General features: G+C 75.6%; 209 protein-coding genes and 2 pseudogenes (2 of these 211 only partly in view). 95 read left to right on the top strand and 116 right to left on the bottom strand.

All coding sequences use genetic code 11. From position 1 onward, the window contains the following. From cydD (HOP40_RS26580) to ccrA, 3 genes and pseudogenes are all read left to right on the top strand, one after another. Positions 1–1,319, top strand: the 3' portion of a protein-coding gene (cydD, locus tag HOP40_RS26580; RefSeq protein WP_172163435.1) for a thiol reductant ABC exporter subunit CydD. The gene continues 388 nt to the left of window position 1, outside the view; the window shows 1,319 of its 1,707 coding nt (coding positions 389–1,707); the start codon falls outside the window, past its left edge; its stop codon occupies positions 1,317–1,319. After that, positions 1,316–3,058, top strand: a complete 1,743-nt coding sequence (gene cydC / locus HOP40_RS26575; RefSeq protein ID WP_240157293.1) for a thiol reductant ABC exporter subunit CydC — start codon at positions 1,316–1,318, stop codon at positions 3,056–3,058. Before cydD (HOP40_RS26580) ends, cydC (HOP40_RS26575) begins: the two co-directional genes overlap by 4 nt. Positions 3,059–3,113: 55 nt before the next feature. Then, a pseudogene (gene ccrA / locus HOP40_RS26570) lies at positions 3,114–4,446 on the top strand (crotonyl-CoA carboxylase/reductase). A gap of 7 nt (positions 4,447–4,453) precedes the next feature. Here ccrA and HOP40_RS26565 read toward each other — a convergent pair. From HOP40_RS26565 to HOP40_RS26540, 6 genes are all read right to left on the bottom strand, one after another. Further along, entirely contained in the window at positions 4,454–5,380 is a 927-nt protein-coding gene (locus HOP40_RS26565; protein WP_172163432.1) for a fumarylacetoacetate hydrolase family protein, read from the bottom strand. Between the two features lie 16 nt (positions 5,381–5,396). Then, the gene (locus HOP40_RS26560) at positions 5,397–6,335 is read right to left on the bottom strand and encodes an MBL fold metallo-hydrolase (protein WP_240157292.1); all 939 of its coding nucleotides are present in this window, start codon (positions 6,333–6,335) and stop codon (positions 5,397–5,399) included. Then, positions 6,322–6,798 (bottom strand): (2Fe-2S)-binding protein, encoded by a 477-nt coding sequence (locus HOP40_RS26555; RefSeq protein ID WP_172163429.1) that lies wholly within the window; start codon positions 6,796–6,798, stop codon positions 6,322–6,324. The genes HOP40_RS26560 and HOP40_RS26555 overlap by 14 nt, the downstream gene beginning before the upstream one ends. 1 nt (position 6,799) lies before the next feature. Next, positions 6,800–7,630: an FAD binding domain-containing protein gene (locus tag HOP40_RS26550; RefSeq protein ID WP_172163426.1), complete on the bottom strand. Its 831-nt coding sequence runs from the start codon at positions 7,628–7,630 to the stop codon at positions 6,800–6,802. Further along, a complete protein-coding gene (locus tag HOP40_RS26545) occupies positions 7,627–9,996 on the bottom strand; it encodes a xanthine dehydrogenase family protein molybdopterin-binding subunit (RefSeq protein ID WP_172163422.1) in 2,370 nt (789 codons plus the stop codon). Before HOP40_RS26545 ends, HOP40_RS26550 begins: the two co-directional genes overlap by 4 nt. Positions 9,997–10,077: 81 nt before the next feature. Beyond that, a complete protein-coding gene (locus tag HOP40_RS26540) occupies positions 10,078–10,965 on the bottom strand; it encodes a LysR family transcriptional regulator (protein WP_172163419.1) in 888 nt (295 codons plus the stop codon). Between the two features lie 134 nt (positions 10,966–11,099). Between HOP40_RS26540 and HOP40_RS26535 the strand changes: the two genes are divergently transcribed. Then, positions 11,100–11,966 carry a universal stress protein gene (locus HOP40_RS26535; protein ID WP_172163416.1) on the top strand — a complete coding sequence of 289 codons (867 nt, stop codon included), beginning with the start codon at positions 11,100–11,102 and terminating at the stop codon, positions 11,964–11,966. A 22-nt stretch (positions 11,967–11,988) separates the two neighbouring features. Here HOP40_RS26535 and HOP40_RS26530 read toward each other — a convergent pair whose 3' ends face one another. After that, entirely contained in the window at positions 11,989–13,425 is a 1,437-nt protein-coding gene (locus HOP40_RS26530) for a class II fumarate hydratase (RefSeq protein WP_172163413.1), read from the bottom strand. Next, the gene (locus tag HOP40_RS26525; RefSeq protein ID WP_172163410.1) at positions 13,425–14,897 is read right to left on the bottom strand and encodes an NAD-dependent succinate-semialdehyde dehydrogenase; all 1,473 of its coding nucleotides are present in this window, start codon (positions 14,895–14,897) and stop codon (positions 13,425–13,427) included. The genes HOP40_RS26530 and HOP40_RS26525 overlap by 1 nt, the downstream gene beginning before the upstream one ends. 203 nt (positions 14,898–15,100) lie before the next feature. Here HOP40_RS26525 and HOP40_RS26520 point away from each other — a divergent pair, with 203 nt between their 5' ends. Both HOP40_RS26520 and HOP40_RS26515 read left to right on the top strand, forming a co-directional pair. Continuing rightward, positions 15,101–16,021, top strand: coding sequence for a LysR family transcriptional regulator (locus tag HOP40_RS26520; protein WP_172163407.1), 921 nt, complete (start codon positions 15,101–15,103; stop codon positions 16,019–16,021). Positions 16,022–16,270: 249 nt separating this feature from the next. Beyond that, positions 16,271–17,290, top strand: a complete 1,020-nt coding sequence (locus tag HOP40_RS26515; RefSeq protein ID WP_205346928.1) for an alcohol dehydrogenase catalytic domain-containing protein — start codon at positions 16,271–16,273, stop codon at positions 17,288–17,290. On the opposite strand, the gene HOP40_RS26510 is transcribed toward HOP40_RS26515, so the two are convergent. The 5 genes from HOP40_RS26510 to HOP40_RS26490 form a co-directional block, all read right to left on the bottom strand. After that, positions 17,280–17,762: a nuclear transport factor 2 family protein gene (locus HOP40_RS26510; RefSeq protein WP_172163404.1), complete on the bottom strand. Its 483-nt coding sequence runs from the start codon at positions 17,760–17,762 to the stop codon at positions 17,280–17,282. The genes HOP40_RS26515 and HOP40_RS26510 overlap by 11 nt on opposite strands. Beyond that, a complete protein-coding gene (locus HOP40_RS26505; protein ID WP_172163401.1) occupies positions 17,759–18,634 on the bottom strand; it encodes a fumarylacetoacetate hydrolase family protein in 876 nt (291 codons plus the stop codon). Before HOP40_RS26505 ends, HOP40_RS26510 begins: the two co-directional genes overlap by 4 nt. A gap of 23 nt (positions 18,635–18,657) precedes the next feature. Next, positions 18,658–19,917, bottom strand: a complete 1,260-nt coding sequence (locus tag HOP40_RS26500; RefSeq protein ID WP_172163398.1) for an FAD-dependent monooxygenase — start codon at positions 19,915–19,917, stop codon at positions 18,658–18,660. Further along, the gene (locus HOP40_RS26495; RefSeq protein ID WP_172163395.1) at positions 19,914–20,999 is read right to left on the bottom strand and encodes a cupin domain-containing protein; all 1,086 of its coding nucleotides are present in this window, start codon (positions 20,997–20,999) and stop codon (positions 19,914–19,916) included. The genes HOP40_RS26500 and HOP40_RS26495 overlap by 4 nt, the downstream gene beginning before the upstream one ends. A 128-nt stretch (positions 21,000–21,127) precedes the next feature. Then, on the bottom strand, positions 21,128–22,039 hold the full coding sequence (locus HOP40_RS26490; RefSeq protein ID WP_172163392.1) for a MarR family winged helix-turn-helix transcriptional regulator: 912 nt from the start codon (positions 22,037–22,039) through the stop codon (positions 21,128–21,130). A gap of 609 nt (positions 22,040–22,648) precedes the next feature. Between HOP40_RS26490 and HOP40_RS36105 the strand changes: the two genes are divergently transcribed. Beyond that, positions 22,649–22,936, top strand: coding sequence for a hypothetical protein (locus HOP40_RS36105; RefSeq protein WP_240157291.1), 288 nt, complete (start codon positions 22,649–22,651; stop codon positions 22,934–22,936). A gap of 36 nt (positions 22,937–22,972) precedes the next feature. On the opposite strand, the gene HOP40_RS26480 is transcribed toward HOP40_RS36105, so the two are convergent. From HOP40_RS26480 to HOP40_RS26465, 4 genes are all read right to left on the bottom strand, one after another. Continuing rightward, positions 22,973–23,203 (bottom strand): hypothetical protein, encoded by a 231-nt coding sequence (locus HOP40_RS26480; RefSeq protein ID WP_172163386.1) that lies wholly within the window; start codon positions 23,201–23,203, stop codon positions 22,973–22,975. A 138-nt stretch (positions 23,204–23,341) separates the two neighbouring features. Then, the gene (locus HOP40_RS26475; RefSeq protein WP_172163383.1) at positions 23,342–24,106 is read right to left on the bottom strand and encodes an SDR family NAD(P)-dependent oxidoreductase; all 765 of its coding nucleotides are present in this window, start codon (positions 24,104–24,106) and stop codon (positions 23,342–23,344) included. 12 nt (positions 24,107–24,118) lie between these two features. Then, the gene (locus HOP40_RS26470) at positions 24,119–25,216 is read right to left on the bottom strand and encodes an LLM class flavin-dependent oxidoreductase (RefSeq protein ID WP_240157290.1); all 1,098 of its coding nucleotides are present in this window, start codon (positions 25,214–25,216) and stop codon (positions 24,119–24,121) included. A 40-nt stretch (positions 25,217–25,256) separates the two neighbouring features. Continuing rightward, a complete protein-coding gene (locus tag HOP40_RS26465; protein ID WP_172163380.1) occupies positions 25,257–25,700 on the bottom strand; it encodes a GlcG/HbpS family heme-binding protein in 444 nt (147 codons plus the stop codon). 261 nt (positions 25,701–25,961) lie between these two features. Here HOP40_RS26465 and HOP40_RS26460 point away from each other — a divergent pair, with 261 nt between their 5' ends. Then, positions 25,962–26,759 carry an IclR family transcriptional regulator gene (locus HOP40_RS26460; RefSeq protein ID WP_172163377.1) on the top strand — a complete coding sequence of 266 codons (798 nt, stop codon included), beginning with the start codon at positions 25,962–25,964 and terminating at the stop codon, positions 26,757–26,759. Positions 26,760–26,809: 50 nt separating this feature from the next. On the opposite strand, the gene leuD is transcribed toward HOP40_RS26460, so the two are convergent. The 5 genes from leuD to HOP40_RS26435 all read right to left on the bottom strand — a co-directional run bounded on the left by leuD (position 26,810) and on the right by HOP40_RS26435 (position 34,183). Then, positions 26,810–27,376, bottom strand: coding sequence for a 3-isopropylmalate dehydratase small subunit (gene leuD / locus HOP40_RS26455; RefSeq protein WP_172163374.1), 567 nt, complete (start codon positions 27,374–27,376; stop codon positions 26,810–26,812). Continuing rightward, positions 27,354–28,769 (bottom strand): 3-isopropylmalate dehydratase large subunit, encoded by a 1,416-nt coding sequence (gene leuC / locus HOP40_RS26450; RefSeq protein WP_172163371.1) that lies wholly within the window; start codon positions 28,767–28,769, stop codon positions 27,354–27,356. The genes leuD and leuC overlap by 23 nt, the downstream gene beginning before the upstream one ends. Next, positions 28,769–29,632 carry an isocitrate lyase/PEP mutase family protein gene (locus tag HOP40_RS26445; protein ID WP_172163368.1) on the bottom strand — a complete coding sequence of 288 codons (864 nt, stop codon included), beginning with the start codon at positions 29,630–29,632 and terminating at the stop codon, positions 28,769–28,771. Before HOP40_RS26445 ends, leuC begins: the two co-directional genes overlap by 1 nt. A gap of 10 nt (positions 29,633–29,642) precedes the next feature. Beyond that, entirely contained in the window at positions 29,643–30,461 is an 819-nt protein-coding gene (locus HOP40_RS26440) for an IclR family transcriptional regulator (RefSeq protein ID WP_172163365.1), read from the bottom strand. A gap of 254 nt (positions 30,462–30,715) precedes the next feature. After that, entirely contained in the window at positions 30,716–34,183 is a 3,468-nt protein-coding gene (locus tag HOP40_RS26435; RefSeq protein WP_240157289.1) for an indolepyruvate ferredoxin oxidoreductase family protein, read from the bottom strand. A gap of 128 nt (positions 34,184–34,311) precedes the next feature. Between HOP40_RS26435 and HOP40_RS26430 the strand changes: the two genes are divergently transcribed. Together HOP40_RS26430 and HOP40_RS26425 are read left to right on the top strand one after the other, a co-directional pair. Then, a complete protein-coding gene (locus HOP40_RS26430) occupies positions 34,312–34,761 on the top strand; it encodes an Lrp/AsnC family transcriptional regulator (RefSeq protein WP_172163358.1) in 450 nt (149 codons plus the stop codon). A 22-nt stretch (positions 34,762–34,783) separates the two neighbouring features. Further along, positions 34,784–35,722, top strand: a complete 939-nt coding sequence (locus HOP40_RS26425) for an NADP-dependent oxidoreductase (RefSeq protein ID WP_172163355.1) — start codon at positions 34,784–34,786, stop codon at positions 35,720–35,722. A 10-nt stretch (positions 35,723–35,732) separates the two neighbouring features. On the opposite strand, the gene HOP40_RS26420 is transcribed toward HOP40_RS26425, so the two are convergent. The 4 genes from HOP40_RS26420 to HOP40_RS26405 all read right to left on the bottom strand — a co-directional run bounded on the left by HOP40_RS26420 (position 35,733) and on the right by HOP40_RS26405 (position 37,778). Next, entirely contained in the window at positions 35,733–36,284 is a 552-nt protein-coding gene (locus HOP40_RS26420) for a TetR/AcrR family transcriptional regulator (RefSeq protein ID WP_172163352.1), read from the bottom strand. Further along, positions 36,277–37,113, bottom strand: coding sequence for an alpha/beta fold hydrolase (locus HOP40_RS26415; RefSeq protein ID WP_172163349.1), 837 nt, complete (start codon positions 37,111–37,113; stop codon positions 36,277–36,279). Before HOP40_RS26415 ends, HOP40_RS26420 begins: the two co-directional genes overlap by 8 nt. Positions 37,114–37,191: 78 nt before the next feature. Further along, entirely contained in the window at positions 37,192–37,398 is a 207-nt protein-coding gene (locus HOP40_RS26410; RefSeq protein WP_172163346.1) for a hypothetical protein, read from the bottom strand. Positions 37,399–37,436: 38 nt separating this feature from the next. Further along, complete coding sequence (locus HOP40_RS26405) at positions 37,437–37,778, bottom strand: PNPOx family protein (protein WP_172163343.1); 342 nt, start codon at positions 37,776–37,778, stop codon at positions 37,437–37,439. A gap of 88 nt (positions 37,779–37,866) precedes the next feature. Here HOP40_RS26405 and HOP40_RS26400 point away from each other — a divergent pair, with 88 nt between their 5' ends. After that, positions 37,867–38,502, top strand: coding sequence for a maleylpyruvate isomerase family mycothiol-dependent enzyme (locus tag HOP40_RS26400; RefSeq protein WP_205346927.1), 636 nt, complete (start codon positions 37,867–37,869; stop codon positions 38,500–38,502). Positions 38,503–38,515: 13 nt separating this feature from the next. Here HOP40_RS26400 and HOP40_RS26395 read toward each other — a convergent pair whose 3' ends face one another. Further along, the gene (locus HOP40_RS26395; RefSeq protein WP_172163337.1) at positions 38,516–38,938 is read right to left on the bottom strand and encodes a nuclear transport factor 2 family protein; all 423 of its coding nucleotides are present in this window, start codon (positions 38,936–38,938) and stop codon (positions 38,516–38,518) included. Between the two features lie 146 nt (positions 38,939–39,084). Here HOP40_RS26395 and HOP40_RS26390 point away from each other — a divergent pair, with 146 nt between their 5' ends. Next, positions 39,085–40,203, top strand: coding sequence for a TIGR03617 family F420-dependent LLM class oxidoreductase (locus HOP40_RS26390; RefSeq protein WP_172163334.1), 1,119 nt, complete (start codon positions 39,085–39,087; stop codon positions 40,201–40,203). 33 nt (positions 40,204–40,236) lie between these two features. Here the strand turns inward: HOP40_RS26390 and HOP40_RS26385 are convergent, their stop codons facing one another. Then, positions 40,237–41,184: a DUF808 domain-containing protein gene (locus HOP40_RS26385; RefSeq protein WP_172163331.1), complete on the bottom strand. Its 948-nt coding sequence runs from the start codon at positions 41,182–41,184 to the stop codon at positions 40,237–40,239. 108 nt (positions 41,185–41,292) lie between these two features. Continuing rightward, a complete protein-coding gene (locus HOP40_RS26380) occupies positions 41,293–42,264 on the bottom strand; it encodes an NADPH:quinone reductase (RefSeq protein ID WP_172163328.1) in 972 nt (323 codons plus the stop codon). A gap of 167 nt (positions 42,265–42,431) precedes the next feature. Here HOP40_RS26380 and HOP40_RS26375 point away from each other — a divergent pair, with 167 nt between their 5' ends. The 6 genes from HOP40_RS26375 (at position 42,432) to HOP40_RS26350 (ending at position 47,842) form a co-directional block, all read left to right on the top strand. Continuing rightward, entirely contained in the window at positions 42,432–42,845 is a 414-nt protein-coding gene (locus tag HOP40_RS26375) for a nuclear transport factor 2 family protein (protein WP_172163325.1), read from the top strand. A 15-nt stretch (positions 42,846–42,860) separates the two neighbouring features. Then, positions 42,861–43,442, top strand: a complete 582-nt coding sequence (locus HOP40_RS26370) for a VOC family protein (protein ID WP_205346926.1) — start codon at positions 42,861–42,863, stop codon at positions 43,440–43,442. Then, positions 43,439–44,413: a quinone oxidoreductase family protein gene (locus tag HOP40_RS26365; RefSeq protein WP_172163322.1), complete on the top strand. Its 975-nt coding sequence runs from the start codon at positions 43,439–43,441 to the stop codon at positions 44,411–44,413. The genes HOP40_RS26370 and HOP40_RS26365 overlap by 4 nt, the downstream gene beginning before the upstream one ends. A 109-nt stretch (positions 44,414–44,522) precedes the next feature. Further along, on the top strand, positions 44,523–45,887 hold the full coding sequence (locus HOP40_RS26360; RefSeq protein ID WP_172163319.1) for an MFS transporter: 1,365 nt from the start codon (positions 44,523–44,525) through the stop codon (positions 45,885–45,887). Continuing rightward, positions 45,884–46,642, top strand: coding sequence for an SDR family NAD(P)-dependent oxidoreductase (locus HOP40_RS26355; RefSeq protein WP_172163316.1), 759 nt, complete (start codon positions 45,884–45,886; stop codon positions 46,640–46,642). The genes HOP40_RS26360 and HOP40_RS26355 overlap by 4 nt, the downstream gene beginning before the upstream one ends. Positions 46,643–46,708: 66 nt before the next feature. Next, positions 46,709–47,842, top strand: a complete 1,134-nt coding sequence (locus tag HOP40_RS26350; RefSeq protein ID WP_172163313.1) for a PucR family transcriptional regulator — start codon at positions 46,709–46,711, stop codon at positions 47,840–47,842. A 49-nt stretch (positions 47,843–47,891) separates the two neighbouring features. Here the strand turns inward: HOP40_RS26350 and HOP40_RS26345 are convergent, their stop codons facing one another. The 5 genes from HOP40_RS26345 to HOP40_RS26325 are packed head-to-tail and all read right to left on the bottom strand — an operon-like array spanning position 47,892 to position 53,038. Continuing rightward, positions 47,892–48,905 (bottom strand): zinc-dependent alcohol dehydrogenase, encoded by a 1,014-nt coding sequence (locus HOP40_RS26345; protein WP_172163310.1) that lies wholly within the window; start codon positions 48,903–48,905, stop codon positions 47,892–47,894. A 10-nt stretch (positions 48,906–48,915) separates the two neighbouring features. Beyond that, a complete protein-coding gene (locus HOP40_RS26340) occupies positions 48,916–49,404 on the bottom strand; it encodes a 2,4'-dihydroxyacetophenone dioxygenase family protein (RefSeq protein ID WP_172163307.1) in 489 nt (162 codons plus the stop codon). Positions 49,405–49,416: 12 nt separating this feature from the next. Then, complete coding sequence (locus tag HOP40_RS26335) at positions 49,417–50,208, bottom strand: enoyl-CoA hydratase/isomerase family protein (RefSeq protein ID WP_205346925.1); 792 nt, start codon at positions 50,206–50,208, stop codon at positions 49,417–49,419. Beyond that, positions 50,208–51,470: an alpha-hydroxy acid oxidase gene (locus HOP40_RS26330; RefSeq protein ID WP_172163304.1), complete on the bottom strand. Its 1,263-nt coding sequence runs from the start codon at positions 51,468–51,470 to the stop codon at positions 50,208–50,210. The genes HOP40_RS26335 and HOP40_RS26330 overlap by 1 nt, the downstream gene beginning before the upstream one ends. After that, entirely contained in the window at positions 51,470–53,038 is a 1,569-nt protein-coding gene (locus HOP40_RS26325; protein WP_172163301.1) for a class I adenylate-forming enzyme family protein, read from the bottom strand. Before HOP40_RS26325 ends, HOP40_RS26330 begins: the two co-directional genes overlap by 1 nt. 190 nt (positions 53,039–53,228) lie before the next feature. On the opposite strand from HOP40_RS26325, the gene HOP40_RS26320 reads away from it, so the two are divergent. Next, positions 53,229–54,089 (top strand): alpha/beta fold hydrolase, encoded by an 861-nt coding sequence (locus tag HOP40_RS26320; protein WP_172163298.1) that lies wholly within the window; start codon positions 53,229–53,231, stop codon positions 54,087–54,089. Positions 54,090–54,095: 6 nt separating this feature from the next. Here HOP40_RS26320 and HOP40_RS26315 read toward each other — a convergent pair whose 3' ends face one another. The 3 genes from HOP40_RS26315 to HOP40_RS26305 all read right to left on the bottom strand — a co-directional run bounded on the left by HOP40_RS26315 (position 54,096) and on the right by HOP40_RS26305 (position 58,418). Continuing rightward, on the bottom strand, positions 54,096–54,752 hold the full coding sequence (locus HOP40_RS26315) for a response regulator transcription factor (protein ID WP_205346924.1): 657 nt from the start codon (positions 54,750–54,752) through the stop codon (positions 54,096–54,098). Next, complete coding sequence (locus HOP40_RS26310) at positions 54,749–56,782, bottom strand: sensor histidine kinase (protein ID WP_172163295.1); 2,034 nt, start codon at positions 56,780–56,782, stop codon at positions 54,749–54,751. The genes HOP40_RS26315 and HOP40_RS26310 overlap by 4 nt, the downstream gene beginning before the upstream one ends. 322 nt (positions 56,783–57,104) lie before the next feature. Further along, complete coding sequence (locus HOP40_RS26305; RefSeq protein ID WP_172163292.1) at positions 57,105–58,418, bottom strand: DMT family transporter; 1,314 nt, start codon at positions 58,416–58,418, stop codon at positions 57,105–57,107. 39 nt (positions 58,419–58,457) lie between these two features. On the opposite strand from HOP40_RS26305, the gene HOP40_RS26300 reads away from it, so the two are divergent. The 3 genes from HOP40_RS26300 to HOP40_RS26290 all read left to right on the top strand — a co-directional run bounded on the left by HOP40_RS26300 (position 58,458) and on the right by HOP40_RS26290 (position 63,487). Then, on the top strand, positions 58,458–58,958 hold the full coding sequence (locus HOP40_RS26300) for a MarR family winged helix-turn-helix transcriptional regulator (protein WP_172163289.1): 501 nt from the start codon (positions 58,458–58,460) through the stop codon (positions 58,956–58,958). A 172-nt stretch (positions 58,959–59,130) separates the two neighbouring features. After that, positions 59,131–62,352: a carboxyl transferase domain-containing protein gene (locus tag HOP40_RS26295; protein WP_172163286.1), complete on the top strand. Its 3,222-nt coding sequence runs from the start codon at positions 59,131–59,133 to the stop codon at positions 62,350–62,352. Between the two features lie 7 nt (positions 62,353–62,359). Next, positions 62,360–63,487 (top strand): spore photoproduct lyase family protein, encoded by a 1,128-nt coding sequence (locus HOP40_RS26290; RefSeq protein WP_172163283.1) that lies wholly within the window; start codon positions 62,360–62,362, stop codon positions 63,485–63,487. 86 nt (positions 63,488–63,573) lie between these two features. Here the strand turns inward: HOP40_RS26290 and HOP40_RS26285 are convergent, their stop codons facing one another. Further along, entirely contained in the window at positions 63,574–63,963 is a 390-nt protein-coding gene (locus HOP40_RS26285) for a group I truncated hemoglobin (RefSeq protein WP_172163280.1), read from the bottom strand. A gap of 130 nt (positions 63,964–64,093) precedes the next feature. On the opposite strand from HOP40_RS26285, the gene HOP40_RS26280 reads away from it, so the two are divergent. The 3 genes from HOP40_RS26280 (at position 64,094) to HOP40_RS26270 (ending at position 65,824) form a co-directional block, all read left to right on the top strand. Continuing rightward, positions 64,094–64,555, top strand: coding sequence for a MarR family winged helix-turn-helix transcriptional regulator (locus HOP40_RS26280; protein WP_172163277.1), 462 nt, complete (start codon positions 64,094–64,096; stop codon positions 64,553–64,555). Positions 64,556–64,652: 97 nt separating this feature from the next. Then, positions 64,653–65,141 carry a hypothetical protein gene (locus HOP40_RS26275; protein WP_172163274.1) on the top strand — a complete coding sequence of 163 codons (489 nt, stop codon included), beginning with the start codon at positions 64,653–64,655 and terminating at the stop codon, positions 65,139–65,141. Positions 65,142–65,176: 35 nt separating this feature from the next. After that, complete coding sequence (locus HOP40_RS26270) at positions 65,177–65,824, top strand: TetR/AcrR family transcriptional regulator (RefSeq protein ID WP_172163271.1); 648 nt, start codon at positions 65,177–65,179, stop codon at positions 65,822–65,824. 3 nt (positions 65,825–65,827) lie between these two features. Here HOP40_RS26270 and HOP40_RS26265 read toward each other — a convergent pair whose 3' ends face one another. Beyond that, positions 65,828–66,589 (bottom strand): enoyl-CoA hydratase/isomerase family protein, encoded by a 762-nt coding sequence (locus tag HOP40_RS26265; RefSeq protein ID WP_172163268.1) that lies wholly within the window; start codon positions 66,587–66,589, stop codon positions 65,828–65,830. Between the two features lie 124 nt (positions 66,590–66,713). Between HOP40_RS26265 and HOP40_RS26260 the strand changes: the two genes are divergently transcribed. Further along, positions 66,714–68,378 carry an AMP-binding protein gene (locus HOP40_RS26260; RefSeq protein WP_240157288.1) on the top strand — a complete coding sequence of 555 codons (1,665 nt, stop codon included), beginning with the start codon at positions 66,714–66,716 and terminating at the stop codon, positions 68,376–68,378. A 9-nt stretch (positions 68,379–68,387) separates the two neighbouring features. Here HOP40_RS26260 and HOP40_RS26255 read toward each other — a convergent pair whose 3' ends face one another. Together HOP40_RS26255 and HOP40_RS26250 are read right to left on the bottom strand one after the other, a co-directional pair. Then, positions 68,388–69,167 carry an endonuclease/exonuclease/phosphatase family protein gene (locus HOP40_RS26255; protein ID WP_172163262.1) on the bottom strand — a complete coding sequence of 260 codons (780 nt, stop codon included), beginning with the start codon at positions 69,165–69,167 and terminating at the stop codon, positions 68,388–68,390. Further along, positions 69,168–69,938: an SDR family NAD(P)-dependent oxidoreductase gene (locus tag HOP40_RS26250; protein ID WP_172163259.1), complete on the bottom strand. Its 771-nt coding sequence runs from the start codon at positions 69,936–69,938 to the stop codon at positions 69,168–69,170. A 65-nt stretch (positions 69,939–70,003) separates the two neighbouring features. Between HOP40_RS26250 and HOP40_RS26245 the strand changes: the two genes are divergently transcribed. The 9 genes from HOP40_RS26245 to HOP40_RS35600 all read left to right on the top strand — a co-directional run bounded on the left by HOP40_RS26245 (position 70,004) and on the right by HOP40_RS35600 (position 78,208). Then, positions 70,004–70,759 carry an HpcH/HpaI aldolase family protein gene (locus HOP40_RS26245; protein WP_172163256.1) on the top strand — a complete coding sequence of 252 codons (756 nt, stop codon included), beginning with the start codon at positions 70,004–70,006 and terminating at the stop codon, positions 70,757–70,759. Between the two features lie 222 nt (positions 70,760–70,981). Beyond that, positions 70,982–71,971, top strand: a complete 990-nt coding sequence (locus HOP40_RS26240) for a cyclase family protein (RefSeq protein ID WP_172163252.1) — start codon at positions 70,982–70,984, stop codon at positions 71,969–71,971. A gap of 25 nt (positions 71,972–71,996) precedes the next feature. Beyond that, positions 71,997–73,127: an FAD-dependent monooxygenase gene (locus HOP40_RS26235; protein ID WP_172163249.1), complete on the top strand. Its 1,131-nt coding sequence runs from the start codon at positions 71,997–71,999 to the stop codon at positions 73,125–73,127. An 18-nt stretch (positions 73,128–73,145) separates the two neighbouring features. Next, a complete protein-coding gene (locus tag HOP40_RS26230; protein WP_172163246.1) occupies positions 73,146–74,084 on the top strand; it encodes a VOC family protein in 939 nt (312 codons plus the stop codon). Beyond that, the gene (locus HOP40_RS26225) at positions 74,084–75,040 is read left to right on the top strand and encodes a fumarylacetoacetate hydrolase family protein (protein ID WP_172163243.1); all 957 of its coding nucleotides are present in this window, start codon (positions 74,084–74,086) and stop codon (positions 75,038–75,040) included. Before HOP40_RS26230 ends, HOP40_RS26225 begins: the two co-directional genes overlap by 1 nt. Continuing rightward, positions 75,037–75,807: an SDR family NAD(P)-dependent oxidoreductase gene (locus tag HOP40_RS26220; RefSeq protein ID WP_172163219.1), complete on the top strand. Its 771-nt coding sequence runs from the start codon at positions 75,037–75,039 to the stop codon at positions 75,805–75,807. The genes HOP40_RS26225 and HOP40_RS26220 overlap by 4 nt, the downstream gene beginning before the upstream one ends. 11 nt (positions 75,808–75,818) lie before the next feature. Continuing rightward, positions 75,819–76,973: an alpha/beta hydrolase family protein gene (locus HOP40_RS26215; RefSeq protein WP_172163216.1), complete on the top strand. Its 1,155-nt coding sequence runs from the start codon at positions 75,819–75,821 to the stop codon at positions 76,971–76,973. A gap of 63 nt (positions 76,974–77,036) precedes the next feature. Beyond that, complete coding sequence (locus HOP40_RS26210) at positions 77,037–77,234, top strand: DUF2795 domain-containing protein (RefSeq protein ID WP_172163213.1); 198 nt, start codon at positions 77,037–77,039, stop codon at positions 77,232–77,234. After that, positions 77,231–78,208: a hypothetical protein gene (locus HOP40_RS35600; protein WP_205346922.1), complete on the top strand. Its 978-nt coding sequence runs from the start codon at positions 77,231–77,233 to the stop codon at positions 78,206–78,208. The genes HOP40_RS26210 and HOP40_RS35600 overlap by 4 nt, the downstream gene beginning before the upstream one ends. A gap of 58 nt (positions 78,209–78,266) precedes the next feature. Here HOP40_RS35600 and HOP40_RS26200 read toward each other — a convergent pair whose 3' ends face one another. The 3 genes from HOP40_RS26200 to HOP40_RS26190 all read right to left on the bottom strand — a co-directional run bounded on the left by HOP40_RS26200 (position 78,267) and on the right by HOP40_RS26190 (position 80,487). After that, complete coding sequence (locus tag HOP40_RS26200) at positions 78,267–78,602, bottom strand: DUF3140 domain-containing protein (RefSeq protein ID WP_172163211.1); 336 nt, start codon at positions 78,600–78,602, stop codon at positions 78,267–78,269. Further along, positions 78,551–80,131 (bottom strand): polyprenol phosphomannose-dependent alpha 1,6 mannosyltransferase MptB, encoded by a 1,581-nt coding sequence (gene mptB, locus HOP40_RS26195; protein WP_172163208.1) that lies wholly within the window; start codon positions 80,129–80,131, stop codon positions 78,551–78,553. Before mptB ends, HOP40_RS26200 begins: the two co-directional genes overlap by 52 nt. 173 nt (positions 80,132–80,304) lie before the next feature. Next, positions 80,305–80,487: a hypothetical protein gene (locus HOP40_RS26190; protein WP_172163205.1), complete on the bottom strand. Its 183-nt coding sequence runs from the start codon at positions 80,485–80,487 to the stop codon at positions 80,305–80,307. A gap of 183 nt (positions 80,488–80,670) precedes the next feature. Between HOP40_RS26190 and HOP40_RS26185 the strand changes: the two genes are divergently transcribed. Next, a complete protein-coding gene (locus tag HOP40_RS26185) occupies positions 80,671–81,198 on the top strand; it encodes a DUF6328 family protein (RefSeq protein WP_205346921.1) in 528 nt (175 codons plus the stop codon). Here the strand turns inward: HOP40_RS26185 and HOP40_RS26180 are convergent. The 3 genes from HOP40_RS26180 to HOP40_RS26170 all read right to left on the bottom strand — a co-directional run bounded on the left by HOP40_RS26180 (position 81,191) and on the right by HOP40_RS26170 (position 85,539). Continuing rightward, positions 81,191–83,737, bottom strand: coding sequence for an ATP-dependent Clp protease ATP-binding subunit (locus HOP40_RS26180; RefSeq protein WP_172163202.1), 2,547 nt, complete (start codon positions 83,735–83,737; stop codon positions 81,191–81,193). The genes HOP40_RS26185 and HOP40_RS26180 overlap by 8 nt on opposite strands. Positions 83,738–83,806: 69 nt before the next feature. Next, a complete protein-coding gene (gene surE, locus HOP40_RS26175) occupies positions 83,807–84,601 on the bottom strand; it encodes a 5'/3'-nucleotidase SurE (RefSeq protein ID WP_172163199.1) in 795 nt (264 codons plus the stop codon). Beyond that, a complete protein-coding gene (locus HOP40_RS26170; RefSeq protein ID WP_172163196.1) occupies positions 84,598–85,539 on the bottom strand; it encodes a 1-phosphofructokinase family hexose kinase in 942 nt (313 codons plus the stop codon). Before HOP40_RS26170 ends, surE begins: the two co-directional genes overlap by 4 nt. A gap of 85 nt (positions 85,540–85,624) precedes the next feature. Here HOP40_RS26170 and HOP40_RS26165 point away from each other — a divergent pair, with 85 nt between their 5' ends. The 5 genes from HOP40_RS26165 (at position 85,625) to HOP40_RS26145 (ending at position 89,935) form a co-directional block, all read left to right on the top strand. Further along, the gene (locus HOP40_RS26165; protein ID WP_240157287.1) at positions 85,625–86,134 is read left to right on the top strand and encodes a CinA family protein; all 510 of its coding nucleotides are present in this window, start codon (positions 85,625–85,627) and stop codon (positions 86,132–86,134) included. A 269-nt stretch (positions 86,135–86,403) separates the two neighbouring features. Continuing rightward, the gene (locus HOP40_RS26160) at positions 86,404–87,804 is read left to right on the top strand and encodes an aldehyde dehydrogenase family protein (protein WP_172163193.1); all 1,401 of its coding nucleotides are present in this window, start codon (positions 86,404–86,406) and stop codon (positions 87,802–87,804) included. Next, positions 87,804–88,085: a DUF6343 family protein gene (locus HOP40_RS26155; RefSeq protein WP_172163190.1), complete on the top strand. Its 282-nt coding sequence runs from the start codon at positions 87,804–87,806 to the stop codon at positions 88,083–88,085. Before HOP40_RS26160 ends, HOP40_RS26155 begins: the two co-directional genes overlap by 1 nt. After that, positions 88,082–88,663, top strand: coding sequence for a UdgX family uracil-DNA binding protein (locus tag HOP40_RS26150; RefSeq protein ID WP_172163187.1), 582 nt, complete (start codon positions 88,082–88,084; stop codon positions 88,661–88,663). Before HOP40_RS26155 ends, HOP40_RS26150 begins: the two co-directional genes overlap by 4 nt. Before the next feature lie 78 nt (positions 88,664–88,741). After that, positions 88,742–89,935, top strand: coding sequence for a zinc-dependent alcohol dehydrogenase (locus tag HOP40_RS26145; RefSeq protein WP_172163184.1), 1,194 nt, complete (start codon positions 88,742–88,744; stop codon positions 89,933–89,935). A gap of 210 nt (positions 89,936–90,145) precedes the next feature. Here the strand turns inward: HOP40_RS26145 and HOP40_RS26140 are convergent, their stop codons facing one another. Together HOP40_RS26140 and HOP40_RS26135 are read right to left on the bottom strand one after the other, a co-directional pair. Further along, positions 90,146–90,952, bottom strand: a complete 807-nt coding sequence (locus HOP40_RS26140; RefSeq protein ID WP_172163181.1) for an SDR family NAD(P)-dependent oxidoreductase — start codon at positions 90,950–90,952, stop codon at positions 90,146–90,148. A 66-nt stretch (positions 90,953–91,018) separates the two neighbouring features. After that, positions 91,019–92,101: a glycosyltransferase family 9 protein gene (locus tag HOP40_RS26135; RefSeq protein WP_205346920.1), complete on the bottom strand. Its 1,083-nt coding sequence runs from the start codon at positions 92,099–92,101 to the stop codon at positions 91,019–91,021. A 41-nt stretch (positions 92,102–92,142) separates the two neighbouring features. Between HOP40_RS26135 and HOP40_RS35595 the strand changes: the two genes are divergently transcribed. Beyond that, the gene (locus HOP40_RS35595) at positions 92,143–93,219 is read left to right on the top strand and encodes a glycosyltransferase family 9 protein (protein ID WP_205346919.1); all 1,077 of its coding nucleotides are present in this window, start codon (positions 92,143–92,145) and stop codon (positions 93,217–93,219) included. Positions 93,220–93,231: 12 nt separating this feature from the next. Here HOP40_RS35595 and HOP40_RS26125 read toward each other — a convergent pair whose 3' ends face one another. The 3 genes from HOP40_RS26125 to HOP40_RS26115 all read right to left on the bottom strand — a co-directional run bounded on the left by HOP40_RS26125 (position 93,232) and on the right by HOP40_RS26115 (position 95,834). Then, on the bottom strand, positions 93,232–94,194 hold the full coding sequence (locus tag HOP40_RS26125) for a bifunctional heptose 7-phosphate kinase/heptose 1-phosphate adenyltransferase (RefSeq protein WP_172163178.1): 963 nt from the start codon (positions 94,192–94,194) through the stop codon (positions 93,232–93,234). Then, complete coding sequence (locus HOP40_RS26120; RefSeq protein ID WP_172163175.1) at positions 94,191–95,033, bottom strand: glycosyltransferase family 2 protein; 843 nt, start codon at positions 95,031–95,033, stop codon at positions 94,191–94,193. Before HOP40_RS26120 ends, HOP40_RS26125 begins: the two co-directional genes overlap by 4 nt. A gap of 84 nt (positions 95,034–95,117) precedes the next feature. Continuing rightward, positions 95,118–95,834: a methyltransferase domain-containing protein gene (locus HOP40_RS26115; RefSeq protein WP_240157286.1), complete on the bottom strand. Its 717-nt coding sequence runs from the start codon at positions 95,832–95,834 to the stop codon at positions 95,118–95,120. 143 nt (positions 95,835–95,977) lie between these two features. Between HOP40_RS26115 and HOP40_RS26110 the strand changes: the two genes are divergently transcribed. The 11 genes and pseudogenes from HOP40_RS26110 (at position 95,978) to HOP40_RS26070 (ending at position 105,437) form a co-directional block, all read left to right on the top strand. Beyond that, the gene (locus HOP40_RS26110) at positions 95,978–96,535 is read left to right on the top strand and encodes a D-glycero-alpha-D-manno-heptose-1,7-bisphosphate 7-phosphatase (protein ID WP_172163172.1); all 558 of its coding nucleotides are present in this window, start codon (positions 95,978–95,980) and stop codon (positions 96,533–96,535) included. After that, complete coding sequence (locus HOP40_RS26105; protein ID WP_172163169.1) at positions 96,532–97,611, top strand: glycosyltransferase family 9 protein; 1,080 nt, start codon at positions 96,532–96,534, stop codon at positions 97,609–97,611. Before HOP40_RS26110 ends, HOP40_RS26105 begins: the two co-directional genes overlap by 4 nt. Then, complete coding sequence (locus tag HOP40_RS26100; RefSeq protein WP_172163166.1) at positions 97,608–98,621, top strand: glycosyltransferase; 1,014 nt, start codon at positions 97,608–97,610, stop codon at positions 98,619–98,621. The genes HOP40_RS26105 and HOP40_RS26100 overlap by 4 nt, the downstream gene beginning before the upstream one ends. 5 nt (positions 98,622–98,626) lie before the next feature. Continuing rightward, positions 98,627–99,865, top strand: a complete 1,239-nt coding sequence (locus HOP40_RS26095; protein WP_172163163.1) for a glycosyltransferase — start codon at positions 98,627–98,629, stop codon at positions 99,863–99,865. 37 nt (positions 99,866–99,902) lie between these two features. Further along, a complete protein-coding gene (locus HOP40_RS26090; RefSeq protein WP_172163160.1) occupies positions 99,903–100,676 on the top strand; it encodes an SDR family oxidoreductase in 774 nt (257 codons plus the stop codon). Then, positions 100,667–101,803 carry a glycosyltransferase family 9 protein gene (locus HOP40_RS26085; RefSeq protein WP_172163157.1) on the top strand — a complete coding sequence of 379 codons (1,137 nt, stop codon included), beginning with the start codon at positions 100,667–100,669 and terminating at the stop codon, positions 101,801–101,803. The genes HOP40_RS26090 and HOP40_RS26085 overlap by 10 nt, the downstream gene beginning before the upstream one ends. A gap of 39 nt (positions 101,804–101,842) precedes the next feature. Further along, on the top strand, positions 101,843–103,363 hold the full coding sequence (rfaE2, locus tag HOP40_RS26080) for a D-glycero-beta-D-manno-heptose 1-phosphate adenylyltransferase (RefSeq protein WP_172163154.1): 1,521 nt from the start codon (positions 101,843–101,845) through the stop codon (positions 103,361–103,363). Positions 103,364–103,417: 54 nt separating this feature from the next. Then, positions 103,418–103,753: pseudogene (locus HOP40_RS36850) on the top strand (NAD-dependent epimerase/dehydratase family protein); the annotation flags it as partial. A 130-nt stretch (positions 103,754–103,883) separates the two neighbouring features. Beyond that, positions 103,884–104,468, top strand: coding sequence for a Rossmann-fold NAD(P)-binding domain-containing protein (locus HOP40_RS36095; protein WP_240157285.1), 585 nt, complete (start codon positions 103,884–103,886; stop codon positions 104,466–104,468). A gap of 4 nt (positions 104,469–104,472) precedes the next feature. Continuing rightward, on the top strand, positions 104,473–104,823 hold the full coding sequence (locus HOP40_RS35590; RefSeq protein ID WP_205346916.1) for a hypothetical protein: 351 nt from the start codon (positions 104,473–104,475) through the stop codon (positions 104,821–104,823). Continuing rightward, positions 104,820–105,437 (top strand): flavodoxin family protein, encoded by a 618-nt coding sequence (locus HOP40_RS26070; RefSeq protein ID WP_172163151.1) that lies wholly within the window; start codon positions 104,820–104,822, stop codon positions 105,435–105,437. Before HOP40_RS35590 ends, HOP40_RS26070 begins: the two co-directional genes overlap by 4 nt. Here HOP40_RS26070 and HOP40_RS26065 read toward each other — a convergent pair. The 7 genes from HOP40_RS26065 to ctaD all read right to left on the bottom strand — a co-directional run bounded on the left by HOP40_RS26065 (position 105,422) and on the right by ctaD (position 112,004). Beyond that, positions 105,422–106,216: a GAF and ANTAR domain-containing protein gene (locus HOP40_RS26065; RefSeq protein WP_172163148.1), complete on the bottom strand. Its 795-nt coding sequence runs from the start codon at positions 106,214–106,216 to the stop codon at positions 105,422–105,424. The genes HOP40_RS26070 and HOP40_RS26065 overlap by 16 nt on opposite strands. 32 nt (positions 106,217–106,248) lie before the next feature. Then, positions 106,249–106,614 (bottom strand): STAS domain-containing protein, encoded by a 366-nt coding sequence (locus HOP40_RS26060; protein ID WP_172163145.1) that lies wholly within the window; start codon positions 106,612–106,614, stop codon positions 106,249–106,251. 160 nt (positions 106,615–106,774) lie between these two features. Beyond that, positions 106,775–107,155: an STAS domain-containing protein gene (locus HOP40_RS26055; protein WP_172163142.1), complete on the bottom strand. Its 381-nt coding sequence runs from the start codon at positions 107,153–107,155 to the stop codon at positions 106,775–106,777. Between the two features lie 67 nt (positions 107,156–107,222). Continuing rightward, positions 107,223–109,073, bottom strand: a complete 1,851-nt coding sequence (locus tag HOP40_RS26050) for a SpoIIE family protein phosphatase (protein ID WP_172163138.1) — start codon at positions 109,071–109,073, stop codon at positions 107,223–107,225. 76 nt (positions 109,074–109,149) lie between these two features. Further along, complete coding sequence (locus HOP40_RS26045) at positions 109,150–109,797, bottom strand: HemK2/MTQ2 family protein methyltransferase (RefSeq protein ID WP_338053035.1); 648 nt, start codon at positions 109,795–109,797, stop codon at positions 109,150–109,152. A 75-nt stretch (positions 109,798–109,872) separates the two neighbouring features. Beyond that, positions 109,873–110,220: a DUF8129 domain-containing protein gene (locus tag HOP40_RS26040; protein WP_172163132.1), complete on the bottom strand. Its 348-nt coding sequence runs from the start codon at positions 110,218–110,220 to the stop codon at positions 109,873–109,875. 38 nt (positions 110,221–110,258) lie between these two features. Next, complete coding sequence (gene ctaD / locus HOP40_RS26035) at positions 110,259–112,004, bottom strand: aa3-type cytochrome oxidase subunit I (RefSeq protein WP_172163129.1); 1,746 nt, start codon at positions 112,002–112,004, stop codon at positions 110,259–110,261. A gap of 174 nt (positions 112,005–112,178) precedes the next feature. On the opposite strand from ctaD, the gene HOP40_RS26030 reads away from it, so the two are divergent. Together HOP40_RS26030 and HOP40_RS26025 are read left to right on the top strand one after the other, a co-directional pair. Then, complete coding sequence (locus HOP40_RS26030) at positions 112,179–114,602, top strand: phosphoketolase family protein (protein WP_172163126.1); 2,424 nt, start codon at positions 112,179–112,181, stop codon at positions 114,600–114,602. Further along, positions 114,572–115,693, top strand: coding sequence for an acetate/propionate family kinase (locus tag HOP40_RS26025; RefSeq protein ID WP_240157284.1), 1,122 nt, complete (start codon positions 114,572–114,574; stop codon positions 115,691–115,693). The genes HOP40_RS26030 and HOP40_RS26025 overlap by 31 nt, the downstream gene beginning before the upstream one ends. 11 nt (positions 115,694–115,704) lie before the next feature. Here HOP40_RS26025 and HOP40_RS26020 read toward each other — a convergent pair whose 3' ends face one another. Continuing rightward, entirely contained in the window at positions 115,705–117,039 is a 1,335-nt protein-coding gene (locus HOP40_RS26020; RefSeq protein ID WP_172163123.1) for an APC family permease, read from the bottom strand. An 85-nt stretch (positions 117,040–117,124) separates the two neighbouring features. On the opposite strand from HOP40_RS26020, the gene HOP40_RS26015 reads away from it, so the two are divergent. Together HOP40_RS26015 and HOP40_RS26010 are read left to right on the top strand one after the other, a co-directional pair. After that, on the top strand, positions 117,125–117,934 hold the full coding sequence (locus HOP40_RS26015; RefSeq protein WP_172163120.1) for an MBL fold metallo-hydrolase: 810 nt from the start codon (positions 117,125–117,127) through the stop codon (positions 117,932–117,934). 56 nt (positions 117,935–117,990) lie between these two features. Next, positions 117,991–119,040: a DNA topoisomerase IB gene (locus HOP40_RS26010; RefSeq protein ID WP_338053034.1), complete on the top strand. Its 1,050-nt coding sequence runs from the start codon at positions 117,991–117,993 to the stop codon at positions 119,038–119,040. Positions 119,041–119,780: 740 nt separating this feature from the next. Here the strand turns inward: HOP40_RS26010 and HOP40_RS26000 are convergent. The 3 genes from HOP40_RS26000 to HOP40_RS25990 are packed head-to-tail and all read right to left on the bottom strand — an operon-like array spanning position 119,781 to position 123,209. Next, positions 119,781–120,899: an aromatic acid exporter family protein gene (locus tag HOP40_RS26000; RefSeq protein ID WP_172153791.1), complete on the bottom strand. Its 1,119-nt coding sequence runs from the start codon at positions 120,897–120,899 to the stop codon at positions 119,781–119,783. Beyond that, the gene (locus HOP40_RS25995) at positions 120,899–122,242 is read right to left on the bottom strand and encodes a cytochrome P450 (protein WP_172163117.1); all 1,344 of its coding nucleotides are present in this window, start codon (positions 122,240–122,242) and stop codon (positions 120,899–120,901) included. Before HOP40_RS25995 ends, HOP40_RS26000 begins: the two co-directional genes overlap by 1 nt. After that, positions 122,235–123,209, bottom strand: a complete 975-nt coding sequence (locus tag HOP40_RS25990; RefSeq protein ID WP_172163099.1) for a YihY/virulence factor BrkB family protein — start codon at positions 123,207–123,209, stop codon at positions 122,235–122,237. Before HOP40_RS25990 ends, HOP40_RS25995 begins: the two co-directional genes overlap by 8 nt. A gap of 170 nt (positions 123,210–123,379) precedes the next feature. Between HOP40_RS25990 and HOP40_RS25985 the strand changes: the two genes are divergently transcribed. The 5 genes from HOP40_RS25985 to HOP40_RS25965 all read left to right on the top strand — a co-directional run bounded on the left by HOP40_RS25985 (position 123,380) and on the right by HOP40_RS25965 (position 125,545). Then, entirely contained in the window at positions 123,380–123,793 is a 414-nt protein-coding gene (locus HOP40_RS25985) for a hypothetical protein (protein WP_205346915.1), read from the top strand. Continuing rightward, positions 123,790–124,407, top strand: a complete 618-nt coding sequence (locus HOP40_RS25980; RefSeq protein ID WP_172163096.1) for a D-sedoheptulose-7-phosphate isomerase — start codon at positions 123,790–123,792, stop codon at positions 124,405–124,407. The genes HOP40_RS25985 and HOP40_RS25980 overlap by 4 nt, the downstream gene beginning before the upstream one ends. Positions 124,408–124,497: 90 nt before the next feature. Then, positions 124,498–124,938: a phage holin family protein gene (locus tag HOP40_RS25975; RefSeq protein ID WP_172163093.1), complete on the top strand. Its 441-nt coding sequence runs from the start codon at positions 124,498–124,500 to the stop codon at positions 124,936–124,938. Then, positions 124,935–125,339, top strand: coding sequence for a DUF3618 domain-containing protein (locus HOP40_RS25970; RefSeq protein ID WP_172163090.1), 405 nt, complete (start codon positions 124,935–124,937; stop codon positions 125,337–125,339). The genes HOP40_RS25975 and HOP40_RS25970 overlap by 4 nt, the downstream gene beginning before the upstream one ends. Further along, positions 125,336–125,545 (top strand): hypothetical protein, encoded by a 210-nt coding sequence (locus tag HOP40_RS25965; RefSeq protein WP_172163087.1) that lies wholly within the window; start codon positions 125,336–125,338, stop codon positions 125,543–125,545. Before HOP40_RS25970 ends, HOP40_RS25965 begins: the two co-directional genes overlap by 4 nt. A gap of 95 nt (positions 125,546–125,640) precedes the next feature. On the opposite strand, the gene HOP40_RS25960 is transcribed toward HOP40_RS25965, so the two are convergent. Next, positions 125,641–126,651, bottom strand: coding sequence for an iron-containing redox enzyme family protein (locus HOP40_RS25960; RefSeq protein ID WP_205346914.1), 1,011 nt, complete (start codon positions 126,649–126,651; stop codon positions 125,641–125,643). Further along, a complete protein-coding gene (locus HOP40_RS35585) occupies positions 126,644–126,892 on the bottom strand; it encodes a CDGSH iron-sulfur domain-containing protein (protein ID WP_476705423.1) in 249 nt (82 codons plus the stop codon). The genes HOP40_RS25960 and HOP40_RS35585 overlap by 8 nt, the downstream gene beginning before the upstream one ends. A gap of 146 nt (positions 126,893–127,038) precedes the next feature. On the opposite strand from HOP40_RS35585, the gene HOP40_RS25955 reads away from it, so the two are divergent. From HOP40_RS25955 to HOP40_RS25940, 4 genes are all read left to right on the top strand, one after another. Beyond that, positions 127,039–128,022, top strand: coding sequence for a hypothetical protein (locus HOP40_RS25955; protein ID WP_172153790.1), 984 nt, complete (start codon positions 127,039–127,041; stop codon positions 128,020–128,022). After that, positions 128,019–128,681 (top strand): phage holin family protein, encoded by a 663-nt coding sequence (locus tag HOP40_RS25950; RefSeq protein WP_172163081.1) that lies wholly within the window; start codon positions 128,019–128,021, stop codon positions 128,679–128,681. Before HOP40_RS25955 ends, HOP40_RS25950 begins: the two co-directional genes overlap by 4 nt. After that, complete coding sequence (locus tag HOP40_RS25945; RefSeq protein WP_172163078.1) at positions 128,678–129,403, top strand: DUF3618 domain-containing protein; 726 nt, start codon at positions 128,678–128,680, stop codon at positions 129,401–129,403. The genes HOP40_RS25950 and HOP40_RS25945 overlap by 4 nt, the downstream gene beginning before the upstream one ends. Before the next feature lie 95 nt (positions 129,404–129,498). Then, complete coding sequence (locus HOP40_RS25940) at positions 129,499–130,266, top strand: alpha/beta hydrolase family protein (RefSeq protein WP_172163075.1); 768 nt, start codon at positions 129,499–129,501, stop codon at positions 130,264–130,266. Positions 130,267–130,283: 17 nt separating this feature from the next. On the opposite strand, the gene HOP40_RS25935 is transcribed toward HOP40_RS25940, so the two are convergent. The 14 genes from HOP40_RS25935 to HOP40_RS25870 all read right to left on the bottom strand — a co-directional run bounded on the left by HOP40_RS25935 (position 130,284) and on the right by HOP40_RS25870 (position 149,671). Continuing rightward, on the bottom strand, positions 130,284–132,179 hold the full coding sequence (locus HOP40_RS25935) for a CheR family methyltransferase (RefSeq protein ID WP_240157283.1): 1,896 nt from the start codon (positions 132,177–132,179) through the stop codon (positions 130,284–130,286). Positions 132,180–132,220: 41 nt separating this feature from the next. Beyond that, positions 132,221–132,970, bottom strand: a complete 750-nt coding sequence (locus tag HOP40_RS25930) for an ATP-binding protein (RefSeq protein ID WP_172163072.1) — start codon at positions 132,968–132,970, stop codon at positions 132,221–132,223. Continuing rightward, positions 132,970–134,013 (bottom strand): chemotaxis protein CheB, encoded by a 1,044-nt coding sequence (locus HOP40_RS25925; protein WP_240157282.1) that lies wholly within the window; start codon positions 134,011–134,013, stop codon positions 132,970–132,972. The genes HOP40_RS25930 and HOP40_RS25925 overlap by 1 nt, the downstream gene beginning before the upstream one ends. Positions 134,014–134,221: 208 nt before the next feature. Continuing rightward, entirely contained in the window at positions 134,222–134,875 is a 654-nt protein-coding gene (locus HOP40_RS25920) for a phosphate signaling complex PhoU family protein (protein ID WP_172163066.1), read from the bottom strand. Positions 134,876–134,883: 8 nt separating this feature from the next. After that, positions 134,884–135,873, bottom strand: coding sequence for a TIGR03557 family F420-dependent LLM class oxidoreductase (locus HOP40_RS25915; RefSeq protein WP_172163063.1), 990 nt, complete (start codon positions 135,871–135,873; stop codon positions 134,884–134,886). Positions 135,874–135,912: 39 nt separating this feature from the next. After that, positions 135,913–137,013 (bottom strand): (Fe-S)-binding protein, encoded by a 1,101-nt coding sequence (locus tag HOP40_RS25910; protein ID WP_172163060.1) that lies wholly within the window; start codon positions 137,011–137,013, stop codon positions 135,913–135,915. After that, positions 137,010–138,392: an FAD-binding oxidoreductase gene (locus tag HOP40_RS25905; protein ID WP_172163057.1), complete on the bottom strand. Its 1,383-nt coding sequence runs from the start codon at positions 138,390–138,392 to the stop codon at positions 137,010–137,012. The genes HOP40_RS25910 and HOP40_RS25905 overlap by 4 nt, the downstream gene beginning before the upstream one ends. A gap of 76 nt (positions 138,393–138,468) precedes the next feature. Further along, on the bottom strand, positions 138,469–139,263 hold the full coding sequence (locus HOP40_RS25900) for an SDR family NAD(P)-dependent oxidoreductase (protein ID WP_172163054.1): 795 nt from the start codon (positions 139,261–139,263) through the stop codon (positions 138,469–138,471). 99 nt (positions 139,264–139,362) lie between these two features. Then, positions 139,363–140,211 carry a carbon-nitrogen hydrolase family protein gene (locus tag HOP40_RS25895; protein ID WP_172163051.1) on the bottom strand — a complete coding sequence of 283 codons (849 nt, stop codon included), beginning with the start codon at positions 140,209–140,211 and terminating at the stop codon, positions 139,363–139,365. A gap of 42 nt (positions 140,212–140,253) precedes the next feature. Further along, positions 140,254–141,648 (bottom strand): MSMEG_0569 family flavin-dependent oxidoreductase, encoded by a 1,395-nt coding sequence (locus HOP40_RS25890; RefSeq protein ID WP_172163048.1) that lies wholly within the window; start codon positions 141,646–141,648, stop codon positions 140,254–140,256. Positions 141,649–142,482: 834 nt separating this feature from the next. Next, complete coding sequence (locus HOP40_RS25885; protein ID WP_172163045.1) at positions 142,483–142,911, bottom strand: TOBE domain-containing protein; 429 nt, start codon at positions 142,909–142,911, stop codon at positions 142,483–142,485. Between the two features lie 54 nt (positions 142,912–142,965). Further along, a complete protein-coding gene (locus tag HOP40_RS25880) occupies positions 142,966–145,773 on the bottom strand; it encodes a hypothetical protein (RefSeq protein WP_172163042.1) in 2,808 nt (935 codons plus the stop codon). Positions 145,774–145,889: 116 nt separating this feature from the next. Then, positions 145,890–148,406 carry a bifunctional lysylphosphatidylglycerol flippase/synthetase MprF gene (locus HOP40_RS25875; protein WP_172163039.1) on the bottom strand — a complete coding sequence of 839 codons (2,517 nt, stop codon included), beginning with the start codon at positions 148,404–148,406 and terminating at the stop codon, positions 145,890–145,892. Beyond that, a complete protein-coding gene (locus tag HOP40_RS25870) occupies positions 148,403–149,671 on the bottom strand; it encodes an alpha/beta hydrolase (RefSeq protein WP_172163036.1) in 1,269 nt (422 codons plus the stop codon). Before HOP40_RS25870 ends, HOP40_RS25875 begins: the two co-directional genes overlap by 4 nt. Before the next feature lie 149 nt (positions 149,672–149,820). On the opposite strand from HOP40_RS25870, the gene HOP40_RS25865 reads away from it, so the two are divergent. The 4 genes from HOP40_RS25865 to HOP40_RS25850 are packed head-to-tail and all read left to right on the top strand — an operon-like array spanning position 149,821 to position 152,277. Then, entirely contained in the window at positions 149,821–150,141 is a 321-nt protein-coding gene (locus HOP40_RS25865; protein WP_172163033.1) for a DMT family transporter, read from the top strand. Then, positions 150,141–150,503 carry a DMT family transporter gene (locus tag HOP40_RS25860; RefSeq protein WP_172163030.1) on the top strand — a complete coding sequence of 121 codons (363 nt, stop codon included), beginning with the start codon at positions 150,141–150,143 and terminating at the stop codon, positions 150,501–150,503. The genes HOP40_RS25865 and HOP40_RS25860 overlap by 1 nt, the downstream gene beginning before the upstream one ends. Continuing rightward, positions 150,500–151,051 (top strand): TetR/AcrR family transcriptional regulator, encoded by a 552-nt coding sequence (locus HOP40_RS25855; protein ID WP_172163027.1) that lies wholly within the window; start codon positions 150,500–150,502, stop codon positions 151,049–151,051. The genes HOP40_RS25860 and HOP40_RS25855 overlap by 4 nt, the downstream gene beginning before the upstream one ends. Before the next feature lie 5 nt (positions 151,052–151,056). After that, positions 151,057–152,277 carry a cysteine desulfurase-like protein gene (locus HOP40_RS25850; protein WP_172163023.1) on the top strand — a complete coding sequence of 407 codons (1,221 nt, stop codon included), beginning with the start codon at positions 151,057–151,059 and terminating at the stop codon, positions 152,275–152,277. Here HOP40_RS25850 and HOP40_RS25845 read toward each other — a convergent pair. Both HOP40_RS25845 and HOP40_RS25840 read right to left on the bottom strand, forming a co-directional pair. Next, positions 152,190–152,948, bottom strand: coding sequence for a CPBP family intramembrane glutamic endopeptidase (locus HOP40_RS25845; RefSeq protein ID WP_240157281.1), 759 nt, complete (start codon positions 152,946–152,948; stop codon positions 152,190–152,192). The two genes, HOP40_RS25850 and HOP40_RS25845, sit on opposite strands and share 88 nt — an antisense overlap. Next, positions 152,945–153,838: an NAD(P)H-binding protein gene (locus HOP40_RS25840; RefSeq protein ID WP_172163020.1), complete on the bottom strand. Its 894-nt coding sequence runs from the start codon at positions 153,836–153,838 to the stop codon at positions 152,945–152,947. The genes HOP40_RS25845 and HOP40_RS25840 overlap by 4 nt, the downstream gene beginning before the upstream one ends. Positions 153,839–153,917: 79 nt before the next feature. On the opposite strand from HOP40_RS25840, the gene HOP40_RS25835 reads away from it, so the two are divergent. Next, entirely contained in the window at positions 153,918–154,979 is a 1,062-nt protein-coding gene (locus tag HOP40_RS25835; RefSeq protein ID WP_205346913.1) for a diacylglycerol/lipid kinase family protein, read from the top strand. Positions 154,980–155,013: 34 nt separating this feature from the next. Here HOP40_RS25835 and HOP40_RS25830 read toward each other — a convergent pair whose 3' ends face one another. The 3 genes from HOP40_RS25830 to HOP40_RS25820 all read right to left on the bottom strand — a co-directional run bounded on the left by HOP40_RS25830 (position 155,014) and on the right by HOP40_RS25820 (position 159,705). After that, a complete protein-coding gene (locus tag HOP40_RS25830; protein WP_172163017.1) occupies positions 155,014–156,051 on the bottom strand; it encodes a DNA polymerase IV in 1,038 nt (345 codons plus the stop codon). Between the two features lie 4 nt (positions 156,052–156,055). Further along, entirely contained in the window at positions 156,056–157,447 is a 1,392-nt protein-coding gene (locus HOP40_RS25825) for an SGNH/GDSL hydrolase family protein (RefSeq protein WP_205346912.1), read from the bottom strand. Between the two features lie 212 nt (positions 157,448–157,659). Continuing rightward, positions 157,660–159,705: a SpoIIE family protein phosphatase gene (locus HOP40_RS25820; protein WP_172163014.1), complete on the bottom strand. Its 2,046-nt coding sequence runs from the start codon at positions 159,703–159,705 to the stop codon at positions 157,660–157,662. 120 nt (positions 159,706–159,825) lie between these two features. Here HOP40_RS25820 and HOP40_RS25815 point away from each other — a divergent pair, with 120 nt between their 5' ends. Together HOP40_RS25815 and HOP40_RS25810 are read left to right on the top strand one after the other, a co-directional pair. Next, the gene (locus HOP40_RS25815) at positions 159,826–164,253 is read left to right on the top strand and encodes a HAMP domain-containing protein (protein WP_172163011.1); all 4,428 of its coding nucleotides are present in this window, start codon (positions 159,826–159,828) and stop codon (positions 164,251–164,253) included. Continuing rightward, positions 164,250–164,783 carry a response regulator gene (locus HOP40_RS25810; RefSeq protein ID WP_172163008.1) on the top strand — a complete coding sequence of 178 codons (534 nt, stop codon included), beginning with the start codon at positions 164,250–164,252 and terminating at the stop codon, positions 164,781–164,783. Before HOP40_RS25815 ends, HOP40_RS25810 begins: the two co-directional genes overlap by 4 nt. On the opposite strand, the gene HOP40_RS25805 is transcribed toward HOP40_RS25810, so the two are convergent. The 5 genes from HOP40_RS25805 to HOP40_RS25785 all read right to left on the bottom strand — a co-directional run bounded on the left by HOP40_RS25805 (position 164,780) and on the right by HOP40_RS25785 (position 168,109). Next, positions 164,780–165,445: a pyridoxamine 5'-phosphate oxidase family protein gene (locus HOP40_RS25805; RefSeq protein WP_275691313.1), complete on the bottom strand. Its 666-nt coding sequence runs from the start codon at positions 165,443–165,445 to the stop codon at positions 164,780–164,782. The two genes, HOP40_RS25810 and HOP40_RS25805, sit on opposite strands and share 4 nt — an antisense overlap. Beyond that, a complete protein-coding gene (locus HOP40_RS25800; RefSeq protein ID WP_172163005.1) occupies positions 165,442–165,846 on the bottom strand; it encodes a VOC family protein in 405 nt (134 codons plus the stop codon). Before HOP40_RS25800 ends, HOP40_RS25805 begins: the two co-directional genes overlap by 4 nt. Positions 165,847–165,946: 100 nt before the next feature. Continuing rightward, complete coding sequence (locus HOP40_RS25795) at positions 165,947–166,120, bottom strand: CsbD family protein (protein ID WP_172163002.1); 174 nt, start codon at positions 166,118–166,120, stop codon at positions 165,947–165,949. 58 nt (positions 166,121–166,178) lie between these two features. Further along, positions 166,179–166,907 (bottom strand): class I SAM-dependent methyltransferase, encoded by a 729-nt coding sequence (locus tag HOP40_RS25790; RefSeq protein ID WP_172162999.1) that lies wholly within the window; start codon positions 166,905–166,907, stop codon positions 166,179–166,181. A 149-nt stretch (positions 166,908–167,056) separates the two neighbouring features. Then, a complete protein-coding gene (locus HOP40_RS25785) occupies positions 167,057–168,109 on the bottom strand; it encodes an AbrB family transcriptional regulator (RefSeq protein WP_172162996.1) in 1,053 nt (350 codons plus the stop codon). A 64-nt stretch (positions 168,110–168,173) separates the two neighbouring features. Between HOP40_RS25785 and HOP40_RS25780 the strand changes: the two genes are divergently transcribed. Further along, a complete protein-coding gene (locus tag HOP40_RS25780) occupies positions 168,174–168,998 on the top strand; it encodes a class II aldolase/adducin family protein (RefSeq protein WP_172162993.1) in 825 nt (274 codons plus the stop codon). Between the two features lie 3 nt (positions 168,999–169,001). Here HOP40_RS25780 and HOP40_RS25775 read toward each other — a convergent pair whose 3' ends face one another. After that, positions 169,002–170,450, bottom strand: coding sequence for an amidase (locus HOP40_RS25775; protein ID WP_172162990.1), 1,449 nt, complete (start codon positions 170,448–170,450; stop codon positions 169,002–169,004). 134 nt (positions 170,451–170,584) lie between these two features. Between HOP40_RS25775 and HOP40_RS25770 the strand changes: the two genes are divergently transcribed. Beyond that, positions 170,585–171,544 (top strand): helix-turn-helix transcriptional regulator, encoded by a 960-nt coding sequence (locus HOP40_RS25770; RefSeq protein ID WP_172162987.1) that lies wholly within the window; start codon positions 170,585–170,587, stop codon positions 171,542–171,544. Between the two features lie 34 nt (positions 171,545–171,578). Here HOP40_RS25770 and HOP40_RS25765 read toward each other — a convergent pair whose 3' ends face one another. From HOP40_RS25765 to arfA, 4 genes are read right to left on the bottom strand one after another with little or no spacing between them, the layout of a single operon-like run. After that, on the bottom strand, positions 171,579–175,886 hold the full coding sequence (locus HOP40_RS25765) for a PAS domain S-box protein (protein WP_172162984.1): 4,308 nt from the start codon (positions 175,884–175,886) through the stop codon (positions 171,579–171,581). 50 nt (positions 175,887–175,936) lie between these two features. Then, a complete protein-coding gene (locus HOP40_RS36505) occupies positions 175,937–178,684 on the bottom strand; it encodes a sunset domain-containing protein (RefSeq protein ID WP_172162981.1) in 2,748 nt (915 codons plus the stop codon). Positions 178,685–178,724: 40 nt separating this feature from the next. Continuing rightward, the gene (locus HOP40_RS25755) at positions 178,725–178,883 is read right to left on the bottom strand and encodes a hypothetical protein (RefSeq protein WP_172162978.1); all 159 of its coding nucleotides are present in this window, start codon (positions 178,881–178,883) and stop codon (positions 178,725–178,727) included. Between the two features lie 19 nt (positions 178,884–178,902). Beyond that, positions 178,903–180,051: a channel-forming protein ArfA/OmpATb gene (arfA, locus tag HOP40_RS25750; protein WP_172162975.1), complete on the bottom strand. Its 1,149-nt coding sequence runs from the start codon at positions 180,049–180,051 to the stop codon at positions 178,903–178,905. Positions 180,052–180,333: 282 nt separating this feature from the next. Here arfA and fabG point away from each other — a divergent pair, with 282 nt between their 5' ends. Together fabG and HOP40_RS25740 are read left to right on the top strand one after the other, a co-directional pair. Then, positions 180,334–181,092: a 3-oxoacyl-ACP reductase FabG gene (gene fabG, locus HOP40_RS25745; RefSeq protein WP_172162972.1), complete on the top strand. Its 759-nt coding sequence runs from the start codon at positions 180,334–180,336 to the stop codon at positions 181,090–181,092. Between the two features lie 10 nt (positions 181,093–181,102). Continuing rightward, entirely contained in the window at positions 181,103–182,335 is a 1,233-nt protein-coding gene (locus HOP40_RS25740; RefSeq protein WP_172162969.1) for a DUF4032 domain-containing protein, read from the top strand. A gap of 1,168 nt (positions 182,336–183,503) precedes the next feature. Here HOP40_RS25740 and cydC (HOP40_RS25735) read toward each other — a convergent pair. The 6 genes from cydC (HOP40_RS25735) to HOP40_RS25710 form a co-directional block, all read right to left on the bottom strand. Next, positions 183,504–185,162 carry a thiol reductant ABC exporter subunit CydC gene (gene cydC / locus HOP40_RS25735; protein ID WP_172162966.1) on the bottom strand — a complete coding sequence of 553 codons (1,659 nt, stop codon included), beginning with the start codon at positions 185,160–185,162 and terminating at the stop codon, positions 183,504–183,506. Continuing rightward, positions 185,159–186,715: a thiol reductant ABC exporter subunit CydD gene (cydD, locus tag HOP40_RS25730; protein ID WP_240157280.1), complete on the bottom strand. Its 1,557-nt coding sequence runs from the start codon at positions 186,713–186,715 to the stop codon at positions 185,159–185,161. Before cydD (HOP40_RS25730) ends, cydC (HOP40_RS25735) begins: the two co-directional genes overlap by 4 nt. A 28-nt stretch (positions 186,716–186,743) precedes the next feature. Next, the gene (cydB, locus tag HOP40_RS25725; RefSeq protein WP_172162960.1) at positions 186,744–187,727 is read right to left on the bottom strand and encodes a cytochrome d ubiquinol oxidase subunit II; all 984 of its coding nucleotides are present in this window, start codon (positions 187,725–187,727) and stop codon (positions 186,744–186,746) included. Positions 187,728–187,736: 9 nt separating this feature from the next. Then, the gene (locus tag HOP40_RS25720; RefSeq protein ID WP_172162957.1) at positions 187,737–189,131 is read right to left on the bottom strand and encodes a cytochrome ubiquinol oxidase subunit I; all 1,395 of its coding nucleotides are present in this window, start codon (positions 189,129–189,131) and stop codon (positions 187,737–187,739) included. 116 nt (positions 189,132–189,247) lie between these two features. After that, positions 189,248–189,910, bottom strand: a complete 663-nt coding sequence (locus HOP40_RS25715; protein ID WP_172162954.1) for an anti-sigma factor family protein — start codon at positions 189,908–189,910, stop codon at positions 189,248–189,250. After that, on the bottom strand, positions 189,907–190,413 hold the full coding sequence (locus HOP40_RS25710; RefSeq protein ID WP_240157279.1) for a sigma-70 family RNA polymerase sigma factor: 507 nt from the start codon (positions 190,411–190,413) through the stop codon (positions 189,907–189,909). Before HOP40_RS25710 ends, HOP40_RS25715 begins: the two co-directional genes overlap by 4 nt. A gap of 101 nt (positions 190,414–190,514) precedes the next feature. Between HOP40_RS25710 and HOP40_RS25705 the strand changes: the two genes are divergently transcribed. From HOP40_RS25705 to HOP40_RS25670, 8 genes are all read left to right on the top strand, one after another. Beyond that, entirely contained in the window at positions 190,515–191,081 is a 567-nt protein-coding gene (locus HOP40_RS25705) for a hypothetical protein (protein WP_172162951.1), read from the top strand. Further along, the gene (locus HOP40_RS25700) at positions 191,081–191,683 is read left to right on the top strand and encodes a DUF6529 family protein (RefSeq protein ID WP_240157278.1); all 603 of its coding nucleotides are present in this window, start codon (positions 191,081–191,083) and stop codon (positions 191,681–191,683) included. Before HOP40_RS25705 ends, HOP40_RS25700 begins: the two co-directional genes overlap by 1 nt. A gap of 11 nt (positions 191,684–191,694) precedes the next feature. Next, positions 191,695–192,156: a Rieske (2Fe-2S) protein gene (locus HOP40_RS25695; protein ID WP_172162948.1), complete on the top strand. Its 462-nt coding sequence runs from the start codon at positions 191,695–191,697 to the stop codon at positions 192,154–192,156. A 122-nt stretch (positions 192,157–192,278) separates the two neighbouring features. Next, positions 192,279–194,162 (top strand): methylmalonyl-CoA mutase family protein, encoded by a 1,884-nt coding sequence (locus HOP40_RS25690; protein WP_172162945.1) that lies wholly within the window; start codon positions 192,279–192,281, stop codon positions 194,160–194,162. Beyond that, entirely contained in the window at positions 194,159–196,297 is a 2,139-nt protein-coding gene (gene scpA, locus HOP40_RS25685; RefSeq protein WP_172162942.1) for a methylmalonyl-CoA mutase, read from the top strand. Before HOP40_RS25690 ends, scpA begins: the two co-directional genes overlap by 4 nt. 63 nt (positions 196,298–196,360) lie before the next feature. After that, entirely contained in the window at positions 196,361–197,362 is a 1,002-nt protein-coding gene (meaB, locus tag HOP40_RS25680; RefSeq protein WP_172162939.1) for a methylmalonyl Co-A mutase-associated GTPase MeaB, read from the top strand. A 122-nt stretch (positions 197,363–197,484) separates the two neighbouring features. Beyond that, complete coding sequence (locus HOP40_RS25675; protein WP_172162936.1) at positions 197,485–198,303, top strand: metal-dependent hydrolase; 819 nt, start codon at positions 197,485–197,487, stop codon at positions 198,301–198,303. Beyond that, positions 198,300–199,127, top strand: a complete 828-nt coding sequence (locus HOP40_RS25670; protein ID WP_172162933.1) for a DUF1932 domain-containing protein — start codon at positions 198,300–198,302, stop codon at positions 199,125–199,127. The genes HOP40_RS25675 and HOP40_RS25670 overlap by 4 nt, the downstream gene beginning before the upstream one ends. A gap of 15 nt (positions 199,128–199,142) precedes the next feature. Here HOP40_RS25670 and HOP40_RS25665 read toward each other — a convergent pair whose 3' ends face one another. The 3 genes from HOP40_RS25665 to HOP40_RS25655 all read right to left on the bottom strand — a co-directional run bounded on the left by HOP40_RS25665 (position 199,143) and on the right by HOP40_RS25655 (position 201,948). Beyond that, positions 199,143–199,298, bottom strand: a complete 156-nt coding sequence (locus HOP40_RS25665; RefSeq protein WP_172162930.1) for a hypothetical protein — start codon at positions 199,296–199,298, stop codon at positions 199,143–199,145. Between the two features lie 95 nt (positions 199,299–199,393). Next, on the bottom strand, positions 199,394–200,161 hold the full coding sequence (locus tag HOP40_RS25660) for an SDR family oxidoreductase (RefSeq protein WP_172162927.1): 768 nt from the start codon (positions 200,159–200,161) through the stop codon (positions 199,394–199,396). Then, positions 200,158–201,948: an ABC transporter ATP-binding protein gene (locus HOP40_RS25655; protein WP_172162924.1), complete on the bottom strand. Its 1,791-nt coding sequence runs from the start codon at positions 201,946–201,948 to the stop codon at positions 200,158–200,160. The genes HOP40_RS25660 and HOP40_RS25655 overlap by 4 nt, the downstream gene beginning before the upstream one ends. A 75-nt stretch (positions 201,949–202,023) precedes the next feature. Between HOP40_RS25655 and HOP40_RS25650 the strand changes: the two genes are divergently transcribed. Next, positions 202,024–202,443, top strand: a complete 420-nt coding sequence (locus HOP40_RS25650; RefSeq protein ID WP_240157277.1) for a MarR family winged helix-turn-helix transcriptional regulator — start codon at positions 202,024–202,026, stop codon at positions 202,441–202,443. Positions 202,444–202,455: 12 nt separating this feature from the next. On the opposite strand, the gene HOP40_RS25645 is transcribed toward HOP40_RS25650, so the two are convergent. From HOP40_RS25645 to HOP40_RS25625, 5 genes are read right to left on the bottom strand one after another with little or no spacing between them, the layout of a single operon-like run. Next, entirely contained in the window at positions 202,456–203,181 is a 726-nt protein-coding gene (locus HOP40_RS25645) for a ferredoxin reductase (protein ID WP_172162921.1), read from the bottom strand. A gap of 16 nt (positions 203,182–203,197) precedes the next feature. Further along, positions 203,198–203,800 carry a sulfite oxidase-like oxidoreductase gene (locus HOP40_RS25640; protein WP_172162918.1) on the bottom strand — a complete coding sequence of 201 codons (603 nt, stop codon included), beginning with the start codon at positions 203,798–203,800 and terminating at the stop codon, positions 203,198–203,200. A 7-nt stretch (positions 203,801–203,807) separates the two neighbouring features. Beyond that, on the bottom strand, positions 203,808–204,299 hold the full coding sequence (locus HOP40_RS25635; protein ID WP_172162915.1) for an NUDIX hydrolase: 492 nt from the start codon (positions 204,297–204,299) through the stop codon (positions 203,808–203,810). 31 nt (positions 204,300–204,330) lie between these two features. Then, complete coding sequence (locus HOP40_RS25630) at positions 204,331–205,104, bottom strand: LLM class F420-dependent oxidoreductase (protein WP_172162912.1); 774 nt, start codon at positions 205,102–205,104, stop codon at positions 204,331–204,333. Beyond that, complete coding sequence (locus HOP40_RS25625) at positions 205,101–205,751, bottom strand: Pr6Pr family membrane protein (protein WP_172162909.1); 651 nt, start codon at positions 205,749–205,751, stop codon at positions 205,101–205,103. Before HOP40_RS25625 ends, HOP40_RS25630 begins: the two co-directional genes overlap by 4 nt. Positions 205,752–205,871: 120 nt before the next feature. On the opposite strand from HOP40_RS25625, the gene HOP40_RS36500 reads away from it, so the two are divergent. After that, positions 205,872–206,591 carry a DUF742 domain-containing protein gene (locus tag HOP40_RS36500; protein ID WP_172162906.1) on the top strand — a complete coding sequence of 240 codons (720 nt, stop codon included), beginning with the start codon at positions 205,872–205,874 and terminating at the stop codon, positions 206,589–206,591. Between the two features lie 83 nt (positions 206,592–206,674). Next, a complete protein-coding gene (locus HOP40_RS25615) occupies positions 206,675–207,877 on the top strand; it encodes an acyl-CoA dehydrogenase family protein (protein WP_172162903.1) in 1,203 nt (400 codons plus the stop codon). A 3-nt stretch (positions 207,878–207,880) separates the two neighbouring features. Here HOP40_RS25615 and HOP40_RS25610 read toward each other — a convergent pair whose 3' ends face one another. From HOP40_RS25610 to HOP40_RS25600, 3 genes are all read right to left on the bottom strand, one after another. Beyond that, the gene (locus tag HOP40_RS25610; RefSeq protein ID WP_172162900.1) at positions 207,881–210,010 is read right to left on the bottom strand and encodes a putative bifunctional diguanylate cyclase/phosphodiesterase; all 2,130 of its coding nucleotides are present in this window, start codon (positions 210,008–210,010) and stop codon (positions 207,881–207,883) included. Positions 210,011–210,097: 87 nt separating this feature from the next. Continuing rightward, entirely contained in the window at positions 210,098–210,475 is a 378-nt protein-coding gene (locus HOP40_RS25605) for a hypothetical protein (protein ID WP_172162897.1), read from the bottom strand. Between the two features lie 1,022 nt (positions 210,476–211,497). Beyond that, entirely contained in the window at positions 211,498–214,047 is a 2,550-nt protein-coding gene (locus HOP40_RS25600) for a DEAD/DEAH box helicase (RefSeq protein WP_172162893.1), read from the bottom strand. A gap of 69 nt (positions 214,048–214,116) precedes the next feature. Between HOP40_RS25600 and HOP40_RS25595 the strand changes: the two genes are divergently transcribed. The 4 genes from HOP40_RS25595 to HOP40_RS35580 all read left to right on the top strand — a co-directional run bounded on the left by HOP40_RS25595 (position 214,117) and on the right by HOP40_RS35580 (position 219,217). Next, positions 214,117–215,640 (top strand): ATP dependent DNA ligase, encoded by a 1,524-nt coding sequence (locus HOP40_RS25595; protein ID WP_172162890.1) that lies wholly within the window; start codon positions 214,117–214,119, stop codon positions 215,638–215,640. 64 nt (positions 215,641–215,704) lie between these two features. Further along, positions 215,705–216,418: an HAD family hydrolase gene (locus tag HOP40_RS25590; RefSeq protein WP_172162887.1), complete on the top strand. Its 714-nt coding sequence runs from the start codon at positions 215,705–215,707 to the stop codon at positions 216,416–216,418. After that, a complete protein-coding gene (locus HOP40_RS25585; RefSeq protein WP_172162884.1) occupies positions 216,415–218,775 on the top strand; it encodes a glycoside hydrolase family 65 protein in 2,361 nt (786 codons plus the stop codon). Before HOP40_RS25590 ends, HOP40_RS25585 begins: the two co-directional genes overlap by 4 nt. 82 nt (positions 218,776–218,857) lie before the next feature. Continuing rightward, entirely contained in the window at positions 218,858–219,217 is a 360-nt protein-coding gene (locus HOP40_RS35580; protein WP_205346911.1) for a TraR/DksA family transcriptional regulator, read from the top strand. A 9-nt stretch (positions 219,218–219,226) separates the two neighbouring features. Here the strand turns inward: HOP40_RS35580 and HOP40_RS25575 are convergent, their stop codons facing one another. Further along, positions 219,227–219,433 (bottom strand): hypervirulence associated TUDOR domain-containing protein, encoded by a 207-nt coding sequence (locus tag HOP40_RS25575; protein WP_172162881.1) that lies wholly within the window; start codon positions 219,431–219,433, stop codon positions 219,227–219,229. Between the two features lie 72 nt (positions 219,434–219,505). Between HOP40_RS25575 and HOP40_RS25570 the strand changes: the two genes are divergently transcribed. Both HOP40_RS25570 and HOP40_RS25565 read left to right on the top strand, forming a co-directional pair. Then, positions 219,506–220,048 (top strand): type 1 glutamine amidotransferase domain-containing protein, encoded by a 543-nt coding sequence (locus HOP40_RS25570; protein ID WP_172162878.1) that lies wholly within the window; start codon positions 219,506–219,508, stop codon positions 220,046–220,048. 9 nt (positions 220,049–220,057) lie between these two features. Continuing rightward, complete coding sequence (locus HOP40_RS25565) at positions 220,058–220,549, top strand: DUF6328 family protein (RefSeq protein WP_172162875.1); 492 nt, start codon at positions 220,058–220,060, stop codon at positions 220,547–220,549. A 5-nt stretch (positions 220,550–220,554) separates the two neighbouring features. On the opposite strand, the gene HOP40_RS25560 is transcribed toward HOP40_RS25565, so the two are convergent. Beyond that, positions 220,555–221,331, bottom strand: coding sequence for an RNA polymerase sigma factor SigF (locus tag HOP40_RS25560; RefSeq protein WP_172162872.1), 777 nt, complete (start codon positions 221,329–221,331; stop codon positions 220,555–220,557). Between the two features lie 245 nt (positions 221,332–221,576). Here HOP40_RS25560 and HOP40_RS25555 point away from each other — a divergent pair, with 245 nt between their 5' ends. Continuing rightward, positions 221,577–223,880, top strand: a complete 2,304-nt coding sequence (locus HOP40_RS25555; protein ID WP_172169177.1) for a HelD family protein — start codon at positions 221,577–221,579, stop codon at positions 223,878–223,880. Positions 223,881–223,964: 84 nt separating this feature from the next. On the opposite strand, the gene HOP40_RS25550 is transcribed toward HOP40_RS25555, so the two are convergent. The 3 genes from HOP40_RS25550 to recQ all read right to left on the bottom strand — a co-directional run. Further along, positions 223,965–224,780: an N-acetylmuramoyl-L-alanine amidase gene (locus tag HOP40_RS25550; RefSeq protein ID WP_172162869.1), complete on the bottom strand. Its 816-nt coding sequence runs from the start codon at positions 224,778–224,780 to the stop codon at positions 223,965–223,967. Between the two features lie 69 nt (positions 224,781–224,849). Next, positions 224,850–225,389: a GNAT family N-acetyltransferase gene (locus HOP40_RS25545; RefSeq protein WP_172162866.1), complete on the bottom strand. Its 540-nt coding sequence runs from the start codon at positions 225,387–225,389 to the stop codon at positions 224,850–224,852. Positions 225,390–225,393: 4 nt separating this feature from the next. Next, positions 225,394–227,137 carry the 3' portion of a DNA helicase RecQ gene (gene recQ / locus HOP40_RS25540; protein ID WP_420821768.1) on the bottom strand. 77 nt of this gene lie beyond the right edge of the window, so only the last 1,744 of its 1,821 coding nucleotides appear in the window; its start codon lies off the right edge, out of view; its stop codon occupies positions 225,394–225,396.

Raw genomic sequence — 227,137 nt, 5'->3', positions numbered from 1 at the left:
GGTACCTGCCGCAGATCCTGCTCACCGCGGTGGTGCCCCTCACCGTGCTCGTGGTCGTGGTGACGGCCGACCCGGTCTCCGGGGTGCTCCTGGGGCTCGCGCTGCCGCTGGTCCCGTTCCTGCTCGCGCTGATCGGGCGGTACTCGCGCGAGCGTGCGCAGCGGCAGTGGGTGCTGCTCGAACGCCTGGGCGGGCGCTTCCTGGACGTCGTCGAGGGCCTGCCGACGCTCGCGGTGCTCCGCCGCGCGGCGGCCGAGGCGGCGCGCCTGCGGGAGGTCGGCGACCGCCACCGCCGGGCGGCGATGGAGACGCTGCGGGTGGCCTTCCTGTCCGCGCTGGCCCTGGAGCTGCTGGCGTCGGTCTCGGTCGCGGTGATCGCGGCGTGGGTCGGGTTCCGGCTGCTCCACGGCCGGATCGACTACGAGTCGGCCCTGCTGGTCCTGATCCTCGCCCCGGAGGCGTTCCTCCCGCTGCGCGAGCTCGGAGCGCGGTTCCACGCGGGCCTGGAGGGGGCGACGGCGGCCGGGCGGGTGTTCGAGGTGCTCGACCGGCCCGGCGGTCCGCTGCCGGACCCCGAGCACCCGGCGGCCGCGGGCGCCGATCCCGCGATCTCCCTCTGCGGGGTGGTGCTGACCCGTCCCGGGCGGCCCGCCCCGGTGCTCGACCGCGTCGACCTGGAGCTGCGGCCCGGTCGCACCACGCTGGTCGTCGGTCCGAGCGGGGCGGGCAAGACCAGTCTGCTCGGGCTCCTCCTGCGGTTCGGCGCGCCCGACAAGGGCACCGTCACCCTGACGGGCGCCGACGGCGAGCCGGTGGACCTCGCGGACGTGCCGGTCGAGCTCTGGCGCCGCCGCCTCGCCTGGGTGCCCCAGCGGCCCCACCTGTTCGACGCGCCGGTGGTCGAGAACATCCGGCTCGGTGAGCCGGGCGCCTCCGACGCCGCCGTGCGCCGCGCGGCCGAGCTCGCGGAGGTGCACGACGTCGTGCGCGCCCTGCCCGACGGCTACGCGACGCGGCTGGGGGAGCGGGGGGCCCGGCTCTCGTCCGGTCAGCACCAGCGGATCGCGCTGGCTCGGGCGTTCCTGCGCCGCGAGGCCGTGGCGGCGACCGGCGTCACCCCGATCGTGCTCCTCGACGAGCCGACCGCGCACCTCGACCCGGAGAACGCCCTGCTCGTCCGGGCCGCGGTGGCGCGGCTCGTGGAGCGCGGCACCGCGGTGGTCGTCGCCCACGACGCGGGGTGGGTCGACCTGGCCGACGACGTCGTGACGCTCACCGCGGGACGGGTCACGGCGCGCCGGGCGGTGGAGCCGGCGTGACGCGCTCCACGGCCGTGCTGCCTCCTCCGGACGCCCTACGGCGGGGCGGGCCGCTGCTCCGCATGGTCGGGCTGGCGCGGCCCCGCGCCGGGGGCGTCTCGCTCGGCGCGCTGGCCGGGGCCGTCGCCACGGGGGCGGGCATCGCCCTGATGGCCGTCGCCGGCTGGTTGCTGGCCACCGCCGCGCAGCACCCGCCGCTCACGGCGCTCGCCGTGGCGGTCGTCGTCACGCGCGCGCTCGGCGTCACCCGGGGGGTGGCCCGCTACCTGGAGCGGCTGCTCACCCACGACGCCGCGCTGCGGACCCTCGCCGGGGTCCGGGCCCGGGTGGTCGCCCGGCTCGCGCGGACCGAGCCGTTCGAGCGGTACCGCACGGGCGACCTGCTGACCCGGCTGGTGTCCGACACCGACGCGACGCAGGACCTCGTCATCGGCGGGATCACCCCGCCGCTCGCCGCCGCGGCGGCCGGGGCGGGTGCCGTCGGGCTGGCCACCGCGCTGCTGGTCCCCGGCGGTGTGCTGCTGGCCGTGGGCCTCGCACTGGGCGGGATCGTGGTGCCGGTCGCGGCGGCGCTGGCCGGCCGGGGGGTCGGGAGGCGCCGGGCCGCGGCGCGCGCCGAGCTGTCCGCGGCGGTCGTCGACGCCGTGCACGGGGCGGCCGACCTGCACGCCTACGGGGCGATGCCCCGCGCGCTCGACCGGATCGTCGACGCCGACGCGGTGCTCACCCGCACCGCGCGCCGGGACGCGTTCCTGCTCGCCGCGGGGGTGGCCGCGTCGGCGCTCGTGGCGGGCGCGACGCTGTGGGGGACCCTGCTCCTGGCCGTCGCCGCCGTCGCCGGCGGGACGCTCGCCGCCGTGCCGTTCGCGGTGCTGGTGCTCACCGCGCTGGCCGCCTTCGAGGTCGTCGCCCCGCTCCCGGCCGCGGCGGCGAGGCTCGGTGCCGTGCACGCCTCGGGCGCCCGGCTGTTCGACGTGCTCGACGCGCCACCGTCGGTCCGGGTCCGGGCTGCGGCGCCGCCGGTCGAGGCGCCCGGGCTGCGGATCCGGGGCCTGCGGGTGCGCTACGGGCCGGCGGAGCCGTGGGCGCTCGACGGCGTGGACCTCGACCTCCCGCCCGGTCGGCGGATCGCGCTGATCGGGCCGAGCGGGGCCGGCAAGAGCACGCTCGCGGACGTCCTGTTCCGGTTCCGCGACCCCGACGGCGGCACCGTCCACCTCGACGGGGTCGACGTCACCACCCGCGAGCCGGACGCCGTGCGGGAGCGGCTCTCCGGCGTCCCGCAGGATCCGCACGTGTTCGCCGGCACGGTCCGGGAGAACCTGCTGGTGGCCCGGCCGGACGCGTCGGACGCGGAGCTGGTGGCGGTCCTGGATCGCGTCCGGATGCCCGCCCCGGGTCTGGACGCCGACGTCGGCAGCGGCGGGCAGCGGCTCTCCGGCGGCATGCGCCGGCGCCTCGCGGTGGCGCGGGTCCTGCTGACCGAGCCGGCCGTGCTCGTCCTGGACGAGCCGACGGCGCACCTCGATCCGACCGTCCGTGACGCGGTGCTCGAGGACCTGCTGGCCGCCACCGGGGGCAGGTCGGTCCTGGTGATCACCCACGACCCCGCGGCCCTGGAGCGGTTCGACGCGGTCGCGGTCCTCCGGTCCGGTCGCGTCGCGCAGCTCGGACCGCACCGCGAGCTGCTCTCCGAGGCCGGATGGTACCGGTCGTGGATGACAAACCGATCACCCTGACTGCTACGCTTGATATGCCACGCACTCTCCACGACTCAGCCATCGGAGGCCAGCCGTGCTGGAGATCCGCGACGCCATCCTCGCCGGGCAGTTCGACGCCGTCGGCGGGCTCGATGTCCCCGACCACTACCGCGGGGTCACCGTGCACGCCGACGAGGCGGAGATGTTCGCCGGTATCCCGTCCAAGGAGAAGGACCCGCGCAAGTCCCTGCACGTGGAAGACGTGGCCACCCCGGAGCTGGGCCCGGGGGAGGCGGTCGTGGCGGTGATGGCCTCGGCGATCAACTACAACACCGTGTGGACCTCGATCTTCGAGCCGGTGTCGACGTTCAGCTTCCTGCGCCGCTACGGCCGGATCTCCCCGCTCACCGCCCGGCACGACCTGCCCTACCACGTGGTCGGCTCGGACCTGGCCGGGGTGGTGCTGCGCACCGGGCCCGGGGTGAACGCCTGGAAGCCCGGTGACCAGGTCGTGGCGCACTGCCTGTCGGTGGAGATGGAGAGCCCCGACGGGCACGGGGACTCGATGATGGACCCCGAGCAGCGGATCTGGGGGGTTCGAGACCAACTTCGGTGGGCTGGCCGAGCTGGCGCTGGTCAAGTCCAACCAGCTGATGCCCAAGCCCGCCCACCTGACCTGGGAGGAGGCCGCCGCGCCCGGGCTGGTCAACTCCACCGCCTACCGCCAGCTGGTCTCGCGCAACGGGGCCGGGATGAAGCAGGGCGACAACGTCCTGATCTGGGGCGCCTCGGGCGGCCTGGGCTCCTACGCCACCCAGTTCGCCCTCAACGGCGGCGCCACCCCGATCTGCGTGGTGTCCTCCCCGGAGAAGGCCGAGGTCTGCCGCAAGATGGGCGCGGAGCTGATCATCGACCGCTCCGCGGAGGGCTACCGGTTCTGGAGCGACGAGCACCACCAGGACCCCAAGGAGTGGAAGCGCCTGGGCGCGAAGATCCGCGAGCTGACCGGCGGTGAGGACCCCGACATCGTGTTCGAGCACCCCGGCCGGGAGACCTTCGGCGCCTCGGTCTACGTCGCCCGCAAGGGCGGCACCATCGTCACCTGCGCCTCCACCTCCGGCTACGAGCACACCTACGACAACCGCTACCTGTGGATGAACCTCAAGCGCATCATCGGCTCGCACTTCGCGAACTACCGCGAGTCCTACGAGGCCAACCGGCTCATCGACAAGGGCCTCATCCACCCCACCCTGTCCCAGGTCTACCCCCTCGCCGACACCGGACAGGCCGCCCTCGACGTCCACACCAACAGCCACCAGGGCAAGGTCGGCGTCCTCGCCCTCGCCCCCGAAGAAGGCCTCGGCGTCACCGACCCCGACAAGCGCGCCCGCCACCTCGAGGGCATCAACCGCTTCCGCGGCGTCTGAGCGCCGGTCAGCCGTGACACAGCGGCACGACGGCCACGCCGCCCACCACCCGGCCGGTCAGGGTCCCGATGCCCTCGACCGTGGTGTCGACGACGTCACCGGGGCGCAGCCACGGGGCGGAGTCGGCGGTGCCGGACTGCTCGAGCAGGCACCCGTTGCCGACGGTCCCGCTGCCGATGACGTCGCCCGGCACGAGTCGCGTCCCGCGCGAGGCGTAGGAGAGCATCTGTCCGAAGGACCAGTGGATGTCGGCCCACGTGCCGCCGCCGACGGGGACCCCGTTGACCGAGGCCGTCATCGCGAGGTCGAAGCCGTGCCCGGCCCGGTGGGGCTCCAGCTCGTCGGGGGTGACGAGCACCGGGCCGAGGCTCGTGGCCCCGTCCTTGCCCTTGACCGGCCCGAACCCCATCGGTGCCTCCCGGGCCTGCAGGTCGCGGGCGCTCCAGTCGCACAGGACGGTGTACCCGGCGATGTGCCGCTCGGCCTCGTCGGGACGCAGGTCGCCGCCCTCCCTCCCGATGACGGCGGCGACCTCGACCTCGTAGTCGAAGCGGTCCGACCCCGGGGAGACGGGGATGTCGTCCCCGGGCCCGCGGACGGCTGCCGGGTTGGAGAAGTAGAAGACCGGCTGCTCGTACCAGACGGGGTCGACCGGCAGCCCCAGTGCGCGCGAGGCGTTGAGGAAGTGCAGCTCGAAGCACCCGAAGTCGCGGATCGAGGGGGGCCGGGGCACCGGGGCGAGCAGCCGCGCCGCGGCGAGCGGCACCACCTCCGCCGGTCGGTCGTGCGCCCGTCGGCCCGCGTCGTCCAGCGTGCCGGCGCCGATGAGGTCGGTGAGCGTCGCCGGGTCGTCGAGGCCGCGGACCTCGTCGTCGACGAGCACCCCCGCCCTCGGGGTGGCGGAGGCGGGTGAGACGTAGGAGACCCACTTCACGGGGCGGTCCTCTCGGTCAGGCGTGGCACGGGATCGGCCCGCCGTGGAAGGTGGTCATCTCCGGCCAGATGGCGGTGAGGTCGAGCCGGGCGAGCGGTGCCCCGTCGAGCTCGGCGTAGGCGCGGTGCAGGTTGCCGACGAGTCGCTCGGTCTCCTGCCAGGTCGCGAACGGGTTGTCCCGGTGCGCGAGTGCGGCCTGCAGCGGCGTGCGTCCGGCACGGTGCGCGTCCTGGGCCACCCCGGTGACGAAGGCGGCGTAGGCGTCGAGGTCGTCGAGCAGCGCGGGCACCTCCGTGCCCCGCTGCACCGGGCCGTGCCCGGGTACCAGGACCGCGGGCCGCAGGGCCCGGATCCCGGCCAGTGCCTCCCGGTAGCCGGCCACGCTGCCCTCGACGAGGAACGGCTGGCCCCCGGCGAAGCAGAGGTCGCCGGCGAACAGGACGCGCTCCTCGGGCAGCCAGACGACCACGTCGTTGGTCGTGTGGGCCGGTCCGAGGTGGATCAGCTCGACGCGTCGGCCACCGGCGTGCAGGACCAGCCGGTCGTCGAAGGTGAGGTCGGGTGGCCGCAGCTCCTGCCGGCCGTAGTCCGGACCGGCGAGGACCTGGGCGGCGAGGAACCCGGCGGCGAGCACCTCGTCCCGGCAGCGCGCGTGCCCGACGACGGTCGTCGTGGGGGGCAGCATCCAGTTGCCGAACGTGTGGTCGCCGTGGTGGTGGGTGTTCACCAGCAGCCGCGCGTGCCGGTCGCTGAGGGTGGCGCAGGCGTCCAGGAGGGCGCGGGTGCGGGCCTCCGTCGACGTGGTGTCGACGAGCAGGAGGTCACCGTCGTCCCCGACGACCACGCCGGTGTTGTTGACCATCCAGCTGCCGTCGGGCTGGACGTAGGCGTGCACGCCCGGTGCGACCTCCGTCAGCACCGGCGGCGGCAGCGGCCGGCGGTCACTGCGGCACACGGCGATCCCGGGCCGCGGCGGCGACGGCGTCGAGGATGGCCGTGTACCCGGTGCAGCGGCAGAGGTTGCCGGCGAGCCCGCGCCGGACCTCGTCCTCCGTGGGGTCGGGCGTCCCGTCGAGCAGCGCCACCGCCGACATCACCATCCCGGCGGTGCAGAAGCCGCACTGCAGCGCCTGCGCGTCGGCGAACGCCTGCTGCACGGGATGCAGGTCGTCGCCGTCGCGGAGGGACTCCACGGTCTCGACCCGGTGGCCGTCGACCTCCAGCGCGAGGACGCAGCAGGACTTCACGGTGGCGCCGTCGAGCCGGACGGTGCACGCCCCGCAGTTGCCGGTGCGGCAGCCGACGTGGGTGCCGGTGAGCCCGAGGTGCTCGCGCACCAGGGTGGCGAGGGTGATCCGGGTGTCGATCTCCAGCTCGTGGTCGGTGCCGTTCACGGTGACGGTCAGCTTCTGGTGCACGTCAGGCTCCTTCGTGGGCGGCGAGCACGACACGGCGGGTGAGCGTGGCGGCGAGGGCGCGGCGGTACGCCGCGGTGGCCATGTGGTCGTCGTAGGCGGCGGTGCAGGCGGCGGCGGCCCGGGTCCCCAGCTCGGCCAGCGCTGCGTCGTCCCGCGGTACCGGGCCCTCGAGGACGACCGGCCGCGGTGTCGCGCCGCCGATGGCGACGCGGACCGACTCCCCGTCGACCAGGGCAGCCGCGTTGACCGTGGAGTAGTTGCCCTGGATGCGGGAGAAGCGCAGGTACGCGGCACGGGCGTCGACGGGCTGGTGCGGCACCAGCACGGCGGTCAGGATCTCGGTCGGCGCGAGCGCGGTGCGGCCGGCGCCGAGGACGAGATCGGCCACGGGCAGGGTCCGTTCCCCGTCGGGTCCCCGGACGACGACGTCGGCGCCGACCGCGCACAGGACGGTGGCGGCCTCCGCGCCCGGGTGGGCGTTGGCCAGGCTGCCGCCGAGGGTGCCCCGGTTGCGCACCTGCACGTCGGCGAGCCCGCGGGCGGCCCGGGCGAGGACGGGGCAGCGGGCCTCGATCCGTGCGTCCGTGGCGAGCGTGCGCTGGGTGACCCGCGCGCCGATGCGCAGGTGCGTGCCCTCGTCGTCGATGTGCGTCAGCTGGTCGATCCGGCCCAGCGAGACGACGGCCCCGGGCGTCTCGGTGCCCAGGTGCAGGGCGGGGAGCAGGCTCATGCCGCCGGCCAGCACCCGTGCCCGTCCGTCCCAGCGGGTCAGCAGGTCGAGCGCGTCGTCGAGCGTGGTCGGGGCGGCGTAGTCCAGGTCTGCGACGTTCATCGGGGTCCTCCTGCGGCGTGCAGCGCCGACCACACGCGGGACGGGGTGAACGGTGGCGCGGTCAGCGCGCCGGACAGCCCGAGCGCGTCCTCGATCGCGCCGGCGATCGCGCCGGACGGGGCGCTGATCCCGGACTCGCCGACCCCCTTGACCCCGAGGTGCGTGTAGGGCGACGGCGTCTCGACGTGCGCGATCTCCACGCGGACCGCCTCCTTGGCAGACGGGATCGTGTAGTGCATGAACGAGTCGGACAGGGCGTGGCCCTCGTCGTCGTAGGCGACGAACTCGTAGAGCGCGGCGCCGATGCCCTGGGTGACCGCGCCCTGGAGCTGCGCGTCGGCGAGCATCGGGTTGACGATCCGGCCGCTGTCGTGGACCAGCGCGTAGCGGAGCACGGTGACGGTGCCGGTCTCCGGGTCGACCTCGACGACGGCCGCGGCGCTGGCGTTGGACCAGTTCGGGTACATCGAGAACCGGCCCTGCGTCATCGGCTGGTGGAAGACGTTCTCCATCTTCGAGTAGCGGACGACCTCGAGCCCCGGCTCGACGTCGTTCATGTGCACGCCGTGCGGGTTGAGGTGGACCTCGGCGGCCACCGCGTCGAGGGAGATCCCGGGGCCGGCCGAACCCGCGACGGTCACCCGCCCCTCGGAGACGACGATGTCGCGCGGGTCGGCCTCCAGCATGCTCGCGCCGACCTGCACCAGCTTCGCCCGGACGTCCGACGCGGCGAGGTGCGCCGCCTGCCCGCCGACGGTGAGGCTGCGCGAGCTGTAGTTGCCCGAGCCGTGCGGGCTGATGTCGGTGTCGCCCTGGACGACGCGGATGCGGTGCAGCTCGCAGCCCAGCGAGTCGGCGACGATCTGCGCGATGCCCGTCTCGTTGCCGGTGCCGGGCGAGGTCACGCCGGTCAGCACCGTGACGTCACCCGAGGCGGACATCCGCACGTGCGCGGAGTCGTAGCCGCCGAACAGGCTGGCGGGCGGGGAGGCGCCCTCGGGGGTGAGCTCCTGGCCGAACCCCAGCCCGAGCAACCGCCCCGCGAGACGGGCGGCGGCCTGCTCCTGGCGGAACGAGGGCACGTCGACCACGTCGAGCAGCAGGCGCAGGCACGCCGCGAAGTCGCCGCTGTCGGTGACGGGGCCCGACGGCTGCGGGTAGGGCATCTCCTCGGCCGGCACGAAGTTGCGCAGCCGCACGTCGACGGTGTCGACGCCCGTGGCCGCGGCGACGTGGTCGACGATCCGGTCGAGGAAGAACGAGGCCGCTTCCTTGCCGAACCCGCGGTAGGCCTGCCAGGGGGCCCGGTTGGTCACCACGGCGGTGAGGTCCATCGACAGGTTGGTCACCCGGTAGGGACCGGGCATGCACATGAAGGTGTTCATGGCCATGACGAAGCCGGAGAGCGCCGACGCGGCGCCGACGTCGGCCACGAGGTCGACGCGCATCCCGAGGATCGTTCCGTCCGCGGCGTGGGCGACGTCGTAGCGGCAGCGGATGTCGCGCGAGTGCCCGCAGGCGACGAGGTGCTCGCGGCGCTGCTCGATCCACTTGACCGGGCGCCGCAGGCGCCGCGACAGGTGGCAGGCGAGGAGCTCCTCCTGCCGCAGCGGGATCTTGGCCCCGAACGCGCCGCCGACCCGCGGCGCGATCACCCGGACGTCGTGCGTCGAGAGGCCCAGTGCGGCCCCGATGTAGGACCGCAGGACGTGCGGGTTCTGCGTCGAGGCCCAGCACGTCAACCGGCCCGACCGCTGGTCCCACGACGCGACGATGCCGGCCGGCTCCATCGGTGAGGCCATGATCCGGGCGGCCGACAGCTCACCGTCGACGCGGCCGGCGGCGGCGGCCACGGCGGCGTCGAGGTCGCCGGCGTCGAGGTGCTGGCGGAGCAGGACGTTGTCGGGCCACCCCGGTTCGACGATCGGCGAGCCGGGCAGCAGGGCGGCGTCGCGGTCGAGGACCGCGGGCAGCACGTCCCACTCCACGACGACGAGCCCGACGGCCCCGGCGGCGGTCGCCTCGTCGTCGGCCACCACCACGACGACGGGCTCGCCCGCGTACCGCACGGCGTCGACGGCGAGGACGGGGACGACCCCCCGGGCCATCCCGATGGCGTCGGGCTCGACCAGCAGCGGCAGCGGCCCGAGCTCCTCGGCCAGCTGCGCGCCGGTCAGCACCAGGCGGACGCCGGGCAGGGCGGCCGCCGCGGCCGTGTCGATCGCCGTGATCCGGGCCCGTGCGTGCGGGCTGCGCAGGATCTGCGCGTGCAGGCACCCGGCGGGCGCGACGTCGTCGACGTACGTGCCGGTGCTCCCCGCGAGCTCGGTGTTGGTCGTGCTGGGACGTGCGGAGCCGACGTGCACCCGGTTCTCCTGTTCGCTCGGTCCGTCGTTGGACCGGCCCAGTCAAACCGCCGCAGTGCCCGGGATCATCAGGCGATCCCTTTACAATCCCGGGACCTCGCGCACCCGCTCCAGGGAGGTGGCCACCGCCTCGGCCACCGCGGTGAAGTCGTCGGCCAGCGGGTTGCGACGGCTGCTCCGGGTGGCGACCGAGAGCGTGCAGGCCTCGCCCTCGCACGGGACGTAGCGGACGCCCGGGTGCGGGTAGTACTCGCGCGCCGGGCCGGCGTGCACCGAGACGGCGCCCGTCGCCGCGACCGCCGCGGGGACCGCCGCCGGGGTCCGCAGGGCCGTGCGGTTCCGCGGGTCGGACTCGACGCGGCACCAGTCGGCCAGTTGGCGCGACACCGCGAGCGGAACCCGGCGCGCCGCGCTCAGGTCCGCTTCGGTCAGCCGTTCCGCGTCGGCCCACTCCGACCGGACCGGCACCACGCAGACCCGGGGCACCTCGGCCATGCGGTGGAACCGCACCCCGTCGACGGGGCCGGTCTGCATCAGCATCGCGACGTCCACCTCGCCGCTGCGCACGGTGTCGTAGATGTCGACGAACGTCAGGTCCCGCAGCTCGATGACGACGTCGGGACGGGCCTCGCGGAAGGTCTCCACGACGCCGACCCCCAGGTCGCCCAGTCCGAAGCCGAAGACCCCGACCACCAGGTGGTCGCCCGCCGGCGGCTCGCGGCGCGCGGTCGCCACGAGGTCGTCGACCGCCTCGAGGACCTGCCGGGCCCGCCCGACCAGCGCCTCCCCGCTCGCGGTGAGCGCGACGCGGCGGGTGGTGCGGTCGAACAGGCGGCTGCCGAGCTCGCGCTCCAGGGCGGCGATGTGCTGCCCGAAGGCCTGCGCCGAGGTGTAGTTGCGCTGCGCGGCCCGGCCGAAGTGCAGCTCCTCGGCCAAGGTGACCGCGTAGCGCAGCGACGGCAGGTCCATGCCGTGCATCACACCCCGTGCAGCAGCCCGGCAGCAATGCCGGGCCGAAGGGCTCTGCTCCCGGGTGCCGGTTGCCCGCTGCCGGACCGGCCCGGCCCGCGGCACCGTCGACGTGACGACGGAGAGGTGCCGACATGGACGTGCAGCGGGCGGACCGGCCGGTGGTGGTCGGGGTGGACGGATCAGGGGCGGCGCGGTGCGCCGTCGGGTGGGCGGCGGCGGAGGCGTCCCGGCGGGGTGCGCCGCTGCGGCTGGTGACGGCGTTCGCGTGGGCGTCGGACCACGTCGTCGGGCACCCGGGTCTGGGGGAGCGCTACCGGGACGAGATGGAGGCGGTGGCCCGGCGCGACCTGGCCGCGGCCGAGGGGTCGGCAGCGGCGGCGGACGTGCCGGTCAGCACGGAGCTGCGTGTGGGGTTCCCGATCGGGACGCTGGCCGACGAGGCGCGGCACGCGCAGCTGCTCGTCGTCGGGTCGCGGGGCCGGGGCGGGGTCGCGGGACTGCTGCTGGGCTCGGTGTCGGCGGCCCTGGCGGGGCACGCCGCGTGCCCGGTCGTGGTGGTGCGGGAGGAGGCTCTGGGCGCGGCGGGAGGCCCGGTGCTGGTGGGCGTCGACGGCTCGCCGGACAGCGAGGCGGCCACCGCGTTCGCGTTCGAGGCGGCCGCGGCGCGCGGGGTCCCGCTGGTGGCGGTCCACAGCTGGACGGACCTGGCGTTCGACCCGGTGGCCGCGCCCCTGATGGACTGGGACGCCGTCGAGCAGAGCGAGCGCGCGGTCCTGGCGGAACGCCTGGCGGGGTGGCGGGAGAAGTTCCCCGAGGTGGTCGTGGAGCGCGAGGTGGTGCGGGACCTGCCGACGCACGCACTGGTGGAGCGGTCCGCCGCGGCGCAGCTGCTGGTGGTGGGGTCGCGCGGCCGCGGCGGTGCGGCGAGCCTGCTGCTGGGGTCGGTGAGCCACGGGGTGCTGCACCGCGGGCGGTGCCCGGTCGCCGTCGTCCGATGAGCGATGCGGTTCGGGGACACCGTCAGCTCCTCTCCCGGGTCCGGTCCGGCCGGACGCGCGGTCCGACCATCCGCTGCGGATCGAGCAGGGCGAGGAGCTCGTCCTCGCCGAGACCGGTGCGTTCCCGGGCGACCTCGCGGATCGTGCGGCCGGTGGACCGGGCCTCGGCCGCGACGGCGGCCGCCGCGTCGTAGCCGATGCGCGGCGAGAGGGCCGTGACCGTCATCAGGCTCCGCTCGACCGCGGCCGGGCCCGCCGCCGTGGCGCGGATGCCGCTGATGCACGTGTCGGCGAACACCGTGGCCGCACCGGCGAGCAGGTCGATCGACTCCAGCAGGCAGTACGCGACGACCGGGCTCATCACCGTCAGCTCGAAGTTGCCCCGCCCGCCGGCCAGCGCGATGGTGGCGTCGTTGCCGGCCACCTTCGCGGCGACCTGGCACACCGCCTCGGCGACGACCGGGTTGGTCTTGCCCGGCATGATCGACGAGCCCATCGACAGGCCGGGCACCTCGATCTCCCCGAGCCCGGCGCGCGGCCCGCTGCTCATCCACCGCACGTCGTCCGCGATCTTGAGCAGGCTGGTCGCGGCGGTCCGGAGCGCACCGGAGGCGAACACGACGGCGTCGAGGTTGTTCTGCGCCTGGAAGTGGTTCCGCGTCTCGTGCAGCTCGACGTCGAACTCCGCGGCCAGCGCCGCGACGACCCGGCCGGCGAACTCCGGGTGGGTGTTCAGGCCGGTGCCGACCGCCGTGCCGCCGAGCGCGACCTCCGCGAGGCCCTGCTGCGCGGACCGGAACCTCACGATGCTGCGTTCGACCTGCCCGGCGTGCCCGGAGAACTCCTGGCCGAGGCGGATAGGGACGGCGTCCTGCAGGTGCGTGCGCCCCGGCTTGACGACGTCGTCGGTCGCCGCGGCGGTCGCGCGCAGCGCGGAGGCCAGGTGGGAGAAGGCGGGGACGAGCCGGTGGCTGATCGCGGCCTGGGCGGTGAGGTGGACGACGGTCGGGGTGACGTCGTTCGAGGACTGCCCGCGGTTGACGTGGTCGTGGGGGTGGACCGGGTGCCTGGTGCCCAGCGGCACGCCGAGCAGCTGGTTGGCCCGGTTGGCGATCACCTCGTTGGCGTTCATGTGGGTGTCGGTGCCGCTGCCGGTCTGGAACACGTCGATCCGGAAGTGGTCGTCCAGCAGCCCGTCGGCGACCTCGCCGGCCGCGGCCACGATCGCGTCGACGACCGGGGCGTCGAGCGCGTCGAGCACGCCGAGATCGGCGTTGGCCCGGGCCGCGGCGCGCTTCAGGGAGCCCAGGGCCCTGATGTGGGGCCGCGGCATCCGCAGGTCGCTGATCGTGAACGCCTCGATCGCGCGCTGGGTCTGGGCCCCCCACAGGGCGTCGCCGGGCACGGCGACGCGCCCGCCGAAGTCGACCTCGGTGCGCGGGGTCGGCCCGGCGCCCATCAGTCCACGTCCAGGGCCACGTACTTGAGCTCGAGGTACTCCTCGATCCCGACGCGGCCGCCCTCGCGGCCCAGGCCGCTCTGCTTCATCCCGCCGAACGGGGCGGCCGGGTTCGAGACGAACCCGCGGTTCAGCCCGACCATGCCGGTCTCGAGGGACTCGGCCATCCGGACCGCACGCCCGATGTCGCGGCTGTAGACGTAGCTGACCAGCCCCGACCCGGTGGCGTTGGCCGCGCGGAGCACCTCCTGCTCGTCGGTGAAGGTCGTGACGGCGGCGACCGGCCCGAAGATCTCCTCGGTGACCAGGCGCGCGGAGGACGGCACACCGGTCAGCACGGTGGGCGGGTAGAACCAGCCCGGGCCGGGCGGCACGGCTCCTCCCGTGTGCAGCCGGGCACCACGGCCCACGGCGTCGTCGACGAGCTCCGCGACCTTGTCCCGCTGGGCCTCGTCGACGAGCGGACCGACCTCGACGCCGTCGTCGGTACCGCGGCCCACCACCATCCCGCGCATCCGCGCCGTGAGCTCCTCCACGAACTCCGCGGCGACGTCCGCGTGGACGTAGAACCGGTTGGCCGCGATGCACGCCTGCCCGACGTTGCGCATCTTCGCGACCATCGCGCCGTCCACGGCGGCGTCGACGTCGGCATCGGCGCAGACGATGAACGGGGCGTTCCCGCCCAGCTCCATCGACGTCCGCAGGACCCTCTCGGCGGAAGCGGCGATCAACGTGCGGCCGACCTCGGTCGACCCGGTGAAGGAGACCTTGCGCAACCGGTCGTCGCGCATCAGCGGTGCGGCGACGGACCCGGGATCGGAGGTCGTCAGCACGTTCAGGACGCCGTCGGGCAGGCCGGCCTCCGTCAGCACCTGCGCGAGCAGGAGCGCGGTGAGCGGAGTCTGCTCGGCGGGCTTGAGGATCATGGTGCACCCCGCCGCGACCGCCGGGCCGATCTTGCGCGTGGGCATCGCCAGCGGCACGTTCCACGGCGTGATCAGGAGGCTCGGGCCCACCGGCTGACGCATCAGGACGATCCGTCCCGAGCCGCCGGGCTCCACGGTGAAGTCGCCCGGGATGCGCACGGCCTCCTCGGCGTACCACCGGAGGAACTCGGCGCCGTAGGCCACCTCGGACCGCGACTCGGACAGCGACTTGCCCATCTCCAGCGTGATCAGCAGCGCCGCCTCCTCGGTCCGCGCGACCAGGATCTCGTAGGCGCGGCGCAGGACCTCCGCCCGCTCGCGCGGCGGCGTCGCCGCCCAGGCCCGCTGCGCCGTGGCGGCCGCGGACAGCGCGTCGAGCGCGTCCTCGGCCGTGGCGTCGGCGACCTCGCAGAGGGTGTGGCCGGACGACGGGTCCTCCACGGCGAAGGTCCGACCACCCGAGGCCGGTCGCCACCGACCGCCGATGAACAGGCCCCTGTCGATCCTGTCGAGCACGGCGGCCGCTCCCACGGTTCTCCCTGGCATCCGATGTCCTTCCCCTCGCCGGAATCCGATTCGACATCGACGGTTCCACGAGCGTTCGGCTCGTGTCATCGCCGGACGCGGAAACGGCGGCGCAGATCGCTGTCGCCCCGTTGTCGTCACCCGTCACCGCCTGCTCGTATTCAGTGATGGAGAGAAAGCATCCATTTCCGGTCGGTGCGGCAGCGGCCGACTAGGATTCCCCGGTGTCCTCCCCGTCGGCGACCATCGCCTCCGACCTCGTGCCGCGGCTCACGCTCCTGCAGGCCATGACGGAGCACGGTCACCTGAGCGCGGCGGCGGCGGCCGTCGGCGTGCCGCAGCCCACCGCCACGCGCTGGCTCACGGCGCTCAGCCGCACCGTCGGCGTACCCCTCACGCACCGGGTCGGGCGACGGGTCGAGCTGACCCGGGCAGGGGTCGCGCTGGCCGAGTCGGTGGGCGCCGCCCGGGCCTCGCTGGCGGTGGGTGTCACGCGCGCGCACGAGGCCGCCGACCCGACCGGCGGTCACGTCGTGTTCGGGTTCCTGCGCACCCTGGGGGTGGGCCGGGCGCCCGAGCTGCTGCGCCACTACCGCGCGGCGCACCCCCGCGTCCGACTCACCCTGGTGCAGGCCCCGCACGAGGAACTGGTCGGGAAGCTGCGCGACGGGACGATCGACGTCGCGTTGACCTCGATCCGCCCGGATGACGTGGGGGTTCTCGCGACCGAGCTCTTCCGGGAGGTGTTCGTCCTCGTCGCGACAGAGGGTCACCGACTGGCGCGCCGCGACGCGGTCCGCCTGTTCGACTGCCGCGACGAGACGTTCGTCGGCCTGTCGCCCGGCATCGCGCTGCGTCGACGGGTCGACGATCTCTTCCGCGCCGCCGGTGTCCGACCGCGCTACGGGTTCGAGACCGACGAGGTCGAGACCGTGCGCGGGCTCGCCACCGCCGGGGTCGGGCTGGCCGTGCTGCCCGCCCGCCACGGCGGCGCCCTGGCCGGTTCGGCGGAGGTGCCGATCACGCCGCGGCACCACCGGCAGATCGGCCTCCTCGTGCCCGCCGGACGCGTCGTGGAGGCCGCGGCCGAGGAGTTCCGGTCCTGGGCCGTGCAGTACCGGTGGGCGAGCAGCCCCCGGCACTGAGGGCCGTGCAGCCGTCGAAGATGGATGGGTGACGACCATCCGCGAATAGGTCCAGCGTGCGGGCCCGGCGGAATGCGAACAGCGGTGTCCCCGTCCCGGATCCGGGCCGCCGGATACGCGTTTGCCGCGATGTCCGACCTAGATTCGTCGGCAGGCGTCGCGGTCCGGACCATTCTTCCCGAGGTCCTCCCGACGTCGTCCGGCGCCGATTCCGTGCGCCGTTCCTACGATGCGAGGTGAGGTTCGAACATGACATCCCGGATGAAGTCGGTCGTGGTCAGCGGGGCCGGCGGTGGGTGGGACCTCCAGGACCGGGACGTCCCGGTGGTGGGCCCGAACGACGTCCTGGTGCGGGTGCGGGCGTGCGCGATCTGCGGCACCGACCTGTGGCTGTCCGACGGGGTCCTGGTGTTCCGGGAGTTCCCGATCGTCCCCGGGCACGAGGCGGCGGGCGAGGTGGTGGCCGTGGGCGAGGGCGTGACCGACCGCGCGGTCGGTGACCGGGTGGGCGTCGTCATGGCCCAGAAGATGTGCGGCGTCTGCGACTACTGCCGCGAGGAGCACCCGATCAGCTTCGTGGGGGCGGCGAACTGCGCCGCGCCCACCCTGACCGGGGTCACCGTGGACGGTGCGCACGCCGAGTACGTCGCCGTCGACGCCGGAGGGACGGTGATCCTGCCGGACGCGGTCTCCTACGAGGACGCCGCTCCGATCCTCTGCGCCGGCTACACCGTGTGGGCCGGGCTGCGCCGGGCCGAGCCCAGGCCGGGCGCGCGGGTCGCGGTCTCGGGCGTCGGCGGGCTCGGGCACCTGGCGATCCAGTACGCGAAGGCCGCCGGCTTCCACGTCGTCGCGATGACGCACAGCCCCGACAAGAAGGACCTCGCCCTGCAGTTGGGCGCCGACGATGTCGTGTCCGACGGCGCCTCCCTGAAGGCGGCCGGCGGCGCCGACGTGCTGCTGCACACGAACAGCTCGCACGGCGCCGTCACCGACGCGATGACCGGTCTCCGGCCGTGGGGCAAGGTCGTCCTCATGGGGATCGGCACGGACGACCTGGTGCTGCCGGCGCTCGCCCTGACGTCGAACAGCCACCAGGTCATCGGCTCCGCCCACAACACCGTCGAGCACCTGGTCGAGGCTCTCGACCTCGTGGCGCGCGGGCTGGTCACGCCGATGATCGAGACCTTCCCGAAGGAGCGCGCCGAGGAGGCCCACGCCCGGGCCGCCGCGGGTGAGGTGCGCTTCAAGGCCGTCATCACCTACTGAGGCGGCGCCGCGCGTCGCGCACGTAGATCATGTCGAGCGACGCGATCCGCCACCGCCCGCCGGTCTCCGCGACGCGCCAGCAGACCCGGCCGCGGCTGACGAGGTCGGCGTCGGCCCCGTCGAGGCAGGCCCGGATGTGGACCGCGCACGGGGCGTCGGCGAGCGCCCGCCGGCCGTTGACGACGACGGAGACCGCGCCGATCTCGTGGAACGAGGGTGTGCCGCCGCGGGCCGCCCGGGCCCGCGCGCCGGCGACGAACCCGGCCCCGGTCCCCTCGAACCACGAGACGCGCACCCGGGACCCGGGGGCGAAGGCGGCCTCCATGACGTCCCAGTGCCCGAGGTCCTTGGCCGTCCGTTCGGCCAGGACGAGGGTGCGGACCGCCTCGGCCCGGCCGGCGAGCGGCACCTGGTCCGGCGTGCGCGCGTCGACCAGGGCCAGCCCGGCGGCGCCGACGGGGCGGGCCGTCACGACCGCACGCCGCGTTCGTGCACGGGGGTCAGCGCCGGCGGGGGCACCGGGCCGCGGCGGGCGCCGCGGGTGGGGCACGGGACGGCGCCGGCGTCGCTGACGGTGACCGACAGCCGGTCCAGGCCGGTGATCTCCAGGTCGATGCGGTCGCCGTCGACGACCTCGCCCACCCCCTCGGGGGTGCCCGTCGTGACGACGTCGCCGGGCAGCAGCGTCATCACCGAGGAGACGTAGGCGATCAAGCGGGGCAGGTTCCAGATCAGGTCGGACACCTCGGCCCGCTGCCGGAGCGTGCCGTTCACCAGCAGCCGCAGCTCCAGGTCGTCGACCGGCGGCACCTCGTCGGGCGTGACCAGGGTCGGGCCGAGCGGGGTGAAGGTGTCGAACGACTTGCGGACGGACCGGTCCTCGCCGCCGCGCATCGTCATGTCCATGAGGCAGGTGTAGCCGAAGACCGAGTCGAGGGCCTGCGCCTCGGTGACGTGGCGGGTGGTCCGCCCGATCACGGCGGCGAACTCGCCCTCCTGGTCGAAGCGGCGGTCGGTGTAGGGCAGTCGCACCGTGCCACCACCGGCCAGCGCGGAGCTGGGGGCCTTGAGGAAGACCCCGAGCGCGTCGATGTGGGCCGCCTCGTTCATCTCGGCCTGGTGGGCGCGGTAGTTGACCGGGGCGGCCACGATCTTGGACGGGTCCGGCACCACCGGGAGCAGCGTGGTGGTTGCCGCCTCGACCACCGGTGCCGCGGCGATCAGCGGAGCGGGGTCGATCCCGCTCGTGACCAACCTCCGGAGTGGACTGCCGGCTCCCGGCGGGAGCAGCCCGGTGAGGTCCCGGATCGCGCCGGTCTGGTCGAGGAAGGACAGGAAGCGCATGGCGTCGATCTCCAGGGTCGGGATCAGGAAGGGACGGACTGCCGGTCGTGGCCGGGCACGGCCGGTGCCGGTGCGGTCGGATCGGGCGCAGCGGGATCGGGCGCAGCGGGATCGGGCGCAGCGGCGTAGAGCCAGTCCAGCTCGCGGTAGTCGTCGGGGGCCCGGCGGCCCAGGACCCGGTCGCGCAGGGCCAGGACCAGGGGGTCCTCGGTGTGCCACAGGTCCCCCCACGGCCGGGCGCTGGTCTGGCACCGCGTCGTGCGCGGCAGGCGGGCCTGTTCGAACTCCCGGTAGGCGGCCGCCACGTCGACGGCTCCGCCGCCGGTGTGGCGGCGGAACCGGTGGCCGAGCTCGACCGCGTCCTCCAGGGCCTGGCAGGCGCCCTGCCCGAGGTACTGCAGCATCGGGTGGGCGGCGTCGCCGGTGAGGACCAGCGGCCCGTTCGTCCAGCCGGTGACCGGTTCGCGGTCGAACATCGCCCAGCTGCGGGCCCGGGGGATCCGCCCGACCGCGTCGCGCACCGGCCCGCACGCCGTCGCGAACGCCGCGTCCAGCTCCTCCGGGCCGCCCCAGTCACCGGAGGCGGTGTGCCCCTCGTGGTAGCGCGGGCTGCGGAAGACCGCGACCTGGTTGTAGAGCTCCCCCCGGCGGACCGGGTACTGCATGAGGTGGATCCCGGGCCCGATCCACAGCAGGACGTCGGTGGACGTCCCGCTCGCGGGGACGGTGCCCCGGTAGGCGGCGTACCCGCTGCACACCGGCTCGTCGGCGACGACGTGGCGCCGCAGCGCCGAGTGCAGGCCGTCGGCGGCGACCAGGGCCGGTGTCTCGTAGGTCGTTCCGTCGGCGCAGGTCACCACCGCGGTGTCGGACCGCAGCTCGACCCCGACCACCTCCCGGCGCGTCTCCAGCGTGATCGACGGGTGGTCGCGGCAGTGCCGCACGAGCGTCGCGAGCAGGTCGTGGCGGTGCAGGACGAGGTAGGGGTAGCCGTACCGCTGCGCGAACGCCGGGCCGAGCTCGAGGGTGGTGATCCGCTCGCCGGTGACCGCGTCCATCAGCACGGCGCGCTCGGGGCGGACCGCGACCGGCAGGACGTCGTCGAGGACGCCGAGGGCGTCCAGCGCCCGGCTGGCGTTCGGTCCGAACTGCAGGCCCGCCCCGATCTCCGCGAACTCGCCCGCGCGCTCCAGCAGGCGCACGCGCTGACCGCTGCGCGCGAGCGAGAGCGCCGTCGCCAGCCCGCCGATACCACCACCGACGACGAGCGCGGGAGCCGTCACCGGCCCGCTCCGGTGCGGGCGGCGGCACCGGCGGCGGACAGGTCCTGCGTGCGCATCAGCCCGAGCGCCTCCAGCACCGGGGCGTCGCTGGTGCTGAAGACGTCCATCTGCTCGCCCGCCTCCACCGACCACGGCGACCACGACGGGACCGCGAGGATGTCACCGGGCTCGGCGGGGAAGCGTTCGTCGCCGATCCGGACCGTGCCGGTGCCGTGGAGCACGCACAGCACGCGTCCGCCGGTCTGGCGCTGCAGGCCCGTCGCCGCGCCCGCGCAGGTGCGGGTGATCTCGCAGCGCATCGTCGGCAGCACGTCCCCGCCCCGGACCGGGTCGGTGTAGCGCAGCGCGGCGTGGCCGGCGCCCGTGGTGCGCAGCAGCGCCCCGAGCGCGCGGTCGGTGTCGGCCCAGCGGTAGGCGAGCAGGGGGGACCGGTGGGCGGGCAGCGCCGGGCCGTCCACCGGGACCAGGCCCGGGGCCCCTGCGTACCAGCCCTCCGAAGCGGAGCGGGGTGCGGTCCGCGTGTCCGCCTCCTCGGAGGGGCCCTCCTCGAAGAAGACCGCGTCGAGGGCCGCGACGACGGGCAGGTCGAGCACGTCCATCCAGATCATCGGCCGGTCGCCGGGGTTGTGGTGCTCGTGGAACGTCCAGCTCGGCGTGAGGACGAGATCGCCCGCCCCCATGTGCAGCGGGTCGCCGTCGACGAGGGTCCACACCCCCTCGCCCTCGACGACGAACCGCAGCGCGGCCGGGGTGTGGCGGTGGGCGGGCGCGACCTCGTGCCCGCGCAGGTACTGGACGGCGGCCCACAGCGTCGAGACCGCGTAGGGGGCACCGCCGAGGCCCGGGTTGCAGCAGGCGAGCACGCGGCGGTCGCCGCCCCGGTCGACCGGGACGAGGTCGCCCGCCCGGCTGCCCAGCTCGCGCAGCTCGCGGCCGGGCCACCGGTGGGGGAGGCCCTGCACCCGCGGTTCCGGGGTGAGCAGGCCGGACAGCTCCCACAGGGGCTGCAGGGACCGCTCGGCGAAGCTGCCGTAGAGCAGGTCGAGCTCGGGCTCGCTCGCCCGGAACCGCCGTGTCGCCATCTCCACTCCGATCTGGCAATAAAGTATGTACACGTACTATTACGCCACGACCGTACGTCCGGGGCCTCAGGACGTCAAGGGACGGCGCTCGGCGCCGATCCTCCGTGTGCGGTACGTCGCGCGACGGACTAGCGCGCCTCGTCGTAGGCGAGGGCGCGCAGCCCGTCGAGGAACGCGGCGCGGGCCTGGTCGTCGGGGAGCGGGGCGAGCACCCGCTCCTGGACGCGCTGGACGGCGGGCGTGATGCCGGTCAGCTCCTCGCGGGCCGTGTCGGTGAGCTCGAGCAGGCGCCGGCGGGCGTCGGACGGGTCGCGCGTGCGGGCCACCCAGCCGCGGCGGGCCAGCCGTCCGACGATGTCGGCCATGCTCGACTTGTCCACCGACGCGAGCTCCGCCCCGGTGCCCTGGTCGATGCCGCCGGGGTGCGACCACAGCGCGCTGAGCACGGCGTACTGCGGCGCGGTCATCGCGCGGCCGACCTCGTCGCCCCACGCCGTCGTGTGGACCTGCTGCGCCCGGCGGATCAGGTGCCCCGGCGCGTTCCCCAGTGCGAGCAGCTGCCCGTCGTCGTCGTCACGGCGCGGGGGCTCGCCGGCGTAGGCGACGACGCGCAACGCGTCGACCAGCTCCTCCGCGGCGTCGGGGGGCAGCGGGGCGAGCAGGCGCTCCTGCACGAGCTGGACCCGCCGGGTGATCTCCCCGAGCGCGGTCCGGGCGAGCGGGGTGAGGTGCAGCGACTTGCGCCGCCCGTCCGCGGGGTCGCGCGCCCAGCGCAGCCACCCCTGGCCCTCGAGGCGGGCGACGATGTCGGCGGTGCTCGACTTGTCCAGCGAGGCCCGCTCCCCGACGGCGCGCTGGTCGAGGCCGCTGTCGGCGCCGATCGCGCTGACGACCGCGTACTGGGGGCCGGTCAGGTCGCCGTTGAACTCCTGTCCCCACAGCAGGGTGTGCCGCTGCTGCGAGCGCCGGATCAGGTGGCCCGACGCCTCGCGCAGTGCGAGCACCGGCTCGGCGTGCTCCTCCGACCGCGGGTGCGACATGGGCGGGTCCTCCGACCGCTGCGTTCTCTCTCCGTGCCCGTACGACTCTACCGGACCTGCTGCTCCCTGCCGCTCAGGGGGCATGAGGAGCTGGACCACGTGTTGACACCCGGTTGCCCGACTCGTACCTTCCCCATATACTCCGTAGACGTAGTTTCGCACCGAGGAGGGCCTCGTGCCTGTAGGAACCACCGCGGGGGACAGCCGCGCCGACAGGCGTGCTCGAGGCGAGCTGGGACCAGTCGCTCGCACTGGCCCGCATGGGCGACGAGATGGCCTTCGAGGCGCTGGTCCCGGTCGGGCGCTGGCGCGGCTTCGGGGGCGAGACGAACTTCAACGGCGCGGGCTTCGAGTGCTTCACCTGGGCCGCGGGCATGGCGAGCGCCACGGAGCAGGCCGGCCTGTTCGTCACCTCGCACGTGCCGACCATGCACCCCGTCATGGCGGCCAAGCAGATCTCGACGGGCAGGGCGGGGTGTCGACCCTCTGCTCACCGCGCTCAAGAGCAAGGCGGAGCTCGCCGACCACCTGGTCACGCAGATCTGCTTCACCCCTGCCGCTACCCGGTCCTGGGCCGACGGGCTCGCGGAGCACGGGATCACGCTGCCGGTGACGGTCGGGATCCCGGGGCCGATCAGCAGGCAGAAGCTCCTGCGCATCAGCGCGACCATCGGCGTGGGCGACTCCGCCCGCTTCCTGCGCAAGCAGAGCGGGATGTTCTGGCGCTTCTTCACCCCGGGCGGCTACGACCCCACCCGGCTGGTGCGGGGGCTCGGTCCGGCCCTCGCCGACCCCACCTCTCCGGTCGCGGGTCTGCACGTCTTCACGTTCAACGACGTCGCGGGGGCCGAGCGCTGGCGGCAGGACCTGTTGCGCGACCTGCGGCGCGCCCGCTGAGCGGTCGCCGTACCGGTGGCGGCCGGGCCCGCCGCGTCAGGCGGCGTCGAGGGCGGCGCGCCCGGACGCCGTCAGGCAGACCGGGCCGGTCTCCGTGGTCGCGTCGATGAGGCCGGCGTCGGTGAGGCGGGCGCCGAGGAACTGGTCGGCGCAGCAGACGCCGTCGACGAGCAGGGTGGGTCCGTCGAGGGCGCACCTGCCCTCGTCGACGGCGCGCAGGGCGGCGCGGTCCCGGTGGTTCAGCGTGGTCGGTCTGGCTGTCGACATGGCCGTGCCTCTCTCTCGCGCGTTCTCGTCCTCGTGGTGAGGAGTGCGGGGGAGTGGCCGGATGACGCGGCCGCTGCGGTGAGCCGGCACCAGGAGCCGGCCGGGGGCCCGTCCGCTCGCACGACGGGCCCCGGCCCGTCACCGCGTCGTGTACCCGCCGTCGATGGGGATCGCCGCGCCCGTCATGAACGTGGACTCGTCGCTCGCCAGGTAGACCGCGAGCGGGACGACCTCCTCGGGCTCACCGAGCCGGTCCACCAGGTGCGACGCCCCGAGCGCCTGCAGGGTCCCCTCGGCCGCGTCGCCGAGCGAGCTGAGGAACGCCCGCGGCATCTGCGTGTCGATGATGCCCGGGCAGATCGCGTTGACGCGGATGCCGAGCGGGGCGAGGTCGGTCGCCGCCCCCTTGGAGAACATCGCGACGCCCGCCTTGGCCGCGCCGTAGACCGACATGCCCGGCATCGCGACCGATCCGCCCGCCGAGGACACGTTGATGATGGACCCGCCGCTCGTCATCAGCGGGGCGATCGCCCGGGTCAGCCGGAAGACGCTCTTCAGGTCGACGTCGAGGACGCGGTCGTACTCCTCGTCGGTGGTCTCGAGCAGCGGCTTGCCGAGGATGATGCCGTGGTTGTTGTAGAGCACGTGCACGTGCCCGTCGAGGTCCTGCCGGGCGGCCGCGACGACCTGGTCCACGCCGCCCGTGGTCGCGACGTCGGCGGTGACGAAGGTGAAGGGCAGGCCGTCGGCCTGGAGCGCCTTCTCGAGCGTGCGGCCGCCCGCCTCGTCGAGGTCGGTACCGAGGACCGTGGCGCCCTCCTCGCAGAAGCGGCGGCAGGCGATCTGTCCCATGCCCCCCGCGGCGCCGGTGATGATCGCGTTCTTGCCGGTGAGTCGGCTCATCGGAGTTCTCCTCTACTTCCGCAGTCCGGCTTCGCGCATGAGCGGGAGGATCTTCTCGCCCATGTAGTCGATCTCCTCCGAGTAGTTCAGGAACCCGAACAGGATCCCTTCCATCCCGGTATCGGACACCTGCTGGAGCGCCTCCACGACCTGCTCGGGCGTGCCCACCAGGGGCATCGTTCCCCAGCCGACGATGAACCGTTCCTTGAACCGGGCGATCTGCTCGCTGAACGAGGACTGGACCTGCATCCCCATGATGGACATGAGGTTCTCGGCGCCGGGCCAGTCGCCCTTCTCGAGGATCTCGTCGTAGACCCGCTTCGCCTCGGCCTCGGTGTCCCGGCAGATCACGATCGAGGACGTCATCGTGCTGATGTTGCGGTCGTACTCCTCGCGCGCCTTCTTCTTGACCGCCTCGGTGTAGCCGGCCATCTGCTCCAGGTCGGGCGTGACGAAGAAGTTGATGTCGGCGTACTTGGCCGCGTAGTCCATCCCCGACCTCGAGTTGCCGGCGTTGATGATCGTCGGCCGGCTCTGGACCGGGCTCGGGAGCGACTCGCAGCCCTCGGCGTGGAAGAACTTCCCGTCCACGTCGAAGGGTTCGTCGCTCGACCACAGCCGCTGGACGAACTCCAGCCACTCGGCACCGTAGGTGTAGCGCTCGTCGTGCTCCAGGAGGTCGCACTGCATCATCGCCATCTCGGGCGTGAACCACCCCATGACGACGTTGAGACCGAACCGGCCACCGGAGATGTGGTCGACGGTCGCGGCCATCTTCGCCGCGACCACCGGGTCGATCGTCGAGACGTGCGTGGTCGCGACGACGGAGATGTTCTCGGTCGCCTGGGCGATCCCGGCCGCCCACGTCAGGGTCTCGAAGCTGGTGCCGTTGAAGTTGGTGCTGCCGCCGAACCCCTTCCAGCGGGCGATCGGGACGATCACGTCGAAGCCCCATCTGTCCAGCTTCTGCGCGATCTCGATCTGGTGCTCCCAGGTGATCTCCAGGGAGCGGGGGGCTTCGGTCATGGACATCCCGCCGCTGCAGTTCGGCGAGAACACGCCGATCTTCATCGGCTGGTCGCCCAGCAGGGGAGAGGTGGACGGGGGCATGGCGTGGACCTCCGGAGTCGGATCGGGAACGGGTGGCCGGTCAGGCGGTGAAGCCGGTGGCCTTCAGCGCGGCCTCGACGACGGCCACGTCCTGCGAGTAGTGGCCGCCGCTGACACCGATGCCGCCGACGAGCAGGCCCTCGGAGACCAGCGGGAACCCGCCGCCGAACGTGACGACGCGGGGCGTGTGCACGAAACCGAGGCGCAGTGGCTCGTCGTCCTTGATGACCTCGTGCAGCTGGTGGGTCGGCGCCCCGAACGCGGCCGCGGTGTACGACTTGTCCTGCGCGATGCCGATCGTCAGCTCCGGTGCGCCGTCCATGCGGAGGAACGCCAGCAGGTTCGCCGCGGAGTCGTGCACCGCGACCGACACCGGCAGGCCCGCCTCCCGCGCGGCCGCGACCGTCGCGCCGATCAGCTTCTCGGCTCCGTCGTGCGACAGCGTCACGACACCGCGGGTGAGGTTCTGGGTGGGTGCGGACATGCGGGTACCTCTCTTCTCTTCGGGTCTGCTCGGTGCGGAGCCGGTACCGGGCGCGGGATCGCCGCGCCGGGCCGGAGACGGGGACACCCGGTGAGGACGGGGCGTCGGCAGGAGCGGCCGGAGTTCCAACCACGTAGTGGTTCTCAGAACCACTGTGCAGTCGAACGATGCCAGCGCGATGGAGGGTTGTCAATGAGCCGACCTGCGGAGATCCGCTAGGGTGGTCCGAGGAACCACGATGCGGAGAGGTCGAGGGGAAGCATGTCGCGGTCACAGGATTTCTCCAGCTCGCCCGTGCAGGTCCTGGCCAAGGCCGCGGCGGTGATGGACTGCTTCACCGTGGACACCCCGGTCCTGCACATCGGGGAGGTCAAGCGCCGCTCGGGTCTGCCGCCGACCACGACCACCCGGCTGCTGCAGTCCCTCGTCGCCGAGAACCTCCTCGAGCGCGAGGGCGACTCCTACCGGGCCGGCCTGCGGGTCCTGGCCTGGTCGGCCTCGGCGTCCGCCGGGTCGGACCTGATCAGCATGGGGGCCCCGCTGCTGGACGAGCTGCGGGACGAGACCGAGGAGACGGCGTCCCTGCAGGTCCGCAACGGGGCCCAGCGCATCACCGTCGCCACGGCGGAGTCCCTGCGCTCGATCGTGTGCCGCACGCGGGTCGGCGGACTCATGCCCATGCACGCCGGGGCCTCGGGCAAGGTGTTCATGGCCTTCGACCCCGCCGCCCTGGACGCGGCCCTGCGTGCGGGGTTGACCGCCCTGACCCCGTCGACGATCACCGACCGGGCGGAGCTCGAGGAGCGGCTGGCCGGCGTTCGTCGGGCCGGTGCGGCCGTCGCCCGGGACGAGCGGGAGCAGGGACTGAGCTCCATCTCGGCCCCCGTCCTCGGCCGCGAGGGCCGCCTGGTCGGCACGATGTCGGTCTCGGTACCGAGCTTCCGGCTCGACGCGACGAGCGAGCCCCGTTTCGTCGACGCCACCCGCCGGAGCGCCGCCGTGCTGTCGGCGCGGCTCGGACACCTCCCGCAGGCGGACGCCGCGATCGGGAGCGGCTGACGCGGGACGGGGCCCGTCCCCGCCCGGGGCGGGGACGGACCTGACGGGCGTCAGAGCTGCGTGGTGACCGGCCTCGGCAGGAGGTCGTGCGCGGTCTCGAACGCGTCGATCGCCGCGCTGCTCTCCGCGACGGTGATCGCGATGTCGTCGAGCCCGTGGGTCAGGCGGTACTTGGTGTCGGCGTCGATGTCGAACGCCCACTCCCGGCCACCGGCCCGCACGACCTGCCCGGGCAGGTCGACCGAGACCGTCCCCGCCACGACGATGCTCCGGCAGGCCTCCCGCTGCAGGCGGATCGGCAGGAGCCCGACCTTGGCGGCGTTCCCGGCGAAGATGTCGCCGAAGGAGGGCGCGATGACCACGCGGAAGCCGAAGTCCTCGATCGCCCAGGCCGCGTGCTCGCGGGAGGAGCCGCAGCCGAAGTTCTCCCCGGTGACCAGCACCGGGTTCGGCTGCAGGTCGATCTCGCCGTTCTTGCGCCAGTCGTAGAGCAGGCACTCCCCGTACCCGGCGCGCTCGACGCGCTGGAGGAAGCGGGCCGGCACGATCTGGTCGGTGTCGACGTTCTCCCGGTCGAGGAAGGTGACCCCGCCCTCAACGACGGTCAGCGGTTGCATTCTCCGGGCTCCAATCCCTGATGTCGACGAGGTGTCCGGCGATCGCGGCGGCCGCCGCCATCGCCGGGCTGACCAGGTGCGTGCGCGCCTTCGGGCCCTGCCTGCCCTCGAAGTTCCGGTTCGACGTCGAGGCGCAGCGCTGGCCGGGGGAGAGCTGCGCGTCCTCCAGCAGCGCACCGCACATGGAGCAGCCCGAGTGGTGCCACTCGAACCCGGCGTCGAGGAAGATGCGGTCGAGGCCCTCCTGCTCGGCGTCCGCCTTGACCTGCTCGGACCCGGGCACCACGCTGACGCGGACCCCGTCGGCGACGCGGTGACCGTCGACGATCCGGGCCGCCTCGCGGAGGTCCTCGATGCGGGCGTTGGTGCACGACCCGATGAAGACGTGGTCGAGCGGCAGGTCGGTCAACGAGGCACCCGGCTGCAGGCCCATGTACTCCAGGGTGCGACGACCCGCGGCGCGGTCGCTCTCCGACGCGAACGAGGCGGGGTCCGGCACCCGGTCGGCGACACCGATGACCATGCCCGGCGTGGTCCCCCAGGTCACCATCGGCGAGATGGCGCTGACGTCGACGTGCACCTCCGCGTCGAACACGGCGCCCTCGTCGGTGCGCAGCGCCCGCCACACCTCCACCGCGGCGTCGAAGTCCGCCGGTGCCCCCGGACGGCCGCGCAGCCACGCGAAGGTGGTCTCGTCCGGAGCGATCATCCCGGAACGGCCGCCGCCCTCGATCGTCATGTTGCAGATCGTCATCCGCCCGGCCATGCCGAGCCGCTCGATGACCGGCCCCGTGTACTCCACGGCGTGCCCGACGAACCCCGACGTGCCGACCTGGCCGATCGTGGCCATGATCAGGTCCTTCGGCGTGACGCCGTGGCCCATCTCGCCGGTGAACACGACGCGCAGCGACTTCGGCTTCTTCATCGGCAGGGTCTGGGTGGCGAAGACGTGCTCGGCCTGCGAGGTCCCGATCCCGAAGCCGAGCGCCCCGAACGCGCCGTGCGTGGCGGTGTGGCTGTCGCCGCACACGATCGTCATCCCCGGCTGGGTGATCCCGAGCTCCGGACCGATGACGTGCACGATCCCCTGCCGGCCCGAGCCCAGGGAGTACAGCGGGATCCCGAACTCGTCGCAGTTCTCCTCCAGCGTCACCACCTGGCGCCGTGACAGGGCGTCGACGATGAGGTTCGCCGATCGGACCCCGTCCGTCGGCACGCTGTGGTCGGCCGTCGCGAGCGTCCGGTCCGGGCGCCGGACCGTCCGGCCGGACGCGCGGAGGCCGCCGAAGGCCTGCGGCGAGCTGAGCTCGTGGATCAGGTGCAGGTCGATGTACATCAGGCCCGGGGCGACCTCGTGGGCGTCCCAGATCTTGTCCAGCATGGTGCGCGGCATCAGAAGCCCGCCTCCTCGAGAGCGGCCCACCGGCTCATCCCGACGGTCTCGAAGAGCTCGCGCGGGCTGGCGATCCGCTGCGACGGGGCGCCGGTCAGCGTGGTCAGCTCGTCGGCCATGGCCTGGGCCGCGGGGAACAGCATCGCCGCCGGGTACACCACCATCGTGTAGCCGAGGGCCTCCAGCTCGTCCTCGCCGATCTCCGGTGTCCTGCCGCCGGCGACGGAGTTGAACATCAGGGCGGCGCCGGTGACCTCGTCGGCGATCCGCTCGATCTCGTGGCGGGTCTCCGGCGCCTCGACGAAGACGACGTCGGCACCCTCCGCGGCGAAGGTCTTCCCGCGGTCGATCGCGGCGTCGATCCCGAGCGGCCCGCGGGAGTCGGTGCGGGCGATGATCACGGTGTCCGCGCGGCGGGCGTTGCGGGCGGCGTGCAGCTTGGCCACGTAGTCCTCGACCGGCACGACCTGCTTGCCCGACAGGTGGCCGCAGCGCCGCTTCGAGGTGACCTGGTCCTCGAACATGATCCCGGCGGCGCCGGCCCGCTCGAGCGACTCGACCGTGCGGGTCACGTTGAGCACCTCGCCGAATCCCGTGTCGGCGTCGACGAGCAGCGGGCCCCCGAACGAGCTCGCGGCCACGGTCGCGGCGTCGGCCAGCTCCGAGCCGGTGACCAGGCCGAGGTCGGGCACTCCGTACCGGGAGGCCGAGACCCCGGCGCCGCCCAGGAAGGCGACCTCGAAGCCCGCCACCCGGGCCACGTGGGCGCTGATCCCGTCGTAGACGCCGGGGACGCGCAGCAGGCCGGGCCCGGCGAGCGCGGCCCGGAGCGTCGCGCTCGCCGGGGGAGTCGTGGTTCTCATCGGTGGCACCTCATTCGTTGACGTCGTTCCGGAGCGGCAGGTCGGGAGCCGGGTCCTCCGGTGAGCTGTGGCCGAGCCGGCTGGACACCGCGTCCGCCGTGCGCGCGACCGCGGTGACGAAGCGGAGCTCGTGGCCGGCGTGCAGCCGGTAGGACGACATCGCGACCGACACCGTGCCCGCCAGGCGCCCGCCCGCCGCGAAGACCGGAGCGGACAGGGAGCTGAGTCCCTGTTCGCGCTCGTCGCGGGCGACGGCGACGCCGTTCTCGCGGACGCGGGCGAGCTCGTCCTCGAGCGCGGACCGGTCGGTGATCGTGGCGGGGGTGAACGGGACCAGTCCCGCGGCGAGCGCGGCGTCCAGGGCCGCCGGGTCGAAGGCCATGAACACCTTGCCCGAGGCCCCGGCGTGCAGGGGCATGAGTCCACCGACGCGGGCCCGGAACGCGATCGAGCGCCGGGACTCGGCGGTGGCGACGGTGATCCGGTGCGCTCCGTTGCGCACCTGGAGGGACGCCGTCTCCTCGGTCCGGTCCCGCAGCTCGTCGAGCAGCGGGGCGCCGAGGGCGATCAGGTCCGAGCCGGTGGTGGCCGAGGCCGACCAGGCCAGCACGCGCAGCCCGGCCCGGTAGGAGTCGCCCTCGCGTTCGAGGAGGTTCTCCGCTACCAGCGCCTGCAGCAACCGCGTGGTCGTGGTCGGCGGCAGGCCCGCCAGGCGCTTGATCTCGGCGACGTGGAGGACGGGGTGGTCGGCCGTGAAGCAGTCCATGACGGCCGCGGCCCTGACCAGGACCTGCACCGGCGAGCCGGCGGGACCCTCTGTGCGGATCATGCTTCCCCCTGGAGATCGACCGCCTGTGCGACCGCATCGTGGTTCTGAGATCCACGGTACGGATGACGCTAGGTCGTCGCCGCGGTCGCGTCAAGCGCCCGCTCACCCCGGCCGGGTTGCAGCAAGGCCACCTTCACGCAACGAACCGTCCACAAGGTGGCCTTGCTGCAACTCCGGCGGCAGGGGAGAACGACGAAGGGCGGCGGCGGGGACGTCGCCGTCCCCACCACCGCCCGTGTCGGTCCTCCAACCGGCTACCGCACCCCGACCTCCAGGCGCGCGGTCAGCTCGGCGGCCCGCTCCCGGAAGCGGGTCACGTTCGCCAGCTTGACGTCCTCGTAGCCGCGGACCAGGTCCGGCAGTGCGGCCAGCTCCTCGACCACCTCGGCGGACTCCGGGGTCAGGTGCCCCAGGGCGCTCCGCACCAGCTGCTGGTACTCGCCGATGAGGGCGCGCTCGGTGCGGCGCACCGCGGCGTAGCCGAAGACGTCGAACGGCGTGCCGCGCAGCCGCTTCGCAGCCCGCAGGGCGCGGAAGGCGGGTGTCGCCGTCGCCCGGAGCCTGATCTTGCGCTGCACGCCCAGCGCCCGCAGGAACGGCGGGTGCAGCAGGACCGCCACCCGGGCGTCGGGTCCGTGCTCCTCCGTCCGCCGGGCGACCTCCACAGGGTCGAGGTGCAGCCGGGCGACCTCGTACTCGTCCTTGTAGGCCATCAGCTTGTGCAGGCCGCGCGCGTAGGCGGTGCCGATCCGGTCGCCGGTCTCCGCGCCCGCCGCCGCCGTGGCGCGGTCGCGGACGCGGCGCACCTCCTGGGCGTAGCGGCCGGCGTAGGCCGCGTCCTGGAAGTCGGTCAGGTCGGCGATGCGGACGGCGAGGACCTCGCCCAGCCCGATCTCCTCCGCCCGGGCCCGGGACGCGGCGTCGACGACGACCGGCTCCGGAGCCGGCACCTCGACGGCGGCCCGCACGGCGGCCGGGTCCTGCACCGCGGCCCGGCCCCACCGGAAGGCGGTGAGGGTGTTCTCCACCGCCGCGCCGTTGAGGCGGATCGCCTGCTCCAGGGCCTCCGCGCCGACGGGCAGCACGCCGGCCTGGTAGGCCGCGCCCAGCAGCACCATGTTGGTGGGCATGTGGTCGCCGAAGAGCCGCTCGGCGAGCCGCTGCGCGTCCAGGTGGACCTGCTCGGCCGTCGCCGCGGCGATCCGCTCCAGCGCGTCGTCCGGCGAGCCGGGCAGCACGACCCGGCCGATGACCATCTGGGCGGTGGGCACGACCGTCGAGCTCACCACCGCGACGGTCCGGTCGGGGACGCAGACGCCGAGGTTGGCGTCGTCGGCGGCGCCGAGCAGGTCGAACCCGACCAGCACGTCGACGGTCGCCCGGGTGGCCCGCAGAGAGCCGGTCACCGGGGACTTGGAGATCCGGACGTCGGAGACGACGGGGCCGCCCTTCTGCGCGAGCCCGATCTGCTCCAGCCCGGCGGCGAAGCGGCCGTCGAGGTGCGCCGCCATCTGCAGGATCTTCGACGCCGTGACCACGCCGGTGCCGCCGATGCCGGGCATCCGGAGCAGCACGTCCTGCTCGGCGAACCGCTTCGCCGGCTCGCGGAGCTCGACGGGCAGCTCCGGGCGGACGCGCTCGCGGCGGGTCCCGGGCTCGACCAGGAGGAACGAGGGGCAGTCGCCCTCGAGGCAGGAGAAGTCGGAGTTGCACGACGACTGGTGGATCCGGGTCTTGCGGCCGAACTCCGTGTGCACCGGCTGCACCGAGAGGCAGGTGGACTTGTCGCCGCAGTCCCCGCAGCCCTCGCACACCCGCTCGTTGACCACCACGCGTTCGGTGACGGCCGGGAGTGCGCCGCGCTTGCGCAGCCGGCGCTCCTCGGTGGCGCAGCGGTCGTCGTGCAGCAGCACGGTGACGCCGTCGACCGCGGCCAGCTCGCGCTCCACGTCGGGCAGGTCGTCGCGGTGGCGCACCGTGGCGATCGGATCGAGCGCCACGCCGCGGTAGGAGGCGGGCTCGTCGGTCGTGACGACGATCTTCCGCACCCCCTCGACGGCCAGCAGCCGGACCACCGACGGGACGTCGAGCCGGCCCTCCGCGCGCTGGCCCCCGGTCATGGCGACGGCGTCGTTGTAGAGGAGCTTGTAGGTCATCCGCACACCGGCGGCGACGGCGGCCCGGACGGCCAGGGAGCCCGAGTGGTGGAAGGTGCCGTCGCCCAGGTTCTGGATCAGCGTCGGGTCGTCGGTGAACGGTGCGAGGCCGATCCACTGCGCGCCCTCGCCGCCCATCTGCGTCAGCCCGATCTGGGTGCCGCGGCCCTCGCCCTCCAGCGCGATGAGGGCGTGGCAGCCGATGCCGACGCCGACGAGCGTGTCGTCGGCGGTGCGGGTGGAGCGGTTGTGCGGACAGCCCGAGCAGAAGAACGGCGTGCGCGGGGCCGACGTGGCGAGCGACAGCTCGATGCGGGACCGCCGCCGGGGCCGCAGTCGCTCCAGGTGCGCCTGCGCGCGGTCCGGCAGCCGGTCGGGCCCGACCAGCGCCGACAGGCGCGCGCCCAGCACCAGCGCGACGTCCTCGGCCGCGACCTGGCTGCGCCCGGTCAGCAGCGGGCGGCCCGTCTCGTCCTTGCGCCCCACCACGTTCGGCGCGTCCGGGCGCCGGTAGAGCGCCTGCTTGAGCGCGCCCTCCACGAAGGGCACCTTGTCCTCGACGACGAACACCTCCTCGAGGCCCTCGGTGAGGGCGACGAGGTGCTCGGGGTCGAGCGGGTGGGGCATGCCGAGCCGGACGACCCGCAGGCCCAGCGCGTCCATCGCGGCCTCGTCCAGGCCGAGGTCGTCCAGCGCCCGTTCGACGACCGCGTGCGCCGTGCCGGACGCCACGATCCCCAGCCGCGCGCGGCGGGCGGAGAACGTGATCCGGTTGAGCCCGTGCTCGGTGCCGTAGCGGCGGGCGAGGTCCAGGCGCCGGGTGAGCATGTCGTCCTCGGCGTCGAGCCCGGTCACGCCGACGATCGGGGGGAGCAGCGGGCGCGGCGTCGCCGGGGGCCGCGGGATGCCGTGGCGCAGCGCGCCCACGTCGATCACCGCCGCCGAGTCCGCGACGTCCGCGACGATCTTCATCCCGGTCCACAGGCCGCTCGCCCGCGAGAGGGCGACGGCGTGCAGGCCGTACTCGATGATCTCGGCGACGCTGCCCGGGGCGAACAGCGGCAGCGCCAGGCTCTGGGCCATCGGCTCGCAGGAGCTGGGCACGGTCGAGGACTTGCACGACGGGTCGTCGCCGATCCAGGCGACGGCCCCGCCGGTCGTGGAGGTGCCGGCGAGCTGTCCGTGGCGGATCGCGTCCGCGGCCCGGTCGAGCCCGGGGGCCTTGCCGTACCAGAAGCCGGTGACGCCGGAGTGGCGGCGGCCGGGCAGCGCGGCGAGCATCTGGGTGCCCGCGACGGCGGTCGCGGCGAGCTCCTCGTTGACGCCCGGCCGGAAGACCACCCCGGTCTCCTGCAGGTGCCGCCGCGCGCGGCCCATCTCCAGGTCCACCCCGCCCAGCGGCGACCCCTGGTACCCGGACACGAACGCGCCGGTGTCGAGCCCGAGCTCGGCGTCGAAGCGGCGCTGCTCCAGGACCAGCCGCACCAGGGCCTCGATCCCCGAGACCAGTGCGCGACCCGACGTCGCGCCGTACTTGTCGTCGAGATCAACCGCGTTCGCGTGCACGGGGGGTACCTCCTCGTGGTGGGGTGGTCCGAGGAAACGTGGCGCCGCCACTGCAGCGCAAGATGCGAAGCCGAAACGGCGGCCGACGCGCAGGATCATGACGCCAGGACGGCCGTACACTCCTTTTCGTGCGTGACGCGGACCTGCTCGACGAGACCGACCACCGCCTCCTCGCCCTGCTGGAGGCCGACGGGCGGCGCACGTTCGCCGACCTCGCGACGCAGGTCGCGCTGTCGCAGCCGGCGGTGAAGCGGCGCGTCGACCGGCTCGTCGCCCTCGGCGTGATCCGCGGGTTCACCGCGGTGATCGACCACGCGCTGGTCGGCAGGCCGCTGGAGGCCTTCTGCGAGCTCCGCTTCCAGGGCGCCACCTCCCCGGAGGCGATGGAGGGGCTCCAGCGCGACCTCGCGGAGATCGAGGCCGTCTACGTGCTGGCCGGCGACTTCGACGCGCTGTGCCGGGTGCGGGTGCGCGACATGCTGCACCTGCGCGACGTGGTCGCGCGGCTGCGCACCCGGGCGGGCGTGGTGGGGACCAAGACGCTCATGGTCATGAGCAGCGTCCACCGCCTGCACTGAGGCGGTCTGCTAGACACCGTGCATGCGCGCGATGGTCTGTGAGACGCCCGGCGGTCCCGAAGCGCTGGTCCTCCAGGACGTCCCGGTGCCCGAGCCCGGGCCCGGGGAGGTCCGGGTGCGGGTCGAGGCCGCGGGGGTCAACCCGATCGACTGGAAGACGCGCTCGGGCCTGGGACCTGCGAAGTCGTTCGGCGGCAGACCCTTCGTGGTCGGCTGGGACGTGGCCGGGGTCGTCGACGCGCTCGGCCCCGGCGCGACCGGCCTGGAGCCGGGCGACCCCGTGCTCGGCATGGCACGCTTCCCGAGTCCGGACGGCGCCTACGCGGAGTTCGTCACGGCGCCCGCGGGCCACTTCCGGGTGCGCCCGCCCGACATGGACGCCGTCGAGGCGGCCGCGCTCCCGCTCGCCGGGATGACGGCGTGGCAGAGCCTGTACGAGGTGGGCCGCCTGGCTGCGGGTCAGCGCGTGCTGATCCACGCCGCCGCCGGTGGCGTCGGGCACCTCGCGGTGCAGATCGCCAAGGCGGGCGGCGCCCACGTGGTCGGCACAGCGTCCGCCGGCAAGCAGGACCTGCTCCGGGAGCTCGGCTGCGACCAGGTCGTGGACTACCGGGCGGAGCGGTTCGAGGAGGTCGTCGAGCCCGTCGACCTGGTCTACGACCTCGTCGGCGGCGAGACGGCGGTGCGCTCGTTCGCCCTGGTGAAGCCCTCCGGGATGCTCATCTGCCTGCCGACCGTCGCCGTCGACGCCGCGCTCGACGCGGCCCGCGAGCACGGGGTGCGGGCGTCCGGCGCGCACGTCGTGCCGGGTGGGCCCGGTCTCGACGAGCTGCTCGCCCTCCGCGCGGCGGGGCGGTTGCGCGTGCTCGTCGCCGGGACGTTCCCGCTCGAGCAGGCGGCCGACGCCCACCGGCTCGGCGAGCAGGGACGGACGACGGGGAAGATCGTCCTGACGGTGTAGGCGCCCGTTCTCACCCGGCGGGCGGTGTCCTCAGCCCGGCGGTGACCACGTGCACGAGCAGGTCGTAGGACTCCTCCAGGTCCTCGCGGCGCTGGAACGCGCCCTCGATCTCCAGCACCGCGAAGCCGTGCACGGCGGCGCGCAGGCAGCGGGCCGCGTGGATCGGGTCGAGGTCGTAGGCGCGCAGCGACGCCACCAGCACGTCGACCAGCTTCTCCCCGGCCTGCGCGGCGATCGGCGAGGGCGCCTGGTCGGCCGCCGCGTAGCGCTGCGGGTGCTCGCGCACGTACTCGCGCCACGCCGTCATCAGGGCGCGGACCGCCTCGTCGCCGGAGCGGCCCTGCACGACGCCGCCGATGCGCTCGGCCAGCTCGTCGACGACCCGGACCGACAGCAGCGAGCGCAGCTCGGCCAGGCTGCGGACGTGCTTGTAGAGCGACGGCGTCGCGACGCCCGCACGGGCCGCCACCGCGGCCAGCGTGAGCGCGGCGGCGCCCTCGTCGTCGACCAGGTCCAGGGCGATGCCGACCACCGCGTCCGCGGACAGCGCCGCCCTACCCACGGGCGTCGGCCCGGAGGAACGACAGGACGGCCGCCACCACCTCGGCCGGGAACTGCACGTGCGGGTAGTGACCGGCCCCGTCGACGACCTCGACCCGGCCCAGCCCGGGCGCCATGGCCGCCACGACGCCCTCGCCCTCGGCGCGCGCGTCGGTCCAGTCGGGGTCCAGCGAGCCTTCGATGATCAGGGTGGGGCACCGGACGGCGCCGAGCTGGGCGCCGGCGTCGGTGGGCGCCGAGGTGCCCATCGCGGCGACCACCGCCATCCGGCCGGGCCTGCGCAGGTCGTCCTCGACCGCGGCCAGGTGCTCGGCGACCCCGGCGGGCCGGGCCCCGGGGTAGGCGTGGTCGAGGTAGCGCATCCACAGCCCGACGCTGCGGAACAGGCCGGCGCCGACGAGCAGGGCCATGCCGGTGCGGTACCGCGCGTCGGTGACGAGGCCGCGCACGTCGATCTTCTGCGCACGGGTGAAGGGGCTGATGCCGACGACGGCGTCGACCAGGCCGGGCTCCTGCGCCGCGGCGATGGTGGCGGCGCCGCCGGCGAAGGAGTGGCCCACCAGCACGGCGGGGCCACCGAGGTGCCGCACCACGGCGAGCAGGTCGGCCGCGGAGTCGGTGCGGGTGTAGGACGCCCACCCGGTGCTCGACGCGCCGTGCCCGCGCTGGTCGACCGACGCGACGCGGTACCCGGCGCCCGCGAGCGCGGCCGCCATCTCGCCGAAGGCGCCGCGGTTGTCGCCCATGCCGTGGGCCAGGACGACCAGCGGCCCCTCACCGATCACGTCGTAGGCGAGCCGGCCGCCGTCGTGCTCCAGGAACTCCGTCATGTCCATGCACCCCTTGGCTAATGTGTGTAGCCATGAAGCTAATGGCATTAGCCGACGGGGTCAAGGGGCTCCGGACGGTCAGCGGTCGTCGTCGTCCACCGCCGGCTGGTGGCCCTGCGCGGCGGGGACGTCGACCTGCGGCCCGCCCGGCACCTCGGCCATCGGCTCGACGCCCGCGGCCAGGTCGTCGGGCCGGGCGGACGGCGGCGAGGCGTGCTGCTGCTCGGCGGCGGCGCGCCGCCCGTCGTCGGTGCGCTCCTGCGGGTTCGTGTCGTCGGAGGTCATGGTGGCGACGTACCCGCGGCGCGCGGCGCCCATCCGCGTCAGACCGGGTCGAGGCGCACCGCCACGACGACGCGCCGGCCGGCGCGGCGGGCGACGCCGTGACCCGTTCGCTCGACGCCCCCGAGTCGGACCGCGAGCGGCCCGCCCTCGCCGGTGAAGCCGCGCCACCAGCTCTTCCTGTCGGGGAACTCGACCCGGATCGTCACGTCGTCGCCGTCGCGCCGGTAGGCGACGGGGAGGGAGAACGTGCGGCCCGACCGGCGACCGGTGTAGGTCACCACCGTCATCGACCCCCCGAGCAGCCGGCCCCACCGGGGCGAGAGGACGAGCGGCCGGACGACCGCGTTCGCCGCGGCCGCCAGGTTCTGGAACGTGCCCATGCGTGTTCCTCCCGTGGGTGCTGCCTCCGGTCTACAGCACCGGCGCGGCCGGTGGACGACGCACCGCGGGGGAGGAGAGGGTGGTCCCGTGGACGTGGACGAGGCCCTGCCGGCCACCCGGATCGAACGGCTCGCCGTCGCCGACCTGCTCGACGGGCTGGGCCCCGGCGAGTGGGAGCGGGCGTCGCTGTGCGCGGGGTGGACGGTGCACGACGTCGTGGCCCACATGACCTGGGTGACGCGCCTGTCGCTGCGCAGTGCGGTCGTCGGGCTCGTGCGGGCCCGGGGCGACCTCGACCGGCTCATCGCCGGGTCCGCCCGGGAGCGGGCAGCCCGGTACGCGCCGGAGGAGCTGGTCGGGCAGCTGCGGGAGACCGCCGCGTCGCCGCGCCGCCCGCCGGGCACGACAGTGTGGGACCCGCTGGTCGACGTCCTGGTGCACGGTCAGGACGTCGCGCGTCCGCTGGGCCGGGAGCTCGTGATGCCGCTGCGCCCCGTCCTCGGCGCCCTGACCCACGTCTGGTCCACCTCGACCTACGGGACGCCGGAGCGGTTCGCCGGGATCCGGTTCCGGGCCACCGACGCGGACTGGTCGGCCGGCCACGGTGGCCACGAGGTCAGCGGACCGGCGGGTGATCTCCTGCTGCTGTCCACAGGGCGTGCGGTGGCGCTGGACGCCGTGCAGGGTGCGGGGGACGAGGTGCGCCGCCGGCTGGACGCCTGAGCGGCGGCCGGGCTCAGTCGTCGAGCAGCCAGGGCATGAACGGGACCAGCGGCGTCACGTCGGCGTACAGCTTCTCGGTGTGCATCTCGGCCCCGTCGAACAGGAAGACGCCCATCGAGCGGACCTCGACGACCTGGCCCGTCTGCTGCCCGTCGAACCCGTCGGGGAAGACGGTCAGCACCTCGACGGCCGTGGCGTCGTCGCCGTGGTAGAACGCCTCGCCGATGTGGGTGTTGGGCCCCATCGAGTCGAAGAAGGTCTGCAGGAACTTCCGCACGTCGTCGCTGCCCCGGACGGTCTTGCCCGCGCTGACGAGGTCGTAGGCGGGCTCGCCGCCGAAGGTCGCGAGGACGGCGTCGACGTCCTTGGCGCTCTCGCCGTCGAGGTGGGCGGCGAGCACCTGCTCGCGGGCGGCGATGATCTCGGGGGTCAGCATGGTGGGGGCGTCCCTTCCAGGGCGGAGAGCTGTCGACAATCGACGGTCCGTCGTCGCGATCATAGGTGCTCGCGGACGCAGACGGGGGTGGCGCGCGACCCGTACGGTCGGCAGGTCGCCGGACCAGCGTCGTGAAGGAGTTCCCCGTGCGTCTCGAGACCCTGCTGCCCCTGGGCAAGGTGGACCCCGGTCTGCGCGCCCCCGAGATCCCGCTCGACATCCACTCCGTCGCGGCCGGGGCCGCCCTGCTCGAGGAGGTCGGGTACGGCGGGCTCGTCGTCGAGGAGACCAAGGACGACCCGTTCACGCTGCTCGCGCTGGCGGCCACCACGACCGAGCGGCTGCGGCTCGGCACGGCCGTCACGATCGCCTTCCCCCGCAGCCCCACGGTCATGGCGATGCAGGCGTGGACGCTGCAGAAGCTGTCGCGCGGCCGGTTCACGCTCGGGATGGGCACCCAGGTCCGCGGCCACATCCAGCGCCGCTACGGCGTGCCGTGGTCGCCGCCCGGCCCGTGGATGCGGGAGTACGTGCAGGCCGTGCGCGCGGTGTGGGACTGCTGGCAGAACGGCACCCCGCTCGACGTCCGCGGCGAGCACTACACGCTCGACCTCATGGTCCCGCTGTTCGACGCCGGGCCGATCGAGCACCCCGGCATCCCGGTCCACCTCGCCGCGATCAACCCGAACATGTGCGCGGTGGCCGGCGAGGTCGCCGACGGCGTCCGGCCGCACCCGGTCTGCACGCCGTCCTACATCGCGGAGGTCATGCTGCCCGCCGTCCGGCACGGTGCGGCCCGGTCCGGGCGTCCGCTCGACGAGTTCCGGGTGTGCATGAAGCCGCTGGTCGCCTCGGCGCGGACGCAGGAGGAGCTGGTCCCGAAGGTGCGCGACGCGCGGGCGCGGATCGCGTTCTACGCCTCCACGCCGGGCTACCGCGCCGCCTTCGCGCACCTCGGCCTCGGCGACCTCGCCGACGAGGCCAAGCACCTCTCCAAGGCCCAGCGGTGGGAGGAGCTGCCCGTCCTGATCGACGACGACGTCCTCGACCTGTTCGCCGTCATCGGCACCTACGACGAGATCGGCGCCCGGCTGCTCGACCGCTTCCGGTCGGTGGTCACCGACGTCGAGTTCTCGATCTCGGTGCGCGACGACGGGGACCGCGAGACGCTGCGCGAGCTCGCCCGCCTCGTGCAGTCCGACGACGACGCCCCGGCCCGCGCGGCGATCACCGGTCGGCAGGGGGCCGGAGACGCCGTGCGGTGAGGGTCGGGGCGGTGAGGGTCGGGGCGGTGGGGATCAGTGCGCGGCGGCCTTGCGCTTGGGCAGCAGGTGCAGGACCGCCACGACCACCGCGCCGACGATCAGCCCGAGGATCGCGGAGAAGACGGTGTTGGTGAGCCAGCCGAGGAAGCCGCCGAGCGGGCCGGTGGCGTCGTGCACGAGCACCTCGACGTGGTGCACGAACTCGTAGATCGGGTGGAACCCGAGCTCGTCGATGCCGACGAGCAGGATGTGCCCGCCGACCCAGAGCATCGCCGCGATGCCCACGGTGGACAGCACGGAGAGCACGATCGGCATCGCCCGGACCAGGCCGCGGCCCAGCGCGGCCACGGCCGCGGAGTCGCGCTGCGCCAGCACGAGGCCGGCGTCGTCCATCTTGACGATCAGGGCGACCACGCCGTAGACGAGCACCGTGATGGCGATGGCCACCACCAGCAGGATGATCGCCCGCGACAGCAGGCCCTCCGCCGCGACCTCGTTGAGCGCGATGACCATGATCTCCGCGGACAGGATGAAGTCGGTCCGCACGGCGCCCGAGACGACCTTCTTCTCGTGGTCGGCGGGTTCGGCCTCCTTCGACTCCTGCGTCTCCTCCGGTGACGGGTGGTGCCCGGCGACCAGCTCCCAGATCTTCTCCGCGCCCTCGTAGCAGAGGTACGTGCCGCCCAGCATGAGGATCGGGGTGAGGGCCCAGGGCGCGAACTGGCTCAGCAGCAGCGCGGCCGGGAGGATGAACAGCAGCTTGTTGCGCAGCGAGCCCTTGGCGATCCGCCCGATGATCGACAGCTCGCGCTTGGGCTCCAGGCCCTGCACGTAGCGCGGGGTCACCGCCGCGTCGTCGACGACGACACCCGCCGCCTTGACCCCCGCGCGCCCGGCCGCGCCCGCGATGTCGTCGAGCGACGCCGCGGTGAGCCGGACGAGCGCGGCGACGTCGTCGAGGAGCGCGAAGAGCCCGCTCATCGGGTCGGGGTCCGGGTCGAGGAGGTCTGCACCGAGGCCGTGTGTCGCACGCGGCGAGAGTACCCGGGCCGCCGGGCGTTCCACCTCGGCCGAGGGATGTTCCGCGCGCTACGGGCGCAGGACGACCTTGCCGACCGCGCCGGACTCGACGGCCTGCTGCGCCGCCACCACGTCCTCGAGGCCGTAGGCGGTGATCGGGAGCGGGGTCAGCGCCCCGGCGTCCACCGCCGCGGTCGTCCACGCGATCGCCGCCGCGCGTGCGGCGTCGGGGACGGTGTAGAGCAGCACGAACCGGATCGTCACGTTCGCCGTGGCCAGGGGCGCGACGGGCAGCCGCGGCGACTCCTTCTCCACGGCGTACACCGAGATCACCGCTCCCGGGGCCGCGACCGCGACGTCGAGCCCGACGTTGGCGGCCAGCGCCACCTCGACGATCCGGTCGACGGGCCCGACCGCCTCCAGGACCCGCGCGGCGACGTCGCCGGAGGTGTAGTCGAGCACCACGTCCGCGCCCGCGGCCCGGGCCAGCTCGGCCTTCGCCGGCGAGCTGACGGTCGTGACGACGCGGGCGCCCGCGTGCGCGGCCAGCTCGATCGCGAAGTGCCCGACCGCGCCGGCCCCGCCCGCGACCAGCACCGTCGTCCCGCGCAGCGCCTCCGGGTCGCCCCCGAGGCAGTGCGCCGCGGTGAGCGCCGGGACGCCCAAGCAGGCCCCGAGGTCGTCGGAGGCCCCGTCGGACAGGGGGACCGCCCGGTCGGCGCGCACCGCTGCGTACTCCGCTGCCGTGCCGTACGGGTTGCCGAACGCGGCGAGGTGCAGCCACACCCGCTGACCGACGGCCAGGCCCGTGACCTGCGCTCCGACCGCCTCCACCCGCCCGACGCCGTCGTGGTGGGGCACCTGGAAGTCCTCGGGATCGCCCCCCGTGATGCCGGCGCGCTGCTTCCAGTCGGTGGGGTTGATCGCCGACGCGCTGATCCGCACCAGCACCTCGTCCGGGCCCGGTGCGGGCACGGGGAGGTCGACGACCTCGAGGACGTCGGCGGCGGCACCGGTCCGGCGGTAGATGGCAGCTCTCATGCCGCTCACCCTCGCCCGTCACGGGTTGGAGACGGCTCCAACGACCGCGGGGCGGAGTTGGTGGCGGCACCATTCCTCGCCGTCGCGGGAGTCGGGAGAGTGAGGGACGGCACCCCGCCCGATGCGGGAGCAGCGCCGCTCGCCACCGCGTCCAGGAGATCCGCATCATGAGCCAGACCGTGCACGACCCCGACGCCGCCCAGCTCTCCGAGCGCGACGTCCTCACCCTGCACCACCTCGTCGCCGAGGTGAGCTACGCGTTCGACAGCGGCGAGTACGCGCAGCGCTTCCCGGCCGTCCTCACCGAGGACGTCGTCTACGAGAACCCGGGCGTCCTGCGCCTGGAGGGCCGCGACGCCCTGGTCGCCACGCTCGAGGGCATGACCGGCCGCGCGCTGAGCCACCACACGTCCACCGTGACCGTGACGGCGACCGGCCCCGACACCGCGACCTGCCGGTCGAAGGTGATCACCTTCCGGTCCGGGGGGCGGTTCAGCGTCGGGGAGTTCCACGACACGGTCCGCCGCGACCCTTCCGGGTCGTGGAAGCTCGCACAGCGGCTCGTCCGCCCGATCGTCTGACGGGCGGCGACCACCGTGCATCCGGCCTTCGGACCCATCCGCCAGCTCTGCTACGTCGTCCCGGACGTCCACGCCGCGATCCGGCACTGGGTCGACGGCCCGGGAGTCGGGCCCTTCTACTACATCGAGGACAGCCCGGTCACCGACTTCACCTACCGGGGCCGGCCCGCACCCTGCCCGCGCGTCAGCATCGCGCTGGCGCAGCAGGGACCCGTGCAGATCGAGCTCCTCCAGCAGCACGACGACGTGCCGTCGGTCTTCCGCACGTTCCTCGACACCGTCGGGCACGGCCTGCAGCACATCGCCTACTGGACCGAGCACTTCGACGACCTCATGGCGACCGCGCTCTCCCGCGGCTACGTCGAGATGCAGGCCGGGAAGTCCGGCCGCGGCCGGCCGGACGACCGCTTCGCCTACCTCGAGAGCGGGGCCCACCACGGCTCCATGATCGAGGTCTCCGAGCGGGGCGCCGAGAAGCGCGCCCTGTTCGACGCCATCGCCCGCGCGTCGGTCGACTGGGACGGGTCCGACCCGGTCCGGACCGTCGAGGCGCTGCGGGCCGAGCTCGCCACCCACACGGACGGAGCCCCCGCATGAGGGCAGTACTGATCCACCGCGACACCACCGGCACCACGCTCGCCGTCGGCGAGGCACCCGAACCGGCGCTCGCGCCCGGCAGCGTCCGCATCGCCGTCCGCGCGGGCTCGGTCAACTACGTCGACCAGTTCGTGCCCGAGGGCGGCTACGGCACCCCGCCGGCCGACGGGACGGCGTGGGTGGCGGGCCTGGACGCGGCCGGCGAGGTGCTCGAGGTCGGCGCCGGCGTCACCGACGTCCGCGTCGGCGACCGCGTCATGACGATGACCGCCGGGGGCCTCGCGGAGCAGGTCGTCGTCGACGCCCGCTGCCTGGTGCCGGTCCCGGACGGCTGGAGCGACGAGGACGCGGCCGCCGCGGTCGTCGGCCTGCTCACCGAGTGCGACGCCCTGACCGCCGCGGGCGCGTTCGCCCCCGGTGACCAGGTGCTGGTCACCGGCGCCACCTCCGGGATGGGGATGCAGGGCGTGCAGCTCGCCCGCAGCCTCGGCGCGGCCCGCGTCATCGCGCTGGCCCGCTCGGACCGCGCCGACGACGTCCTGCGCGGACTGGGCGCCGACCTCGTGCTGCACAGCACCGGCTCCGGCTTCGCCGACGACGTGCTGGCCGCCACCGGCGGGAACGGCGTCGACCTGACCGTCGACCACGTCGGCGGCGCCTACTTCCCGGACATCGTGGCCGCCACGGCCGTCCGGGGGCGGATCGTCAACGTCGGCCGCGTCGCGGGCACCGAGGTCACCGCCGACCTGGAGGCGTTCTCGCTCAAGCGGCTCACGCTGCGCGGGGTCACCTTCCGCACCCGCAGCGCCGACGAGCTGGCCGCGATGTACGCCGGTGTCCGCGCGCTCGACCTCACCGACCTCCGCCCGACGATCGACCGCGTCGTCCCGTGGGAGGAGACCCAGGAGGCGCAGCGCCTGCTGGCGACCGGCTCGGTCGTGGGCAAGGTCGTCATCCGGGTCGGCGCCTGACGCCGCCCGACCCCTCCTGCCCGATCCGCCACACCCGCGCGCCCGATGGGGGCCCGCGGGCCCCGAGCACGCCGTTTTCGATCCCGCCGTTTTCGATGAGGAGCATGGCATGTCAGCACCCGCACAGGACCAGGCCCAGGCCCGATCCCGCCCCAAGATGCGCCGGGCGGCGGCCGCCGGGATGGCCGGCACGATGCTGGAGTACTACGACTTCGCGATCTACGGCCTCGCGGCCGCGCTGGTCTTCGGCCCGGTGTTCTTCCCCTCGACCGACCCCGCCGTGGGGGTGCTGGCGTCCTTCGCCACCTTCGGCGTCGGGTTCCTCGCCCGCCCCCTGGGCGGCATCGTGTTCGGTCACCTCGGCGACCGGATGGGACGCAAGAACATCCTGGTCGTGACGGTCCTGATGATGGGCCTGTCGACGGTGCTCATCGGGTGCCTGCCCGGCTACGACTCCATCGGCTACTGGGGGGCGGCGCTGCTGGTGGCGCTCCGGCTCGTGCAGGGCTTCGCCTTCGGCGGCGAGCAGAGCGGCGCGATCCTCATGGTCGCCGAGCACGCGGGGGAGGGGCGGCGCGGGCTGTTCTCGGCGCTGCCGGGCGCCGGGCTGTCGCTGGGCCTGATCCTGGGCAACCTGGCGTTCCTCGCCGTCGGCCAGCTGGGCCAGGAGGCGCTGCTGGCGTGGGGCTGGCGCATCCCGTTCTGGGCGGGCGGCGTGCTCGTCATCGTCGGCCTGCTGATCCGGCGCACCGTCGCCGAGAGCCCGGAGTTCGAGCGGCTCAAGGCGAGCCGGCAGGTGTCGCGGTCGCCGATCCTCGAGCTCGTCCGCACCCACCCGGTCGAGATCCTGTTCGCCGTCGGCGTGCAGGTCGGCGTGGCGGTGACGGCCTACATCGCGATCGCCTACAGCCTGTCCTTCGCCAAGCTCCAGGGGGTCCCCGGTTCGCTGCCGCTGATCGGCGTCCTGGTGGCCAGCGCGCTGCACCTGGTGCTCCTGCCGCTCGCCGGCGGGCTGTCGGACCGGATCGGGCGGCTCCCCGTGCACGCCACGGGCGTCCTGGTGCTCGCCGTGATGGGCGTGCTGTTCCTGCCGATGATCGCCGGCGGCACCCCCGGCCTGGTGATCGGCGCCTACGTGCTGTTCTACGGCCTCGGCTGGGGCGTCCTCACCGGTGCCTTCCCCTCGATGCTCGCGGAGTCCTTCGACCCGGCGGTCAGCTACTCGGGCCTGTCGGTGGCGATGCAGCTGGGCAACATCGTCGGGGGCTTCACCCCGTTCGTCGCCACCCTCGTCGTGACCGCGTGGGGCACCGGCGCCCTCGGGATCGGCGTGACGGTGATCGTGCTGCTGTCCGGGGTGTCCGCGGCCGCGCTGGTCCGCCGCACGGCCCGCCGCCGGCCGGGCGGGACCGCGGGCACCGGCGCCCGCTCCGTCCCCGGCGCCGTCGCCGCGGGCGCGGAGGGCGCCCGGTGAGTGCGCCGGTGCGGCGCGCCGTCGTCACCGGCGCGGCGCGCGGCATCGGCCTGGCCGTCGCCGAGCGCCTGCTCGGCGACGGCTGCGCCGTCTCGCTCTGGGACCGCGACGCCGAGGCGCTCGCCGCGGCGGGCCGGGCACTGGGCCCGGACGGGGGCCGCGTGCACACCGCCGTCGTCGACGTCGCCGACGAGGCCGGCGTCGCCGCGGCCGCGGCGGGCACCGCGGCGGCGATCGGTGCGCCCGACGTGCTGGTCAACAACGCCGCCGTGCCGGCCACCCGCGGCTCGGTCCTCGCCCTGCCGATGGCCGACTGGGACCGGGCGCTGGCGGTCAACCTGACCGGCGCGCTGCTCTGCGCCCGGGCCCTGGTGCCGGCCATGCGGGACGCGGGCTGGGGCCGCGTCGTGAACATCGCCTCGATCGCGGGCAAGGAGCCCCGGCCGCTCACCGCGCAGTACGGGGCGTCGAAGGCGGCGCTGATCTCGCTGACCAAGAGCCTCGGCGCCGAGCTCGCGGCGTCCGGGGTGCTCGTCAACGCGATCACCCCGGGGCCGGCGGAGACCGCGCTGTGGAACGTCGACGGGCCGGAGCACCGGCGGCGGATGATCGAGGAGAACACCGCGCTCGCGCCGATCGGACGGCTGCTCTGCGTCGAGGAGGTGGCCGAGCTCGCCGCGTGGCTGTCCTCGCCCGCGTGCTCCTACAGCGCCGGCGCCGTGTTCGACATCAGCGGCGGGCGCAGCACGTACTGAGCGGCTCCTCCGGGGCTCCGCGTCTGCTACAACACTGACTCCGACAGCGACGTGGGGGTGCGGGGCGTGGCGGTCAGCCAGGGTTTCCGGGACAGCGTCGAGGCACTGGCGGCCGACGTCGACACCATCGTCGACCGGTCGCTGACCCGCAACCAGGCCTCCTACGCCCTCGTCCCGCGCAGCGCCGTCGAGGTCTCGGCCCGGATGAACCTCGACGTCGTCTGCGACTCGCTGCTCGCCGGGCGCCCGGTCGTCGTGGAGCGCGACGTCGAGGCCCTGGCCGTCCGCATCGACGAGCGCGTCGGGCAGGGCCTGCGGGTCCAGGACGCGATGCAGGGCCTGCGCACCTCGCTCGGGATCATGCAGGAGCGCTTCGTCGAGATCGCCACCGAGCGCGCGGTGAGCCCCGTCGAGCTGCTCGGCTCCACCCAGATCCTGTGGGCGCTGAGCGACGCCCTCACCGACCGCGTCGGGGAGCTGTTCCAGCGCCGCAGCATCAGCGACGCCCTGCGCGACTCGCACCTGCGCTCGGCGTTCCTGCGCGAGCTGCTGGCCGGGCAGCTGACCCCGGCGATGATCGACGAGCGGGTCCGGGCGTTCGGGCTGGACGCGGGCGCGGCCTACCGGGCGGTCAAGGCCAGCCCGGCGCCCGGGTCGTCGCTGGAGGTCCTGCGCCGGCGCCTGGAGGCCCGGTCCGCCGACGTCGTCGGGATCGACGCGGGCTCCTGCATCGGGGTGGTCTCCGGCACCGCCGACGCGCCGGGCCTCGAAGCCACGGTGGCGCTGGGGCCGGCCGCCGAGCTCGCCGAGGTCGCCGCCTCCTTCGACGTGGCGCAGCGCGTGCACGACTGGATGTGGCGGCGGGGGATCCGCGGCCGCCGGTCGATCGAGGACGTCGGCTGGCGGCTCGCGGTCGACCGCGACGACGCCGTGACGACCCTGCTGCGCCACCGCTACCGTGCCCCGCTCGACGAGCTGGGCGAGTTCGGCGTGCTGATCTGGCGCAGCGTGCGCGCCTACGTGGAGGCCGACCGCAACGTGGCCCGCGCGTCGACCGCCCTCGTCGTCCACCAGAACACCCTGCGCTACCGGCTCGCGCGCTTCGCCGCCGTCACCGGTGCCGACCTCGACTCCACCGACACCCTGCTCGAGGTGACCTGGGTGCTCGCCGCGGAGGTCGGTGAGGAGCGGGAACGCTGAAGCGCCCGCCGACCGGCGCGGGGCCGGGTCGACGGGCGGTCGGCCCCCGCTACCGCGCGGGCACCGCGAGCAGCACCTTCATGGGGGCGTCGTCGGCCCGGGCGAGCCGGAACGCCTCCGCGACCGACTCCAGGGGGAGCACGGCGACGGGCAGCCGGTCGAGGCCGAGCACGTCGTCGACCAGCAGCGCGAGGGCGTCGGCGACGTCGCGGCGGGTGTAGACGCGGGCGCCGACGATGCGCTGCTCACCGAAGCACACCGCGCGCAGGTCGACGGCCACCGGCGCGGTGTAGACGGCGACCAGCACGACGGTGCCGGTCTCCCGGACCGCCGACGGTAGGACCCGGGCGACGTCGCGGTGCCCCGCGGCGTCGAACACGACGTCGGCGCCCTCGCCGCCGTGCGTGGAGCGGAACCACGCCACCGCGTCGGTTCCCGCCGGGGCCAGCTCGAACCCGCACCGCTCGGCGGTGGCCCGCCGCGCCGTCCGCGGCTCGACCAGCACCACCCGGGACGCCCCGGCCCGGCGCGCGACCAGCGCGGTGAGGATGCCGATGGGGCCGGCGCCGAAGACGAGGACCGCCTCCCCGCCGGTCATCCCCGCGCGGGCGACGGCGTGCACCGCGACGGCCAGCGGCTCGGCCCAGGCCGCGAGCCGGGCCCCGACCCCCGCGTCGACGGGCAGGACCCGGTCGGCCGGCACCGCGACGAGCTCGGCGAGCCCGCCCGGGGCGTCGATGCCGAACAGCCGCAGGTCCCGGCACACGTGCCGGTGCCCGTCGCGGCAGGCCCGGCAGGTCCCGCAGGCGATGAGCGGCTCCACGGCCACCCGGGTCCCGACGGGCGGGCCGCCCGCCGCTGCCCGCTCGACGGTCCCGACGATCTCGTGCCCGAGCACCAGCGGTGCGGCCGCGCGGGGGTGCGACCCCGCCTCGATCGCGAGGTCGGTGCCGCAGATCCCGGCGTACTCGACGCGGACCAGCACCTCCCCGTCGCCCGCCTCGGGACGCGCGACGTCGCGGACGTCGACCGAGCCCGGGCCGAGGTACACCGCGGCGCGCACGGTCCCCGCGTCAGCGACGGAACTGGTCGGCATACCCGGCCCCGAGCCCGTTGCCCGCGTAGTGCGCGCGGCACATGTCGAGCTTGGTGAACGCGTCCTCGTAGCCGGCCTGCCGGCCGTCGTCGTCGAGGTAGATCATCGCGCCGCTGATGTTGAAGAACGTGATCATCTCGGTGCAGTGCTCGGGGACGCGCAGGGTGTGGATCTCGCCGGGCGGCTCGTAGACGAAGCCCCCCTCGCGGGCGGTCCACTCGTGCTCGTCGTACTTCCACTCGCCCTTCACGACGTAGCCGACGACGATGCCGGGGTGGCGGTGGCGGGACACGATCCCCGACCGCGTCACCTTGAGCAGGTTGCACCACTGGCCGGTGACGGTGTTGATGAACAGCGGCCGGAAGAACACGCCCGGCGCCTGCGGCACCCAGACGCGGTCGTCGTCGGGGATCGCGTCGACGGCGATCTCCAGCGGGATGTCGGTCGAGACGGCGATCGGTTGCATCGCAGGGCCTTCCTAGTAGCGGTGGGAGCCGACGGCCCCGGGGAACACGGGCTCGGTCTTGCCGCGCACCGCGGCGATGCCCGCCGCGGCGTCGGGGAGGGTCAGGCTGTGCGCCTCCATGTAGAGCGAGTGCTCGAAGATGGCGATGTTCTGCAGGTACCAGTCGTTGAGCGCGGCCTTGGTGGCCTGGATCGCGAACTGCGGCCCCCGGGCGAGGCGCTGCGCGGCGTCCTCGGCGGTGGCCATCAGCTCCTCGTGGGGAACGCACTTCCCGACCAGCCCGATCTCCGCGGCCTCCTTGCCGGTGATCCGGTCGCACATCAGGAGGTGGTACTTGGAGCGGGCCAGCCCGATCGACAGCGGCCAGACCAGCGCGGCGTGGTCGCCCGCGGCGATGCCCAGCTTGACGTGGCCGTCCATGAGGACCGCCCGCTCGCTGGCGATGGAGATGTCGGCGAGCAGCGCGATGGCCAGCCCGCCGCCCACGGCGACCCCGTTGATCGCGGAGACGATCGGCTTCCGGCAGGCGATCATGTTGCGCACCAGCGCCCGGCCGTCGCGGGTGTCGACCTCCGCGGGGCCGTTGCCCGCGTCGATGTCGCCGCCGGCGCTGAAGGCGCGGCCCGCCCCGGTGATCAGGGCGACGTTCATGTCGGGGTCGTCGTCGAACTCCCGCCAGATCCGGCCCTGCTCGCCGTGCCCGACCTCGCCCGAGGCGTTGAGCTTCTCCGGCCGGTTCATGGTGATGCGCAGGACCCGGTCGTCGCCGGGCTCCACCTTCAGGAACTCGTAGTCGTCGTACATCAGCTGCTCCCTGCTCGTTCGAGGACGTCGGTCGGTCGGTGGTGCGGGCGGTCGCCGAGCGCGGCGTGGGTGCCGGTGAGGGCGTCCACCGCCGTGACGCCCAGCAGCCGCAGGGTGCGGGCGAGGTCGGTGCGCAGGATGTCGACGGCACGGGCCACCCCGGCCTCGCCGCCGGCCATCAGGCCGTAGAGGTAGGCGCGCCCCACGAGGACGCCGGTCGCCCCGAGCGCCACCGCGGCGGCGACGTCGGCACCCGAGGTGACGCCGCCGTCGACGTAGACCTCGGCGTCCGCGCCCAGCGCCGCGCGCACCTCGGGCAGCAGGCGCAGCGGCGCCTCGGTGCGGTCGAGCTGGCGCCCGCCGTGGTTGGACAGCACGACGCCGTCCGCGCCGGCGTCGAGGACCGTCCGGGCGTCGGCGACGCCCTGGATCCCCTTGACGACGAGCCTGTGCGGCCAGGCGTCGCGCAGCCACCGGAGGTCGGCGAGGCCCGCGGTCGGGTCGAACAGGCTGTCGGCGAGCTCGGCGGCGGTGCCCTGCCAGGAGCTGAACGACGCGAACCGCAACGGCTCGGTGCTGACCAGGTCGATCCACCAGCGCGGGTGGAGCGCCATGTCGGCGAGGGTCCGCGGGCCGATCCGCGGCGGGATGGTGAGGCCGTTGCGGACGTCGCGGAACCGCGCGCCGGACACCGGGGTGTCGACGGTGAGGATCATCGTGTCGCAGCCCGCGGCCAGCGCGCGCGCCACCAGCGCCGCGCTCGCGGCCCGGTCGCGCCAGAGGTAGAGCTGGAACCAGGTGCGGCCGGTCGGCGCGGCCGCGACCAGGTCCTCCACCGACGTCGTGCCGACCGTCGACAGCGCGTAGGGGATGCCGGCGCGGGCGGCGGCGCGGGCCACGGCCCGCTCGCCCTCGTGGTGCATCATCCGCGTGTAGCCGGTGGGCGCCAGGACGACGGGCAGCTCCGCCCGCCTGCCGAGCATCGTCCGGCCCAGGTCGACCTCGCCGACGTCGCGCAGGACCTGCGGGCGGAACCGGACGTCGCGGAACGCCGCCCGGGAGCGGGCGATGCTGACCTCCTGCTCGGCGCCGCCCTCGACGTAGTCGAACACGGCGCGCGGGACCCGGCGCCGGGCCAGGGCGCGCAGGTCCTCCAGCGTGTGGGTCCGGGCGAGGCGCCGGCGGGTGGTGGCAGGGGCGAAGGCGCGCGCGTCGACCATCGCGGCGAGCTCGGCCACCGGGGGGAGGCGTCGGGCGGTCATCAGATCCGCCGCCCCGCGCCCTGCCAGTACGTCTCGCGCACCCGGTTGCGCAGCACCTTGCCGTTGTGGCTGCGGGGCAGCTCGTCCACGATGTCGATCCGCTTCGGCGTCCGGACCCCGCCCAGGCGCCCGCGGCACCAGGCCACGAGCTCCTCGGGCGTGGCGGAGGCGCCCGCCCGCAGCTCGACGACGGCGGTGACCTGCTCGCCCCAGTCCGGGTGCGGCGCCCCGACGACCGCGCAGTCGCCGACCGCGGGGTGGCGCCAGAGCACCTGCTCGACCTCGCTCGGGAAGACGTTGAAGCCGCCCGAGATGATCATGTCCTTCTTGCGGTCGGTGATGTGCAGGTAGCCGTCGTCGTCGAGGCGCCCGACGTCGCCGGTGTGCAGCCACCCGCCGACGACGGTCTCGGCCGTGCGGTCCGGGAGCTCGTGGTAGCCCACCATCACGGTGTCGCCGCGGACGCAGATCTCGCCCTCGGCGCCGCGGGGCACCGGCCGGTCGTCGTCGTCGCGGAGCTCGACCGACAGCAGGGGCGAGGGCCGCCCGCACGCCGACAGCCGGGCCTCGTTGAGCGTGCCGTCGGCGTCGAACAGCTCCGCGCACCGCATCAGCGCGATCGTCCCGGGGGCCTCGGTCTGCCCGTAGGCGCTGGTCATGACCGGGCCGAACACGCCGATGGCCTCCCGCAGCCGGTCGACCGACATCGGCGCCGACCCGTAGATGAGGTAGCGCAGGGAGGAGAAGTCGCGCTGCTGCCCGCGGAGGTGGTCGAGCCAGCGGTAGATCACCGTCGGCGGCAGGAACATCTCGGTGACGCCGTGCTCCTCGACGACGTCGGCGAGGACCGCCGGGTCGGCCTTGTCGAGGACGACGACGGTGCCGCCGCGCGCGGTCGCGGGCAGGCTGAGGAAGCCGCTGGTGTGCGTCATCGGGGCGGCGGCGAGGTTGACGATCGGCTGGTGGGCCTCGTAGTCGAGCAGCATCATCAGCAGCGCGGTGGAGGTCGTGATGCCGCGGTGGTTGTTGAGCACGCCCTTGGGCAGCCCCGTCGTCCCGCCGGTCGGAGGGATCGCGACGATGTCCTCGAACGCCGTGTCGACGGCCGGCGGCTCGGACGGCAGGTCGCCGCACCAGTCGTGCAGCCAGGGGGTGCGGTCGTCGGTGCGGTCGTCGTCGGTGCGGTCGAGGCACACGGCCAGCCGCAGCTCCGGCACCCGGTCGCGCAACAGCTCCACGACCTCGCCGAGCGAGGAGTGGTAGAGGATGGCCTCGCATCCCAGCGAGGCGGCGAGGTCGGCGGTCTCGGCGGCCGGCACCGCCGGGTTCAGCGGCACCCACACCATCCCCGCCCGCCACGTCGCGAGGACGCAGATCCACGCCTCGGGGTGGTTGGGGGACAGCACCGCGACCTTCGCCCCGGGACGCAGGGCCGCGGTCAGGCCGTGGGCCACCCGGCAGGACAGGGCGTAGGACTCGCGGTAGGTCCACCGGCGGCCGTCCATGACGTAGGCGGCCCCGTCGGGGTTCTGCCGCAGTCCGCGGTCGAAGAACTCGGTGATCCTCATGAAGACTCCCGACGACGGGCGACGCTGCTCATGCACCGATCGTCGGCCGGGGGACGGGGTGCGCGACACGGTGCGCAGCACAACCGTCGGCGCTCCGCGTTGGACCCGCCTCCAACCGCGCGGCGGCCCGGCGGGCGGAGGATCGGGCTCCCGCCGGGTCCCGCGGCCCGTCCGACCGCCAGGAGTCCGCATGCCCCTGTCCGCGCCGATCGACGGCTTCCGCCTCGCCCACGACCGGACGGGACCGCCCACCGGGCCACCGGTCCTGCTGCTGCACGGCTGGCCGGGGGACCGGACCGACCACGCCGGGGTGGCCGAACGGCTCGCCGGTACCGGCCACGACGTCGTCGTGCCCGACCTGCGCGGGTTCGGCGGGTCCGACAAGCACGACCTCGACCCCGCCCGGTACTACGGCGTCGACGCGCAGGCCCGCAGCGTCGCGGGGCTGCTCGACGAGCTGGGTCTGCGCGGCGTGGCCGTCGGGGGCTACGACATCGGCAGCCGCGTCGCCCAGCGCCTCGCCGCCGACCGGCCCGACCTCGTGCGCGCCCTCGTCGTGACCCCGCCCGGGCCCGGCGTCGGGGCGCGGATCCTCACCGAGCAGCCGATGGGCGAGTTCTGGTATCAGTCCTTCCACCGGCTCGACCTGGCCCGCGAGCTCGTCGACGGTGACGTCGGCCGGGTCCGCGCCTACCTGCGCCACTTCTGGACGCACTGGTCCGGGCCGGGCTTCACCCCGTCCGACGACCGCCTCGACCACCTCGCCGCCGTCTACGGCGCGCCGGGCGCGTTCGTCGCGTCGATCGGCTGGTACCGCGCGGTGGCGTCGGTCGTCGGGCGGTTCCTGGGGGAGACCGCGCCCGCCCCGGCCGACCGGATCGCGGTGCCCACCCGGTTCCTGTGGGCCGACGCCGACCCGCTGTTCCCCCGGGAGTGGTCCGACCGGCTCGGCGAGTTCTTCTCCGACGTCACCGTGGTGCCGGTCGACGGGGTGGGGCACTTCGTGCCGGTCGAGGCGCCCGAGGTGTTCGCCGACGCGCTGGCGGCCTGACGCGCCCTACCGGTCGGGCTCGCGCGCCGGCCCCATGCCGGCCCGCCGCGCCCGCTCGACGGCCTCCGCCCGGCCGGGCACCTGCAGCTTCGCGAACACCGACGACAGGTGATTGGTGACCGTCTTCGCGGCCAGCCCGAGCCTGCGCCCGATGTCGGCGGTCGGCATCCCGGTGGTGAGCAGCTCCAGCACGTCCCGCTCGCGCGGCGTGAGGTCCGGGAACGGGACGGCCGCCGCGCCCGGGCCCGCGAGCTGCTCGAGCAGCCGCCGCGCCACACCCGGCCCGAAGATCGCCTCCCCGGCCGCGACGGCGTGGATCGCGCGCGCGATCTCGTCCTGGGACGCGCCCTTGAGCAGGTACCCGCGGGCGCCGGCGCGCATGGCGGCGAAGACCGAGTCGTCGTCGTCGAACATCGTCAGCATGAGCACAGCCACGCCCGGCGCGTCGCGGGCGATCTCCCGGGCGGCGGCGACGCCGTGCAGGTCGGGCATCTGCACGTCGAGCACCAGCACGTCGGGCCGCAGGGTCACGGCCAGCCGCACGGCCTCGCGCCCACCGGACGCGCAGCCGACGACCTCGATCCCGGCGCGCGTCCCCAGCAGCGCGGACAGCCCGTCGCGGACCACGGGGTGGTCGTCGGCGACCACCACCCGCACGCTCACAGCGGCAGCCGGGCCGCGACGCGCCCGCCCCCGTCGGAGGGTCCGACGACGACCGTGCCACCGAGCTCGGCCGCCCGTTCGGTCATCGAGGTCATGCCGGTGCCCGGCGTCCACGCGGGGCCGGTGCGGCCGTCGTCGCGCACGTCGAGGCGCAGGCCGTCGGCGACGCTGATCCGCAGGTCGACGCGGTCGCCGCCGGAGTGCCGCACGGCGTTGGTCATCGCCTCGGCCGCGATCCGGTACGCGGCCACCTCCACCGCGGCGGGCAGCGCCGGCAGCGGGTCCTCGGCGTGGACGACGACCGCGGGCGTGCCGGTCCCGAGCCGGACGGCGTGCCGGCGCAGCGCCTCGACCAGCCCGACCTCGTCGAGCGCGGGCGGGCGCAGGTCGAGCACCAGGCGCCGGACGTCGGCGATCGCCTCGGTCGCGGCGGCGCGCAGGGCGGTGAGCTGCGCGGCGGCGGCCGCGGGATCGGTGGCGAGGAGGTTCCCGGCGGCGTCGGCCTGGAAGGAGATGCCGGTGAGCACCGGGCCGAGGCCGTCGTGCAGGTCGCGGCGCAGGCGTCGCCGCTCCTCCTCCCGCGCGGCGACGATCCGCTCCCGGGAGCGCTGCAGCGTCGCGGAGAGGTCCGTGGCGCGCACGGCGACGGCGAGCGGCACGGCCAGCACCTCGCACGCCGCCCGGTCGGCCCGCCCCAGGCTGCGCTGCCCGGGGCGGGCCCCGACGACCAGCTCGCCGACGTCCTCGCCGCGGTAGACCAGCGGCACGCCCTGCGTCGCCCCGGGCGCGGTGCCGTGGGCCCACCGCACCCCGCCGTCGCGGACGACGGCCGCGTAGGGCAGGCGCAGCGCCTCGCAGACCGCGGCGAGCGCCGCGTCGACGCCGCCGCCCGCGGAGTCCGACGACGCGTCCGCCGCGCGCAACCGCTCGCCGACCCCGGCCAGGGCGCGGGCCGGGTCGGAGCGGTCACCGTACAGAGCCCGGTCGACCAGCCGCTGCAGCCACGTCCGCACGGGGTGGAAGGCGACCGCGACCACGAGCGTCGCCAGCACCGCGTCACCGACCGCGGTGCCACCGACCACCGGACCGCGCAGCGCGGTGCCGCCGAGCGCCACCAGGCCCAGGTACGCGGCCGTGACCAGCGCCGTCAGCAGCAGGTAGACCACGGTGCGGGAGAGGACGAGCCGGATGTCGAGCAGCTGGTGGCGCAGGACGGCGACGGTCATCGCGCCGGGCACGAGCGCGATCGCCAGCAGCTGCAGGACCGGGCCGGCGTCGAACAGGCCCCACGGCACGAAGATCACCGTGACGAGCAGCAGGGCGAGCACCAGCCACAACAGCTGGCGGCGGCGCTGCTCGTCGCCGCGGCGGTAGCGCAGCACCAGCGCGGCCACGGCGAGCACGTAGACGGCGAGGTTGAGCAGCTCGGTCCCCGTCCACAGCGGCGCCAGCCCCGCGTAGCCGGGCAGCACGGGCCACGGCGCCACCGGCCCCCGCGACGTGGGCACCCCGGCCGGGTCGGCGCCGACGCTCGTGGCGAACAGCAGGCCGCTGACCGCCGTCAGCCCGGCCGCGGCCCGCCAGCGCGGGCCCGGGAGCCGCCCGTCGGGGAACAGCAGCAGCGCGAGCGGCAGGAACAGGCCGATCGACCAGGGCCAGGACCAGGCCGCGACCGTGGCCAGTGCGCGCAGCACCGCGGTCGGGGCCCCCGCGGTCGCGGCCAGGTCGAGCAGCGGGGTGGAGGCCGCCGTGCCGGACTGGGCGACCGCGGCGCCGAGCAGCAGCCAGCCGACCGGGTTGCCCGGGCGCTGCCCGGCGAGCAGCACCCCGGCCACCCCGCAGGACAGCCCGATCACCGCGTTGGACACGACGAACGCCTCGACCGCCGCGTCGAGGGTCCAGCCCGCCGCCACGGCGGCCACGACCGCCGTGGCGGTCTCGGCCGCGACGAGCACGGCCAGGACGAGCGCGGCCACGGTGGGCGCAGCGGCGCCGTGTCGCCGCCTGCGGGCGGGGTCCGTGCTGGTCACGGCGCCAGTGTGGCGCAGGCGACGGCCCGGTGTCCCGGGCCGCGGTCCCGGGTGGGCCCGGGATCCTTCCCGGGTGCTCCCGGCCCGGTCGCCCTTCCGGGCGGGGGTCCCGCGGACGGACCGTTCCGGCCATGACGACCACCACCGACACCCCGCCCCTCGTCCGCGCCCTGCCGGCCACCGTGGCGCTCGCGGCCGCCGGCCCGCTGGCCATCGCGGTCCTGCGCGGCGTGCTGCCCCACTCCACCGTCGACGACCCGACGACCATCGCCGCCGCGGTGGCCGCGGCCCCCGGCGCCCAGGCCGCCGTGCTCGGGCTCACCTACCTCGCCCTGCTCACGCTGCCGCTCGGGGTGCTGATCGTCGGCCGGGCCGCCGCGGCCGCCCGCCCGGTGCTGGGCCGGGTCGCCGCCGTCGTGTCCTGGCTGGGGTTCACCAGCCTGTTCTTCGTCGTGGCGTCCGACCAGGTGGCGCTGGCCGGCGCGGCGGTCGGGCAGCCACCGGCGTCCGTCGGGGCCCTGGTCGCGGCGACCGAGGCGCACCCGGTCTCCGCGGTCGCGGCGGTCGTCTTCGTGGTCGGGCACATCGTCGGCACCGTGCTGCTCGGCGTCGCGCTCTGGCGGGTGCTGCCCAGGGCGGTCGCCGTCGGGCTGATCGCCTCCCAGCCGCTGCACCTGGTGTTCGCGGTGGTCGTGCCCGTCCCGCTGCTGGACGTGCTGGCCTGGGTCCTGACCGCGGTCGGCTTCGCGGTGGCCGCGCACGCGGGCGGGCGCGTCCGGTAGGTCCCGCGCCGCCGGGACGGCCGGCCCGCCGCGATGCCCACCAGCACGAGGGCGATCCCGGCGGCCTGGCGCCCGGTCAGGGCCTCGGCGGCCAGCGCGGTGCCGAGCAGGACGCCGGTGACCGGGTTGAGCAGTCCGACGAGCCCGACGGTCCCGGCGTCGAGGTGGCGCAGGCCGGTGAACCACGCCGTGAACGCCAGCGCGGTCGCGACGAGGCTGACGTAGGCGAAGCCCGCGACGGCCGGCGCGTCCAGGACCGGCGGCGCACCCTCGACGAGCACGGCCACCGGGAGGATCACGAGGCCGCCCGCCACGAGCTGCCAGGCCGTCGAGGCGAGCACCGGCACCTCCCCGCCCCACTTCTGCGCGAGCACGTAGCCGACCGACGACAGGAGCATCGCCGCGACCGACGCCGCCACCCCGGCGACGCTGACCGCGCCGCCTCCGGTGAGCAGCATCGTGACCACGCCGGCGATGCCCAGCAGCGCTCCGGCGACGGGCAGCAGCGCGGGCCGCCGGCCCAGCACGGCCCAGGCGACCAGCATCATCGTCACCGGCGAGGTAGCCATCACCACCGCCGCGACGCTCGTGGGCAGCAGCTGCGCCGCGAGGTAGACCAGGGCGAAGAACCCGCTGGTGTTCAGCACACCCAGCACGAGCGAGCGCCACCACCACGCGCCCCGCGGCAGGGTCCGGCAGACCAGGAGCAGCAGCAGCCCGGCGGGCAGGGCCCGGACGGCGGCGCCGAAGAGCGGGTGGTCGGCCGGGAGGAACTCGCGCGTCACGTAGTAGGTGCTGCCCCAGGCCACCGGCGCGACCGCCGTGACCAGGACCCACCGCCAGGTAGCTTCCACGGAAGCGACTATAGCTTCCTGGGAAGCTACAGTGGGCGGATGAGCGAGCCCGACCACGTCGCCCGGATCCAGGCCGAGTGGGCCCGCGAGCGCCCCGACGTCGACGTGTCGCCGCAGGGGGTGATCGGGCGGCTGCACCGGCTGGCGTCGCGGCTGACCGACGAGCTGTGCGTCGTCTACCGGCGCCACGGCCTCACCGAGGGGGAGTTCGACGTCCTCGCCGCGCTGCGCCGCGCCGGGGCCCCGTTCGAGCGCGCACCCGGTGAGCTGGCCCGCTTCACGATGGTCACGACGGGTGCGATGACCAAGCGGCTCGACCGGCTCGTCGAGGCCGGGCTGGTCACCCGCCGTCCCGCCACCGACGACGGGCGCGGCCGGGTCGTCGCCCTCACCGACGCCGGGCGCGGGCTCGTCGACCGGGCGTTCACCGAGCACATGCGCAACGAGCGCCGCCTGCTCGACGCCCTGACCCCCGACGAGGCCGCGGCGCTGGAGGCCCTGCTGACGACGTGGCTGTCGCGCGTCGAGCCCGCCGGGTAGCGGCTCGCACACACCTCCGGGGGTCGGCACACAGGTCCGGCCCTGTGTGCGGGCCCCGCGGCCTGTGTGCGAGCCGGTCGACGCCGGACGCGCCGCGCCTGCGGACCGGGGCCGCTGCGAGGATCGCCGGGACGCGGGCCGCCGGGGCCCGCCGACGGGGGACGGGACGCGGATGACGGTGCGGGCGCTGCTGGTGGCCAACCGCGGGGAGGTCGCGGTGCGGGTGCTCGCCACGGCGGCCGCGCTGGGGATCCGGACGGTCGCGGTCCATCCCGACGACGACGCGACCTGCGCGCACGTCGCCCGTGCCGACGCGGCGGTGCGGCTGCCCGGGGCCGGTCCGGCCGCCTACCTCGACGTCGACGCCGTAGTGGCCGCCGCGGTCGATTCCGGCTGCGACGCGCTGCACCCCGGCTACGGCTTCCTGTCGGAGAACCCGGCGCTGGCGCGGGCGTGCGCGGCAGCGGGGGTGGTGTCCGTCGGGCCGTCGGCGCAGGCGCTGGAGCTCTTCGGGGACAAGACCGCCGCCCGGGCGCGGGCCCGCGAGCTGGGCGTGCCGGTGCTGGAGGGGACCGACGGTCCGACCGACGAGGCCGCCGCGCGGGCGTTCCTCGACGGCCTGGGTCCCGGCGGCGCGGTCATGGTCAAGGCGCTGGCCGGGGGAGGGGGCCGCGGCACCCGGCCCGTCACGCGGGCGGCGGACCTCCCCGAGGTGCTGCGGCAGTGCGCGGCGGAGGCACAGGCGGCGTTCGGGGACGGGACCTTGTACGTCGAGCGGCTGCTGGCTCCGGCGCGGCACGTGGAGGTGCAGGTCCTCGGCGACGGCCACGGCGCGCCGGTCGTCCTCGGCGACCGGGACTGCAGCCTGCAGCGGCGCCGCCAGAAGCTCGTCGAGATCGGGCCCGCGCCGGACCTGGACCCCGCGGTGCGCTCGCGGCTGCACGCGGCGGCGCGGGACCTGGTCGGGTCGCTGCCCTACGCGGGTCTGGCGACGGTGGAGTTCCTGGTCGGGGCGGACGGGTTCGCGTTCCTGGAGGTCAACCCGCGGCTGCAGGTGGAGCACACGGTGACCGAGGAGGTCACCGGGCTCGACCTCGTGGAGCTGGCGCTGCGGGTCGCCGGGGGTGCGACGCTCGGCGAGCTGGTCCTGTCGTCGCCGCCGCTGGGTCGGGGTGTGGCGGTGCAGTGCCGGGTGAACACCGAGGTGCTGCGGCCGGACGGCACCGTCGAGCCCGGCGGTGGGGTGCTGTCGCGGTTCCAGCCGCCGTCGGGGCGCGGGGTGCGGGTCGACACCCACGGCTACGCGGGCTACGAGGTCGGGCCGCGCTACGACTCCCTGCTGGCCAAGGTGGTCGTGAGCGGCGACGACCTCGCGGTGGCCGCGGCGCGGGCGGGCCGTGCGCTGGGCGAGTTCGACGTCGCCGGTGTCCCGACGACGATCGGGCTGCTGCGGGCGCTGCTGGAGCGGGTGACGGAGCCCGGGGTGCTCGACACGGGGTACGTGGACGCGCACGTCGCCGAGCTGGCCGCCGCCCCGTCGGCGGCGGCCGTGACCGCCGCCGCGCCGACGCGACCTGCTGCGGCCGGAGACCGACCCGTGCCCGACGGCGCGGAGGCGCTGCGGGCGCCGCAGCAGGGCGTCGTCGTCGCGGTCGGCGCCGCGGCGGGGGACGCGCTCGCGCCGGGCGCGGAGCTCGTCGTGCTCGAGGCGATGAAGATGCAGCACGGGGTGCCCGCTCCGCGCGGCGGACGGGTGGTGGAGGTGCGGGTCGCGGTCGGTGACGCCGTCGCGGCCGGGGCGGTGCTGGCCGTGCTCACCGGGGGCGTCGACGACGCGGCGGCGCGGGACGCCCTCACGGAGGTCGACCCGGCGCACGTCCGCGCCGACCTGGCCGAGGTGCTCGCGCGCCACCACGGCGTGTCCGACGCGGGGCGCCCGGAGGTCACCGCGCGCCGGCACGGGACCGGGCGGCGGACCGCGCGGGAGAACGTCGAGGACCTGGTCGACGCGGGCAGCCTCGTGGAGTACGGCGCGCTGACGATCGCGGCGCAGCGGCGGCGGCGCAGCGTCGAGGACCTCGTGGCGCGAACCCCGGCCGACGGGCTGGTCACCGCCACCGCGACCGTGGGCGGGCGCCCGGTGGCGGTGATGTCCTACGACTACACCGTCCTGGCTGGCACGCAGGGCGTGCACAACCACCGCAAGACCGACCGGCTGCTGACCCTGGCCACCGAGCGGAGCCTGCCGCTGGTGGTGTTCGCCGAGGGCGGGGGCGGGCGCCCGGGCGACACCGACACCTCCGCCGTCGCCCAGCTCGACCTGCCGACGTTCCGGCTCGCGGCCGGGCTGGCGGGGCGGGTGCCGACGGTGGCGGTCGTGTCCGGCTACTGCTTCGCCGGCAACGCCGCGCTCGCGGGCGCCTGCGACGTCGTCGTCGCCACCGAGGGGAGCAGCCTCGGGATGGGTGGCCCGGCGATGATCGAGGGCGGCGGGCTCGGCGTCGTGGCGCCGGGGGACGTCGGGCCGATGGCGGTGCAGGCGGCCAACGGCGTCGTGGACCTCCTGGTCGCCGACGACGCCGCGGCCGTCGACGCCGTCCGCCGGTACCTGTCCTACTTCGCCGGCCCGCACGAGCCGGGGCCGGTGGCCGACCAGCGGCGGCTGCGGCACCTGGTGCCCGAGGACCGGCTGCGCGCCTACGCGGTGCGCCCGGTGCTGGAGACGCTGTGCGACACCGGGAGCGTGCTGGAGCTGCGCTCCGGCTTCGGCGCGGGGGTCGTCACCGCGCTGGCCCGGCTCGACGGCCGCCCGGTCGGGGTGCTGGCCAACGACCCCACGCACCTCGGCGGGGCGATCGACGGCGACGCCGCGGACAAGGCCGCCCGGTTCCTGCGGCTGTGCCAGGACCACGGGCTCGCGGTGGTGTCGCTGTGCGACACCCCGGGGTTCATGGTCGGCCCCGACGCCGAGCGCACCGGGATCGTGCGCCGGTTCGGTGACTTCTTCGTCGCCGGCGCCCGGCTCACCGTCCCGCGGTGCGCGGTGGTGCTGCGCAAGGCCTACGGGCTCGGCGCGATGGCGATGTGCGGCGGGAGCCTGCACGCCCCCGACCTGACCGTCTCCTGGCCGACGGGGGAGTTCGGCGGGATGGGGCTGGAGGGGGCGGTCCGGCTGGGGTTCCGGGCCGAGCTCGACGCGATCCCCGACCCGGACCGGCGGCGCGAGCGGTACTCCGAGCTCGTCGCCGACTACTACGAGCGGGGCCGCGCGCTGAGCGTCGCGACGGTGTTCGAGGTGGACGACGTCGTGGACCCCGCCGACACCCGGGATCTGCTGATCGGGGCGCTGGCGGCGGCGTCCGGGCCGGAATGGGGGCCGGGGCCGACCCGTTGAGGAAGGTGTGTCGAGTCCGTCCGCGACGGCAGGTGCCGTCACCCCTCCCGATGCCTCCACCACTCCCACCACCGCCGCCGACCGCCTGCTGCGGATCGGCGCCGTCTACGCCGAGCCCGAGGCGCGCGACTCCGAGCGCGGGCAGCAGGTCCTCTCCCGGTTCCCCGGCGCCGAGGTGATCGAGGTGCCCTCGCACTGGCAGATCCCCGAGCTGCACGGCAACGAGGGCAACGTCGAGCGCTGGGTGCGCGTCAAGTCCGGGACGCTCGTGCTCGGCGTCAAGAAGTCGCTGTCGGCCCGGCCCAACGGGCGGTCGTCGGACTTCATCGCGCCGTCGACGTCCAACGGCTGCGCCATGGCGTGCGCCTACTGCTACGTGCCGCGCCGCAAGGGCTACGCCAACCCGATCACGGTGTTCACGAACATCGACAAGATCACCCGCTACCTGCGCGGGCACGTGCGCCGGCAGGGCGTCAAGCCCGAGCCGGACCAGGTCGACCCGCGCGCCTGGGTCTACGACATCGGCGAGAACAGCGACTGCTCCGTCGACGCGCTCGTCAGCGACAACGTGGCCGACCTCGTCGCCACCTTCCGCGAGCTGCCGACGGCCAAGGCCAGCTTCGCCACGAAGTTCGTCAACCGGGAGCTGCTCGACCTCGACCCGCAGGGCCGCACCCGGGTGCGCTTCTCGCTGATGCCCGAGAGCGACGCCAAGCTCCTCGACATCCGCACCAGCCCGATCCCCGAGCGGATCGCCGCGATCGACGACTTCGTCGCCGCCGGCTACGAGGTGCACCTCAACTTCTCGCCGATCGTGCTGCGCGAGGGCTGGGAGCGCGACTGGGCCGAGCTGCTGACCCGCCTCGACGACGAGGTCGGCGACGCGGCCAAGCAGCAGGCCGCCGCCGAGATCATCATGCTCACCCACAACCGCGACCTGCACGAGGTCAACCTCGGCTGGCACCCCAAGGCCGAGGACCTGCTGTGGCGGCCCGACATCCAGCAGCCCAAGCGCTCGCAGTCGGGGATGTGGAACGTGCGGTACCGCAACGCGCCCAAGCGCGAGGCCGTCGCGCGGGTGCAGGACCTGATCGCCGCCCACGCCCCGTGGATCCGGGTGCGGTACGCGTTCTGACGCCGCCGGGTTCGCGTTCCGCGGAACGCGGACCCGGTTCCCACTCCTGGTGTTTCGCGCACGGCGGGACGTGCGCCGGCGGTCGGTCAGACCGCCGCTGCCACCACCTGCGGCCGGTAGCCCTCGATGATCGCCATGAACTCCTGGTGCTCCCCGGCGGGCACGCCGAGGAAGTTCAGGGTCGAGGCGATCTCCAGCGCCACGGCGTCGAAGTCGGCCTCGCTGATCGCGAGCGTCGCGTGGGCCTCGTCCATGCCCTTGCCGGGGTAGCACGCGGGGCCGCCGGCCGCCTCGATCGACCAGGCGGTGACGAGGAACTTGTAGCCCGCGGCGTTGGCGGGGTCGCCGTGATGGTCGTGCACGGCGGCGTTGGCGTTGACGGAGGCGTTGGCGAACAGGCGGTCCACGAGGACGTCGACCGCTCCCGCGATGCCGTAGGTGCCGCCGAGCCGCTCGTACAGGGAAGCGTCGGTCATGGTGGTGGGACCTCCGTCGTCGCCGTGCTGGTACGTGACCGGCACCACTCTGGGTGACCGGTAGTGGCCTAGTCAATGGCGCGCCATAGAAATCGGCCCGGTCGTCGGTGCGCGGTCGTAGAGTGGCGTCATGTCGCGCAGCCCCCGGTCGGAGTTCGTGCTCGACGAGCAGCTGTGCTTCGCGCTCTACACGGCCTCGCGGGCGATGACCGGCGCCTACCGCGACGGGCTGGCGCGCCTGGGCCTCACCTACACCCAGTACCTCGTGCTCCTGCTGCTGTGGGAGCACGGCTCGCTGCCGATGGGCCACATCTGCGAGCGGCTGCACCTCGACAGCGCCACCCTGTCCCCGCTGCTGAAGCGGCTGGCGGGGGAGGGGCTGATCACGCGGGAGCGGTCGCAGCTCGACGAGCGGGTCGTCGACATCACCTGCACCAGGGAGGGCCACGCGCTGCGCGACCGCGTCCACGAGGTCCAGTGCGACGTCGAGGACAGCACGGGGCTGTCGGCCGACGAGCTCGCGACGATGCGCGCCGACCTGCACCGCATGGCCGGCCGGCTGCGCGAGCACCCGGCCGTCCACCGGTCCTGAAGGAAGTCCACGCGCTCCTGTAACCCCGGCCCGGTCGCGGGCGTCCTCCTGGGTGTACGGGCCACACGGCCCCGCCACCGCCGCCCAGGAGGATCCGATGTCCGAGTGCTACGCCCCCGAGCCCCTGATCGAGACGACCGACGCGGTCGACAGCGAGAGCACCGACCACGGCTCGGGCTACGAGACCGGCCACGACAGCTCCGAGGGCCACGACACCTCCGACAGCCACGACTCGGGCTATGAGGGCGACGAGAGCCACCAGAGCTACGAGTACGCCGACGTCGACGGTGACGGCTACGAGGAGACGACGCTGGTCGACTCCAACGGCGACGGCGAGGTCGACACCGTCCTGTCCGACGTCGACGGCGACTACTACGACGACGTCGCCCTCTTCGAGAACGTCCCCGGCGCGGCCCCGTTCGTCCCCGACGTCGTCGCCGTCGCCCTCGACGCCGACGGCCTGGCCGACATCGTCCTCGACGACACCGACCTCGACGGCATCTTCGACGTCGTCTCCTCGGGCTACGACGCGCCGCTGGCCGACGCCAACCCGTACGCGATCCCCGCGGGCGTTCCGGGCGCGTGATCCCCGTCGCGGGCCCGGTGCAGCAGGATGCCCCCATGGAGCCGGTGGGCAGCGGGATCCCGTCGCGGGGGCGGCGGGATCCCGACCGCAAGGCCCGCATCCTCGAGGCCGCGGGCGCGCTCATCGCGCGCTCGGGCTACCACCGCGTCGCGATGGCCGACATCGGCGCCGCGGCCGGCATCGTCGGCTCCGGGATCTACCGGCACTTCGACAGCAAGGCCGCGATCCTCGCCGCGCTGCTGCAGGAGGTCATGGACGAGCTGGAGCGCTCGGCCGCCGCGATCGTCGAGTCGGCCGACGACGACCGCACCGCGCTCGGCGAGCTCGTCCGCAACCACGTCGAGATCGCCGTGACCGACCGCCGGATCCTGCAGGTCTACCACCGCGAGGCCCACAACCTGCCCGAGCAGTCGCTGCGCCGGCTGCGGCGGGCCCAGCGGCACTACGTCGAGGAGTGGGTGGCGGTCCTCGGCCCGCTGCGCCGCGACCTCGCCGACGGCGAGGCCCGCCTCACCGTCCACGCGACGATCGGGGCCATCCAGTCGGTCCTGTTCCACGACAGCGGGCTGCCGCACGCGCGGCTCACCGCGCTGCTGGCCGGGATGGCGCACGCCTGCCTCGGCGTCGGCCCGGAGCGGGTCGGCCCGGAGCGGGTCGGCCCGGAGCGGGTCGGCCCGGAGTAGGGGTCAGCGCCCCCGCCACACCGGCGCCCGCTTCTCCCGGAACGCCCGCGGCCCCTCCTGCGCGTCCTCGGAGAGGTAGACGGGCTCCCAGATCTCCTCGGCCCGGTCGTAGGCCTCCGCCCGCGGGTGCGACGCCGACAGGTAGGCGGTGCGCTTGGCCGCCAGCACCGACAGCGGCGCGTTCGCGGCGATGCGCTCGGCCAGCGCCTGCGCCGTGGCCCGCAGGTCGGGTAGCGGCACGACCTCGTTGACGAGCCCGACCTCCCGGGCGCGCGCCGCGTCCAGCGGGTCGCCGGTGAGCAGGATCTGCAGCGCCACGCGCGGCGGCACCAGCCACGACAGCGGCGCGGCCCACGGCGACCCGCGCCCGACCTTCACCTCCGACACCGCGAACCGGGCGTGCTCGGCGGCCACGACCAGGTCGCACTGCTGCGCGAGCAGGAAGCCGCCGCCGTAGGCGATGCCGTTGACGGCCGCGATCGTCGGCTTGGCGACCTCGACGTTGCGCCCGAACTGGGGCAGGAAGTCCGGCGGCGGCACGGTCAGCGCGGTCTCCGACATCTCCTTGAGGTCCCCGCCCGAGCAGAACGCCTTCTCGCCCGCGCCGGTCAGCACGAGCACCCGCGCTGCGTCGTCGGCGTTGAACCGGTGCACGCCGTCGAACAGGCCCTCGCGGACGGGGCGGCTCAGCGCGTTGTGCGCCTCCGGACGGTCGATCGTCAGCCAGGCGACGCCGGCCGTCACCTCGTAGGTCACCGGTCCCATGCGCGTCCCCTTCCCGCCGAGAGTGCATCGTCGTTCACTCCGAGCCCTCCGGCAAGCGTGCATGAGTGAACGCCGATCACTCCCGGGCCTTGTGCTGCGTCCAGGCAGCCGTGATGCTGGCGCCGTGCAACCGGGTGCGAGCGACATCGACGTCACGAACCTGCGGGGCCGCCGCGCCGTCCACCGGTGGGAGCGGACCTCGGTCGGCGACGTCCTGGAACGGCTCACGTGGAGCTACCCGGACAAGGTCGCGATCACCGGCTGGGCGGGCGCGTACTCCGACGACCGCTTCCGGACGCTGACCTTCCGCCAGGCCGACGAGCTGGCCAACCAGGTGGCGCACGCGCTGCTCGAGCGCGGCCTGGAACCGTCGTCGCGGGTGCTGCTGCTCTGCGAGAACTCCGTCGAGGCCTACGTCGCCAAGATCGGCATCGCGAAGGCCGGGATGGTCGCGATGCCGCTCAACCCCGCGCTCGCCCCGGACGTGCTCGAGCACCTGATCGCCCGCGCCGAGCCCGCGTTCGCGATCGTCGACGCCGAGCTGTGGCCGCGCGCGGAGCAGGCGTTCGCCGCCCGCGGGCTCGCCGTGGGCGCGACGATCCCGATCGGCGGCGGCGCCGTCGCGGGCAGCCCGACGTTCGCCGAGCTCGTCGACGGGCGCCCGGTCACCGAGCCCGACGTCGAGATCCACGGCGACGACGTCTGGCAGCTGCTGTTCACCTCCGGCACCACCGCGATGCCCAAGGGCGTGATGCTCTCGCACAGCGCGAGCCACCTCGCGGGGCTGAACTTCGCGGTGTCGCTCAGCCGCGGGCTGCGCATCGAGAGCGACCTGGTGGTCGGCGTCTTCCTGCCGGTCGTCTACCACGTCGCCGACCAGATCTTCACGTTCTCGGCGTTCCTCGCGGGCGGCTCGCTGGTGCTGGGGCGCCGGCCGGTGCCCGCGGAGGTGGCGCGCGCGGTCGAGGTCGAGCGGGTCACGGCCCTGTGGGCGGGCTCGCCGCAGTTCGTCACCGCCCTGACGACCGAGCTCGACGCCGCCGGCCACGACTGGTCGAGCCTGCGCGTCCTCGTCTTCGGCTGGGGCGCGCTCGCCCCCGCGACCTACCGGGCGCTGCTGCGCCACGCCGGCGACGACCTCGTCGTGCTCGGGATCTTCGGCCAGACCGAGGCCATCGCCTGCCACCGGTTCTGGCCGGCGAGGTGGCCCGAGCAGGCCGCGACGGGCCTCAACTACGTCGGCGTGCCGAGCCCGCTGCTCGCCTCGGACGTCGTCGACGAGCTGGGGGAGTCGCTGCGCGACCGGCCCGGCACGGCGGGCGAGGCGGTGTACCGGAGCCCGATCGTCACGGCCGGGTACCACCTCGACGAGGCCGCCACCCGCGAGGCGTTCCGCGGCGGGTGGTTCCACTCCGGCGACAGCACGTCCGTCGACGCCGACGGCCTGCGGATCATGGTCGACCGCTTCAAGGACATCGTGAAGTCCGGCGGGGAGAACGTGTCCAGCCTGCGCGTCGAGTCGGTGCTGCACGACCACCCGGCCGTCGAGCGCGTGGCCGTCGTCGGGCTGCCGCACCCGCACTGGGGCGAGGCCGTCACCGCGGTCGTCGTGCGGCGGGCGGGCGTCGAGACCACCGAGGAGGACGTGATCGCCCACTGCCGCGCCCGGCTCGCCGGCTACGAGACGCCCAAGGGCGTCGTCTTCGCCGACGACCTGCCCGAGACCGTCGGCGGGAAGGTCCTCAAGTACCGGCTCCGCGAGCGGCACCGCGACCTCTACAGCGGCTGAGCGGCTCCTTCACAGCGGGCGCAGCGTCACCGCCACCGCCCGGTGGTCGCCGAAGGCCAGGCGCCACGCCCGGGCGTCGCCGCCGCGCAGGTCGCCGAGGGCGAGCACGTGGTCGAGCTGCACGCGCGGGTCGTGGGCCGGGAACGTCGGCTTGCGGACCAGGCGCGTGCCGCCGCTGACGAGCTCGGGCACCGGCCCGACCAGGTTGAGGTCGCCCGCCACGACGACCGGCCCGGGCAGCCCGCGCGCCCAGTCGCGGATCCGCACGAGCTGGCGCCCCGCCGTGATCGGCGCGAACGACAGGTGCGTGCCGACGACCGTGAGCCCGTCGAGCTCCGCGGCGACGGCGGCGCGCGGTTCGTCGGACACCCAGTCCAGGCGCGGGGACTCCCGCCCCGTCGGCACCGGCAGGCGCCCCCGCCCGGTGCCCAGGTCGAGCACGTGCCAGCGCCGCACCGGGCGCCGGGAGAACAGCGCGATGCCGTAGTGCGGGCCCGCCGGGCCGTCGCCGGGGCCGTGCAGCGCGGTCGGGTCCACGGCGCGCCAGGTGTGCTGCGGCCCGGGCGTGCCCGCCACCGTCGGCGCCCAGCGCCAGTCGACCGCTTCCAGCGCCCGCGCCACGACGGCGGGCTGGTCCACCCCGTGCGAGCGGGGCTGGTCGCGGTCGACCTCCTGGACGGCGACGACGTCGGCCCCGAACCCGTCGAGCGCCGCAGCGAGGGCGGCGGCGTCGAGGGAGCGGCCGGTGGCGTCGCGCCCGGAGGCGAGGTTGAGCGTCGCGACCCGCACCTACTTCGGGGGCATCCGGATCGCACCGTCGAGGCGGACGGTCTCGCCGTTCATGTAGTCGTTGGTGAGGATCTCGACCGCCATCGACGCGTACTCGTCGGCCGTGCCGAGCCGGTTCGGGTAGACGACGCTCTGCCCGAGCTGGGCCTTGAACGCCTCGGCCTGCTCGCCGGTGCCGTAGATCGGGGTGTCGATCAGGCCGGGGGCGATGGTGTTGACGCGGATGCCGTGCCGGGCGAGGTCGCGGGCCATCGGCAGCGTCATGCCGACGACGCCGCCCTTCGACGCGGAGTACGGCGTCTGCCCGATCTGGCCGTCGAACGCGGCGGCCGAGGCGGTGTGCAGGATCGCGCCGCGGGAGGTGCCGTCGGCCAGTGGTTCGGTGGCGGCCATCGCCGACGCGGCCAGGCGCGAGCAGTTGTAGGTGCCGACCAGGTTGACGCGCAGCACGAACTCGAACTGCTCCAGCGGGATGGGGGAGAGGTCGCGCCCGATGATCCGCCCGGCGCGGCCCAGGCCCGCGCTGTTGACGAGCACGCGCAGCGGACCCAGCTCCGAGGCGGCGTCGACGGCGGCGCGCACCTGCTCCTCGTCGGCGACGTCGGCCTTGGCGAACACCCCGCCGATCTCGGCCGCGACGGCGCTGCCCAGCTCCTCCTGCAGGTCCAGGACGACGACGTGCGCGCCGCGCTCCGCGAGCCGGCGCGCCGTGGCCGCGCCCAGCCCGGAGGCCCCTCCGGTGACGACGGCCGACGCTCCGCTGATCTCCATGTGCCCGTGCTCCTCACGATCGACTGGTCCGGCGGAGTCTCGCAGACGCGCGTTAGCGTGGCCGGGTGACGCAGACCCCCTCCGCCTCCGGCGTGCGCGCCGCCTGGGCCGCCGGCCGCGCGGCCCGCAACGGCTGGATCACCGTGCCCGACCCGCACCTGGTCGAGGTCGTGGCGTCCCGCGGCGTCCTCGACGCGGTGACGCTCGACCTGCAGCACGGCCTGTTCGACCGCGCCTCCACCGCCGCCGCGGTGCGGGCCGCCGCCCTGCACGGGACGGCGGTGCTGGTGCGGCTGAGCGCGGTCGACGCGGCGGAGGCCGGGTTCGTGCTCGACCTGGGGGTGCAGGGCGTCATCGCGCCGATGGTCGACGACGTCGCCACGGCGCGGGCGCTGGTCGACGCCTGCCGGCTGCCCCCGCTCGGGCGCCGCTCCTACGGCCCGATCCGCACGGCGTTCGGCGGGGCCGACCCGGTCGCCGCCGCGGGGCAGGCTCTGGTGTTCGCGATGGTCGAGACCGCGGGAGCACTGGAGCGGGCCGGCGAGATCGCCGCCGTCGAGGGGCTGGACGGGCTGTTCGTGGGGCCCGGCGACCTCGGCGTCGCGCTCGGGCTGGGGGCCGCGCAGAACCGCGAGGAGCCCGAGATCCACGACGCCTTCGCCCGCGTCCTCGCCGCGTGCGGGGCCGCCGGGGGCCGGGCCGGCGTGCACGCCACCAGCGCGGACTACGCGAAGGCGCGCGCCGACGACGGGTTCGGCCTGGTGACGGTGTGGTCCGACCTGCCGGCGCTGGCGGCGTCGGTGGACGCGAGCACCTGGTAGCCCCGTGAGTGGATACGAGTGCCCCAGCACTCGTATCCACTCACGGGTGCCGGAGGCGCCCGTGGGGTGACGGTCGTGAGTGGCGATCGTGGCCCTGGCCACGGTTGCCACTCACGGGTGCCGGAGGCGCATACGCCGGGCTGATGGTCGGCATCAGGCATCTCGTCTTCCCGGGCGAGGGCCCCGCGGGCGACGGTGGGCGGGTCGCTCGAGGAGGACCCGATGACCCACCTGCCGGACCGCACCGACCCCGAGGGGGCGATCGCGGCCGCCGCGAAGCTCTGCTCGAACCGTGACCGCTGGGGCGCCGACGACGTCCTGGGCACCCTGAACTTCCTCGACGAGGCCAAGCGCCGCGAGGGGGCCGCGCTGGTGCGGCGGGGGACGAGCTTCTCCCTCGCCCAGTCCTTCGACGGCAACGGCCCGCAGAAGGGCTGGCGCCGCCGGACCAACCCGGTGCACACGATGCTCGACACCGGCGTCGACGCCGAGCGCGGGACGCAGGGATTCCCGCACGGCATCGGCGGCGCCGACGATGTCGTGTTCATGCCGCTGCAGGCCTCCACCCAGTGGGACGGCCTGGGCCACATCTTCGACCACGGCCAGGCCTACAACGGCCGCCGCGCCGGCGACGTCGTCACCAGCGAGGGCGACCGGGTCACCGGCATCGAGACCACCGCCGGGCTGATCGCGGGCCGCGGCGTCCTGCTCGACGTCGGCCGCGCGATCGGCACCGACGGCGAGCTCCCGGACGGCTTCGCCATCACCGTCGAGCACCTCGAGGCGACGATCGCCGCGCAGGGCCCGTCGGCGCACGTCGGCCGCGGCGACCTGCTGCTGGTGCGCACCGGGCGCCTCACCCGCGCCCGCCGCGACATCGCCCAGGGTCTGGGCTGGGGCGACTACGCGGGCGGCGACGCGCCCGGCCTGTCGTTCACCACCGCCGAGTGGCTGCACGCCAGCGAGATCGCCGGCATCGCCACCGACACCTGGGGCTTCGAGGTCCGGCCCAACGAGTTCGACGTGGCGTTCCAGCCGCTGCACCAGGTCGCGATCCCGCACATGGGCCTGTTCCTGGGCGAGATGTGGGACCTCGACGCCCTCGCCGCCGACTGCGCCGTCGACGGCGTCTTCGACTTCTGGCTGACCGCCGCCCCGCTGCCGGTGACCGGCGCCGTCGGCGCGCCCGTCGCCCCGATCGCCGTCAAGTGACCGCCCGCTCGAGGAGGAGCTCCTGATGCCCGCCGTGTCCACCGTCCTCGTCGTCGGCAGCGGCCTCGCCGGCTCCGCCGCCGCGATCCTGCTGGCCGCCCGCGGCGTCGCCGTCGACGTCGTCGAGATCAACCCCGGGGTGCCCGACGCCGGCTCCGGGATCACCCTGCAGGGCAACGCCCTGCGCGAGCTGCGCGCCCTCGGCGTGTGGGAGCGCGTCGCCGAGCGCGGCTACGGCTTCGACAGCCTCGGCCTGCGCGCCCCCGACGCCGACGGCACGCTGCTCGCCGAGATCCCCGACGCCCGCACCGGCGGGCCGGACCTGCCCGCGACCGTGGGGATGTCGCGCCCCGAGCTGGCCCGGATCCTGCTCGACCGCGCCGCCGATGCCGGGGTGAAGACGCGCTTCGGCGTCACGACCACGGCGCTGGAGCAGGACGCCACGGGTGTCGACGTCACCTTCTCCGACGGCTCGGCGCAGCGCTACGACCTGGTGGTCGGCGCCGACGGCATCCGCTCCTGGACCCGCCGCATGCTCGGCATCGCGCTGGAGACCCGCGCCACCGGCATGGGCATCTGGCGCGCCTTCGGGCCCCGCCCGGCGTCGGTGACGCGCACCGACCTGTTCTACGGCGGGCGCTGCCACATCGCCGGCTACTGCCCGACCGGCGAGGACTCCCTCTACGCCTACGTCGTGGAGGACGCCCAGGACCGCAGCACCCTCACCCCCGACGAGCGGCTCGCCGCGATGCGCGAGCTGGCCGCGGGCTACCACGGCCCGTGGGACGACGTGCTCGCCACGCTCGACGACCCCGAGCGCGTGCACTACACGTGGTTCGAGACGCACGTGCTGCCCGCGCCGTGGAACCGCGGGCGCGTCGTGCTCATCGGCGACGCCGCGCACTCCTGCCCGCCCACCCTCGCGCAGGGCGGCGCCCAGGCCCTGGAGGACGCGGCCGTCCTGGCCGAGCTCCTGCTCGCCGCCGACGTCCTCGACGAGGACCTGTGGGACGCCTTCACCGCCCGCCGCGTCGCCCGCGCCACCGCCGTGGTCGAGGCCTCCAACCAGCTCGGGCAGTGGCTGCTCGACGGCGAGCGGGGCGACGTCCCCGGGCTCATGGGCCGCATCGCCGCACTCGTCACCGAACCCGCCTGAACCCCCGGGAGGGGAACCATGACCGACCGCCTCATCACCCACCTGCGCCACGTCGACCTCGCCGTGCCCGACCTGGCCCGCCAGCAGGACTTCTTCACGAACTCCTGGGGCCTGCGCACCGAGCACGGCGAGCCCGGGCTGTCCTTCCTCGCCGCGGAGGGCTCGCCCGAGCAGTACGTCGTGCGGCTGCGGCAGTCGGGCGACAAGCGCGTCGACCTCGTCGCGTTCGGCGCCGCGTCCGCCGCCGACGTCGACGCCCTGGCCGCCCGCCTGGGCACCGACGGCGTCACCCTCGTCACCGAGCCCGGCACGCTGCAGACCCCCGGCGGCGGCTACGGCTTCCGCTTCTTCGACAACGAGGGCCGCACCGTCGAGGTCAGCGCCGACGTCGCCGTCCGCGCGCACCGCCGCATCGAGGAGGGCGAGCCCGTCCCGGTCCGCCTCTCGCACGTCGTGCTCAACTCGGCCGACCCCGAGGGCACCCGCGCGTTCTACGAGCGGCACCTGGGCTTCGCGCTCTCGGACACGCTCACCCACCCGCGGATGGGCGACATGATGTGGTTCATGCGGATCAACCGCTGGCACCACAGCGTCGCCATCGCCCGTGGCCCGCACCCGTCGCTGCACCACCTGTCCTTCGAGCTGCGCGGGCTGGACGAGTACATGCGCGGCACCGGGAAGCTGCTGCGCGCGGGCGTCGAGAAGATCTGGGGCCCCGGCCGCCACCTCGCCGGCAACAACACCTTCAGCTACTTCCTCGACCCGCACGGCAACACCGTCGAGTACACGACGGAGCTCGAGGAGATCGACGAGGACACCTGGCACCCGCACGTCTACGACTTCACGCGGCCCGAGGTGTCCGACCAGTGGGGCACCGCGAACGCGATGAACGAGTTCGTCGCCTCCCGCTCGTTCAACGACGTCGACAAGGGCCTGTTCGTGGCCCCGCCCGTCTGATGCGGCTCGCGACCTACGAGCACGCCGGCTCCGTCGGCTGCGGCGTCGTCCAAGGCGACGGGATCCACCCGTTCCCGGACGGGACGACGGTGCTCGACCTCGTCCGCTCCGGGCTCGCCGCGGCGCTGGAGGTCGGCGAGCGCGCGCGGCAGACGCCCCCGGTGCCGCTCGACACCGTCCGCCTGCTGCCCCCGCTCGACCCGCCGACCGTGCGCGACTTCGTGGCCTTCGAGGAGCACGTGGAGGGCGTCGTCGCGTCGGTCGGGGACGGCGGCGGTGTCGTGCCGCAGTGGTACGAGGCGCCGACGTTCTACTTCACCAACCCCTGCGCGCTGGTCGGCGCGCACGACGACGTCGCCGTGCCGCCGGGGTCGGAGCTGTTCGACTTCGAGCTCGAGGTGGCCGCCGTCGTCGGCCGCGACGCCGCCTCGCCGACGCCCGCCGAGGTGCAGGTGTTCGGCTACACGGTCCTCAACGACTGGTCGGCGCGCGACCTGCAGCGCCGCGAGATGAAGGTCAACCTCGGGCCGGCGAAGGGCAAGGACTCGGCGACGACGCTCGGCCCGTGGCTGGTCACCGCCGACGAGCTGGAGCCCTTCCGCGACGCCGACGGCTTCCTCGCGCTGGACATGCGCGTGTCGGTCAACGGCGAGCAGGTCGGGCAGGACCTGCTGTCGAACATGGGGTGGCCGTTCGAGGAGCTCGTCGCCTACGCCGGGCGCGGCACCCGCGTGCGCGCCGGGGACGTCCTGGGCTCGGGCACCTGCGGCAACGGCGGCTGCCTGGCCGAGCTGTGGGGCCGCCGCGGGGAGCAGAACCCGCCGCCGCTGCGCCCCGGGGACGTCGTGGAGATGACGGTCGAGGGGATCGGGACGATCCGCAACACCGTCGTCGCGGGCGTCGACCTGCCGCCCGTGGCCCCGGCCCGCCCGCGCCCGCGCCGGCGCGTCCGGTGACGGGCCGCGTCGCCGGGAAGGTCGTCGTCGTCACCGGGGCGGGCGGGGGCCAGGGCGCGGCCGAGGCCCGGCTGCTCGCCGCGGAGGGCGCCTCGGTCGTGGCCCTCGACGTCACGCCGGCGCCCGCGGAGGACCTGCCCGGCGTCGCCTACCGGCGCCTGGACGTCACCGACGCGACCGGCTGGGCCGTGCTGGCCGAGGAGCTGCGCCGCGACCACGGCCGCGTCGACGGGCTCGTCGCCAACGCCGGGATCACCTGGCGGGCCCGGCTGGCCGACCTCGACGCCGCCGACCTCGCGCGCGTGCACGAGGTCAACGTCGGCGGCGTGCTGCTGGGCGTGCAGGCGCTCCTGCCGCTGATGGGGCCCGGGTCGTCGATCGTGACGGTGGGCTCCGCCGCCGCCCTGACCGGCCACTACCCGCTCGCCTACACCGCCAGCAAGTGGGCGCTGCGCGGGCTGACCAAGGCCGCCTGCCTGGAGCTGGGCCCGCGCGGCATCCGCGTCAACGCCGTGCACCCGGGCTTCATCGAGACCCCGATGACCGCCTCGGCGGCCCCCGCGTTCCGCGACGCCAACGTCCGCGAGACGCCGCTGGGGCGCACCGGCACCGTCGACGAGGTGGCGCCGCTGGTCGTGTTCCTGGTCAGCGACGACGCCGCGTTCGTGTCCGGCGCCGAGATCCCCGTCGACGGGGGCCTGACCGCCCACGGCGGCGTCAAGAGCATCAGCGACGCCCTTCGCCCATCTGAACCGTCGCCCGTCTGAGAGGACCGTCCGTGTTCGAGTACTTCCCCGGCAACTACGTCTGGAACCTCGGCGTCGTCGCCGCCCTGAACAGCGGCGGGCTGATCGACGAGGTCGACCGCGCCTGCCGCCCGATCCGCGAGGCCGCGGCGCAGGGCGCCGACGCCGGCACGCCCGACTTCCTGCGCGCCTGGACCGCCCTGACCGACCGGCTCGTCGCCCAGGCCGAGGAGGCGGAGAAGGACGGCAACACCCGCACCGCGGGCCAGCTGTACTTCCGCGCCACCAACTACCTGTGCCAGGCCGAGCGGATGCTGTCGCACTCCGACCCGGACCGCGTGCCCACCTACCGCCGCGTCCTGGAGCTGGCGCAGAAGGCCTTCGACCTGCGCGACCCGCGCATCACCCGCGTCGCCATCCCGTACGAGGGCACCACGCTCCCGGCCTACTTCAGCGCCGCACCGGCCACCGACGACGGGCCCGCGCCGGTGATCGTGCTGGTCAACGGCCTGGACTCGGCCAAGGAGCACATGTACGGCTCCGGGCACTGGGAGGAGCTCGCCGCGCGCGGCATCTCGTGCCTGATGCTCGACCAGCCCGGCACCGGTGAGGCGCTGCGCCTGCAGGGCCTCACCGCCCGCATCGACACCGAGGCGTGGGCGGGCGCGGCCGTCGACTGGCTGGAGACCCGCGACGACGTCGACGCCACCCGCATCGGCATCACCGGCTGGTCGCTGGGCGGCTACTACGCCCCGCGGGCCGCCGCGTACGAGGAGCGGTTCGCGCTGTGCGTGGCCTGGGGCGCCAACCACGACTGGGGTGCGGTGCAGCGGCGCCGCCTGGAGCGCGAGGGCGAGCGCCCGGTGCCGCACTACTGGGAGCACGTCCTGTGGGTGTGGGGCCACGACGACCTCGACGCGTTCATCGACTTCGCCGACGCCGTGAACCTCGAGGGCGTCGTCGAGCGGATCCGCGTGCCGTTCCTGGTGGCGCACGGGGAGAACGACCGGCAGATCCCGGTCGCCTACGCCCACCGCTCCTACGACCAGGCGGTGCACTCGCCGCGCCGCGAGCTGCGGATCTTCACCCCCGAGGAGGGCGCGACCGAGCACATCGGCCTCGACCACCTGCCGCACGTCAGCAGCTGGATCGCCGACTGGGTGGCGGCGCGGTTCGCCGGGCGGTGACGGGGCCGGTCCCGTCGCCGGCACGGGGGGCGTAGGACGCGCGGGCCCGGGTACGCCGCCGCCATGAGCTTCCAGGTGACCGAAGTGCAGAAGGCCCTGAAGGGCGCCGACTACCCGATGGACGGGGCGGCTCTGGCCGACCTCGCCGAGTCCAACGGGGCCGACAAGGAGCTGGTGGACGCGCTGCGACCGATGCGCGAGGTGGACGGGCCGAACGGGGTGATGAAGGAGCTGAAGGGGCAGCTCGGAGGCGACGCGTGACGTCGTCGGCGCGCGGGTTCGCCCGCGGGCTGGCCGCGGGGGCCGTCGGCACGACGGTCCTCAACGCGGTGACCCAGCTCGACATGGCCGTCCGCGGGCGGCCGGCGAGCCGGGCGCCGGAGGAGGTCGCGGCCGCGCTGACCGACCGGCTGGGCGTGCGCCTGCCGGGCGGCCGGCGGGCCCGCGGCCGCCGCCTGGCCGGGCTCGGCCCGCTCGGCGGGACCGCGGCCGGGGTCGTCGTCGGCGGCCTCGGCGGGGTGCTCCGCTCCGCCGGCCTGTGGTTGCCCGCGCCGGTCGGCGGCGCCCTGCTGGGCGCGGCCGCGATGCTCGCGACCGACGGGCCGATCGCCGCGCTCGGCGTGGACGACCCGCGCCGGTGGAGCGCGGCGACGTGGGCGACCGACGTGGTGCCGCACCTGGCCTACGGCCTCGCGACCCACGCGGCGCTGATCGCGGCGATCCCTGAGCGGGAGGCCGCGACGCGCCGCCCGCCGCCCGCGGTGCTGCTGCGCGCGGCGGCGCTCGGGGCGGCGACCGGGTCGCGCAGCTCGGCCGGGATGACCGGGCTCGCGCTCGCGTCGTCCGGGCGCCGCGGCGCGGTGGCGGGGGCGCTGGCCGGGACGGAGCTGCTGCTCGACAAGAGTCCGGTGGTCCCGCCCCGCACAGGAGCGCCCGGACTCGCGCCGCGCATCGCGCTCGGGGCCGCGTCGGCGGCGACGCTCGCGCACCGGGAGGGCTGCGACCCCGTCCTCCCCGGCGCGATCGGGCTCTCGGCGGCGCTGGCGTCGTCGGTGCTCGGGCAGTGGGGGCGCTCGGTCGCCGCCCGCCGGTTCGGGTCCGACCTCCCCGGCGCGATCGCCGAGGACGTCCTCACCGCGACGCTGGCCTGGGTCGGGGCGCGCCGCGCGCCCGAGCGGCATGCGCCCGAGAGGTCTGCGCCCGCGGTCGACACCTCGACGGGGGCGCTCACCTAGCCGCCCCACCCCTCGGGGGAGCGCCCAGCCCTTGGGGGAACGCCCAGCCCTTGAGCGCTCAGTCCTTGAGGGGGTCGTGCCCCCAGTTCATCAGCGAGTACCGCCACCTCGTGTCCGTCACGTCGCCCTTCGGGCGCTGCGCGAGGTGGCGGTGCACGTACCCGACGACCTTGCGCATCCGCGCGAGGTCCTCGTCGGTGAGGTCGCCCGCCTTCGTGCCCTGCAGCTCCACGATGTGGCGGCCCATCTCGTGGCCGACGGCCTCGCCGCCGTCCTTGTGGTCGCCGACCGCCTCGGAGTCGTCGGTCTCCAGCCACTCGCGCAGCTCCCGGCCCGACATGTTCACGGCGTCGGAGAAGTCGGCGCGGATCTGCTTCGCCTCGTCGTCGTCCATGCCGGCCGGGTACCCCGTCCGGCGGCGCGGATGCCCCGCTCGGACGGCCGGTACCACCGGTCGGTCCCCCAGACGGAGCAGGCGACGAGCAGCAGCGCGGCGATCACGGCCAGCGCCGGCTGGAACCCGTGGAACGGGAACAGCCCGCCCGTCGGGGCCAGGACCAGCGCCAGCGGCACCGACACCGCGAGCAGCGCCCGGCGCAGCCGCGGCAGCGCCGGCGTCGCGACGAGCGGCACGAGGGCCCACAGCAGGTACCACGGCTGCCCGGCCGGACCGAGCAGCACGACCGCCGCGAGCGACGCCCCCAGCCCGGCGACGGGGTCGAGCCGCCCGCCGCGGACGGCGAGCAGCGCCGCGCCCACCACCCCGGCTCCGGCGACGAGACCGATCGCGCGGACGAGCGCGACGGCCGTGGCCGTGTGGTCGCCGAGCCCGGCGAGCACCCCCAGCACGCCGGCCGCGTAGCCGAGGTCGGTGGTGGGGGAGAACGGGCTGTCGATCGAGCCCGGCACGCCGAGCGCGGCCAGCCAGCCCGGGCCGGCGCCCGTGGCGGCGGTGCACACGGCCAGGCCCGCCACCGCGACGGCGCCGAGCACCCCGGTCTGCGCCGCGACCGCCCGCCACCCGCCGCCGCGGGCCCGGACCGCGCCCAGCACCCCGAGCGCGACGAGCGCGGGCAGCTTCACCGCCGAGGCCGCGACGACCAGCACCGCCCCGGCGAGCAGGCGCCCGTCGAGCAGCCGCTCGCCCGCGCGCAGGCCGAGCTCCAGGCCGGCCAGCAGCAGGCCGAGCATGAGGGCGTCGTTGTGCACGCCGCCGACCAGGTGGAACAGGACCAGGGGGTGCGCGGCGCCGCACCACAGCGCGTACCGCGGGTCGACGCCGCAGCGCCGCGCCAGCGCGGGCAGCGCCGCGACGACCAGGGCGAGCCCGGCGAGCGCGAGGACGCGGTGGACGAGGACGCCGAGCGCGACGTCGTCCCCGGCGAGCACCGCGACGCCGCGGGCCAGCCCCAGGAACAGCGGCCCGTAGGGCGACGGGGTGTCGCGCCACATCGCCGGGATGCTGCGCACCAGGGGGTCGTCCATGCCCAGGGCCTCGGCGGGGCCGAGCGCGTACGGGTCGAGGCCGCGCGCGAGCACGGCGCCCTGCGCGAGGTAGCTGTAGACGTCGCGGGAGAACACCGGCGGGGCGATCGCGAGGGGCAGCGCCCAGAGCAGCGCGGTCCGGCCGAGCTCGGCCCGCGAGGGGGCGAGCGGGCCGCCCGCGCGCACGCGGCGAGACACCTGCAGCCACGCCAGCACGAGCAGCGCGGCCCCCGCCCAGGCGAGGGCGAGCGACAGCGTCGCGGTGCGGGCCGGCAGCCCGACCAGGCGCAGCCCGGCCAGCGGGTGCGGCACCGGGAGCGCTCCCGCGCCCAGTGCGCCGAGCGCCACGAGCAGCGCGCCCGTCGTCCCCAGCAGCCGGGCGCGCAGCATCCCGTCGGCGGCCACTCCCGTCGCAGGCCCCGTCGCAGGCCCCGTCACGCGCCTCGTCACGGGCCCCGTCACGGGCGCAGCACCGCGCGTCGAGCCGCCATCGGTCCTCCGGTCCGCTGCCCGCGGCCCGGTCGGCCGCCGCTTGCCGGAGGTGCCACGCTCGCACCGCGTCCAAACCGCCGGGCGTGAGGTGTGCACCACCCGGCGGTGTGCGGGCGGGCTCAGGCCGCAGGCCGCTGCCCGGCCCGACGCATCGCGGCGCGCCGTCGGTCGGTGGACCGGGCCAGGCGCACGGCGTCGCGGTGGCGCCGGCGCACCGCGACGGGGTCGTAGGGCGTCGCGCACCGGCAGGGCGCCTGCGGCAGGATCGAGTCGCCGCAGCGCTCGCACAGCCAGTCGTGCATCGGGGTACTTCCTGGTCGTCCCGGCTCGTCGCGTGGGGGAGTGCCCGGGATCACACGGATCAACCGCGTGGACTCCACCGATTCCGAACCGGTGTCGACGGGACCCGCGCGGGTACCCACCGGCCCTGTGCAAGACGGCGACGTCGAGGGTGGCGTCGCGAGTGCCGACGGGGAGGAGCAGGCGTGCTGATCAGGGAGGGAACGGCCCGGGCGGGCGGGTGCCGCGACGACGCGTGGAACGCCCGCGAGCGCGCGGAGGAGCCGCTGCAGCGGGCCGACCGCAACTTCGCCGAGCTGCTGCAGGAGCTGCGCGTCGTCCTCACCGGCGTGCAGATCCTGTTCGGCTTCCTGCTGACGCTGTCGTTCAGCGCCCGCTTCGACGCCCTCGACGCCGTGCAGCACGCGGTGTTCGTCGTGACGCTGTCGGCGGCGGCGCTGTCCTCGACGCTGCTGGTCGCGCCCGTCGCCGCCCACCGGCTGCTGTTCCAGCGCGGGCGCAAGCGCGAGCTCGTCCGCTGCGGCCACCGGATGGTGCTGGCCGGTCTCACGGCGCTGGCCGTGACGCTGGCGGCCGGGCTGTTCCTGGTCCTCGACATCGCGCTCGGCCGCGCCAGCGCCGCGGGTATGACGGGTGGGCTGCTGCTGGTCACCGCCCTGCTGTGGGTCGGCGTGCCGCTGCGGATGCGCGGCACGCCGACCTCGCTCAGCTAGAACGGGCGGCGTCGCGCACCGCGACGTCGAGCTCCCCGTCGCGCACGCCGACGAGGACGTGCGAGCCCGGCGTCAGCTTCCCGGCGAGCAGCAGCGCGGAGAGCCGGTTGTCGACCTCGCGCTGGATGGTGCGGCGCAGCGGCCGCGCGCCGAACTCGGGCTGGTAGCCGATCTCGGCGAGGCGGCGCACGGCGTCGGCCGAGAACTCGACGGTGACGTCCTGCGCCGCGAGGCGGCGCCGGGTGTCCTCCAGCAGCAGGTCGGTGATCGACTGCAGCTGCTCGGGATCGAGGCGGCGGAAGACGATGATCTCGTCGATCCGGTTGAGGAACTCCGGCCGGAACACCTCGCGCAGCCGCGGCATGAGCGTCTCCTGCAGCGCCCGGCCCTCCTGCGAGGCGGGGTCGCCGCCGCGCGGGGTGCCGAAGCCCAGGGTCATGCCCCGGTTGGTGATCAGCTCGGATCCGACGTTGCTCGTCATGACGATCACCGTGTTGCGGAAGTCGACGGTGCGGCCCTGCCCGTCGGTGAGGCGGCCGTCGTCGAGGACCTGCAGCAGCACGTTGAACACGTCCGGGTGCGCCTTCTCGATCTCGTCGAGCAGCAGCACCGAGTACGGGCGCCGCCGCACCGCCTCGGTGAGCTGCCCGGACTCGCCGTAGCCGACGTAGCCGGGAGGGGCGCCCACCATCCGCGCGACGGTGTGCCGCTCGCCGTACTCGCTCATGTCCAGGCGGACCATCCGGTCCTCCTCGCCGAACAGCGCGGCGGCCAGCGCCCGCGCCAGCTCGGTCTTGCCGACGCCGGTCGGCCCGAGGAACAGGAAGCTGCCGACGGGGCGGTCCTCGTCGCCCAGCCCGGCGCGGGAGCGGCGGATCGCCTCGGCGACGGCGCGGACGGCGTCGTCCTGCCCGACGACGCGCGCGTGCAGCTCGTCCTCCAGCTTGAGCAGGCGGTCGCGCTCGGCCTCGGTGAGCTGCGCGACGGGGATGCCGGTGGAGCGCGACACGACGTCGGCGATGTCGTCGATCCCGACCTCGGGGACGTCGCCGGCGCCCAACGCGGTCGTCCCGAGCGGCCCGCCGCCCAGCTGCGCCCGCACCTCGGCGATCTGGTCGCGCAGCTCGCTGGCGCGCTCGTACTGCTCGTCGGCGACGGCCTGGTCCTTGTCGCGCTCGAGCTGCTCCAGCCGCTGCTCGAGGCCGCGGCGGTCGGTGGACGGGGTGCGGGTGCGCAGCCGCACCCGCGCGCCCGCCTGGTCCATCAGGTCGATGGCCTTGTCGGGCAGGAACCGGTCGGTGACGTAGCGGTCGGCCAGCTCGACGGCCGCGCGCAGCGCCTCCTCGGTGTAGCGCACCTGGTGGTGGGCCTCGTAGCGGTCGCGCAGGCCGTGCAGGATCTCGATCGCGTCCTCGCAGCTCGGCTCGGGCACCAGCACCGGCTGGAAGCGGCGGGCGAGCGCGGCGTCGGCCTCGATGTGGCGGCGGTACTCGTCGAGCGTCGTCGCACCGATGACGTGCAGCTCGCCGCGGGCCAGCGCGGGCTTGAGCATGTTGCCCGCGTCCATCGCGCCGCCGCTCTCGCCGCCGCCCCCGCCCGCACCGACCATGGTGTGCAGCTCGTCGATGAAGACGATGAGCTCGTCGCCGTGGGCGCGGATCTCGTCGATCACGGTCCGCAGCCGCTCCTCGAAGTCGCCGCGGTAGCGGGTGCCGGCGACGACGCCGGAGAGCTGCAGCTCGACGACCCGGCGCCCGGCGAGGGTGTCGGGCACGTCGCCGTCGACGATGCGCTGGGCGATGCCCTCGACCACCGCGGTCTTGCCGACGCCGGCCTCGCCGATCAGCACCGGGTTGTTCTTGGTGCGCCGGGAGAGGACCTCGATCGTCTGCTCGATCTCGTCGGCCCGCCCGACGACCGGGTCGAGCTTGCCGCCGCGCGCGGCGGCGGTGAGGTCCTGGCCGAACTGGTCGAGCGTCGGGGTGGTCGAGGGCCGGTCCGGCGCGGCCGCGGGGCCGGGCTGCGGCACCGGGCTCTCGGGGCGGCGCGCGCCCGCCGGGGGCCGCGCCTGCGCGAGCAGCCGCCCGGCCGCCGACTCCTGGTTCGCCGCGATGGCCAGCAGGATGTGGTCGGGCCCGATGTAGCTCGACCCGAGCGAGCGCGAGACCTGGTGCCCGTCGAGCAGCGCGCGCTTCGCGGCCGGGGTCAGGCTGGGGGCGCGCCCGGTCGGCTCGCCGCGGCGCAGCCCCTGGTCGAGGGACTCGGCCAGCCCGGACGGGTCGATGCCCGAGCGCTCCAGCCACTGCCGCGTGGACGGCAGGCGCGCGGCGGCGAGCAGCAGGTGCAGGGCGTCGAGGTCGGTGTCGCCGCGGTCCATCGCCGCCTGCGCGGCGGCGCTGAGCAGCTCGCGCGCGCCCGCGCTGAGCAGCCGGGTGAGGTCGACCCGCCGCACCGCCCCCCGTGGGCCGCCCGCACCCAGGAAGCGGGCGAACAGGTCGTCGGCCGGGTCGCCGTCCTCGGGCCCGAGGAAGCCGGTCATGGGAGCACCTCTCGTCGTCGGCAGGGATCCCGGTCGGCGTTCCCGGTGCGGTCGGGCGGAAACGCTCGCTCAGCGCTGCCCGTCGTCGCCGTTCCCGCCCAGCCGGTCCGCCAGCCCGACCCCGGCGTCCTCACCGACCGGCGACAGCGCGGTGAGCGTCGGGTGCCCGGCCGCGAGCAGCGCGGTGTCGGTCCCGGGGTCGGGCGTGCCGTCGCCCTCGACCTCCTGGAGCTGCCAGTGGTCGCTCGCGGCCGAGTCGACGCGGGTCTGCACGGCGCCGAACGGGGCGAGCGCGGCGTGCCGCAGCGGCCCGCACTCCGACGGCGGGCGGTCGGGGGCGTTGAGCGAGAGGACCGTGCCCTCGGGCAGGTCGGCGAGCAGGGCCAGGACCTCGGGGAGCAGGGCGGTGGCGCTGTCCCAGTGCCGGCCGCCGCTGCCGTCGGGGTGCAGGGCGACGTCGAGCGACACCGCCAGCGCCCGCACGCCGTGCACGCCCGCGGTCAGGGCGGCGCCGACGGTCCCCGAGTGCAGGACGACCCGGCCGGTGTTGGCGCCGTGGTTGATGCCCGACAGCACGAGGTCGGGCACCGGGTCGAGCCAGCCGACGACCGCGGCCAGCACGATGTGCGCCGGCTGCGCCGACACGGCGAAGGCGGGGACGCCGTCGAGGCCGTCGACGGTGACCTCCCGGACCGGCGTCCGGCCCTCCTCCCGCTCGGCGGTGATCGCCGCGCTCGCGCCGCTGGACTGCACGGCGGGTGCGGCGACCACGACGTCGAGGCCGGCGTCCACCGCCGCGCGGGCCAGCGCGGCGATCCCGGGGGCGTCGATGCCGTCGTCGTTGGTGACCAGCACGCGCGTCACGAGCGCTCCGTCCCGTCGTCGTTGCGCCGCACGATCTCGATCCGGTCGGCGAGGGCCTGCACGGCGTGGGAGCCGCCGGTGCCCAGCCCCTGCCGGACCACGTTGAGCGCGCCGCACGCCGCGCCGGTGCGCAGGGCGTCGACGGGGGAGCGGCCCTGGACGAGCGCGGCCATCATGCCCGCGGTCATCGAGTCGCCCGCCCCCTTCGGCTCGGCGGTGCGCAGCGGCGGCAGGTGGATGGCCAGCACCTCGCCGTCGACGAGGGCCAGCGCGGGCTCGGCCGCGCGCGAGACGACGACGATCCCGGCGCCCTGGTCGTGCAGCGCGCGCATGGCCGTGACCAGGTCGACGGGGTCCTCGGACTCGGCCCGCCCGTCCGCGACGAGCTCCTCGTGGCTGACCTTCACCAGGTCCGGTCCGCCCTCGAGCGCGGCGGTGAGCCGCTCGCCGGAGAGGTCGATCGCCACCCGGCAGCCGTTGGACTGCAGGTCGGCGGTGAGGCGGCCGTACAGGTCGGAGGGGACGACCCGGTCCTCGTGCGGGCCCGACAGCAGCGCCGCGCCGTGCTCCAGGCCCAGGGAGAGGGCGAGCTCGTAGAGGGCGTCGTGCTCGTGGCGGTCCAGCGCGCCGCCGGGGGAGTGGGCGACGACCGTGCGGTCGCCGTCGCGCCGGTCGTGGACGTAGCCGCCGTTGCGGCTGCTCAGCTCCACGGTGCGCAGCTCGACCCCCTCCTGCGGGATCAGGTGCCCGAGCACGGACCCCGTCTCCCCGCCGAGCCCGGCGCAGAGGACGACCCGCACGCCGAGGGAGGCGAGCATGCGGGACTGCCAGACGCCCTGGCCCCCCGCGTGGACGTGGATGTCGGGTTCCCCGGCGCGGTCCTCGATCGTGACCGTGAGCAGGGGAGAGGGCGCGAGGACGACGACGGTGGCGGACACGGAGGAGGAACTACCCGAACCGGTCGCGGATCACTCGCGGCCCTCCGCGGGCATGGGGACCCGTCCGCCGGGGTACGCGCCGCCGGTGACCGAATCTCCCGAGGACCTCCGCGCCGCCGCGGCGGACGCGGTGTCGCGCCGGTGCCGCGACGACGGCCGCACCGTCGCCGTCGCCGAGTCGCTGACCGGCGGCATGGTCAGCCAGTCCCTGTCCGTCGCGCAGGGCTCCGCGCAGTGGTTCCGCGGCGCGCTCGTCGCCTACTCCTCCGAGGTCAAGCACGAGGTGCTCGGCGTGCCGGAGGGGCCGGTCGTCAGCGCGCAGGCGGCCGTCGCGATGGCCCGCGGCGTCCGGTCCCTGCTGGGCGCCGACGTGGCCGTCGCCGTCACCGGGGCGGGCGGGCCGGACCCGCAGGACGGCCGCGAACCCGGCACGGTGTTCCTCGCCGCCGTCGACGGGGCCGGGGTGGTGGTGCAGGAGCACCGCTTCTCCGGCGGGCCGACGGAGGTGTGCGCGGCCACGGCCCAGGCGGCGCTGAGCCTGCTGGAGGACCGCGTCTGCACCCCCGAGCCGGCCGACGCGACCAGCGCGAGCTGACCCCCAGCCACCCACAGGACCCCCGGCGAGTTTGCCGCAATGCCCGGCGAGTCTGCCTCCCCGCCCGGCGAGTTTGCCGCCCGCGCCGGGCGAGTTCTCCGCCCGCGCCCGGTGAGTTCGCCGCCCCGCTCGCCGAGTCGGACGCACACTCGCCGGACCCGGTCGACCAACTCGCCGAGCTTGATCGGCAAACTCGCCGGGTCGTCGGCAAACTCGCGGGTGGGGGCGGGTCGCTGCATGGGTGCTCGTGCTCCGGGTACTGGCGGGGGATGACTGGACTGCTCTCCGCCCCCACCACCGCCCCACCCGTCGACCCGCTCGTCGTGCTCGACCCCCGCACCGGGGAGGTCGCGAGCACGATCACGGTGACGGCGGAGGCGGAGTGCGCGGAGGCCGTCGAGCGGGCGCGGGCCACCGCCCCGTCGTGGGCGCGCACCCCCGCGGCCGAGCGGGGGGTGGCGCTGCGGGCCGCCGCCGACGCCGTCCGCGCCGTCGCCGACGAGCTCGCCGAGCTGACCTCGCGCGAGACCGGCAAGCCGGTGGGCGACGCCCGCGGCGGCGTCGACGCCGGGATCGGGACCCTGGAGCAGTACGCCGAGCTCGGCCCGGTGCACGGCGGCCGCACGCTCAACGGCGGGTGGGCGGCGCTGGACATGATGGTGCCGCAGCCGCGCGGGGTGGCGGTCGTCCTCACGCCGTGGAACGACCCGGTGGCGGTCGCCGCGGGGCTGCTGGGCGCCGCGCTGGTCACCGGCAACACCGTCGTGCACAAGCCGAGCGAGCGCTGCCCGGCCACCGGGCGGCGCTTCGCCGAGCTCCTCGCCGCGCAGCTCCCCGACGGCGTCCTGCAGATCCTCGACGGCGACGCGACCACCGGGGCCGCGCTGGCCGCCGCGCCCGTCGACGTCGTCGCGCACGTGGGCAGCACCGCGACCGGACGGCTCATCGCGCTGGCCTGCGCGCGCAGCGGGGCCAAGGCGCTGCTGGAGAACGGCGGCAACGACGCGCTCGTCGTCGACGAGGGGGTCGACCCGGGGTGGGCCGCCGAGCAGGCCGCGCTCGGGGCGTTCGCCAACGCCGGGCAGATCTGCGTGTCGGTCGAGCGGATCTACGTGCACGCCGCCGTCGCCGAGCCGTTCCTCGCCGCGCTCACCGCGCAGGCGCGCGAGTGGGGCGAGCGGATCGGCCCGCTGGTCGACCGTCGCCACCGCGACCACGTCGACGGCCACGTGCGCGCCGCGGTCGCCGCGGGCGCGCAGGTGCTCGTCGGCGGCACCGTCCCCGAGGGCCCCGGCGCGTTCTACCCGCCGACGGTGCTCACCGGGTGCGAGCCGCGGATGGCCGTGCTGCGGGAGGAGACGTTCGGACCGGTCGCACCGGTGCGGGTGGTGCCCGACTTCGCGACGGCGCTGGCCGACGCCGCCGACGACGCCTACGGCCTCGCCGCCACCGTCCTCACCCGCGACATGGCGCACGCCCAGGACGCCTGGCGGGAGCTGCCGGTCGGCGCGGTGAAGGTCAACAACGTGTTCGGCGGGGCGCCCGGCGGGGCCTCGCACCCGCGCCGCGCCAGCGGCCAGGGATTCGGCTACGGCCCCGAGCTGCTCGACGAGATGACCGCGACGAAGCTCGTGCACCTCGGGCAGGCCCCGGACCCCCGGAGCGCGTGATGACCGACCGCCGCCGCCGCACCCGCGCCGACTACGAGAAGGGCCTGCCCGGCTACCACGACCCCACCGCCGGCATCGGCGGCTCCACCCCGGCGCTCAGCGCGCTGACCCTGCGGGCCGTGCTGGCCGCGTTCGGCCTCGTCGTCTCGGCGGTCGGCGCGGTGCTGGCGGTGCGCGCCGGTCTGCCGCTGTTCGCGGTCGTGCTCGGCGTCGTCGCGCTCGTCGCCCTGCTGGACCTGGCGTGGGTGCTCTACCGCAAGCACCGCGGGGAGCCCGGATGAGCGACCTCGACGAGCTGCGCGAGGCGGCCGCGCACTGCACCGCCTGCGAGCTGTACGAGCCGGCCACGCAGACCGTGTTCGGCGCCGGGCCGCCGTCGGCGTGGCTGATGCTCGTCGGCGAGCAGCCCGGCGACCGCGAGGACCTCGACGGCGCGCCGTTCGTCGGCCCGGCCGGGCGCCTGCTCGACACGGCCCTGCAGCGGGCGGGCATCGACCGCTCCGAGGTCTACGTGACCAACGCGGTCAAGCACTTCCGGTTCGAGGTGTCGGGCAACCGGCGGCTGCACAAGACGCCCGGCGTGAAGCACGTCCGCGCCTGCCGGCCCTGGCTCGACGGGGAGCTGGCCGCGGTCGGGCCCGCCGTCGTCGCCACGCTGGGGGCGACCGCGGGCAAGGCGCTGCTGGGCTCGGCGTTCCGGATCACCGCCGAGCGCGGGACGCCGCGCCCGTGGGAGGACCGGACGCTGGTGCCGACCACGCACCCGTCGGCGATCCTGCGCACCCCGCCCGAGCAGCGCGACGAGGCGCTGGACGCGCTCGTCGCCGATCTCCGCGTGGTCGCGGGCCTGCGTCCCTGACCGGTTGCACCGCCCGCGAACGGGTACCGCTGCGTCGAGACCCCCGACCGAACGCGACCAGCGGAGGACACCCCACGCATGCGAGCAGTCACCTGGCACGGCAAGCGCGACGTCCGCGTCGACACCGTCCCCGACCCGCGCATCGAGGACGCCACCGACGTCGTCGTGCGGATCACCTCGACCGGCCTGTGCGGCTCGGACCTGCACCTCTACGAGGTCCTCGGGCCGTTCCTCGACGTCGGCGACATCCTCGGGCACGAGCCGATGGGGATCGTCGAGGAGGTCGGGCCGGGCGTCACCGAGCTGCGCGCGGGCGACCGCGTCGTCGTGCCGTTCAACGTCTCCTGCGGCACCTGCTTCCTGTGCTCGCAGGGGCTGCACTCCCAGTGCGAGACGACCCAGGTCCGCGAGCAGGGCAGCGGCGCCGCCCTGTTCGGCTACACGAAGCTCTACGGCCAGGTGCCGGGCGGGCAGGCCGAGTACCTGCGGGTCCCGTTCGGCAACACCCTGCCGATCAAGGTCCCCGAGGGGCCCTCGGACGACCGGTTCGTCTACCTCTCCGACGTGCTGCCGACCGCGTGGCAGGCCGTCGCGTACGCCGACGTGCCCGCCGGCGGCAGCCTCGCCGTGCTCGGGCTCGGACCGGTCGGCGACATGGCCACCCGCATCGCCCGGCACCGCGGCGTCGAGAACGTCATCGGCATCGACCTGGTGCCCGAGCGGCTGGAGCGGGCGCGGGCCCGCGGGACCACCACCGTCGACCTGCGCGCCCACGGCCACGAGCTCGGCGACGTCATCCGCGGCCTGACGAACGGGCGCGGTGCCGACTCGGTGATCGACGCCGTCGGCATGGAGGCCCACGGCTCGACCGTCGGCAAGATCGCCCAGCAGCTCGTCGGGCTGCTCCCGGACGCCCTCGCCGCGCCCGTGATGCGGAACGCGGGGCTCGACCGCCTCGGCGCGCTGTACTCCGCGATCGACATCGTGCGCCGCGGCGGCACGATCTCGCTCTCGGGCGTCTACGGCGGCACGGCCGACCCGATGGACATGCTCCGGCTGTTCGACAAGCAGATCCAGATGCGGATGGGCCAGGCCAACGTGCTCCGCTGGGTGCCCGACATCCTGCCGCTGCTCACCGACGACGACCCGCTGGGCGTCGACGGCTTCGCCACCCACCGCCTGCCGCTGGAGCAGGCGCCGCAGGCGTACGCGACGTTCCAGAAGAAGGAGGACGGGATGGTCAAGACGCTGCTGAAGCCGGGCGCGGCGTGATCGCCCTGTTCTCCAGCCGGCTGGGGTGCCTGGGGTCGCTGCTGGTGTCGCTGGTGCTGACGGCGGTGCTGCTCGCGGTGCTGCTGCTCCTGTAGCGCCCCGCCGGTCCCGCCCGCCCGCCCTGTTGCAGCAAGGCCACCTTGAGGACGATAACCGTCCACGAGGTGGCCTTGCTGCAACTCGGGGGCCGGAACTCGGGGGGCAGGCGCGTCAGGACTCCGCCGACCCCGGCTCCGCCATCAGCCGGTGCATCTGGGCCTTCGCCGCGTCCGGCAGCACCGCGTTCGCCACGCCCGACGCCTTCGTCGACACCGATCCCGCGACGACCTTCGCCTCGCCCGTGAGCATCGCCTGGAAGCCCTGCTCGGCGACCTGCGCCGGATCGTCCTTGGACGAGGCGCCCACGCGGGTGTCGTCCATGTCGGCGCGGTGGAAGAAGTCGGTCTCGGTCGGGCCGGGCATGAGCGAGGTGATCGTGACGCCCGTGTCCTTGAGCTCGTTCTGCAGCGCCTCGGTGAACGACTGCAGGAACGACTTCGAGGCGTTGTAGACGGCCTGGAACGTGCCCGGCATCGTCGACGCGATCGACGACGTCACGAGCACCCGGCCCGCGCCGCGCCCCACCATGTCCCGCAGCACGAGCTTGGCCAGGTGCACGGTGGAGGAGATGTTGAGGTCGATGATCTCCTGCTCGTCGTCGAGGTCGGTCTCGACGAACGCGCCGCCGCGGCCGACCCCGGCGTTGAGCGCGGCGGCGGCGAGCGGGCGGCCGGTGGCGGTGACGGCCTCGTACAGCGTCTCGACGCCCTCGGGCCGGCGCAGGTCGGCCTGCACGGGGAGGACGGACCCGTCCGCGGCCGCGCCGAGCGTGGCGGCGGCGCGCTGGAGGCGGTCGTCCTCGGCGGCGACGACGAGGTCGTAGCCGTGGCCGACGAACTGCTTGGCGAGCTCGTAGCCGATGCCGCTCGAGGCGCCGGTGACGAGGGCGAGGGGGCGGTCCTTCTCGGGTGCGGTCATCCCCGCGACGTACCCGCGGCCGTCGCGGGCATGCCCGTCACGGCCCTGCCCGTCGCCGCCGCACCGTCACGGCCGGGCCAGGAGGTCGCGGGCCTCCTCGACGACCTCCGCGACGGGGATCTGGTCCAGGAACGAGGGACGGTGGTCGCAGCCGTCGCCGGGGCGGTGCGGGTGGCCGGCCGGGGTGCAGTCGACGCCGCACTCGGGGCAGTGCACGGTCCAGCTCAGCAGCGGCCGCGAGGTGGCACGGCGCGGGGCGGCGGCGTTGATCGCGTTGCCGCACCAGTAGAGCCCGACGGTCGGCGTCCCGACGGCGTGCGCGAGGTGCAGCGGCCCGCTGTCGTCGGCGACGACCAGCGCGCAGCGCGCGAGCACCCCCGCGAGCGTGCCGAGGTCGGTGCGGCCGGTGAGGTCGGGCAGCGGGCGGCGGGCGGCGGCGCGCACGGCGTCGGCGACGGGCTGCTCGCCCGCGGCGCCGACGAGGACCGGGCGGGCGCCGTCGTCGGTCAGCTGGTCGGCGACCGCGGCGAAGCGCTCGGGGGGCCAGCGCCGCCGCGGGTCGGTCGCGCCGGGGTGCAGCGCCACCCACGGGCCCGCGCCGGGGAGCAGCTCCGCGGCGCGCGCGTGCTCGTCGTCGAGGACGGTGAGCCGGGGCATCCGGGAGGGGCCGTCGGCGCCGACCAGGGCCGTGACCTCGAGGAACCGCTCCGCCTCGGGCTGGTAGTAGCGGTAGGGCACCCAGCGGTCGAGCTCCGGGGCGCCCTCGGCGCGCAGCCCGACCGTGCAGGCCGCGCCGAACGCCCGCACGAGCGGGTTGGAGGTGGCGCCCCCGCCGTGCAGCTGCAGCGCGAGGTCGAAGCGGCGCGCGCGCAGGCCCGCGAGGAACCCGTCGAGCTCCGACGCCGGTGGCGCCGAGGGCTGCCCGGCCAGGCCCGCGACCTCGGGCAGCACCGCCACCTCGTCGACGGGGCCGGGCCGGCCGGTGAGGAACGGGGCGTGCCAGCGCGCCCCGACGAGCACGACGTGCGCGGCGGGGTAGGCGCGGCGCAGGGCGTCGAGCGCGGGGGTGGCCATGAGGTGGTCGCCGAGGGCGTTGGCGCGCAGGACGGCGATCCGGGTGACGCCGGGCAGCAGGTCGGGAGCGTGCACGCCGGGCGCGTACCCGTGGCCCGCCCGGGTAACCGCCGCCCGTGCCCGCCGACGACCGACCCGTCCAGCTCGTCCTGCGCGCGCTGCACCTGGGGGACCTGCTCGTGGCCGTCCCGGCGCTGCGCGGGCTCCGCCGTGCGCGCCCGGGGCACCGGCTGGTGCTCGCCGCTCCCGCCGCGCTGGCCCCGCTCGTCGCGCTGACCGGCGCCGTCGACGACCTGCTGCCGACCGCGGGGCCGGACGCGCTGCGCTGGGACGCCGCGCCCCCCGACGTCGCCGTCAACCTGCACGGTGCGGGTCCGGAGAGCCACCGCGCGCTCGACGCCACCGGGCCGCGGGTGCGCATCGGCTACGCCGCGCCCGGCTGGCCGGGACCGGAGTGGGACGGCCCGCGCGAGGACCCGCTCGGCCTCGCCGACCTCGCCACCGGCGACCTGGCCGCCGCCGAGCTCGACGCGGGCCACCTCGGCGACGACGAGCTCGGCCTCCGCGCGTTGGTCACCGACCCGCCCCGCCCCGAGCAGCACGAGCGCGAGCGCTGGTGCGGGATGCTCGCGGCGTTCGACGTCCCTGCCGACCCCGACGACCTGCTGCTCGCGCCCCCGCCCGCCGTCACCGCGGGCACCCCGCCGACGGTCGTGCACCCCGGCGCCGCCTACGGCTCCAAGCGCTGGCCCGCGGAGCGGTTCGCGGAGGTGGCCGCGGCGCTGGCCGACGCCGGGCACCGGGTGGTGCTCACCGGCGCGGCGGGGGAGCGGGAGCTGGCGGCGCAGGTGGCGGTGCTCGCCGGCCTGCCCCCCACCGCGGTCCTCGCCGGGCGCACCGACCTCGCCCAGCTGGCGGCGCTGGTGGCGGGTGCGGCGCTGGTCGTCAGCGGGGACACCGGGATCGCGCACCTCGCGTCGGCGTTCCGGACGCCGTCGGTGGTGCTGTTCGGGCCCGTCCCGCCGCAGCGGTGGGGCCCGCCCGCCACCGGCCCGCACGTCGTGCTGACCGGCGCCGACCGGCGGCGGGGCGAGCCGTTCGCCGACGACCCCGACCCGGCGCTGCTGGCCGTCGAGGTGCCCGACGTGCTGGCAGCCGCCGCGTCGGTCGTGGGGGCGCGGGCGGGCCGCTGACGCGGCGGCCCCCTACGCCCCCGCCGACCGCACCGACCGCGAGTTCGCGCTGTCGGGCTGGCCCCAACCGCGGGCCGTGCGGCGGACCGTGCCCGCACCTCCGGCCGCCACGAAGGCCGACGCCGCCGCCACCCCGAGCTCCACGGCCCGCCGCAGGGCCACGCCGGAGCCCAGGGCCGCGGCGAGCTCGCCGGCGAAGCGGTCGCCGGCTCCGCAGGGGTCGCCGTCGACGGCCGGGGGAGCCGGGACGACGTCGCCGCGGCGGCCGTCGTGCAGCGCGGCACCGCGGGACCCGAGCGTCACCACGACCGCCCCCACCCGCCACCGCTCGCGCAGGGCGTCGGCCAGGCGCAGCACGGCCTCGTCGTCGTCGGGGGCCGGGGCGGGGACCCCGAGCACCGCGCACGCCTCGGACAGGTTCGGCGTGACGACCGACGTGCCGGGCACCGGGTCGCCGCCGCGCGGGTGCGGGTCCCAGACGACCGGTCGCCGCGTGGAGCGCAGGGCGGCCCGCACGCGCGCGTCGGCCGCGACCCCGCGCCCGTAGTCGGACACGAGCACCGCGCCGCCGCCCGGGGAGTGCCGCAGCGCCCCGCCCAGGGCCGGGCCGAGCGCCCGCCCGAACCCCGACGCCGCGCGCCCCGCGCCGCGGTCGGCGCGCAGCAGGACCCGGCCGTCGGCGCGCAGCCGCGTCTTCACCGCGGTGCCCCCGGTCCCGGGCCCGGCGACGAGCTCGACGCACCCGGCCAGCAGCCCGCGCAGCCGGCGGGCGGCGTCGTCCTCGTCGAGCGCCGCGACCAGCCGCACGGGCACCGACGCCGCCAGCAGCACCGCGGCCAGCCCGGCGCCGCCGGGGCGGTCGCGCTCGGCGTCGACGTCCAGGACCGGGGCGGGTGCGTCCGGGCACAGCCGCTCGGCCCGGCCGTCGACGTCCTCGTCGAGCAGCAGGTCCCCGACCACGACGACGCCGGTCACGAGCGCACCACCTCCCGCGCCTCGACGCGCCGGTCCGGCACGGTCGTCGGCGACTCCAGGTGCACCGCGCCCGAGGGCAGGATCCCGGCGCCGCCGAACCCGGCGATCACCCGCAGCTGCGCCAGGACGTCCTCGCCGCAGTGCACCGGGGGCAGCTCGGTCCAGAAGCCGAAGCCGCCGACGGCGTCGAGCGCGCTGCGGTCGTAGAGCACGCACCCGCCCACCCAGGCGATCTTGTAGGCGACCCACCGCTCCCCGGGGCCGACGTGCAGGTCGGCGAGGTGGGTGGGGTTGGCCGCGTTGTGCAGGGTCCAGCGCCGCCACTCCGGGCGGTCGGGGCTGATCCGCTCCGGCTCGGGCCGCCCGTCCCACCGCTCGAACGGGGCCAGCTCGTGGGGGCGGTGGTCGTGCAGGTGCGAGAGCCCCTGCACGGCGGCGCCGACGAGCCCGCAGCGCAGCTCGCCGATGGCCTCGCGCAGGCGAGCGACGGTGCCGGGCTCCAGCCACACGTCGTCGTCGACGAACAGCGCGTACCGCGCCGACGACGCCGCCAGCAGCGACGCGCGGTGCTCGGCGAGCCCGCGGCGCGGCAGGTGGCGCCGCGTGCGGACCCGGCGGCCCTGGCGGCGCAGCGCGCGCAGCATCGCCCGTGCCGGCGGGGTCTCGAAGGACGGGGTGCCCGAGGACTGGTCGCTCACCAGGACGTCGAACGGGTGGTCCTGGCCGGCGAGCCCGGCGAGGGTCGTGGCCAGCTCGACGGGGCGGTCGCAGGTCGGCACGAGCACCTCGAGGTCGGGCGCGGGCTCGGGCGCGAGGTCGAGAGGATCGGTCGTGTCCACATCGGTGAGATCGCCGCTGGGGAGCGGTCTAAACGCTCCGCAGCCAACTGCTACTCGGCGTGTCGACTTCTGACCCTGGGTGCGTCAGTCGAAGAACCGCGCCGACCGCGTCGCCGGCACCTGGTGGTCGGCCGCGACGGGGGTGAGGTCGGCGAAGACCGTGGCGCCGTCGTTGCCGACGTGCAGCGGCGACCAGCGCCGCGGCGACCCGGGCCGCGCGCAGATCCCCTTGACGGTCTGGGTGTCGAGCATCCGCACGTGCGTCGGGTCGGCGACGGAGTTGACGTGGCGCCACCAGGGCGTGAGCACGTGCAGGACGCCGCCGGGGCGCAGCAGGCGGTGGCACTCGTCGACCAGCGCCAGGAAGTCGAGCAGGTGCTCCAGGACGTGGACGGCGAAGATGCGGTCGGCGCAGCCGTCGCGGAAGGGCAGCGCGCGGGAGAGGTCGGCCTGCACGGCCACCGCGCCGGTGCGGCGCAGGTCGACGCCGAGGTTCGTCGGGTACTGCGGCTGGTCGCCGCAGCCGAGGTCCAGCACGAGCGGCTCGCGCCCGCCGACCCGCACCCGGTCCCAGACGGCGTGCACCCCGGCCAGCCGGCCGATCACCTCGCGGGCGCGGGCCAGGTCGGCCTCCTCGTCGACGTCCCCGGTGAGGTGGACGACGCCGCCGTCGGCCTCGCCCTTCACCTCCATGCCCCGCAGGCGGTCGTCGTGGACGAACAGGTCCCCGACGGCCGCGGTGAGGTCCTCGTCGCACAGCGCGCTGCGGCGCTCCGACATGGGCGCGGCCCCGATCCGCACGGCGGTCTCCCTTCGTCGGTCCCGAACCCGGCCCGTACCCGGCGAAGGGGACGAGAAACCGCTACTCATCGTAGTAGTGGTGACGGTGAGTAGTAGTCGCGGTGATCGTGTTTAGGTGCGGGTGCTCCGGTGACCTCTCCACGGTGAGCATCAGCGCAGACCGCCCGGCCGTCCCGGCCGCCGTGCTGTTCGACCGGGACGGCACCCTCGTCGTGGACGTCCCCTACAACGGCGACCCCTCCCGGGTCCGCCCCGTGCCCTCCGCCGCTCCCGCCGTCGCCCTCCTGCGTGCCGCGGGGATACCCGTCGGCGTCGTCACCAACCAGTCCGGTATCGCCCGCGGGATCCTGACCGCCGCGCAGGCCGACGCCGTGAACCGCCGGGTCGACGACCTGCTCGGCCCGTTCGACGTGTGGGAGGTCTGCCCGCACGGCCCCGACGACGGCTGCGCCTGCCGCAAGCCCGCCCCCGGCATGGTCCTGTCGGCCGCGTCCCGCCTCGGCGTCGCGCCGGAGCGGGTCGCGGTGATCGGCGACATCGGCGCGGACGTGGGCGCCGCGGAGGCGGCCGGCGCCGTCGGGGTGCTGGTGCCGACGCCCGTGACGCGCCCCGAGGAGGTCCGCGCCGCCCGCCTGGTGCGCGCCGACCTCGTCGACGCCGTCCGCACGCTGCTGGGCGAGGTCCCCGAGGCCGCCGCGTGAGGCGGGTCCTGGTGGTCCGCCTCGACGGAGCGGGTGACGTCCTGCTCGCCGGGCCCGCCGTGCGCGCGGTCGCCCGGGACGCGCACGCCACGATGCTCTGCGGCCCGGCGGGCGCCGAGGCCGCGCGGCTGCTCCCGGGCGTCCGGGACGTGCTGGTGTTCGCCGCGCCGTGGGTGCTGGCCGACCCGCCGCCGGTGACGACGTCCGACACGGCCGCGCTGATCGGAACGCTCGCCGCGCACCGCTTCGACGCCGCCGTCGTCCTGACCTCGTTCCACCAGTCGCCGCTGCCGATCGCGCTGGTGCTGCGCCTGGCCGGGGTGCCGTTCGTCGGCGGGGCGTCGGTCGACCACGCGGGCGCCCTGCTCGACGTCCGGCTGCGCCCGGGCGAGGACCTCGACGAGGACCTCCCCGAGCCCGAGCGCGCGCTGGCGATCGCGGCGGCGTCCGGCTTCCCCGCCGACCCCGCCGACGACGGGCTCCTCGCCGTCCGCACCACCTCGCCGCCCGCCGTCCTGCGCCTGGCCGCCGGGTGGACGGGCCCGCCCTACGTGGTCGTGCACCCCGGTGCCGCCGTCGGCGCCCGCCGCTGGCCCGCCGGGCACCACGCGGAGGCCGTCCGCCTCCTCGCCGCCGCGGGGTGGCGGGTCGTCGTGACCGGCGGGCCGGGGGAGCGCGACCTCACCGCTCAGGTCGCCGGTAACGACGCCCTCGACCTCGGCGGCCGCACCGACCTCGCCGGGCTCGCCGGCGTGCTGGCCGGCGCCGAGGCGCTCGTCGTCGGCAACACCGGCGCCGCGCACCTCGCCGCCGCCGTCGGCACCCCGGTCGTGTCGCTGTTCGCCCCGGTCGTCCCGGCCGTGCGCTGGCGGCCCTACGGCGTGCCGCACGTGCTGCTCGGCGACCAGCGCGCCGCCTGCCGCGACTCCCGCGCCCGCGACTGCCCCGTCGCCGGCCACCCCTGCCTGGCCGGTGTGACGCCGGCCGAGGTGGTCGCGGCCGTCGAGCGGCTCACCACCCGGCACCCCGACCCGCACCGCTTCGTCCCCGCCGACGAGGGAGGGATCCCCGCGTGAACATCCTCGTGTGGCACGTGCACGGCTCCTGGACGACGTCGTTCGTGCAGGGCCGCCACCGCTACCTGATCCCGACGCTGCCCGAGCGCGGCCCGTGGGGCGGCGGCCGCCCCGCGGCGTGGGAGTGGCCCGCCGACGCCGTCGAGGTGTCGCCGGACCGGCTCGCCGACGAGCCCGTCGACCTGGTCGTGCTCCAGCGCCCCGAGGAGCTCGACCTCGCCGCCGCGTGGCTGCGCCGCACCCCCGGCCGCGACGTCGCCGCCCTGTACCTGGAGCACAACACCCCGAAGGGCCCCGCCGTCATGACGCGGCACCCGGTGGCCGACCGCCCCGAGCTGCCGCTCGTGCACGTCACCCACTTCAACGACCTGGTGTGGGACGCGGGCGACGCCCGCACGACCGTGATCGAGCACGGCGTCGTCGACCCGGGCCGCCGCTACACCGGCGAGCTCGCCTCGGCCGCCGTCGTCGTCAACGAACCGCTGCGGCGCGGGCGCGTCACCGGGACCGACCTGCTGCCCGGGCTGTCCGAGACGGCCCCGCTCGACGTGTTCGGCATGGGCACCGACGGCCTGGGCGACGCGCTGGGCCGCCCGGCGACCATCCGGGGCATCGGCGACCTGCCGCAGGACCGCATGCACGACGAGATGGCTCGCAGACGGGTGTACCTGCACCCGATCCGCTGGACGTCCCTCGGACTGGCGCTTGTCGAGGCCATGCACCTGGGTATGCCGGTGGTGGCCCTGGCCACCACCGAGGCGGTCGAGGCCGTCCCACCCGGCACCGGGTACTGCGGCACCGACCCGGCGCGGCTGGCGGACGCGCTGCGCGAGCTCGTGGCGGAGCCCGAGCTGGCCCGCCGGCGCGGAGCCGCGGCCCGCGCCCACGCACTGCAGCGCTACGGCCTGGACCGCTTCCTGGCCGACTGGGACGTGGTGCTCGACCGCACGGTCGAACGGCACCGGGAGCACGCGCGGGCCCGCGGACCCGCGACGAGAGGAAGGACGTGAGGCACATGCGCATCGACATGGTCTCCGAGCACGCGAGCCCGCTCGCGCGACCCGGTGGTCCCGACTCGGGCGGCCAGAACGTCCACGTCGCCGAGCTGAGCCGCGCCCTGGGCGCCCAGGGGCACGAGGTGGTGGTCTGGACCCGGCGCGACGACCCCGCCGTGCCCGCCTCGGTGCCGTTCGCGCCCGGCGTGACGGTGCGGCACATGGACGCCGGCCCCGCCGCGCCCGTGCCGAAGGACCACCTCGTGCCGCACGTGCCGCAGATGGCCGCGGTGCTGGAGCGGGCGTGGGCCCAGGACCCGCCCGACGTCGTGCACGGGCACTTCTGGATGTCCGGGCTCGCTACGGTCGCCGCGGCCGGGCGCGTGGGCGTGCCCGCGGTGCAGACCTTCCACGCGCTCGGCGTGGTCAAGCGGCGCCACCAGGGCCGCGAGGACACCAGCCCGGCCGGGCGGATCGCGGCCGAGCAGGCCGTCGCGGGCCGGGTCGACCAGGTCGTCGCCACCTGCAGCGACGAGGCGTTCGAGCTGGTCCGGATGGGCGTGCGCCGCGACCGCATCTCGGTCGTGCCGTGCGGCGTCGACACCGAGCGGTTCCACCCCGACGGCCAGGCCGCCGAGCGTGACCCCGCGGTGCCGCGGCTGGTCTCGATCGGGCGGCTGGTGCGGCGCAAGGGCGTCGACGAGGCCGTCAGGGCGCTGAGCCGGGTGCCCGGCGCCGAGCTCGTCGTGGCCGGCGGCCCCGCCGCGGGCGAGCTGGACGACGACCCGGACATCCAGCGGTTGCGCGCGGTCGCCGAGCAGGCGGGCGTGACCGACCGCGTCCGGTTCGTCGGGGCCGTGGCGCGCGACGACGTGCCCGCTCTGATGCGCTCGGCCGACGTCGTCGTGTGCGTGCCCTGGTACGAGCCGTTCGGCATGGTGCCGCTGGAGGCGATGGCGTCGGGCCGGCCCGTGGTGGCCGCCGCCGTCGGCGGGCTCACCGACACCGTCGTCGACGGCGTGACGGGTGTGCACGTGCCGCCGAAGCGGCCGGACCGGCTCGCCGTCGCGCTGCGCCGGATGCTCGCCCAGCCCGCCCTGCTCGAGGGCTTCGGCGTGGCCGGTCGCGACCGCGCCGCGTCCTGCTACGGCTGGCCGCGCGTCGCCGAGTCCACCGCCCACGCCTACGAGCGCGCGATCGGGCGCCGCCGCCCGTCCGCCGTCGACCTCGCCGACGTCGACGACGACGTGGCCCGCTGAGCGGCACCTCACCCGCTCCCCACAGAAAAGGACCCCCATGACCGCCGACACCCTGAACGCCGAGCCCCGGACCACCCCCGCCCCCGACACCCGCGGCGACGGCCCGGGCACCGTCCTGGTCACCGGCGCCGCGTCGGGACTGGGCCGCGCGGTCGCCGCGGCGGTCGCCGCGGCGGGCGGGCGCCCGCTGCTGCTCGACCGCGTCGACCCCCGGCTCGACGTCGACGACGCCCACCCGGCGCTGGCCAACGCGCCCACCGCCGTCGTCGACCTGTCCGACACCCGCGCCGCCGAGCAGGCCGTCGCCGAGCTCGCCGCCCGGGCCGGCTCGCTCGACGCCGTCGTCACCGCCGCGGGCACCGACCGCTGCGGCACGCTCCTGGAGGTGCCGGGGGAGGACTGGGACCGGGTCGTCACCGTCAACCTGCTCGGCACGGCCGCGGTGATCCGCGGCGCGCTGCCCCGGCTGAAGGAGAGCAACGGACGCATCGTCACCGTCGCCTCCACGCTGGGGCTGCGGGCGTTGTCGGACGCGAGCGCGTACTGCGCGTCGAAGTTCGGCGTCATCGGGCTGAGCCGGGCGCTGGCCACGGAGCTCGCGGGCGAGGTCGGCCTCACGACCCTGATCCCCGGCGGCATGGACACCGCGTTCTTCGACGGCCGCCCCGAGCAGTACCGTCCCGGCCCGGACGCGAAGCTCAACGACCCCCGCAACGTCGCCGACGCCGTGCTGTTCGCGCTGACCCGGCCGCGCGGCTGCGAGGTCCGCGAGCTCGTGGTGTGCGCGGCCACCGAGCCGTCGTGGCCCTGAGCCCGCCCGAGGTCCCGGGCCACCACCCCGGCGCCGACCGCGGGCTCCCGCTCGATCCCGAGGCGGTGCGACGGGTGCTGGTGGTCCGCGCCGACAACGCGGGCGACGTCGTCATGGCGGGTCCGGCGGTCCGTGCGCTGCGGGCGTTCGCCCCGCATGCCGTCATCGACCTGCTCGCCTCCCCGGCCGGGACGCCGGTCGGGCCGCTGCTGCCCGGCGTCGACGAGGTCGTGACGGTGTCGGCGAGCTGGCAGCAGCTCGCGCCCCGTCCAGGGGCGGCCCGCGAGGAGGCCGCCCGCGAGCGGCGCCTCGTGGAGGGCCTGCGGGCCCGGACCTACGACACGATGGTCGTGCTGACCTCGTTCTCCCAGTCGCCGTGGCCCGCCGCCCACGTGGGCCTGCTGGCCGGGATCCGGCACCGGGTCGTGCACTCGCGGGAGTTCGGCGGGGCCGTCGCCACGCACTGGGTGACCCCGCCGCCCGACACCACCCACCAGGTCGACCGCGGGCTGCACCTGCTCGGGGCGGTCGGGGTCCCGCCGCGGGGCGCGACCCCCGCACTGGCCCTGCCCCCGACCGCCGTGCGGACCGCGGGTGAGGTGCTCGACCGCCGCGGCGACGGCCCGTTCGCCGTGCTCGCCCCCGGCGCGTCGGCGCCGTCGCGGCGCTACCCCGCCGCCGCGTTCGGCCGGGTCGCCGCGCACGTGGCCGCGTCCGGGATGCCCGTGCTCGTCGCCGGCACCCCGGGCGAGGCCGCGCTGGTCGGCGACGTCGTCGACACCGCAGCGCACCCCGACGTCACGGCGCTGGAGCCGATCGGGCTCCCCGGCTTCGCGGCGGTGCTGGCCCGCGCGTCGGTCGCGATCACCAACAACTCCGGCGGCATGCACCTCGCCGCGGCACTGGGGACGCCGGTCGCGGTGGCCTACGCCGGCACCGAGCGGACCGGCGACATGCGCCCCCGCGGCGCGCCCTCGGCCCTGCTCGGGGCACCCGTCCCGTGCTCGCCGTGCCGGCTGCTGCGCTGCCCGTTCGACCGCCAGTGCCTCGACGTCGAGCCCGACCGGCTCGCCGGCGCCGCCCTGCGCCTGGCCGGGCGGGCCCGCACGCCGGTGCCCGCGGGCTGACGCGGCAGCCGTCGACCCGACCCGCTCCGAGGAGGACCGGTGACCCCCACGACCACCCCCCGCACGACCTCCGGCGTCCCGGTCGTCGCGCCCGCCCCGGCGGGCCTCGTCGGCACCGTCCGCGACCGCGCCCCGCGCGTGCTCGTCCTGGGTGACGCCCTGCTCGACGGTTGGGTGTCCGGTCCGGTGCGCCGGATCGGCCGCGACGCCCCGGTGCCGGTGGTGGAGCCCGACTCGGCGAGCACCGCGCCCGGCGGTGCCGCGAACGTCGCGGCCAACCTGGCCGCGCTGGGTGCCGACGTCACGCTCGTCGCGGTCTTCGGCGACGACGCCGACGGCCGCGCCCTGCGCGCGTCGCTGCTCGACCTCGGCGTCGGGCTCGACCGCTCCGTCGTTGAGCTCGGGCGGGCCACCAGCGCCAAGCACCGCGTCCTCGCGGCGGGCCAGCCGGTGGCGCGCTACGACACCGGACCGGACGGGCCGCCGCGCCGCTCCACCGACCTCGCCGTGGCCGACGCGCTGAGCGAGGCCGTCGCGGCGGGCGTCGACGCGGTCGTCGTGGCCGACTACGGGCTCGGCACGCCGGGCCCGCGGGCGCGGCGGCGCCTGGAGCGGCTGCGCTCGGGCCTGCCGCTGCTCGTCGTCGACGCCCACGACCCGGGTCGCTGGGCCGGCCTGGCCCCCGACGCCGTGACGCCGAGCGCCGCGGAGGCCGCCGCGCTGCTCGGCGAGCCCACCCCTACCGGGGACCGGGCCGCCTGGGGCGTCGAGCGGGCCGCTGCGCTGCACGCCGCCACCGGGGCCACGGAGGTCCTGCTCACCCTCGACGTCGACGGCGCGGTGCGCCTGCCGGTCGCGGGCGGGCCGGGGCGGCGGCCCGCCGAGCGGCCCGCCGTGGAGTCGATGGCGTGCGGCGCGGGCGACACGTTCACCGCCGCGTGGACCGCCGCACGCTGCGCCGGTGCCGACGCCGACACCGCGCTGGCCTGCGCGCAGTCGGCCGCCGACGTCGTCGTCGCGCGGCCGGGCACGGTCGTCTGCTCGGCCGACGCGCTCACCGCGCGCCTGGCCGCGGGGGACCGGGGCACGGTGCTGGAGCACCGCGACCTGCTCCGGGCGCTGGACGAGCACCGCCGCGCCGGGCACCGGATCGTGTTCACCAACGGCTGCTTCGACGTCCTGCACCGCGGCCACGTCGCCTACCTGCGCCAGGCCCGCGCGCTCGGCGACGTCCTGGTGGTCGCGCTCAACGCCGACGAGAGCGTGGCCCGGCTCAAGGGCCCCGAGCGCCCGGTCAACCCGCTCGTCGACCGCGCGGGGGTGGTGGGCGCCGTCGACGCCGTGGACCTCGTGACCTCCTTCGACGCCGACACCCCCGTCGACCTCATCGCGCAGGTCCGGCCGCACGTCTACGCCAAGGGCGGCGACTACACCGCGCAGATGCTGCCCGAGACGCCGGTGGTGGAGCGCCTCGGCGGCGAGGTGCACGTGCTCAGCTACCTGTCCGACCACTCGACGACGGCGATCGTGGCGCGGATCCGCGCGGACACGGCGAGCTGAGGACGGGCGCGCCGACGGGCGGTTGACCGCGATCACCACGGGTAGCCGCTCCCCATGGCATCCCCCACCGCACCGGGCAGGATCGTCGTCACCGGAGCGTCGGGCAACGTCGGCACCGGAGTGCTCCGCGCACTCGCGGACCAGCTGCCCGACGCCCAGGTCGTGGGGGTGTGCCGGCGCCCGCCCCGGCTCGTCCCGCCCTACGACCGGGTGGAGTGGCACGTCGTCGACCTCGGCGGCCCGGACGCCGCCGAGGCCCTGGAACCCGCGGTGCGGGGCGCCGGCGCCGTGGTCCACCTCGCCTGGGCGATCCAGCCGGTGCGCGCCGAGCGGGAGCTGCGCCGCACCAACGTCGGGGGGACGCGGGCGGTACTGCGCGCCGCCACGGCCGCGGGCGTCGACCGGATCGTCCACGCGTCCTCGCTCGGGGTCTACGCCCCCGGGCGCGACCGGGCCCGTCGACGAGCACTGGCCCGACTCCGGACAGCGCACCTCCGCCTACAGCCGCCACAAGGTGGAGGTGGAGCGGCTGATCGACCAGTACGAGCGGGAGAACCCCGGCGTCGCGGTCGCCCGGATCCGCCCGACGCTGGTGGTGCAGCGCGACGCCGCCACCGAGGTCCGCTCGCTGTTCCTCGGGCCGCTGGTGACGCGCCCGGTGCTCGGGCTGCTGCGCGACCGGCGCCTGCCGGTGGTGCCCGTGCCCCCGGGGCTGGCCCTGCAGTTCGTGCACGCCGACGACGTGGGCGACGCCGTCGTGCGGATCCTGCAGCGGCGCGCGTCGGGGGTCTACAACCTCGCGGCCGACGCACTGGAGGCCGAGGCGCTCGCCGGGGTGCTGGGCGCGCGGCCCGTGCCGGTGCCGCAGAGCGCGGTGCGCACGGTCGTCTCAGGGCTGTACGCGGCGCGGGCGGTGCCCGTCTCGCCGGGCTGGTTCGACGTCGCCATCAACACGCCGGTCATGGACACCACGCGCGCCCGCACCGACCTGGACTGGACGCCGTCGCGCTCCTCGGCCGAGGGCGCCCGCGAGCTGCTCGACGGCCTCGCCGAGGGCGCGGTCGGCGCCAGCCCCGCACTGGGCGGCCCCGGATCGGCGGGCTGACGCCGTGACCGGTGCCCTCGACCGCGTCCACGACGCCAGCCTCGCGGCCTGGTCGGCGCTGGCGCTCGCGCGGGCGCTGGGGCGCGGCAGCCCCGGCGCCCCCGACGCGCTCGCCGTGGCCGTCAACCTGGCCAGCGGCACGCCTGCGGCGCTGGCGCGGCTGCGCGCCCGGCGCCGCGACCCGGTCGCGGTGCTCGCCCCGCCCGCGGTCGCCGCCGCCGTCCTGGCCACCGCGACGGCTCCCGGGACCTGGCGCCCCGTGGCCGCCACGACCGTCCTGCAGGTGCTGACCGCCCTCGAGCGCCGCTCGGCGCGGTGGTTGCCCCCGGCCCGGACGGGTACGCCACGATCATGACCGCACCAGCCTCCCTGACCGCGCTCGTCCTCAACTGCACGCTCAAGCCCTCCCCGGAGGAGTCGAGCACCGACCTGCTCGCGGGTCAGGTGCTCGACGCACTGGGGAAGCACGGCGTCACCGGCGGGACGATCCGGCTCGTGGACCGGGACGTGAAGCCGGGCGTGCTCGCCGACATGGGTGACGGCGACGAGTGGCCGCAGGTCCGCGAGCGGATCCTGGCCGCCGACATCCTGGTCGTGGCCACCCCGACGTGGGTCGGCTCGATGAGCTCGGTGGCCAACCGCGCGCTGGAGCGCCTCGACGCCGAGCTGTCGAACACCGATGACGAGGGCCGCCTGGCAACGTTCGGCAAGGTCGCCGTCGCGGTCGTCGTGGGGAACGAGGACGGCGCGCACAAGATCACGGCCGACCTGTTCCAGGGCCTGAACGACATCGGCTTCTCCGTACCGGCCAACGGTGCCGTCTACTGGAACGGCGAGGCCATGCAGGGCGTCGACTACAAGGACCTCGAGGAGACCCCGGAGGCCGTCGCGTCGACGACGGCGACGCTGGCGGCCAACGCCGCGCACCTGGCGTCGGTGCTGCGCGAGCGCCCCTACCCGCCGGCCTGACGGTCGGCGACCTCCCGCACCATCGCCCCGCGCGTGCGGGAGGGCGCGTCGACCTCGGGCTGCTCCCCGCCGAGGACCCCAGCCGCGATCTCCCCGACGGTGCGGCGGCTGCTGCGGGCGGCCCGGCGCAGGACGTCGAAGGCGCCGACCGCGTCGATGTCGCGCTGCGCCATGAGGAAGCCGATGGCCCGCTCCACGACGACCCGCTTGTCCAGTGCGTGCTGGAGCTGGCGGGTCAGGGCGTCGCTGCGGCGGGCCCACACGAGCGCACCGAACGCGCTGCCCAGCACCCGGGCGAACGCGCGCAGCGCGTAGATCTCGTCGTCGGGCCAGTCGTGGGGGCGGTCCTGGTAGACGTTGAGCGTGCCGACCGCGATGCCGGCGACCTCCACCGGCACGCCCAGCACGGCCCGCACGCCCAGCGGGCCGACGATCGCGCCGACCGAGCGGTAGCGCTCGTCGGTCGTCAGGTCGCGGGTGTGGACGACCTCGCGCAGCACCAGGCTGTCCAGGCACGGCCCCTCGCCGAGCTGCTCCTGCGCGCTCTCCAGGGCGCGGATGGCGTCGTCGGAGGCCGCGACGTAGCGCAGGGCGTCGTCCTCGTCGAGGAACATCAGCCCGACGCCCGACAGCGCGAACAGCGCGTCGGCCGACGCCACGACGGTGTCGACGAACCGGGCGGGGTCCGGCACGCCGATGGGGGAGCCGTCGCCCCCGGCGGGGGTGACCCGTTCCAGGCGCGCGATGGTCGCGGCCAGAGCGGCCGGGTCGATCGCCACGGGGAGCCTCCCGGGAGCCGGATGCGGGGTCCTCACCCTAGGGTCGACGTGCGGACGCCGATCGTGCGGGTGGGCAGGATCTCCACGCCCGGGTCGTCGTCCTTGCCGGGAACGTCGCCCGGGGCGGGCCAGGGCTGCCAGGGCACGTGCAGGAGCCGGACGAGCGTGCTGACCGCCGGCGGGCAGTGCACCAGCACGAACCGGCCGCCGCGCGTCGCGGTGTGGGCGGCGGCCTCGACGAGCACGTGCATGCCGCGGGCGCCGCAGAACAGGATGCCTTCGAGGTCGACGACGGTGATCGGGACGCCGGCGAGCTCGGCCAGCGCGGACCGCAGCTCGGTGGCGGTCGCGATGTCGAGGTCGCCCGTCAGCTCGATCCTGCCGACGTCCCCGTCCACCTGCGCGATCGTCTGCAACCCCTGCGCCACGAGACCCCCACGGACGTGCTGCTGGAGCCGCCCGCGGGGTCAGGGGGAGCGGCGGAAGATCCGACAGTAGCACCGCGCGTACGGAGCGGCGCCCCCGAACGGGAGCATCCCGCGATGCGGACGTACGGACTCAGCTGCGCCGGCCGGACAGCGCGTCGCCGCACGCCCGGGCGGCCGCCTCGCGGTCGGACAGGCACGGCGCGACCGAGGCCAGCCCGCAGATCCGCAGGATGGTGCGCACGCCCGGGCCGGTCACGACGGCCATCGGGCGGTCGGGCGAGTGGTCGGCGCACGCGTCGAACAGGGCGCGGATACCCGCGGAGGCGAAGAAGTGCACGCGGCTCAGGTCGACGACCACGGCCCGGCCGCGCGCGAAGGCCTCGGCGAGTCCCGCGTGCAGTTCGCCGACGTTGCTCACGTCGATCTCGCCGCGGACCTCGCACACGACCACGTCGTCGGCGTCCGGGTCGCCGACGCGGACGGTGTGCAGTGGGACAATGGAGGGGTCCAAGCGCTCCGCATCCCCTTCGGAGCCGACGGTGCGGACCGGGACCACCGTACGCCCGCGGGCGGGCGGGTCAAGTGCGGGCACCGGATCGGCCCCCCGTGTCGGGCCGACGGGTGAACCCGGTCATGCGCAGGACCTCCCCGGAGGGCGTACCGCCCGGCGCCACGACCTGCGGCGGCACCGGGAACCCGGTGGTCTCGTGCAGCAGGCGCACCCCGGCGCTGGACAGGACGGTGGCGGCGGTGAGGTCCACGACCACCGGGCGCGTGCCCCCCGCCGACACCCGCAGCACGGCCGCGCGCAGCTGCGCGACGGTCGCGGTGTCGACCGGGCCGGCCACGACCACGGCCGGCGGCGTGCCGGGGCGGTCGTGCAGGGTGAGCGGGTCACCGACGATCCGCAGGGCCGGTACGGCGCCGCGGCTGACGACCGCGGGGCGGCGGGCGGCGCAGACGGCGGTGACCCGGGTGCCCGAGGACCCGGTGTCGATGTCGACGGTGCGGGCGAGCTCGTGCACGACGACCAGGCCCAGCCCGCCCGCGTGCCGGTCCGGTCCGGGTCCGGGGTCCGGGCGCCACCGCCCGTCGTCCTCCACCACGACGCGGACGTCGCCGGTGCGCTCGAGCACGACGCTCACCCGGACCTCCCCGGGCGCGTCGACATCGGCGTAGGCGTGCTCCACGGCGTTGCTGGCCAGCTCGGTGACGACCAGCGGGAGGGCGGTGAGCGTCTCGACGGCGACGTCCAGGGCGTCGAGCCACGCGGTGAGCCGTTCGCGCAGGTCGCCGAGGCGCCCCACGTCGGCGGGCATCGCCAGCAGGAGCTCGCGGACGGGCTCGTCGCGGCGGTGGGCGGCGAGCAGGGCTACGTCGCCGTCGAGCGGGCGGGGCAGCAGCGCGCCCAGCAGCGCGTCGGAGACGGCGTCGGCGGGACCCGCGGCCCGGGGACCGTGCGCGCCGGGGGCGGGCACGGGCAGGGCGGCGGGCAGCGCGCCCGTCCGGGCGAGGAGGCCGCGGGTGTGCAGCAGCAGCGTCTCCCCGGGCTCCAGCCGGTCGTGGTCGACGACGGGCGGGGCGGCGTCGAGGCCCAGCGGCGGGGCGCCCCCGGCGTCGAGCAGGCGCAGGGCGCCGTCGACGCCCCGCACCGCGGGGGCCGGGTGGCCGCAGCGGGCGTGGGCGAACGCGCCGGTGGTCGGGTCGAGCACGACGACGCACACGGCGGCACCGCGGCCGTCGGCGTCCCGGCCGGCGGCGCGGTCGAGCAGGGCCAGCGCGTCGGCGAGCCCGGTGCCCTCGGCGAGCGCGGTGCGCAGGACCGCGCGCAGCGAGGCCATCGCGGCCGCGGCGGCCGGCCCGTCGCCCACGACGTCGCCGGTCTGCAGCACGACGGCGCCGTCGTCGGTCACGACCACGTCGAACCAGTCGCCACCCGTCGCCACGGCGCCGGGGACGTAGCGGCCGGCCAGCTCGAACCCGGGCAGCACGGGCAGCGTCCCGGGCAGCAGCGCCTGCTGCGCGGTGCGCGTGGCGGCGCGGTCGGAGCCCGGGCCGTCGACCTCCCGGGCCTGGACCAGCACGCCCGCGCCGTCGGGGCCCGGTCGGGCGACCGGGACGAGGTCGGCCTCGAGCACCGCCCGCCGCCCGTCGAGGTCGATCACCCAGACCACGCGCTCGGGCGCCCCGCCCGCGCGCACCGCCGCCACCCGCGCGAGGGCGTCGGCGTCGAGGCCGGGAAGCGCGCGGTGCAGCGGCCGCCCCAGGGGGGAGGGTCCGCCCACGAGCTCCCGGGCGGCGCGGTTGGCCGTGCCGACCCGGTGGTCGGGACCCGTGGTCTCCCAGACCGGGGTGGGCAGGTCCTCGAACGCGGCCGCCCCGGACGGGTCCGGCGCGCGTGCCGCGGTGGGTTCGGGGGGTCGGGTCACCGCCGCCGTCCTCGCACGGGTCGACCGTACGGGCACGGTGGTCCGCCCGCGCACCCCGGTCGGTCCCGCAGGGACCTCAGCGCATCCCGCTGACGACGACGAGCTCCTCGAACCGCTCGCCCTCGGCGATCAGGCCCCGCTCCTCCAGCATCGCGGCGCGGCCCCGCATCACCGGGCCGAACGGGATGGTGACGCGCGCGAGGACCGACGGCACGAAGCCCGCGTCGCCGAGCGCGTCGACGGTGGCCTGCGTGCCGCACAGCGCGGAGTGCACGAGCAGGATCTGCCCGTCGGGGGTGAGGACGTCGCCCGCGCCCGCGCAGATCCGGTCGATCAGCGTCCGGCCGTCGACGCCGGCGTCCCAGCAGCGGGCCCGACTGTGGCGCGGCAGGCGGTCGGTGACCGCCGGGACGTAGGGCGGGTTGCTGACGACGAGGTCGAACCGCCGCCCGGTCAGGGGCGCGAACAGGTCGCCGCGGCGGACGTCGATGTCGAGCCCGGCCAGGCGGGCGTTGAGTCGTGCGGCGGCGACGGAGCGGGCGGACAGGTCCACCGCGGTCACCGACGCGGCACCGGCCCGGGCGGCCGCGAGGGCGATGGCACCGGAGCCGGTGCCGACGTCGAGCACGTGGCGGCCGTCGGCGTAGCCGCCGCGCTGCATCACGTCGATGAGGACCTCGGTGTCGCTCTGGGCCCGGTACACGCCGGGGGCCCGATTCAGCATCATGACCTTCAGATGCCCCGTGGTCGGCAGATCAAACTCCTGCTGCTGGTCCTGCTCCCGCTGCGCCGGACGGCCTCAGCGGCCGCGGATGTCGCGGTTCGGGGTCTGACCGGCGACTCCGTGGCGCAGCGGCTGGTTGTTCACCTGGGCCCCCGCCTCGCTCACGTCGGAGCCGCCGTCGGGTGCGGGGGCCTGCTCCGGGCGGGCCGCCGCGGGGTCGCCGCCCGAGAGCGGGGCGCCGTCCTCGACGTCGGCCAGGCGGGTGCGCAGCACCTCCAGCACCGGCAGGCGGTTCCCGTGCGCCTCCTCGTGCGCGATCAGCTCGCGCAGCGGGCCGGCGGGCAGCGTGCGCACGCGGCCGGCGAGGTCACCGGTGGTCAGGTGGTCGTAGTCGGGCAGGGGCAGGTCGGTGCGCTCGGACACGGCGTTCCTCTCGGGTCGTCTCTCGGTGGTCGGACAGGTCAGCGCGATGTGGGGTCGTCGTCGGGCTGCTGCTCGCGGCCCACGCCCTGCGCCGCGCGCTCGGCCGGCGTCGCTCGGCTGACGTGGGCCTCGCGGCGGTAGCGCTCGACCAGGTGCGGGTAGTGCAGCTCGAAGGCGGGGCGCTCGGAGCGGATGCGCGGGAGCTCGTGGAAGTTGTGCCGCGGGGGCGGGCTGGACGTCGCCCACTCCAGGGAGTTGCCGAAGCCCCAGGGGTCGTCGGCGGTGGTGCGGCGGCCGTGGCGGTAGCTGCGGGCGACGTTCCACAGGAACGGCAGCGTCGAGATCCCGAGCAGGAACGCACCGACCGAGGAGATGGTGTTCAGCACCGTGAAGTCGTCCTGCGGCTGGTAGTCGACGTAGCGGCGCGGCATGCCCTGCGGGCCCAGCCAGTGGTGCACCAGGAACGTCATGTGGAAACCGATGAACATCGTCCAGAAGTGCACGCGGCCCAGCCGCTCGTCCATGAACCGGCCCGTCATCTTCGGGAACCAGAAGTAGATCCCGGCGAAGACGGAGAACACGATCGTGCCGAACAGCACGTAGTGGAAGTGGCCGACGACGAAGTAGGTGTCGTTGAGGTGGAAGTCCAGGGGCGGCGAGCCCAGCAGGACGCCGGTGAGCCCGCCGAACAGGAACGTCACCAGGAACCCGACGGCGAACAGCATCGGCGACTCGAAGGTGATCTTCCCCTTCCACATCGTGCCGATCCAGTTGACGAACTTGATGCCGGTCGGGATCGCGATGAGGAACGTCGTGAACGAGAAGAACGCGAGCAGCACCGCGCCGGTGGCGAACATGTGGTGCGCCCAGACCGCCACCGACAGGACGGTGATCGCGATCGTCGCGAACACCATCGTCTTGTAGCCGAACAACGGCTTCCGGCTGAACACCGGGATGATCTCGGTGATGATCCCGAAGAACGGCAGCGCCACGATGTAGACCTCGGGGTGGCCGAAGAACCAGAACATGTGCTGCCACAGCACCGCGCCGCCGTGCTCGGGGTCGAACACGTGGCTGCCGAGGTGGTGGTCGGCGAGCTGGCCGAACAGGGCGGCGGTGAGGATCGGGAACGCCACCAGGACCAGGATCGAGGTGACCAGGATGTTCCAGCAGAAGATCGGCATCCGGAACATCGTCATGCCGGGCGCCCGCAGGCAGATCACCGTCGTCACCATGTTGACCGCGCCCAGGATGGTGCCGAGCCCGGACACGATCAGCCCGGAGAACCACAGCGTCGCCCCGGGGCCGGGGGAGTAGGTCGGCCCGGAGAGCGGGGCGTAGGCGTACCAGCCGAAGTCGGCGGCGCCGCCCGGGGTGAGGAACCCCGACAGCACGATCAGCGACCCGAACAGGAACAGCCAGTAGGAGAAGGCGTTGAGCCGCGGGAAGGCGACGTCCGGCGCGCCGATCTGCAGCGGCAGGACGTAGTTGGCGAACCCGAACAGGATCGGCGTCGCGTAGAGCAGCAGCATCACGGTGCCGTGCATCGTGACGAGCTGGTTGTACTGCTCGCCGGAGAGGAACTGCTGCCCCGGCACGGCCAGCTCCCCGCGCATCAGCAGCGCCATCGCGCCGCCGACGAGGAAGAACGTGAACGCGGTGACCAGGTAGAGCACCCCGATGTCCTTGGGATCGGTGGTGCGCAGCAGGTGGGCGATCCGCGAGCCGCGCGCCGTGCGGGCCGGGGTGATCACCGGTTCCGGCCGGACGGGGGTGGTCGTCATGGCCGCCCGCGTACCCGGGGGTGGGGGCGTCCATGCCGCCGTCCCCCGTATTGCAGCAAGGCCACCTTGTGGACGGTTCCTTGCGTGAAGGTGGCCTTGCTGCAACCGGGGCGGACGGGTGGCGAGCGGGGTGCGCACAGGGGTGAGGGCGCGGTGCGCGGGTAGCCACGTCCCATGGCCGCCCCCGCGACGACTCCCGCCCGCACCACCGACCTCCGGACGCTCGACGCCTGGTGGCGGGCCGCCAACTACCTCTCCGTCGGGCAGATCTACCTGATGGACAACCCGCTGCTGCGCGAACCGCTCGCCCCCGAGCACGTCAAGCCGCGGCTGCTGGGGCACTGGGGCACCACCCCCGGCCTGACGTTCCTGTGGGCCCACCTCAACCGCGTCATCGGCCGCGACGGCTGGAACGGCGGGAAGGGCGACGCGCTGTTCGTGACCGGTCCCGGCCACGGCGGCCCGGCCGTCGTCGCCACGGCGTGGCTGGAGGGGACCTACTCCGAGCGCTACTCCCACGTCCCGCGCGACGCGGAGGGGATGAAGGCGCTGTTCGGGCAGTTCTCCTTCCCCGGCGGCATCCCGTCGCACGCGGCGCCCGAGACGCCGGGGTCGATCCACGAGGGCGGCGAGCTGGGCTACGCGCTGGCGCACGCCTACGGGGCCGCGTTCGACAACCCCGACCTGCTCGTCGCGTGCGTCATCGGCGACGGCGAGTTCGAGACCGGCGCGCTCGCGGGGAGCTGGCAGGCCAACAAGTTCGTGCACCCCGTCCACGACGGCACCGTGCTGCCGATCCTGCACCTCAACGGGTACAAGATCGCAAACTCGACGGTGGCCGCGCGGATCCCGGAGTCCGAGCTGCTCGACCAGCTCCGCGGCCACGGCCACCGCCCGTACGTGCTGGAGGGCGGGTTCGACGGCGAGGACACCGCCGCGGTCCACGCGCGGATGGCCGGCGTGATGGACGAGATCACGGGCGAGATCGTCCGGCTGCGGGCGCGGGCGGCCGAGCAGCTCGAGGCGGGCGAGGAGGTCGAGCGGCCGGCGTGGCCGGTGCTGGTGCTGCGGACGCCGAAGGGCTGGACCGGGCCGAAGGAGGTCGACGGGAAGCAGGTCGAGGGCAGCTTCCGGGCCCACCAGGTGCCGCTGGCCGAGACCCGCACGAACGACGGGCACCGCGCCCAGCTGGAGGAGTGGATGCGCTCCTACCGGCCCGAGGAGCTGTTCGACGAGGACGGCGCGCTGCGCCCGGAGATCGCCGCGTTCGCGCCCCGCGGCACGAAGCGGATGAGCGCGACCCCGCACGCCAACGGCGGCGAGCTGCTGCGCGACCTGCGCCTGCCCGACTTCACCGCGTTCGGCGTCGACGTCCCCGAGCCCGGCTCCGGCCCGGTCGGCGCCACCGCGGTGCTCGGGCGCTGGCTCGCCGAGGTCGTGCGCCGCAACCCGCACGACTTCCGGATCATGGGCCCGGACGAGACCGCCTCCAACCGCCTCCAGGACGTCTTCGACGCCACCGACCGGCAGTTCACCGGCGAGATCCGCGACGGCGACGAGCACACCGCGCGCGCCGGCCGGGTGCTCGAGGTCCTCAACGAGCAGCTGTGCCAGGGCTGGCTGGAGGGCTACCTGCTCACCGGCCGCCACGGGCTGTTCAACTGCTACGAGGCGTTCATCCACATCGTCGACTCGATGTTCAACCAGCACGCCAAGTGGCTCGCCGCGTGCCGCCACATCCCGTGGCGCCGGCCCATCGCGTCGCTGAACTACCTGCTCACCAGCCACGTCTGGCGCCAGGACCACAACGGGTTCTCCCACCAGGACCCCGGCTTCGTCGACCACGTGCTCAACAAGAAGCCCGAGATCGTCCGTGTGTACCTGCCGCCGGACGCCAACACCCTGCTCTCGACCTACGACCACTGCCTGCGGACCCGGAACTACGTGAACGTGGTGGTCGCGGGGAAGAACCCCGGCCCGCAGTGGCTGACGATGGACGAGGCGGTCGCCCACTGCACCCGGGGCATCGGGATCTGGCCGTGGGCGTCGAACGACGACGGGCAGGAGCCCGACGTCGTGCTGGGCTGCGCGGGCGACGTGCCGACGCTGGAGGCCGTCGCGGCGGTCTCGCTGCTGCGCGAGCACCTGCCCGAGCTGAGGGTGCGGCTGGTCAACGTCGTCGACCTCATGCGTCTGCAGGACGAGCGCGAGCACCCGCACGGGCTGTCCGACCGCGAGTTCGACGGCCTGTTCACCACCGACAAGCCCGTCGTGTTCGCCTACCACGGCTACCCGTGGCTGATCCACCGCCTGACCTACCGGCGCACCAACCACCGCAACATCCACGTGCGCGGCTACAAGGAGGAGGGCACCACGACCACGCCCTTCGACATGGTGATGCTCAACGACCTCGACCGCTTCCACCTCGTCGTCGACGTCATCGACCGCGTGCCCGGGCTCGCCGTCCGGCACGCCGCGCTGCGCCAGTTCATGCTCGACGAGCGGCTGCGCTGCCGCCGCCACACCCGCCTGCACGGCGAGGACGCGCCGGACGTGCGCGACTGGGTGTGGCCGGACCCGAGCGGCCCCCGCCCGTGACGCGGGTGCTGGTGGTCAACGCCGGGTCGTCGTCGGTGAAGCTGTCGCTGCTCGACGGCGACCGGGCCGTGTGGAGCGAGTCGGTCGATCCCGCCGACGCCGGGGACGCCGTCGAGCGCCGCGCCGCGGAGGGGGGAGTCGACGCCGTCGGGCACCGCATCGTGCACGGCGGCACCCGCTTCACCGGGCCCGCCTTCGTCGACGACGCCGTGGTCGACGCGATCGCGGCGCTCGCCGACCTCGCGCCGCTGCACCAGGCCCCGGCCGTCGACGCCCTGCGCCGCACCCGCGCCGCGCTGCCCGGCGTCGCGCAGGTGGCGTGCTTCGACACCGCGTTCCACCGGTCGCTGCCCGCCGCCGCGTACACCTACGCCGTGCCCGACCGCTGGCGCCACGGCCTGGGGGTCCGCCGCTACGGCTTCCACGGCCTCGCCCACGAGTGGTCGGCGCGCCGGGCCGCGGAGATCGTCGGGCGCCCGGTGGGGGAGCTGCGGACCGTCACCGCGCACCTGGGGTCGGGCGCGTCGCTGTGCGCGGTCGACCGCGGCCGCTCGGTCGACACGACGATGGGCCTCACCCCGACGGCGGGACTGGTGATGGGCACCCGCTGCGGCGACCTCGACCCGTCGGTGCCCCCGTACCTGGTGCGCCGCGGCGTCCCGGCCGACGAGGTCGGCCCGGCGCTGGACCGCGAGAGCGGCCTCCTCGCGCTGGCCGGCAGCGCCGACGTGCGCGACGTCGTCGGCATGGCCGCCACCGGCGACGACGACGCCCTGATCGCGCTCGACGTGTGGGCCCACCGCGCCCGCGCGCTGGTCGCGGCCATGACCGCGGCGCTGGGCGGGATCGACGTGCTGGCGTTCAGCGGCGGGGTGGGGGAGCACCAGCCCGCCCTGCGCGCCCGGGTCGTCGACGGGCTCGGGTTCCTCGGCCTCGCGCTGGACCCGGCGGCCAACGAGGCCGCCGGCGGCGACGCCGACGTCAGCGCTCCCGGTGCACCGGCCCGGACGGTGGTGGTCACCGCGCGCGAGGACGTCGTGGTGGCCGAGCAGGTGCGGGCGCTGGTGCCGGTGCCCGCCACGCGGGGCTGACCGGCGGCCCGCTACCGGGCCGCCGTCCGCTCCGCCGTCCGCCGCCGCAGCCGCTCGGCCCCGTACAGCAGGACGCCGAGCCCGAGCAGCAGGGCGGCGCGGAGCCAGACCGCGCCGGACTGCTGGGCCATCAGCGCCACGCACGACAGGGCGCCGAGGACCGGGACCACGAGCGGCACGCGGAAGTGGTCGGGCTCGCCGTCGTCGCGGCGGCGCAGCACGACCACGGCCACGTTGGTGCTGAGGAAGCTCACCAGCAGGAGCAGGACGACGGTGTCGGCGAGCTCGGCGAGGTCGCCGGTGAGAGCGAGGGCCAGCGCCAGTGCGGTCGTCGCGACGATCGCGACCCACGGCGTGCGGCGCCCGGGCAGCACGCGGGCCAGCACCGGGGGCAGCAGCCCGTCCTCGGCCATGCCGTAGGCGAGGCGGCTGGTGAAGATGCCGGTGAGCAGGGCGGTGTTGGTCACCGCGACGAGCGCGACCACGGAGAACAGCCAGAGCGGGATGCCGACGTCGGCGATCCGGACGACCTCCAGCAGCGGCCCGGTCGAGCCGGCGAGCCGGTCGAGCGGGACGGTGAGCGTGACGGTCAGCCCGACCAGCACGTACAGCGCCCCGGCCAGCAGCAGCCCGCCGAACAGCGCGCGCGGGAAGGTGCGGCGGGGGTCGACGGTCTCCTCGACCATGTTCGCGGAGGTCTCGAACCCGACGAACGAGTAGAACGTCAGCGCCGCGGCGGCGACGACGGCCGCGGCCACCCCGCCCGCGCCCTCGCCCGGCACCACCGACAGCTGCGCCGGGTCGGCCTGGCCGCGGCCCACGAGCACGGCCCCGAGCACGACGATCAGCACCAGCCCCGCCGACTCTAGCAGCGTCATCACGATGTTGGCGCGCATCGACTCGGTGATGCCGCGGGCGTTGAGCAGGGCGAGCACGACGAGGAACCCGACGGCGACCGGCACGGGCGGCAGCGCGACCAGCGCGGCGAGGTACTCCCCGCCGAACGCGACCGCCAGCGCCCCGACGCTGGTGACGCCCGCCGCGATCCCGCAGAACCCGACGAGGAAGGCGACGGCCTCGCTGCGGAAGGCCCGGCGCGCGAACACCGCGGCCCCGCCCGCCCGGGGGAAGCGCGTGACGAGTTCGGCGTAGGACGCGGCGGTGAGCAGCGCCAGCCCGAGCGCGACGGCCAGCGCGAGCCACAGCGCACCGCCCGCGCGGCCCGCGGCCTCGCCGACGAGGGTGTAGATGCCGGCGCCGAGGACGTCGCCGACGACGAACAGCGTCAGCAGGCGGCCGTCGAGGGCGCGGCGCAGCGGCGCGTCGTCCTGGGTGCGGGAGACCATGGCGGCGGTTTCCCGATCACCGCCGGTCCATGCGCCGCATCCGGCGGGGCGGTTTCGTCGCCTCCGCGCCGGGCACCCGCCCCCGATGACCGGACCGGACGGGCCCCCCGGCTCGCTGACCTTCGGCGGGACCGCCACGACGCTGCTGCGCCTGGGCGGGTTCACGCTGCTGACCGACCCGAACTTCCTGCACCGCGGACAGCGGGTGCACCTGGGCTACGGCCTGACCTCGCGCCGTCGCACCGAGCCCGCGCTGGGCCCCGAGGACCTGCCGCTGCTCGACGGCGTGCTGCTCTCGCACCTGCACGGCGACCACTTCGACCGCATCGCCCGTGACCGCCTCGCCCGCGACCTGCCCGTCGTCACCACCCCGCACGCCGCCCGGCGCCTGCGCCGCTGGGGCTTCGGGGCGGCCACCGGGCTGCGGACGTGGGAGAGCCGGGAGATCCACCGCGACGGGGAGACACTGCGGGTCACCGCGGTGCCCGGGCAGCACGGGCCCGCGCTGGTGCACCGCGCCCTGCCCCCGGTGATGGGCAGCGTCGTCGACCTCGAGCGCGGCGGGCGGCGGGTCCTGCGCGTCTACGTCACCGGCGACACGCTGCGCCGCCCCTGGCTGCGCTCGGTGCGCGAGCGGTTCCCCGACATCGACGTGATGGTCGCCCACCTCGGCGGCACGCGGGTGCTCGGCGTGCTCGTCACGATGGACGGCGAGCAGGGCGCCGACCTCGCGCGGCTCGTCGACCCCGGCACGACCGTCCCCGTCCACTTCGACGACTACCCGGTCTTCCGCTCGCCCCGCTCCGACTTCCTGGAGCAGATGAGGGCCCACGGGCTGGGCGGGCGGGTGCTGCTCGTGGACCGCGGCGGTACCGTCCCGCTGAGGGCCCGCTGAGTGCGTGTGCCCCGGGACGTGCGTATGCCCCGGCACGGAAGGGGTATCTGGGCTCCGTGGACGACGCGATGCCCGCGGGGCTCGTACGCAGTGACCCCTCCGGCCCCGGGTTCTCCCGGCGCCGCCGCGGGCGCGGGTTCGGCTACGTCGACGCCTCGGGCGCGGCGCTGACCGACCCCGGGCAGCTCGCGCGCGTCAAGGGCCTGGTGATCCCGCCGGCGTGGCAGGACGTGTGGATCAGCCCGGACCCGGCCGGGCACATCCAGGCCGTCGGCACCGACGCGGCCGGGCGCCGCCAGTACCGCTACCACGACGTCTGGAACCAGGCCCGGGCCGCGGTGAAGTACGACCGCGTCCTGACGCTGGGCAAGCGGATGCCGAAGGTGCGCGAGGAGATCGCCGAACGGCTGACCCGCACCGGGCTCGACCGCGACCGCGTGCTGGCCGGCGCGGTCCGGATGCTGGACGTGGGCGTGTTCCGCGCGGGCGGCGAGGAGTACGCGCCGGGGGAGGACGACGACGAGGAGGGCACGTTCGGCCTGGCCACCCTGCGCCGCGACCACGTCCGCCTGCGGCGCGGCGCGGTCGAGGTGCGCTACCTCGCCAAGGGCGGCATCGAGCGGACGGTCGCGCTCCGCGACCCCCTGCTGCACCGCTTCGTGGGCGGGCTGCTGCGGCGCCGCGGCGGCGGGGAGGACCTGCTGGCCCACCGCGTCGGGCGCGGCTGGCACGACGTGCGCGCCGAGGACCTCAACGCCGGGGTCAAGGAGCTCGTCGGCGACGTCTACACCTGCAAGGACCTCCGCACCTGGAACGCGACCGTGCTGGCCGCCGCCACCCTGGCCGCCGCCGCGCCCGAGGGCCCGCCCACCGCGGAGCGCGCCCGCAAGCGGCTGGTCAAGGCCGCGGTCACCGAGGTGGCCGAGCACCTGGGCAACACCCCCACCGTCGCCCGGGCGTCCTACGTGGACCCCCGGGTGATCGAGCGGTTCGAGAACGGGGTGACGATCGCGTCCGCGCTGCGCCGTGCGGGCGCCCCCGCCCCCTCCGACGACGCCGGGCGGGCGGTGCTGGAGCGTGCGGTGGTGCGGTTGATCGAGGGCTAGCAGCCCCACCCCGCCCGCTCTCCGCCCGCCCCCCGCCCCCCGCCCCGCCGCGCCCCCCACTCCGCCCCCCGCCCCCGCTCCGCCCCCCGTCCCCGCCGCGCCCCCCACTCCGCCCCGCCGCCCCCCGCCGCCCCCCGCCGCCCTCAGCCGGTGATCAAGGGCAGATGGTCGCGGCTGGTGATCCACTGACGACCATCCGCCCTTGATCAGCGGGTTGGGGCGGCCGCCGGGGGGTTCGGCGCCGGCATGATCGTCACGAGTGGTGCAGGGCGGTCACGGATGACCTCCTCGCACCACTCCTGGTGATCTTGGGCGGTTCGGATGCCGCCGTGCCGGAGCGCGCGGTGGCGCGGGTGATGGACGAGCAGGCCCCATGCCCGGCCCCGCCCCGCCCGGTGCCGGCCCCCCGCCCCGCGCCCGCCCGCGCCCCGCGCTCGCCCCCTGCCCCGCGCCCGCGCCCGCGCCCCGCGCTCGCCCCCTGCCCCGCGCCCGCGCCCGCGCCCGCCCCCGCGCCCGCCCCCCGCACCGCGCCATCGCCCCGCGCCCCTCGCTCCGCGTCCGCCGCCCCCCCCGGGCCCCCGTGGCCACCACGGCCGCCCTGCCCCTGCTTCCCCGGCCCCCCGGCGCCCTCAGCCGGTGATCAAGGGCAGATGGTCGCGGCCGGTGATCCACTGACGACCATCCGCTCTTGATCGCCGGGCTGGCGCCCGTGTGTGCGGCCGGTCGAGCCGTCGCGGGGTCTAGTGCCGCAGGTCGTCGAGCGCGTCGGACAGCGTCATCACACAAGCGGCCCGCACGTGCGAGGCCACGTCCGCCACGCTCTCCCGAGGCCGCTCGCCGGTCCCGCCGCCGGTCCCGCCGCCGGTCCCGCCGCCGGTCCCGCCGCCGGTCCCGCCGCCGGTCCCGTCGAGCGGCTCGTCCCTCGTCCGCAGGGTGTCGACCGCGTCGGCCAGGCGCTCCACCAGGTCGGCGAGAGCCCCGTCCGGCGGGTGCTCGGGGCCGTCGGGGGGATCGGGGCCGTCGGGGGGATCGGCGCCGTCGGCGGGGTCGGCGAGCAGCACGGCCACCTGCACCGCGCGCTCGGCGACGCGGTCCAGGCGCAGCACGGTCTCCGGTGCGGCGAGCGCGGAGTCGACGCGCCCGATCCGGCGGCGGCGCGGGTTCCAGCGCACGCTCTCCCGCCCCTCCCACGCGGCGTCGTGGGCCCGGCGGACGGTGACGCGCGTGGCGCGGGCGCGTCCGACCCAGCGCTGGGCGGTGGCGGTGTCGTGCCCGTCGCGCACGCCGTCGGCCATGTCGCGCAGCAGCCCGCCGATCTCGCCGGCCAGCGCGTCGACGGCGGCCCGGGCGTCCAGCAGGTGCACCGGCGGCAGGACGAGCGTGTTGACCGTGGCGCCGAGCACCGAGCCCGCGGCGCTGAACAGGACCCACGCCACGAGCCCGTCGGGCTCGGCGGCGCTGCCGTTGACCAGCAGCAGCAGTGCGGTGACCGCGATCCAGTAGCCGTCCGGGCCGAAGTGCCGCCAGCGCCCGGCGAGCAGCCCGGCGAGCACGACCAGGGGCACCGCGACCACCTGCTCGGGCACCAGCCGGCCGACGACGCCCGCGAGCAGCACGCCGACCAGCACCGTCCCCGCCTGCCGCGCCGCGCCCGACCACGACCTCTGCACGGTCGTGGTGACGGCGAGGACCGCGGCGTAGGGGGCGAGGAAGGCCTGGGGACGGCCCGTCTCCCCGGTCCAGCGCAGCAGGAGCAGCGCGAGAGCGGCCGCGGCGGCGGCCTTGGCCGCCTGCACGAGCGCCTCACGCTCCCGGCCGCGGCGCCGCAGCACCCCGGTGACGGCGTCCCTCAGTCGCACTACCCGCCCGCGACGGCCGCCGCGTCGCGCCGGGCGCCCACGGCGAACCGCAGGGCGAACGGGTCGAGGCCGCGGGGCAGCGGCCGGTCGGGGTCGAGCGGGGACGGCGGCACCGGCGCGACCGTCACGCGGCGCAGCAGCGTCCGCAGCACCGTGCCCGCCACGTGCAGCACGACCTCGCGGCCGGGGCAGACCACCGGGCCGGCGCTGAAGGGCAGCAGCGTGTGCCCGTCGTCGGCGCGGCCCTCGGTCCAGCGCTCCGGGTCGAACCGGTCGGCGGCGGGCACCGTCGCGGTGTCGCGGTGGAAGAAGGAGCTGACGATGCCGAGCGCGGTGCCGGCGGGCAGGGTGCCGCCGCCCTCCCAGTGCGTCTCGGTCGTGGTGTCGCGCAGCACGACCGCGGTGGTGGGCCACAGCCGCACCGACTCCAGGACCGCGCCGCGGGCGAGGTCGTCGGCGGACGCGTCGTCGGCGTCGACCGCCACCCGCGCCAGCAGGTCGGGATGGGCGGCGAGCAGGGCCAGCGCCCGGAACGCGGCCTGCCCGGCGGGGTCGAACGCGAACAGCCACTGCGGGATCTGGTCGACCCGGTCGACGCGGTCGGGCGCGGACGCCGCGGCGACGAGCGCGGCGAGGCTGCCGGGCGCGGCGGCGCCGACGTACGCGCCCAGCCGCAGCCGCAGCCGCTCGAGCCGGTCGGGCCGCGCGGGGGACAGGTAGCTCCAGTTGGCCTGCCCGCGCAGGGCGGTGAGCAGCGCGGTGAGCTCGTGGTCCTCGCGGGCGGCGTCGCCGAGCACGATCCGGCGCACCATCGGCGTCCACGCCGCGTCGAACCGGTCCCAGTCGAGCACGCCGGTGATCGCGGCGAGGTCGGCGAGGCGGGTCGCCTCCTCACGGGCGGTCGGGCCCATCGCGCCCGCGGTGCGGTGCACGGGGTGGCCGGTCTCCAGGACGGCCTCGACGAAGCGCCGCCGCTCGTCGCGGACCTGCCCGTGCGAGACGAGCACGCCGTGGGGCTGGAAGTGCCCGAGCGCGCCGCGCTTCTCGCGGCTGTCGGCGGCGAACGGCTCGGGAGAGTCCCGCAGGACCCGCGTGACGTCGTCGGGGTCGAGGACGAGCGCCACCGACCGGCCGGGGACGCGCAGGCGCAGCGGGCCGCGCCCGTAGCGCTCGCGCATCCGCCCGAGGATCGCGACGGCCCGGTCGTCGAGGTGCAGGCGGCCGGCGGCCGCGACCGCGCGCGGCCGCCGGACGATCACCCCCTGCGCGAGGATCGGCCCGAGCACGCCGCCCAGGACCCGCGCGGTGTCGGCGACCGAGGCGGTGGCCGGCGCGTCACCCACCGTCGGCCACCGTGTCCGCGGCCTGTGCGCGGCGCTCGCCCATGGGCACCGGCTCGCCGCGCGTGGTGTCGCGGCGGGTCTGGCGCTCGGACTCGGCGTTGATCTCGGCGCCGAGGAGCACGATGTAGCTGGTCAGGTAGAGCCACAGCATCAGCACGACGACGCCGGCCAGTGCGCCGTAGGTGGCGTTGTACTTGCCGAAGTTGTTGACGTACAGGCTGAACGCGACGCTGCCGAGCACCCACAGGAGGGTCGCGACGAGCGCGCCCGGGCTCGTCCACAGGAACTTCGGGGCGTCGCGGTCGGGCGCCACGCGGTACACCACGGCCAGCGCGACGACGACCACGCCGACCAGCAGCAGCCAGCGCACCACCTGCGCCACCACGGTGCCGACGACGCCGAGCTGCAGCGAGTCGAGCACCGCCGGCACGACGGCGACGAGCGTGAGCGCCACCAGCACGAACACGATCGCGCCGAGGGTCAGGGCGAGCGCCGTGCCGCGCAGCCGCAGGAAGTTGCGGGTCTCCTCCTCGTCGTAGGCGAGGTTGATCGCCGAGATGAGGTTGCTCGTGCCGCCCGAGGCGCTCCACACCGCGGCCACGAGCGAGACGACCAGCCCGATCCCCAGCGCGCTGCCGCCCGGCGCGGTCAGGGACTGCAGCTGCCCGGTCACCAGCGGCTGCGCCTCCTGGGGCAGGCCCGCGGCGAGGTCCTGGACCTGCCGGGCGACGGTCTCCGGGTCCGCGACCAGCCCGTACAGGGTCAGCGCGGCGATCAGGGCCGGGAACAGGGCGAGGAACGCGAAGAAGGCGACGCCCCCGGCGAGGATCGAGACGTTGTCGGCCTTGCCCTCGGCGAAGGCGCGGCGGGTCACCTGCCACCACCCCCGCGGCGGGATGTGCGCCGGCGTCTCGGCCTGCGATCCCGGCGGGGCGTCCTCCGGGCGGGCGTCGGCGGTCCTGGTCATGTCGGGTCTCCTCGTCGTGCGCTCATCCGGAACGGGGTCCCCGGGTACCGCCCCTTCCACACCCGCCGGACGGCCGATCCGGGGAAGCGGTTCGAGCGTCCGGACCGGGGTACCCGCCGCTCCGACCGGCCGAACCCGGCCCGTACCCGACGCCCCCGGAGAGGAGCACCGTGCACCTGCTTCCGCGCGTACTCGGCGCGATCACCGCCGCCTACAGCATCGTGATCACCGCCCGGCCCGAGGTGCTCGCCCGGCCCTGCGGCCTCACCGGCCCGACCGGGGAGGCGTCCGCCGCCGTCCGCACGCTGATCGGCGGCATCGGCGCGCGGGACACCGCGATCGGCGCGGCCATGGTGCTCGCGCCCTACGGCCCGGCGCTCCGCGCGGCCGTCGCCGCCCGGGTCTTCTCCGACGCCGCCGACGCCGTCGTGTTCGGCCTGCAGCTGCCCGAGGTGGGCCGGCGCCCGAGGATCGCCGGGTTCGCGCTGTTCTGGGCGGCGCTGTGCGCGTGGAGCGGGCGGTGGGCGTCGGGGCCGCGCGTCCCGGCGGCCGTCGGCGCCGTGCGGACGGCGGTGGCCCGATGACCGGCGTGCTCGACACCGGCACCGTCGGCACCGGCGGGCGCACCTCCGCCGAGCGCGAGCTCGAGGACCACGTGCGCCGCCTCGACGAGGCACTGCCGGTGCTGCGCGCGGCCGTGCCGCGGCTGGCCCGCTGGGGTGAGGTGCTGGCCGAGCGCCTCGGCGGCGGCGCCCGGTTGCTCGTCGGCGGCAACGGCGGCAGCGCCGCGGAGGCCCAGCACCTGACCGCCGAGCTCGTCGGCCGCTTCGACCGCGAGCGCACCCCGGTGTCGGCGCTGGCCCTGCACGCCGAGACCTCGACGCTCACCGCCGTCGGCAACGACTACGGCTACACCGAGGTCTACGCCCGCCAGGTCCGCGCGCACGCCCGCACCGGCGACGTCGTGCTGCTGCTGTCCACCAGCGGCGCCAGCGAGAACCTGCTGGCCGCCGCGCGCGCCGGGCACGACCGCGGCGCCGACGTGTGGGCGCTCACCGGACCCGGGCCGAACCCGCTCTCCCGCCTCAGCCACGACGCCGTCTGCCTGGCGGGGGACACCGCGACGGTGCAGGAGTCGCACCTGGTGGCGCTGCACATGGTGTGCCGGGCGTTCGAGGCGGCGTTCGCGCGGCGGTAGGAGCGAGGCGGTAGGAGCGCGGCGGTAGGGAGCACTGTTCGCCGCGTCTCCGCAGGTGTGTCGGGGCGGCCTGCCGGGTAGCCCGGGCCCATGTCCACTGACACCACGAACAACCCGCGCGCCGAGGCTGCGGCCCCGCCGGGCCCCTCCGACCTCTCGACCGGCGAACTGGTCACCCGCCTCGCCGGCCAGGTGAGCGAGCTCGTCCGCGGCGAGCTGGAGCTCGCGCGCACCGAGCTGGCGAACAAGGGCAAGCGCGCCGGTGCCGGTGCGGGCCTCGCCGGTGCGGGCGGCGTGGTCGCGCTCTACGGCGGCGGCGCGCTCGTCGCGGCCGCCGTCGCCGGCCTGGCGACCGTGCTCGACGTGTGGCTCGCCGCGCTCGTCGTCGGCATCGTGCTGCTCGTCGTCGCCGGCGTGCTGGCGCTGCTGGGCCGCAGCCAGATCCGGAAGGCGCTGCCGCCGGTCCCGGAGGACGCCGTCGACAACGTCGGGCGCGACGTCGACACGGTGAAGCAGGCGGTGCGCCGATGAGCCACGCCGCCGGAGAGACCGCCGGGAACACCCCGGTCGACCCGAAGCGCCCCGTCGTCGACGGCCGCGCCGAGGAGCGCTCCACCCCCGAGCTCCGCGCCGACCTCGACGAGCTGCGCGCCGACCTCGGCCAGACCGTCGAGGAGCTGGCCCACCGCGTCGACGTCCCGGCCCGCGTGAAGGAGCGCCGCGACGAGACGGTCGCTGTGGTCAAGGAGCGCGCCGACGAGACCCTCGCCGTGGTCAGGGACCGCGCCGAGCAGGCCCGCGCGGTCGTCGACGAGAAGGCGCCCGCGATCGGCGCGCTGATCCGCGACCGCCCGGCCGTCGCCGCCGGGGGTGCCGCGGCGTTCCTGGCCGTGCTGCTGCTGATCCTGCGCTCCGGTCGGCGGAAGCGGTGAGCCGCGCGTCCCGTCCGCGCCGGATCGTGGTCGGCACCGTCGCCGCGGCCGCGCTCGTGCTGACCGGGGCGGGCTCCTGCGACGGCGGCCCGGGCGTCCCCGAGCAGGGGGAGCAGGGCGACGGGTTCGGCAACGGCGGCGACGCCGGCGACGAGACGGCGCCCGGCGAGGGCGGCGCGGGCGACGAGGTCGGTGGGGGCGGCTGACCTGTCGCACGGTCGGACGTCGCGGCCCCCGTGCACCGGTGGTGCACGGGGGCCGTCGTCGTTCCAGCACCGGTACGGCGTCCGGTCAGGGAGGGTCAGGCCGCGGGGGCGTGCGGCATCCCGGGCAGCGGGACGCGCAGCGCCCCGTGCCCGGCGGCCCAGCTCTCCAGCAGCACCGCGTCGGTGCGGTCGGCGAGCAGCGTCGACGCGCGGATGCCGAACACGACGTCGGCGGCCAGCTCCGGCTCCGCCGCCACCATCGGGGCGACGACCCCGCGCCGCACCAGCTGCTCGTGCACCGCGTCGGCCTCCACGTGCTCGGAGTAGAACTCCACGGCCGCGTCGGGCAGGCCCAGGCGGCGCATCGCGCGCACCAGGCGATCCGACCCCGGTGACGACGTCAGCTCGACGGTCGCGAACTGCCCGACCAGCGCGCCGCGCAGGCTCCGGTGCAGCCCGCACAGCGACATGAGGTTGACCTCGGCCAGCACCGGCGCCGGCACGGCGTCGAGGTAGGCGCCGTAGCGGTCGTCGAGCCCGAGGGAGCGCATCATCTCGGCGAACAGCCGGGCGTGCATCCGCACCGGGTTGCCCGCGCCGTACTCGTCGTGCTCGACGGTCACCAGCGCCGCCTTGACCTCGCCGTCCAGGCGCGGGATCACCCACGCCTGCGGGTCGGCCTCCTTCAGGTGGTAGAGCGAGCGGTGCACCACGTACTCGCGCACCTGCCACTCCTCGCCCTCGCGGCGCAGGTGGTGCGAGACCCCGTGCGCCGACACCGGTTCGACGAGCAGCCCGGCGATGACCTCGTCGAGGTCGCTCCCGTCCGAGGGCGGGACCGCGGCGCGCAGCGCGTCGAGGAACACCCGCTCCATCGCGCGGCGCAGGGCGAGCACGGAGGGGTCCCACTCGAGGTCGTCGGACGTGCCGTCGAAGCCGCGGTAGTGCAGCTCGTAGGCGCAGTACAGGGCCAGCTGCAGGTCCTCGCCGAACGGGTCGGCGTCCTCGACGACGGCGGGGTCCAGCGAGGACGGCTCGGCGTCACCGCGCAGCACCGCGAGCAGGGCGTCCCCGATCGGGCCGCGGGATGGGGGCAGCTCAGGCACGCCCGGCCTCCCCCTCGTCGCGGACCTTGCGCCGGTGACTGGTGTCGCAGAACGGGGGGCGCCGGGTGCGCCGGCACACGCACAGCGCCGAGACGGGGCGCTCGGACCGCACGCGCCGGCCGTCGGGCATCTCCACGACGACCGGGCCGCGCACCAGCACCGGTCCCTCGTCGACGAAGACGATGTCGGGCGGGTCGTCGACGGTCTCGCGCACCGGCCGCCCGGTCCTGTCGTCCTCCACCCGGCGGATCCCGGGTACATCGGTTGCAGTCACTCCTCCCACATGCCCGTTCGGGCCGATCCGAAACCCCCGGCGTGTCCGGTTGGAGCGGTTCACAGCGGGTAATCGGCGGCCGAAATCAGTCGGACGCAACTGGAGGAGTGGCGATGACGCAGCAGACGAGTGCCTCACCGCAGGGGCCGCCCGCGCAGCAGGGGCAGGGGACCGGACAGGCCGCCCGCGAGGGCGCCGCCGAGGTCGGTCGCACCACCGCCGACGCCGGACGCCAGGTGGCGTCGACGGCGGCCGAGCAGGCGGGGCAGGTGGCGCGCGAGACGCGGCGCCAGGCCCGCGACCTGGTCGGCGAGGCCCGCGGCCAGGCCACCGACCAGGTCCGGGCCGGACAGCAGAAGGCCACGGAGGGACTGCGTTCGCTGTCCCGGGAGCTGCACGGCATGTCCGACGGCGGCGACGGCGGCCCCGCGGCCGACCTCGCCGCGCAGGCGGCGGATCGCATCGACGACCTCGCCGGCTGGCTCGACCGCCACGAGCCCGGCGACGTGCTGGAGGAGGTGCGCTCCTTCGCGCGCCGCCGCCCCGGCGCGTTCCTGCTGGGCGCGGCGCTGGCCGGCGTGGTCGCCGGGCGGCTGACCCGCGGTGCGGTCGACGCGCAGCGCGACGAGGGGCCCTCGGGCCCGGGCGGCCCCTACGGCGCGCCCGGCAACGGGTACGGCACGACGGGCCACCTCCCGCCCGGACCGGGCGCGCCCGTCCACCCCGTGCCCGGACCCGCCGGCCCGGGCTACCCCGGAGCGGGCCCCGCCGGACCGGGACCCGTCGGGCCGGGTCCGGTCGGACCGGGACCCGTCGGGCCGGGGACGGCCGGACCGGGCCGGATGCCCCCGGTCGAGCCGGGCACCCCGCCGGGAGCCGTGCCCCCGGGCGCGGTTCCCCCCGGAGCCGTGCCCCCGGGAGCCGGCCCGGGCTCCCCGCCCCCGCCCTACGTCGGCACCGGTCCCGGAGACGGACCGGTCGTCCCGCCGCCCCCGCCCGCGCCGGGCCCGACGCACGCGCCCCGCCCGGGCTCGACGACGGTCGGCGAGTACGTCGAGGAGCTGGGTTCCGACCGGCCGCGGCGGGACCCGCGATGAGCGGCCCCGTCAACCCCGGCCCCGGACCGTCCGGGTCGCACGCCGGGGGTCCGACCGGATCGGGCGGCGGGTACGGACCCGATCCCCGCGCCCCGCAGTACGCGCCCGGCGGCTACGCCGAGCAGTACGCGCCGGACCAGTACGAGGCCCAGCGGCACGGCGGGCCGACCTACGGCGACAACCACCCGGGGACGGCGATCCCCGCGGAGCGCGCCGCCGGTCCGGGCCCCGTCGCGGACCCGGCCGGGCACGACCCGGGGCACGGCGACCGGGACACCCGGTCGGTCGGCGAGCTGCTCGGCACCGTGAGCCGCGACCTCTCGACGCTCGTGCGCCAGGAGATCGCGCTCGCGAAGGCCGAGCTGACGCAGGAGGCCGCGCGCACCGGCAAGGCGGCGGGCGCGCTGGCGGGGGCCGGGGTCGCCGGCCACTTCGTCCTGCTGTTCCTGTCCATCGCGCTGTGGGCGGGCCTGAGCGGGGTGATCGGCTCGGGATGGTCCGGGCTGGTCGTCGCCCTGGTGTGGGCGATCATCGCCGCCGTCCTGTTCGTCACCGGCCGCTCGAACCTGCGGCGCGTGCACCCTCGTCCCGACCGCACGGTCGAGACGCTGTCCACCGTTCCGGACGCCCTCAAGGGCAACCGAGGAGATTCCCGATGACCACCAGCGAGGACCCGGACCGGATCCGGGCGGAGATCGAGCACACGCAGGCGACGCTCAGCCGCGACGTGGACGCCCTGACCGACAAGGTGAGCCCCGGACGCATCGTCGAGCGGCGCGTCGACCGGGTGCGCGGCGCGTTCGGCCGCGCGAAGGAGGCAGTGATGGGTTCGCACGACACGCCCGGCACCATCGGCTACGGCGGGCGCAGCACGGGCCACAGCGGTGGTCACAGCACCGGCCAGGACCTGACCGGGGCTGCGCAGCACGCGGCGTCGACGGTGTCGTCGTCGGCGCAGCACGCGGCGTCGTCGGTGTCGTCGACCGCGTCCTCCGCCGCCTCGACCGTGGCCGGCGCCGCCCAGCAGGCGCCGCAGGCGATGCGTCGGCAGGCCCGCGGGAACCCGCTGGCCGCCGGACTGGTCGCCTTCGGCGCCGGGCTGCTCGTGTCGTCGCTGCTGCCGGCCACCCGCCGGGAGCAGGAGCTGGCGAGCCAGGCCCGCGACCGCGCCCAGGAGCTCTCCGGGCCGGTCTCCGACGCGGCGAAGCACGTGGCGACGGAGCTCAAGGAGAACCTGCAGGAGCCCGCGCAGCAGGCCGTCGAGGCGGTGCGCGGCACGGCCACCGAGGCGGGCCGCACGGTCGCCGACGACGGCCGCTCGGCCGCCCAGCAGGTGCAGGGCCAGGCGAAGGACTCCGCGCAGTCGGTGCGCGGGAGCTGACGCCGCCGGGGCCCGCGACCGCAGGTCGCGGGCCCCGGTCCGTCCCACCCGCTCCCCGTCGTGCCCGTCCCGTCCGTCCCTGCGGAGGAACCACCATGATCTCCCTGCCCGTCCCCGCGGCGTTCCCGCTGCCCGCCGTCCCGCTGCCCGCCGTCTCCGTGGGCGCGCTGCTGCGGCGCCTGCGCAGCGCGGCGGGCGGCGTCCTCGACCCGGGGCCGGGCGAGGTCCCGCCGGGGTGGCGCGGGCGCGGTGCCGTGGTCGTCGTCGGCGGGCTGTGCACCACCGAGCTGACGCTGGCGCCGCTGCGCGAGTGGCTGGGCCGGCTGGGCTACACCGTCACCACCTACACCGCGGGTGCGGGGATGGGCTGCGGCGCGCAGACCGTCGAGCGGCTGCGCGAGGTCGTCCGCGAGGCCGACGACGGCGACGGCGTCCGGCTCGTCGGGTACAGCCGCGGCGGGCAGTTCGCGCGTGTGGCGCTGCAGGACCCCGACCTGCCCGTGCGGTCGCTGACCACGCTGGGCACCCCGTTCGACCTCTACGGCGTCAGCCGCCCGCTGCTGCTGCAGGCCGCCGCGATCGCGGTGGCCGGGACGCTCGGCGTGCCCGGGCTCGCGCGGCTGTCGTGCCTGCTGGGGGAGTGCTGCGCCGAGTTCCGCGAGATGCTGCGCGCGCCGGTGCGGGTGCCGTTCACCGCGCTCTACAGCCGCGAGGACCGGCTGGTGCGCTGGCAGGCCTGCCTCGACCCCGACGCGCGGCTGGTCGAGGTGCCGGGCAGCCACCTCGACCTGGTCAGCGCCGGCGCCCCGCTGCGGGCCGTGGCGCGCGAGCTCAGCGAGCCCGTCCCGGCGCTCGCGTCCTGACCCCGGCCGGCTCCCGCTCAGGAGGCCGGGTCGGCCGCGTCCTGCGTCGCCGGCTGCGCGTCGTCCTGCTCCATCATCAGGATGATCCCCGGCGCGGCGTCGGGATGGCCGTCGAGCGTGCTGCTCAGCACCCGGACCCCGATGCTGCGGCCGCGGCGGTTGACCGCCGCCACGCCCAGCTCCTGCGACCCGGCGCGCCCGCTGAGCGCCTCCCGGATCATCGGCTGCAGCCGGTCGAGCGGCAGCCCGATGTCGAGGGCCAGGAAGTGCTGGCCCACGACCTCCTCGCGGCGCAGCCCCCACAGCTCCTGCGCCTGCCGGTTCCACTCGCGCACGTTGAGGTCGGGCCCGAGCACCACCACCCCGGCGCGCAGACCGCCCAGCACGGACTCCAGGAAGTGGTTGGCCTCGTTCAGCTGCGCGGTCCGGTCCTGGAGCTCGTCGTTGATGGACTGCAGCTCGTCGTTGGTCGAGTGCAGCTCCTCGTTCATCGTCTCGAGCTCCTCGTTGGTGGACTGGAGCTCCTCGTTGGTCGTCTCCAGCTCCTCCACCGTGGACTGGAGCTCCTCGTTGGTCGTCTCCAGCTCCTCGTTGGTGGACTGCAGCTCCTCGTAGGCCGTCTCCAGCTGCAGGTGGGCGCGGCGCAGGTCGTCCTGCAGGCGGCGGGCGGTCGTGACGTCGTGGAAGGTGACCGTGACGCCCAGCACGGCCCCGTCGGGGTCGAACAGCGGGCTGACGGCCGTCTCCAGCGTGACGGTCTCGCCGTCGCGCCTGCCCAGGCGCACGTCGTCGAGCGTCACGGTGCGGCGCTCGGACTGCGCCTGCTCGATGTAGCGGCGCAGCTCGACGGGCCGGTAGGACAGCTCCAGGTCACGGAAGGGCCGGCCACGGTCCTGGACGGACACCCCGAGCAGCGCCTCCGCCGCCCGGTTGACCAGAGCGACCGTGCCGTCGACGGTGACCACGAGCTGCGCGACGGGCCCGGAGAGCAGCATCTCCTCGTAGGTGCGGCCGGTGATCGGGTCGCCCGCCACCGACGGCGGAGCGAACCCGACGGGCGCCACCGGGCCGGCCGGCAGCACCCGCGCGACCTTGGTGAACACGCGGCGGCGCAGGTCGAGCGGCACGAACAGCGCGCCGTGGCTGAGCAGCATCTCGGCCTTGCCGAGGAACAGCACGCCCGTGGAGCCCAGCGCGAAGTGGAACCGGCTCAGGATGCGCGACTGCGTCTCGGCCGTCAGGTACATCAGGGTGTTGCGGCAGACCAGCAGGTCGATGCGCGAGATCGGGGCGTCCTGCACGAGGTCGTTGCGCCCGAAGATCACCGACCGCCGCAGGTCGGGCCGGAACTGGTAGCGCGGGCCGACGCGCTCGAAGTAGCGCTCCCGCCACTCGTCGGGGACGTTGCGGACCTGCTGCTCGTCGTAGACGGCCTGGCGGGCGTGGGTCAGCGCCTCCTCGTCGACGTCGGTGGCGTAGATCTTGACCCGGGACCGGAACTCCTCGACGCCGAGCAGCTCGGCGAGCACGATCGCGAGTGTGTAGGCCTCCTCGCCGGACGCGCAGCCCGCGCTCCACACCCGCAGCTGCTCGCCGGGCCGCTTGGTGGCCAGCAGTCCGGGCAGGATCTCCTTCTGCAGGTGGTCCCAGGAGTCGGGGTCCCGGAAGAACGCCGTGACGTTGATCAGGATCGTGTTGAACAGCGCCGTGAACTCCTCGGCGTGCATCTCGAGGTGGTCGATGTACTCGCCGTGGTCGGTGATCCCGACCTCCTGCATGCGGCGGGCCACCCGGCGCGACAGGCTGGAGCGCTTGTACCCGGTGAAGTCGAACCCGCGGGTGTCGCGCAGGTGCGCGAGCAGCGCCTCGAGGCCCGCGTCGATGTCCGGTGCGCCCGCGTCGATGTCCGGCAACGCCGTCCCCTCTCCCTGCTGCCCCTCTCCGCGCGGCCTGCTCACCGCTCGACGACCGTACGGGCGGTGCGCGGGTCGATGTCCGGCCAGATCCGCAGGGTAGCCCAGACCACCTTGCCGTCCGGGACCGCGCGCACCCCCCAGCCGGTGCTCAGCCCGTCGACGATGCGCAGGCCGAACCCCTCTCCCAGCACGGGCGGGTCGGGGCTGGCGTCGCGCACCGCGAGGTGCAGGAGCGCGGGCCGCCGGGTGACCAGCAGGGTGCCGCCGGTGCGGGTGTGCTGCACGGCGTTGGTGACGAGCTCGTTGACGACCTGGGCCGCGCGCTGCGACAGCCCGTCGCTCAGCGACCACAGCCGGCAGGCGTGGCGGACGCGGTCGCGGGCGGCCCCGGCGGCGTCCTCGACGGCGGCGAACGGCAGGCGCACGCGCGTCGGCGCCGGCCGGGTGGCCGCGGCGGCGAGCGCGGCGGCCCGGCTGGGGTGCACCGGGACGTTCACGCCCAGGCGCCGCAGCTCCCCGAGCACGCTCGGCGACGGGGCGGCCAGCAGCAGCGCCGCGTCGGCGCGGTTGGCCGCGTGCTGCTCGATCAGCGGCAGGACCGTCGCGGCGGCGGGATCGGAGACCTCCAGGCCGGCGAGGTCGAGCACCAGCGCGGAGGGCCGGTCGGCGAGGACCTTGAGCGCCGCCGCGCGCAGCACCGGCGCGCTGTCCAACCGCAGGACGCCCGTGACGACGACCAGCCCGACGGGGTAGCGCAGCGGCACCTCGCACCGCAGCGGGGCCCGCATCAGCCCGAGCTCAGCTCGCCGGTCGAGGGCTGCTCGGGCTGCAGCAGCGCGCGGACCTGCTCGGCCTGCCCCTCGGCGTGCCGGGCCCGCGCGCGGTACTGCTCCGCGGTGCGGCGGTGGCCGTTCGCGTGGGCCTCGTCGGCGAGGCGGCGCACCAGCGACGCCTTCTCCTCCAGCGCGCGCAGCGCGATCCAGAGCGCGTTCTCCACGCCGGTGGTCTGGTCGGCCTCCAGGCTCTCGGGCGACCAGGCGTGGCCGACGCGGCAGCGGAAGCGGGGGCGCGGCGGCCCGGGCACCTCGAAGAGCACGCCGTGGCACTGCGGGCAGGAGTAGGGCGACGGGACCGCGCCGGAGATGTCCTCCGTGCTGGGCCGGTCGGTGACGGCCACCGACACCTCCGCGCGCAGCGGCGTCACCGAGGCGTGCGACGAGGGACGCGGGCCGACCGGGCGCCGCAGCAGCTCCGCGACGGCCGCGCCGAGCTCGTCGGCGGTGCGCACGAGCGCGTCGGGCACGAGCTGCAGCGCGTTGGCGGGCATGGCCGGGTACATCGCGTCGTCGAGGTCCTGCACGACGGCGGTGCCGCCCTGCTCGGCGAGGACGGCCAGCCCGGCCGCGCCGTCGTCGCGGGTGCCGGACAGGACGACCCCGATCGCGCGGGGGCCGTGGGAGACCGCGGCGGAGCGGAACAGCGGGTCGATCGCCGGGCGGTGGCCGTTCTCGGTGGGCCCGGTGGAGAGCAGGAGCCGCCCGTCCTCGATGAGGACGTGGTGGTCGGGCGGGGCGACGTGCACGACCCCGCGGCGCAGCGGCGCGTGGTGCCGGGCGGCCTGCGCGGGCAGCGGCCCGGCGCGGTCGAGGATGCTCGGCAGCGCGCCGGGGGAGCTGCGGGGGATGTGCAGCACGACGACGACGGCGGCGTCGAGGTCGGCAGGGAAGCCGGCGACCATCTTGCGCAGGGCCTCGACACCGCCCGCGGACGCACCGACGACGACGACGTGGCCGCCCGGCCGGGTGCTCCGGGTCTCCTGCGGTACCGGCACGCGGTGTGCCCTCCTCCACTCGTTCATGGTGGTTCCGGACGGGGTACCCACCGGATGGCGGGCGACCCGTACCTCGGTGGATCAGGACACCGGTGGCTGCGGAGCGGAGGTCCGCAGCCGGGCCGGGGCCCGGCGGACCTGACGCAGCGTAGGCGGCCCGCGGTCGTCGGTGAGCACGAGCAGGTGCGTGACCCGGGGTGCGCGGCGGTCAGCCCCGCACGCCGCCGGCGCGCACCGCCACCACGTCGTCGAGCCGGCGCGCCACCGACACGGCCTGGTCGGCGAAGCGCTCGACGAACCGGGTCAGCAGGGCGACGTCCACACCGGTGCGCACGTCGTACCCGGCCTCGGGGCGGCGCACGGTCGCGAGCAGGTCGCGGTGCAGCGCGTCGACCCGGTCGTCGTCGCGCTCGCGCTCGGCCCACTGCTCCTGGAGCGGGGCCGCGCAGCCGTCCCCGACGCGCCGCGCGAGCCCGACGGCGAGCGCGGCCATCTCGGCGAAGGGCGCCGCCAGCTCGGCGGGCAGGGCCCGGTCGGGGTGGCGTCGGCGGGCGACCCCGGCGACGTGGGAGGCGAGCCCACCCATCCGGGCGATCCGCTCGCCCGCCTGCATCGCGGTGACGACGCGGCGCAGGTCGCGCGCCACCGGCGCCTGCAGCATCAGCAGCCGGTGGGCGCACCCGGCACCCTCGGCGCGCAGGTGCTCCATGTGCGCCTCCTCGCCGATCACGGCCTCGGCGAGCGGGAGGTCGGCGCGCAGCACGGCCCGGACGGCCCGCTCCATCGACGACCCGGCGCAGCCGCACATCAGGGCCAGGTGCGCCCCGAGCCCGTCGAGCTCGCGGCGGAGCTCCTCGCGCACCGGAGCCCCTACGCACCGCCGGCCGCAGCAGCGGCCGGCTGCGCGCGTTCCCGGATGCGACCGGCGAGCTCGTCGCGGTAGAAGTCGAGGAACCCGTCGGGGTCGGGGCCGGCGTTCATCAGCACGATCCGCTCGAACCCGGCGTCGAGGTAGGACGACACCAGCTCCATGTGCCGCTCCGGGTCGGGTCCGCACGCGAACTTCCCGATCACGTCCTCCACGCGCACCGTCGTCGTCGCGGCGTCGAAGTTGACGGGGTTGGGCAGCTCGCTCATCACCTTCCAGCCCGTCAGGCCCCACCGGTTCGTCGACAGCGCCGCCTGCGCCGCGGTGTCGACATCGGGCGCCCACGCCAGCGACACCTCGGCGTACCCGCCCCCGCGCCCGCCCGCGTCGCGGTAGTGCGCCACGAGGTCGGGGTCGGCGTCGGTGGCGAAGAGGTCGTCACCCAGCTCGGCGGCGATCCGGGCCGACGACGGGCCGCTCGCGGCCACCGCGATCTCCGGCAGCCGCTCGGGGAGGTCGAACACCCGCGCGTCCTCCAGTTGCAGGTAGGTGCCCCGGTAGGAGCGGTACCCGCCCCGCCACAGCAGCCGGATGATCTCCAGCGCCTCGCGGAACATGGCGTGGCGCGGGCCGACCGCCGGGAAGCCGCGGCCGACGACGTGCTCGTTGAGCCGCTCGCCCGCGCCGACGCCGAGGGTGAACCGGTCGTCGGACACCAGCGCCATCGTCGCCGCAGCCTGCGCGACGACCGCCGGGTGGTAGCGGATCATCGGGCACGTGACGCCGGTCACCAGCCGGATCCGCGAGGTCCGGGCGGCGATCGCGCCCAGCACGCTCCACGTGAACGAGCTGTGGCCCTGGTTGTCCAGCCAGGGGTGGAAGTGGTCGCTCATCTCCACGAAGTCGAAGCCCACCTCCTCGGCCCGGACCGCCTGGCGGATGATCTCCTGCGGGCCGAACGCCTCACTGGCGAGCTTGTAGCCGATCTCCATGCGCCGCGGCGTACCCGCGGGGGAGCAGGGGAAACGGCGTCAGCCGCGGCCCGCCCGCAGCGCGCGCCGGCGCGGCCGGGGCAGTGCGCGGCCGCCCGCGGCGTCGAGCAGCAGGTCGGCCAGGTGCACCGCGCGGACGCGGCTGCGACGCCGCCGCAGCCCCTGGTCGAGCTGGCGCAGGCACCCGGGGTTGACCGTCACCACGTAGTCGACGCCCGCGGCCTCCACGGCGTCGAGCTTGGGGTCGAGGATGCGGCGGCTGTCGCCGGGGCGCAGCAGCGAGTACGTGCCCGCGGCGCCGCAGCACGTCGCCTCGCCGGGCACGGGCACGAGGTCGGCGACCGCGGCGACCAGCGCGCGCGGCTGCGCGGCGACGCCGAGCCCGTTGCGCAGGTGGCAGGAGTCCTGGAGCGCCACCCGTGCGCGGCGCCCGCCGACCCGGACCTCGCCGACCGGGGTCGTGCCGGTGGCGACGAGGTGCTCGCTCAGCTCCTGCACGCGCTCGCGGCCCAGCACCGTGGCCAGGTGGGCGGCGCACCCGCCCGAGGTGGTGACGACGACGCCGGGCAGCTGCTCCCCGAGCCGGTGGGCGAGCTCCTCGCCGCGCTGCGAGTCGCCGTTGTGGGCGTGCAGCGCACCGCAGCAGCCCTGCGCGGGCGGCACGGCGATGCCGGGCAGGAGCCGGCGGACGGCCCGGCTGACCCCGGGGAACAGGCCGCGCTCGACGCAGCCCAGCATCAGCGACCGGTCGGGCGGCCCCGCGCCCCGGGCCGGGCGGCGGACCAGGCCCAGCAGCCGCAGCAGCGGCGTCACCGCGGTGACCGTGGTGAGCAGCCGCGCGACGAGCGGGCGGTCGCGCCCGGCCCACTCCAGGTCGCGCCAGGTCTCCAGCAGCTGCCCGTACTGCACGCCCGCCGGGCACACCGGCTCGCACGCCCGGCAGCCCAGGCAGAACGACGCCTCCTCGCGCACGCGCGGGTCGTCGACGTCGAGGACGCCGGTGTCCAGCGCCCGCATCAGGGTGATCCGCCCGCGCGGGGAGGAGCCCTCGTCGCCGGTGAGGGCGTAAGTCGGGCAGGCGGGCAGGCAGAACCCGCAGGAGATGCAGCGGTCGAGCAGCTGCGGGTCGAACAGGTTCATGATCCGAGCTTCCCGGGGTTGAGGATGCCGGCCGGGTCGAAGGCCGCCTTGATCCGGCGCAGCAGCGCCACCTGGTCGGCGCCGAGGCGGTCCTGCAGGTAGGGCAGCTTCGCCGCGCCGACGCCGTGCTCGCCGGTGATCGTGCCGTCCATCGCGATCGCGGCGGCGAACACGTCGCCGAAGGCCTTGTGCGCCCGCTGCGCCGCGTCCTCGTCGTGCCGGTCGACCACGCACGTCGGGTGCAGGTTGCCGTCGCCCGCGTGCCCGAACGTCGCGATGTCGACGTCGTGGCGCGCGGCGATCTCGTCGATGCGCCCGACCATCTCGGCCAGCCGCGGCCGCGGGACCGTCGCGTCCTCCAGGATCGTCAGCGTGCCCAGGCGCGAGAGCGCGGGCAGCGCGCACCGGCGGGCGGCGAGCAGCGCCTCGGAGCGGACGACGTCCTCGGCGAGCGTCACCTCCAGCGCGGCGTGGCGGGTGCTGAGCTCGCCGATGCGGTCGAGCGTGCGGGCCACGACGTCGTCGGTGCCGTCGTCGCCGAACAGCAGCAGCGCGCCGGCGTCGCGGCGCAGGCCCAGGTGCGCGTAGTCCTCGACGGCGCCGATGCACTTGGCGTCGAGGAACTCCAGGGTCGCGGGCACGATCCCGGCCCCGATGACCGCGGTGACCGCACGGCCGGCGTCGGCGAGCGAGGGGAAGTAGGCCACGCCGGTGCCGGTGGTGGCGGGCATCGGCAGCAGGGCGACGGTGATCTCGGTGAGCACGCCGAGGGTGCCCTCGGAGCCGGTGAGCAGGCGGGTGAGGTCGTAGCCCGCGACGTCCTTCCACAGCCGCCCGCCGGTGCGGATGATCTCGCCGGTCGGGAGCACGGCCGTGGTGCCCAGGACGTAGTTGCGCGTGACGCCGTACTTCAGGCCGCGCAGCCCGCCCGCGCAGGTGGCGACGTTGCCGCCGACCGTGGAGACCGTGCGGCTGCCCGGGTCGGGGGCGTAGAGCAGGCCCTTCGCGGCGGCGGCCTCGGCGAGCGCGGCGGTGGTGACGCCGGCCTCGACGCGCGCCAGCAGCTCGTCGGCGTCGACCTCCAGGATCGAGGTCATCCGGGTGAGCACGAGGACGATCCCGCCGCGGTCGGCCAGCGTGCCCGCCGACAGGTTGGACCCGGCGCCGCGCGGCACCACCGGCACGCCGTGGCGGGTGGCCAGGCGCAGCACCGCCGCCACCTCCTCGGCGGTGCGCGGCCACACGACGGCGTCGGGGGCGCCGCGGAACATCGGCGTGGCGTCGCGGCTGTAGGGCTCGAGGTCCCCGCGGGCGGTGCGCACGTGCTCCGCCCCGACGACCGCCTCCAGCTCCGCGACCAGATCCGGCCCCAGACCCATGCGCACCCCCTCGTCCGTGGGGTCCCACCCTGCCCGACGCGGCGCCGCCGTGGTGTCTCAATAGTGGCCGGACGTCCTAGTAGTGGATCGCGCCGCGGGCCCCGCCGCCGGCGGCCACGGCGTCCCCGGTGACGGCGACGGCGCGCGGCGAGCACAGGAACACGACGACGTCGGCCACCTCCTCCGCCGTCACGAGCCGCCCGATGCTGGTGCCCGCCGCGAGCCCCGCCTCGACCTCGTCGGCCGTGGTGCCCCCGGCCTCGGCGCGGGCGGCCAGCAGGGCGGGCATGCGCTCGGTGACCGTCAGCCCGGGGTGCACGACGGTGACCCCGACGCCGGACGGGCCCAGCTCGTCGGCGAGGTTCTTGGTGAGCGCGGCGACGGCGACGTTGCGCACCGACCCGGCCAGCGACCCGGTCTGCCGGGCACCCAGCCCGCTGATGTTCACGATCCGGCCGAAGCCCTGCGCGACCATGTGCGGCGCGACCGCGCGGGCGCAGCGCAGGTAGCCCAGCACCTTCGTCTCGAACTCCTGGCGCATCGCGTCGTCGGTGAGGTCGGCCAGCGCCGGCACCGGGCCGCCCGAGGGCTTCGCGGCCGCGTTGACCAGGACGTCGACGCCGCCCCACTCGCCGGCGACCCGCTCGACCATCGCGCGCACGGCCGCGTCGTCGGTGGTGTCGGCGGCGACGGCCAGCACCCGGCCGCCGTGCGCGCCCACCCGCGCGGCGGCGTCGTCGAGGGCCCGCGGGTCGCGCGCGACGAGGGCCACGTCGGCGCCCTCGGCGGCGAGCCCGAGCGCCACCGCGAGCCCGATGCCGCGGCTCGCGCCGGTCACCACCGCGCGCCTGCCGGTCAGTCCGAGATCCATGGCCGCACTCTCGCACGGCCTTCCCCGCGCACGGCCTTCCCCGCGCACGGCCTTCCCCGCGCACGGCCTCCCACGCGCACGGCCCCGGCGGGCGTCCGGTCAGACGGGCAGCAGCGCCGGGCGGGTGAGCGCCCCGTAGAGCTCGGGGCGTCGGTCGCGCAGGTTGCCCATGCCGGAGCGGTGGGCGTCGATGTCGGCGACGAGGTCGAAGTCGGCGGTGACCATCGACGCCGTCTGCCCCGTCGCGGCCACGATCTCCCCGCCCGGGTCGACGATCTTGGCGTTCGCGGCGAAGGTCATCGAGCCGAACGACCCGTACTGGTTGGCCGCGACCCACACGACCTGGTTCTCCAGGGCGCGGGCCCGGTCGTAGAGGTCGAAGCGGCGGGTCCAGCGGTCCTGCGCGGGGTCCGGGTGCGGGTCGGTGGCGCTCACCGGCCAGGCCGACATCGACACGATCACGCGCGCGCCGTCCAGTGCCAGCGTGCGCGCCACCTCGGGGAACGCCTTGTCGTAGCAGATCTGCATGCCGATCCGGCCGACCGGCGTGTCGAAGGCGTCGAACGTGGTGCCGGCCGCGTAGGTGGCGCCCTCGAGCAGGGGCTGGTGGGTCTTGCGGTAGCTGCCGAGCACCCCGTCGCCGCTCACGCAGACCGCCGCGTTGAACGGCCCGCCGTCGGCGTCCTCGCAGAACCCGGCGGTGACGACGACGTCCCCGGCCAGGCGGGCCAGGCGCGCGATCACCGGGCCGTCGAGCGCGAAGGCCGGCGGCGGGGCGGCGGACCCGCCGAGGTCGGAGACGTAGCCGCCGAGCGCGGCCTCGGGGAGGGCGAGCAGCGCGGCGCCGGCGTCGCGGGCCTGGGCGACCAGGCCGGCGATGCGGGCGAACCCGGCCTCGAGGTCGCGGTCGAAGGGGGCGGAGACGGTGGCGATCCGGGTCGTGGGCACGGCGTCCTCCAGGACGGGTGGGCGGGGCGGGGACGGGTGCGGTCAGCTCGCGCTGCGCGGGGCGACCCAGTCCTCGTCGCGGGGGAACGTGCTCGACGGCGTGCCGGCCAGCCAGTGCAGGCCGTCGGCGACCTGGCTCAGGCGGGTGTCGACGATCCGGCGCACGACGTGCTCGGCGTCGGCGGCGACGCCCGCGAACCGGCCCGAGCCCCAGGTGTACTGCCAGGGCAGGCCGACGAAGTACAGGCCCGGCTGGCTGGAGACGCCGCGGTCGTGGGTCGGGTAGCCACGGCCGTCGAAGATCGGGAGCTCGATCCAGCGGTCGTCGCGGCCGTAGCCGGTCGACCAGATGACCGTCGTGATGCCGGCGGCGGCCAGGTCGACGTGCTCGGGGTCGTCGGAGGCGGGGGCCCACACCGGCCCGGGGCGCTCCTCGACGGGCGCGTCGATGCCGTGCGCGGCGATGTGGGCGTCGATGGAGTCCTTGATGCCCTCGCACACGGCGTCGGCGCCGTCGAGGTTGGAGCGCAGCGACCCGTCGAAGTGCAGGACGCCCTCGGCGATGCGGGTGAGCCGCCCGTGCAGCGCCATGCCCTCGAGCGCGAACTTCCGCAGGTCGATGTCGCGGCCGCCGTCGCGCCCGGTGACGTAGTGGTTGGTGCGGTGGCGCACCGCCTCGGCGTCGGCGAACTGGTCGATGCCCTTGGTGTAGGTGCCCATCTCCGAGAGCCAGGCGACGCAGTCGCGGCCGCGGTAGAAGCGGGCGACGCGCGGCGCGGTGCCGGTGGCCAGGTGCACGGTGCGCCCGGCGAGGTGCAGGTCCTCGGCGATCTGGCAGCCCGACTGCCCGGTGCCGACGACGAGCACGGCGCCCTCGGGCAGCCGGTCGGGGTTGCGGTACTGCGAGGAGTGCAGCTGCAGCACGTCGTCGGGGAGGCGCTCGGCCATCCGCGGGGTGCGCGGCACCTGGTAGGGCCCGGTGGCGATCACGACCTGGTCGGCCGACAGCGTGCCGCGGTCGGTGCGGATCTCGAACGCGCCGTCGCCGCGGGCCCGCAGCGCCGTGGCCCGCACGCCCTCGACCAGGGGCGGGTCGAACGACGCGACGAACTTCTCGAGGTAGGCCCCGATCTCCTCGCGGACCATGAACCCGTCGGGGTCGGGCCCGTCGTAGGGGAAGCCGGGCAGCGCGCACTGCCAGTTGGGCGTGACGAGGCAGAAGGAGTCCCACCGGCGGTCGGCCCACTCGTGCCCGGCCGTCGACGCCTCGAGCACGACGTGGTCGACCCCGCGCTGCGCGAGCCACCAGCTGGCGGACAGCCCGGCCTGGCCCCCGCCGACGACGACGACCGAGCGGTGGGTCCCGTCGATCTCGGCACGCACCGAGTCCGGGACGACGTGCAGGTGGGAGGGCGCGGTGGTCGACGGCGCGGGCATCGGTGATCAGCTCCTGGGGGCTCGCGGTGGCCACCAGCGGCGGTGATGTGTGGTCAGGAGTCATTACAGGTCCCGTCCGTTGCCGGACGGTTGCCTCGGGAGTGCCGGGAGGTTTCCGTTGGCGTCGCTCGTTGCCTGGGGGTTGCGGAACGCTCACGGTCGGTGCATGCGGTTGGGCGGCGGTGGCTCTCGCGTTCCGCGGAACGCGCTCGTGGTCGGGCTCGGGCCGGTCGGGGGGCGGTGTGGGCGACCGCTCGCCGCGTGGTGATCGCTGTTGTGTCCGACCGCGGGCGCCGGCGGGCGGCGGCGGTGTGGGGCGCGTTCCGCGGAACGCAGTGGAGCGCGGACCGGCTTGCTGCCGCCGGTTGGGACGGCACTTGATCGCCGCGGCTCGTACACCACGGTCGTCGGGGCGACCGTGTGGTGCGGTCGGCGGCGATCACGGGTTGGTGATCGTCGAGAGCGTGACGTCAGGGTCGTGGGGGGGACCGTGGCGGTGCGGTCGCGGTGATCACGCGGCCGACCGGGGTCCGGGGTGCGTTCCGCGGAACGCTGCGAAGCGCGGGTGCGCGTCCTCGGGACGGACACTTGATCGCTGCGGCTCGCACACCACGGTCCTTGGGGCGACCGTGGTGTGTGGCCGGCGGAGATCACGGGCTGGTGATCGTCGGGAGTGTGACCTCAGGGCCGTGTGGGGGACCGTGGCGGTGCGGTCTCGGTGATCACCGCGGCTGGCGGTGGTGCCTAGTGCGTTCCGCGGAACGCAGTGAGGCGAGGGCGGGGGCGGCGCGGTGGGCCCGCTGCGTTCCGCGGAACGCGGGGCGCGGAGCGGGGTCAGTCCGGCGCGTCGGAGCGGTGCAGGGGCAGGCGCTGGGGCGTCTCCACGACCACGTTCGTCGACTTCACCACCGCCACCGCCAGCACCCCGGGCCGCAGGTCGAGCTCGCGCACCGCCTCGCTGCTCATCAGCGACACCACCCGGTGCGGGCCGCACTGGATCTCCACCTGCGCCATCACGGTGTCCTGGACGACGTGGGTGACGAGGCCGACGAAGCGGTTGCGGGCGGAGCGGTGCACGTCGGAGGGGTCCGGGACCGCGCGGGCGTGCTCGCGGGTGAACGCGGCGAGCGCCTCGCCGTCGACGACGCGCCGGTTGGACTCGTCGCGCCTCACCGGGAGCGTCCCCTGGTCCACCATGCGGCGGACGGTGTCGTCACTGACACCGAGCAGGCGGGCGACCTCGGAGATCCTGAACTGCGGCATCGCGCGAGCATAGAGCGGGCGCGGCGGCCGGGTCGGGCGTGCTGCGCCGGGTGGTCAGCGGTCGGCGTCGGAGGCGCGGTGACGGCCGCGCTCCAGGCCCTGCTGGTAGACGGCCAGGCGCTCGCGGACCCGCTCGGGCTCGCGGTCGCGTGACCCGTTGGGCGGAGCCGGCGTGCCGCCGCGCGGCGGGGCCACCATCTGCGTGCCGGGGCGGCGGCGGGGGAGCCCGGCCGGGGTGGACGTCTGGGGCTGCCCGGGCCGCGACGCCCGCTCGGAGGCGGCGCGCCACTCGGCGTCGCTGGGGGTGTTCCAGTCCTGCGGCGGGGCGCCCGCGGCGCGGCCGGCGGCCTCGGTCTCGCTGTCGACGAACCACGCCGACGCCACGGCCTCGTAGATCGGCGTCGGCGCCATCTCGCGCATCCGGTCGCGCAGCGAGTTCGTCAGCGGGCCGAACAGCTCCGCGTCGCCGCTGCCGCTCGTGAGCGGGGCCTCGTCGTCGTCCCAGTAGGCGTCGGGCGCCATCGGGTCGGGGCGCTCCTCCGGCTCGGCGGGCCGCACCGGCGGCTCGACCGGCCGCACGGCGCCACCGGGGCGGAACGGGTCCTCGGGACGGCGCGGCTCGTCACGCCACAGGGGCTCCGAGCGGTGGGGCTCGGCTCGGTGCGGCTTGGAGCGGCCGGGTTCGGAGCGGTAGGGCTCGGAAGGGTGAGGTTCGGAGCGGTGGGGTTCGGAGAGGGCGGGTCCGGAGCGGTAGGACTCGGTGCCGGGGAGCTCGGTCCGGTGCTCGGAGCCCTGCACGTCGGACCGCTGCACGTCGGACCGGTGCGTCTCGGGGCCCCCGAACGGGCGGGCCGTGAGCGGCGACCCACCGGGCAGCGGACCTCCGAACGGGGCGCCTCCGAACGGGGCGCCGCCGAAGGGCTGCGCCCCGGACCCCGGGCCCCCGGCGCGCGTGGGCTCGCCGCGGCGGGGGAGGTCGGGGGTGCCGCGGCGGGGCAGGTCGGTGCCGGACGTGTGTGCGGGGAGCTCGGCAGCCCCGGGGCCGCCCGGCTGCGCGGAGAACGGTGCGGGCTCGACCCGCGGCGCGTCGCGGCGGGCCGGGTCGCGGCGGGGGAGGCCGGCGCCGGGGCGGCCCGCTGTGCCGGGGAGGTCGGTGCCGGGGAGGTCGGTGCCGGGGCCGCCCGCGGGGGCGGGGTGGCCGGCGGCGGGGCGGTCGGTGCGGAGGGGGTCGCGGCGGTCCGGCTCCGGGCGGAGCGGGTCACCGATGCCGAGGTCGCCCAGGCCCAGGTCGTCGCGGCCGCGGTCGTTGCGGCCCAGGTCGTTGCGGCCCAGGTCGTTGCGGCCCAGGTCGTTGCGGCCCAGGTCGTTGCGGCCCAGGTCGTTGCGCCCGGCGTCGACCCGGCCCGAGCCGTTCCGGCCCGAACCGTTCCGACCGGCGTGACCCGACCCCTGCTCGCCCCACTCGGCGCCGTTCCGACCCAGGTCGTCGCGCCCCCGGTCGTCCCGGCCCAGGTCGTCACGCGCCCGGTCGCCCCGGCCCAGGTCGTCGTGGCCGGAGCCGGGCCGGCTCAGGTCGTCGCGCCCCGAACCGTCGCGGCCGGCCCCGTCGCGCCCCAGGTCGTCGGCACCCGGAACAGCCGGCCGCCCGATACCGAGCGGATCGAGGTGGCTCCGCCCCGAGCCGTTGCGGCCGAGGTCGTCCCGGCCGAGGTCGTCCCGGCCCAGGTCGTCCCGGTTCTGGGCGTCACGCCCGAACCCGCCGCGGTCCGAACCGTTCCGCCCGGGCTGCCGGGGATCCGAGGCCCCACCCCGGTCAGCGAACGGGACGTCGGAGCGGGCCTTGTCGAGCCGCGGCCCGTCGAGCCGGGGCCCGTCGACCCGGGGCCCGTCGGACGACGGAAGGTCGGGACGCGGCGCGTCGAAACCCGTCGGCTCCACCTGGTCGCGGCGGACGAACCCGGGCAGCGGGTCCGACAGGGGGTCGGGACGCCGGGCCGGCGGCCCCTGCGGCCCGCCGAAGCCACCGGGCCCACCGAAGGACCCCGGGCGACCGTTGCCGTTGGCCGGATGACCGTTGCCCCGCCCGTTCGCCGGCTGCCCGTGCCCCGGCTGCCCGTTCCCCGGACGCCCCGCCGGCTCCCGGTGCCAGGCGCGCGGGGCGTCGGGGGCGGCGAAGGCGACGGCGTCGAGCAGGTCGGGCGGGCAGTGCACCACGACGACGACCCCGGACCCGGCGAGCGCGCCCCGCCGGTGCTGCACCCGCAGCGCGACGCCGCAGCGCCGGGCGAGCCGCGCCGCGACGAACAGGCCGACGCGGTTGGAGACGATGTCGTCGATGATCGGGCGGTCGCCGAGGCGGCGGTTGAGCTCGTCGAGCTCACCGGCCGACGCCGACGGCCCGTCGACGACGACCTCGACGACCACGCCGCCGTCCTCGGACCGCGCGCTCGCGACGTCGACCCGGGTGAGCGGGGCCGCCACGGCGAGCCCGTGCGTGAGGAGCTCGGTGAACAGCGCGACCAGCCCGGACACGGCGCGGGGGGCGATGCTGGTGTCGGGTGCGGGCCCGAGGCCGATGCGCGTGACGTCCTCGACGCCGGCGCGGGCGTCGGCCAGCACGTCGGCGACCGACCGGGGGCCGCGGGAGCGCGGGCCCTGCTGCGCACCGGCCAGCACCAGCAGGTTCTCGCTGCCGCGCAGCGAGCGCTGCAGCGACGTGCGCAGCTCGGCGAGGTCGGCCAGCGACTCGTCGCGGCCGTGCACCTGGAGGCGCTCCACGAGGGTGAGCTGCCGCTCGAGCTGGCTCTGCAGGCGCTGCGCCATGCACACCAGGACCTCGTCGGTCTCCCTGTTCTCGCGCACCACCCGGGCCCTCTCGACGGTTTATGCGACCGGGGCGAGGGTACTGGCCGAGATTCCGGGATCCAGCGGGGTTGCCTGGCCTGCGCCGGTCGGCCCCGTGCGCGCGGCGGGCGGGTTCAGCCGGCGGTCGGGCGTTCCCGCATGCGCGCGACGAGGCGGGCGGACTGACGAGCGGTCAGTCCGGGCAGGTAGGCGCGCCCCACGGCCACCCCGATCGCGGGCAGCGCGACCGGGTCGGGGTAGCTGAGGAACAGCGGTTCGTAGCGCGGCTGGAACTTCGCCTTGAACGCCAGCAGCGAGCGGAAGCCGTAGACGGGCTCCAGCGCGTGACCCGCCCAGTCGAGCACGCGCTGCAGCCCGTCGGCCTGCTGCGGCTCGAGCTGGGCCAGCGGCGCGCCCGACAGCGAGGCGAACTGCGCGCCCTCGTCGCGGAAGGTCTGGGCGGCCGAGGCGATGAGGAACTCCATGACGCCGTGGGTGCCGGCGCGGCGGCGCATGAAGTCCAGCGTCCACCCCACGACGGCGCCGCCCTCGTGCACGGGCAGCCAGCTGGTGACGCCGTGGACGGTGCGGTCGGCGTCGACGGCGACCAGGCAGCGGACCTCGTCGTCGGCGAGCTCGTCGAGCCCGCCGAGCGTGAAGCCCATCTCCGGCAGGCCCTTGTCGACGACCCACTCCTCGCTGATCGCCCGGACCTGGTCGGTCAGCGCGAGCGGGGCGTGCCGGTAGGAGATCCACTCCGCGGTCGTGCCGGTCTTCGTGGCGCGGTTGAGCGCGCTGCGCACGTCCTGCCAGCGCTTGCCGGTGAACGCGAGCCCCGGCAGCGGGACGACCGTCTCCTCCGCGACCTGCACGGCGCTCCACCCCAGCCCCGCGCACACCGCCCGGACGTCCTCGGTGACGCTGTAGAACGCGGGGGTGAGACCGCGCTCGGCGCAGTGCGCGGCGAACCCCGTGACGGCGGACGCCCGGGCGTCCGCCGGGCCGATCGGGTCGCCCGTGGTCAGTGCGACGCCGCCGATCACGCGGTGCGCGACCGCGCAGCCGTCGCCGAACCAGTAGACGTGCCCCGGCCAGGTCGTGAGCCAGCCCAGGTGCGAGCCGCCGGTGGTGCGCAGCAGCTCGCGGGCGCGCCCGGCGTCGTCGTCGGAGGCCCCCTCGGGCCGGGCCGCCACGAACGACCGCAGCAGCCCCACCGCCACGACCAGCCAGAACACCACCCCGGTCCACTCGAACAGCAGCGTCGCGACGAGGTCCTGCGGCAGGAACCCGGGCTCGACCTCGCCGAGGTAGCCCGGCGGCAGGAAGCGCAGGGGGAGGTCGGCGAGGAGCTCACCGGTGCCGGGCGGGCGGTCGAACCCGCCCGCGGCGAGCGCGCCGCCCCCGACGTAGAGCACCGAGACGACGGCGAACGCGGCCGCGGCGACCAGCCCGAGCCGCCGGTACGTGCCCGACGGCGCGCGCACCGCGAACCGCGCCCGCGTGAGGACCAGCAGCACGGCGACGGCCAGGGGCAGCAGCGGCGGCAGCACCAGCGCGAGGACCTGCCGGGCCCCGGGCGCGCCCCCGTAGACGACGAGCTGCTCGGCCGGGGTGGTCGCGACCTGCGCCGCGAGCAGCAGGCCGAGCACCGCGAGCAGCAGGTCCATCGCGATCCCGACGACCCACGCCGCCCGGCGCCCGCGCCGCAGCCCCTCCGCCGTGACGAGCAGCAGCAGCACCGGGACCGCCGACGCGATCGCCGGCCCGATCCCCGACAGCCGCAGCTGCGCCTGCAGCGACCGGCACACGTCGGTGGCCGCGGTCGCGCAGATCTGCTGGACGGTCGCGGCGTCCGGCGGCGGCGAGAGCACCACGAACTGCAGCACCGACAGCGGCCCGATCGGCGCCTGCGCGACGGCCGCCACCACCGGCCCGACCGCCGACGCCGCCACGAGCAGCGCCACCAGCACGCGTCCCTCGGACCGCGACGGCGCCCCGGTCCGGTGCGGCCCGGTGCCGGTGCCGGTGCCGGTGTCGGCGCGGCGCAGCACCAGCGGCCCCGCGACCAGGCCGGCCAGCGCGCCGCACAGCAGCAGCGCATCGGTCAGCTCGCCGGAGTAGGCGACCAGCATGACGACGCCGACGAGCAGCACCAGCCGGATCCGGCGCCGCCACAGCGCCGACAGCACGTGGCTCGCCGCCAGCAGGAACCCGACCGCGCCCGGCGCTCCGCCGACGGCGGTCTGCGCGGCCATCTCCCCGGCCCACGCGCCGCCCGCGGCCGATCCCGCCGCGATCAGCCCGACGGCGACCAGCGTGCCGACGACCTGCGTCCCGAGCAGCAGTGCGGCCGTGCGCACCGCCCCGACCCGGCGCTCGGCCACCAGCCCGGCTCCGAGCACGAGCGCGGCCGTGGCCAGGTGCCCGGCCAGGCCGCCCCAGAACGGCACCGCCGAGAGCGGCGACCACCAGTGCCCGGCGCTCAGCGGTCCCACCCCGGTGCCGACGGCGTCGAGCACGTCGGCGGGCGGACCGTCCGGGATGCTGCCCGACACCACGCCGACGACCACCGCGACCGCGGTGAACGCGATCGACAGCGGCGCCCGCCGCCCGAACCGCACCAGCCCGGGACGGACGAGTGCGGCCCTCACGACGTCAGCCCCAGCCGCGTGCCGAGCCAGGGCAGCGCGTCGCCGAGCCCGGGGCCCCACACCTCCCAGGTGTGCTCGCCGGGGCGGGGGTGGAACTCCACGTCCATGCCGGCGGCCTGCGCGGCGGCGAACACGCGGCGCGCCTGCGGCAGGTAGACCGAGTCCTGCAGGCCGGCGACGAGGTACCCGGCGGTGCCGGGGAACGGCCGCGCGGCCAGGACGTCGAGCGGGTTGACCGCCCGGTAGGCGGCCTCGTCGCCCCCGAACGCCCGGGCGATCGTCTCCGCCCGGTCGCCGAGGGTGGGGGCGTCCTCGCCGGACACGTCGACGAACGTCGGGAACAGGTCCGGCGCGGTGACGGCGAGCTGCAGCGAGCAGGTGCCGCCGTTGGACAGCCCGCCGACCGCCCAGCCGCCCGGCGCCACCTGCAGCGTCGCGCGGATCCAGGCCGGGACGTCGACGGTGAGGTAGGTGAACGCGTTCCCGAGCGGGGAGTCGACGCACAGCGGGTTGGCCAGCGGGTCGCCGAGGTGGTCGGGCATGACGACGACCGGGGCCAGCCCGCCGTGCTCCGCGGCGTACGCGTCGGCGCGACGGGCGAGCTCGCCGCTGGTCAGCCAGTCGTCGGGGGACCCGGGCTGGCCCGACAGCAGCACCAGGACCGGCAGCCGCGCGCGCGTCGAGCCGAGGTAGGCGGGCGGGAGGTAGACCCAGGCGGGCCGGGCGGGGAAGCCCGAGACCGTGGCCGGGATGTCGACCCGGCTGACGACGCCGGCGTCGGGCATGTCGGCGGGCGGGCGCCAGCCGCTCTCCAGCGGCGCGCCCGCCGGGCCGACGTACTGCTTCTGACGGGCCACGACGTCGGCGAAGGGCAGCACGTCGGCCGCCGCGAGGCCGAGCGCGGTGCGCACCGTCGGGAACTCCTCGTAGTAGCCGTTGACGCCCTGCGCCGCCGCCAGCACGACCAGCGCCGCGGCGACCGGGGTCCACCAGCGCAGCCGGGCCACCGCCAGCCCCACCGCGACCAGCCCGACCCCCACGGCCAGCACCACCAGCAGCGGGAGGGGGTCGGGGAAGGGCCGCCAGAGCACGTCGACGACGAGCACCGCCGCCCCGGTGAGCACGGCCGCGCCGACCAGCACCGCCGGCACCGCCCGCCCCCACCACCGCCCGCCGCGGGGGAGCAGGAGCGCGACCAGCGCCGCCCCGCCCGCCCCGAGCAGCGCCCAGGGCAGCGGACCGCCCAGCAGCGACCAGTCGAGCATGGCGCGATCATGCTCCCGCCCCCCGACACCCCGGATGCCGGTCCCGCCTGCCGGAGCCACCTCGCACACCGGGTGCGCACCTCGCACACCGCCGACGGTGTGCGAGGTCACCACCGGGTGTGCGAGGTCGTTTGTGTACAGTTGTACACATGGTTCCCGCGCTGCTCGTCCTCGCCGTCGTGTCCGGGGTGGTGGGGTCGACGTCGCTGAAGCTCTCGCACGGCTTCCGGCGGTTCTGGCCGGTCGTGGGGACGGCGCTCGGCTACGGCGTGGCGACCGTCGCGCTCGGGCTGCTCATGGAGCACCTGCCGGTCGGGGTCATCCACGCCGTCTGGGGCGGGGGAGCGGCGGTGCTGCTCACGGTCGTCGGCCGGACGGTGTTCGGCGAGCGGATCACCGCGGCCCGCCTCGCCGGGGTGGGCCTCATCGTCGGCGGCGTGGTGCTGCTCAACCTGACCGGGACCCTCTGATGGCCACGGCCGCCGGCCCCCTCGGCGCGCCCACCACGACAAGGAGGGCCCGCAGCCCCTGGTGGCCGATGGCCGGCGCGATCGCGGCCGAGATCTGCTCGACGCTGCTGCTCAAGGCGTCCGACGGCTTCGCGCACCCGCTCGTCGGGGCGGCGGCGCTGCTGGGCTTCACCCTGACGCTGGTCCTGCTGTCCCGCGCCCTGCTGACGCTCCCGCTCGGCGTCGCGTACGCCGTGTGGGTGGGCGTCGGCAGCGTCGTGGTGACGCTCGGGGGCGTGCTGCTGTTCGGTGACCGGCTCTCCGCGGGCGGGATCGCCGGGATCGCGCTGGTCGCGCTCGGTGTCGTCGTGGTGAACCGATGACCAGGGGCCCCAACGACCCCGCCCGCCGCGAGCGCATCGTCGTCGCTGCCGTCGAGCTCATGGGCCGCGACGGGCTGCACGCGATCACCCACCGCGCCGTCGCCGCCCGCGCCGGCGTGCCGCTGGGCTCCACCACCTACTACTTCCGCGACCTCGACGACCTGCTGCTCGCCGCCGTCGACCTCGCCCTGGAGCAGTCCCGCGCCCGGATCGCCGCCTGGGATGCGGCGCTGCCGCCGGACGCGGGCGCCGCGGAGGTCTGCCGGTCGCTGGCCGTGATGACCGTCGGCTTCGTGACCGAGCACGCCGCCCGCACGGTGCTCGACTACGAGCTCTACGCCGCGGGCCTGCGCCGCCGCCCGCTGCGTGCGCGCAGCGCGGAGTGGATCGGGCTGCTGCGCACGGCCCTGCGCGGCCGCTTCGACGCCCTCACCGCCGACGCCCTCACCGCCGCCGTCGACGGCTTCACGCTGCAGGCGCTGCTGGCGCCCGCGCCCCCGACCGTCGACGCGTGCGAGGCGCTGCTGCGCCGGGTCGTGGCAGGGTGACGGGCGTGAGCCTCGACGTCGCCTCCGTTCGTGACCACTTCCCGTCGCTGAAGGCGGGCTACGCGCACTTCGACGGGCCCGGCGGCTCGCAGGTGCCCGACGTCGTCGCCCAGGCGGTGGCCACGACGATGACCTCGCCCCTGGCCAACCGCGGCACCGTCACCGCCGCGGAGCGCGCCGCCGACGCGATCGTGCTCGCCGCCCGCGCCGCGATGGCCGACCTGCTCGCCGCCGACCCGGGCGGCGTCGTCTTCGGCCGCAGCATGACCGCGCTGACCTTCGACCTCGCCCGCACGCTGGCCGCCGGCTGGGGCCCGGGCGACGAGGTCGTCGTCACCCGCCTGGACCACGACGCCAACATCCGCCCCTGGGTGATCGCCGCGGAGGCCGTCGGCGCGACCGTGCGGTGGCTGGACTTCGACCCCGCCACCGGTGAGCTCGACGACGTCGCCGGCGTCCTGACCGACCGCACCCGGCTGGTCGCGGTGACCGGGGCGTCGAACCTCATCGGCACGCGGCCCCCGGTGCGCGCGATCGCCGACCGCGCGCACGAGGTGGGCGCGCTCGTGCACGTCGACGGGGTGCACCTCACCGCGCACGCCGTCGTCGACGTCACCGCGCTGGGCGCCGACCTCTACGCCTGCTCGCCCTACAAGTTCCTCGGCCCGCACTGCGGCGTCCTCGCCGCCGCCCCCGCGCTGCTGGAGACGCTGCGCCCGGCCAAGCTGCTGCCCTCCTCCGACGCCGTGCCCGAGCGCTTCGAGCTGGGCACGCTGCCCTACGAGCTGCTCGCGGGCACGACCGCGGCCGTCGACTTCCTGGCCGGGCTCGTCCCGGGTCAGGGGACGCGGCGCGAGCGGCTCGTCGCGTCGATGACCGCGGCGGAGGCCCACGAGGACCGCCTGCGCCGGCGCATCGAGGAGGGCCTGGCCGCGCTGCCGGGCGTCACGGTCTTCTCGCGGGCGGCCCGCCGCACCCCGACGCTGCTGGTCGGCTTCGAGGGCCGCGACCCGGCCGAGGCCTACCGCTTCCTCGCCGAGCGCGACGTCAACGCCCCGGCGAGCTCGTTCTACGCGCTCGAGGCGTCGCGGCGCCTCGGGCTGGGCGACGGCGGGTCGCTGCGGATCGGGCTCGCGCCCTACAGCGACGACGCCGACGTCGACCGGCTGCTCAGCTCGCTCGGCGACTTCACCAGCGGCTCCCGGCGGAACAGCGGCGGCAGGTAGCGCAGCATCAGCGTCGACCAGGTCAGGTGCGTGAGCAGCGGCGCCTGGATCCCGCCCGACGAGCGGCGCTGCAGCCCGAACAGCGCGCCCATCACGCCCGAGGCGAGGACGAGCGCGGGGTTGCGGGTGGCGACCGTGGCCAGCATGTACACCCCCGTCGACGCCAGGACCGGCCGCTTCTCGCCGACCGCCGCGTACAGCGCGCCGCGGAAGAAGACCTCCTCGGCCGCGCCGTTGGCCAGCGTGGTGAGCACGACGAGGCCGTCGCTGCCCTGGTCGGCGTACTGCAGCACCGAGGAGATCGCGCGGTCGAGGACCGGGATGCGCTTGGCGACCAGCGCCGCGGCGTAGAACGCCCCGAACGCCCCGACGCCGGTGAGGACCGGGGTGACCAGCGGGCGGCGCAGGTTCTCGCCGTACTGCATCCAGCCCAGGTGCAACCGGCCCGAGGCCAGGCCACCGATCACCCACGTGGCCGCGGTGCCCAGCGTGATGCCGTAGAACGCGGGGGAGTCGGGCTTCGTCGAGAGCCCGACCCCGAGCATCCCGGCCCCGGCCAGGGAGGTCGCGGCGACGACCCGGCGGCGGCGGCGGAAGCGGGCGTCGGTCTCCCAGTGGTCGCGCGGGACCTTCTCGGTCAGCCAGCGGGGGAGCCAGGTCGTGACCTTCACCGGCGGGCCGCCCGGGCGCGGTCGCCGAGCGCCGCGAGCACGGCGGAGTCGTAGTCCATGGGTTCGAACGGTACGAGGTCGCGGATGGCCGGGTCGCGCACGACCACCTCGTTGGACATCGAGTCGATGAGGTTGCGCCCGGTCTGCACGTCGACGTCGGTGACCAGCGACAGCCAGCGGCTCGACAGCTGCGGCGACAGGAACGGCACCGGCACGACGATCATGGTGCGGCCCTCGATGACGGCCACGCGGCGCAGCATCTCGACGTACTCGAGGACCTCGGTGCCGCCGATGTCGAACGTGCGGCCCTCGGTGGCCGGCACCTCCAGCACGCCGACGAGGTAGCGGACGACGTCGTCGACGGCGATCGGCTGCGTCCGCGTGCGGACCCAGCGCGGGGTGATCATGGCGGGGAGGTGCTCGACGAGCTGGCGGGTCATCTCCCAGGAGATCCCGCCGTGGCCGACGATGATCCCGGCGCGCAGCACGGTGAGCGGCACCGCCGCCTCGCCGAGGATCTTCTCCACCTCGCGGCGGCTGCGCAGGTGCGCGGACAGGTCGTCGGAGTCGTCGCCAAGCCCGCCGAGGTAGACGATGCGGGAGACCCCGGCGTCGGCGGCGGCCTTGCCGAACGTACGGGCGGCCTCGGCGTCGCGCTCGGCGAAGCGGGGGTCGTCGAGGGAGTGCACGAGGTAGTACGCGGCGTCCTGCCCCTGCAGGGCGTCGGCCAGGGAGGCGGCGTCGTGGACGTCGCCGCGGACGGGGGTGCCGGCGCCCGCGTAGGAGTCGGGGCGGCGCGTCATGGCCCGCACCTCGTGCCCCGCCCCGACCAACGCCGGGCACAGCCGCCCGCCCACGAACCCGGACGCCCCGGTCACCAGCACACGCATGGCGCCACCTTCTCCCGTCCGGCCCTCCTGCGCGACCCGGGGCCGGGGGCGCCCGCCGTCGTGCTCGTACAGTGCGCGCGTGTCCGCCTCCGGGGCGACCTGGGTGGTCGTCGTGCTCCTCGCTGTGCTCCTCTTCGGCGTGGTGTTGACTCTCACCATGCGCAACACCCGCTCCCGTCCGGGCGCCGAGCTCTTCGCCGCGGACCCCGAGGACCGGCCGCTGGCCGCCGTCGTCGCGAACCCCACCAAGATCGACCCCGGCACGCACGAGTCGATCGCGGCGCTGTGCGTCGAGCTCGGGTGGGCGGAGCCGCTGTGGCTCGAGACCACCATCGAGGACCCGGGCACCGGCCAGGCCGAGAAGGCCGTGGAGCAGGGCGTCGACGTCGTCATGGCCTGCGGCGGCGACGGCACCGTCCGCTCGGTGGCGCAGGCGCTCGCCGGCACCGGCGTGGCGATGGGCCTGCTCCCCGCCGGCACCGGCAACCTGCTGGCCCGCACGCTGGGCACGCCGCTGGAGATGGACGCGGCCACCCGCGTCGCCCTCACCGGCGACGACCGCACGATCGACATCGGCCGCGTCCGCGTCGACGGCGCCGACGAGGAGCGCGCGTTCCTTGTGATGGCGGGCACCGGGTTCGACGCCGAGGTGATGGGCAACACGCCCGAGGCGCTCAAGGCGCGCGTCGGGCCGCTGGCCTACGTCGTGTCCGGGCTGCGCGCGATCCGCGGACGCCGGACGCGCGTCACGATCCGCCTCGACGACGGTCCCGAGCTGCGCCGCCGCACCCGCACCGTGCTCGTGGGCAACAGCGGCACGCTGCTCGGCGGGCTGGTGCTGATGCCCGAGGCCGAGGTCGACGACGGGCTGTTCGACATCGTCAACCTCGCGCCCAAGGGCGTCGCCGGCTGGGTCGCCGTGGCCGCGCGGGTGATCAGCCGCCGCCGCCGCGGCCACCCGCGCGTCGAGCACTGGACGGCCGAGCGGGTCGTCATCACCGCCGACGACCCGCAGGCCAGCCAGATCGACGGCGACCCGATCGGCGACGTCACCGAGATGGCCGTGCGCGTCGACCCGGGTGCGCTCGTCGTCCGCGTGCCGGAGGGCAGCCCGGCCGCGGAGATCCTGCCCGAGTCGTAGGGCCCGCCGGCCCTTGGAACCCGATCTCCGCAGCTCAGAACTCGGCACGCACCCCCAGCAGCCGCACGGCCCGTCGGGTCGGGAAGCGCTCCAGCACCTCCAGCGCGGCCGCGGCCAGCACCTCGGGGTCGGTGGTCGGTGCGGGCAGGGTGGCGCTGCGGGTCCGCGTGGTGAACGGGACGAACCGCACGGTGACGCCGACGCGCCGCGCGGGCCGCCCCGCCCCGCTGATCCCCCCTGCGGCGATCTCCCCGGCGACGCGGCGGGCCAGCGCCGCGACCTCGCCGCGGACCGCGTCCCAGTCGTCGAGGTCGGTCTGGAAGGTCGTCTCGCGGCCGTGCGAGCGCGGCACCCAGGGGGTGGGGTCGACGCGCTCCCGCCCGATCCCGCGCCCGAGCTGCACGTAGTAGGGCCCCATGGCCGGGCCGAGGTCGGCGGCGAGCGCGGCCGGGTCGGCGGCGGCGAGGTCGGCGACGGTGTGCAGCCCGCGCTCGGCCAGCGTCCGCTCCGTCCGGACCCCGATGCCCCACAGCGCGCGGGTGGGCCGGTGTCCCATGACCTCGGCCCAGTTGCGCGCGGTGAGCACGAACACCCCCTGCGGCTTGCCGAACCCCGTCGCGATCTTGGCCCGCAGCAGGTTGTCGCCGACCCCGACGGTGCTGCGCAGCCCGGTCGCCGACCGCACGGCGTCCTGCACGTGCCGGGCGAACGCCTCGGCGTCGTCGGTCTCCACCCCGAGGAACGCCTCGTCCCAGCCCATGACCTCCACGACGACGCCGTCGAGCCCCCGCAGCACGTCCATCACCTGCACGGACACGGCCTCGTAGGTGGGGTTGTCGGCGGGCAGGAACACCGCGTCCGGGCACCGCTTCACCGCGGTCCGCAGCGGCATCCCCGAGCGGATCCCGTGCTCGCGGGCGGCGTAGGAGGCGGTGGCGACGACGGCGCGCTCGGTGGGGTCGCCGCGCCCGCCGACGACGACCGGGCGCCCGGCCAGCTCGGGGTGCCGCAGCACCTCCACCGCGGCGAGGAACTCGTCGAGGTCGACGTGCAGGACCCACGGGGCCGGCACGGGCCTATCCGCCCTGCCGCGCGGGCGGGCCCAGCAGCGGGGTCACCGCGGCCGCCATCCGGAGCGAGCCGACGCCCGTCGGGTGGAACGGGAAGGGGTCGGTGAGGCCCTGCAGGTCCGGGCCCAGGCCGGTGCGCTCGGCGCCGCACAGGGGGCGCAGGGCGGGGCGGGCCACGTCGAAACCGTACGCCTGCGCGCCCGCGACGAGGACCTCGTTGACGGCGTCGTTGCGCTCGTCGAGCAGGGCGATCTTGGCCTCGTCCAGGCCCGGGTACTCCGCGGGCCCGCGGCTGTCGGGGCAGGACGCGCCCGGCGGGAACGGCTCGTAGGAGGCCACGACGACGATCTGCGGGCGCCCGGGCAGGTCGTTGAGGTCGACGAGCAGCTCGCCGAAGGCGCGGTCGAACGCGGCGAGGCGGTAGTCGAACTCGCCCTGGGTGAGGTTGTCGGCGCAGTCCGGCACGCCGTAGCAGTAGAGCAGGAAGTCGATCCAGCCCACGTCGTTCGGCCCCACCGCGACCGCCACCCAGTCCAGGCCCTGCACCTGCTTGAGCAGCCCGACCTGCGGCGGGAGGACGCGGCCGCCCTCCGCCTGCGAACCGCGCAGCCCGGAGGCGACGGTGGCCGAGGGGCAGGCGAGGTTGAGCACGCGGTCACCGCGCAGCGCGGAGATCTGCTCGGCGAGCGAGTCGGCGCTGCGCTGGCACGCCGCGTCGTCGGGGGTGCCGTCGGGCAGCGGCGGGCCGCCGAGGCGGGCCACCCGCGAGTCGCCGATGACGGCCCCGTCGAACCCGCCCACCGGGGGGCCGACCGGCTCGGGCGACAGCTGCCGCGCCCCGACCAGCTGCGTCAGCGAGCCGACGTTGCGCAGCCCGTTCGCGGCGCCGGCGTAGGCCAGCGCCCCGGCCGCGACCCACACCAGCACGGAGGCGACGACGGCCGCCGCGGCCATCCGGCGGGCGCCGCGCACGCAGTCCGACCAGATCTCGGGCAGCGGGCGGTGCCCGCCGGGCTGGCGGCTCTCCGCCCGCAGCACCAGCAGCGTGCGCAGGCCCGCCGCCCCGGCCGACGCGGCGAGCGTGAACCCGACGAGCAGCGCCGCGCCCCACAGGTACCAGGCCAGGAACGCGTCCGTGACGGCCTCGACGGCCTCGTCGCGCAGCCGCGGGCCCGCGTCGGGGTCGAGGACGGACTGCGCGGCGGCGTTGCGCTGCACGGGGCCGAGCGTGATCTGCGGGCGCAGCGGGCCGTAGACGCGCAGCCGGTCGACGTCGAGCGCGGTGTTGCCGACCTGCACGACCTGCGCCGGCCCGGCGACGCTCAGGTCGGGCGTGCGCGCGCCGACGGTGACCTGCTGCCCGAACGCGACGAGATCCTGGCCCGGCGTCAGCGCCACCGTGACCGGGACGCCGACGGCCAGGCAGAACAGGACCAGCAGGACGGCCGGCCAGGATCGAGCGCCCAGCGACCGGATCCTCGTCGACCGGACCCGCGGGGGCCGGGGTGCGGTGGGCAGCTCTCCTCCTCGGGTCGTCGCGCGCTCCAGGGTGCCTGCTCGGGCGCGCGCGGGGACAGGGCCGGGCGGTGAGAAGTCCCACCCGGCCGGAGTCAGGCGGGCAGGGCCCGCACCGCGAGCAGGGCGATGTCGTCGTCGCGGGGGCGGTCGGAGAAGCGCTCGACGGCCGCGCGCACCGCCTCCACCACCTGCGCGGCGGGCTGCCCGGCCGCCGCGGCCGCCGCGGCGAGCAGCCGCTCGGACCCGAACTGCTCGCGCCCGCGCCGCCGCTCGGTCACCCCGTCGGTGTAGACGAGCAGGGTGTCGCCGGGGCCGAGGTGGTGGCGCGTGGCCGTGAGCGACACCGTGGGGACCAGCCCGACGGCCGTGCCGAACGCCCCCACGAGCCCGGCGGTGCCGTCGCGGCGGACCAGGACCGGCTGCAGGTGCCCGGCGAGCACCAGGTCGACGCCGAACCCCGGCGCCTCGCCCGGCCCGGGCCTGCTCACCTGCGCGGCGGCCAGCGTGCAGAACTGCAGCGGGTCGTCGGCGTCCATCATCACGTCGTTGAGCAGTTCGACGGCGCGGGACAGCGTGCGGCCGTCGCGGACGAGCACGCGCAGCACGTCGCGCACCAGGCCGGTGCGGGCCGCGGCCCGCGCGCCCTTGCCGCAGACGTCGCCGATCGAGACCAGCCAGTGCGCGGGGTCGATGGTCAGGACGTCGTAGAAGTCGCCGCCGACCTCGGTGCCCGCGGTGGCCGGGAGGTACTGCGCGGCGAGGTCCAGGCCGGGGGCGACGGGCAGCGCGCGGGGGAGCAGGGCCTGCTGCAGCGCCTGCGAGACGTCGACGTGGGCCGCGGTGCTCTGCGCGTTGTGGATGGCGAGGCCGGCGCGGCGGGCGATGTCGCCGACCAGCACGACGTCCTCGGGCGTGTGCGGGCGCCCGGCGGGACGGCCGACGACGAGCGTGCCCAGCGTGCGGCCCCGCGCCCGCAGCGCCACCGCGACGCCGTCGGTGGGCAGCGCGAACCGCGCGGTCGCGCCCGCGGCGCCGTCGTGGAGCAGGTCGGCGAGCCGGTCGCGCAGCTCCGCGGGCGGGCCGGGGCGCCCGTCCGGGTCGAGCACGGCCCGCAGCTCGGGCAGCGCGTCCTCGTCGGCGTGGGTGAGCGCGGCGAGCCGCAGCCGCCCGAGCGGGTCGGCCAGGTGCACCGCGCACCACTGGCCCAGCCGCGGCACGACGACCTGCGGCACGACGGCCACGGCCAGCTCGACGTCGAGGGACTGGGAGAGCAGCTCGCTGGTCTCGGCCAGGTAGGTCATCCAGGCGCGGCGGCGCTGGTCGACCCCGCGCAGCCACGCCGACTCCACCGCCATCGCGATCCGGTGGGCCACCAGCTCGGCCAGCTCGGACGACTCGCGCGGCCACTCGCCCCCGCCCCCGGTGACCCGCAGCAGCCCGCGCAGCGGCGCGGTGGTGGGGAGCACGACCTCGAGCACGCCGGTCGGCGCCGGCTCGCCGGAGCGGGCCAGCTCGTGCAGCCCCGTGCCGTCGCCGTCGTCGACCTCCACGGTCACCGAGTCGGCGTCGAGCACCTCGCGCAGCCGGCGCACCAGCTCGGCCACCAGCTCCGCGGGCTCCAGGCTCTGCACGAGCGCGGCCGGCAGGCGCAGCAGCCAGCGGGTGCGCTCGGAGCCGGAGGGGACCGGCCCGGTGGCCACCGGGGCCGCCGGCGCGGGCACCGCCTCGGGCGCGGCGGCGGTCCGCAGCAGCGTGAACCACGTGCGGTGCGTGCCGTCGGCCTCGTGCCGGGTGCCCCACGCCGCGGCGAGGCGCTGCAGCATCGTCAGCCCGCGCCCGTGGCTCGCGGCCCGGCCGTAGCGCCGCCGCGGCTGGGCCAGGTGCACCTCCAGCGGGCCTGCGCCGTGGTCGCTGACGGTGACCGTCAGCTCCGTGTCGGTGACGCACAGCTCGACCTCGTACTCGGTGCCGGCGTGCAGCACGGCGTTCTCGCACAGCTCGCTGGTGAGCAGCACCGCGGTGTCGACGAGGGCGTCGAGCTCCGGGGCGTCGAGCGCGTCCAGGACCATCCGGCGCGCCTGACCCGGGCTCCGGGCATCGGGCGGCAGCCGCATCCGCCGCTCGGTCTGAACGGGCACCGGTGCAGTCTGCCCGTCGGGAGATCGCGGTGCACCGGACGGGGGCACGGTCGGCCGGTGGGGCGCCCGGACCGGCTGCACTAGGCTCGCCGGTCGGTGACGGCGGCATCGGGAGGACTCGTGGCGACGAAGACGACCCGACCGGGCGATCCCGGGACCGACGACGAGGGGCTCCTGCGGGAGTTGGCCGACGCATTGCACGCGGTGCGCCGGGGCCGGTTCGACGTCCGGCTGCCCCAGCGCGACGGGCTGCCGGGCGAGGTCGCCGACCACTTCAACGCGGTCGTCGCGATCGCCGGGCGGCGCAACCGCGACCTGCTGCGGATCAGCCGCGTCGTCGGCCGCGAGGGCCGCACGTCCGACCGCCTCGACGAGGAGTCCTACGACGGCGACTGGGCCACGGGCGTGCACGCCGTCAACGCCCTGATCGACGACCTGGCCGCGCCGACCGCCGAGATCGCGCGCGTCATCGAGGCCGTCGCCGACGGCGACCTGTCCCAGCACATGGCCCTGGAGATCGAGAGCCGCCCGCTGCGCGGCGACTTCCGGCGCATCGGCCGCACCGTGAACACGATGGTCGACCAGCTCTCGTCGTTCGCCGACGAGGTCACGCGCGTGGCCCGCGAGGTCGGCACCGACGGGCGCCTGGGCGGCCAGGCCGACGTGCGCGGCGTCGCGGGCACCTGGCGCGCGCTCACCGACTCGGTGAACACGATGGCCAGCAACCTCACCAACCAGGTGCGCTCGATCTCCAGCGCGGCCACCGCGATCGCGCAGGGCGACCTCTCGCGCACCATCACCGTGGCCGCCCGCGGCGAGGTCGCCGAGCTGGCCGAGACGATCAACTCGCTGACCGGCACCCTCGCGCTGTTCGCCGACGAGGTCACGCGCATGGCGCGCGAGGTCGGCACGGAGGGCAAGCTCGGCGGGCAGGCCGAGGTCGCGGGCGTCGCGGGGACGTGGAAGAACCTCACCGACGCCGTCAACCTGATGGCGACCAACCTGACCGACCAGGTCCGCGGGATCGCCCAGGTCGCCACGGCCGTCGCGCAGGGCGACCTGTCGCAGAAGATCACCGTCGACGCCCGGGGCGAGATCCTGGAGCTCAAGACCACGGTCAACCTCATGGTCGACCAGCTGTCGTCGTTCGCGGCGGAGGTCACGCGCGTGGCGCGCGAGGTGGGCACCGAGGGCAAGCTCGGCGGCCAGGCCGCGGTGCCGAACGTGTCGGGCACCTGGCGCGACCTCACCGAGAACGTCAACCAGCTCGCCTCGAACCTCACCGGCCAGGTGCGCAACATCGCCCAGGTCACCACGGCCGTGGCCCGCGGCGACCTGTCGCAGAAGATCACCGTCGACGCCCGGGGCGAGATCCTCGAGCTCAAGTCGACGGTCAACACGATGGTCGACCAGCTGTCCTCGTTCGCCGCGGAGGTCACGCGCGTCGCGCGCGAGGTCGGCACCGAGGGGCGCCTGGGCGGGCAGGCCGAGGTGGAGGACGTCGCGGGCACGTGGCGCGACCTCACCGACAACGTCAACTACATGGCCTCCAACCTCACCGGCCAGGTGCGCAACATCGCCCAGGTCACCACCGCGGTGGCGGGCGGCGACCTGTCGCAGAAGATCACCGTCGACGCCCGGGGCGAGATCCTGGAGCTGAAGTCGACCGTGAACACGATGGTCGACCAGCTGTCCTCGTTCGCCGACGAGGTGACGCGCGTGGCGCGCGAGGTCGGCACCGAGGGCAAGCTCGGCGGCCAGGCCGAGGTCAAGGGCGTCGCGGGGACGTGGCGCGACCTCACCGAGAACGTCAACGAGCTCGCCTCGAACCTCACCCGCCAGGTCCGCAACATCGCCCAGGTCACCACGGCGGTGGCGCAGGGCGACCTGTCGCAGAAGATCACCGTCGACGCCCGGGGCGAGATCCTGGAGCTGAAGTCGACGGTGAACACGATGGTCGACCAGCTCTCGTCGTTCGCCGACGAGGTGACGCGCGTGGCCCGCGAGGTGGGCATCGAGGGCAAGCTCGGCGGGCAGGCCGAGGTGGAGGACGTCGCGGGGACGTGGCGCGACCTCACCGAGAACGTCAACGAGCTCGCGTCCAACCTGACGGGCCAGGTGCGCAACATCGCCCAGGTCACCACGGCGGTGGCGCGCGGCGACCTGTCGCAGAAGATCACCGTCGACGCGCGCGGGGAGATCCTGGAGCTCAAGTCGACGGTCAACACGATGGTCGACCAGCTGCAGGGCTTCGCCGACGAGGTGACGCGCGTGGCGCGCGAGGTGGGCACGGAGGGCAAGCTCGGCGGGCAGGCGCAGGTCCGCGGCGTCTCGGGAACCTGGCGCGACCTCACCGAGAACGTCAACCAGCTCGCCTCCACCCTCACCACGCAGCTCCGCGCGATCTCCGCGGTGTCCACGGCGGTGGCCAGCGGCGACCTCACCCAGCAGATCCGGGTCGCGGCGCTCGGGGAGGTGGCCGAGCTCAAGGACACGATCAACACGATGATCGGCGCCCTGCGCGAGACCACCACGAAGAACGCCGAGCAGGGCTGGCTCGACTCCAACCTCGCCCGCATCGGCGGCTTGCTGCAGGGCCAGCGCGACCTCGGCGCGGTCTGCCAGATGATCATGAACGAGGTGGCGCCGCTGGTCGGGGCGCAGGTGGGGGCGTTCTTCCTGGCCCCCGGGCGGAGCGAGCGGGGGATCGACGCCGACCCGGCGGGCCCCGACCTGCGCTGGATCCTCACCGGCGGCTACGCGATGGCCGTCGACGACCCGCCGGTGGCGGTGCGCTCGGGCCAGGGGCTCGTCGGGCAGGCGGCGGCCACCGGCGAGACGATCCTGCTCACCGACGTCCCCGACGGCTACCTGCCGATCAGCTCCGGCACCGGGTCGGCGGCGCCGCGCGCGGTCGTCGTCCTGCCGGTGCCGTTCGAGGGGGAGTCGCTCGGCGTCATCGAGTTCGGGTCGGTCCGCCCGTTCTCGCCGCTGCACCTGGCGTTCCTGGAGCGCCTGGTCGCCACGATCGGCGTCGCGCTGGCCACGATCCAGGCCAACCGGCGCACCGAGGAGCTGCTCGCGCAGAGCCAGGGCCTGGCGACGGAGCTGCAGGACCAGTCGGCGGAGCTGCAGCGCGCCAACGCCGAGCTGGAGGAGAAGGCCGAGCAGCTCTCCGAGCAGAACCGCAACGTCGAGATCAAGAACATGGAGATCGACGCGGCGCGGCGCGGCGTCGAGGAGAAGGCGCAGCAGCTCGCGCTGGCCAACCAGTTCAAGTCCGAGTTCCTGGCCAACATGAGCCACGAGCTGCGCACGCCGCTCAACTCGCTGCTGCTGCTCTCGCGCCTGCTCGCCGACAACGCCGACGACAACCTCACCGCGCGCCAGATCGAGTTCGCCAGCACGATCCACGGCGCCGGCTCCGACCTGCTGCTGCTGATCGACGACATCCTGGACCTGTCCAAGATCGAGGCCGGCCGCGTCGACGTGCACTCCACCGTCGTCGACCTGGCCGAGGTGCGCGACTACGTCACCCACGCGTTCGGGCCGCAGGCCGAGGAGAAGGGCCTGGAGCTGCGGGTGCAGGGCGACGTCGAGCTGCCCGCCACGATCACCACCGACGCGCAGCGCCTGCAGCAGATCCTGCGCAACCTGCTCGCCAACGCCGTGAAGTTCACCGACAAGGGGTCGGTGACGCTCACGATGCGCCTGGCCCCGTCCGGCACGCTCTACGGCGTGCCCGCGCTCGACGCGGCCCGGCAGGTCGTGGCGTTCTCGGTGCGCGACACCGGCATCGGCATCCCCGAGGACAAGTTCGCGATGATCTTCGAGGCGTTCCAGCAGGCCGACGGCACCACGAGCCGCAAGTACGGCGGCACCGGGCTGGGCCTGTCGATCAGCAAGGAGCTGGCGCGCCTGCTCGGCGGGCGCATCGACGTCTCCTCCAGGGTGGGCGGCGGGTCGGAGTTCACGCTGTTCCTGCCCGACGAGCTGCCCGCGGTCACGTCGACGGCCCGGATCGCGCCGCGGGGCGCGCACGCCGTCCCCGATCCGGTGCCGTCCGGCGACGTGGCGCGCCCGGAGCGCAGCTCACCGATCCTGCGCGCCGCCCGCGGCCTGTCCCACCCACCCGGGACCGCCGCGCGCCCCGTCACCGGGCTCGACGGCGTCACCGTCCTGATCGTCGACGACGACGTGCGCAACGTGTTCGCGCTGACCAGCGCCCTGGAGCTGCACGGGCTGACGGTGCTCTACGCGGAGAACGGCCACGACGGGATCGCGATGCTGACCGAGCACCCCGGTGTCGACATCGTCCTGATGGACGCGATGATGCCCGACATCGACGGCAACGAGACCACCCGACGCATCCGCGAGCTGCCCCACGGCCGCGACCTCCCGGTCGTGTTCCTGACGGCCAAGGCCATGCCCGGCGACCGCGAGTCCAGCCTGGCCGCGGGCGCCACCGACTACGTCACCAAGCCGGTCGACCTCGACGAGCTGCTGGTGCTCATGGGCACGTGGGTGGCCGGGAGAGTCGCGTCATGAGCATCGCGCGGGTGCTGGCCGTCGACGACCGGCGCGAGAACCTGCTGGCCCTGCAGGCGATCCTGGAGGGCCTGCCGATCGAGATCGAGTCGGTCACCAGCGGGGAGGACGCGCTCAAGCGCCTGCTCACCGGCGACTACGCGGTGATCCTGCTCGACGCCCACATGCCCGGCATGGACGGCTTCGAGACCGCGGGGCACGTCAAGCAGCGCGAGCGCACGCGGCACATCCCGATCCTGTTCCTCACCGCCGTCGACTACGACCCCCACCTGGCGTTCCGCGGCTACCAGGCCGGCGCGGTCGACTACATCACCAAGCCGTTCGACCCGTGGGTGCTGCGGTCGAAGGTGGCGGTGTTCGTGGACCTGTGGTCGATGCACACCGAGCTCGCGCTGCGCGCGGCCGAGGTGGGGCGGCTGCGCCGGGCCGTCGACGAGGCGGTGGCGCTGCTCGACGGCACCGGGCGCGACCGCACGCCCGACCCGGCCGCGGCCCGGGCGCGGCTGGACGCGGTGCGGGAGCTGCCCTAGAGGTTCTGCTTGTAGAGGCCGTCGTTGTAGGAGGGGCTCTCGTAGTAGGCCTGGACCTCCTCGAGCGGGTCGGACGTCCGCTCGAGCGCCTGCACGATCTTCGCCCGCGACGGCAGCGCGTCGGGCCGCCACTCCTCGGGCTTCCACAGGTGGGAGCGCAGGAACGACTTCGCGCAGTGGTAGAAGATCTCCTCCACCGTGACCTCGGCGGCGAGCAGCGGGCGGTGCCCCTTGACGACCATGTCGTCGAAGTAGGGGGCGTCGCGCAGCACGCGGACCCGCCCGTTGACGCGCAGCGTGTCGGTGCGCCCGGGCACCAGGAACAGGATCCCGATGTGCGGGTTGGTGACCATGTTGCGGTAGCCGTCGATGCGCCGGTTGCCCGGGCGCTCGGGGATCGCGAGCGTGTGGTCGTCGAGGACGCGGACGAAGCCGGCGGGGTCGCCCTTGGGCGAGACGTCGCAGGTGCCGTCGGCGGCGCTCGTGGCGACCAGGCAGAACGGCGAGTGCGCGATCCACTCCTTGTCGATGGCGTCGAGCCGGTCGCGGGCCTTCTCGGCGATCCAGGGCATCGGGACGCCGATCAGCTCGTCGAGCTCGGCGAGGCTGGTGACCTCGGCGCTGCTGGTGACCCCGGCGCCGCCGGTGACCTCGGCGCTCACGACAGCACCAGGCAGAAGGGGTGGCCCACCGGGTCGAGGTAGACGCGGAAGGTCTTCCCGGGCTGGAACTCATGCTTGCGGGCGCCGATCGCGAGCAGCCGCTCCTCGGCGGCGTCGAGATCGGGGACGTCGAAGTCGAGGTGGGCCTGCTGGGGGTGCTCGGCGCCGGGCCACTCCGGCGGCCGGTAGTCCTCGACCTGCTGGAACGCGATGGTCGCGCCGCCGCCCGGGGCGCGCAGCTGCACCCAGTCGGACTGCTCCCCGTCCTCGTACTCCAGCGGTGGGCCGTCCGGCGGCTCCCGGTCGATCTCCCAGCCGGTGATGTCGGAGTAGAAGCGGGCCAGGGCCGCGGGGTCGGGGCAGTCGAGCGCGACGAGGGCGAAGGTGGCGATCGCGGTCATGCGGGGACGGTAACCCGGCGGACCGACAGGCACACGGGGTGAACGAGCCGGACGCGAAGAGCCCCGGCCGTCGGGCCGGGGCTCTCCGCTGCGGTCGGGCTCAGCTCTTGAAGGCGTCCTTGACCTTCTCGCCGGCCTGCTTGAGGTTGCTCTTGGCCTGGTCGTTGCGCCCCTGGGCCTCGAGGTTCTCGTCGTCCGTCGCGCGGCCGACGCCCTCCTTCGCCTTGCCCTTGAGCTCCTCGGTCTTGTTCGAGACCTTGTCGTCGGTACCCATCGGGACCTCCTGCGCTCGTCGGATCCTTGCGGCGGTGACTACCCCCGCGGCCCGCGGCTCACACCCTCCGCGGTCGCAGGACGTACCCGGTGTAGCCGTAGTCACCGCCGTGGGCGTCGCGGACGCCGATCTCGGCGCCGATCCCGTCGAGCACCTCGTCGTGCCCGGGGTGCTCGCGGCGCAGGTCGGCGAGGCGTGCGGCGAGCGGGCCGTAGTAGGCGTCCCAGTCGGCGTCGGGGAGCAGGTAGGTGGCGGCGACGGTCCACGCGGCGTCCTGGGCGGCCGCGACGTTCGCGCCGGTGGTGCGCATGCCGGGGTAGCCCGGGTCCCAGAACGCGCGGGCGCCCGCCGCCGGGTGCGGCGTCGTCCACTCGGCCTCGGTGAGCACGAGGACCCCGCCGGGTGCGAGCAGCCGGCGCCACGCGTGCAGGGCGGCGTCGAAGCCCATGACGTAGGCCGAGCCCTCGGCCCAGACCAGGTCGGCGGAGCCGTCGGGGAGCGGCAGGTCGTCCATCGACGCCTCCAGGGTGCGCACGTCGAGGCCCGCGGCGTCGGCGGCCAGGCGCTCCAGGAACGGGCGATGGGTGTCGACGGCGACGACCGACCCTCCGGTCTCGCGCGCCAGCAGCAGGGCCGCGGGCCCGGTGCCGCAGCCGATGTCGACGATCCGCGGCCGCGCGGGCAGCGGGCCGGCCAGCCCGAGCAGCAGCCGGGTCGTGGCGGCGGAGCCCGGCGCCTCGCGGGGCAGGCCGGTGTGGGCGGCCCGGAACAGCTCCTCGGGGGTCACGCGACGATCATCCCGCGCCGCCCCCGTCGCAGGCCGTCCCCGTTGCAGGCCGCCCCAGTTGCAGGAAGGCCACCTTGTGGACGGTTCGTGGCATCAAGGTGGCCTTGCTGCAAGGGCGGCGCCAGGACCGGCGCCAGGACCGGCTCACGTCACGACCCCCGCCGCCCCACGAGCCGCGCGATCGCCGGGGCCACCAGCAGCATGAGCACCACCCGCAGCACCTGCACCGCCACCACGAACGTCACGTCGACCCCGGCCGAGATCGCCGTGGCCAGCACGGCGTAGACCCCGCCCGGGGTGGTGGCCAGGTAGCCCTCCAGCGGCGTGACGCCGGTCAGCCGCGACAGCAGCAGCCCCAGGCCCGCGCACAGCGCCACGACGGCCGCGATCAGCGCGGTGGCCAGCGGCAGCGCGCCCAGCACCGTGCGCAGCGACGCGCGGGTGAACCGGACGCCGGCCTGCCAGCCGATCACCGCGTAGGCGACCTCGACGAGCAGCACCGGCGGCTCGGCCCCGAACGACAGCCCGCCCAGGCCCAGCGCGAGCGCCACCGCCATCGGCCCGAGCAGCCCGCCCGCCGGCACCCGCGCCAGGCGCGCGAGCACCAGCCCGGCCCCGACGCAGACGGCCAGGAACCCCAGGTCGACGGGCCACGGGGCGCCCGGGCCGGAGCCGTCGCCGGTGCCGCCGGTGACGGTCGCGCCGAACGCCAGCGCGGCGACGACCGGCATCGTCGCGGTGACGATCCCGACCCGCAGGTACTGCACGACGGCGACCAGCCGCTCGTCCCCGCCCAGCTCGCGGGAGACGGCGACGAGCCCCGACGCGCCGCCCGCGGTCAGCGCGAGCATCCCGGTCAGCGGCGACACGTCGCGGCGCACGCCCATCAGCAGCCCGGCGCCCATGCTGACGACCAGCGTCCCGACCGCCACCAGCAGCACCGGCAGCCAGTCCTGCGCCACCGCCCCGAGCGTGCCCGGCCGCGCGAGCAGCCCGATGACGACGCCGATGACGGCCTGGGCCGCGGTCGTCGCCCCGTTCGGGACGTGCGCGGGCGCGCGCCCGGCCAGCGCGAGCACGGTGGCGACGAGCAGGCCGCCGAACAGCGCGGGGGACGGGACGCCGAACGCCGCGATCACCAGAGTGACCACCGCCGTCAGTGCGACGAGGACGGCCCAGCGCGTCCACCCGTCCCTGGTCATCCCCGCGATCCTCGATCATGTCGGGGTCGGGGTGCACACTGGGCCCGACGACGAGGAGGCCCAGGTGACCACCACCACCCCACCCGCGGGTGCCGCCACGACCGGTGCCGACGGGCGCGGCCTGCACATGGCGCGTCCGCAGCAGTTCGAGACCGTCGAGGAGGAGCGCGCGCACCGCAAGGCGAAGCTGGCGGCCGCGTTCCGGATGTTCAGCCGCGCCGGGCTCGACGAGGGCGTCGCGGGGCACGTCACGGTGCGCGACCCGGCGGAGCCCGACACGTTCTGGGTCAACCCGTTCGGCATGCACTTCTCGATGATCCGCAGCAGCGACCTGGTGCGGGTCGACGAGGACGGGCAGGTCGTCGAGGGCGAGCGCGCGGTCAACGGCGCGGCCGTGGCCATCCACTGCGCCGTGCACGCGGCCCGGCCCGACGTCCTCGCGGCCGCGCACGCCCACGGCCCGGCCGGCAAGACGCTGTCGAGCCTGGAGATGGGCATCGAGCCGCTCACCCAGGACGCGTGCGCGTTCTACGAGGACGTGGGCGTGTTCGACGACTTCACCGGCGTCGTGCTCGACCGCGAGGAGGGCCGGCGCATCGGGGTCGCCCTCGGGTCGCACAAGGCGGTGATCCTGCGCAACCACGGCATGCTCACGGTCGGCACGAGCGTCGACAGCGCGGCCTGGTGGTTCCTCACCCTCGAGCGCACGGCCCGCTGCCAGCTCGACGCGTACGCCGCGGCCGCGGGGCTCGGCCGTCCGCTGCGCCGCATCGGGCACGAGGAGGCCGAGCTCACCCGCGGCCAGGTCGGCTACGAGTTCGCCGGCTGGTTCCAGTTCCAGCCGATCTGGGAGCGGATCAGCAGCGAGCAGCCGGAGCTGTTCGACTGACGCTCACGCCCGGCCGGCGGCCGCCAGCGCGGCCTCCGGGCGGTGCGCCGCCCACGGCAGGGCGCGCTCCAGGTCGCCGGCCAGGGCCAGCAGCGTCGACTCCGCGGCGTAGGCGCCCATCAGCTGCACCCCGACGGGCCAGCCCTGAGCGGTGCGGCCCAGGGGCAGCGAGATCGCCGGGTTGCCGGTGATGTTGGCCAGGGCGGTGAAGCCGGCGACGGCGAAGATGCGGTCGTACCAGCCGCGGGCGTCGAGCGACTCGTCGTCGGCGTGCAGGTGCCCGAGCTCGGTGTTGGGCACGTTCATGGTCGGGGTCAGCACCACGTCGTAGCGCTGGTGGAACGCGGCGACGGCGCGGCGCGCGGTGTTGAACGTCCGCTCGGCGGCGTAGAGGTCCGAGGCTCTGAGCTCCCGGCCGTGGATCGCGCAGGCCAGCGTCGTGGCCTCCAGGTTGTCGCGGCCCGGCGTCACGCCGAGGAGGGCGGCGAGGCCGTCGACGCCGTCGGCCAGGAAGCTCGTCCAGGCCACGAGGTTGGCGTCGTCGACCGCGGCGGCGTCGAGGTCGGGCGAGGCCTCCTCGACGACGTGCCCGAGCGCCTCCAGGGCGCGCGCCGTCGCGAGGGTGGCCGCGACGCAGTCCGGGTCGACGGCGCCGCCGCCGGAGAACGGCGTCGTGCACAGCGCGATCCGCAGCGGCGCGGCGCCCGCGCCGACCTCGTCGAGGAAGGGGCGGGCCGGGGCGGGCAGCAGGTGCCGGTCGCCGGGCTCGGAACCGTGCACGGCGTCGAGCAGGCCGGCGCAGTCGCGCACGGTGCGGGTGAGGGCGAACTCGACGCCGAGCCCGAGCAGCGGGTCGGCGTAGTCGGGGCCGGGGGAGACCCGACCGAGGCTCGGCTTGAGCCCGACCAGCCCGCAGGCCGCGGCCGGGATGCGGATCGAGCCGCCGCCGTCGTTGGCGTGGGCCACCGGGAGCGCGCGGGCGCCCACGAGCGCGGCCGAGCCGCCGCTGGAGCCGCCGGGGCTGCGGGTGGTGTCCCAGGGGTTGTGCACCGCGCCGGTCGCGACCGACTCGGTGCTGGCGTTGAAGCCGAACTCCGGGGTGGCCGTCACGCCGGTCGCGGCCAGCCCGGCCCGGCGGAAGCGCGTCATCAGCGCGGAGTCGGCCGGCATCGGCACGCCGTCGCCGAGCATCCGCGTCCCGGCCCGCTGCGGCACGCCCTCGGCGTGCAGGACCAGGTCCTTGATCGCGAACGGCACGCCGCCGAACGGGCCCGCGGCGTCGTGCGCCAGCGGCTCGGCGAACCGGGGCTGCACCAGCGCGTTCAGCGTCGGGTTCACCGCGTCGATCGCGTCGGCCGCGGCCGCGTGCACCTCGCCCGCCGACACCTCGCCGTCGCGGATCAGGGCGGCCAGGGCCGTCGCGTCGTGGTCGGCGTACTCGTCGGCGCGCATGGGGGCTCCTCGTCCGGGGGGTGTGGCGGCGACGACGGTAGGGCGCGCGGGGCGGCAGCGGATCGGTCATCCGACGGATGGCCCGCGCATCCGGTCCCTTCCCGCATGCGCGCGGCCTGCGTACCGTCCCCGGGATGAGCGCGCCGACCGCAGCCCGGGAGCTGCGGTCCGTGCTGCGCCGCACCGGGTCCCGGACGCCGGCCGCGGCGGCCGCGGTCCTCGACGGCCTGCGCCGCGTCCTGCCCGCCGACTGCGCGGCGATCTCGCGCTGGGACCCGGCCGCCCGCCGCCACGTCACCCTGGCCGCGTCCTACCCCGCCGCGACCACGGCCTTCCTCGACGCCCGGATGCACGCCGACCCGCTGTTCTGCGCCGTGCGCGCCGGGCGGGTGCCGGTCCGGGTGCGCGACCTCGCCCCGGCCCGGCGCCGCGGCGAGATCTTCGACTCGGTGATCGGCCCGCTCGGGTTCCGCGACGGCCTCACGCAGTGCCTGTTCGCCGCCGACGGGCGCTACGTCGGGATGCTCAACGCCAGCACGCTCGACCCCGGCCAGCCCGACGACGACGTCGTCGCGCTGCTCGACCTGCTCGCCGACGACCTCGGCGCCGCGCTCGACCCGGTCCCGCCACCCGTCCGCGGGGGCGCGCCGGGGGAGGGCGGCGTCGACGGGATGCTGGTCGCGGCCGGCGGTGCCGTCACCCCGCTCTCGGCGGCGGCCCGGCCCGAGCTCGTCGCCGACGGCTCGCCGCTGCGGCCGTGGGTCGCCGCGGTCCTCGCCGGGCGTCCGCCGCCCCCGGGCACGCTGCACGTGCTGCGGGAGGGCCGGGTGCTGGCGGTGCGGCTGTCGGGCGGGCCGGGCTGGGTCGTGGTCCTGCACGAGGACGTCGCCGCGCCGTTCGGGCTGACGCCGCGGGAGCTGCAGGTCCTCGACGCGCTGTCCCGCGGCCGGACCAACCCCGAGATCGGCCGCGACCTCGCGGTCGGGGCGCGGACGGTGGCCACCCACGTCGAGCACGTGCTGGCCAAGACCGGCTGCCCGAACCGGGTCGCGGCCGCGCGGCTCGCCACGCGGCTGGGGCTGCTGACGCGCTGACCCGCCCGGCCACGCCCCTCGGTACTCACGCCCCTCAGTACTCGTCGACCCGGTCGAGCAGCCCGTCGACGCCACCGAGGACGAGCGCGCGCCCGACCACCCCGGCGGGCGTCACGGCGAGCCGGATCCGCCGGTCGGCCGACCGCGCCACGTCGGCGACCTCCACCAGCAGCGCGATCCCGGCGCTCGACAGGTAGGTCGTGGCGCGCAGGTCGAGCACCAGCCCGGGACCGCCGGTGCGAGCCGCGGCGAGCAGAGCCGGGCGCACCGAGGCCGCGCCGATGGGGTCGAGGTCGCCGAGCACGGCGATGCGGTCGGTCTCCGCGCTGCGCAGCGTCCGCAGGCGCGTCGGCCCCTGCGACTCCGTCGACGGCGCGGCCGCCGGCACCTGCGCCGGGACGTCGGTGGGCCGGCGCGGGACGGCGGGCACGGTGAAGCGGATCTCGGTGCCGCCGCCGGTGTGGTCGAGGCGCACGTCGTCGCCGATCTCGCGGATCAGCTCCAGGCCCCGGCCGCGGTGGCCGCGGTCCTCGGGCGGCGGGCGCCAGCGGCCGTCGTCGCGCACCTGCACCGCGATCCGGGTGGAGCCCTGGCGGGCCAGACCGATCCGCATGCGTCCCGCGGTGCCGTCGGCGTAGGCGTGCTCGGCGACGTTCGCGGCGGCCTCGCCGAGCGCGAGCTGCAGGTCGTAGGACTCGTCGGGGTCGATGCCGACCTCGTTCATCCACCGGTCGACGGCCTGGCGCATCGTGCGCAGCTCGCTGCCCAGCGCGGGCAGGTCGAGCAGCAGTGGCGCCGGCATGAGGCGGGCGACGATGAGCGCGACGTCGTCGGTCGGGCCGTCGTCGAGGCCCGCGGCGAGCAGCGCCTCGGCCAGCTCGGCGGGCGGGAACGGGTGCGCCGCGCGCCCGGCGGTGCTCAGCCGCTCCAGCCCGTCGTCGACGACCTCGCCGCGCCGCTCCACCAGCCCGTCGGTGTAGAGCACGATGCTGTCCCCGGGGCGCAGCCGCGCGGTCCCGGCGACGTAGGGCGGGCGGCCGCGGACCGCGAGCACGGTGCCGGTGGCGTCCTCGAGCAGCCGCGGACCGTCGGGACCGAGCACCAGCGGCGGCGGGTGCCCGGCGCGCGCCCAGGTCAGCGAGCCGTCGACGGGGTCGAGGACGAGGCAGGTCACCGTGCTGCCGGCCGCCCCGGGCACGCGGTGGGCGAACCGGTCGAGGTGACCCAGCGCCGCCACCGGGTCGTGGCCCTCCAGCAGGTAGGCCGACAGGGCGCTGCGCAGCTGCCCCATGACGGCGGCGGCCGGCGCCCCCTGCCCGACGACGTCGCCGACCGCGATCGCGACCCGCCCGTCGTCGAGCGGCAGGACGTCGTACCAGTCGCCGCCGGCGCGCGTGCCCTGCGCACCCGGCAGGTAGCGCGCGGCCAGCGAGAGCAGCTCCAGCTCGGGCAGCGTCGGGGGCAGCAGGCTGGTCTGCAGGGTCTCGGCGATGACGCGGCGCTCGTCGGCCGCGGCGGCCCGCTCCAGCGCGGGCGCCGCCTGCGCGGCCAGGGCCAGGGCGAACGCGCGCTCGTCGGGCGGGAACGTCCGGGGGGTGGCGAAGCTCAGGCCCACCGCGCCGACGACGACGCCGCCCGACAGCAGCGGCAGCGCGGCCGCGGCGTGCCGGCCGACGTCCGTGGCGACCGCCGCGAGGTGCGGGTAGTCGCGCTCCCACTCCGTGCGGTTGCAGATCCAGGACGGTGTGGCGGTGCGGGCGACGTGCGCGAGCGGCACGTCGTCGACGAGGCGGACGAGGCCGTAGCGCTCCAGCAGCCCCTCGGCGTACCCGACGGCGTGCACCACGCGCAGCACGCCCTGCTCGGGGTCGGCCCGGTACATGCTGACGGCCTCGGCGCCGAGGATGTCGCGCAGCCGGTCGACCAGGCGCCTGCCGGCCTCGTCGACCGTGTCGGCCGACGCCAGGTCGGCGGTGACGCGCTGCAGCTGCTGCTCGCGGGTGCGCCGGCGCTCGGACTCCAGCACCAGCGACGTCCTGCGGCCCAGCTCGGCGGCCAGCGCCAGGTCGGCGCGGTCGTGGTGGCGGGCCGCGCCCAGCTCCAGGAACGACAGGACGCCGGCGAAGCGGTCCTCGATGCGCAGCGGCACGGTGAGCGCGGGATGGGCCTCGGGGCCCTCGCCGGGCCGCAGCACGACCGGCGTGCCGGCCTCGAGCAGCGCCGTCGCGCGCGGGTCGAGGGCGGTCGGGGGCATCCGCAGCAGGGCCCGCTCGACGTCGGGGTCGTCGTGGTGGGCGACGGCCGCGCGGCGCAGCAGGCCGTCGGGCCCGCACAGCGACACGGCCGCGGCCTCGCCGAAGTCGTGCGCGACGAGCCGGACCAGCGCGTCGAGCTTCTGCTCCAGCGGCGCCGTCTCGGCCATCACCCGGCCGGTCTCGGCGAGGACCTCCGACGAGCGCTCGGCGCGGCGCTGCTCGGTGACGTCGACCGTGAGCCCCTGCGCGCGCAGCACGCCGGCGGCGTCGCGGGCCACGTGCACGACCTGGTGGAGCCACACCGTGCGACCGTCGGCGGCGCAGGCGCGGTAGGTGAGGTCGTGGTCGAACCCGCCCGAGGTGCGGCCCGCGGTGAAGGCCAGCGTCGTCTCGCGGTCCTCGTCGTGGATCAGGCCCGGCCAGAAGCCGGGGTCGTCGATCCAGCGGTGGGCGGGGTGCCCGAGCAGCTCCTCGGCCCGGTCGGAGACGAACGTGAACCGCAGCGCCTCCGCCTCGGTGTCCCACTCGGCCTCCCACACGATCGCGGTGAGGCCGCCGACCATCGCCCGCAGCCGCGCCGCCGCCGCGTCCGCGACCCGGCGCGCGGCCTGCTGGCCCGCCGCGTCGCGGCGCTCGCGCTCGGCCGCGCGCTGGTCGGTGACGTCGGTGGTCGTGCCGAGGAACCCGGTGACGGTGCCGGTCGCGTCGTGCAGCGGGCGGGCCGTCGAGGTGACGGTGCGGACGGCGCCGCCCGGGCCGAGGATCCGGTACTCCTGGCGCCACGGGCGTCCCAGGCGCACGGCCTCGGACCACCGCTGCCCGACGGCCTCGCGGTCGTCGGGGTGGACGTGGGTGACGCCGTCGACGCCGTCCGCGTCGGCCCCGTAGATCTCGGCCATGTGCTCGTTGACGAACGTGGTGGTGCCGGTGCGGTCGGCGACCCAGATGCCGACGGGGGCCTGCGCGACGAGGACCCGGTAGCGCTCGCGCTCGGCCTGCAGCGCGGGCTCGCCGCCGCGGCGCTCGCGCAGGTCCTGGGCCACCGCGGTGTAGAACGCGATCCGGCCGCGGGGGTCGCGGTGCGCGGCCGCGGCCAGCCAGACGGGGATCATGATCCCGGCGGTGTCGACCAGGCGCATCGGCCCCGACCACGTCCCGGTCCGCTCGACCTCGGCCAGCACCCCGGCGAACCGCATGCGGTCGGCCGGCGCGACGGTGTCCCCCATCGTCATGCGGTCGAGGTCGCGGGTGGCGGGGAAGCCGAGCATCTCCCGGCCCGCCGGGTTGAGGTAGAGGATCACGCCCTCGGCGTCGGCGGTGCCGATGAGATCGGCGGCCCGCTCGGCGAGGCCCCGGAACCGGCCCAGCTCCTCCTGCGCGAGCAGCTGGTCGGTGACGTCACGTTGGGACGTGTGCACCTCCACCGCGCCGGTGCGGGCGTCCCGCACCCGCCGGGCGTGCATCGCGAACCAGCGGTGCGTGCCGTCGGCGCGCCGCAGGCGCAGCGTGAGCTCGGCCGGGACGTCGTCGGTGAGGCCGGTCAGCGCGGCGTCGAGGGCGTCGGCGTCGTCGGGGTGCACGACGTCGCGCGGGTGGCGCCCGACGACCTCCTCCGGGCGGTACCCGGCCACCCGCTCCACCGACGGCGACACCCACAGCCACGTGCCGTCGGCGGCGTGGCGGCCGATGACGTCGTCGGCGTGCTCGGCGAGGAGCCGGAAGGCGGCCTCCGCCTCCCGGTCCGCGTCGGGGCCGGGTCCGGGCTCGGGCTCGGTCCCGGGTTCGGGCAGCACCACCCCGGTCCACCGCCCGTCGGCGGCGACGGCGTGCTCGCGCACCGCGTGCACGGTGCCGTCGGCGTGGCACAGGCGGTAGCCCAGGGTCCAGCCCCGCCCGGCCGCGCGGGCGGCGGCGGTCTGCTCCAGGTAGGTCGGGAGGTCGGCGGCGTGGACGCGGCGGCGCCACCCGTCGCCCAGGTCGGCGGTCGGGTCGGCACCGGTCCGGGCGCGCCAGGCCGGGGAGAGGACCGTCCGCGCGCCGCTCCCGTCGCTGACCCACGTGATCGCGTCGGCGTCTCCGGTCGGCACGCGCCGAGTCTAGGAGCGCGCCGCCGACCCCGCTCCGGGAAGCACCCTCGTCAGCGGGCCCGCCGCTTCCAGTTCGAGAACCCGGCGGCCTCGGCGTCGGAGGTGCTGGTGAACCAGACCTCCGCCTTCGTGCGGCCGTAGTAGGGGGAGTCGACGGTGTGGTAGAGCATCGAGTCGGCGTTGCCCTTCACCGTGTGCGCGGGCGACGGCGACGCGCCGCCCTCGAGCGGCAGGGCCGAACCGGGGAAGCGGCCGGGAGCGACGGCGTTCCCGTCCGTCGCCGCCGGCGTCCCGAGCAGTCCCTGCGGGGTCGCGGGGACCTGCGGCGAGTGCGGGATGCGGCCGCGGGTGTTCCAGGCGACGAACCCGGCCTGCTCGGCGTCCTGCGCGGTGCGGAACCACACCCCGGCCCGCGTCCGCCCGAAGTACGGGGAGGACGAGGTGTGGTAGCGCGAGGTGTCGACGTTGCCCTTGATCCCGAAGGCCGGGTCGGGGGAGGAGCCGTCGGCGGCGGCCGCGACGGAGCCGGGGCCGTGGGGGCGGTCCTGCTCGTCGTCCGCGGCGGTGCCGCGGGTGCTGCCGGTGAGGGCGGTGCCGCTGGTGGCGGCGGCGGCGCCCGCCGTGCCTAGTCCGACGGCCGGGGCTGTTCCGGTTCCCGGCGCCTCGGTTCCTGGGGCCTCGGTTCCCGGCGCCTCGGATCCGGTGGTGTCGGGGGCCTGCTCGGTGTCGGGGGTCTGCTCGGCGTCCGGAGTCGGCTCGACGTCGGGAGCCGGCTCGGTGGTCGCCACGCTGGAGACGATGTCGGCGCCGGTGACGCCGGCGGGGGCGTCGGGGGCGGTTCCGGGCGTGGCTTCGCCGTGGTCGGCGGCCGTGCTTGCGGTGTCGCTGTCGACGCTCGCGGGCTCGGGCTCGGGCTCGGGGTCGGGGTTGGCGTCCGCCGGGTGGGCCACGGCGGCGGCCGTGACCGCTCCGGCCCCGAGACCGGCGGCCGCGAGCGCGGTTCCGGAGGTCGAGCTGCCGGCGGTGGCGGAACCGGTGTCCGAACCGGTGGCCGAACCGGAGTCCGGGGTGGTGACGGCCGGGGTGACCGGCTCGTCGGCGGGGGCAGCGTCGGTCTCGGCCCCGAGACCTGCTCCGGTCGAGGTTCCGGTGTCGGTGTCGGTGTCGGCGTCGGCGTGCGCCGGGGCGTCGGCTGCGGGATCGCCGGTCGTGGCGGCGGTGGTGTCGCCGCCGGCCGGCGCGCCGACGGTGTCGGCGGCGGTCGGACGGACCTCCGCGGTGTCGGTCCCCTTGTCGTCCGTCCCCGTGTCGTCGGTGGGTGTGTCGTCGGTGCGGGCGGGGTCGGTGGGTGTGTCGTCGGTGCGGGTGGAGGCGTCGGTGCGCGAGGCACCGGCGGCGAGGGCTCCGGCCCCGAGACCGGCCGCACCCACGGCGGCGGCGGTCCCGGCTCCGGTACCGCTGCTGGTGTCGGTGCCGTCGCCGTTCCCGGTCCCGGTGCCGTCGCCGGTCCCGGTGCCGGTCCCGGTCCCGGTGCCGTGGCGGGCGTCGGTGCCGTCGCTGGTGTCGGTGCGGTCGCTCGTGTCGGTGGGCGAGCCGGTGTCGCTGGGCGAGCCGGTGTCGCTGGGCGAGCCGGCGTCGGAGGGGGTCGCGTCGGCCGGGGCCGTCGTCCCGGGCTCCGGGGTGGCCGGGTCGCTCGTCGCCACGTCGCTCGCATCGGCGGCGGGCTCGGAGGGCGCCGTGGCGCCCGCGTCCGGGGCGGTTCCGGCCGGGTCGCCATCCGCAGCGAGCGCGGAGACGCCCCCGGCCGGGGCGGCTGCGTCCGTCGTGGTCGGGTGGACCTCCGCGGTGTCCGTCCCCGTGCCGTCGGACCGGGTGGCGTCGTCGGACCGGGTGGCGTCGTCGGTCCGGGTGGCGTCGTCGGCCTGCGTGCTGTCGTCGGCCTGCGTGCTGTCGTCGGCCTGCGTGGTGTCGTCGCTCCGCGAGGCACCGGCGGCGAGGGCTCCCGCGCCGAGGCCGGCCGCGCCGACCGCGGCGGCGGTGCCCACACCGGGACCGGAGTCGGTGTCGTGGACAGCCGCGTGGTCGTCGGTGGGCGAGCCGGTGTCGGTGTCGGCTGCGGCGGCCGAGCTCGTCTCCGTCCCCGCGACGTCGGCCGGAGCGTCCGCCCCGGTCGTGGTCGGGAGGACCGTCGTGGCGTCGGCGTCCGCGTTCCCGCCGTCAGCGGTGGTGTCCGGCTCCGCCGCGGCCGGGCGCTTGATCAGGGACGTGGTCTCCGCGCTGTCGTCGAGCGGCGGCACGATCGGAATGTCGGTGGTGGCCTCGGTGCCGGACAGGTCGATCTCGCGGGTCTCGTCATCGGCGCCGACGCGGGGGATCTCCCGGGTGGTCTCGGTGTCGTCGCCCCGCGCCGCCGCGGCGGCGGCGAGCCCGGCCGCTCCCAGACCGGCCGCCCCCAGCCCCGCGGCCCCGAGCCCGGCGCCCCTGGTGCTGCCCGGCGCCTCCGGCCGGGACCTCGACGTGTCGAGCATCGCCAGCGCGGGGTCGACGGCCGGGAACTGCTCGGTCACGGCGTCGTCCACGTGCGGGGCCCGCTCCTCGCGGGGATGCGCGGCAGCCGCGGTGCCGGTCGCGGCGGGCGCGGAGGCCTCCCGCTCACCGCCGCGCGCCGCCGGGCGCCCCCGCTCCAGCGACCGCAGGCGCCGCTCCGCCGGCAGCACCAGGAGCAGCCAGGCCAGCAGCACCCCGACCAGGAACGCCAGCAGGTACCAGAGCCAGGTCTGCCCGTAGAGCCAAGACACGGAGTTCCTCCAGGGAGTGCGGGAGCGGTGGGGCGGGCGGTCAGGCGGCGGTGCGGGCGGGCGGCGCCTGCCCGCGGGTGGCCTCGAGCTCGGCCACCCGGCGGCGCAGCGGGCGGGCCCAGAACAGCCACCCGGCGAGCACCCCGAGCGCCAGCGCGACGATCAGCCAGACCCAGATCTGGGCGAACAACCAGAGCACGACGGCTCCTCCTCGGTTCTCAGACGACGGTGATCTGCACGCGGCGACCGGCGGCCTGCGCGGCAGGGGAGTCGCCCTCGCCGAGCCCGCGGGCGACGATGTTGTCCGCCGGGACGCCGCCGGCCACGAGCGCGTCGCGGACGGTGGCGGCGCGCTGGTCGGACAGCTCCTGCGCGGTGAGCCGGCCGTCGCCCGGGCCGGTGGCGACGAAGCCGTCGACCTGCAGCCGCGCACCGGGGACCTGCGCCACCAGCCGCACGATGCCGTCGACGGTCGCGGCGCCGGTGGCCGTCAGCACCGGGCTGTTCGGCTCGAACGTGACGGGTGCGGCGCCGGTGAGGGAGTCGACGGCGGTCTGCAGCTCCCGCTTGCCGGCGTCGTCGAGCTCCCCGGTCGGGGCGGTGCCGCCGCCGGACGCGGTGAGCCGGTTGTCGACCGTGGTGCCGGGCAGCGCCGTCGACAGCGCCTGCCCGGCGGCCTGCGCGGAGGCCGCGTCGGGCGCGGTGCCGGTGAGCGTGAGCGTGTCGCCGTCGATCGACGCCGCGACGCCGTCGGAGGCCGCACCGAGCAGCGCGGCGGTCGTGCCGACGCTCGCCGCGGTGACACCGGGCCGGGGGAGCGCCCCGGGGGTGACGGTGAGCTCGTCGACGACGGTGAGCCCGCCCGCCTGCTCGGTGGCCGCGGCGACGAGCGCCGTGCGCTCCTCCTCCGAGCCCACGACGCCGGTGAGCACGATCTCCTCGCCGCGCCGCGCGATGCCGAACGGGCCGCCGGCCGCGGCGCCGGGGCCGGCACCCGGACCCTGCCCGCCGGGAGCCTCGCCGCCCGGCGCCGGAGCCTCGGGAGCGCCGGGCACCGGCGCCGTGGCCACCCGCACGCCCGGGACGCCCTCGACGACGTCGACGGCGCGCTGGGCCTCGGGGCCCGAGACGCCGGTCAGGAGGGCGTCGCGGCCGCTGAACGCCACGCCGGCGCCGGTGATCCCCGCGGCGGCGAGCGACCCGGTGGCCGCGCGCGTCAGCCCGTCCTCGATCTGGGGGCGGGGCCACAGCAGCGTCAGACCGGCCAGGACGGTCGGCACGACCAGCGCGGCGGCGGCCAGCGGCAGCCAGGCGGGGCGGTGGCGGGATCGATCGGCAGAGGTCGCGTAGCCCACTGGCCCTCGCATTCCGGTTGCAGCGTCTCGGGCGTCATCGGGGAGGGCGGCACCTGGCGCCCCGACCCCGGCGGATGCTCGACCATGATGATCACGGATCGGTGACGGGGGCGACACGGCTCGTCACCCTGTCGGGGTCGAGCGGCCAGCGGTCGGTGTGCGGAGACCGGCGGTGCCGCGTGCCCCGGACGGCGTCGCCCCGATCGGCGTCCGGCCCATCCGACGCGTTCGGTGGAGCCGGGTGCCCGGATGCGAGGATCGGGGCGACAAGACCCGGCGACGAGGAGTGCTCACATGACGGACGACCAGCGGGTGGCCATCGTGACCGGCGGCGCGCGCGGCCTGGGTGCCGCGACCGCCCTGCGCCTGGCGCGCGACGGCATGGCGGTCGGGGTGCTGGACCTGGAGGAGTCGGCCGCGAAGAGCGCCGTCGACGCCATCGAGGCCGAGGGCGGCCGGGCCCTGGCCGTCGGCGCCGACGTGGCCGACGCCGCCGCCGTCGACGCCGCCGTCGCGCGGATCGAGGCGGAGCTGGGAGCGCCGACCGTCCTCGTCAACAACGCCGGGATCACCCGCGACAACCTGCTGTTCAAGATGACCGAGCTCGACTGGGACTCCGTGATGGGCGTCCACCTGCGCGGCGCGTTCCTCATGTCGAAGGCCGTGCAGAAGCACATGGTGGCCGCGAAGTGGGGCCGCATCGTGAACCTGTCGTCGACCTCCGCGCTGGGCAACCGGGGCCAGGCCAACTACGCCACGGCGAAGGCCGGGCTGCAGGGCTTCACGAAGACGCTCGCGATCGAGCTGGGCAAGTTCGGCGTCACCGCCAACTGCATCGCGCCCGGGTTCATCGTCAGCGACATGACCCGCGCGACGGCCGAGCGCATCGGCGAGGACTGGGACACCTACGTGTCGACGCGCGCCGCGCAGATCCCGGTCGCCCGCGCCGGCGTGCCCGAGGACATCGCCCACACCGTGTCGTTCCTGGTCAGCGAGGGTGCCGGGTTCGTCTCGGGGCAGGTCATCTACGTCGCCGGCGGACCCAAGGCCTGACGGTCCTCCGGTGCGCTTCATCTTCCGGCCACCCGCCGCGCACGCGGCGGGGCTGCTGACGCTGCCGTGGGCCACGCCGCTGGAGGAGTGGGACGACGAGCACCTGCTCGAGGTGGCGCAGCGCGGCATCTCGCGGCACGTGGTGCGGTTCGTCGAGGCGGACGGGATGGTCTACGCGCTCAAGGAGATCGACGAGCGCCTCGCCCGGCGGGAGTACCGCCTGCTCGGCGAGCTCGAGGCGATGGGCATGCCGGCGGTGTCGGTGCTCGGCATCTGCGTGGAGCGGGGCGGTGACCAGGACGCGATCCTGGTCACCCGCTTCCTCGAGTACTCCATGTCCTACCGCTACGTCTTCTCCCTCGGCCACACGCACCAGCCGGTCGACCAGCTGATCGACGCCATGGTCGAGCTGCTCGCCCGCCTGCACCTGGCCGGGCTGTTCTGGGGCGACTGCTCGCTGTCCAACACCCTGTTCCGCCCGGACGCGGGCAGCGTCGCGGCCTACCTGGTCGACGCCGAGACCGCCGAGCTGCACCCCTCGCTCACCGACGGCCAGCGCGGGTTTGACATCGACTACGCCGTCGAGCGCGTCGGCGGCGAGCTGCTCGACCTGCAGGCCGGCGGGCTGCTGCCCGCGGAGGTCGACCCGATCACCGTCGCCGCCCAGCTCCCGCTGCGCTACCACGCGCTGTGGGACGAGCTGACCCGCGAGGAGCTGCTGCAGCCCGAGGAGCAGCGCTACCGCGTGGCCGAGCGGATCGACCGGCTCAACGAGCTCGGCTTCGACGTCGACGAGATCGAGCTGGTCACCACCGACGAGGGCGCGCGCCTGAAGGTGCACACCCGCGTCGCGGAGTCGGGCCGCCACCGGCGCCGGCTCTTCACGCTCACCGGGCTGGAGGTCACCGAGAACCAGGCCCGCCGCCTGCTCAACGACGTCGTCAGCCACCGCGCCTACCTGGAGCAGAAGGAGGGGCGTGCGCTGCCGGAGTCGGTGGCGGCCCACCGCTGGCGGTCGGAGGTCTACGACAAGGTGATGGCCATGGTGCCCGCCGACCTCTCCGACCGCCTCGCCCCCGCCGAGGTGTTCCACGAGATCCTGGAGCACCGGTGGTTCCTGTCGGAGGCGGCGGGGCGGGACGTGGGTACGACGGCGGCGGCGAGGTCGTACGTGCAGAAGATCCTGCCGTCGACGCCGAAGACCCTGACGGTGCTGCCCGAGGGGCCCGGGAGCGCGAGCTGATCGCTCGGCCCGTGATCGTCGAGAGTGCGACGGCACGGTCGTTGGCCCGTCTCCCGCGCGCCGAGCGGGCTCCCGCGCGTCCCCGGCGGTCCGCGGGAGCGCGGAATGCGCGCGGCAGCCGGGAACGCGCGCGGGACCGCAGGAGCTACTGCCCCCGCCGGCCCGAGACCCTGTGATCGTTGGGACTGTGACGTCACGGTCGTGCGGGGGAGCGTGGTGGTGCGGTTCCGGTGATCACGTCGCGGTGATCGTTGGGAGTGTGACGCCACGGTCGCGCCGACGACCGCAGCGGTGCGGTCTCGGCGATCAAGGGCGGATGGCGGGCGCGGGCGGCGTCGGGATCGGCGTCCACCGCACCTCACGTTGGTTCGAGCAGCCGTGAGGTGCGACCGGCGGTGATCCTCGCGCCCCGGCCGCCCTGCAGGGGTCGTGATCGTCGGGAGTGTGACTCCACGGTCGTGCCGAGGACCGTGGTGGCGCGGTTCCGGTGATCACGTCGCGGTGATCGTCGGGAGTGTGACGCCACGGTCGTGCGGGGGACCGTGGTGGTGCTGTTTCGGTGATCAAGGGTTGGTGATCGTCGGGCGTGTGACGTCAAGGTCCTGCCGACGACCGCAGCGGTGCGGTCTCGGTGATCAAGGGCGGATGGCGGGCGCGGGCGGCGTCGAGATCGGCGTCCGCCACACCTCACGGTGGTTCGAGCAGCCGTGAGGTGCGACCGGCAGCGATCACCGGGCCCGCAGCCCCGGTGATCGTCGGAAGTGTGACTCCACGGTCGCGCGGGAGACCGTGGTGGTGCGGTTCCGGTGATCAGACCGCGGTGATCGTCGGGAGTGTGGCGTCACGGTCGTCCCGACCACCGCAGCGCTGCGGTGTCGGCGATCAAGGCCCGATGACGGCGGCGTCGGGATCGGCGTCCGCCGCACCTCACGGTGGTTCGAGCAGCCGTGAGGTGCGGCCGGCAGCGATCACCGGGCCCGCAGTCCTGGTGATCGTCGGAAGTGTGACTTCACGGTCGTGCGGGAGACCGTGGTGGTGCGGTTCCGGTGATCAGGGCCGCGGTGATCAGCGGGAGTGTGACGTCACGGTCCTGCCGACGACCGCAGCGGTGCGGTGTCGGCGATCAAGGCCCGATGACGGCGGCGTCGGAATCGTCACCCACCGCACCTCACGACGGTCCCGCGAACCGTGACGTCCGGCCCCCGGCGACCAGGGGAACCACCTCGTCCAGCTCGTCCAACCCCGCAGGATCGTGGGTGATCAGGACGACCGTGCGGCCGCGGGTGGCGTCCAGCACGTCGGCCAGCACCGCATCGCGGGTCTCCGGGTCGAGGTGGGCGGTGGGTTCGTCGAGCACCAGGACCCGGGGGTCGGCGAGCAGGGCGCGGGCCAGGGCGAGGCGGGTTCGCATGCCGCCGGAGAGGCGGTCGCCGTGCGGGCCGGTCTCCGCGTCCAGCCCGCCGGCGGGGGCGAGGGCGCCGGTGAGCCGGACGCGGTCCAGCACCGCCGCCAGCTCGCCGTCCGTGGCGCCGGGCCGGGCCAGGCGCAGGTTCTCGCGGACGGTGGAGTCGAACACGTGCGGGTCGGCGGGGACGCCGCCGATCGCGGCGCGGACGTCGTCGGCGTCCTGCGTGGTGACGTCGACGCCGTCGAGGTGCACCGTGCCGCCGTCGGGGTCGCGGAACCGGAACAGCACCGACGCCAGCGTCGACTTGCCCACCCCGCTCGGCCCGACGACGGCGACGCGCCGCCCGGGCGGGAGGTCGAGGTCGAGCCCGTCGAGCACCCACGGCTCGTCGGGGCCGTAGCGGACGCGCAGGTCGCGGATCCGCAGGCCGGGGGAGGCCGGGAGCACGGGGGCGGCAGACCGCCGCATCACCGCGGGCGGAGTGTCGAGCACGTCGAACAGCCGGGCCCCGGCCGCCCGCAGGGCGCCGAGCCGCGCGGCCACGACGGGCAGCGGCGCCACGACCTCGAACGCGGCCAGCGCCGTCAGCACCAGCACCGCCAGCCCGACGGTGCCCAGGTCGTCGACGGCGGCGACGCCCAGCAGCAGCGTGCCCCACAGCGTCAGCCCCGCCACCAGCGCCGACGCCCCGGCGCCGAGCCCGAGCAGCGTCGCGTCACGACGGGCCACGCGGGTGAGCGCGGCGTCGGCGGCCTCGACGCGCGCGACGGCGGCGTCCATCGCGCCGAACGCCTGCAGGTCGGGGGCGCCGTGCACGGCGTCGACCAGCGCCGTCGACAGCTCCGCCCGCGAAGCCGCCGCCCGCCGCCCCGGCCCGCGCCCGGCCGCCGCGGCGAGCAGCGGCACGGCCAGCCCGCCGAGCAGCAGCCCCGTGGCCAGCAGGACGCCGCCGGGCACCAGCACCGCCGTCGACAGCGCCACCACCCCGGCCCCGGTGACCAGCGCCGCCGCCGGCGGGGTGAGGCCGCGGACCAGCAGGTCCTGCGTGGCGTCGGTGTCGCCGACGAGCCGGGTCACGAGGTCGCCGGAGCGGAAGCGGCGCACGGGTTCGGTCGCGGCGAGCCGCTCGTAGACGCGCACGCGCACGTCGGCCAGGGTCCGCAGCGCGGCGTCGTGGGTGATCAGCCTTTCCAGGTAGCGCGCCACCCCCCGCGTGACGCCGAGCGCGCGCGTCGCGACGACGGCGACGCTGAGCGCCGTGAGCGGGGGCTGCGCGGCGGCCGTCGCGATCAGCCAGGCCGCGACGGCGAGCAGCGCCACCGCCGACGCCGTCGCGACCGCCCCGGCCAGCACGCCGAGCGCGAACCGCGCCCCCCGCGGCCGGGCGAGCGCGATCATCCGGAGCAGCGGGTCGCTCATGCCGGGACCAGGGCGTCGAGCCGCACGACCTCGTCCGCCAGGTCGGCCCAGCCCTCGTCGTGCGCCACGACCACGGCCGTCCGGCCCCGGACCAGCTCGCGCACCGCCTCCCGCACGCCGGCGGCCGTGGCCGCGTCCAGGTGCGCGGTCGGCTCGTCGAGCAGCACGACCGGGGCGTCGCGCAGGAACGCGCGCGCGAGCGCCACCCGCTGCCGCTGCCCCGACGACAGCCGCGTGCCGCGCTCGCCGAGCCGCGTGTCGTAACCCGCGGGCAGCCCGGCGACCACGTAGGCCAGCCCCGCCTGCTCGGCCGCGCGCACCACCTCGGCGAGCGGGGCATCGGGGGATCCGAGCCGGATGTTGTCGGCCAGCGTCGCGTCGAACAGGTGCGGGCGCTGCGGCACCCAGGCGATGAGCCGGCGCCACTGCACCGTCGACAGGACCGCGAGGTCGCGGCCGTCGACCGTGATGCGCCCGGAGTCCGGCTCCGCGAACCGCAGCAGCAGCGCCAGCAGCGTCGACTTGCCCGCCCCGCTGCGCCCGGTGACCAGGGTGGTCGTGCCGGCCGTGAGGGCGAGGTCGAGGCCGCGCAGCACGGGGAGATCGCCGTAGGACAGCGAGACGTCCTCGAACCGGACGACCGACGGCGCCGGCACCGGCGGCCCCTCGACGACGGCCGGCACCGGCCGCTCCAGCACCGCGAACACGCGCTCGGCCGCCGCGACCCCCTCCGTCGACGCGTGGAACCGCGCCCCCACCTCGCGCAGCGGCAGGTACGCCTCCGGCGCGAGGATCAGCACGAGCAGCGCGGTCTCCAGGTCGAGCTGCCCGTAGAGCAGGCGCAGCCCGACCTCGACTGCCACCAGCGCGACCGCGAGCGTCGCCAGCAGCTCCAGCACGAACGCCGAGAGGAACGCGATGCGCAGCGTGCCCAGCGTGGCGTCGCGGTGGGCGTCGGTGGCCTCGCGGATGCGCGCGGCCTCGGCCTTCGAGCGGCGGAACAGGGCGAGCGTCGGCAGGCCCTCGACGACGTCGAGGAAGTGCCCGCCCAGGCGCTCCAGCAGCCGCCACTGCCGCCGCGTCCGGGCCTGGGTGTGCCAGCCGACGAGCGCCATGAACAGCGGGATGAGCGGCAGCGTCAGGCCGATGACCAGCGCCGAGACCCAGTCCGCCCGCGCGACGACCACCAGCACCGCCGCCGGGACGAGCACCGCGAGCACGAGCTGGGGCAGGAACCGGGCGACGTAGTCGTCGAGGGCGTCGAGCCCGCGCGTGGCCAGCGTGACGACCTCGCCCGCGTCCTGGGGCGCCCGCCCGACGCTGCGGACCAGCCGCCGCCGCAGCGCCGACTTCACCGACGCCGCGCTGCGCAGCGCCAGCGCCTCCCCGCCGTAGGCGAGCGCGACGCGGGCGAGCACGAACGCCCCCAGCGCGGCGACGGAGACGGAGAGCTCCGCCGTCGCGATCGTCCGGGCGAGGATCCCGGCCTGCACCAGGATCAGCGCGGTCGTCGCCACCCCGCACGCGACGGTGACCGCCAGGTGCACCCGCACCGCGCCGACGCTGCGGACCAGCCGGGGGTCAAGAGGCCTCAACGCGCACCCGCTTCCGGAACACCCAGTAGCTCCACGCCTGGTACCCGATCACCAGCGGCAGGAACACCGCCCCGATGACGCTGAGCACGCCGAGCGTGTACGGCCCCGACGACGCGTTCGCGACCGTGAGGTCGAACGCGGGGGAGACCGTCGACCGCATGAGCGCGGGATGCAGCCCGTCGAAGACCACCACCGCCAGCGCCACGACCGCCGCCGCCGTGGCCGCGAACGCCCACCCCTCGCGACGCCGGGCCGCCGCCGCGACGGCCGCCAGCAGCAGGCCCACCGCGAGCAGCGCCGCGACCGCGCCCGAGCCCTGGTCGCGCACCGTCCAGGCCAGGAACCCGCCGGCCACGGGCACCGCGGCGAACGCCGACGTCCGGGCCGCGAGCCGTGCGCGGTGGCGCACCGGGCCGTCGGTCTTGAGACCGAGGAACAGCGCGCCGTGCAGCACGAACAGCGTGGTCGTCGCGAGGCCGCCGAGCAGGGCGTAGGGGGAGAGGAGGTCGACCAGACCCGAGCGGACCACGCCGTCGGCGCCGATCTCGACCCCGCGCAGCAGGTTCGCGAACACCAGGCCCCAGCCGAACGCGGGCACCAGGCTGCCGCCGAGGATCGCGGCGTCCCAGCGCCTGCGCCACACGACGGAGTCGATCTTGCCGCGGTACTCGAAGGCGACCCCGCGGAACACCAGCGCCACCACGATGAGCAGCACCGGCAGGTAGAAGCCCGACAGCGTCGCGGCGTACCAGGCGGGGAAGGCGGCGAACATCGCGCCGATCGCGGTGATCAGCCAGACCTCGTTGCCGTCCCAGACCGGGCCGATCGCGTTGATCATCGTGCGGCGCCCGGCCTCGTCGCGGCCGACGGTGGGCAGCAGCATCCCGACGCCGAAGTCGAAGCCCTCCAGCACCAGGTAGCCCGTCCACAGCAGGGCGATGGCGAGGAACCAGAGCGTGGGGAGGTCCATGGTCCGCTCCTAGTAGGTGAAGGCCGGGACGGCGGCACCCGGCGCGACGGTGGGCGTGACGTGGGCGGGGCCGGCCTGGACGTAGCGCCACAGCAGCCGCGCCTCGACGACGGCGAGCGCGCCGTAGAGCAGCGTGAACACGCTCAGCGAGAACGCGACCTCCCCGAGCGAGACGCCGGGCGAGACGCTCGCGGCCGTCATCAGCTCGCCGACGACCGTCCACGGCTGGCGGCCGATCTCGGTGAGCACCCAGCCCGCGATGTTGGCGGCGAGGGCGGCCGGCAGAGCCAGCACCGCCACCCCGTACATCCAGCCCTGCTCGGGGAGCCGGCCGCGGCGGGTGAGCCAGAGCCCGAGCACGCCGACGGCGATGCCCGCCCCGCCCAGGCCCATCATCAGCCGGAAGGCCCAGTAGAGGACCGGCACGTTCGGGACGTAGTCGGCGGGGCCGAACTGCTCCTCGAAGCGCTCCTGCAGGTCGACGATGCCCTCGACCTCGCCGGTGAACGACCCGGTCGCGAGGAACGACAGCACGTAGGGGACCTGGACGTTGACGACGTTGCGCGAGCCCTCGACGTCGCCGACGGCGAACAGCGAGAACCCGGTGGGGGCCTCGGTGCGCCACAGCGCCTCGGCCGAGGCGAGCTTCATCGGCTCGTACTGCGCCATCAGCTTGGCCTGGTGGTCGCCCGACAGCGCCACCACCGCACCGGCGACGACGGTCGTGACCAGCCCCGCGCGCAGGGTCGTGCGGAACATCGTCGAGTCGGCGTCGCGGTGGCGCCACAGCCGGTAGGCGCTGACGGCCACCACGAACAGCCCGGCCACGACGAACGACGCCCCGAGCACGTGCACGTAGGTCGACCACGCCTGCGGGTTGGTCAGGACCGCGCCGATGTCGGTGAGGCGCGCGCGGCCCGTGGCCTCGTCGACCGCGAAGCCGACGGGGTGCCGCATCCAGGCGTTCGCGGCGAGGATGAAGTAGGCCGAGAGGTTCGAGCCGAGCGCGGCGGCCCAGATCGTCGCGAGGTGGACGCGCTTGGGGAGCTTGTCCCAGCCGAAGATCCACAGGCCGATGAACGTCGACTCCAGGAAGAACGCGAGCAGCGCCTCCAGGGCCAGCGGGGCGCCGAAGACGTCGCCGACGAACGTCGAGTAGGTCGACCAGTTCATGCCGAACTGGAACTCCTGCACGATGCCGGTCACGACGCCCATCGCGAAGTTGATGAGGAAGAGCTTCCCGAAGAACCGCGTGGCGCGCAGGTACTCCTCGCGGCCGGTGCGGTGCCACGCGGTCTGCAGCGCGGCGACGACGACGGAGAGCCCGATCGTCAGCGGCACGAACAGGAAGTGGTAGATCGTCGTGATCCCGAACTGCCAGCGGGCGAGGTCCAGGGCGTCCACGCGGTGCCTCCCGACTCGAACTTCTACGTCTTGTAGTAGTTCTACACCACGTAGAACATCGAGTGCGGGGAGTGTGTTCCGCGGCTCCTGGCAGGTCGCTGGACGGGCGGTGTGAGCTAGACCCGCAGCGTGATGAGGTCCGTGCCGCCCTCGTCGCGGATCGCGACGGCCAGGACGTCCTCGGGATCGATGATCGCCGAGCCCTGCACCGTGCCGCCCTCGACCTCCCAGGCGGGGGAGACCAGCCAGCTCCCGGCGACGTTCTCGGTGCCGTCGCGGCCGACCACGATGATCGTGCAGCGCTTCCCGGCCGGGATGCCGCGCACGGTCGTCGCCACCCGCACCCACCCGGCCGCGGGCGTCACCGTGGCCGAGGCGACGATCGTCCCGGCCGTGCCCTCGAGGGTCCGGGCGCCGGCCGCGACGGTCGTGGACCCGGGCGCGAGCGCCTGCCCGAGCACCGCCCCGCCGCCGACCAGGGCCACCGCGACGGCCACCGCGGCCGCCACCAGCGCGAGCCGCCGGCGCCGCCGCGCCCCGCCGCGCTCGGCCCGCACGGCGCGGACGGTCCGCGCCAGCAGCAGGTCGGAGTCGGGCGGGCCGTCGAGGAAGACCTCGGGCGGCACGTCGCGCAGCGCGAGCGCGGTGCGGCTGAGCGAGGCGAACTCGCGCCGGCAGTCGGCGCAGCCGGCGAGGTGGGCGTCCATCGCGCGCGCCTCGTGGTCGTCGAGCAGGCCGAGGGCGTGGGCGCCGAGGTCGCCGCGGTCGTGGAGCGTCATCGGGCCTCCATCACCGAGCGCAGGGCGCGCAGCGCGTAGAACGACCGCGACTTCACCGTGCCCTTCGGCACCCCGAGTGCGACGGCGGCCTCGTCGAGGTTGCGCCCGTGCAGGTAGACCTGCTCCAGCACGGCGCGGTGCTCGTCGGACAGCGTCCCCAGGGCCGCGTGCACGGTGACCGACGCGGCCACGGCGTCGGCGTGGTCGCGCGCCACCGGGGGCCGCTCGGGCTCCTCGGCGACCTCGCGCGGGCGGGAGTCCCGCGCCCGGATGCGGTCGATGACGATGTTGCGCACCACGGTGAGCAACCACCCGCGCACCGATCCGCGCCCGTTCGTGAGCACGTCGGGGTGGCGCCAGGCCCGGACGAGGGCCTCCTGGACCACGTCCTCGGCCGCGGCGCGGTCGTCGAGAAGTCGTGTCGCGTACACCAGCATCGCCCGTCCGTGTTCGGAGTAGACGGCGTGGACCAGCGCCTCGTCGCCGGTACTGGTGCGGTCCACGGGCGAGGACCCTACTCACGGTCACCCACCTGCCCCCCACACGGACGGACCCGGCGGACGGTTCAGCTGAACCCCGGCCGTCACCCGTCCGTGTACCGGTCATGACGCGCACCGCTCCCCTGATGACGCTGCTGGCCGTCGCCGCACTCGGCGGCGGCCTGTTCGCCACGAACCACCTGAGCACCCCCGCCCCGACGGCCGTGCCGGTCGCCGCGAACGCGGCCGCCCCGGCTCCCGCCGCACCGGTCACCGGCACGGTCCCGGAACCCGCCGCACCCGCTCCCGAGCCGCAGGTCGAGGAGGCGGAGGCGGCGGCCGAGGAGGTGGCCCCCGCACCCGACGAGGCCGCCTACGCCGGTCGCACCGAGGGCCGCGACATGACCGTCGCCGTCGTCGTCACCGGTGACGACGCCGTCGCCTACGTCTGCGACTCCGACGACGAGGTCTGGCTGCGCGGCACCGTCACCGACGGTGAGCTGACGATGGAGAACACCGCCGGCACCGCGACCCTCTCCGGCACCGTCGACGCCGATGGCGCCGCGGGCACCGTCACCGTCGGCGACGACGAGTACGCCTTCACCGCCGAGGCCACCGACATCGACGAGGCCGTGGCCGGCGGGCGCGAGGACGTCGCCGACGTCGCCGACCGCGCCGGGATGGACTACTGATGAGCGCCCCGACCGCCGGCGCCCGCCGCGTCGCCGAGGACGAGCGCTACACCGAGGAGGGCCCGACGCACTCCGCCGCGCCGGCGGTCCGCACCGGGCCGCTGCTGGTGGCCGTCGCGCTCGGGACGCTCGTCTCCGTCGGCCTCGGCGTCTACGGCCGCCTGCACGAGCCGGCGTTCTTCGCGATCAGCGTCGCCGGGTTCTCCAGCGGCACCGCCGTGAAGAGCTGGCTCGGCACGGCCGCGTTCGTGCTCGTGCTGGCCCAGGTCGTGTCGGCCCGGCGCATGTACCGCGGCGGCGGGCGGGTCGCGGCGGCACTGCACCGCTGGTCCGGGCGTGCGGCGGTGCTGCTGACCGTGCCCGTCGCCGTCCACTGCCTGTACGCCCTGGGCTACCAGGACTCCACCCCGCGCGTGCTCGTGCACTCCCTCGCGGGCTGCGCGGTCTACGGCGCGTTCGTCGCGAAGATGCTGGTGCTGGGCCGCCCGGGCGGCCCGCGCTGGGCGGTGCCGGTGCTGGGCGCGCTGCTGTTCGTCGCGCTCACCGCGCTGTGGCTCACCTCGTCGCTGTGGTTCTTCACCACCTCCGGCCTGACGTTCTGAGAGGCACCCCGATGACGACCCGACGCTCCCTGCTCGCCGCGGCCTGCGGCACCTGCGCCGCCGCCCTGACCGGCTGCGCCGGCTACGGGCCGGGCCGCAGCGCGGCGACGGCACCGCTGCCGCCCACGTCGGCGGCGACCGTGCCCGACCCGGCCGCCGCCCCCACTTCCACCTCGATCCCCGTCGCCGACGCCCTCGCCGCCGCGGCGGCGGTCCCGGTCGGCGGCGGGCTCGTGCTCGCCGACCTCGACCTCGTCGTCACCCAGCCCGTGGAGGGCGAGTTCGCGGCGTTCTCGGCCACGTGCACGCACCAGGGCTGCGCGGTCACCGAGGTCGTCGACGGCCAGATCGTCTGCCCCTGCCACGGCAGCACCTTCTCGATCACTGACGGCGCGCCGACCGCGGGCCCGGCCGAGCAGCCGCTGCCGCCGCGGGCCGTCAGCCTGCAGGGGGGCCGCATCGTGCTGGCCTGAACGGATCTGGGGTGAACGGTTCTGGGCTGAACGGTTCTGGGCTGAACGCGCTCCGGCGGACGTGAGCGGAGCCACCACCGTCGGTGGAGCTACGACCGGCACAGGGTCACTACGATCCGGGGATGCCCGAGGCAGAGTCGTCCGAGGTGTCCGTGTTGCCGCTGGCCGCCGAGTTCCCCGCCGCCACGGAGGCGGAGTGGACCGCGCTGGTCGATGCCGTGCTGCGCAAGGCCAAGCGCATCGGCGAGGACGCCCCCGAGGGCGCCGGCGTCGAGAAGCTGGTGCGCCGGAGCCCCGAGGGGATCGCGGTCCGCCCGCTCTACACGGAGGTGCCCGACGCCCCGGTCGGCGTGCCCGGCGCGGCGCCGTTCGTCCGCGGCGCCACCGCCGACGGCCCGGTGCCCGACGGCTGGGACGTCCGGCAGCGCCACGCCGGCACCGACGCCGACGACCTCCGCGCGGCCGTGCTGGCCGACCTCGAGAACGGCGTCACCTCGGTCTGGCTCGACGGCGTCGCACCCGCCGACCTCCCGCACGTGCTGGGCGACGTCCTGCTCGACCTCGCCCCCGTCGTCCTCGACGCCGGCGCGGGCGACCAGGCCGCGCTCGCCGAGGCGTTCCTCGCCCTCGCCGCCGAGCGCGGCACCGGGGAGGCGCTGCTCGGCACGCTGGGCCTCGACCCGGTCGGGCTGCGCGCCCGCACCGGCGACGGTCCCGCGGTCGACTCGGTCGTCGCGCTCGCCGAGCGGGTCGCGGCCGACCACCCGCTCGTCCGGGCCGTCGTCGTCGACGCCCTGCCGGTGCACGCCGCGGGCGGCTCCGACGCCCAGGAGCTCGGCTTCGCGCTCGCCGCGGGGCTGGAGTACCTGCGCGTGCTGGAGCCCCTGGGCGTGCCGACGGCGTCGCGGCTGCTGGAGTTCCGCCTCGCCGCCACCGCCGAGCAGTTCCCGACGATCGCCAAGCTGCGCGCGGCCCGGCGGCTCTGGGCGCGGGTCACCGAGGCCTGCGGGTCTGCGCAGGGGGAGGGAGCACAGCCCATGGCGCAGCACGCCGTCGCCTCGCCGACGATGTACACCCGCCGCGACCCCTACGTGAACCTGCTGCGCGGCACCCTCGCCGGGTTCTCCGCGGGCGTCGGCGGGGCCGACGCGGTCACCGTCGCCCCCTTCGACGCCGCACTGGGCGCGGCGCAGCCGTTCTCGCGGCGGATCGCGCGCAACACGCAGGCGCTGCTGGTCGAGGAGTCGCACCTCGCCCGCGTCATCGACCCCGCGGGCGGCTCGTTCTACGTCGAGTCGCTCACCGACGAGCTCGCCCGCGCCGCCTGGGCGTTCTTCCAGGAGATCGAGGCGGCGGGCGGGGCGGTCGCCGCGCTCGACTCCGGGTTCGTCGCCGAGCGCACCGCCGAGGTCCGCGCCCGCCGCGAGCGCGACGCGGCCACCCGCAAGCGACCGCTCACCGGCGTCAGCGAGTTCCCCGACCTCGACGAGAAGCCCGTCGAACGGCAACCGCTGCCCGGGCGCCCCGGCGGCGGGCTGCCGGTGTACCGGCCGGCCGGCGCCTACGAGGAGTTCCGCGACCGCTCCGACGCCGTCCTGGCCGAGACGGGGTCGCGCCCGCGCGCGTTCCTGGCCACGCTCGGCCCGCTCGCGGCCTACACCGCCCGCGCCGGCTTCACCCGCAACCTGCTGCAGGCGGGCGGGATCGAGCCCGTCGAGGCCGGACCGACCGAGACGGCCGCCGACGTCACCGCCGCCTTCGCCGAGGCCGGCACGCCCGTCGCCGTCCTGTGCTCCACCGACCGGATCTACGCCGAGCGCGCCGCCGAGACGGTCGCCGCGCTCCGCGAGGCCGGCGCCACGCACGTGCTGCTGGCCGGGAAGAGCGACCTGGAGGGCCTCGACGGCACGCTGCACGCCGGCTGCGACGCCCTCGCCGTGATCGACGCCGTGTTCGAGGCGACTGCCGTGTTCGAGAAGTCCGGCCACCAGGAGGGTGCGCGATGATCCCCGACTTCACCCAGGTCCCGCTCGACGCCGAGCGGGTCAGCGGCGAGTGGGCGGGCGCCGGGCAGCCGTGGGACTCGCCCGAGGGCATCCCCGTCTCGCCGCTCTACACCGCCGCCGACCTCGACGGCCTCGACTTCCTGCGGACCTACCCCGGCATCGCGCCCTACCTGCGCGGTCCGTACCCGGCGATGTACACGACGCAGCCGTGGACGATCCGCCAGTACGCGGGCTTCTCGACGGCCACCGAGTCCAACGCGTTCTACCGGCGCAACCTCGCCGCCGGGCAGAAGGGCCTGTCGATCGCGTTCGACCTGGCCACCCACCGCGGCTACGACTCCGACCACCCGCGCGTCGGCGGCGACGTCGGCATGGCGGGCGTCGCCATCGACTCGATCTACGACATGCGCCAGCTCTTCGACGGCATCCCGCTCGACGAGATGTCGGTGTCGATGACGATGAACGGCGCGGTGCTGCCGGTGCTGGCGCTCTACATCGTGGCGGCCGAGGAGCAGGGGGTGGAGCACGCGCAGCTGACCGGGACCATCCAGAACGACATCCTCAAGGAGTTCATGGTCCGCAACACCTACATCTACCCGCCGCAGCCGTCGATGCAGATCATCTCCGACATCTTCGGCTACACCTCGCGGGAGATGCCGAAGTTCAACTCGATCTCGATCTCCGGGTACCACATCCAGGAGGCCGGGGCCACGAACGACCTCGAGCTGGCCTACACCCTCGCCGACGGCGTCGAGTACCTGCGGGCCGGCATCGACGCCGGCCTCGACATCGACAAGTTCGCCCCGCGCCTGAGCTTCTTCTGGGCGATCGGCATGAACTTCTTCATGGAGGTCGCGAAGCTGCGCGCGGCCCGGCTGCTGTGGAGCAAGCTCGTCGGCCAGTTCGACCCGAAGAACGCGAAGTCGCTGTCGCTGCGGACGCACTCGCAGACCTCGGGCTGGTCGCTCACCGCGCAGGACGTCTACAACAACGTCATCCGCACCTGCATCGAGGCGATGGCCGCCACCCAGGGCCACACGCAGAGCCTGCACACCAACGCCCTCGACGAGGCGCTCGCGCTGCCCACCGACTTCTCCGCGCGCATCGCCCGCAACACCCAGCTGCTGCTGCAGCAGGAGTCGGGCACCACCGACGTCATCGACCCGTGGGGCGGCAGCTACTACGTCGAGAAGCTCACCCACGACCTGGCCCGCCGCGCGTGGGGGCACATCGAGGAGGTCGAGAAGGCCGGCGGGATGGCGCAGGCGATCGACGCGGGCATCCCCAAGCTGCGCGTCGAGGAGGCCGCGGCCCGCACGCAGGCCCGGATCGACTCGGGCCGCCAGCCCGTCATCGGCGTCAACAAGTACGTGGTGGCGCAGGACGAGCAGCTCGACGTCCGCAAGGTCGACAACGCCGGTGTCCGCGCCGAGCAGCTCGACAAGCTGCGCCGGCTGCGCGAGGAGCGCGACTCCCGCGAGGTCGACGCCGCGCTGGAGGCGCTGACGAACGCCGCGGGGAAGGACCGCCGCTCCGACGACGAGAACCTGCTGCACCTCGCCGTCGTCGCGGCGCGGGCGAAGGCCACCGTCGGGGAGATCTCCGACGCGCTGGAGAAGGTGTACTCGCGCCACGCGGGCCAGATCCGGATCATCTCCGGGGTGTACTCGGAGGAGACCGGCAAGAACCCGACGTTCGACCACGCCCGCGAGCTGGTCGACGCGTTCGCCGCGGAGGAGGGGCGCCAGCCGCGCATCCTCGTCGCGAAGATGGGCCAGGACGGCCACGACCGCGGCCAGAAGGTGATCGCGACGGCGTTCGCCGACCTCGGCTTCGACGTCGACGTGGGCCCGCTGTTCCAGACGCCGGGCGAGGTCGCGCGGCAGGCGGTGGAGGCCGACGTGCACGTCGTCGGCGTCAACTCCCTGGCCGCGGGGCACCTCACGCTCGTGCCCGAGCTGCGCGAGGAGCTGGCGAAGCTCGACCGCTCCGACATCATGGTCGTGGTCGGCGGCGTGATCCCGCCCGCCGACGTCCCGACGCTGCTGGAGATGGGCGCGGCGGCGGTCTTCGGGCCGGGCACCGTGATCGCCGAGGCGGCGGTGGACCTGCTGACGAAGCTGGGGGAGAGCTGACCCCCCTGTGCGCGGCAACCGTTGCCAGGGGCACGGTTGCCGCGCACGAGGGCCGGAGGCCCCGTGGGTGAGCGGCAGCGCCGTCCGGTCGACGTCGCGGCGCTCGCCAAGGGCGTGCGCGAGGGGTCGCGGTCGCTGCTCGCGCGGGCGATCACCCTGGTCGAGTCGAACCGGCCCGACCACCGCGTCGCCGCGCAGGAGCTGCTGCTCGAGCTGCTGCCGCACGCCGGGGGAGCGGTGCGCGTCGGGATCAGCGGCGTACCGGGCGTCGGCAAGTCGACGTTCATCGAGGCGCTGGGCACCCGGCTCACCGGCGACGGCCACCGGGTCGCCGTGCTCGCCGTCGACCCGTCGTCGACGCGCACCCGCGGCTCGATCCTGGGCGACAAGACGCGGATGGCGAAGCTCGCCGTCGACGAGAACGCGTTCGTCCGGCCCTCGCCCAGCGCCGGCACGCTCGGCGGCGTCGCCCGCGCCACCCGCGAGACGATCGTGCTGATGGAGGCCGCCGGGTACGACGCGGTGCTCGTCGAGACGGTCGGCGTGGGGCAGTCGGAGGTGACCGTCGCGGGGATGGTCGACACGTTCCTGCTGCTCACGATCGCGCGCACCGGCGACCAGCTGCAGGGGATCAAGAAGGGCATCCTGGAGCTCGCCGACGTCGTCGCGGTGAACAAGGCCGACGGGAACCACGAGCGCGACGCGAAGGTCGCCGCCCGCGAGCTGTCGGGCGCGCTGCGGCTGATGACGCCCACCCACGAGTCCTGGCGCCCGCCGGTCCTGCCGTGCAGCGCACAGACGGGGATGGGCCTCGACGAGGTGTGGTCCGCGGTCCGCGAGCACCGCAGCACGCTGGAGTCCGACGGCTCGCTGGGCCGGCGCCGGGCCGACCAGCAGGTGGAGTGGATGTGGGCGATGGTCCGCGACCAGCTCATGGACCGCCTGCAGGCAGGAGCCAAGGACACGATCGGCGAGCTGGAGCACGGGGTGCGCAACGGCGACGAGACCCCGACGCGCGCCGCGGCCCGGCTGCTGGACACCCTGGGCCTGCCGGACCAGCGCTGACGCTGTCGCACACGTCGTGGTGCCTCGCACGGTGTCCAGCGTGTGCGACGCACCGGAGGGTCTGCGCCGAGCGGACGGCGCGCCTCATCCCCGCCGCCCTCGCGGTTGCGTAGCGTCACCACGTGCTCGGGGTCAGTCATGCCACGTCCGGTGCCGTACTCGGGTTGGCGGTGGCCGGGTACGCCCCGCTCGCCTTCGGCATCGAGCCCTCCGCGGGGTCGGTGCTCACGTTCGCCGCGGTCTGCGCGGGCGCCGCGCTGCTGCCCGACCTCGACCACCCGTCGTCGACGGCGACGAAGCACTTCACCGCGGCCTCGTTCCTGGCCTCGCAGGTGGTGCGGCCGCTGTCGGGGCTGGTCTACCGGCTCACCCGCGCCCGCCGCGACACCGGCAAGGGCACCCACCGCGGGCTGACCCACACCGTCCTCGGGGCGGTGCTGCTCGGGCTGGGCGTCAACCTCGCCTCCGCGGCGTGGGGCGCGCCGGTGCTGCTCGGCACGCTGTTCGTCTGCCTGGCGCTCGCGATCAAGGGCCTCGACGCGATCGTGCCCGGGCCGCCGTCGCTGGTGGCCGCGGCCGCGCTGACGTTCGCGGTCGAGGCCTACGTGCCGGGCGGGACGGCGGGCACGGCCGGGTGGCTGGGCACCGCGGTGGCGCTCGGGATGGTCGTGCACTCCGTCGGCGACGCGATCACGGAGTCCGGTGCCCCGCTGCTGTGGCCGGTGCCGATCCGCCAGCGCCGCTGGTACCCGGTCGGCAGCCCGCGCCCGCTGCGCTTCCGCACCGGCGGGAAGGTCGAGGCGTGGCTCGTCGCGCCCGGGCTGACGGTGGCGGCGTTCGTGCTGGCCGCGCTCGTCGTCCCCGGGGTCGCGCCGGTGCTGCTCGACCTGCGCGACCGGGTCGAGCAGCTGATCGCCGGTGCGGCCATGATGGCGCCATGAGCACGCCCCCGACGCCGACGCTGCCCTCCCGCCCGGTGATCGGGATCCTGCACCCCGGCGTGATGGGGGCGGCGATCGGCTCGTCGCTCAAGCCCGTGGCGGGGGCGGTGATCTGGGCGGCGGCCGGGCGGAGCGTGCCCACGTCCAAGCGCGCCGAGACCGCCGACCTGGTCGGCGTCCCGGACGTGCCCGAGCTGGCCCGGCGCGCGCACCTGATCATCTCGATCTGCCCGCCGCACGCCGCGCTCGACGTCGCGGGGCAGGTGGCCGACGCGCTCGGCGACCGCGCTGAGCGCCCGCTCTACGTCGACGCCAACGCCGTCTCGCCGGCCACCGTCGCGGCCATCGCGGAACGCCTCGGCGCGGAGCACGTCGTCGACGGGGCGGTGATCGGGCCGCCGGCGTGGGAGCGCGGGAGCACGGTGCTGTGGCTGTCGGGGGGCCGCGCGGCGGAGGTGGCGGCGCTGTTCGACCGCTCCCCGTTCGACGCCCGTGTCCTGGGCGCCGACCTCGGTGCGGCCAGCGCGCTCAAGGCCTGCTTCGGGCTGCAGAGCAAGGTGGTGCCGGCGCTGTGGCTGACGATGGCCCAGGCGGCGCGCGCCCACGGCGTCGAGGACGCGCTGCGCGAGGAGTTGGCCCGCGACGACATCGACTACCCCGCGCTGATCAGCCGCGCCGCCGGGCAGGCGGCCGAGAAGGGGTGGCGCTGGGCGGGAGAGATGGAGGAGGCCGCCGACGCGATCGCGGCCCTCGGGCTGCCCGACGGCTTCTCGCGCGCGGCGGCCGAGGTCTACCGGGCGGCCGGGAACCCCGAGGGACGCTGAGCCGGCCCGATCGGCCTACTCCGCGGAGCGCTCGGCGAACTCCTCGGCGGTCCCGAACGGCGTCGACCACCCGCGGTTCGACGGCGCGTCCGCCGCGAACGCCACGGCGGCACCGCCGACGGCGAGCACCGCCGCGAGCGCGCCGGCCAGGATGAATCGGGTGAGCTGCATGGCGCCAGCCTGCCGACAGCGCCCGCCGCCGTCAGGTCGCGCGCCGGGATCGTCCCCGAAGGTGTGAGGGCCCTCTAGCCCGTTCGGACGAGCCGTCACGGGGAGGAGCGGCGGAACCCGCCCTCCGCGTCGACGACCTGGCCGGTGATCGACGCGGCGTCGGCGGAGAGCAGGAGCGCGACGACGGCGGCGGCCTCGTCGGCGGTGTTCCAGCGCCCGCGCGGCATGTGGCGGGCGACGTACGCGTCCAGGTCGGGCGTGGCCCAGCCGGTGTCGGTGGGACCGGGGTTGACGCAGTTGACGGTGATGTCGCGGTCGGCGAGCGCGTCGGCCAGGGTCGGGGTGATCGCGGCGAGCGTGGCCTTCGTGGCGGCGTAGGGGATCTCGCCGGGCATCGGCCCGCGGTGCGCGCCGGAGGTGAACAGCACGACCCGGCCGCCGGTGCCGGTGAACTGCTCGGCGAAGGCCTGCACGAGCAGCAGTGACGCCCGCACGTTGACCGCCCACACGGCGTCGAGCACCGCCGCGTCCAGGTCGGCCAGCGTCGCGTCCTGCGACCGGGCGTGGTTGACGACGAGCGTGTCGAGGCGGCCGTGCACCTCGACCGCGCCGCGGACGAGCGCGGCGGGCGCGGCCGGGTCGGCGAGGTCGACCGACGCGTGCCCGAGCCGGCCGTCGGAGTGCCCGAGCGCGGCGAGCACGCCCTCGACGCCCGCGGGGTCGGCGCCCCACGGCTCCGTGGCGTCGTAGGGGCTCCAGGACTGGGCGAAGACGCGGTGGCCGTCGTCGAGCAGGCGCCGGGCGATGGCGAAGCCGATGCCGCGGCGCCTGCTGACGCCCGTGACGAGCGCGGTGCGGGTCATGCGGCCAGGGTGGCGTACCGGCCGTGCTGCGCGACGAGCGCGTCGTGCGTGCCGGACTCGACGATGCGGCCGTGGTCGACGACCGCGATCCGGTCGGCGTCGCGGACGGTGGAGAGGCGGTGCGCGATGGTGATCGTGGTGCGGCCCCGCGACAGCGCGTCGAACGCGGCCTGCACGGCCTTCTCGGTGGAGGTGTCGAGCGCCGAGGTGGCCTCGTCGAGCACCAGCACGCGCGGGTCGCGCAGCAGGGTGCGGGCGATGGCCAGGCGCTGCTTCTCCCCGCCGGAGAACCGGTGGCCGCGCGAGCCGACCATCGTGTCGTAGCCGTCGGGCAGGCCGGCGATGAGGTCGTGGACCTGCGCGGCGCGCGCGGCGGCCTCGATCTCGGCGTCGGTGGCGTCGGGCTTGGCGTAGCGCAGGTTCTCGCGGACGGTCGTGTGCAGCAGGTAGGTCTCCTGGCTGACGACGCCGACGACGGCCGCGAGGTCGGTGAGCCGCATGTCGCGCAGGTCGACGCCGTCGATCGTCACGCGTCCGGCGTCCGGGTCGTACAGGCGGGCGACGAGCGCGGCGAGGGTGCTCTTGCCCGAGCCGGTGGCGCCGACCAGGGCCAGCGTGCTGCCGGCCGGGACGTCGAGGGTGACCCCGGCGACGGCCGCGGTGTCGGCGCCGTCGTAGGCGAACGTCACGTCCTCGATGCGGACGTGGCCCGGCATCCGCGACGGGTCGACCTCGACCGGGTCGGCCGGGTCGTCGACCTCGACGGGCAGGTCGAGGTACTCGAAGATGCGCGCGAACAGCGCGAGCGAGCTGACCAGCGACACGCCCACGCTCATCAGGCCGAGCAGCGGGCGGAACAGGCCCGCCTGCAGCGTGGTGAACGCGATCAGCGTGCCGATCGACAGGGTGGTGGTGAAGCCGGCGCCGAGGTAGATGACGGCGGGCACGGCGGCGAACACGACACCGGTCGAGGCCATCCGCCAGCGTCCGGCGAGCTGGCTGCGCAGCTCCAGGTCGACGAGCCGCTCCGAGGAGCCGGTGAAGCGCTGGACGAGCGCAGGGCCCGCGCCCATCGTCCGGGAGAGCTGGATGCCGCTGATCGACAGGCCCTCCTCGACGGTGACGTTGAGGTCGGCGAGCTCGCGCTGCTGCTGCGCGGTGATCGCGCGGCGCATCCGGGCGACCCGGCGGGTCAGGTAGACCGCGGGGGGCAGGACGACCAGCGAGACGAGCGAGAGCTGCCAGGACAGCACGGCCATGGCGACGGCCGTGGCGACCGCGGTCGTCAGGTTGGAGGCGACGGACGTGGCCGTCGAGGTGACGACGGTCTGCATGCCGCCGATGTCGTTGGTGATGCGCGACTGCACCTCGCCGGTGCGGGTGCGCGTGAAGAACGCGATCGACTGGCGCTGCAGGTGGGTGAAGACGTCGGTGCGCAGCCGGTGCATGACCTGCTGGCCGACGGAGGTGGCGATCCAGGTCTGGACGACGCCGAGCGCGGCGGTGACCGCGGCGACCACGACCATCGCGCCGGTGAGCCAGGCGAGGAGGGTGGTGTCGCGCTCGGGGAGCGCGGTGTCGATCACGGCGCGGAGCAGGAACGGGGAGGCCAGGGCGACGACGGACGACGCCACGATGATCAGGGTGACCGCGGCGAGCGAGCCGCGGTGCGGGGCGAACAGGCGGCCGATGCGGCGCAGGGAGACCTCGCGGGCCTGGGCCTTCTCGGCGGCGGTGACGGTGCCGCGCCCGGCGCGGCGGGAGAGCTTCTCGGTGTCGGCTTCCAAGTGGATCCTTCCGGTCAAGTTGCTGAGGTAACCTCACTATGAGGCTGCAACCCGCCGGGTGTCTAGTCTGTTCCCGTGTCGGACTCACCAGCTTCGGGGTCGCTCTCGGACGGCTTCCGGGCCGTCGCCCGCCGGATGCGGGAGGCCGCGCGCGAGGCGCTGGCGCCGTGGGACGTCACGCCGTCGCAGGCGCGGGCGCTGGGCACGATGCTGCGCCTGGGCCCGCTGCGCCTGGGCGACCTCGCCGAGCACCTGCGGATCGCGCCGCGCTCGGCGACGGAGGTGGTGGACGCGCTGGAGGGCCGCGGGCTGGTGGAGCGCACCCCCGACCCGGCCGACCGCCGGGCGACGCTGGTCGTGCCCACCGAGCGGGGGCGGGAGACGGGCGAGGCCATCCGCGCGGCGCGGGCGGCGGAGTCGGAGAGCGTGTTCCGGGAGCTGTCGGAGGAGGACCGGGCGGAGCTGGCGCGGATCCTGCGGGCGCTGGCGCGCTGAGAGCGACGAGCGTCAGCCCGAGGGCCCGAACCGCTCCGTCCGGATCGCCCCCACCGGCACCCCGACGGCCGCCAGCAGGTCGGTCACCCCGTCGCAGAAGGCGGGCGAGCCGCAGACGAACACCACCTCGTCGGCCCGCACGAGCGGGGCGAGGTCGTCGGCGGTGAGGCGGCCGCGGGGGCGGCCGGGGAGGTCGGCGCGCGTCAGCACCACCGTGGTCTCCGGGCCCGCCAGCTCGTCGGCGTAGTACAGGTCGGCCCCGGTGCGGGCCGACACGACGAGCCGGACGAGGTCGGGGCGACCGATCGCGCGGGCGTGGCGCAGCATCGCCATCAGCGGCACGACGCCCGACCCGCCGCCGACGAGCAGGGCCGGCGTGTCGCCGGTCCAGGCGAAGAAGCCGCCCCCGATCGGCCCGCGGACCTCGAGCTCGTCGCCCGGCTCCGCGACGTCGTGCAGGTACTCCGACACCTCGCCGTCGGGCAGCCGCTCGACCGTCAGCTCGACCTCGTTCGTGCCGTCCGGTGCCGAGGCCACGGAGTACGCGCGGGAGGCGGTGTAGCCGTCGGGAGCGGTGAGCCGCACGACGTAGTGCTGGCCGGGCAGGTGCGGGCGCGGGTCGGGCAGCGCCAGCCGGAGGGTGCGCGCGGTGGGCGTCTCGTCGCGCACCGACACCACGCGCGCCTGCTGCCAGCGCAGCGTCCGGCGGTGCGTGGTGCCCGCGCTCGTGTCCGTCACAGGTCGTCCCGGGTCATCAGTCGCCCTGGTAGCGCTGCTCGGACCAGGGGTCGCCCCGGTCGTGGTAGCCGTTGCGCTCCCAGAAGCCGGGCTCGTCGTGGTCGAGCAGGCGCAGGCCCGAGACCCACTTCGCGCTCTTCCAGAAGTACAGGTGCGGCACCAGCAGCCGGGCCGGCCCGCCGTGCTCGCGGGTGAGCGGGGTGCCGTCGGCGTCCCACACCACCCACGCCTTGCCGCCGGTCAGGTCGGCCAGCGGCAGGTTCGTGGTGTAGCCCGAGTGCGTGAGGACCACCGCGTGCGTGGCGGCGGGCAGCGGCCCGGCGGCCTCGAGCAGCGTGTCGACCGAGACGCCGTCGAAGGTCATGTCGAACTTCGACCAGGTCGTGACGCAGTGGATGTCGCCGGCGTACCGCGAGCGCGGCAGGGCGTGGATCTCGTCCCACGTCCACGACACCGGGCGCTCGACGAGCCCCTCGACGCCGAACGTCCACTGCGCGGTGTCGAGCGCGGGCGTCGACTCGATGTGCAGCACCGGCCACTCGTCACGCGCGTCGTACTGGCCAGGGGGCAGCCGCGGATCGCGGGCGCGCCGTCCGGTGAAGCCTCGGGTGATCGCCATGCCGTGCTCAACCCCCTCGGGGTGCGGTGGATTCCGGGGCGAGCGCGGCGGCCAGCCGGTCGACGAACTCGACCTGCGCGGCCACCAGCTTGCGCCGCGCGGTCTCCAGGTCGAACCAGGCCACGCGGTCGATCTCCGGGAAGGCCTGCACCGTGCCCGACTTCGGCGGCCACTCCAGGTCGAACGTGCCCGGGTGCAGGAAGGCGGGGTCGAAGTCGCCCTCCCGCGCGAACACCGTGATCTGCTTGCGGCCCCCGCGCTGGGACACGGTGCCCAGCTCGCGGGACTCCCCGGACGGCGGCCGGTGCCCGAGCTCCTCGGTGAACTCGCGCTCGGCGGCCGCGAACGGCTCCTCGTCGGGCTCGTGCTCACCCTTGGGGATCGACCAGGCGGCGTCGTCCTTGCGCGCCCAGTAGGGCCCGCCCATGTGCCCGAGGAGCACCTCGACGCCGCCGGGCCCCTCCCGGTACAGCAACAGCCCTGCGCTCAGTACGGCCACCGCCCCAGCATCCCAGACGGAGAGCCCCGGATCAGGAACGGGAGTCGCGCCAGGCGATCCACTCCTTGAGCAGCCCGAGGTCGTAGTCGGGCCCGCCGACGCCGACGGTGAACAGCGTCGCGCCCGCGTCGACCAGCGCGTCGGCGACCTCGCCGGGCGGCTTGCCGACCCCGATCGACCGTTCGACCTGCGACGGCTCGCGCCCCACGTCGGCGCAGTGGCCGTCGAGGATCCCGTTCTTGCGGACGAGCGTGTCGACGTCGCCGAAGCTGTGCCAGATCTGGGCGTGCTCGGCGGTGTAGCGCAGCGTCTTCTTCTCCCCGCCGCCGCCGATGAGGATCGGGATCTCGCGGGTCGGGGCCGGGTTGAGCTTCGACCAGCGGTCGCGGATGCGGGGCAGCGCCTGCGCGAGGTCGGCGAGGCGGGAGCCCGCGGTGCCGAAGTCGTAGCCGTACTCGTCGTAGTCGCGCTCGAACCAGCCCGCGCCGATGCCCAGGATCAGCCGCCCGCCGGAGATGTGGTCGACGGTGCGGGCCATGTCGGCCAGCAGCTCGGGGTTGCGGTAGCTGTTGCAGGTGACCAGGGCGCCGATCTCGACGCGGGAGGTGGCCTCGGCCCAGGCGCCGAGCATCGTCCAGCACTCGAAGTGCGCGCCGTCGGGCTCGCCGTAGAGCGGGAAGAAGTGGTCCCAGTTGAAGACCACGTCGACGCCGGCCTCCTCGGCCTCCGCGACGGCGGAACGGATCTGGCGGTACTCGGCGTGCTGCGGCTGCAGCTGGACACCGATCCGGATGGGGTGCGTCATGCCCCGATCCTGGCACCGCCCACGGCGCGGCGCCCGAGCAGACGATCGACGCCCAGCACCGCCGCGGCGAGCACGCCGAACAGCACGGCGATGCCGACGCAGTTGAACGCCACCTGCGCGTAGCCCAGCTCGACGACGTCGACGAACGGGTAGGGGTACCAGCCGATGACCGCCCCGCGCACCAGCGTGAACGCCAGCCAGGCGACGGGGTAGGCCAGGGACAGCAGCACGACCCGGCGGTCGGTGGTGCCGCGCGGACCGAACAGCACCCAGCCGACGAGCGCGAGCGCGGGCGACACGGAGTGGAACAGCTGGTTCGCGACCTCCTCGGCACCGCTCAGGTCGCGCAGCCCGGCGAGCAGGGTGTGGTAGACCGCCGCGGTCACGGCGATGCCCACCAGCGCGTCGAGCCGCAGCACGGCAAGCACCGTCGAGCGGCGTTCCGGGCGCAGCGCGATGGCCGCCGAGGTGCCCGCGACCAGCAGGTTCGTCAGGATCGTGAAGAACGTGAAGAGGTTGGCGACGCGCGCGGCCGGCGTGTCGAACGCCCCGTCCTGCGCGGCCGCGGTGATCGGGATCTGGAGGGCGAGCGCGACGACGACGACGGCGGCGGTCGCGGCGTTCCAGACACGGCCGGTGACGGACATGTGACGGACGCTACCGACCCGGCCACCGCACCGGGTGAATACTGCTCGCCGGGAGGTGTCGTCATGGCCGTGGAACGACAGCGCAACACGTCGGTAACCCCGGACGTCCAGGGTGCCGTCATGCCCAGCTCTGCCGACGGCCCCCCGGAGATCGGGCTCACCGGCGCGCGCTTCGGCGGCCCGTCGCGCCGGCGCCGGGCGCGGTCGGAGCGGGGCGAGGGGGAGCAGGCGCCCGCCGCAGGGCCCGCCGCTCCCGTCGTCCCCCCGCTGCCCGAGCCCGGCGACGACGGCCCGTCCGTCGGCCTCACCGGGGCGCGCTTCGGCGGCGCCTCCCGGTCCCGGCGGCGGACCGCGCGTCCCGGGCCGGCCGCCCTGCGTCCCGCGCCGGTCCACCCGGCCCCCGCTGCCGCCCCGGTCGAGCCCCCGCCGGCTCCGGCCGAGCAGACCCTGCCCGTCGAGCACCTCCTCCCGGTGTCGGACCTCCCGGTGCCGGACGGGGCCCCGCACGCGGCACGGGCGGAGTCGCTCGTGCGGCCCTACGTCCTCACCGGCGGCCGCACCCGCGCCCGCGTGTCGTTCGCGGTGGAGGCGCTCGTCACGGCCACCGGCCCCGCGCGCCCGGGGGAGCCGCTCGACCACGCCCGCATCCGTGAGCTGTGCCGCGGCCCGCGCTCGGTCGCCGAGGTCGCCGCGCTGCTGGGCGTCCCGCTCGGCGTGGCGCAGGTCCTGCTGGCCGACATGCTCGACGCCGGGGCCGTGCAGGTCCACCGCACCGCCGACGCCGGCGGTCCCGACCTGGCGCTGATGGAGCGGGTGCTGTCGGGGCTGCGCCGCCTCTGACCGGCCCCGGACGGCCCGCCCGTCCGGGTGGGACCGGTCACCCCGAGGTCGCGCCACCCGCCGCGGTGTGGCACAACAGGCGGGTGACCACCGTGGATCCGCTGCCGCCGCCCGTGCCCGTCGTCGCCCCGCCGTACCACACGCCCGAGCGCGAGGAGCTGCAGACGCGGGCCCGGCGGTTCGCCGCGGAGCGCGTGCTGCCGGTCGCCAACGAGCTCGACCCGGTGAAGGGCGAGATCCCGCGGTCGCTGCTCGACGAGATGGCCGACGAGGGCTGGTTCGGCATCACCGTCGACCGCGAGCACGGCGGCATGGGGCTGGGCGCGTTCGAGTACTGCATGGTCGCCGAGGAGCTGGCCCGCGCCTGGATGAGCGTCGGCAGCATCATCGCCCGCGCGCAGGGGGCGGGCACCGGCGTCTCCGACCCGACCCGCCGCGCGGAGCTGCTGCGGCGCAGCGCGAAGGGGCAGTGGATCGGCGCGATCGCGCTGTCCGAGCCCGACGCGGGGTCCGACCTCGCCGGCGTCGCCACCCGCGCCGTCCGCGACGGCGACGAGTTCGTCGTCACCGGCCGCAAGCGCTGGACCGGCAACGCCAAGGCGGCCGACTTCATCCAGGTGCTCGTCCGCACCGCCGACCCGGGCCCGGACGAGAAGCGCTCCGCCGGCCTCGCGACGCTCCTGGTGGAGAAGGAGCGCGACGGGTTCCCCGAGGGCATCACCGGCTCGCCGATCGACAAGATCGGCTACCACGGCTTCGTCACGTGGGACCTCGAGTTCGACGGCTTCCGCGTGCCGGTGGCCAACCAGATCGGCACGGCGGGCTTCGCCGACGCCCAGAAGTGGCTCAACATCGCCCGCGTGCACACCGCCGCGCGGGCCGTCGGGCTGGCGCGCGCGGCCGTCGAGGACTGCATCGTCTACCTGCAGGACCGCGAGCAGTTCGAGCACCCGATCGGCGACTTCCAGGCCGTGCGGTTCACCCTCGCCAACATGGCGGCGCGGGTGGAGCAGGCGCGGGCGTTCTACCAGCACGTCGCGCACCTGATCGACCTCGGGCAGCCGTGCGAGCGTGAGGCCGCGATGGTGAAGCTGATGGCCACCGAGATGGCCGCGGAGGTCACCGGCGACGGCATCCAGCTCCACGGCGGCAACGGCTACACCACCGAGCACCAGGTCGAGCGGCACTGGCGCGACGCCCGGCTCACCACGATCTTCGAGGGCACCAGCGAGATCCAGCGCAAGATCATCGCCGACCGCCTGTTGCCGCGCAGCCCGCTGGGATAGGCCTCAGCCCGACCGCGCCCCGACGGCACCGCCCGCCAGCATCGCGGAGATCGTCGGGGCGTCGGTGGCCGGGGCGTAGTGCCAGCCCTGGCCGATGTCGCAGCCCAGCGCGTGCAGCAGGCGGGCCTGCTCGGCGGTCTCCACGTGCTCGGCGGTGACCGACAGCCCGAGCGTGTGCGCGAGGCGCACGAGATGGGCCAGGACGTCGGCGTCGATCGCGTCGCCGGTGACGCCCGGGCCGGTGCCGCGCCCGGTGACGAACGACCCCGCCAGCTTCAGCACGTGCACCGGCAGCTCGCGCAGGTAGGCGAGGTTGGAGTAGCCGGTGCCGAAGTCGTCGATCGCGATGCGGACGCCGAGCGCCGCGAGGCGGCGCAGCACGACCAGCGGGGCGCCGGTCGTGGCCATCGCGGTGGTCTCGGTGAGCTCGAGCTGCAGCGCGGCGGGCGGCAGGCCGGTCTCGCGCAGCACGCGCGCCACGTCGTCGACCAGCCCGGGCTCGTGGACCTGGCGCACGGCCAGGTTGACGCTGACGAACACGTCCTCGCCGCCCGGTTCGCCGCGCCAGCGCACGGCCTGCGCGCACGCCTGCTCCAGCACCCACCGGCCCAGCGGCACGATCAGCCCGCTCTCCTCGGCGAGCGGCACGAAGTCGTCGGGCCCCAGCGGCCGGTCGTCCCCGGGGCGCTCCCACCGGACCAGCGCCTCGACGCCGACCAGCCGCGCGTCGGCCAGGCGCACCAGCGGCTGGTAGCAGACGATGAACTCCTCGCGGGCCAGCGCGTCGGGCAGCCCGGCGGCGCGGGCGAAGCGCTCGATGTGGGCGCGGTGGCGCTCGGGGTCGAAGAAGGCGCAGCGGTCGCGGCCGTCGTCCTTGGCCCACATGAGCGTGGTGTCGGCGGCCTTGAGCAGCTCCGCGGCCGAGCCGCCGTCGGAGCGCCGGACGACGCCGACGCTCGCCGTGACCGTCACGTCCCGCCCGTCCAGCCGCAGCGGCCGGCGCACGGCGTCGAGGATCCGCCCGGGCACCCGCTCCAGCTCCGCGGCCCCGCCCCGCTCGACGAGGACCACGAACTCGTCGCCGCCCATCCGCGCGACGAGGTGCCCGTCCGGCGCCAGGTCGGCGGTGAGGCGCTGCGCGACGGCCTGCAGGAGCTCGTCGCCGACGGTGTGCCCGAGGGTGTCGTTGACGGCCTTGAACCCGTCGAGGTCGACGAAGCACACGCCGACCTCGCACCCGCCCGTGCGCAGCGCGACGTCGAGCCGCTCCAGGAACAGCGACCGGTTGGGCAGGCCGGTGAGGGGGTCGTGCAGGGCCTGGTGACGCAGGCGGTCCTCGAGGTCGCGGCGCTCGGTGATGTCCTCGACCATCCCGACGATGTACTGCGGCACGTCGTCGGGGTCGCGCAGCAGCGTCAGCACGACCTCCAGGCGCACCGGCCGCCCCTCGGCGTGCCACACCGTCTTCTCCAGGCGCATGTGGTCGAGCGTCCCGGCGAACATCGCGTCGAGGCGGGTCCAGATCTCCGGGTCGTCCTCGGGGTGCACGAACTCCTGGAGGCTGTGCGCGCGGAACTGCTCCGGGGTGAGCCCGAAGATCTCGCCCAGCGCGGCGTTGGACTCCAGCACCCGCCCGTCCAGCGCCGCGACCCCGATGCCCATGGGGGAGGCGGCGAACACCGCGGCGAACCGCGCCTCGCTCGTGCGGCGGGCGCGGTCGGCGGCCGAGCGGGCGGCGAGCGCGGCCAGACCGATCCGCTGCTGCTCGGCGCGCACCCGGTGCTGCACCGCCGCCGCGTAGCCCACGGCGGCGCTCGACACGATCCTCGCCAGCCGGGCCGCCGCGGCCGGCGTGGTGGCGTCGGGGGCGAGGTGCGCGGTGAGGTGGGCGAGGCTCGCGTCGAGCACTCCGAGGTCGGTGAGGCCGGCGAGGACGAGCGCGTGGCCCGCCTCCCGGGCGGCGTCCCCCGCCCTCTCGGGATCCTGCTCGGCCCAGGCGGCCAGCAGGCGGGCGGCAGGGTCACGCAGCATCGCGGCCACCGGGGCCGGGTCCGCGGCCTCCCCGCTCAGGGCGCGCGCCCACGACGCGGCCAGGGCGCCGGCCGCCCCGTCCCGATCGTCGTGGCCGCTCACCCCGGCTCCCGCCTGTCCGGTCTCGCCGCACGGACGCCGCGACGATAGCCGTTGACGATCACTCCGCGCACCGTTCACCCTGGGTGATCAGGCCTCGGGGGTCTGCTTGCGGCGCCCGCCGCGCTGCATGTCGCCGGTGGTGGTGCGGCGTCCGGGGTCGATCAGGCGCTTCCACTTGCCCTGCGCGGCCTGCCGGCTGTTGAGCTGCGCCTGCACCGCGTCGGCCACCTGCTGCCAGGTGAGGCCGTCGGAGCGGAGCTTGCGGATGAGGTCGCGCTCGTAGTAGTCGGCGAGGCGCCGCATCTCGCCCACCAGGGCGTACCAGGCGGCGGCCCCGTCGTGGGTGAGGACCCCGTTCTTGGCACGGTCCTTGAGGCCGTCGAGCTGCTGGGTGATCGACTCCCGCTGCTTGGCGATCGACGGGTCGGCGCGCTCGAGCCACCGCTGGGCTTCCTCGTACTTCATGTGTCATGCATACATTGACGGGGGCGGATGGGCAATCTGTGGTTGACCTTCTTCTCGCTTCGGGACCGGGGCTGCGGGCCGCCCGGCCTGCACCGCCCGACCTTGATCGCCGGGACAATGACGTGGGGGTCGCTCGGGGGACCGTGGTGGCGCGGTTCCGGTGATCACCGCATGCGCACCCCGGGCCGCCAACGTGTCCGGGGCAGCGGGGCCGGCCCGCGCCGCACCGCCCGGCCTTGATCTTCGAGGATGTGACGTGATGGTCGTCAGAGGGGCCGTGGTGGTGCGGTCCTGCCGATCGCCGCCGTCTGATCGCCGGGAGTGTGACGTGAGGGTCGCTCGGGGGACTGTCCTGGTGCGGTTTCGGCGATCATCACCGCCGTGATCGCTCCCCGCCGCACCTCACGGCTGTGGCGCCGACCGTGAGGTGCGGCCGGCGGCGATCAAGGTCAGATGGCGAGAGTCAGCTGTGATCGCCGGGAGCGCACCGTGAGGGTCGTCGGAGGGGCCGTGGCGGTGCGGTCCCGCTGATCACCGCGCCATGATCGACGAGAGTGCGTCGCAGCGGTCGCTGTGGGGACCGTGGTGGTGCGGTTCCGCCGATCACCGCCCTCCGCACCCCGGCCGTCGACGCAACCGGGGCGGCCGCAGCCGAGGCCGGCCCGCACCAGTCGGCCTTGATCGCCGGGAGTGTGGCGTGAGGGTCGTCGGAGGGGCCGTGGCGGTGCGGTTCCGCTGATCACCGTCGCTTGATCGTCGGGAGTGTGACGTGGGGGTCGCTCGGGCGACCGTGGTGGTGCGGTTCTGCGATCATCGCCCTCCGGACCCCGGGCCGTCGACGAATCCGTGGCAGCCGCAGCCGCAGCCGCAGCCGCAGCCGCAGCCGCAGCCGCAGCCGCAGCCGCAGCCGCAGCCGAAACCGGGGCCGACCCGACCCGCACCACCCGGCCTTGATCGCCGGGAGTGCGCCCCAGCGGTCGCTCCGAGGACCGTCACCGCACGGTCCCGATGATCACCGCCCCCTACGCCCCACCCATCGCCTCCACCCCGGTCACCCACACGACCGGCCCGCCCTCCTCGTCCGAGGCGGCCAGGTCGACCTCGGCCGTGACGGCCCAGTCGTGGTCGCCCGCCGGGTCGTCGAGCACCTGGCGCACCAGCCAGCGCTCGGGCTCCTCGGTGATCGTGATGAGCTGGGGGCCGCGGGCGTTCGGGCCGGTGCCGATGGCGTCGAACGTGTCGCCGTGCAGCGCGAAGTACGGGGCCAGGGCCTCGCGCCAGGCGGTGGCGTCCCAGCCGGCGGCGGAGTCGAGCTCGGCGAGCAGGTCCCAGCGGCGGAACGCGGCCAGCTCGACCCGGCGGAACATCGCGTTGCGCACCAGCACCCGGAACGCCCGGATGTTGCGCGTGACGCCGGCGGGCCCGGTGTCGAGCGACGGGGGAGCGACCTCGTCGCCCGCGCCCGCGCCGGCCGCGAGGGCCTCCCACTCGTCGAGCAGCGACGAGTCGGTCTGGCGGACGAGCTCGCCCAGCCACTCGACGACGTCGGTCAGCTCCTCGGTGCGGGCCGAGTCGGGGACGGTCTGGCGCAGCGCGCGGTAGGTGTCGGCGAGGTAGCGCAGCACCAGCCCCTCCGACCGCGCGAGCTGGTAGTGCGAGACGTACTCGACGAACGTCATCGACCGCTCGAACATGTCCCGCGCCACCGACTTGGGCGAGAGCCGCGCGTCCTCCACCCACGGCGCGCCGCGGCGGTAGGTCTCCAGCGCGGCGCCCAGCAGCTCGTCGAGCGGCTTGGGCCAGGTGACGTCCTCGAGCAGCGCCATCCGCTCCTCGTACTCGATGCCCTCGGCCTTCATCGCCGCCACGGCCTCGCCCTTGGCCTTGCTCTGCTGGGCGTAGAGCACCTGGCGGGGGTCGTCGAGCGTGGCCTCGATGATCGACAGGACGTCCATCGCGTACGTCGGCGACTCGCGGTCGAGCAGCTCCACCGACGCCAGCGCGAACGGGGAGAGCGGCTGGTTGAGCGCGAAGTCGAGCTGCAGGTCGCCGACCAGGCGGACGCGGCGGCCCTCGGCGTCGGGCGCGGGGAGCTCCTCGACGACCCCGGACGTCCGCAGGGCCCGGTAGATCGCGATGGCGCGCAGGATGTGGCGGCGCTGGCGGGGGCGCGGCTCGTGGTTGTCCTCCAGCAGGTGGCGCATCGCGGTGAACGCGTCGCCGGGGCGGGAGATGACGTTGAGCAGCATCGCGTGCGACACCTGGAAGTGGCTGGTCAGCGGCTCGGGCTGCGCGGTCTGGAGCTTCTCGAAGCTGACCTGCGACCAGCCGACGAACCCCTCCGGCGCCTGCGTCCGCACCACGCGCTTGCGCTTCTTCGGGTCGTCTCCCGCCTTGGCCAGGCGCCGGTGGTTCTCGACCTCGTGGTCGGGGGCCTGCGCGACGACCGTGCCGACGGTGTCGTAGCCCGCCCGCCCCGCGCGCCCGGCGATCTGGTGGAACTCGCGCGCCTTGAGCGAGCGGGTGCGCTGCCCGTCGTACTTGGCCAGGGCGGTGAACAGCACCGTGCGGATCGGGACGTTGATCCCGACGCCGAGCGTGTCGGTGCCGCAGATGACGCGCAGCAGCCCGGCCTGCGCGAGCGTCTCGACCAGCCGCCGGTAGCGGGGGAGCATCCCCGCGTGGTGCACGCCGATGCCGTGGCGCACCAGCCGCGAGAGCGTGCGCCCGAACCCGGAGGTGAACCGGAAGTTCCCGATGAGGGCGGCGATGGCCGCCTTGTCCTCCTTCGACGTGACGTTGACGCTCATCAGCGCCTGCGCCCGCTCCACCGCCGACTGCTGCGTGAAGTGCACGACGTAGACCGGCGCCTGGTTCGTCGTCGTCAGCTCCTGGATCGTCTCGTGGACCGGCGTGTAGACGTACTGGTAGACCAGCGGCACCGGCCGCTCCACCGACGTGATCACGGCGGTCTCGCGGCCGGTGCGGCGGGTGAGGTCCTCGCGGAAGAAGGAGACGTCGCCGAGCGTGGCGCTCATCAGCAGGAACTGCGCCTGCGGCAACTCGACGATCGGCACCTGCCACGCCCAGCCGCGGTCGGGGTCGGCGTAGAAGTGGAACTCGTCCATGACGACGGAGCCGACGTCGGCGTCGCGCCCCGAGCGCAGCGCGATGTTGGCGAGGATCTCCGCGGTGCAGCAGATGATCGGCGCCTTCTCGTTCACCGCGGCGTCGCCGGTGAGCATGCCGACCTTGTCGGGGCCGAACACGTCGATCAGCGCGAAGAACTTCTCGCTGACCAGCGCCTTGATCGGCGCGGTGTAGAAGGTGCGCTGCCCGCGCGCCAGCGCGGCGGCGTGCGCCCCGATCGCCACCAGCGACTTCCCGGAGCCCGTGGGCGTCGAGAGGATCACGTTGCTGCCCGTGACCAGCTCGATCAGCGCCTCCTCCTGCGCCGGGTACAGGGACAGGCCCTGCTCCTCGAACGCCCAGTCGGTGAACGACTCGACGAGGTCGTCCGGGTCGACGGGTGCCCCGGAGGGGCCGGGCGCGAGGCGGTCGGTGAGCGTCATGGTGCCCCCGATCGTCCCTTGTGCGCTCCTTCCCCGCCGGAGCGGGGCCGGGCGGTTACGGTGACGCCCGTGACGGGGGCGACATCCGACGACGGCGTGCCGCTGCTCGTCCCGCCGATGGTGCCGTCGGTGACCTCGGGCGATCCGCCGACCGGCAGCGACTGGCGGGTCGAGGTGGCGTGGACCGGCCACCGCTGCATCGCCTACGTCCATCCGCCCGGCCCGGGCCGCGAGGGGCGGGTGCGGCTGCTCAGCGGCGCCGACAACTCGATGACCCACGCCTACCCGGAGTTCTCCGCGCCGCTGCTGGCCCGCTGCCCGCCGGGCGGGATGGTGCTCGACGGCACGATCGTCGCGCGGGGGGAGGAGCACGCCGCCCGCCCGCGGCTGCTCAAGCGCCGCCACTCCCGCTACAAGCCCAGCGAGCACGACATCGCGGCGGTCCCGGTCGACCTGCAGGTCGCCGACCTGCTCTTCTTCGACGGCCACGACACCGTCGGCCTGCCCTACCGCGAGCGGCGCGGGCTGCTGGAGGGCCTCGGGCTCAACGGCGCCCCGGTCTGGACGACGGCGCTGTTCCCGGCCACCGAGCTCGGCTCGATCATGCGGATCGCCGCGGCCGAGGGGATCGACGCCTTCCACGCGCGGCACCTGGGCGCCCGCTACCGGCCCGGGGGGCGCTCCAAGTTCTGGCTGCGGGTGCCGGTGCAGCGCACGCGCCAGGTCGTCATCGGCGGCTGGACCCCGACCGACCCGCACCGCCCCGACACCATCGGCGCCCTGCTGCTGGGCGTGCCCGACGGCGACCGCCTGCGCTACGTCGGACGCGTGGGCATCGGCGTCGACGAGCGCCGCCGGCTCGATGCCGACCTGCGCGGATCGGCCCGCGACGCGTCGCCGTTCACCGGCCCGCTGCCCGCCGACGCCGCCCGGCACGCCGTCTGGGTGCTGCCCGACCTGGTCGGGCTCGTCGAGTTCACCGGGTGGGTGGGCGGCACGCGGATGCGGCTGCCGATGTGGCGCGGGCTGGCCCGGTTCGAGGACCTCGACGACTCGCAGTGGGCGGTGCCTCCGGTGGTCACCGCCCCGGCCCCCGCCCCGGCGCCCGCGGCCCCGGAGCCGGCCCCGCCCGAGCCCGAAAAGCCCCCGCCGCCGCCGGAGACGGAACGGCGCCTCGAGCAGCACTTCGTCTACAACTCCCTCAACACCATCGCGGCGCTCATCCGCACCGACCCGCTGCGCGCCCGCGAGCTGCTGTTCGGGTTCGCCGACCTCTCCCGCACCGCCGACGGCCCGCCGGAGAGCACGCTGGGCCGCGAGCTGGAGACCGTCCGGGCCTACCTGGCGATCGAGCAGGCCCGGTTCGGCGCGCGCCTGGGCGTGACCACCGAGGTGGAGCAGGGCGTCGAGCCGGTGCCGGTGCCGACGATGGCGGTGCTGTCGATGGTCCGCGACGCCGTGCAGCGCGGCATCGAGCCGCGGCGCGAGGGCGGGGTGCTGGCGCTCTCGGTCCGCCGCGTGGACGCCGGGTGCGAGGTCGTGGTGACGGCCGCGGCGGGGGAACCCGCGGTGCTGGTGCTGCCCACCGGCTGAGAACGCAACGTGATGGTGACGGCCGCCGCACCGCGGTGATCTTCCCAGTCGGTACCGTGCGCCCATGCTGGGCCTCCCCGACGGCACGCGCGCGTGCCTCTTCGACCTCGACGGCGTCCTCACCGACACCGCGAGCGTCCACGCCGCCGCGTGGAAGCAGATGTTCGACGACTTCCTGCGCGCACGCGACGGCGTCGGCTTCCGCCCCTTCGACGTCTCGGCCGACTACGGCCCCTACGTCGACGGCAAGCCCCGCCTGGACGGCACCGACTCGTTCCTGCGCTCGCGCGGGATCGTGCTGCCCCCCGAGGAGCTGGTGCGCCTGTCGACGATCAAGAACGACCTGGTGCAGGAGAAGATCGTCACCGTCGGCGTCGAGGTCTACCCGGGCTCGGTGCGCTACCTGCGGGCCGTCCGCGAGGCGGGCCTGGCCACCGCGGTCGTGTCGTCGAGCGCGAACGCCGAGCAGGTGCTGCGGGTCGCCGACCTCGCGCAGTACATCGACCACCGCGTCGACGGCGTCACGGCGAAGGAGCGCGGGCTGCCCGGCAAGCCGGCCCCCGACACGTTCCTGGCCGCCGCCGCCGACCTGGGCGTCGACAAGGCGCACGCCGTGGTGTTCGAGGACGCCCTCGCCGGCGTCGCGTCCGGGAAGGCCGGGGGCTTCGGCTTCGTCGTGGGCGTCGACCGGCTCGACCAGGCCGAGCAGCTGCTGGCGCAGGGCGCCGACGTCGTCGTGCAGGACCTCGCCGACCTCCTGGGAAAGGACCTGACGTGAGCCCCGATCCCGGACGCGCGTTCCTGGTCGAGCCGTGGGTGGTGCGCGAGCCGCACCTCGACCTGCAGGCGCTGGGCCAGGCCGAGTCGGTCTTCGCCCTGTCGAACGGCCACATCGGCCTGCGCGGCAACCTCGACGAGGGCGAGCCGCACGACACCCCCGGCACCTACCTCAACTCGTTCTACGAGAAGCGCCCGCTGCCCTACGCCGAGGGCGGCTACGGCTACCCCGAGTCCGGGCAGACGATCATCAACGTCACCAACGGCAAGCTGATCCGGCTGCTGGTCGAGGACGAGCCGCTCGACCTGCGCTACGGCCGGGTGCACCGCCACGAGCGCGTGCTCGACCTGCAGGCGGGCACGCTCACCCGCGAGGTCGAGTGGGAGTCCCCGGCGGGGCGCAGGGTCAAGCTGCGCACCGAGCGGCTGGTGTCGCTCACGCAGCGCGCGATCGCCGCGATCCGCTACGAGGTCGAGGTGCTCGACGCGCCGGCTCTGCTGGTCGTGCAGTCCGAGCTGGTGGCCAACGAGGCCCTGCCGTCGATCGACGAGGACGACCCGCGCGTCGAGGCGGCGATGACCGACCCGCTGGTCGCCGAGCAGCACCGCCACAGCGAGACCAGCGCCACGCTCGTGCACCAGACGCGCGCGTCCGGGCTGCGGGTGGCCGCGGCGATGGACCACGAGGTGCACGGGCCCGCGGGCCTGCAGATCACCTCGGAGGCCAACCCCGACATCGCCCGCACCACCGTCATCTCGCGGCTCAAGCCGGGGGAGAAGCTGACCGTCGTCAAGTACCTGGCCTACGGCTGGTCCTCGCGGCGCTCCCTCTCGGCCGTGCACGACCAGGTGCGGGCCGCGCTGGCCGCCGCCCGGTACACGAGCTGGCAGGGACTGGTCGACGAGCAGCGCCACTACCTCGACGACTTCTGGCTCACCGCCGACATCGAGATCGACGGCGACGCCGAGCTGCAGCAGGCCGTCCGCGTCGCGATCTTCCACGTGCTGCAGGCCGGCGCCCGCGCCGAGCGGCGGGCCATCGGGGCCAAGGGCCTCACCGGCCCCGGCTACGACGGCCACACCTTCTGGGACACCGAGACGTTCTGCCTGCAGCTGCTCTCGCACGTGGCCCCGGACGCCGCGGCCGACGCTCTGCGCTGGCGGCAGTCGATCATCCCGCTGGCCAAGGAGCGCGCCGAGCAGCTGGGGCTCAAGGGCGCGGCGTTCCCCTGGCGCACCATCCGCGGCCACGAGTGCTCGGGCTACTGGCCCGCGGGCACGGCGGCGTTCCACATCAACGCCGACATCGCCGACGCCGTGCGCCGCCACGTCGCGGCCACCGGCGACGTCGAGTTCGAGAAGGAGGTCGGGCTCGAGCTGCTCGTCGAGACCGCCCGGCTGTGGCGCTCGCTGGGCCACCACGACTCGGCCGGGCAGTTCCGCATCGACGGCGTCACCGGGCCCGACGAGTACACCGCGATCGTCGACAACAACGTCTACACCAACCTCATGGCGCAGCTGAACCTGCGCGTCGCCGCCGAGACCGCGGCCCGGCACTCCCGGGCGGCCGCCAAGCTCGGCGTCAACGCCGAGGAGATGGCGAGCTGGCGCGACGCGGCGTCGTCGATGCGGATCCCCTACGACGAGTCGCTGGGCGTGCACCCGCAGTCGGAGGGCTTCACCGACCACCAGGTGTGGGACTTCGAGGGCACCAAGCCCGACATGTACCCGCTGCTGCTCAACGTCCCGTACTTCGACCTGTACCGGAAGCAGGTCTCCAAGCAGGCCGACCTGGTGCTGGCCATGCAGCTGCGGCCCGACGCGTTCACCCCCGAGCAGGTGGAGCGCAACTTCGCCTACTACGAGGCCATCACTGTCCGCGACTCGTCGCTGTCGGCGTGCACCCAGGCCGTCATGGCCGCCCGGGTCGGGCACCTGGACCTGGCGTTCGACTACCTCGCGGAGTCGGCGCTGGTCGACATCAACGACCTCGCCGGCAACTCCGACCACGGCGTGCACATCGCCTCGATGGCCGGCACCTGGATCGCGGTCGTACAGGGCTTCGGCGGGATGCAGTGCGACTCCGCGGGGCTGCGGTTCTCCCCGCGGCTGCCCCCGGCGCTCTCGCGGATCTCGTTCGGGCTGCGCTGGCAGGGGCGCCAGCTGCGGGTGCAGATCACGCCGGAGGGCGCGGAGTACCACCTGGTCAGCGGCCCGCCGATGCGCCTGACGCACCACGGCGAGCCGCTCGCGCTGGCCGAGCAGCCGGTGCTGCGGCCCGTGCCGGAACCGGTGCGGGTCGAGCCCGTCGAGCAGCCGTTCGGCCGGGCCCCGAAGGCGCGCCACCCCGGCGGCTGACGGCGCCGCGGGCGGGGTTTCCGGCGCCGCCGGATCGGGGTATGCGCAGGGGTTCACGTCTCCCCACCGGAAGGACCCCACCGTGGATCTGGACCGCGCCCGCACCCTGCTGACCGACGAGCTGTCCGAGCTCGACGACCGCGCCCGCTTCGCCCGGGAGAGCCGCGAGGACGCCACGGCCGACACGCTGGGCCAGGAGGGCGCGCTGGGTCAGCACCCCGGCGACTACGGCACCGAGGTGGCCACCACCATGGACGCCGAGCACCTGGTCGCGGCCGTGTCCGACCAGCGCCGCGCGGTGCAGGACGCCCTCGGCCGCATCGAGGACGGCACGTACGGCCGCTGCGCGGTCTGCGACCGGCAGATCGACGACGAGCGCCTGGAGGCCCGCCCGGAGGTGCCGACGTGCCGCGAGCACGCCGACACCCCGGTGCTGAGCTGACCCGGGCGGCTAGTCCTTCTCCAGCGCGCCCGGCTTGTGCACCGCGTCCTTGCCGCTCTTGTCGCTGCGCACGCGGTACTGCGGGTCGTCCTTCGACGCCCGCACGGTGCGCCCGGCGGCCTCGGTGTCCTTCGTGATCTCCTCCTCGACGGTCCCCTCGGCCGTCGACCCGTGGGACTTCCAGCTGACGTGGTCACCCTTCTTGATCTCACTCATGGGCCGGGCATACCCCCCGCGGGGCCCGGGTAGACCCGGAGGGACCCCAGTTCCGACCGAGGAGGACCCCCCATGGCAGGCAGGCTGGACGGCAAGCGCATCGCGATCCTGGCCACCGACGGCGTCGAGCAGGTGGAGCTGACCACCCCGCGCGACGCGGTGGTCGCGGAGGGCGCGATGGTCCACCTCGTCTCGCTGTCCGACGGGAAGATCCAGGCGATGAACTCCGACATCGAGCCCGCGGACACGTTCCCGGTGGACCGCGTCGTGGGGCAGGCCCCGCCCGACGAGTACGACGGGCTGCTCATGCCGGGCGGCACCGTCAACGGCGACAAGCTCCGCGTCGACGAGGACGTCCGCTACTTCGTGAAGGCGTTCGTGGACTCGGGCAAGCCGGTCGGCGCGATCTGCCACGCCCCGTGGGCGCTGATCGACGCAGGTGTCGCGCAGGGCCGGACGCTCACCGCGTACCCGAGCGTGTGGACCGACCTGCGCAACGCGGGCGCCACCGTCGTCGACGAGGAGGTGTCGGTGGACGGCAACCTCGTCACCAGCCGCAGCCCCGACGACCTGCCGGCCTTCTCCGCCGCCGTCGTCGACGCGTTCGCGGGCTAGCCTGCCCGCGTGAGCGAACCGGACGACACCCGCCCGAGCGCGCAGGACGACCGGGGTGAGGGCCCGTTGCGGCGGGCCGACCGCAACATGCTGGAGCTGCTGCAGGAGCTGCGCGTCGCGCAGACCGGCGTGCAGATCCTCTTCGCGTTCCTGCTGTCGCTGTCGTTCACCGAGCGGTTCGGGCGCATCGACGAGGTGCAGCGCTGGACCTACGTCGTCACGCTGCTGCTGTCGGTGCTGACGGCCGGGCTGCTCGTCGGCCCGGCCGCGGCGCACCGCATGACGTTCGGGCGCGGGGTCAAGGCGCCGACCGTCGCGCTCGGGCAGCGGCTGTTCGTCGCCGGCCTCGCGTCCCTGGCCCTGACCCTCACCGGGGCCGTGCTGCTGGTCCTCGACGTCGCGGTCGGGCGCGGGTTCGCCGTGCCCGCGGCGGCGGCCGTCGGCGTCGTCCTGACGGGGCTGTGGTTCGTGCTGCCCCGCCGCCTGCTGAACGGGACCTGAGCGCGCTACTCGGCCGCGTTGAGCTTCTCCCGCAGCTGGCGCAGCGTCTGGGCCAGCAGCCGCGACACGTGCATCTGCGACACCCCGACCCGGTCGGCGATCTGGGTCTGCGTCATGTTGCCGAAGAACCGCAGCACCAGGATCGTCCGCTCGCGCGGGGGCAGCTCGTCGAGCAGCGGCTGCAGGGTCTCGCGGTACTCCACCTTGTCCAGCTCGACGTCGGCGGTGCCGAGGGTGTCGGTCAGCGGCGTCTCGCCGCCGGCCACGAGCTCGTCGAGCGAGGTGTTGCGGTAGGCCTGCTGGGCGTCGAGACCCTCCAGCACCTCGTCGACCGGCATGTCCAGGCGCGCCGCGATCTCGGTGGGCCGCGGCGCGCGCCCCAGCTCCTGCGACAGCGGCCCGACCGCGCCCGCGATCGTCGCCTGCAGGTCCTTGAGGCGGCGCGGCACGCGCATCGCCCAGGTGCGGTCGCGGAAGTGGCGGCGGATCTCGCCGGTGATGGTGGGCACGGCGTAGGACAGGAAGTCGCTGCCGTGCGAGGGGTCGAAGCGGTCGACGGCGCCGAGCAGGCCGATCGTGCCGGCCTGCTCCAGGTCGTCGGCGGGCTCGCCGCGGCCGGAGAACCGGCGGGCGATGTGGCGGACGACCGGCAGGTGGCCGGTCACGAGTCGGGAGCGCAGCGCGGCGCGGTCGGGGTGGTCGGGGGGCAGTGCCGCGAACTGTTCGAAGAGAGGCGCGAGGTGCGCGTACTCGGAGTCGCGGGACGGCTCGGAGCTGGGCACAGAGAGGCCTACCCGGTGCCGGGGGAGCAGTAAACGCCCCGCACCGACGGCCCGTGGCGCGGCCCGAGCGCCTGCGAACGCCACCCCCGCAGCGCTGGTAGCTTGGACAGTCGCCGTTTCCCGAGCCCCGTGAAGGTGAACCGCCGGTGTCGAACAGCACGTCCCCCGGGCTCTCCGGCGTCGAGGGTCCCGCCGGGGGGCCCGCCGACGACGACGGTCTGGCCCACGAGCAGCGCTACGTCAGCATGCTCTACGGCCGTCTCGACGCCCGCCGCGCCGAGACCGCGCAGCGCCTGCACGACGCCCTGCACGACGAGACCGTCGGCACGCCGCAGGCGCTCACCGAGCGCGACGCCGCCGCCGCGATGTACACCGACCGCCTCGCCGCGCTGCGCGCCGCCGAGCACGGCCTGGCGTTCGGCCGCCTCGACGTGCTGCCCGAGCACGAGGGCGAGCCGGGGGAGCGGCGCTACATCGGCCGCCTGGGCCTGCTGGACGAGGACCACGACTACGAGCCGCTGCTCATGGACTGGCGCGCGCCCGCCGCCCGCCCGTTCTACACCGCCACCGCGGCCTCGCCCGACGGCATCCGCCGCCGCCGCCACCTGCGCACCCGGCGCCGCGAGGTGCTGGCGATCGACGACGAGGTGCTCGACCTCGACGCCGCCGACGCGGGCGGGCGCTCCTCGGGCCTGACGAGCGAGGCCGCGCTGCTCGCCGCCGTCGGCGCCCGCCGCACCGGCCGGATGGGCGACATCGTCGCCACCATCCAGTCCGAGCAGGACGCCATCATCCGCTCCAAGCCCTCGGGCGTGCTGGTCGTGCAGGGCGGGCCGGGCACCGGGAAGACGGCCGTCGCGCTGCACCGCGCGGCCTACCTGCTCTACACCCACCGCGACCGCCTGGCCCGGCGCGGCGTGCTCGTCGTGGGGCCCAACCCGACGTTCCTGCGCTACATCGGGCAGGTCCTGCCCTCCCTCGGCGAGACCAGCGTCGTGCTCGGCACGGTGGGGCAGCTGTTCCCGAACCTCGACGCGCGGCGCCCGGAGCCCGCGGAGACCGCGGAGGTCAAGGGCCGCGCCGACATGGCCTCGGTCATCGCGGCCGCCGTGCGTGACCGCCAGCAGGTGCCGCGCCGCCCCGTCGAGCTCGACGTCGAGGGCCAGCGGATCCGGCTCGACCGCGACGTCGCCAACTCCGCCCGCACCCGGGCCCGGCGCTCCCGCAAGCCGCACAACGAGGCCAAGCGGGTCTTCCACAAGGAGGCCGTCCGGCTGCTGGCCGAGCAGGCCGCCCGCGGGCTGGGCGGGGCCGGGCTCAACTCCTCCCGCTTCCTCGACGCCGGCGACCTCGCCGACATCCGCGAGGAGCTCACCGAGAGCCGCGAGCTGCAGCGCGCGCTCGACGACCTCTGGCCCACGCTGTCGGCCGAGCAGCTGCTCACCGACCTGTTCGCCGACCCTCGGCGGCTGAACTCGGTGGCGCGCCGCCTCCCGGCCGCCGACCGCGCGCGCCTGGAGCGGCCCGCCCCCGCCGACGACGTGCCGCCCGGCCTGCGCTGGACCCCGGCCGACGTGCCGCTGCTCGACGAGGCGGCCGAGCTGCTCGGCGACGACGGCGCCGAGGCCGCGGCCCGCGAGGCGGCGGCGCTGCGCGAGGAGGTCCTCTACGCGCAGGGCGTGCTCGACGTCCTCGACCTGGAGGAGGACCTCGACGACGAGCTGCTGCGCGCGGGCGACATCGTCGACGCCGAGCGCCTCGCCGAGCGCCAGGCGGTGCGCCGCTACGACTCCACCGCCGAGCGCGCCGCCGCCGACCGCGAGTGGACCTACGGCCACGTGATCGTCGACGAGGCGCAGGAGCTGTCGGCGATGGCGTGGCGGCTGGTGATGCGGCGCTGCCCGAGCCGGTCGATGACGCTCGTCGGCGACATCGCGCAGACCGGCGACCTGGCCGGGGCGTCGTCGTGGGGGCAGGTGCTCTCGCCGTACGTGGCGAACCGGTGGCGCCTGGAGCAGCTCACGGTCAACTACCGCACGCCCTCGGAGATCGCCGACGTCGCCGACGACGTGCTCGCCGTCATCGAGCCGGGGCTGGCCGCGCCGCGCTCGGTCCGCAGCACCGGCGTGTCGCCGCGCGCGGTGCCCGTCGGCGGCGACCGGCTCGACGACGTCGTCGCGAAGGTGCTGGCGGAGGAGGCGGGCGCCGTGCCCGACGGGCGCACCGTCGTGCTGGCGCCGGCGGCGCGGGTGCGCGGGCTGCGGGAGCGCCTCCTCGGCGCGGCCGAGCCCGTCGCGGGTCCGGACACGCCCGACGGCCCGGCCGACCCGACCGTCGACCTCGAGTCGCCGGTCGTGGTGCTGCCGATCTCCTCGGCCAAGGGCCTGGAGTTCGACGCGGTGGTGCTGGTGGAGCCGGCGGAGGTGCTCGAGGAGTCACCGCGCGGGGCCAACGACCTCTACGTCGCGCTCACCCGCGCCACCCAGCGGCTCGCGGTGGTGCACGCGCAGGAGCTGCCCGCGATGCTGCACCGGCTCAGCGCCGGCTGAGCTCAGCGCCGGCTGAGCGAACGGCACTCTCGCTCAACGGGATCGGGCGAACGTGCCGTTCGCGCGGCCCGGCCACCCCCATAGTCAGCCCAGGTACGTGAGGATCCCGGCCGCGATCGCTTCGGCGTAGCGCTCCCGGCCCGCCTCCGACGACACGAGCGCGGCCTCGGCGGCGTTGCGCATGTTGGCGCACTCGACGAGCACGGCCGGGCGGGTGCTGTGGTTGAGCCCGGCGAGGTCGGGCCGCGGGGTGAGGGCCTGCTCGCCGGTGTAGTCGGAGTCGGTGAACCCGCCGGTGCGCAGCGCGTCGCGGACGGCGAGCGCGAGCTCGCGGGCCGGGGCGCCCTGTGCGGGGTGGAGCGGCGGGTCGGACAGGGCGACGTGGAAGCCGCTGCCGCCCGGGGCCGCGCCGTCGGCGTGGATCGACACCACCGCGTCGGCCCCGGCCGCCTCACCCGCGCGCCCGCGCTCGTCGACGCAGGGCCCGACGCCGGTGTCGTCGGGGCGGGTGAGGACGACCCGGACCCCGTCGGCCTCCAGCGCGCGCCGCACCCGCTGGGCGACGTCCCAGGTGAAGGCGTGCTCGGGGTAGCCGGCGTCGGTCGCGGTGCCGGTGGTGTTGCAGGCCTTGGTGCCGCTGCGCCCGTCCGGGACGGGCCGGCCGATCTCCGCGGGGTGGGTGCCGTTGCCGCCGTTGTGGCCGGGGTCGAGGACGACGACCCGCTGCGGGGGTGCGGGCAGGGTGGAGGTCGCGCGGACCGTCGTGGCGGTGGCGGTGGCGGTGGCGGTGGTGGTCGTGGCGGGGGTGGTCGTCGCGGCGGGTGCGGGGGCGGCCGGGGAGCCGCACCCCACGAGCACGACCGCCGCGAGCCCGACCGCGACCCGCCCCCCGAACTGCACCGGCCGAGCATGGCACGTGTCGGCGAGCGACCCGTGAGTGGATACGAGTGCCCCAGCACTCGTATCCACTCACGGGTGGCGGTACTCCACCTCGCCCTGTTCCGCACCGGGGAGGGGGTCGTCGTGGTGCTCCTCGTACGTCCGGACGTACCGCATCCCGATCTTCTCCATCACCCGCCGCGACGCGGTGTTGACGGCCATCGTCGTCGCGAACACCGACCGGGCGCCCAGTGCGGTGACGGCGTGGTCGAGCAGGGCCCGGGCGGCCTCGGTGGCGTACCCGTGGCCCCACGCCGCGCGCGCGAACCGCCAGCCGATCTCCAGCTCGCCCGGCCGGGGCTCGCGCTCCACGGCCGGCCGGAGCAGCACCCAGCCCAGGAACGCGCCGGTGGCGCGGTCGAGGACCGCCGAGTAGCCCCAGGCCGGGTCGCGGCGCTCCCACGCGAGCATGCGGGGCAGCTCCTCGTCGCGGACGTCCTCGCGCCGGGGCCGCCCGCGGGACAGGTACCGCATCACCTCGTCGTCGGTGTGCAGGGCGTGCAGCGCGTCGACGTCACCGGCGTGGAGCGGCCGCAGGACCAGGCGCTCGGTGGTCAGGTGCAGCGCCACCGGCTCACTCCGCGGTGAGGGTGCCGAGCACGCCCTGCCCGTACTTCGCGAGCTTGTTCTCCCCGATCCCGCTGATCGTGCCCAGCTCGCCCAGCGTCGACGGGAGGCGCGTGGCGATCTCGCGCAGCACGGCGTCGTGGAAGATCACGTAGGCGGGCACGCCCTGCTCCTTGGCCGTGGCCCCGCGCCAGGCGCGCAGGCGCTCGAACACCGGAGCCGCCCCGGCGGGCAGGGCGGGGGCGTCGGCGCGGGCCGAGCGCGACCGCGACCGCGTGCTCTTCACGGGGTCGCGGCGCATCCGCACCTCGCGGTCGCCGCGCAGCACCTCGCCGCTGGCCTCGGTGAGCGCGAACGTCTGGTAGGCGCCCTGGACGGCGAGCAGCCCCTGCGCCAGCAGCTGGCGCACGACCGCGCGCCACTCGGGCTCGGACAGGTCGGTGCCGACTCCGAAGACGGTGAGCTCGTCGTGGGCGAACTGCTCGATCTTCGCGGTGCGCTTGCCGGTGACGATGTCGATGAGGTGCCCGGCCCCGAAGGACTGGTTGCGCTCCTTCTTCAGCCGCCACACCGTCGAGAGGATCTTCTGGGCGGGCACGGTGCCGTCCCAGGACTCGGGCGGGGTGAGGCAGGTGTCGCAGTTGCCGCACGGCTCGCTGCGCTGGCCGAAGTAGTCGAGCAGCCGCACGCGGCGGCACTCCACGGTCTCGCACAGCGCGAGCATCGCGTCGAGGTGCTGGCCCAGGCGCTGCTTGTGCGCGCGGTCGCCCTCGGACTCGTCGATCATCTTGCGCTGCTGCACGACGTCGGCCAGGCCGTAGGCCAGCCACGCCGTGGACGGGAGCCCGTCGCGGCCGGCACGGCCGGTCTCCTGGTAGTAGCCCTCGACGGACTTGGGCAGGTCGAGGTGGGCGACGAACCGGACGTCGGGCTTGTCGATGCCCATGCCGAACGCGATCGTCGCCACCATGACGACGCCCTCCTCGCGCAGGAACCGCGACTGGTTCTGCGCGCGGACCGCCGCGTCGAGCCCCGCGTGGTAGGGCAGCGCCGGGATGCCCTGCGCCACCAGGAACTCCGCGGTCTGCTCCACGGACTTGCGCGAGAGGCAGTAGACGATCCCCGCATCGCCGGGGTGCTCGGTGCGCAGCAGGTCGAGCAGCTGCCTGCGCGGCTCGTTCTTCGGCGCGATCCGGTACTGGATGTTGGGCCGGTCGAAGCTGGCGACGACGTGCTTGGCGTCGACGAGGTTGAGCCGCTGCGCGATCTCGGTGTGCGTGTGCTCGGTGGCGGTGGCCGTGAGCGCGATGCGGGGGACGTCGGGCCAGCGCTCGTGCAGGTCGGACAGCGCGAGGTAGTCGGGGCGGAAGTCGTGCCCCCACTGCGCGACGCAGTGCGCCTCGTCGATGGCGAACAGCGCGATCCTGCCGCGGCCCAGCAGCGACAGCGTGGAGGGGACGCGCAGGCGCTCCGGGGCGAGGTAGAGCAGGTCGAGCTCGCCGTCGAGGTAGGCGCGCTCGGTGTCGCGGCGCTCGTCGGGGTTCTGCGTGGAGTTGAGGAAACCGGCGCGGACGCCGAGGTTGCGCAGGGCGTCGACCTGGTCCTGCATGAGCGCGATCAGCGGGGAGACGACCACGCCCGTGCCCGGCCGGACGATCGAGGGCACCTGGTAGCACAGCGACTTGCCGCCGCCGGTGGGCATGAGCACCAGCGCGTCGCCGCCCGCGCAGACGTGCTCGACGACCTCCTGC

This window comes from Pseudonocardia broussonetiae, assembly GCF_013155125.1.
GTDB lineage: Bacteria > Actinomycetota > Actinomycetes > Mycobacteriales > Pseudonocardiaceae > Pseudonocardia > Pseudonocardia broussonetiae.
This window is presented reverse-complemented; position numbering and strand designations above follow the sequence as displayed.

Excerpts from the sequence above, each read along its gene's own strand:
- HOP40_RS26295 (WP_172163286.1), top strand. The coding sequence starts at position 59,131 with ATGACGGTGCGGGCGCTGCTGGTGGCCAACCGCGGGGAGGTCGCGGTG.
- HOP40_RS36500 (WP_172162906.1), top strand. The coding sequence starts at position 205,872 with ATGCCCAGCTCTGCCGACGGCCCCCCGGAGATCGGGCTCACCGGCGCG.
- HOP40_RS25785 (WP_172162996.1), bottom strand. The coding sequence starts at position 168,109 with ATGACCAGGGACGGGTGGACGCGCTGGGCCGTCCTCGTCGCACTGACG.
- HOP40_RS26240 (WP_172163252.1), top strand. The coding sequence starts at position 70,982 with ATGACCCACCTGCCGGACCGCACCGACCCCGAGGGGGCGATCGCGGCC.
- HOP40_RS26410 (WP_172163346.1), bottom strand. The coding sequence starts at position 37,398 with ATGACCTCCGACGACACGAACCCGCAGGAGCGCACCGACGACGGGCGG.
- HOP40_RS26360 (WP_172163319.1), top strand. The coding sequence starts at position 44,523 with ATGTCAGCACCCGCACAGGACCAGGCCCAGGCCCGATCCCGCCCCAAG.
- HOP40_RS25605 (WP_172162897.1), bottom strand. The coding sequence starts at position 210,475 with ATGAAGTACGAGGAAGCCCAGCGGTGGCTCGAGCGCGCCGACCCGTCG.
- HOP40_RS26030 (WP_172163126.1), top strand. The coding sequence starts at position 112,179 with ATGGCCGCCCCCGCGACGACTCCCGCCCGCACCACCGACCTCCGGACG.
- HOP40_RS26230 (WP_172163246.1), top strand. The coding sequence starts at position 73,146 with ATGACCGACCGCCTCATCACCCACCTGCGCCACGTCGACCTCGCCGTG.
- HOP40_RS26265 (WP_172163268.1), bottom strand. The coding sequence starts at position 66,589 with ATGGGACCGGTGACCTACGAGGTGACGGCCGGCGTCGCCTGGCTGACG.
- HOP40_RS26490 (WP_172163392.1), bottom strand. The coding sequence starts at position 22,039 with ATGTCGCACCCGCGGTCGGAGGAGCACGCCGAGCCGGTGCTCGCACTG.
- HOP40_RS25890 (WP_172163048.1), bottom strand. The coding sequence starts at position 141,648 with ATGCCCGCGCCGTCGACCACCGCGCCCTCCCACCTGCACGTCGTCCCG.
- HOP40_RS25600 (WP_172162893.1), bottom strand. The coding sequence starts at position 214,047 with ATGACGCTCACCGACCGCCTCGCGCCCGGCCCCTCCGGGGCACCCGTC.
- HOP40_RS26335 (WP_205346925.1), bottom strand. The coding sequence starts at position 50,208 with ATGTACGACGACTACGAGTTCCTGAAGGTGGAGCCCGGCGACGACCGG.
- HOP40_RS26530 (WP_172163413.1), bottom strand. The coding sequence starts at position 13,425 with ATGGGCGCCGGGCCGACCCCGCGCACCGAGGTCGACTTCGGCGGGCGC.
- HOP40_RS26440 (WP_172163365.1), bottom strand. The coding sequence starts at position 30,461 with ATGATCCGCACAGAGGGTCCCGCCGGCTCGCCGGTGCAGGTCCTGGTC.
- HOP40_RS25670 (WP_172162933.1), top strand. The coding sequence starts at position 198,300 with ATGAGCACGCCCCCGACGCCGACGCTGCCCTCCCGCCCGGTGATCGGG.
- HOP40_RS25715 (WP_172162954.1), bottom strand. The coding sequence starts at position 189,910 with ATGACGCTCCACGACCGCGGCGACCTCGGCGCCCACGCCCTCGGCCTG.
- HOP40_RS26415 (WP_172163349.1), bottom strand. The coding sequence starts at position 37,113 with ATGACGGAGTTCCTGGAGCACGACGGCGGCCGGCTCGCCTACGACGTG.
- cydC (WP_172162966.1), bottom strand. The coding sequence starts at position 185,162 with ATGAGCGACCCGCTGCTCCGGATGATCGCGCTCGCCCGGCCGCGGGGG.
- HOP40_RS26155 (WP_172163190.1), top strand. The coding sequence starts at position 87,804 with ATGACCGACCGCCGCCGCCGCACCCGCGCCGACTACGAGAAGGGCCTG.
- HOP40_RS25695 (WP_172162948.1), top strand. The coding sequence starts at position 191,695 with ATGACGACCCGACGCTCCCTGCTCGCCGCGGCCTGCGGCACCTGCGCC.
- HOP40_RS25930 (WP_172163072.1), bottom strand. The coding sequence starts at position 132,970 with ATGCGGGCCCCGCTGCGGTGCGAGGTGCCGCTGCGCTACCCCGTCGGG.
- HOP40_RS25855 (WP_172163027.1), top strand. The coding sequence starts at position 150,500 with ATGACCAGGGGCCCCAACGACCCCGCCCGCCGCGAGCGCATCGTCGTC.
- HOP40_RS26235 (WP_172163249.1), top strand. The coding sequence starts at position 71,997 with ATGCCCGCCGTGTCCACCGTCCTCGTCGTCGGCAGCGGCCTCGCCGGC.
- HOP40_RS25840 (WP_172163020.1), bottom strand. The coding sequence starts at position 153,838 with ATGCGTGTGCTGGTGACCGGGGCGTCCGGGTTCGTGGGCGGGCGGCTG.
- HOP40_RS26475 (WP_172163383.1), bottom strand. The coding sequence starts at position 24,106 with ATGAGCCGACTCACCGGCAAGAACGCGATCATCACCGGCGCCGCGGGG.
- HOP40_RS26150 (WP_172163187.1), top strand. The coding sequence starts at position 88,082 with ATGAGCGACCTCGACGAGCTGCGCGAGGCGGCCGCGCACTGCACCGCC.
- HOP40_RS25590 (WP_172162887.1), top strand. The coding sequence starts at position 215,705 with ATGCTGGGCCTCCCCGACGGCACGCGCGCGTGCCTCTTCGACCTCGAC.
- HOP40_RS26190 (WP_172163205.1), bottom strand. The coding sequence starts at position 80,487 with ATGCACGACTGGCTGTGCGAGCGCTGCGGCGACTCGATCCTGCCGCAG.
- HOP40_RS26070 (WP_172163151.1), top strand. The coding sequence starts at position 104,820 with ATGACCGCACCAGCCTCCCTGACCGCGCTCGTCCTCAACTGCACGCTC.
- HOP40_RS25570 (WP_172162878.1), top strand. The coding sequence starts at position 219,506 with ATGGCAGGCAGGCTGGACGGCAAGCGCATCGCGATCCTGGCCACCGAC.
- HOP40_RS25860 (WP_172163030.1), top strand. The coding sequence starts at position 150,141 with ATGGCCACGGCCGCCGGCCCCCTCGGCGCGCCCACCACGACAAGGAGG.
- HOP40_RS26090 (WP_172163160.1), top strand. The coding sequence starts at position 99,903 with ATGACCGCCGACACCCTGAACGCCGAGCCCCGGACCACCCCCGCCCCC.
- HOP40_RS25705 (WP_172162951.1), top strand. The coding sequence starts at position 190,515 with ATGACGCGCACCGCTCCCCTGATGACGCTGCTGGCCGTCGCCGCACTC.
- HOP40_RS26425 (WP_172163355.1), top strand. The coding sequence starts at position 34,784 with ATGCGCGCGATGGTCTGTGAGACGCCCGGCGGTCCCGAAGCGCTGGTC.
- HOP40_RS25885 (WP_172163045.1), bottom strand. The coding sequence starts at position 142,911 with ATGCCGCAGTTCAGGATCTCCGAGGTCGCCCGCCTGCTCGGTGTCAGT.
- HOP40_RS26365 (WP_172163322.1), top strand. The coding sequence starts at position 43,439 with ATGAGGGCAGTACTGATCCACCGCGACACCACCGGCACCACGCTCGCC.
- HOP40_RS26380 (WP_172163328.1), bottom strand. The coding sequence starts at position 42,264 with ATGAGAGCTGCCATCTACCGCCGGACCGGTGCCGCCGCCGACGTCCTC.
- HOP40_RS25945 (WP_172163078.1), top strand. The coding sequence starts at position 128,678 with ATGACCACCAGCGAGGACCCGGACCGGATCCGGGCGGAGATCGAGCAC.
- HOP40_RS25970 (WP_172163090.1), top strand. The coding sequence starts at position 124,935 with ATGAGCCACGCCGCCGGAGAGACCGCCGGGAACACCCCGGTCGACCCG.
- HOP40_RS25975 (WP_172163093.1), top strand. The coding sequence starts at position 124,498 with ATGTCCACTGACACCACGAACAACCCGCGCGCCGAGGCTGCGGCCCCG.
- HOP40_RS26270 (WP_172163271.1), top strand. The coding sequence starts at position 65,177 with ATGGAGCCGGTGGGCAGCGGGATCCCGTCGCGGGGGCGGCGGGATCCC.
- cydB (WP_172162960.1), bottom strand. The coding sequence starts at position 187,727 with ATGGACCTCCCCACGCTCTGGTTCCTCGCCATCGCCCTGCTGTGGACG.
- HOP40_RS25575 (WP_172162881.1), bottom strand. The coding sequence starts at position 219,433 with ATGAGTGAGATCAAGAAGGGTGACCACGTCAGCTGGAAGTCCCACGGG.
- HOP40_RS25800 (WP_172163005.1), bottom strand. The coding sequence starts at position 165,846 with ATGACCGCGATCGCCACCTTCGCCCTCGTCGCGCTCGACTGCCCCGAC.
- HOP40_RS26320 (WP_172163298.1), top strand. The coding sequence starts at position 53,229 with ATGCCCCTGTCCGCGCCGATCGACGGCTTCCGCCTCGCCCACGACCGG.
- HOP40_RS26535 (WP_172163416.1), top strand. The coding sequence starts at position 11,100 with ATGGACGTGCAGCGGGCGGACCGGCCGGTGGTGGTCGGGGTGGACGGA.
- HOP40_RS25690 (WP_172162945.1), top strand. The coding sequence starts at position 192,279 with ATGCCCGAGGCAGAGTCGTCCGAGGTGTCCGTGTTGCCGCTGGCCGCC.
- HOP40_RS26275 (WP_172163274.1), top strand. The coding sequence starts at position 64,653 with ATGTCCGAGTGCTACGCCCCCGAGCCCCTGATCGAGACGACCGACGCG.
- HOP40_RS25625 (WP_172162909.1), bottom strand. The coding sequence starts at position 205,751 with ATGTCCGTCACCGGCCGTGTCTGGAACGCCGCGACCGCCGCCGTCGTC.
- HOP40_RS25770 (WP_172162987.1), top strand. The coding sequence starts at position 170,585 with ATGAGCGCGCCGACCGCAGCCCGGGAGCTGCGGTCCGTGCTGCGCCGC.
- HOP40_RS25955 (WP_172153790.1), top strand. The coding sequence starts at position 127,039 with ATGACGCAGCAGACGAGTGCCTCACCGCAGGGGCCGCCCGCGCAGCAG.
- HOP40_RS25905 (WP_172163057.1), bottom strand. The coding sequence starts at position 138,392 with ATGGGTCTGGGGCCGGATCTGGTCGCGGAGCTGGAGGCGGTCGTCGGG.
- HOP40_RS26330 (WP_172163304.1), bottom strand. The coding sequence starts at position 51,470 with ATGACCGCCCGACGCCTCCCCCCGGTGGCCGAGCTCGCCGCGATGGTC.
- HOP40_RS26460 (WP_172163377.1), top strand. The coding sequence starts at position 25,962 with ATGTCGCGGTCACAGGATTTCTCCAGCTCGCCCGTGCAGGTCCTGGCC.
- HOP40_RS26145 (WP_172163184.1), top strand. The coding sequence starts at position 88,742 with ATGCGAGCAGTCACCTGGCACGGCAAGCGCGACGTCCGCGTCGACACC.
- HOP40_RS25870 (WP_172163036.1), bottom strand. The coding sequence starts at position 149,671 with ATGCTCGACTGGTCGCTGCTGGGCGGTCCGCTGCCCTGGGCGCTGCTC.
- HOP40_RS26095 (WP_172163163.1), top strand. The coding sequence starts at position 98,627 with ATGCGCATCGACATGGTCTCCGAGCACGCGAGCCCGCTCGCGCGACCC.
- HOP40_RS26280 (WP_172163277.1), top strand. The coding sequence starts at position 64,094 with ATGTCGCGCAGCCCCCGGTCGGAGTTCGTGCTCGACGAGCAGCTGTGC.
- HOP40_RS25915 (WP_172163063.1), bottom strand. The coding sequence starts at position 135,873 with ATGGAGATCGGCTACAAGCTCGCCAGTGAGGCGTTCGGCCCGCAGGAG.
- HOP40_RS26505 (WP_172163401.1), bottom strand. The coding sequence starts at position 18,634 with ATGCGCTTCCTGTCCTTCCTCGACCAGACCGGCGCGATCCGGGACCTC.
- HOP40_RS26445 (WP_172163368.1), bottom strand. The coding sequence starts at position 29,632 with ATGAGAACCACGACTCCCCCGGCGAGCGCGACGCTCCGGGCCGCGCTC.
- HOP40_RS26140 (WP_172163181.1), bottom strand. The coding sequence starts at position 90,952 with ATGACCGCACCCGAGAAGGACCGCCCCCTCGCCCTCGTCACCGGCGCC.
- HOP40_RS25865 (WP_172163033.1), top strand. The coding sequence starts at position 149,821 with ATGGTTCCCGCGCTGCTCGTCCTCGCCGTCGTGTCCGGGGTGGTGGGG.
- HOP40_RS26015 (WP_172163120.1), top strand. The coding sequence starts at position 117,125 with ATGACCGGACCGGACGGGCCCCCCGGCTCGCTGACCTTCGGCGGGACC.
- HOP40_RS26495 (WP_172163395.1), bottom strand. The coding sequence starts at position 20,999 with ATGGCGACACGGCGGTTCCGGGCGAGCGAGCCCGAGCTCGACCTGCTC.
- HOP40_RS26385 (WP_172163331.1), bottom strand. The coding sequence starts at position 41,184 with ATGAGCGGGCTCTTCGCGCTCCTCGACGACGTCGCCGCGCTCGTCCGG.
- arfA (WP_172162975.1), bottom strand. The coding sequence starts at position 180,051 with ATGCGAGGGCCAGTGGGCTACGCGACCTCTGCCGATCGATCCCGCCAC.
- HOP40_RS26250 (WP_172163259.1), bottom strand. The coding sequence starts at position 69,938 with ATGGAGATCAGCGGAGCGTCGGCCGTCGTCACCGGAGGGGCCTCCGGG.
- HOP40_RS26210 (WP_172163213.1), top strand. The coding sequence starts at position 77,037 with ATGAGCTTCCAGGTGACCGAAGTGCAGAAGGCCCTGAAGGGCGCCGAC.
- HOP40_RS25795 (WP_172163002.1), bottom strand. The coding sequence starts at position 166,120 with ATGGGTACCGACGACAAGGTCTCGAACAAGACCGAGGAGCTCAAGGGC.
- scpA (WP_172162942.1), top strand. The coding sequence starts at position 194,159 with ATGATCCCCGACTTCACCCAGGTCCCGCTCGACGCCGAGCGGGTCAGC.
- HOP40_RS26375 (WP_172163325.1), top strand. The coding sequence starts at position 42,432 with ATGAGCCAGACCGTGCACGACCCCGACGCCGCCCAGCTCTCCGAGCGC.
- HOP40_RS26020 (WP_172163123.1), bottom strand. The coding sequence starts at position 117,039 with ATGGTCTCCCGCACCCAGGACGACGCGCCGCTGCGCCGCGCCCTCGAC.
- HOP40_RS25950 (WP_172163081.1), top strand. The coding sequence starts at position 128,019 with ATGAGCGGCCCCGTCAACCCCGGCCCCGGACCGTCCGGGTCGCACGCC.
- ctaD (WP_172163129.1), bottom strand. The coding sequence starts at position 112,004 with ATGACGACCACCCCCGTCCGGCCGGAACCGGTGATCACCCCGGCCCGC.
- HOP40_RS26225 (WP_172163243.1), top strand. The coding sequence starts at position 74,084 with ATGCGGCTCGCGACCTACGAGCACGCCGGCTCCGTCGGCTGCGGCGTC.
- HOP40_RS25940 (WP_172163075.1), top strand. The coding sequence starts at position 129,499 with ATGATCTCCCTGCCCGTCCCCGCGGCGTTCCCGCTGCCCGCCGTCCCG.
- HOP40_RS26405 (WP_172163343.1), bottom strand. The coding sequence starts at position 37,778 with ATGGGCACGTTCCAGAACCTGGCGGCCGCGGCGAACGCGGTCGTCCGG.
- HOP40_RS26180 (WP_172163202.1), bottom strand. The coding sequence starts at position 83,737 with ATGACCGGCTTCCTCGGGCCCGAGGACGGCGACCCGGCCGACGACCTG.
- HOP40_RS26525 (WP_172163410.1), bottom strand. The coding sequence starts at position 14,897 with ATGCCAGGGAGAACCGTGGGAGCGGCCGCCGTGCTCGACAGGATCGAC.
- fabG (WP_172162972.1), top strand. The coding sequence starts at position 180,334 with ATGACGGACGACCAGCGGGTGGCCATCGTGACCGGCGGCGCGCGCGGC.
- leuD (WP_172163374.1), bottom strand. The coding sequence starts at position 27,376 with ATGCAACCGCTGACCGTCGTTGAGGGCGGGGTCACCTTCCTCGACCGG.
- leuC (WP_172163371.1), bottom strand. The coding sequence starts at position 28,769 with ATGCCGCGCACCATGCTGGACAAGATCTGGGACGCCCACGAGGTCGCC.
- HOP40_RS25910 (WP_172163060.1), bottom strand. The coding sequence starts at position 137,013 with ATGAACCTGTTCGACCCGCAGCTGCTCGACCGCTGCATCTCCTGCGGG.
- HOP40_RS25660 (WP_172162927.1), bottom strand. The coding sequence starts at position 200,161 with ATGACCCGCACCGCGCTCGTCACGGGCGTCAGCAGGCGCCGCGGCATC.
- HOP40_RS25900 (WP_172163054.1), bottom strand. The coding sequence starts at position 139,263 with ATGGATCTCGGACTGACCGGCAGGCGCGCGGTGGTGACCGGCGCGAGC.
- HOP40_RS25640 (WP_172162918.1), bottom strand. The coding sequence starts at position 203,800 with ATGGCGATCACCCGAGGCTTCACCGGACGGCGCGCCCGCGATCCGCGG.
- HOP40_RS26480 (WP_172163386.1), bottom strand. The coding sequence starts at position 23,203 with ATGTCGACAGCCAGACCGACCACGCTGAACCACCGGGACCGCGCCGCC.
- HOP40_RS25980 (WP_172163096.1), top strand. The coding sequence starts at position 123,790 with ATGACCGGCGTGCTCGACACCGGCACCGTCGGCACCGGCGGGCGCACC.
- HOP40_RS26470 (WP_240157290.1), bottom strand. The coding sequence starts at position 25,216 with ATGCCCCCGTCCACCTCTCCCCTGCTGGGCGACCAGCCGATGAAGATC.
- HOP40_RS25990 (WP_172163099.1), bottom strand. The coding sequence starts at position 123,209 with ATGACCAGGACCGCCGACGCCCGCCCGGAGGACGCCCCGCCGGGATCG.
- HOP40_RS25775 (WP_172162990.1), bottom strand. The coding sequence starts at position 170,450 with ATGCGCGCCGACGAGTACGCCGACCACGACGCGACGGCCCTGGCCGCC.
- HOP40_RS25555 (WP_172169177.1), top strand. The coding sequence starts at position 221,577 with ATGCTCTACGGCCGTCTCGACGCCCGCCGCGCCGAGACCGCGCAGCGC.
- HOP40_RS26550 (WP_172163426.1), bottom strand. The coding sequence starts at position 7,630 with ATGAACGTCGCAGACCTGGACTACGCCGCCCCGACCACGCTCGACGAC.
- HOP40_RS25665 (WP_172162930.1), bottom strand. The coding sequence starts at position 199,298 with ATGCAGCTCACCCGATTCATCCTGGCCGGCGCGCTCGCGGCGGTGCTC.
- HOP40_RS26465 (WP_172163380.1), bottom strand. The coding sequence starts at position 25,700 with ATGTCCGCACCCACCCAGAACCTCACCCGCGGTGTCGTGACGCTGTCG.
- HOP40_RS25700 (WP_240157278.1), top strand. The coding sequence starts at position 191,081 with ATGAGCGCCCCGACCGCCGGCGCCCGCCGCGTCGCCGAGGACGAGCGC.
- HOP40_RS25810 (WP_172163008.1), top strand. The coding sequence starts at position 164,250 with ATGAGCATCGCGCGGGTGCTGGCCGTCGACGACCGGCGCGAGAACCTG.
- HOP40_RS26160 (WP_172163193.1), top strand. The coding sequence starts at position 86,404 with ATGACTGGACTGCTCTCCGCCCCCACCACCGCCCCACCCGTCGACCCG.
- HOP40_RS26325 (WP_172163301.1), bottom strand. The coding sequence starts at position 53,038 with ATGAGGATCACCGAGTTCTTCGACCGCGGACTGCGGCAGAACCCCGAC.
- HOP40_RS26045 (WP_338053035.1), bottom strand. The coding sequence starts at position 109,797 with ATGCTGAATCGGGCCCCCGGCGTGTACCGGGCCCAGAGCGACACCGAG.
- HOP40_RS26395 (WP_172163337.1), bottom strand. The coding sequence starts at position 38,938 with ATGCTGACCCCCGAGATCATCGCCGCCCGCGAGCAGGTGCTCGCCGCC.
- HOP40_RS26285 (WP_172163280.1), bottom strand. The coding sequence starts at position 63,963 with ATGACCGACGCTTCCCTGTACGAGCGGCTCGGCGGCACCTACGGCATC.
- HOP40_RS26300 (WP_172163289.1), top strand. The coding sequence starts at position 58,458 with ATGAGCGAGCCCGACCACGTCGCCCGGATCCAGGCCGAGTGGGCCCGC.
- HOP40_RS26515 (WP_205346928.1), top strand. The coding sequence starts at position 16,271 with ATGACATCCCGGATGAAGTCGGTCGTGGTCAGCGGGGCCGGCGGTGGG.
- HOP40_RS26200 (WP_172163211.1), bottom strand. The coding sequence starts at position 78,602 with ATGGACGACGACGAGGCGAAGCAGATCCGCGCCGACTTCTCCGACGCC.
- HOP40_RS26340 (WP_172163307.1), bottom strand. The coding sequence starts at position 49,404 with ATGCAACCGATCGCCGTCTCGACCGACATCCCGCTGGAGATCGCCGTC.
- HOP40_RS25630 (WP_172162912.1), bottom strand. The coding sequence starts at position 205,104 with ATGACGCACCCCATCCGGATCGGTGTCCAGCTGCAGCCGCAGCACGCC.
- HOP40_RS26540 (WP_172163419.1), bottom strand. The coding sequence starts at position 10,965 with ATGGACCTGCCGTCGCTGCGCTACGCGGTCACCTTGGCCGAGGAGCTG.